The organism is Streptomyces sp. NPDC051582 (assembly GCF_040681715.1).
GTDB lineage: Bacteria > Actinomycetota > Actinomycetes > Streptomycetales > Streptomycetaceae > Streptomyces.
Genome location: NZ_JBFAZJ010000005.1, coordinates 57,334 through 284,451 on the forward strand (window position 1 = coordinate 57,334; position 227,118 = coordinate 284,451).

Here is a 227,118-nt window from a genome sequence, read left to right on the forward strand (position 1 = left end):
GCTACGACCGGAAGGCGGTGCGCAGCAAGCCCTGTACCTGCGGATGCGGACCCTGTCGGTCCTCGGCGGGGCGCTCGTGCCCGTACGCGTCAACCTCGACTGCCGTTCGCCCGGATCGCCGCCACCGAGCTCAGCCTGCTGGGAGAACTGCCGTCCGGCGGGGCAGCTGTCGGGACACGACACGAGCGGTCCGAGGGCGATGCGTTCAAGGTGCTCGTGTCCCGGGTGGAGAAGGCGATCGCCGACGAGAATTCGGCCACCCTCGACGTCATGACGCTGGGCGGCCGGGTGAACTCGGACCTGGGGTACCGGCGGTCGGCCGGGGCCCCTAGAGCTTGATTCCCGCGATGGTGTCCGCGAGGGAGTTGAGGAAGCGGTTGACGTCCGGTGCGATGGAGCTGGACGCCAGGAAGAAGCCGAAGAGGACCGCGACGATCGCGGGGCCCGCCTTGATGTGGTTGCCACGGATCAGCACCACCAGGATGACCGCCAACAGAACCACCACTGACAGCGAAATGGCCACTACTGATCACACCTTCGGTCGTCCCCTGGTCGGCCTGGGGCGCGCGGCCAAGCGCACCCCTACATGGACCATCCTCCCACCAACGGGCCCCGGCTATCCGTCCCGTGGCGAATCGGCGTCGGCGCTTTCCCGCCAACCGGCCATGCGGCGGGCATATTTCGGGCACGGGGCCCGGGTCATGGCGCGGTGAGACCGAGGAGGGAGCGGACATACGCGTACTTCGCGGACAGCCGCTCCCGGGTGGGGCCGTCCAGTACGGAGAGCCGGACGGGGTCCGCGTTGTGCGCCAGGTCGGCCTCCTTGACCAGGAGGGCGCCCGGGGTGGCGAGGATCCGGGCCGCGTACTCCTCCACCGGCTCGCCGGCGCGTTTGGTGACCGCCAGCACCATGTCCTTGACCGACTGGGGCAGGTCGGCGGAATCCAGCCAGTCGCGGCTGAGCGCGTCGTCCTCGACGGCGTCGTGCAGCCAGGCCGCCGCCTGCTGCTCCGGGCTGCCGCCGCGTACGCGGACCCCCTCGGCGACGGCCGCGAGGTGCTCCGCGTACGGCCGCCCGGCCTTGTCGGTCTGGCCCTCGTGCGCGGAGCGCGCCAGGGCCTCGACCTCGATCAGGGTCAGCGGTTGCTGCTGCCTTTGCGTCATGCCGTCCCCTTCGCCGCTGTACTGAGGGCCTGCGCGGCCCGGCGCACGTCCGCTTGCGTGGTGCGCCAGTTGGAGAACGCCGCGCGCAGGGCGGGGGTTCCCGCGTAGACGGTCGGGGTGACGAACACCTCCTCCTGCGCGGCCTCCCGCAGGGCCGCCAGGCGGGCCGGGGTGGGGTCCTCGGCGAGGGTGAAGCAGACGACGTTCAGGCGGACCGGGGCGAGGAGGCGGAAGGCCGGGTCCTGTTCCAGGGCGGCGCCGAGGGCCTTGGCGCAGGCGATGTCGCGCTCGACGATCTCGCGGTGGCCTTCGCGGCCGTACGCGCGGAGGGTGAACCAGGCGGCGAGGGCGCGCAGCCGGTGCGAGTTCTCCGGGGTGAGGTGGACGAGGTCGGGGCGCTCGCCGAGGGGGCCGAGGTAGGCGGCGGCGTTCTGGAAGACGCGGGCCTGGAGGTCCTGGCGGCGGGTGAACTGGACGGCGCTGTCGTAGGGGACGTTCAGCCACTTGTGCAGGTCGACGCAGACGGAGTCGGAGGCGTCGAGGCCCGCGGCGAGGTGCGCGTGGTCCGGGGAGAGAGCGGCGAAGGCGCCGAAGGCTGCGTCGGTGTGGAGCCAGAAGGTGTGGCGTTCGCGGAGGGCGGCGACGGCGCGGAGGTCGTCGAAGTCCACGGTGTTGACGGTGCCGGCGTTGGCGACGACGACGGCCGGGCCGGGGGTGTCGGCGAGGGCGCGGTCGAGGGCGGCGGGGTCGACGGCCTCGCGGCCGGGGAGGGTGGGGACGGGTACGAGGGAGCGGCGGCCCAGGCCGAGGACGGAGAGGGCCTTGGCGATGGAGGAGTGCGGGGCTCCGGAGAGGACGCGGACCGGGCCGAGCGCTGCCGCGCCGTCCTCGGAGGGGGAGACGCCGAGGCGCTCGCCGAGCCATTCGCGGGCGATGGCGAGGCCGGTGGTGTTGGACATGGTGGCGCCGCTGACGAAGGTTCCGGTGTGGGCGTCGGAGAGGCCGAAGAGGTCGCGCAGCCAGGTGACGGTCTCGCGTTCGAGGTCCTGGCCGGCGCCGTCCAGGGCGGAGTTGGAGTTCTGGTCGTGCACGGAGGTCAGCCAGTCGCCCGCGAGGGCGGCGGGGGTGGCGCCGCCGGTGACGAAGCCGAGGTAGCGGGGGCCGGCGGAGGCGGAGAGGCGCGGCGCCCAGCGCTCCGCGAAGGCGGTGAGGGCGGCGTCCGTACCGGATCCGTGCGGGGGCAGCGGCTCTGGCCCCCGCGGGGGCGAGGCGGACGGTCGCGGTACGACGGGACCGGCGTCCAGGGCTGCGAGGGCGCCGGCGGCGGTACGGCGGGTGGCCTCCAGGAGGTCGGGGAGGCGGGCGAGGTCGGTGGCGAGCGTGCGGTCCATGGGGGCACGGTAGGGACCCGGCGGGCTCGGCGGACCGGCCAATCGGGGGTGATTGGCCCGTCCCGACCCGTCCCGTCCACCGGTCGCGTCCGGTCCGCCCGTCCCGTCCGGTGTCGTCCGTGCCGGTGCCGGATGGCGGGGAAGGGCGGGGCGGGGCGGGGCGGCCGGCCGGACCGCCGGGCTGGGTGCGCGAGCGGTCCCGGCCGCGCCGGGCTCCCCGGGCGCGGGCCCCGGGCCCCGCGCGGCAAAAGCCCGCGGGGTCGGACCGGAGTTCGCGGCGTAGGGTCGGGGCATGACTCGGTGGGTGGCGGGGGTTGTTGTCGGGGTGGTTGTGGCGGGAGTGCTGGTGGGGTGTGACGTGCCGCCTGCTCCCGAGGCCGCGCCCGGGCCCAGTGGGATCCGGTCCCCCGTCCCCGCGCCCACGGCCGTGCCCTCTCCGCCCGCAGCCAAGGCCCCTGCCTGCCCCGAAGGCGGAGTGCGGCTCGTCGAAGGGGCCGGGGACGCCGCCATGGGGCTGCGCGTCGCCGATGTCCGGCTGGTCAACTGCGGTACGCAGCCCTACGTACTCGACGGCTATCCGGAGATCCGGCTGCTGGACAGGAAGCGGGCACCCGTCGCGGTCGAGGTCCTGCACGGGGGTGACGCGATCGCCGCCGCGCCCACCGGGGCCGAGGGCGTTCCGCAGAGGGTGGAGCTCCAGCCCGGCCAGGCGGCCGGCTTCGGCATGGTGTGGCGGAATCTGGTGACCGACTCGACCGTGCCCGCCGCCGAGGGGTGGGTGCTCGACGTGACCCCGCGGGCCGGTGCGCCCCGGGTGGAGCTGGAGCTGCGCCATTCCGTCGACCTCGGGAACACCGGGAAGCTGGGGATCGGCCCCTGGAAGGCGGCGACCCGGTGATCATCTGGATCAACGGGCCCTTCGGGGGCGGGAAGACGCAGACCGCGTACGAACTGCACCGGCGGCTGCCCGGCAGCGTCGTGTGCGATCCGGAACACGTCGGGTTCGGTCTGCACCGCATGATGCCGCCCGCGCTGCGCGGGGACTTCCAGGACCTGCCGGCGTGGCGGCAGGGCGTGTTCGAGGTGCTGGAGCTGGCCGCCGAAGGGCACGCGGGACCCGGTCCCGTCCTCGTGCCGATGACCGTGACCGAGCCGCGCCACTTCGCCGAGACGGTCGGCCGGCTGCGCGGAGCGGGACACGACGTACGGCACTTCGCGCTGCTGGCCGAGCGGCGGACCGTACTGCGCCGGCTCAGCGAGCGCGGGCTCGGGCGCGGGCTGAAACGGGAGAGCTTCGCGGTGGCCCGGCTCGACGGCTGCCTGGAGGCGCTGCGCGGGCCGGAGTTCGCCGACCACCTGGTCACCGACCACCTCACGGTGTCCCAGGTGGCCGGCCGGATCGCGGCCGTGACCGGGCTGCGCGCCGCCCCGGACACCGACGGCCCGCTCCGCGCGAGGCTGCGGCGCACGCTCGTCGGTGTCCGGCACATCCGGTTCGACTAGTTCGACCGGTTCGACCGGTTCGACCAGGACGACCTGGACGACCAGTCCGGCTAGGACGCGTACGCCCCCTTGCGCAAGGTCCAGCGGGCCGGGAGGAGGGTGGCCGCCAAGCCCAGGGCGAGGGCCGCCGCGGCAAAGGAGGCGTACAGCACCGGCGGGATGTGCGGGGGCGCCCCCGTCACGGCCTTGGTCAGCGGGAACAGCGTGGCCAGGGCGATCGCGCTGCCCAGGGCGATGCCCGCGCCGCCGATCAGGAGGGCCTCCCAGCGGAGCATCCGCAGCACCTGGCGCCTGGTCGAGCCGACCAGGCGCAGCATCCGCAGCTCGCGGCGGCGGTCGAGCACGGTCATCACCAGGGTGTTGGCGGCGGCGACGGCCGCGAAGCCGCCGAGGAGGGCCGCCATGACGGCGTTGGCCCAGGCGTTGATCTCGCGGTCCGTGCTCTGCGCGGTGGTCCAGTCCGAGGGGGACATCGCGGGCCCCAGTCCCGCCGGGAGCGGGCCGCGGATCAGGAGTTCGGTGGCGCGCCCCGCCGTGGTGTGGCCGGTCAGGTCGGACGCCGGGAGGGTGACCTGGCCGAGGCCCAGGCCCCGGGTGTAGACGGCCACGATCTCGGGGTTCGCCGGGACCCCGTCGGGGAGCCGGAGTTCGACGTGGTCACCGACGCCGAGCCGGGCGGACTCCGCCAGGCTGCGGTCCACGGCGACCGTGCCGGGGCGCAGCGCGCCGAGGGCGCCCTCGCGTACGCCCAGGTCCTGGACGGTGGTGACGTCGCCCGCGACGCCCTGGGCCGTGGCCGACTGGAAGCGCCGTTCGGCGCCCGTGCCGAACATCGCCAGCACCGAGGTGCGGGTGAGCGCGACTCCGCCGCGCGCGTCGACCGGCGGGTCGGTGATCACGTGGTCCGCCAGGAGACCCGCCGTCTGTTGCCGCCGCGTCGCGTCCTCCTCGCTCGTCTGCAGGAAGACGAGGGTGGAGGAGAAGGCCATGGCGAGCACGATCGGGGTGATCGCGGACGCGAGCCGGCGGGCATGGGCACGGGAGTTGGCGGCGGCGAGGGAGCCGGACGCGCCCGCGGCGCGCAGCGGGAGGCCGAGCAGGTCGGCGCAGGCGCGGGCGATCAGCGGGCCGAGCAGGGCCACGGCCAGCATGAAGAGCATGACCACGCCCAGAGCGGCGTTGGCGGCGTCCTCCCCGCCGGAGGTGGCGGCGAGCCCCGCACAGGCAGCCCCGCCGGCCACGGCGGCGAGGCCCAGCGGCGTACGGATCCACCCCGGCCGAACCCGTTCCACTGCGGCCGCGGCCAGCGCCTGGCCGGGCCGGATCCGGGCGGGCCGGCGCGCGGCGGCCCAGCCGGCGAGCAGCGCGGTGACCAGGCCGACGCCGGCGGCCGTGACGAGCGGGATCCAGGAGACGGCGAGCTCGACCCCGTCCGGGATCGCACCCTTGGCCTGGAGCTGTCCGAACCACCAGGCGGCGAGGCCGAGGCCGGGTACGCAGCCCAGCACACCCGCGGCGGGCGCGACGAGCAGGGCTTCGGTGGCGACGATGCGCCGGATCTGCCGCGGGGTGGCTCCGACGGCGCGCAGCAGGGCGAACTCGCGGGAGCGCTGCCCGACGGAGAGCGCGACCGTCCCGGCGGCGGTGAAGACGGCGACGAGGGTGGCGATGCCGCCGAAGGAACCGCCGAGGCCCGTCAGCAGGTCCTTGGCGCCCGCGAGCCGCGGGTCCACGGCGCGGGCGGCGCCGGTCAGCACCTGCGCGCGGCCGTCGACGGCCGCGCGCACCCGCTCGGGGTCGGCGTCGAACAGGACCACGGCGTCGAGCGCGCCGGGGTGCCCTGACAGGGCGCGGGCCTCGGCGTCGGAGAACCAGACGCCGGTGCCCCGGGCCCGTCCCACGACCTGGAAGTCCCGCTTCCCGACCGGGGTGTCGAGCGAGATCCGGTCCCCCGCGGACCCGGCCCCCGCACCGGCACCGGCCCCCGCAGCGGCACCCGCACCCGCACCCAGCACGACCTCCCCCGGAGCCCCCGGGGCCCGGCCGTCCGCGAGCGCCGTCCCCGTGAAGGCGGACGCGCCCCAGCCCGAGGCCTCCGCGGTGCCGGAGCCCTCGACGCCCCGTACGGGGAACACCACGTCGGGGACGGCCCGGCCCAGCGGGGCCAGCCGCTCCAGCAGGGCGGCGTCGACCCTGGCCCGCTCCGGGACCCGTACCGCTTCCTCGTAGGCGCCCTCGCCGCTGCCCGCCTGCCAGTGGATCTGCTGGTCGGCGGCCACGACGAGGGGCGCCTGCGCGTAACGGGTCGGCGGGATGGCCGCCCGGGCTCCGCTCTCCAGCAGGATCCCGCAGGCGGAGACGATGGCGACGGTCATGAGCAGGGCGACGAAGGTGCCGGCGAAGGCGGCGGGGCGAAACCGCACCGCCGCCCGGGCCAGGCCGTTGGGGCGGATCGGCATCAGGCGGCCGCTCCCGCGTACGCCGGGGCGGTGAGGGCGGTCATCCGGGCGGCGACGGTCTCGGCGGAGCTCCGCGGGAGGCGGTCGGCGATCAGGCCGTCTGCGAGGAAGAGCACCTGGTCGGCGGAGGCGGCGGCGGCCGGGTCGTGGGTGACCATGACGATGGTGGCACCGAGGGAGTCCACGGCGGACCGGAGCAGGCCGAGGACCTCGGCGGCGGTGGTCGTGTCGAGGGCGCCGGTGGGTTCGTCGGCGAAGACGACGTCGGGGCGGGTGACCAGGGCCCGTGCGATGGCGACGCGCTGCTGCTGGCCGCCGGAGAGCTCGGCGGGCCGCCGCCGGCCCTTGCCTTCGAGGCCGACCCGGGCGAGCAGGTCGGCGGCACGGTCCCGGTCCCGGCGCGAGGATCCGCCGCCGGCGAGCCGCATCGGGAGCAGCACGTTCTGCTCCACGGTGAGGGAGGGCAGCAGGTTGAAGGCCTGGAAGACGAAGCCGAGTCGGCTGCGGCGCAGCTCGGTGAGCCCGTTCTCGTTCATGCCGGTGATCTCGGTGCCGCCCAGGCGGACGGAGCCCGCGGTGGGCACGTCCAGTCCGGCCGCGCACTGGAGGAAGGTGGACTTGCCGGAGCCGGAGGGTCCCATCACGGCGGTGAAGCTGCCGCGCGGCAGGCTGAGGTCGATCCCGCGCAGCGCGTGCACGGTGGCGGCCCCCCGCCCGTACTCGCGCCGTACGCCGCGCAGCTCGACGGCGGCGGAGCCGTCGTACGGTGCCTGCACGGCCCCGTCGTACGGTGCCTGCGCCGTGCCCTCGTAGGCAGCGTGCGCGCTCTCGCGCCGCCGCCTGCTCCGCCGGAGCCCCATGGTGTGCCGCCTTCCGTACCCGTCGGTGATCGTGTTCACGACGCTACGGAGCCGGGTGGGGGCGCGGACATGGCGGAGCCCGGCGGATCGGGGGTGGGGAAAACCCCCGCACGAAGGTCGGGGGGGGGGAGGCCGGGGGCGGTCGGGGTATCAGGGTGAGCGGCGGATGAGCAGCAGGGCGCGGTCGTCGTTGACGTCCTTGGCGACCTTCTCGATCAGGTGCCAGGCCGCGCCCTCCCACCCGGCGGCGACGTAGCGGTCGGCCTCGCCGGTGAGGCGGTCGATGCCCTCGCTGATGTCGCGGTCGACCGTTTCGACCAGCCCGTCGGTGAAGAGCATGAGGACGTCGCCGCGGCGGAGGTTGCCGCGGGCGGGCTCGAACTCGGCCCCGTCGTACACCCCGAGCAGCGGGCCCTCGCCGGACTTCTCCTGCCAGCGGCCGGTGCCGGCGGAGAGCTGGAGGGCGGGCAGGTGGCCGGCGGAGAGGAGCTCGTAGTCGCCGGTCTCCAGGTCCAGGACGAGGTGGATGGAGGTCGCGAAGCCCTCGTCCCAGTCCTGGCGGAGCAGGTAGCCGTTGGCGGCGGGCAGGAAGCCGTGCGGGGGCAGGGCGCCGAGCAGCCCGCCGAACGCGCCGGACAGCAGCAGGGCGCGCGAGCCCGCCTCCATGCCCTTGCCGGAGACGTCGGTCAGGACGATCTCCAGGGTGCGGCCGCCGTTCGTCCGGGCGGCGACGACGAAGTCGCCGGAGAAGGACTGGCCGCCGGCCGGGCGCAGGGCCATCTCGCGGTGCCAGCCGCGCGGCAGGGCGGGCAGCTTGCTCTGGACGCGGATGCGTTCGCGCAGGTCGAAGAGCATGGTGCCGCCGCGCCGCCAGGGCACGCCGACGCGGCTGCGGAACTGCGCGATGACCAGCCCGAAGAATCCGCAGGCGGCCACGACCAGGACCGTTCCGGGGGTGACCCGGGCCGGTCCCAGGGTGTACGGGCCGAGGACCAGGGCCTCGACGATGAGGGCGGCCGCGGAGGCCGCGTACAGCGCGAGCAGGCTCGCGGGGCGCAGCAGCAGGCCGCCCGCGACGATCGGCAGGACGAGGGCCGAGGGCGAGAACCAGACGGGCAGCATGAGCGTGCCGCAGGCGATCGCGGGCACGGTCAGGAGGAGGCCGGCGAAGGCGAGCCAGTCGGAGGCGTCCCCGCGGAAGTAGTCGACGGCGGATTTGCGCAGGGCTGTGCGGGCCCGGTGCGACAGCATGCGCGTCCGGGCCATGAGCGTCTCGATGCGTGCTCCGGCCATTGCTTCGGGACCCTATCCATCCTGACTGTGCGTGCGCAGGGGGACCCCCGGACCTGGGGGGCTCCGGCCGGTCGAAAACCCTTCGACTGTGACGGAATGCCCTGGTAAGGATGGGCGTATGGCTCTTGAGATGCGCGTATTGCAGGCCGATGAGTGGGATGTCTGGTACGACCACCTGGAACTGGCGTTCGGCGGGGTGCCGGAGTCTCCCCAGGAGCGGGAACTCTACAAGTCCCTGACGGAGCCGGGCCGCTCCCTGGGCGTCTGGGACGGCGGGACCTGCGTCGGCTCGGCCGGCGCCTTCTCCTTCCGGCTGTCGGTGCCGGGCGGGGCGCCGGTGCCGGCGGCCGGGGTCACGATGGTGGGCGTCGCGCCCACGCACCGCCGCCGCGGGGTGCTCACGTCGATGATGCGCCGCCAGCTCGACGACGTCCGGGCGGGTGGCGAGCCGATCGCCGTGCTGACGGCCTCGGAAGGGGCGATCTACGGGCGTTTCGGCTACGGCATCGCGACGTACGCCCTGTCCCTGACCGTCGACACCACCCGCGTGCGGCTCGCGGTGCCGCCGGGGACCGACGAGGTGCGGCTGCGCCTCGTCGACCCGGAGAAGGCGCTGCCGGAGTGCGAGCAGGTGTACGCGGAGCTGGTCGCCCGGCGGCCCGGCATGCCGGCGCGGCAGCCGGGCTGGGAGCGGGTGTCCCTGCTGGACCCGGAGTCGATGCGCGAGGGCGCGTCGCCGCTCAAGTGCGTGGTGGCGGAGCGGGCGGACGGCGAGATCGCCGGGTACGCCCGCTACCGGGTCAAGCCCGTGTACGAGAACGGCTGGGAGGGCAAGGTCGAGGTGGCCGACCTCGACGCGCTGGACCCGGCGGCGACGGCCGCGCTCTGGCGCTACCTGTTCGGGATCGACCTGACCGCGACCGTACGGGCGGGCCGGCGGCCGGTGGACGATCCGCTGCTGCACCTGGTCAGCGACGTCCGGCGCTCGCGCCCCAGCCTGCGCGATTCGCTGCACCTGCGGCTGGTGGACCTGCCGGCGGCTCTGGAGGCCCGGTCGTACGGGGCTCCGCTGGACGTGGTGATGGAGGTCGAGGACGCGTTCTGCCCGTGGAACGAGGGGCGGTGGCGGCTGGTCGGCGACGCGCAGGGCACGGTCGGCTGTACGCGGACCGCGGACCCGGCGGACCTGGAGCTCTCGGTACGGGACCTGGGCTCGGCGTACCTCGGCGGGATCACCCTGACCTCGCTGGCGGCGGCCGGCCGGGTGCGCGAGCTGCGCCCGGGGGCCCTGGCGCAGACCTCGCGGGCCTTCGCCTCCGATGTGGCCCCCTGGCTCCCGCACGGCTTCTGAGCGGCCGCCGGACCCGCCGCACCCGCCGGCCTCGTCGGCCTCGGCGGGTGCGACAGGACTCTCAGCGGGTCTGACAGGACGGGCACCAGAAGAGGTTCCGCGCCGCCAGGTCGGCGGTGCGGACCTCGGTCCCGCAGATGTGGCAGGGCATGTTCGCCCTGCGGTAGACGTACACCTCGCCGCCGTGGTCGTCCACGCGCGGCGGGCGGCCCATGGCCTCGGGCAGGTGCTCGTCGCGGACGGTGTCGATCCGGTTGTTCCGTACGCCCTCGCGCATCAGCGCCGCCAGGTCGGCCCACATCGCGTCCCACTCGCCGCGCGTGAGGTCCTTGCCCAGCCGGTACGGGTCGATGCCGTGCCGGAACAGGACCTCGGCGCGGTAGACGTTGCCGACGCCCGCGACCACCTTCTGGTCCATGAGCAGGGCGGCGACGGTGGTGCGGGAGCGGGAGATCCGCTTCCAGGCGCGGTCCGGATCGTCGGACGGGCGCAGCGGGTCGGGGCCGAGCCGCTCGTGTATCGCCTTCTTCTCGGCGTCCGTGATCAGCGCACAGGTGGTGGGGCCGCGCAGGTCGGCCCAGTGCTCCGCGCCCAGCAGCCGCAGCCGGACCGTGTCGGTGGCGGGCGGCGCCGGGGCGGGGCCGAAGCCGAGCTTGCCGAAGAGGCCGAGGTGGATGTGGATCCAGGCGTCGCCGAGTTCCAGGAACAGGTGCTTGCCGTGCGCCTCGGCGCCGTCGAGGTCCCGCCCGTCGAGCAGGGCCGCGCTCTCGGCGAAGCGGCCCTGCGGGCTGCTCACCCGTACCGGCCGCCCGGCGAAGCGCTCGGTGTGGTCCTGGGCGAGGCGGTGGATCGTATGCCCCTCGGGCACTGCACTGCTCCTTAGGCGGGAAACAGCCGTGCCGCCGGGCCACGAGCCACGGCGGCACGGTGAAGCGGAGGATCAGCCCTGCGGGTGGTGGGCCGGGATCGGGGGGAGCTCGCCGGTCCGCTCGTACGCGGAGAGCATGTCGATGCGGCGGGTGTGGCGCCCCTCGCCGGAGTACGGGGTCGCCAGGAAGGCCTCGATGAAGGAGACGGCCTCGTCCTGCGTGTGCATGCGGCCGCCGACCGAGATCACGTTGGCGTTGTTGTGCTCACGGCCCAGCTTCGCGGTCTCGACGCTCCAGGCCAGGATGGCGCGGACGCCCTTGACCTTGTTCGCGGCGATCTGCTCGCCGTTGCCGGAGCCGCCGATGACGATGCCGAGGCCGTCGGCGTCCGCGGCGGTCTTCTCCGCGGCGCGCAGGCAGAACGGCGGGTAGTCGTCCACCGCGTCGTAGATGTGGGGCCCGCAGTCGACGGGCTCGTGGCCGTTGTTCTTGAGCCAGTCCACCAGGTGGTTCTTGAGCTCAAAGCCGGCATGGTCGGATCCGAGGTACACGCGCATGCGACGAGTGTGGCACGAGCGCCCCGGAAGAAGTGCGGAGGGGTGTCGCGTAAGTCACTTCTAAAGCTCAAGTAAACCCAAAGAACGCAGATGGGACACGGCGGGACCCGGGTCCTGGACGTTCGTCCCAACGCAACGATCCGGACTGAGGTCTTCCGTCCTACGTTCATCTCAGGTTTGAATGCCGGGGCCTCGCAACCCGAGAACCTAAGGATCCGTCCATGAGCTCCACGACGACCCTTCAGAAGCCAGGAGACCCCACCGGTAACTCCGGTGAGGGCATGCCCTCCGACGGTCTGAAGGCCGGTCTCAAGAACCGCCACCTTTCCATGATCGCCATTGGCGGCGTCATCGGCGCCGGTCTCTTCGTCGGCTCTGGTGGCGGTATCGCCAAGGCCGGTCCCGCCATCCTGATCTCGTACCTGCTCGTCGGCGCGATGGTCGTCTTCGTGATGCGGATGCTCGGCGAGATGGCTGCCGCCAGCCCGAACTCGGGCTCCTTCTCCGCGTACGCCGACCGCGCGCTCGGCCGCTGGGCCGGATTCTCCATCGGCTGGCTGTACTGGTTCTTCTGGGTCGTCGTGCTCGCCGTGGAGGCGACCGCCGGCGCCAAGATCCTCGAAGGCTGGGTCCCGGCCGTCCCGCAGTGGGGCTGGGCCCTGATCGTGATGGTGGTCCTGACGGTCACCAACCTCGGCTCGGTCGCCTCCTACGGCGAGTTCGAGTTCTGGTTCGCCGGCATCAAGGTCGTCGCCATCGGCGCCTTCGTGATCGTCGGCATGCTCGCCGTGTTCGGCGTGCTGCCGGGCTCGGACAACCCGGGCGCGGGCTTCGCCCACCTCACCGACGCCGGCGGGTTCATGCCGAACGGCTGGGGCTCCATCCTCACCGGCGTATTGATGGTCGTCTTCTCCTTCATGGGCAGCGAGATCGTCACCCTGGCGGCGGGCGAGTCCGAGGACCCGCGCCGCGCGGTCACCAAGGCCACCAACTCGGTGATCTGGCGCATCGGCATCTTCTACCTGGGCTCGATCTTCATCGTCCTCACCCTGCTGCCGTGGAACGACAAGTCGATCGTCGACAAGGGCTCGTACGTCGCCGCCCTGGACTCCATCGGCATCGCGCACGCCGGCCAGATCATGAACGTGATCGTCCTGACCGCCGTGCTGTCCTGCCTGAACTCGGGCATGTACACGGCCTCCCGCATGGCGTTCTCGCTGGGCGAGCGCGGTGACGCGCCCAAGATCTTCGCCAAGGTCAACAAGCGCGGCGTGCCCATGGCCGCGATCCTGGGCTCGGTCGTCTTCGGCTTCGCCGCCGTCTACTTCAACTACAGCTCCCCCGACACGGTCTTCAGCTTCCTGCTGAACTCCTCGGGTGCGATCGCGCTCTTCGTGTGGCTGGTCATCTGCCTGACCCAGCTGCGCATGCGCAAGATCCTCGTCCGCGAGGCGCCGGACAAGCTGACGGTCAAGATGTGGCTCTTCCCGTACCTGACGTGGGCCACCGCCGCGATGATCACCTTCGTCCTGGCCTACATGGTCTACGACAAGGACAACCGCGAGACGGTCATGCTGTCGCTGCTCGTCGCCGCCGTCGTGCTGGTCGTCGGCGTGGTGCGCGACATGCGCCGCAAGGCCGCCGAGCGCGTCTGATCCGCCCCATGACGCAGCCCCGGACCACCACGCGTGGTCCGGGGCTGTGTCGTAGGGGGCGGGGGCCGTCAGCCGCGGCCGGCCAGCTTCCACGTGGCGGGCAGCAGGCCCATCGCCAGCGCCGCCTTGAGCGCGTCGCCGATCAGGAACGGGGTCAGGCCCGCGGCGACGGCCGCGCCGAAGGACATCCCGGTGGACAGCGCCAGGTACGGCACGCCCACGGCGTAGATCAGGGCCGAGCCCAGCGCCATCGTGCCCGCCGTACGGAGGACCGAGCGGTCGGCTCCGCGGCGGGCCAGTGCGCCCACGACGGTGGCGGCGAGGAGCATGCCGAGCACGTAACCGAACGAGGCCCCGCCCGCGCCGGAGGTCCCGCCCGCGAACCACGGCACGCCCGCCATCCCGACGAGCGCGTACAGGGCGAGGGAGAGGAAGCCGCGGCGCGCGCCGAACGCGGTGCCGACGAGCAGAGCCGCGAAGGTCTGGCCGGTGACCGGGACCGGGGAGCCGGGTACGGGCACCGCGATCTGCGCGGCGAGGCCGGTGAGCGCGGCTCCGCCGGCGACGAGCGCGATGTCGCGGACGCGGCTCGCGGGCAGCAGGTCGGCCAGGACGGCGCCGGGGCGGAAGGAGACGGAAGCAGTGCTCATCGGAGGCTCCGCGGAGTGAGGGTGACGGGACGATCACCGACGCTAGTGCGCGGCCGGGCGCCGCCCCACCTCCGGCCGGGACAAAGCCCTGCTCACCGCTTTGGTGGGGAGTGCACAAAGAGGCTGGTTCGCATCCCTGCGGGAGTGATCCGCGTCACGAGCCAGATTCAGACAACACGTCCGTTTTTGCGCGGATGGGCGCCGTCCGGCGAGACTGTAGGGTCCCGCCAATCCGAATGCGGAGCCCCCACCGCCGCTGCCGAGCACGAGAGTACGAGCATCCACTCATGCGCGACCGCTTGCCCACCACCCCTCCAACCGGTCCCACCCCTGCCGGCGGGCCCGAGGTCCCGGTGGAACCCCTCAGCCACAGCCTCAAGCAGCGCCACCTGACCATGCTGGGCCTCGGCGGCGTGATCGGCGCCGGGCTGTTCGTCGGCTCCGGGGCCGGCATCGGCATCGCCGGCCCCGCGATCATCTGCTCGTACCTGCTGGCGGGCGCCCTCGCCATGCTGGTGATGCGCGCGCTCGGCGAGATGTCGGCGGCGATGCCCGCCTCCGGCTCCTTCTCCGTGTACGCCGAGAAGGCCCTGGGGCGCTGGGCCGGGTTCTCGGCGGGCTGGCTCTACTGGTTCCTGCTGGTCGTGGTGCTGGCGGTGGAGGCCACCGGCGCGGCGAAGATCGCGAACGGCTGGCTGCCCTCGGTCGACCAGTGGGTCTGGGTGCTGATCTTCATGGTGGTCTTCACCGTGAGCAACCTGGCCGCCGTGAAGAACTTCGGCGAGTTCGAGTTCTGGTTCGCGGCCCTCAAGGTCGGCGCGATCGTCCTGTTCCTGATCCTCGGCACGCTCGCGATCTTCGGCGTGCTCCCGGACACCGACCCCATCGGCATGGCCAACCTGACCGGCCGGGGCGGGTTCTTCCCCGAGGGCTTCGGCGGGGTGGTCGCGGGCATGCTCGCGGTCATCTTCGCCTTCGGCGGCCTGGAGGTCGTCACCATCGCGGCCGCCGAGTCCGACAACCCGGCCAAGTCGGTGGCCCGCGCGGTGCGCAGCGCCGTGTGGCGCATCCTCTTCTTCTACGTCGGCTCGATGGTGGTCATCGTGACCCTGCTGCCGTGGGACTCGCTGGAGCCGGGGCAGAGCCCGTACGTCGCCGTCCTGGACTCCATCGGGATCCCCGCGGCCGGTCAGATCATGAACATCGTGGTGTTCGTCGCACTGCTCTCGGCGCTCAACGCCAATCTGTACGGCTCCTCGCGCATGGTGTTCTCGCTGGCCGAGCGCGGCGAGGCGCCCAAGGCGCTGCTGAAGGTGTCGGGCGGCGGGGTGCCGCGCCGGGCCGTGTTCGCCTCGGTGGCCTTCGGCTTCGTGTCGGTGGTGCTGAACCTGCTGTGGCCGGACACGGTCTTCCTCTACATGCTCAACGCGGTCGGCGCGGTGCTGTTGTTCGTGTGGGCGCTGATCGCGGTCTCGGAGCTGAAGCTGCGCCGCATGCTGGAGCGGGACATGCCGGAGCGCCTCACACTGCGGATGTGGTGCTTCCCGTACCTGACGTGGGCGGCGCTGCTGGGCATGGCGGCGGTGCTGGTGCTGATGCTGTTCGACGACTCGGCGCGGCCGCAGCTGCTGTGGTCCTCGGGCGCGGCCGCGGCCGTCCTGGTGGTGGCGTGGGTGCGCGAGCTCAGGGCGCGCAAGGCCGCCTGACCCCGTTCCCGCCCCCGGAGGCCGTGGTCCATTCGGCCCCTGTCGCGGGCCCGGTCTCCGGTCGCGAGCGTACGGGGACGATCACCGGCGGTCATCTCACTGTCCGAATAACGGACGCTCAGCGTCCGAAGATCGGACAGGGGTGAGACTGGGGCACTTCCTCCCGTCCACCCGCACACCGGACAGGCAACACCTCCATGAGCCAGACATCCACCGCGCCCCGCGCCCAGGACGCGCCGTCCCCGGCCGACGGCGGATCCCCCCTCGGCAACGGCCTCAAGCAGCGCCACCTTTCGATGATCGCCCTCGGCGGGGTCATCGGCGCCGGCCTCTTCGTCGGCTCCGGCGCCGGAATCGCCGCCGCGGGTCCCTCGATCGTGATCGCGTACGCGGCATCCGGTCTGCTCGTGATGTTCGTGATGCGGATGCTCGGTGAGATGTCCGCCGCCAACCCCGCCTCCGGCTCCTTCTCCGTGCACGCGGACCGGGCGATCGGCCCCTGGGCCGGATTCACGGCCGGCTGGATGTTCTGGACCCTGCTGTGCGTGGGCGTGGCCATCGAGGCGATCGGCGCGGCGCACATCATGACCGGCTGGTTCCCGGGCACCCCGTCCTGGATCTGGGTGCTGGCCTTCATGGCGCTGTTCTGCGGCACCAACCTGGCCGCCGTCTCGAACTTCGGCGAGTTCGAGTTCTGGTTCGCCGCCCTCAAGATCGGCGCGATCGCGCTCTTCCTGGGCCTGGGCGTGCTGGCCGTCCTGGGCCTGCTGCCCGGCACCTCCTCCCCCGGCGGCGCCAACCTGCTGCACGACGGCGGGTTCCTGCCCAACGGCATGGACGGCCTGCTGGTCGGACTGCTCGCCTCGGTCGTCGCCTACGGCGGCCTGGAGACGGTGACCATCGCGGCCGCCGAGTCGGAGGACCCCGTCAAGGGCGTGGCGCGGGCCGTGAAGACCACCATGTGGCGGATCGCGATCGTCTACGTCGGCTCGATGCTGGTCATCGTCACGCTGCTGCCGTGGAACGACCCCGCGGTGACCGAGGACGGCCCGTACGCGGCCGCCCTGGACCACCTCGGCATCCCGGCCGCCGGCGAGATCATGAACGTGGTCATCCTGATCGCCCTGCTGTCGGCGATGAACGCCAACATCTACGGCTCCTCGCGCATGGCCTACTCGCTCGTCTCCCGCGGCCAGGGCCCGAAGGCGCTGGGCAAGGTCAGCGGCCGGGTGCCGCGCCGCGCGGTGCTCGCCTCCTGCGCGTTCGGCTTCGTCACCGTCCTGCTGTCGTACTGGTACCCGGACACCCTGTTCGCCTGGCTGCTGAACATGGTCGGCGGGGTCATCCTCGTCGTCTGGGGCTTCATCGCCGTCTCGCAGTTCGTGCTGCGGCGCCGGCTGGAGCGGGAGGACCCTTCGAGGCTGGTCGTGAAGATGTGGGGCTTCCCGTACCTGACCTGGGTGGCGCTGGCCGGGGTGGCCGGGGTGCTGGTCCTGATGGTGCTCGACCAGGACACCCGGGTCCAGGTGGTCTTCACCGGCGGCCTGACCGCCGCCCTCGCGGTGACCGGCTACGTGATGCAGCGCCGGGCGGCTGCCGCCCGCTGACACCCGCTCCGTCCCAGGTGGGCCCCGTGCGATCGCACGGGGCCCGCCGTCGTTCCACGTAGGTGACCCTTACGTGATCAGTGGAATAGATACTGCTAGCGTGCAGTTGCGCATTGATTGCAATAAGCAGTTGGCACGCTGAGGGGACCGGATAACACGCATGGCCATCTACACGCTTCCTGAGCTTCCGTACGACTACGCGGCGCTGGAGCCGGTGATCAACCCGCAGATCATCGAGCTTCACCACGACAAGCACCACGCGGCTTACGTCACCGGCGCCAACAACACGCTGGAGCAGCTGGCGGAGGCCCGCGACAAGGAGAACTGGGGTGCGCTGAACGGCCTGGAGAAGAACCTGGCCTTCCACCTCTCCGGTCACATCCTGCACAGCATCTACTGGCACAACATGGCCAGCCCGAAGACCGGCGAGGGCGGCGGCGAGCCCACCGCGGCCGACGGCCTCGGCGACCTGGCCGACGCGATCGCCGAGTCCTTCGGCTCGTTCGCGAAGTTCAAGAAGCAGCTGACCTTCGCGTCCTCCGCGACGCAGGGCTCCGGCTGGGGCGTCCTCGCGTACGAGCCCGTCAGCGGCCGCCTGGTCGTCGAGCAGGTCTACGACCACCAGGGCAACGTGGGCGTGGCCAGCACCCCGATCCTGGTCTTCGACGCCTGGGAGCACGCCTTCTACCTGCAGTACAAGAACCAGAAGGTGGACTTCATCGAGGCCATGTGGAACGTCGTCAACTGGCAGGACGTGGCCGGTCGCTACGCCGACGCCAAGGCGAACACCCCGCTGCTGATCCCCGTCAAGGGCTGATCACAGCCCCGCAAGCCGTCCGCCCCGTGATCGTCTTCTCAACCTTCGCGTGCGGGCGTGTCCAAAGGAAGACCCCCGCAAGGACGTGACTTGCGGGGGTCTTCCGTGTACGACGGCGGGGCCTACTCGAAGGAGGGGCCCTTCGTACGGGTGCGCTTGATCTCGTAGAAGCCGGGGGTCGAGGCGACCAGCAGGGTGCCGTCCCACAGCCGGGCGGCGGCCTCGCCGCGCGGGGTCGGGGTGACGACCGGCCCGAAGAAGGCCACCTCGTCGCCCTCGGCGCCGGGCACGGAGATCACCGGGGTGCCGACCTCCTGGCCGACGCGCTCGATGCCGTCGTTGTGGGAGTCGCGCAGCACGTGGTCGTACTCGTCGGAGTCGGCGAAGGCGAGCAGCTCGGCCGGCAGGCCGACCTCCTCCAGCGCCTCGGCGATGACCTCGCGGGTCGCGCCCTTGTCCTCGTTGTGGATCCGGGTGCCGAGCGCGGTGTAGAGCTTGCCGGTGATCTCCTCACCGTGCTTCTGCTGGGCCGCGATGACCACGCGCACCGGCGCCCAGCCCTTGGGGCCGAGCAGCTCGCGGTAGCGCTCGGGCAGCTCGTCGAGCTTGTTCTCGTTCAGGACGGCGAGGCTCATCACGTGCCAGCGCACCTCGACGTCGCGGACCTTCTCGACCTCCAGCATCCAGCGGGACGTCATCCAGGCCCAGGGGCAGAGCGGGTCGAACCAGAAATCGACCGGGGTCTTCTCGCGCACCTGGGTGTCGGCCATGTCTCTCCTCTGATCGCTGCGTGCATCACTGGTCGTGTTCCCCCTCGGCAACCAGGCCGGGCCCGCCCGCATTCCCCCGTGCGAGGATTCCGTCAGGTATCGCGATCACGCACGAAGGAGTGCACGTGCCCGGAGAGAATCTGTCCCGTGACGAGGCCCGCGAGCGGGCCGAGCTGCTGTCCGTCGACGGGTACGAGGTGGTCCTCGACCTGAGGTCCGCCGTGGACGAGGCCGAACCGGCCGAGGGTCCGCGGACCTTCCGCTCGGTGACCACGATCCGCTTCCGGGCCGCCGCCCCGGGCTCGGCCACCTTCGCCGACCTCGTCGCCCCGTCGGTGAACTCCGTCACCCTCAACGGGCGGGAGCTGGACCCGGCCGCCGTCTTCGACGGGGCGCGGATCGCCCTGGCCGATCTGGCCTCCGAGAACGTCCTGGTGGTGGACGCGAACTGCGCGTACAGCCGGACGGGCGAAGGCATGCACCGCTTCGTCGACCCGGAGGACGGCGAGGTCTACCTCTACACGCAGTACGAGCCGGCCGACGCCCGCCGCGTGTACGCGAACTTCGAGCAGCCCGACCTGAAGGCCCCGTACCGCTTCGAGGTGACCGCGCCGGAGGGCTGGCACGTCTGGAGCAACGGCGCCGAGGAGTCCCGCGAGGGGCTGACCCGGCGCTTCGCCGAGACCGCGCCGATCTCCACGTACATCACCTGCGTGGTGGCGGGCCCGTACCACTACGTGACGGACAGCTACACGCGCGGGGACCTGACGATCCCGCTGGGCGCGATGTGCCGCAAGGGGCTGGCGAAGCACTTCGACGCGGACGACGTCTTCCTGGTCACCAAGCAGGGCTTCGACTTCTTCCACGAGCACTTCGACTACCCGTACCCGTTCGGGAAGTACGACCAGGCCTTCGTGCCGGAGTACAACCTGGGCGCCATGGAGAACCCGGGGATGGTGACCTTCCGCGAGGAGTACATCTTCCGCGGCAAGGTGACTCGGGCCGCCTACGAGCGGCGCTGCAACACGATCCTGCACGAGATGGCCCACATGTGGTTCGGCGACCTCGTCACCATGAAGTGGTGGGACGACCTGTGGCTGAAGGAGTCCTTCGCGGACTTCATGGGCTCCTTCTCGCAGGTCGAGGCGACCCGCTTCGACCAGGCCTGGGTGACCTTCGCCAACAACCGCAAGGCGTGGGCGTACCGGGCCGACCAGCTGCCCTCCACGCACCCGATCACGGCCGACATCCGTGACCTGGAGGACGCGAAGCTCAACTTCGACGGCATCACGTACGCCAAGGGCGCGGCGGTGCTCAAGCAGCTCGTCGCGTACGTGGGGCGGGAGGCGTTCCTGGAGGGCGCGCGGCGCTACTTCAAGGCCAACGCGTACGGGAACACCACGCTGGACGATCTGCTGTCGGTGCTCGGCGAGGTCTCCGGGCGGGACATGGCCGAATGGTCGCGGGCGTGGCTGCAGACGGCCGGCGTGAACGTGCTGACGCCGGTGCTGACGTACGACGCGGGCGGCCGGGTGACCGAGCTGGCCGTGGTCCAGGAGGGTGACGAGCTGCGCCCGCACCGGGTCGCGGTCGGCCTGTACCGGATGGAGGACGGCTCGCTGGTCCGCTACGCGCGGGCCGAGGCGGACGTGGCCGGCGCCTCGACGGTCGTGGCGAAGCTGGCCGGGCAGGAGCGTCCCGACCTGGTGCTGGTCAACGACGACGACCTCACGTACTGCAAGATGCGCTTCGACGAGGGCTCGCTGGCGACGCTGCGCGAGCGGCTCGGGAGCGTGGCGGACCCGCTGGCGCGGGCGCTGTGCTGGTCGGCGCTGTGGAACCTGACGCGCGACGGGCTGATGCCGGCGCGCGACTTCATCTCGATGGTGCTGGCCCACGCCGGCCGCGAGAGCGACGTCGGCGTGCTGCAGATGCTCCACTCGCAGGCGCTGTCCGCGGTCACGCACTACGCGGCGGCCGACTGGCGCGAGCAGGGCGGCCGGGTGCTGTCCTCGGTGGCGCTGCAGGAGCTGCGGATGTCGGAGCCGGGCTCGGAGCACCAGCTGACCTGGGCCCGTTTCTTCGCGGCGGGCGCGGCGACCGAGGGCGACTTCCAGCTGCTGCTGGGGCTGCTGGACGGTTCGGCGCGGATCGACGGGCTAGACGTGGACCAGGAGCTGCGGTGGGACTTCCTGCTGCCGCTGGCCGCGCACGGAGCGGTGGACGAGGCCGCGCTGGCGGCGGAACTGACGCGCGACGACACGGCGTCGGGCAAGCGGCACCAGGTGCGCTGCCTGGCGGCGCGGCCGTCCGAGGCGGTCAAGGACCAGGCGTGGGCGACGGTCGTCGAGTCGGACGCGCTGTCGAACGCGCTGGTGGAGGCCACGATCTCGGGCATGCAGCAGCCTTCGCAGCGGGCGCTGCTGGCGCCGTACGCGGAGCGCTACTTCGAAGTGATCGAGCGGATCTGGGCGGACCGGTCGATCCAGATCGGCATGCACGTGGTGAAGGGGATGTACCCCTCGCTGGAGGACTCGGAGTCGACGCTGGCCGCCACCGACGCCTGGCTCTCCGCACACGCCGATGCCGCTCCGGCGCTGCGCCGTCTGGTGCTGGAAGCCCGTGACGACCTGGCCCGGGCGCTGCGGGCGCAGGCCTGCGACGCGGCGGCCTCGGCGGTCTAGCCCGCTGTCGGCGGGGCCGGTCCGCCCAGGGGGACCGGCCCCGCCGACGGATGCGAACGACGGTATCGGCTTTCGAACGGCCGTACTTTAGTGCGGGCTTGTCCCGATTTGTCGACGGGCGTGTAACAGGGGTTAGCAGGGCCGGGGCGGGCGGGAATCTCCGCCGCATGAACCACAACGCGCCCCTCCCCCTCGCCCACCTCACCGGCGCCAGCCCCCGCGTGATGAGCCTCACCCAGCTCCGCGAGCACGGCGTCAGCGCCTCCGAGGCCGCCGAGCGGCCCTGGCAGGAAATCCTGCCCGGGGTGTTCCTCCTCCACCCCGGCGCCGCGACCAGCGAGGAGCGCCTGCACGCCGCCCTGCTGTACGCCGGCCGGCGCGGCGGGGAGGCCATGATCACCGGGCTCGCGGCCCTCGCGCTGTACCGCTTCGGCTCCGCGCCCGCGCTGCTCGCCCTGACGCAGATCGACGTACTGGTGCCCCACACCCGCCGGCTCCGCTCCGTCGACGCCGTCCGGATCGTGCGGACGCACACCCCGCCGCGTCCGCAGCAGGTGACCGGACTGCCCGTCGCCCCGGTGGCCCGGGCCCTGGCGGACGCGGTCGGCCAGCTCTCCGACGCCGGTACCGTACGCCGGCTGCTCAGCGAGGCCGTCCGCGGCGGTCACTGCGAACCCGCGGCCGTCGTAAGGGAGCTGACGGTGGCCCGGCTGCTGAACCGGCCCCATGTCGTGGACGCCGTCGAGTCCCTGCTCGCGGAGGGCCGGGCCATCGCCGAGGACCGGCTGTACCAGCTCGTACGGGGATACGAGCTCCCCGAGCCGGTCTGGAACGTGGACCTGCGGCTGCCCGGCGGCCCGCACCTCGGCGGGGTCGACGCGTACTGGCCCGACCAGGCGGTCGCGATCGAGATCGACACCCGCGCGCCGCGGCAGGGCGAGGACGAGCAGTTCTCGGAGGCGGTGCGCAAGCGCGAGACCCTGGAGCGGCTCGGCGTCACCGTCCTGCACATCACCCCGCGCAAGCTGCGCGACTGGCCCGAGCAGCAGGCCGCGGTGGTGCGCACCGCCCTGACGGCGTCCGCCGACCGCGAGCCGGCCGCCTACCTGGTCGTACTCCCCCGGTGAGGCACCGGCGCCGGATTGGCCGGCGAGTACTCCGGGGCGCTCCAGCGCAGCCGCCCGGGGTGCAGTCCCTCCACCACCGACTCGACCCGGAAGTGGATGCTCCGGCTGCCGTCGGGCCCGTACTCGGTCCGGGCACTGCCGCTGAGCTGGAGCACCGCCCCGCTCTCCCAGTCCGGGAACAGCAGTCCGGCCCGCGGATCGGTGGCCAGGTTCCCCAGGGTCAGGAACATGGCGTTGCCGGCATAGTCCGGCCACGACAGCTCGACGGGCGAGAGCACCTCGACGAAGCCCGGCATCCCGCCCCGGTGGCTGGCGTCGACCCCGTTCCCGGCGGTGGTGGCGACGAAGAAGGTGTCGGCGGCCCGGACGGCCCGTTCCTGGTCGGGGGTGAGCGCGCCCCCGCGCCGCACGACACCGGCTCCGTCGGCGACCAGCTCCAGCGGCTGCCGCTTCTGGATGTACTTGGGACAGTTGGCGAAGACCCGCTCCGCCTCGACCGCGAACCCCCGCGCGGTCACCTCCACGGTGCCGCCGAGGCGCATCCGGCGCCGCGTGCGCGGATCGAGGGAGATGGTCCCGACCCCGGTACCCGCCGTGGCGAGTGCCTCGGCGAGGGGGTCCCCGGCCGGCACTCCGCCGGCGACCGCCATCCTGTGCGGACCCGTGGCCCGGACGAAACCGGGCGGGCCGGTGAGCAGAGAGGCCCACATGCGCCCCGTCCCGTCGGCGGCGCCCACGACCAGGTGCGGCTGCAACTCCAGGAAGGCCGCGGCGACGTCCTTGATGCCCGTACCGATCGAACGGCCGACGTGCTCGGCGAGCTCGCGCACCCCCACGCGTTCCTGCACGGCCAGCGAGCCCTGGTGGTACCGGTCCATGATGCCGCCTCCTGACTGAGCGCCTGATCGCCTGAGCACCTGATGGCCTAGAAGAACCCGCAGGTCGGAGCCCCCGAGACGGGGGCGGGTGCCTCCTCGGCGCCGGCCGGTGCGGAGATCTCCAGGCGGGTGCCGTCGGGGTCGTGGAAGAAGATGCCGCCGGAGGCGGTGCCTTCGCCGTGGGCGACGACCCCTTCGTACGCGAACTCCACGCCCAGCCCGCGCAGCCGCTCCTCGTACGCCCGGACCTCGTCGACGGTGCCGGCGGAGAGCGCCAGGTGGTGCAGTCCCGCGGCCGCCGGGGCGTACCCGCCGGCGGCCTGCTGCCAGAGCGTGAGGACGAGCTCGCCGTCCTGCCCGAGGAAGGCGAAGCGACGGTCCGCCTCCTTGCCTTCGCCCAGCAGCTCGAAGCCGAGGGCGTCCCGGTAGAAGGCGAGGGAACGGCCGAGCTCGGTGACGTTCAGACCCACGTGCCCGGTGCGCAGCTTGCTGATGACAGCCGTCACGGCTGCCCCCTTTCATCGGTTCCACGACCCAGTTGTAACCTTCTAAATCTAGATTAGAGGTTAGGCGCTTCGGCGTCAACCGGTCACGTACCCTTGAGGGGTTAGCAGGGACGTGTGGAGGAGCGGCGAAATGGCGACAGCGGCGGCGGATCCCCGCCCCCTGACGGGCGAGCCGGTCTCACTGGACCTGCTGAACACGCGCTGGATGCAGGACGGCGAGGTCGCCGACCTCTTCGCCGGCGCCTTCGGCCTGACCCGGGTCGAGGGGCTCGCGATCTGGCTGCGCAGCACCGGTCTGGCCGACCGCTTCCGCGCCGACGCCGCCACCCTCGTCCACCTGCTGACCGCCCGCGAGGCACTCGCCCGCGCGGTCGCGGACCCGGCCGACGAGAGCGCGCGCGCCCTGGTCGACGCCGTCTTGGAGCACGGCCGGATCCGGGCCACCCTGACCCCCGAAGGCCCAGGCGAGCGCGCCGAGTTCGAGGACCCGACCTGGGGTCCGGCCTGGACGGCCGCCCGCGACTACCTGGAACTGCTGGGCGTCGCACCCGAGCGGATCCGCAAGTGCGCCTCCGAGTCGTGCGTGCTGCACTTCCACGACACCTCGCGCAACGGCGCCCGGCGATGGTGCTCCATGTCCGTGTGCGGAAACCGGGCGAAGGCCTCGCGGCACTACGCGCGCACGCGCGTGCGCTGACGGCCCGGAAGTTGTCACACCCGATCTGAGACCGGGCTTCGGACCATCCTCGCAATGAGGTCGGGAAGTCGACAAAGCAACTCTTCTACCCCTGCGATTCGGGCGAGTACGCCCCGGTACGGCCTCGATGGCGCATGACGTGACCTGGCGAAAGTCCGCCATGTCAGGTCTCGGTCAATGACAAGGCTCCCCAAAGAGCGGTCGATTGCGCAAAGCTGACCGGTCATCCGGCACCGAAATCCGGACCGTATCTTTCACTTATCCAGGGATGCTGATGACCCTCGAATCCCCCAGCTCCATATCCGGGGCCAGACGCGTCGCGCGCGTCGCGGCCGCGGCCGGCCTGGTCGCAGCGCTGGCGACCGCGGGCGCGATGCCCGTGTTCGCGGCGACCGGCCCCGCCGGCACCCCCGGCACCACCCCGGCCGTCAAGTCCGCCGACGAGAAGATCGGTTCGGCGGACGCCGAGCTGCTCCAGGCGGCCAAGGCCAAGGGTGACGCGACCGTCACCGTCATGGTGGCCACCGCCCCCGGCCAGACCAAGCAGGTCGCCGACCAGCTCGGTGCGGTCCAGGGCGCCTCGGTCGGCCAGACGAACGACAAGCTCGGCTACGTGCGGGCCACGCTGCCGACCGCCAAGGCCGAGGCCGCCCTGAAGGCGGCCGCGAAGCTGTCCTCGGTGCACGCCCTGGACCTCAAGCACGAGATCCAGCTCTCGGACCCGCGTCCCGACGCGGGCAAGGACGCGGGGGCGGCGAGGAAGACCGCCTCCGAGACCTACCCTGGGCCGGACAAGAACACCCCCGCGAAGAACCCCTACAACCCGTCCTTCGAGACGGGCGCGGTCGACTTCGTCGCCAAGAACCCGCAGGCCGACGGCCGCGGCGTGACCATCGGCATCCTGGACTCGGGCGTCGACCTCGGCCACCCGGCGCTCCAGAAGACCACCACCGGCGAGCGCAAGATCGTCGACTGGGTCACCGCGACCGACCCGATCACGGACAACGACGCCACCTGGCGCCCGCAGATCACCCCGGTCACGGCCGCGGGCGGCACCTTCAGCGCCGGCGGCCAGAGCTGGAAGGCCCCGGAGGGCTCGTTCCAGTGGAGCCGGTTCAGCGAGTCGATCACCGCCACCGGTGACGCGAAGGGCGACGTCAACCGCGACGGGGACACCACCGACCGGTTCGGCATGCTCTACGACGCCGCCGCCGGAACCGTCCGCGTCGACACCGACCAGGACGGCGACTTCACGAACAACGAGCCGATGAAGCCGTACAAGGACGGCTACCAGATCGGCTACTTCGGCACCGACAACCCGTCGACCGACGTCGCCGAGCGGATCCCGTTCGTGATCCAGATCCGCAAGGACGTCCCGATGGACCCGCTGGGCGGGGACTGGGTCGGCAAGAAGGCCGACTTCGTCAACATCGGCATCATCGAGTCCGAGCACGGCACGCACGTCGCCGGCATCACCGCCGCCAACAGCCTCTTCGGCGGCAAGATGAACGGCGAGGCGCCCGGCGCGAAGATCGTCTCCTCGCGCGCCTGCTCCTGGTCCGGCGGCTGCACCAACGTCGCGCTGACCGAGGGCATGATCGACCTCGTCGTCAACCGCGGTGTGGACATCGTCAACATGTCCATCGGCGGCCTGCCGGCGCTGAACGACGGCAACAACGCCCGCGCCGAGCTCTACAAGAACCTCATCGACACCTACGGTGTCCAGCTCGTCATCTCGGCGGGCAACGAGGGCCCCGGTCTCAACACCATCGGCGACCCCGGTCTCGCGGACAAGGTCATCTCCGTGGGTGCCGCGGTCTCCAAGGAGACCTGGGCCGCGAACTACGGCTCCGGCGTCACCAAGAAGTACGACATGTTCCCGTTCTCCTCGCGCGGTCCGCGTGAGGACGGCGGCTTCACGCCGACCATCACCGCCCCCGGCGCCGCCATCAACACCACGCAGACCTGGCTGCCCGGCTCCCCGGTGAAGGAGGCCGGCTACAACCTCCCGGCCGGCTACTCGATGCTGCAGGGCACCTCGATGTCCTCGCCGCAGGCGACGGGCGCCAGCGCCCTGCTGCTCTCGGCCGCCAAGCAGCAGCACATGACGGTCACCCCGGCGAGCCTGCGCGTGGCGCTCACCAGCACCGCGAAGAAGATCGCCGACGTCCCGGCGCACGCCCAGGGCTCCGGCCTGATCAACATCGTCGACGCGTGGGAGTCCCTCCAGCGCGACGCCAAGGCCAACGAGTTCACCGTCAAGGCGCCGGTCGACACCGCGATCGACCAGTTCCTGAAGACCCCGGGCTTCGGCACCGGCCTCTACGACCGCGAGGGCGGCCTCAAGGTCGGCCAGAAGAAGGTCTACGACGTCGTCGTCACCCGCACCACCGGCGTCAAGTACGGCACCCGTCACGACCTGACCTGGCGCAACAACGACGGCACGTTCAAGGTCGTCGGCGGCTACGACTACGTCACGCTGCCGCTGAACAAGCCGGTCACCATCAAGGTCGAGGCCAACCCCAAGTCGGCCGGCGTCCACAGCGGCATCCTGCAGCTGGACGACGAGACCACCGAGGGCATCGACAAGCAGATCCTGACCACGGTCGTCGCCTCCACCCCGCTGGCGAAGCCGTCGTTCACGATGTCGAACTCCGCGTCCGTGCAGCGCAACAGCCACAAGTCGTACTTCGTGACCGTCCCGCAGGGCGCGAAGTCCCTTGAGGTCGCCCTCGGCGGCCTGAAGCCGGGCAGCCAGACGCGCTTCATCTCGATCCACCCGTACGGTGTGGGCGTCGAGGACAGCGCGACCACCATGTGCTACCCGAACTACGACAACCCGGCGAACACCTGCCGCCCCGACCTGCGCTCGTACGAGAACCCGCAGCCGGGCGTCTGGGAGATCGAGGTCGAGGCGCGCCGTACGTCGCCGCTGCTCGACAACCCGTTCAAGCTGGACGTCAGCGTCCTCGGCGCGGCCTTCGACCCCGCGGTCAAGGTCCTGCCCGAGGTGAAGCAGGGCACCCCGGCCCCGGTCCAGTGGACCATCAAGAACGACGCCGCGGCGATCAGCGGCGGCAAGCTCCAGGGCGGCCCGCTCGGCTCCGCGAAGGTCGCCAAGCCGACCATCGCGAACGGCGAGACCCAGACCAGCACCGTCACCATCGGTGAGGGCGTCTCCCGCCTGGACGTGGCCATCGGCGGTGTCTCCGACACCGGTGCCGACCTCGACCTCACCGTCCTCAAGGACGGCGTGAAGGTCGGTTCCTCCGCGGACGGCGACTCCGAGGAGGCCGTGACCCTGCTCAACCCGGCCGCCGGCACCTACACCATCCAGGTGGACGGTTACGCCGTTCCGTCCGGCTCCACCACGTTCAACTACCGCGACGTGTACTTCTCGGCCGCCCTGGGCTCCGTCCAGGTCGACGAGGGCGCCGCGGTGAACCTCGCCAACGGCGCCTCGGCGTCCGTCACGGCGAACGTCCTCGCCGCCGCTCCGGCCCCCGAGGGCCGTCAGTTCTTCGGCGAGGTCAAGCTGCTCAACGCCCGCGGCACCGCCGCCGGCACCGGCAGCGTCCAGATCGAGAAGGTCACCCCGTAACGGATGACCGGCTGATCGCATGACCGAGGGGCGGGCGCCCGAAGCGGGCGCCCGCCCCTTTGGCGTACCCCCTGGTGGGCGATGGCGGCTCAGCGGACACCGCGGACCAGGCGGTAACCGGCCCCGACCAGGCAAAACGGGCGGTCGGCGGAGGGGCGAGACGGCCGCCGCGAACGTGTCGCGGGGGGTCGCACACAGGACACCGTCCGTTCCTCGGACAATGGATTGGACAAGACTCGTGGGGTCGAACGCATGATGGCTTCACGCGCGCACGCGTCGTACGGAGCAGAAGGAGTCACCGTGAGGGTCGGAATCGTCGGAGCCACCGGTCAGGTCGGCGCGGTCATGCGCGGCATCCTCGCCGAGCGCAAGTTCCCGGTGGACGAGCTGCGGCTGTTCGCCTCGGCCCGTTCCGCGGGCTCGACCCTTGAGTGGGAGGGCACGGAGATCACCATCGAGGACGCCTCCGCGGCCGACTACTCCGGCCTGGACATCGTGCTGTTCTCCGCGGGCGGCGCCACCTCGAAGGCCCTCGCCGAGAAGGTCGCCTCCCAGGGCGCCGTCGTGATCGACAACTCCTCCGCCTGGCGCGGCGACCCCGACGTGCCGCTCGTCGTCTCCGAGGTCAACCCCCACGCGATCAAGAACCGCCCCAAGGGCATCATCGCGAACCCGAACTGCACCACCATGGCCGCCATGCCGGTGCTGCGCCCGCTGCACGACGAGGCCGGCCTCACCGCCATGGTCGCCACCACCTACCAGGCCGTCTCCGGCTCGGGCCTGGCCGGTGTGGCCGAGCTCAAGGGCCAGGCCTGCGCGGTCTCCGAGGCCGCGGACCAGCTGACCTTCGACGGCGGGGCCGTCGACTTCCCCGAGGCGAAGGTCTACAAGCGCCCGATCGCCTACAACGTGGTCCCGCTCGCGGGCAACCTGGTCGACGACGGCTCCTTCGAGACCGACGAGGAGCAGAAGCTCCGCAACGAGTCCCGCAAGATCCTGGAGATCCCGGGCCTCAAGGTCTCCGGCACCTGCGTGCGCGTGCCGGTCTTCTCCGGGCACTCCCTCCAGGTCAACGCCCGCTTCGCGCACCCGATCAGCGTGGAGCGTGCGTACGAGCTGCTGGGGGACGCCCCGGGCGTCGAGCTCTCGGAGATTCCCACCCCGCTGCAGGCGGCCGGCAAGGACGCCTCCTACGTGGGCCGCATCCGCGTCGACGAGACGGTGGAGAACGGCCTCGCGCTGTTCCTCTCGAACGACAACCTCCGCAAGGGCGCGGCCCTGAACGCCGTCCAGATCGCCGAGCTGGTCGCCGAGGAGCTCCGCGGCTGACGCCGATCACGCGACGGAAGGGGGCGGCACCGGCCGGTGCCGCCCCCTTCCGCGTGCCGTCCGGCCGTCAGGGCCTGCGGACCTCGAAGAGGAAGCAGCCGAACTCGGTGGCGCGTACGTGGACGAGAGCGGCCCGCGGGTCGGCGAAGGCCTCCGCCAAAGCCTCCTCCAGAGCCGCGTCCGGGTCTTCGGCCAGGAGGAGGGCGCTGCCGCCGAGGATGTGGCCCCCGGCGTCGTAGCGGCGGACCGTGCGCAGGGCCCCGGGCTGGGCGAAGGGGTGGCCCCCGCCCCCGGCGGGGCCGCCGCAGCCGTCGGCGTGGATGAACACCGGGCCCTGTTCGTCGTACGCGCCCGGGTCGGCGCCCGTCTCGGCGGCCCAGCGGCGCAGCGGCGCGTACGAGACGAGCGCGATCCGCTCCCCGAGGCGGCTGCGGCGCAGGCAGCAGCGCAGCGGGGCGCCGCCCTCGGGGTCCTCGTACGGGGCGCAGGGGCGGCCGGCGTCGTCGCGCTCGCGCAGGGCGGCGAGGGCGCCGGGGGCGATGGGACGTGCGGCGTGGAGCCCCGGTCGGGGCGCGAATCGGGTGGTCATGCGTCCAGGATGGGCGTCCGGATCCGGCGAAGCTGGCGGAAATCGGACGTCGCGTTTCGCCCGTGGATTACTCACGGGCGCCCGGTCGGCCCCACGTGGAAGTATGGCGGGGCAACGTCACCATCAAAGGAGATGACCGCGTGCCTGGCACGAATCTCACCCGTGAAGAGGCTCAGCAGCGGGCGAAGCTGCTCACCGTCGACTCGTACGAGGTCGAACTCGATCTCAGCGGTGCGCAGGAGGGCGGCACGTACCCGTCCGTGACCACCGTTCGGTTCCGGTCGGCCGAGGCCGGCGCCGGGACCTTCATCGACCTGGTCGCCCCGGCCGTGCACGAGGTCGTCCTGAACGGCAAGTCGCTGGACGTGGCCGAGGTCTTCCGGGACGCCCGCATCGCGCTGAACCACCTCGCGGCCGGCGCCAACGAGCTCCGCGTCGTCGCGGACTGCGCTTACACCAACACGGGCGAGGGCCTGCACCGCTTCGTCGACCCGGTCGACCAGCAGGCCTACCTGTACACCCAGTTCGAGGTGCCGGACGCGCGCCGCGTGTTCGCCAGCTTCGAGCAGCCCGACCTGAAGGCGACGTTCCAGTTCACCGTGACGGCCCCCGAGGGCTGGACGGTCATCTCGAACTCCCCGACGCCCGACGCCGCGGAGGTCGAGGACAACGTCTGGCGCTTCGCGCCGACGCCGCGCATCTCGACGTACATCACGGCCCTGATCGCGGGCCCGTACCACTCGGTGCACAGCTCGTACGAAGGCGCGAACGGCCAGTCGGTGCCGCTCGGCATCTACTGCCGCCCGTCGCTGGCCGAGTTCCTGGACGCGGACGCGATCTTCGACGTGACCCGCCAGGGCTTCGACTGGTTCCAGGAGAAGTTCGCGTACGACTACCCGTTCGCCAAGTACGACCAGCTCTTCGTTCCGGAGTTCAACGCGGGCGCGATGGAGAACGCGGGCGCGGTCACCATCCGCGACCAGTACGTCTTCCGCTCGAAGGTGACGGACGCGGCGTACGAGGGCCGCGCGGAGACGATCCTGCACGAGCTCGCGCACATGTGGTTCGGCGACCTGGTCACCATGGAGTGGTGGAACGACCTGTGGCTGAACGAGTCGTTCGCGACGTACACCTCGGTCGCCTGCCAGGCGTCCGCCGAGGGCACGAAGTGGCCGCAGGCGTGGACCACCTTCGCCAACTCGATGAAGACCTGGGCGTACCGGCAGGACCAGCTGCCGTCCACGCACCCGATCATGGCCGACATCCGTGACCTCGACGACGTCCTGGTCAACTTCGACGGCATCACGTACGCCAAGGGCGCCTCGGTGCTCAAGCAGCTCGTCGCGTACGTGGGCACGGACGCCTTCTTCCAGGGCGTGCAGGCCTACTTCAAGGCGCACGCGTTCGGGAACACGCGTCTGTCGGACCTGCTGGGCGCCCTGGAGAAGACCTCGGGCCGCGACCTGACCGCCTGGTCGAAGTCGTGGCTGGAGACGGCCGGCATCAACGTCCTGCGCCCCCGCGTCGAGACGGCCGCGGACGGCACGATCACGGCGTTCTCGGTCAGCCAGGAGGCCCCGGCGCTGCCCGCGGGCGCCAAGGGCGAGCCGACGCTGCGCCCGCACCGGATCGCGATCGGCCTGTACGACCTCGACGCCGGCGGCAAGCTGGTCCGCACGGACCGCATCGAGCTGGACATCGACGGCGAGCTGACCGAGGTTCCCGAGCTGGTCGGCCGGACCCGTCCCGCCGTCGTGCTGCTGAACGACGACGACCTGTCCTACGCCAAGGTCCGCCTGGACGAGGTCTCGCTGGAGAACGTCACCGCGCACCTGGGCGACTTCACCGAGTCGCTGCCGCGGGCGCTGTGCTGGGCCTCGGCCTGGGACATGACCCGCGACGGCGAGCTGGCGACGCGCGACTACCTCGCGCTGGTCCTGTCGGGCATCGGCAAGGAGTCGGACATCGGCGTCGTCCAGTCCCTGCACCGCCAGGTGAAGCTGGCCGTGGACCTGTACGCCGATCCGGCATGGCGGGAGCAGGGCCTGGCGACCTGGACCGAGGCCGCGCTGGAGCACCTGCGCGGCGCCGAGCCGGGCAGCGACCACCAGCTGGCGTGGGCCCGTGCGTTCGCGGCGACGGCGCGCACCGAGGGGCAGCTGACGTTCCTGTCGGCGCTGCTCGACGGTGCGGCGGAGGTCGAGGGCCTGGTCGTGGACACCGAGCTGCGGTGGGCGTTCCTGGAGCGCCTCGTCGCGACGGGCGTCCTGGGCGACGCGGCCATCGACGCGGAGCTGGAGCGCGACCGTACGGCGGCGGGAGAGCGCCACGCGGCCACGGCGCGGGCCGCGCGTCCGACGGCCGAGGCCAAGGCGGAGGCGTGGGCCTCGCTGGTGGAGTCCGCGGACCTGCCGAACGCGGTGCAGGACGCGGTGATCGGCGGTTTCGTCCAGACCGACCAGCGCGAGCTGCTGGCCCCGTACACCGAGAAGTTCTTCGCGGTGGTCAAGGGCATCTGGGACAACCGCAGCCACGAGATCGCCCAGCAGATCGCGGTGGGCCTCTACCCCTCGCTCCAGGTCTCCGCGCAGACCCTGGCGGCGACGGACGCCTGGCTGGCCTCGGCGGAGCCGAACGCGGCGCTGCGCCGTCTGGTCTCGGAGTCCCGCTCGGGCGTGGAGCGCGCCCTGAAGGCCCAGTCCGCGGACGCGGCGTCGGCTTCCTGACCCGCCCCGCAGCCTGACCCTCCGGTGCCCCCGTCCCGCTCCCGCGGGCCGGGGGCACCGGTGTCAGGTCACGGATTGCGGTGCGCGGCCACCGTACGCAGGGCCGTCAGGACCCTGGAGACCGCGGGGGCGGATTCGCCGCCGCGCCGGGTGGCCGCCAGTACGTGACGGGTGGGGCGGTCGTGGGCCAGGACCCGCACCGCCACCCCCGAGGCGCGGCTCGACACCATGCGCGGGACCAGGGCCACGCCCATCCCGGCCTCGACCATGGCCAGGATCGCGGTCCAGCCGGATGCCGAGTGCGCCTGTTCCGGTACGAAGCCGGCGGCCTCGCAGGCGTTGCGGGCAATCTCCTGCCAGGGGCCGCTGCCCCCGTAGATCCACGGGTCCCCGGAGAGGTCCGCCAGCCGCAGGGACGGCGCCGCGGCGAGGGGGTGGTCCGGCGGGAGGGCCACGTCGAGGGGGTCCTCCAGCAGCGTGATGCGGGTGAACCGCGGGTCCCGGGCGGTCGGGGCGTGCGCCGCCAGCGAGAGGGCCAGGTCCACGGCCCCGGCCGCCAGCAGCTCGTACGACTGCGCCGCCTCGGTCTCCCGCACCCGCACCTCCACCCCCGGATGGCTGCGCCGCAGCGCCGCCACCGCCGGGACCACCAGCACCGGCACGGCCGTGGAGAAGGCTCCGATCCGGACCTCCCCCGCCTCCCCGGCCAGGTACCCGGCCAGCTCGGCGTCCGCCCGCTCCAGTTGCGCGAACACCGCCTCCGCGTGCCGCAGTACGAGGTGCGCCGCGTCCGTGAGCCGGACCCGGCGCCCCTGAGCCTCCAGCAGCGGCACCCCGACCTGCCGGGCGAGGTTGGTCAGCTGCTGCGAAACGGCCGAGGGCGTCATGTGCAGCGCCTCGGCCGTCGCGGTCACGGTCCCCCGGTCGGCGAGGGTGCGCAGGATCCGCAGCTTCTTGATGTCCCACTCGGTCATGGACCGAACCTACCGGCGGGCCCCCAGGCTCACGCCGCCGAGGATCAGCGCCATGCAGAGCAGCTCCGCCGGGCCCGTCCGCTCGCCCAGCAGGAGCAGGCCGAGGCCGGCGACGCACACCGGCTGGAGGTAGTAGACGACTCCCGCACGGGCCGCGCCGATGAGCGAGATGGCCTTGTTCCAGGCGAAGAAGGCCACGGCGGAGGACATGACGCCGACGTAGAGCAGCATCCCGCCGGTGCCCGCGGTGACCTCGAAACCGCCCTGGACGGTGACGGACACGGCATAGGCGGGAGCCAGCATCAGCGCGCCGAGCACGAAGGTGGTGATCAGGAAGGCCGGTCCGCCGAGCTCGGCGGGCTTGCGCTTGAGCAGCGCGCTGTACGTGGCGAACGAGAGCGCGGCGGCGAGCATCCACAGGTCGCCCGCGCCGAAGTCGAAGCCGAGCGAGCCGTCGCCGACGAGCAGCAGCACCCCGAACGCGGCGAGCAGCAGTCCGAAGGTCCGCCGGACGCCGAGCCGTTCGCCGCCGAGGCGGGCGTACAGCGCCATGACGACCGGCGAGGCGGCCATGATCATGCCCATGTTGGAGGCGGAGGTGGTCAGTCCGGCCTGGTGCACGAGCGTGTTGTAGAGGGCGACGCCGAACAGCGAGGCGAGGGAGATGAATCCGAGGTGGCGGCGGATCAGCGCCCGCTGCCGCCAGGCCTGGCGGGCCGCGAAGGGGGCGACGGCGAGGGTGGCGATGATCCAGCGCCAGAACACGGCCTGGACGGGCGGGACGCTGTCGGCCATCCCCCGGGTGGCGACGAAGCTGCCGGACCAGACGACCGTCGCGACCAGGGCGAGGAGGAGGCCGAGTCCGGCGGACCCCTTCGCCCCCCGGCTGCCGGGCGTGTGCTGCGCAACGGTACGGACCCTGTCCATGACGGCCACGGTGTATCTCCCCCTCGGGTGCTGATCCGATCAGGTCTGACCTGAAGTGGCTCTACCGTCGCACCGGGGCATCCGTCAGGTCCATCGAAATGTTCCGATCATTCTCTTCAGTAGAACTGAACGATTTCACCTTGGCCCCGGCGGCGAACAGCTGGCCCGCGGCCGTGGCCCCGAAGGCGATCGCCATGCCCAGCACCTGCACGGGCGAGAGCGCCTGCCCGAGGGCCGCCCAGCCGATGACGGCGGCGGTGAGGGGGGAGAGCGGGCCGAGCAGGGTGACCGAGGTGGCAGTGAGCCGGCCGATCCCGCGGAACCAGAGCCAGTACGCGATACCGGTGTTGATCAGCATCATGTAGCCGTACCCGAGGAAGGCCTTGCCGTCGAGCGCGGGCGGCGCCCCCTCGACCAGCGCCGCGACGGGGATGATGACCAGCCCGCCGGCGGTGAGCTGCCAGCCGGTCAGGGCCAGCGGACCGACCCCCTCCGGGCGCCCCCAGCGCTTGGTCATGACCGTGCCGGCGGCCATGGAGGCGGAGGAGACCACCCCGGCGACGATGCCCACGAGGTCCAGCCGGGCCGCGGCGGTCAGGACCACCATGCTCACGCCGAACGCCCCCGCGACGGCGGCGAGTACGGTCCGCAGCCGCGCCCGCTCCCCGAGGACGAGGGCGGCGAGTCCGACGACGAACAGCGGCCCGGCGGAACCGAGGACGGCCGCCACCCCGCCGGGCAGCCGGTAGGCGGAGAGGAAGAGCAGCGGGAAGAAGGCGCCGATGTTGAGGGTGCCGAGGACGGCGGCCTTCCACCACCACGCGCCGCTGGGAATCCTGCGGGCGAGGGCCGTGAGCAGCAGTCCGGCGGGCAGGGCCCGCATGACCCCGGTGAACAGGGGCCGGTCGGGCGGGAGCAGCTCGGTGGCGACCGCGTAGGTCGAGCCCCAGGAGATCGGGGCGAGGGCGGTCAGGGCGACGGTGGCGAAACGCTTCACGGCAGTGGCTCCCCCAGTAGGCTGCTTGCTCGAAAGTAGCTTACTCCTAAGCTACTTTCCTGCAAGCAACTTTCTTGCGAACGACCGGAGGGAGACCGGATACTGCGTTCCATGACCGAGGCTCTTGCGGACGGCGCCGACCGTGACGCCGTCGACGCGATCATCGACCAGTGGTACGCGGTGCGACCGGACCTGGACACCGCTCCCATGGCCGTCTTCGGCCGCATCTACCGGATCGCCCGGACCATGGGGGACGCGGTGGAGCGGGCCTACACCCCGTACGGGATCTCGCGCGGCGAGTTCGACGTCGTGGCCACGCTGCGCCGCTCCGGCGCCCCGTACACGCTCTCGCCGCGCCAGCTGTCGGCCACGCTCATGCTCACGACGGGGGGCATGACCGGGCGCCTGGACAAGCTGGAGAAGGCCGGGCTGCTGTTCCGCACGCCCGATCCGCACGACCGGCGCGGGCTCCGGGTGACGATCACCGACCGCGGGCTCGCGCTCATCGACGAGGCCGTCGCCGCCGGGCTGGAGGTGCAGCACGCCGCGCTCAGGGGACTCGGCGAGGAGGAGGTCGCCGCCCTGGGGGCCCTGCTCCGCAGGCTGATGGCCGAGGTCCAGGGGGCCTGACGCGGCAGCCCGGCGCGGCCCCCGAACGCACGACGGAGCGCCGGAGGTCCGCACCGGAGCCGGGAGGGCATCGGTCTGCGGACCCCCGGCGCTCCGGAGGTCTGATGGCGGCCGACCCCTACCGGGGCCGGCCGTTCAGTCCGTTCAGTTGGCGGGCTGCCGCTTGTCGGACTTGTCGAGGACCATCACCAGGCCCGCGATGATCAGGAACAGCACGATCGGCGTGGCCACGTAGAGGCCGAGCGTCTGAGCGATGCTCAGGCCCGGACCCGGGTCGTCGCCGTCGTCGCGGGCCACCGCGAGGGCGGGAGACGTCATCAGCAGCATCATCAGCGTCGATCCGGCCGTGACGGCGCCGGCGCGCAGAGCGTTCTTCTTGTCCACGGTGCAAACGTAGCGAACACCTAAACGCGGCGCGCGCCCGGGGGTGCCGTACGGGCACCCGCCCCCTCCCGCACGGCGCTCAGCAGGGCGTTCGCCCGGGGCGAGGCGGCCAGCGCCTCCAGGGTCAGCGGCCGTCCCGCCGAGTCCGCGAGCGGAAGCCGCCAATTGGGGTACTGGTCCCAGGTTCCCGGCAGGTTCTGCGGCCGCCGGTCCCCGACCGCGTCGGGCAGCCACACGCCGACCATCCGGGCGGGGGTGCGCAGCAGGAACCCGTACAGGGCCCGTACGGCGGCCTCCTCGCCCTTGGTGTCCAGCCCGAGCCCCTCCAGTACGTCCAGCCACTGGGCGGTGTCGGCGGCGTCCTCGGCGAGTTCCTGCTCCAGCGGGCGGGTCAGCAGGCCGAGCCGCTCACGCAGTTCCACATGGGAGCCGGCCAGCTTGGCGGCGGTGGGCGGCAGGTCGTGGGTGGTGGCGGTGGCCAGGCAGTCGGCGCGCCAGGCCGCCGGGGCGAGCGGCTGCCCGTCGCCCGCCCAGTCGCGTTCGAACCAGAGGACCGAGGTACCGAGCACCCCGCGCCGGGCCAGCGCCTCGCGGACGCGCGGCTCGACCGTCCCGAGGTCCTCCCCGATGACCGGAGCCCCGGCCCGGTGGGCCTCCAGGACCAGGACGGCGAGCATCGCCTCGCCGTCGTACGAGACGTACGTGCCCTCGGCGGGCGGCGCGCCCTCCGGGATCCACCAGAGCCGGAACAGGCCCATGACGTGGTCGATGCGCAGGGCCCCCGCGTAGCGGAACACCCCGCGCAGCAGCGCCCTGAACGGTGCGTACCCGGTGGCCGCGAGCCGGTCGGGCCGCCACGGCGGCAGCCCCCAGTCCTGGCCGCGCGCGTTGAAGGCGTCGGGCGGGGCGCCGACGCAGACGCCCTGGGCGTAGAGCGGCGGGCCGAGGGTGTCCGAGCCGTGGGGGTGCACCCCGACGGCGAGGTCGTGCACGATGCCGACCGGCATCCCGGCGTCGCGGGCGGCCCGCTGGGCGGCCGCGAGCTGGGTGTCCGTCAGCCAGACCAGCCAGCGGTGGAAGTCGGCGGCCAGGCCGTCTCGCGCGCACCAGGCGGCGTGCCGGTCGAGGGCCTCGCCCTGTTCGGCGCAGAACTCCCGGTACTCGCCCTCGCGTCCGCGGCTCCGCGGAACGGCGTAGAGCAATTCGAGGGCCCGGCGCTTCACCTCCCACACCGCGTCCCGGTCGATCAGCGCCCCCTTCTCCAGCACCTCGCGGCGCAGTTCGGCGCCCTGCCCGGCGAGTTCGGCGAGAGCGGCCCGCTCCGGGCACTCGGCGTACTCGGGGACGTCCTCGATGCGCAGGTGGACGGGGTCGGGGAAGCGTCGCGAGGAGGGCCGGTACGGGGAGGGGTCGGTCGGCACCCCGGGTACGGCGGCGTGCAGCGGGTTGACCTGGACGAAGCCGACCCCGTGGGCCCGCCCGGCCCACCGCGCGAGCGCGGCGAGGTCACCGAGGTCGCCCATGCCCCAGGACCGCTCGGAGAGCAGGGAATACAGCTGGACCAGCACCCCGTGCACCCGCCCGCCCCCACCGGGCGCCCGCTCGGGAGCCACGATCAGCGTGGCCTCCCCGGTGCGCCCGTCGGGGGTCTCGGCACCCAGCCGGTGCACGCCGAGGGGCGGCACCCCGCGCCCGCCGGGCTCGCGGCCCTCGGACTCGCGGCCCTCGGACTCGCGGCCCTCGGACTCCCAGCCCTCGGCTTCGTCGCCCTCCAGGCGGATCCGCGTACCGGCAGGCAGCGCCGCCAGTTCCGCAGGCCGCTCCGACCCGGCCCACCACACCAGCACGGGCGGCAACAGCCGTTGGGAGGCCTCGCGCCCGGCTTCGGCCAGATGCCCCCGCACGGCCTCCGGGGTGGCGCAGTCCACGCCCAGCTCGCGCAGCACGGCGACGACGGTGGCCTCCGGGACCCGGACGGTGACGTCCTCGGCGGGCTGGTAGGTGGTGGCGACGCCGTGCAGGGCCGCGAGCCGGGCGAGGTCGTCCATGTGAGTACCTGTGTCCCTGTGTCTAGGCGGGCGTGGTCGGTTCGCTCGTCAGCGGCGCCTCACCGGAGAGCGGAGGCTCACTGGTCAGCGGCGCGTGGGCGGAACCGGCGAGCGGGGGCTCGCTGGTGAGGGGCTCCTCGGCGGACCCGGCCTGCGCGGGCAGGTGGGCGAGGAGAGGGGTGTGTCGGATACCGGGTGCGGTGTTCACGGGCGATTGCTCCTTTGTCCGTACGGGGCATGAGGGCGGATCAACAACCATGGAACACCGCCGGGGAACATCGCAGCCATACCCCGTGTACAGCGCCGCATTCCTGGCGCATCCGGGTCAGAACCCCCACGGCCGCGGGCACCGGCGCGGGCCGCGGGCACGATCGCGGGGCGGGGCGCGGGCGGGGCGCGCCGAGCCGTTTCGCCGCCGCGCAGGTGCCGGTGCCGGCAGCCGGGTTCGCTGCCGGGCCGGAGCAGGTCCGTGATCCGGGCAGAGGGGCCCGGCAGGACCTCGGGACCGGGACGGCAGAGCGACCGGAGGTCCCGGACGCGGGTCCCGCACGATAAGGGGCGCACGATCACTCAGCCCGGCCGCGGGCCCCGACCCCGGCCCGCCAGCGTTCCGGACCGGGCCCGGACCGGAACGGTGGCGGGGTGGAACGGGGCTCAGGGGGCTACGACGCCGCCGCGCCGATGCGGTCCAGGGCCGCCTCCGCACCGTACGGTTCCAGGTACGGCATCCACCGCGGGTCCCGGTGCCCCGTGCCGATGATGCGCCAGGCCAGGCCCGACGGCGGAGCCGGCTGGTGGCGCAGGCGCCAGCCCAGCTCCAGCAGGTGCCGGTCCGCCTTGACGTGGTTGCACCGCCGGCATGCGGCGACCACGTTGTCCCACACGTGCTGCCCGCCCCGGCTGCGCGGGATCACGTGATCGACGCTGGTGGCGACCCCTCCGCAGTACATGCAGCGTCCGCCGTCGCGGGCGAACAGCGCGCGGCGGGTGAGAGGAACGGGCCCCCGGTAGGGGACCCGCACGAAGCGCTTGAGCCGGACCACGCTGGGCGCGGGGACGACTCTCGTCGCGCTGTGCAGAAAGGCGCCGGATTCCTCCAGGGAGACGGCTTTGTTCTCCAGGACGAGGACGAGCGCGCGGCGGAGCGGTACGACGCCGAGCGGCTCGTACGACGCATTGAGGACCAGGACGTGCGGCACGGACTGCCTCCTTGTACGCCGGCGGCGCGTGGCTCGCGCCGGGACGATCTGCTCTCCAGTCTCCCCTTACGGCTGGTCGAAGCGCCACCACGCGCCCGTAACGGGTCCGAGGTGTTTTCAACCACACCCGCTTCATCCCCAGGTGAGCCCGGTCTCTCCCTCGAACACGGCAACGGGGTCACCCGAATGCCCCGTTAGTGTGGAAGGCCTGCCCCGCACACCCCTTTCCGCGGGCGGACCGCTATACCTGGAGGTTCCCGTCGTGCCCTGGCCTGCCGCCCTGCTGCCCCTGGCAGCCGACACCCCGGACCCGGCCGCTTCCGTCAAGGAAGCCCACGAGAGCGTCACGAACGCCGCCAGTTTCATCGAGGAGAACTGGGCCGGATGGCTGTACCTCGGCCTGAAGATCCTGCTGATCCTGGTGATCGCGGCAGCGCTCCGCTCGCTGGTCCGCAAGTCGCTGACCAAGTTCATAGTCCGCATGAACCGGGGCGCCGAGGCCGTCGAGGGCATGGCGCTCGGCGGGCTGCTCGTCAACGCGGAGCGCCGGCGGCAGCGCTCCGAGGCGATCGGTTCGGTCCTGCGATCGGTCGCTTCGTTCCTGATCCTCGGCACGGCCGGACTGATGGTGCTCGGCGCGCTGGGCATCAACCTGGGCCCGCTGCTCGCGAGCGCCGGTGTGGCCGGTGTGGCGATCGGTTTCGGTGCGCGGAACCTGGTGACGGACTTCCTGTCCGGCGTGTTCATGATCCTGGAGGACCAGTACGGCGTCGGCGACAAGATCGACGCCGGGGTGGCCTCCGGCGAGGTGGTCGAGGTCGGCCTGCGCGTCACCAAGCTGCGCGGTGACAACGGCGAGATCTGGTACGTCCGCAACGGCGAGATCAAGCGGATCGGCAACCTCAGCCAGGGCTGGGCGACGGCGGGCGTGGACGTCCAGGTCAAGCCGTCGGAGAGCCTGACCCGCATCCGCGAGGTGGTCAAGCACGTCGCGGACGGCCTGGCCAAGGAGTCCCCGTGGGACGAGCGCCTGTGGGGTCCGGTGGAGGTGCTGGGCCTGGACGAGGTGCTGCTGGCCTCGATGACGGTGAAGGTCTCGGCGAAGACGATGCCGGGCCAGCAGTTCGCCGTGGAGCGCGAGCTGCGCTGGCGGATCAAGGAGGCCTTCGACGAGGCCGGCATCGGGATCATCGGCGGTCTGCCGGCCGCCGAGGACGAGGAGGACGCGGCCGACCCGTCGGCCGCCGTGGCCGCGCCGTCGGCGCTCGCGAACCCGACCTCCCCCCAGTCCCTGGCCACCGCCCCGATCCCGCCGTCCGTCGGCGCCCCCCGGATCACCAAGTAGACCTCTCCCCCCCTCCCGCACCACACCGCTGCCCCCGCAGGTTCATTTCTGCGGGGGCAGCGGCATTGACATGGCTCAAACACCGATAGGAAACTTACCTAACAGTTCATGACGGCCGCATGCGCCGCTGAAGGAGCAGTGCCGTCGACCCTGCCGTCGACCGAGCCGATGACGGAGAGCGCCCATGACCGGCACCACCCCGGGTACCCCCAGCCTCCTGCGCGTCATGAACGACCGCGCCGCGCTGGACCTGCTGCTGGAGCACGGTCCCCTGTCCCGCACCCGGATCGGCCGGCTCACCGGGCTCTCCAAGCCCACCGCCTCCCAGCTGCTCGCCCGCCTCGAAGCCGCCGGGCTCGTCGTGGCCTCCGGCACCACCGGCGGCCGCCCGGGACCCAACGCCCAGCTGTACGGGGTCAACCCGCGCGCCGCTCACGTCGCCGGACTGGACGTCACCCCGAGCGGCATCGTCGCGGCCGTCGCCGATCTCACCGGCGAGGTGATCGGCAGCCACGCGCTCCCGTACGCGGAGGGCACCGGCACCGGCGCCGTCGACCGGGTCACCCGGGCCCTCGGTGCGGCGGTCAAGGACGCCGGGCTCGAACGCTCCGACGTCCACCGGGTCGTCATCGCCACCCCCGGTTCCTTCGACCCCAGCACCGGGGCGCTGCGCTACGCCGACCACCTGCCCGGCTGGCACTCCCCCACCCTCCTGGAGGAGCTCGCGGCGGCCCTGCCGATGCCGGTCGAGTACGAGAACGACGTGAACCTGGCAGCCGTCGCCGAGCAGCGGCTCGGCGCGGCCCGCGGCCACGGGGACTTCGTCCTGCTGTGGAACGAGGAGGGCCTCGGCGCCGCCCTGGTGCTCGGCGGCCGGCTGCACCGCGGCTGGACCGGGGGCGCCGGGGAGGTCGGGTTCCTGCCCGTACCGGGCCACCCCCTGGTCCGGCACGTCACCCAGGTCAACTCCGGCGGGTACCAGGAACTGGCCGGCGTACAGGCGGTGCCCGCGATGGCGGCCGCGCTGGGCATCGGGGCACCGCCCGGCGCCGGCCCCGGCCCTGGATCGGCGGCCGCGCCCGTCACCTCTGCCGTCGGGACGCCCGTCGCCGCGGCCGTCGCGCTCCTGACGGGGGCGGCCGAGCATCCCGAGGGGGCGAACCTGCTGTTCCTCCGGCAGTACGCCACCGCCCTGGCCACCGGCGTCGCCGCGCTCGTCGCCGTACTGGACCCGGAGATCGTTGTGCTGTCCGGCGCGGTGACCACCGCCGGCGGGGACGTACTGCGCGGGCTCGTCGAGGCCGAGCTCGCCGATCTCGCCCCCTCGCGGCCGCGCCTGGTGTCCGGCACCGTGCGCGACCGCCCCGTACTGCGCGGCGCGCTGGAGAGCGCCCTCGCCACCACCCGCGACGAGGTCTTCGACACCTCGCGCCGCTGACCGCCCCACCCCCGCGGGACCGGCACCACCGGCCCCGAGCACCCCGTCGCACCCGGCGTCACCCCTCACCGCATCCCCTGGCACCCGTCCCGGAAGTTCCTCCCGCAGAGAGCGAGCCCCGCCATGCCCAGAACCCGCCGCATGACCGCCGCGGCCACCGCCGTCGCCGCGCTGTCCGTCCTCGCCACCGCCTGCACGGGCCAGGGCGGAAGCACGGCCTCCGACGATCCGGACAAGGAGGTCACGCTCAACTTCTGGCACGGCTGGTCCGCGCCGAGCGAGATCAAGGCGATCGAGGAGAACATCGCCCGGTTCGAGAAGGCGCACCCGAACATCAAGGTCAAGGTCACCGGCAACATGACCGACGACAAGATCAACCAGGCGCTCCGGGCGGGCGGGGACAAGGCTCCCGACGTGGTCTCCTCGTTCACCACCGACAGCGTCGGCAAGTTCTGCAACACCGGCGCCTTCACCGACCTGAACCCCTTCCTCCGGAAGGCCGGCATAGACAAGGCGAAGGTCTTCCCCAAGACCCTGCTGGACTACACCCAGTTCAACGGCAACCAGTGCACGCTGCCGCTGCTGAACGACGCCTACGGGCTCGTCTACAACAAGGACGCCTTCAAGGCCGCGGGCATCACCGAGCCGCCCAGGACCTGGAGCCAGTTCGTCGAGGTCGCCCAGAAGCTCACCAAGCCCAACGGGGACTCGTACGACCAGCTCGGCATCATGCCGACCTACCACGGCTACGAGACCACCCCCGTGCGCCTGGCCGCGCAGTGGAGCCCGAAGTACTTCGACGCCGACGGCAAGTCCAACCTGGCCAAGGACCCGGCGTTCGCGAGCATGCTGACGGCGCAGAAGGACCTGGTGGCCAAGCTGGGCGGCTACGAGAAGCTGGAGAAGTTCCGCAACACCTTCGGCGACGAGTGGAGCGCCGAGCACCCCTTCCACAAGGGGCAGGTCGCGATGCAGATCGACGGCGAGTGGCGGGCCTCGATGGCCAAGGAGGCCGGGGTCGCGTTCGAGATCGGCACCGCGCCGCTGCCGGTGCCGGACGACCAGGCCGACGACTACGGCAAGGGCTACCTCTCCGGCACGATCATGGGCATCGCGGCAGGCGGCAAGAAGCAGAACGCCTCCTGGGAACTGGTGAAGTACATGACCACCGACACCGAGGCGGTCGTGGCCTTCGCCAACGCCATCCACAACGTGCCCTCCACGCTGGCGGCGCTGGAGTCCCCGAACCTCCAGGTCACCCCGGAGTTCAAGACCTTCCTCGACATCGCCCGCAACGCGAAGTCGAACACCACCCCGGCCCAGGCCGACGGCGGCACCTACCAGCTGACCTTCCAGGACCTCGCGTACGCGGTCGAGAAGGGCGACGTCGCCGACATCGCGGCCGGTCTCGACAAGACCGGCCGGCAGATCGACACGGACATCGCGAAGGCGAAGTAGCCCCCGATGACCAGTACCGGCACCAGCACCGGCACCAGCGCCGTCGCGCCCCCGCTGCGGGCGAAGCGCCGGCGGTCCGCCCTGCGGACCGCGGCCTTCATGTCGCCCTGGCTGATCGGGTTCGCCGTCTTCTTCGCGTACCCGCTCCTGTCCACCGTGTACTTCTCCTTCACGAAGTACGACGGCTTCCGCCCGCCCGTCTTCAACGGCCTGGACAACTGGACGTACGTCTTCACCGACTATCCGCTGTTCTGGCCGGCGATGCGCAACACCCTGTGGCTGGTCGTGGTGATGGTCACCTGCCGGGTCGTCTTCGGCCTCGGCGTCGGCCTGCTCATCACCAAGATCAAGACGGCGGCGGGGGTCTTCCGGACCCTGTTCTACCTGCCCTACCTGGCCCCGCCCGTAGCCGCGACCCTGGCCTTCGTCTTCCTGCTCAACCCCGGCACCGGTCCGGTCAACACCCTGCTGGAGGCGGTCGGTCTGCCCGCCCCCGGCTGGTTCACCGACGCCGACTGGTCCAAGCCCGCGCTCACCGCCCTCGCGGTGTGGGGGGTCGGCGACCTCATGGTCATCTTCATGGCCGCGCTGCTCGACGTACCGAAGGAGCAGTACGAGGCGGCGGAGCTGGACGGGGCCGGGGCCTGGGCGCGGTTCCGGCACATCACCCTGCCGAACATCGCGCCGATCATCCTGTTCGCGGTGGTCACCGGGGTCATCCAGGCCATGCAGTACTACACGCAGCCCCTGGTGGCGGGGAAGGTCGCCGCGGGCGTCATCGGCGGTTCGGGCCAGCAGTTCGAGCCGGGCTACCCCGACAAGTCCACGCTGACCCTCCCCCAGGTCGTCTACAACGTCGGCTTCCAGCGCTTCGACTACGGCACGGCGTGTGTCGTCGCGCTGGTCCTCTTCGCCCTCTCCATGGCCTTCACCGCACTCCTGATGCGCCGCCGTGGCGGGCTGATCGGAACAGGTGACTGAGATGGCCCAACTGACCGATGCGACGGCGCCCACCGCCACGAGGCGGACCGGGGCGGCAGCGCAGGAGGCCGGACCGCGCCGCCGCGGCGGCGCCGCCGGCCGCAAGGCCCTCCTGCACTGGATCGGCGTGCACGCCCTCGGTGTGGCCGCCGCCCTGTTCTTCGTCCTCCCCTTCGTCTTCCTCTTCCTGACCTCCCTGATGAGCGACCAGCAGGCCCTGACCCGCGACCTCGTGCCCGACACCTGGGAATGGGGCAACTACGCCAAGGTCTGGAACACCCCGGGCTTCCTGACCTGGTGGCGCAACACCCTGCTCTACGCGGGGCTGGGCACTCTGCTGACCGTGGTCTCCTCGGTGCCCGTGGCGTACGCGCTCGCCAAATTCCGCTTCCGCGGGCGGCGGCTGTCGCTGCTGCTGGTGATCGCCATGATGATGCTGCCGCCGCAGGTGGTGGTCATCCCCATGTACCTGTTCTGGGCCAAGCAGCTGGACCTGTCCGGCACCTTGTGGCCACTGATCATCCCGATGGCGTTCGGCGACGCGTTCTCGATCTTCCTGCTCCGCCAGTTCCTGCTGACCATCCCGGACGAGTACCTGGACGCCGCCAAGGTCGACGGCTGCGGCGAGCTCCGCACCCTGCTGCGCATCGTCCTGCCGATGGCCAAGCCGGGCATCGCCGCCGTCGCGCTGTTCCAGTTCTTCTCCGCCTGGAACGACTACTTCGGCCCGCAGATCTACGCCTCGGACAACCCCGCCGCCTGGACCCTCAGTTACGGACTGGAGTCCTTCAAGGGGGCGCACCACACCAATTGGAACCTCACCATGGCCGCGACCGTACTGGTCATGGCGCCGGTGATCGTCCTCTTCTTCTTCGCCCAGAAGGCTTTCGTCGAGGGCGTCACCCTGACCGGAGTGAAAGGCTAGTGACCATGAAACTCGCAGTGGTGGGCGGCGGATCCACCTACACGCCCGAGTTGATCGACGGCTTCGCGCGGCTGCGCGACACCCTGCCGATCAGCGAACTCGTGCTGATCGACCCCGCCACCGAGCGGCTGGAGCTGATCGGCGCGCTGGCGCGGCGGATCTTCGCCAAGCAGGGGCACCCGGGGCGCGTCACCACCACCGCCGATCTCGACGCGGGCGTCGAGGGGGCCGACGCGGTCCTGCTCCAGCTGCGCATCGGCGGGCAGGCGGCCCGGCTCCAGGACGAGACCTGGCCGCTGGAATGCGGCTGCGTCGGCCAGGAGACCACGGGCGCCGGCGGCCTCGCCAAGGCGCTGCGGACGGTGCCGGTGGTCCTGGACATCGCCGAGCGGGTCCGGCGGGCCAACCCGGACGCCTGGATCATCGACTTCACCAACCCCGTCGGGATCGTCACCCGCGCCCTCCTGCAGGCCGGGCACAAGGCGGTGGGGCTGTGCAACGTGGCCATCGGCTTCCAGCGGAAGTTCGCGGCGCTGCTGGACCTCGCCCCCTGCGACATCCACCTGGACCACGTGGGCCTCAACCACCTGACCTGGGAGCTGGGGGTGCGCAAGGGCGGCCCCGACGGCGAGGACCTGCTGCCCCGGCTGCTCGCCGAGCACGGCGCGGCCGTCGCCGAGGACCTGCGGCTGCCGCGCGCCGTGCTGGACCGCCTCGGCGCCGTCCCCTCGTACTACCTGCGGTACTTCTACGCGCACGACTCCGTGGTGCGCGAGCTCGGCGGCAAGCCCTCGCGGGCCGCCGAGGTGGCCGCGATGGAGAAGGAGCTGCTCGCCCTGTACGCCGATCCGGCACTGGACGAGAAGCCGGAGCTGCTGGCCAAGCGGGGCGGGGCCTTCTACTCGGAGGCGGCCGTGGACCTGGCGGCGGCGCTGCTGGGCGACGCCGGGCCGGGCCCGGCCGCCGTGCAGGTGGTCAACACGCTCAACAACGGCACCCTGCCGTTCCTCCCGGACGACGCCGTGATCGAGGTGCAGGCCCGGGTGGACCGGTCCGGCCCGGTGCCGCTCGCCGTGCCGCGCCTCGACCCGCTGTACGCGGGACTGGTCGCGCACGTCACGGCGTACGAGGACCTGGCGCTGGACGCGGCCGTGCGGGGCGGTCGAGAGCGGGTCTTCAAAGCGCTGCTGGCCCACCCCCTGGTCGGCCAGTTCGACCTGGCGGAGGGCCTGACCGACCGTCTCCTCGCGCACAACAAGGAGCACCTGGCATGGGCGTGACCCCTCCCGCCCCTCCCACCCGGCCAGCCCGGCCCGCTCGGGCCGCCGTCCTGGCCATCGACGCGGGCAACAGCAAGACGGACGCGGCCCTGATCGCCGCGGACGGAACGGTCCTCGGCACCGGGCGCTCCGGCGGCTTCCAGCCGCCGCGCACCGGTGTCGAGGAGGCGGTGGGCGTCCTGGGACGGGCGGTGGCGCAGGCGTTGGAGGCGGCCGCGCTGGGGCCGGCCGCGCCCGGGGTCCCGTACGCCGAGCAGGTCTCGGCGTGTCTGGCCAATGCCGACCTCCCGGTGGAGGAGCGCCGGCTCGCGGAGGCGATCGGCGCGCGCGGCTGGGGTGCGCGGACCCGGGTGTTCAACGACACCTTCGCCATCCTGCGCGCCGGGCTGGCCGCGGCCGAGCGGCCGCGGGGGGTCGCGGTGGTGTGCGGGGCGGGCATCAACTGCGTGGGGATGCGGCCCGACGGGCGCACGGCCCGCTTCCCGGCCCTCGGGCAGATCTCCGGGGACTGGGGCGGCGGAGGCGGCCTGGCCGCGGAGGCCCTGTGGTGGGCGGCGCGGGCGGAGGACGGCCGCGGCGGCCCGACGGAGCTGGCGGCGGCGCTGCCGGGGCACTTCGGGCTGGGTTCGATGGCCGAGCTGATCGAAGCGCTCCACCTGGGGACGCTGGCGCACGACCGGACCCACGAGCTGGTGCCGGTGCTGTTCTCGGTGGCCGCGGCGGGCGATGCGGTGGCCTCGGCGATCGTGGACCGGCAGGCGGACGAGGTGGTGGCGCTGGCCTCGGTGGCGCTGGCCCGGCTGGAGCTGCTGGAGGAAGAGGCTCCGGTGCTGCTCGGCGGTGGTGTCCTCACGGCCGGCCACGAGCGGCTGGACGAGCGGATCGCGGCGGAGCTGGCCCGGCGGGCACCGTACGCGCGGGTGTCGGTGGTCTCGGCCCCGCCCGTACTGGGCGCCGGACTGCTGGGCCTGGACGCGCTCGGGGCGCCGCCCGAAGCCCACGGAAAACTCCGTGCCCATTTCGGGTGAACCCGCCCCGGAAGGGCCCGCGTCTGGAACCGTGGCGGCCGTGGAGTCGTATCCACGGTGAAGGGGTGGGGTCGGCGCACGACGGTGGTGGATCGCCAAGATCGAGCACCGGGTGCTGTGGATGACCGCCACTACGGCCATACTGCTGCGGAGCAGTCAGGACCGAGGGGGAGGTCACGGTGGCCATCACATCACGCGCGCCCGCGCCCGGGGGCGCTGTCGCCGTGCCGCCGCCCGGCCCGCCGCCGGGGCCGCCGGACGGCCCCGCCCGGCCGGGCACGGCCTGGGCCGAGGGTGTGGAGCGCCTGCGCGCTGCCGCCACGACCGAGCCCGGCCGGCTGCGGATCATCGGGGCGGCCCTGGCCGCCCTGGTGCTGCTGTTCGGCGTGGTGACCGTCTGGGAGATCTCCGCCCGGGTCGGCGCCGCGGACGACGTGGTGGGCCGCAGCCAGCCCCTGAGCGCGGACGCGGCGAGCATCTACCGCTCGCTCGCCGATGCCGACACGGCCTCCTCCAGCGGGTTCCTGGCCGGCGGCGACGAGCCGCGCGAGGTCCGCGAGCGGTACGAGAAGGACATCTCCAACGCCTCGAAGCTGCTGGTGAACGCGGCGGCCAACACCGGGGCGGACGAGGACTCGCGCAAGCAGATCGCGCTGCTGAGCGAGCAGCTCCCGCGCTATACGGGCCTGATCGAGCAGGCGCGGGCCACGAACAAGCAGGGCCTGCCACTCGGCGGCGCCTACCTGCGCTACGCCAACGAGCAGATGAGCACCCAGCTGCTGCCCGCCGCGCAGCGGCTGTACGAGGCGGAGACGGGCCGCCTCTACACGGACTACGACGACGCCCGCTCGCTTCCGCTGGCCTCGATCGGCACGGGGCTCCTGGCGCTCGCCGTGCTGGCCTGGGCCCAGCGCCGCAACTACCGGCGCACGAACCGGGTCTTCAACCACGGCCTCGTGGCGGCGACGGCCGCCTCGCTGGTGGTGCTCATGTGGCTGGCCGTGGGCCACACGGTCGCCCGGGCGGAGCTGGCCGAGGCGAGATCGGACGGGCAGGAGTCGCTGAAGGTGCTCAACGACGCGCGGATCGCCTCGCTCCAGGCGCGCGCCAGCGAGAACCTGACCCTGATCGCGCGGGGCGCCGTACTGGCCGAGGACAACAAGTCGGACAAGTACGACGTGGACTTCACGGCCGAGATGAACGAGCTGGACGCGGGTCTGGCGAGGGCGCAGAAGCTGGCGGACGACAGCAGCGGGCGGGATCCGGTGGCCCGCGCCGTGGAGGGCGTCAAGCAGTGGAAGCAGCGGCACGCCGCGGCCCGGGAGACCGACTTGCGCGGCGACTACCAGGCCGCTCTGCCCCAGGTCATCGGGGACAGGGACCACAAGGACAGCAGCGGCGCCTCGTTCGACACGGTGGACGCGTCCTTGGAACAGGCAGTGGCCCATGAGCAGAAGGAGTTCACCCGGGCGGCCCGGGGCGGGCTCGGCGCGCTGGGCGGTTTGGTGACGGGTTCGGCGGCCCTGGCGGTCGTCGGCGCGGCGGCGGCTCTGCTCGGCATCGGGCGCCGGCTTTCGGAGTACAGGTGACAGCGATGCGGATACGCGTGAAGTCCCCCGACGAGGGCCACGACGGCGGCGCGCAGGGCGCGGCCGGGGCACAGGGCGCGGCCGGGACACGAACTGCGGCCGGGACGCCCGGCCCGGTGCCCCGTGCTTCGGGCCTGCGGCGCGTCGGCGCCCGGCTGCGCGGCTGGGGCGGGGTGAGCGCGATGGCGGCCGCCTGCGCGGTGACGGCCGCGGCCGTACTGCTGCCGCTGGCCCAGGCGGCCCCGGAGGGCGGCCACCCGGCCGTGGTCCGCGAGCCCGCCTCGATGGCGGCCGCCCCGGCCCCCTGGTCGCTCACCGACACCTGCCAGGACCCGGAGGCCAGCCTGCGCCCGAACGGCGTCGACGGGCCGGCCATCGAGCGGATCCGCAAGGCGGGCAAGCTCGTCGCGGGCGTGGACCAGAACAGCTTCAAGTGGGGCTACCGCAACCCGGTGGACGGCCGGCTCGACGGGTTCGACATCGCCCTGGTCAAGGCCATCGCCAAGGACATCCTGGGCGACGAGAACGCGGTCATCTACCGGGCCATCCCCACCAGCCAGCGCGTCCCCGCGCTCCAGGACGGCCGCGTCGACGTGGTCGTGCGGACCATGACGATCAACTGCAAGCGGCTGGAGGACGTCGCCTTCTCGACGGCGTACTTCGAGGCCGGACAGCAGGTCCTGGCCCCCAAGGGCTCCCCCATCACCGGGTACGACGCCTCGCTGAAGGGCCGCCGCATCTGCACCGCCGCCGGCTCCACGGCGGAGGCGGCGCTCAGGGCCCAGCCGTACGGCTCGGTGTCGGTCAGCGTGCCCAACCAGCTCGACTGCCTGGTCCGGCTGCAGCTGGGCGAGGTGGACGGCATCATCACGGACAACGCGCTCGCGGCCGGCCAGGCCGCGCAGGACCCGTCGGTGCGCCTCGTCGGCTCCCCGTTCACCAGGGAGTTCTACGGGGTGGCCATGAACAAGGACGCCTCCGACCTGGTGCGCCGGGTCAACAAGGTGCTGGAGGACTACCGCGCCGGCGGTGACGGCAGCCCCTGGATGCAGGCGTACGTGACGCACCTCAAGCCCGTTCTGCCCGGGGTGGCCGGACCGCCCGCGCCGAAGTACCGGGACGGCTGAGACAGGTGGCAGAGTCGGAGCCCGATGTCAGGGAAGCGGAGGCGGGGCTTGTGGAGGCGCAGTCGGCAGTGATGGACCGGGACGACGTCGACCGCGCCCTGGCCCGGCTCGGCGCGGAGCACGAGGCCGTCGAGACCTCGCTGCTGGCCCTCCAGGACCACGCCGGGCGCCGGCTGCTGGAAGGGGCCGGGCTGACCGGCGTCACCAAGGAGCGCTGGGCGGCGGCAGATGCCGCCATCACCCGGCTGTGGACGTACTTCGACGCCTACAGCGGGGCGCTGGGCGCAGCCCGGGAGATCCGCGAGCGGCGCCGCTGGCCCGGCCGCGAGGAGCTGATCGAGCTGACCGAGCGGCTGCGCGGGCCGGGGGTCCTGATCGCCGGGGCCGGGGCGGAGGGCGTGGCGCTGGCGGAGCGGCTCTCGCTCGCGGAGCTGGTCGCACGGATGAACGAGCTGTACGCGAGCTCGCTGGACGTGGTGGTGGCCGCCGACTCGGTGTGGTCGGCGCTGCCCGCCCGCATCGACCTGCTCGCGGCCGAGCTGCACCGCACCCGCTCGCTGGCCCACTCGGTGGGCGTCCGCCCGGGCGAACACCCCTCGGGAGACGACCTGGAGGCGATCACCGCCGAGCTGACGGGACTGCGGGAGCAGGTGATCGCGGACCCGCTGGCGTTCTGGCAGCCGGTGGCGGGAAGTTCCGCTCCGGGCGGCGGCCGCCCCGACACCACCCGGTACGACCGGGCCGCGGTCGCGCTGGAGGACGTACGCCGGGAGATCGAGGCGGTCCTGGACGTACGGCAGGACGCCGAGCAGCGGCTGATCAGCCTGCGGGACGTGCTCTCGCGGGCCGACCGGACCCTGGCGGAGGCGCGGACCGCGCGCGGCGAGGTGCTGGCGAAGATCGCGGCTTCGGAGGTGCCCGTCGTGAGCGGGCCGCCCACGGCGCTCCAGGAGCAGCTGGCCGCGGCGGCCGAGTACCGCCGCCAGGCCCAGTGGCACCGGCTCTCGCCGCTGCTGGAATCGCTGGAGGAGCGGGCCGACGAGGAACTGCGCAGGGCACGCGAATCGTTGACCGCGGTGACGGCGCCGTTGGCCGTGCGCGCGGAGCTGCGCGGGCGGCTGGACGCGTACAAGGCGAAGGTGGCCCGGCACGGCATGGCAGAGGATCCGCTCCTGGTCGAGCGGTACGACACGGCACGGCGGATGCTGTGGAGCGCGCCCTGCGATCTGCGGGCCGCCGAGCAGGCCGTGCTGCGTTACCAGCAGGCGACGGCCGAGTCACTGGCACCGCCGCAGCCGCAGTACCGGCCCGACGGGCCGGGGGAGGAGGACGCATGAGTCTGGTCGGAACCGCGTGCGTTCGCCCCGGCTGCCCGGGGTCGTACGAGGACATGGGCGACGGAGGGCTGTACTGCGACACCTGCGGGCTCGCGCCGATCGGCTCCGTCGCGGCGGGCGCGGACGAGCTGGTCTCGCCGCCGACGGGGATGACGAGCGCGGCCCGGTACCCCGACTCGCAGGGGGCCCACGGCTCCCACGGCTCTCACGGATCGGGCCGTTCCGGCCGTTCGGGGTCGACCTCGGCCTCGGCGCGCTCCTCGCGGTCCTCCCGCTCCTCGTCCTCGCGCCGCTCGGTGTCGGGCCGGCTCTCGCGCTCCCTGCCGGGCGCCGCGTCGAGCCGCTCGGTGTCGGTGCGCAGTTCGGGTTCGGCGGCCGGCCCCTCGGGGCGCAGCCGGCTGGGCGCCGGGCTGGTCAACGTCCCGGAGGTGCCGCGCCCGGATCCCTCGGCGGCGGTGCTGGAGAACCCGGAGGTGCCGGAGCGCAAGCGGTTCTGCTCGCGCTCGGACTGCGGGGCTCCGGTGGGCCGCTCGCGCGGGGACCGGCCGGGGCGCACCGAGGGGTTCTGCACCAAGTGCGGGCACCCGTACTCCTTCGTGCCCAAGCTGCGCGCGGGGGAGGTCGTGCACGGTCAGTACGAGGTGGCGGGCTGCCTGGCGCACGGCGGCCTCGGCTGGGTGTACCTGGCGGTGGACCGGGCCGTCTCGGACCGGTGGGTGGTCCTCAAGGGCCTGCTGGACACCGGGGACCAGGACGCGATGGAGGCGGCGATCTCCGAGCGGCGCTTCCTCGCGGAGATCGAGCACTCCAACATCGTGCGGATCTACAACTTCGTGGAGCACCTGGACCAGCGGACGGGCTCGCTGGACGGGTACATCGTCATGGAGTACGTCGGCGGAAAATCGCTGAAGGAGATAGCGAACGAACGGCGGCGCCCCGACGGCCGGCGCGATCCGCTGCCGGTGGAGCAGGCCTGCGCGTACGGGATCGAGGCGCTGGAGGCGCTCGGGCACCTGCACAGCCGGAACCTCCTGTACTGCGACTTCAAGGTCGACAACGCGATCCAGCAGCAGGACCAGCTGAAGCTGATCGACATGGGCGCCGTGCGCCGGATGGACGACGAGGAGTCGGCCATCTACGGCACGGTGGGCTACCAGGCGCCGGAGGTGGCCGAGCTCGGCCCCTCGGTCGCCTCCGACCTGTACACGGTGGCGCGGACGCTGGCCGTCCTGACCTTCGACTTCCAGGGCTACACGAACGTGTTCGTGGATTCGCTGCCGGATCCGGAGCACATCGAGGTGTTCGGGCGGTACGAGTCCTTCTACCGGCTGCTGGTCCGGGCGACCGATCCGGATCCGGGGCGGCGGTTCTCGTCCGCGCAGGAGATGGCGGACCAGCTGACGGGCGTGCTGCGGGAGGTCGTGGCGCTCCAGACGGGCCGGCCGCGGCCGCAGCTCTCCACGCTCTTCGGACCGGAGCTGCGGGTTCCGGACACCCGGCTGTTCGCCGACGTGGCCGGGGCCGAGGTGTCCCGGCTGGGGGCCCGCGCCGTGCCGGGTCCCGCGGCGGGCGGCCGACGGTTCGGGCGCCGGCCCGCGCCGTCGGCGATCGTGCCGGCTCCGGCGGCGGCCGCGGGTCCGGGCGCGATGGCGGCCCCCTCCGGGGCTCCGGGGGCCTCGGCCCTGTCGGCGCCGCTCGGGACGAGCGCGACGCACCGCGTCGGAGCTGCGGCGCGGCAGGCCCGGGTGCCGGCTCCCCGGCACGCCGCCCCGGTGGCCGCGCCGCCCGTGCCGGCGCCGGGCGTACGCCCCACCGGGCTGGCCGCGCCGGACGCCCGGGACATGGCGCTGTCGCTGCCGGTGCCGCTGGTGGACTCGGCCGATCCCAACGCGGGCTTCCTGGCGGGACTGCTGGCCACCGCACCGGGCGACCTGCTGGGGGCCCTGCACGCGGCGCCCGCCGACTCGGCCGAGTTGCGGCTGCGCGAGCTGCGGGCCCGCCTGGAGCTCGGCGAACTGGCCGCGGCCGGAGCCGCCCTGGCCGATCTGGAAGGCCGGCATCCGGACGACTGGCGGGTGGTGTGGGCGCGCGGGATCTCCTCCCTGGCCACCGGCGAGGACGAGATGGCCGCCCTGTCCTTCGACGCGATCTACGACGCCTTCCCGGGCGAGCCCGCGCCGAAGCTGGCGCTGGGCCTGTGCGCGGAGATCCTGGGGCAGCTGGACAACGCCGCCGAGTACTACCGGCTGGTCTGGATCACCGACCCGGGGTTCGTGAGCGCCGCCTTCGGGCTGGCCCGGGTCCAGCTCGCCGCGGGCGACCGGGCCAAGGCGGTGCGCACGCTGGAGTCCGTGCCCGAGGCCTCGATCCACTACACCGCCGCACGGGTGGCGGCGGTACGGGCACGCCTGCGCGACCGTTCTCCCGAGGAGCCCCTGCTTCCGGATCTGACGGCGGCTGCCGCGCAGGTGGAGGCGCTGGAGAGGTTCGGGCTGGACGCGGTCCGGCACGAACGGCTGTCGACCGAGGTTCTGGGCTCGGCCCTGGACTGGGTACTGTCGGGTAGCCGGGGTTCCGACCCCGGCCGGACCTCGCTGCTCGGCAGTCAACTGGACGAGCGGGGCCTGCGCTTCGGGCTGGAGCGCTCGTACCGCGTGCTCGCGCGGCTGGCGCAGCGGGGCGAGGACAGGATCGAACTGGTGGAGCGGGCAAACCGTTTCCGTCCCCGGACGTGGGTGTGAGTGATGTCGATGCATCGGCCGTCTGGCTGCCCCAGCTGCGCGGAGCCCCTTGAGGAGGGTGACCGTTTCTGCGGTGTCTGCGGCGCGCCCGTGTCCGCCGCCTCCCCTCCCGTGTCCCGGGACGATCCGACGCTCCCGATCCCGACGCTCCCGGCCCCGCCGACCGGCCCGACGGGGGGCTACGCCCTCGCGGAGCCCGCGCCCGGGTGGGGCACTGTCGCCGCCGGGTCGGCGCCCACGCTGGTCGGGGAGAGCGGCGGTTGGTCCGCACCGGCGGAGCCCGCCACCGCCGAGCCGGTGGCACGGCCCGGCCTGATTCCGGATCCGGCGCCCGCACCGGCACCGGCTCCGGCACCGGCTCCGGCACCGCCGCCTGCCCCCTCGTCCGCGCCCGGCCCCGAGGCGGCCGCCGTACCACCGCAGGGCTCCTCGCACGGAGCGCCCGAGCCGGCGTACGGCAGCGCGCCCGAGCCGGCCTACGGCGGTGGCGAGATCCGCCACGACCGGCCCGGCAGCCCCGGCAGCAGCCCCACCCCGCCCGAGGGCACCCCCTGGGGTGCGCCCGAAGCCCCGTACGGAGCCGGTCCCGGGCACGAGGACCCGTACGCCTCCGGCACCGCGCAGGGCAGCGGTCCCGCGGGCGGCGACGGCGGGAAGACCTGCGTGGCCTGCCGGGCCGGGCGGGTCGACACCGACGGGTACTGCGAGCACTGCGGGCACGCCCAGCCCCGCGAGCGGGACCACCTGGAGGAGGAGCTCGGCAGCGTCGCCGCCGTCAGCGACCGGGGGCTGCGCCACCACCGCAACGAGGACTCGTTCGCGGTCGCGGCCACCGCCCTGCCCGACGGATCGGCCGCCACGGTGGCCATCGTCTGCGACGGAGTCTCCTCCGCCAGCCGCCCCGACGAGGCTTCGGCCGCGGCGGCCGGCGCCGCCAACGAGGCGCTGCTCGAAGCCCTGCCGCGCGGCGCCCACCCCCAGGAGGCCATGCACGACGCCATCCTGGCCGCGGCCGCCGCCGTGAACGCCCTGGCCCCGGAGGTCCCGGGCGCGCAGAACGCCCCGGCCTGCACCCTGGTCGGCGCCGTCGTCAGCGGTGAGGTGCTGACCATCGGCTGGGTCGGCGACAGCCGCGCGTACTGGGTCCCGGACGACCGGAGCGCGCTGGCCCGCCGCCTCACCGAGGACGACTCCTGGGCGGCCCAGATGGTCGCCGCCGGGCTGATGGGCGAGGCCGAGGCCTACGCCGATGTCCGGGCCCACGCCATCACCGGATGGCTCGGGGCCGACGCGTACGACCTGGAGCCGCACACCGCCAGCTTCAAGCCGGACCACGCGGGCGTGGTGGTCGTCTGCACCGACGGCCTGTGGAACTACGCCGAGTCCGCCCAGGAGATGGCCCAGGTGCTGCCCGCGGACGCGGCCGCGCGCCCGCTGCACAGCGCGCAGGTCCTGGTGGGGCACGCCCTCGACGGGGGCGGCCACGACAACGTCACCGTGGCCATCGTCCCGTTCGCCGCCCCGACCGACCCGGCGACCGCCTCTGCCGTCGCCCAAGCGGAACCTGAAACGGAAGCACAGGCGGAGAGGTAAGCACGCCCTCGGCCCCGAACCGCCCGCCCCCGCACGCCCGTCTTCTCCTAGGAGTCCAGTCGATGGCGAACTTCGCCAAGCCGAGCGCCCCGCGCTTCAGCGTGGAGGTGTACCAGAACGAGTTCCTCCCCGAGGGCGGGCGGGACGTCCACGCCATCGTCACCGTCACGTCCACGGGCGGCGCCGCCGCCGCCCGCGCGTCGGCCGCCCGGAGCTCGGCCGCCGTCGTGATCATGGTGGACTGCTCGGGGTCCATGGAGTACCCGCCGGACAAGATGCGCGGCGCCCGCGAGGCCACCGCCGCCGCGATCGACACCCTGCGCGACGGCACCGCGTTCGCCGTCATCGACGGCACCCACGTGGCCAGGGAGGTCTACCCCGGCCAGGGCCGCCTCGCCGTGGCCGACGCGGCCACCCGCGCCCAGGCCAAGGAGGCCCTGCGGTCCTTGCGTTCCGGCGGCGGCACCGCCATCGGCACCTGGCTGCGCCTCGCCGACGGCCTGCTGCGCCAGTCCACCGCCACCATCCGGCACGGCATCCTGCTCACCGACGGCCGCAACGAGCACGAGGACCCGGCCGTGCTCCGCGCCACCCTGGAGGCCTGCGCGGGCCGCTTCACCTGCGACGCCCGCGGAGTGGGAACCGACTGGGAGGTCAAGGAGGTCACCGGCATCGCGAGCGCGCTGCTCGGTTCGGCCGACATCGTGGCCGATCCGGCGCACCTCAGCGAGGACTTCACGCTCATGATGGAGAACGTCATGGGCAAGGAGGTCGCGGACGTCGCGCTGCGCCTGTGGACCCCGGTCGGCGTGGAGATCCAGTACGTCAAGCAGGTCGCGCCCACCGTCCAGGACCTCAGCGACCGCCGCACCGAGGCGGGCCCGCGGGCCGGCGACTACCCGACCGGTTCCTGGGGCGACGAGTCCCGCGAGTACCACGTGTGCGTCCGGGTCCCGGCCGCCTCCGTCGGGCAGGAGATGCTGGCCGCCCGGGCCACGCTCCTGCTCCCCGGCGCGCCGGGCGAGCCGCCGGCCACGCTCGCACAGGGACTCGTCCGGGCGGTGTGGACGGACGATCTGGCCGCTTCCACCGCCATCAACGCGCAGGTCGCCCACTACACGGGCCAGGCGGAACTCTCGCAGGCTATCCAACAGGGGCTGGAAGCGCGCAAAATGGGCGATGTCGACGGCGCCACGGCCAAGCTCGGCCGCGCCGTGCAGTTGGCCAGTGCCTCCGGAAACGCGGACACGGCCAAACTGCTCGCCAAGGTGGTGGATGTCGTCGATGCGGCGGCGGGTACTGTGCGGCTGAAGGCGAAGGTGGCGGATGCCGACGAGATGACCCTCGAAACGCGTTCGATCCAGACCGTCCGTGTGAAGAAGTCCTGAGACCAACTGAGAGACCTGAGAAGACCTGACGCGATGACGCAGGCTGAAGGGGGAAGAGCCGCCATGCCGACCTGCCCGAACGGGCACCAGTCCGCTTCCGACGACTGGTGCGAGGTCTGCGGCCACCGCATGGCTGCCGCCGCGGGCGCGCCAGCGGCGCCCTCCTACGGCTACGGCTATCCTCCCAGCGCCGGTGAGCCGACCGCCCAGGCGGAGCTCTGCCCGCAGTGCCGGACCCCGCGCGAGGCGATGGCACCGTTCTGCGAGGAGTGCCGGTACAACTTCCTGACGCGCTCGGCGACCTCGTACGCGCCGCCGGCGCCGCTGGGCACGGACGCGGGGGCCGCGGGCGGGAACGGGCACGGGGCCGGGGCCACCCCGCCTCCCCCTCCGCCGCCGCCCGCCCCGCCGCAGATGCCCCCCTCGGCGCCCTTCTCCCAGGACCACTTCGAGTACCAGGGCTCCCGTCCGTCCCGTGTCAACCGGCCGGCCGAGCCGCTGCAGCGCGAGGACGACTGGCTGCTGCCGCCTCCGGCGCACGAGCAGCACCAGGCGCAGCACCAGGCGCAGGGCCAGGCTCAGCACCAGTCGTACCGGCAGCAGCCCCCGGCGGCGCCCCACGAGTACCAGCAGCCGGAGTACCAGCAGCAGCCGCAGGAGTACCAGCAGGCGCCGCAGGCCCAGCAGCAACAGCAACAGCACCAACCCCAGCAGCAGTTCCCGCCGCAGAGCACCGGCGCGTGGAGCGCGACGATCGGCCCCGACCGCTCGTACTTCATGGCGATGATGCAGCGCAGCGGCCCCGAGGCGGCCGGGCTCAACCTGCCCGCGTACTCCCCGGAGCAGCATCTTCCGCTCTCCGGCGGCCAGATCACCATCGGCCGCCGCCGCGCCTCCACGGGCGAGTCCCCGGACATCGACCTGTCGGTGCCCCCGGAGGACCCGGGCGTCTCCCACCAGCACGCCGTGCTCGTCCAGCAGCCCGACCTCAGCTGGGCGGTCGTCGACCAGAACTCCACCAACGGCACCACCATCAACGGTGGCGAGGAGCCGATCCAGCCCTACGTCCCGGTGCCCCTCACCGACGGCGACCGGGTCCACGTGGGCGCCTGGACCACGATCACCATCCGCCGGGGCTGATCCGCGGCCGCCGCCGCGCTACTCCCCCAGGGGCCATACGTACGGGCCCTGGGGGTCGTCGAGCCAGGACCACTGCCCCTCGGCGCTGACGGTCACCCCGAACCGCTCCCGGCCCGGCCGGCCCTCGCCGCGCCACAGGTCCAGTGCCTCGCGCGGGTGCAGCACGCCCGCCGTCAGTACGAGCATGAACTGGAGCCGCTCGTTCTCCACCAGCTCGTACGGGAGCCCGTACGACGCCGCCCCGGGCGCGGTCGCCGAGGCCGAGGCGCCGCGCAGCGGGACGAAGTACGCCGAGGTGTGCAGGAAGCGTCCCTCCGCGAAACCGGCGTCGCGGACCGTCAGCGCGATCAGCCCGGTCGACAGCGGGGCGAGGATCCGCGCTCCGGGGCGGCACTGGCCGAGCCAGGCGTGCGGGATCAGCGGCAGGGTGCAGGTCACCAGGATCCGGTCGAAGGGGGCGCGGGAGGGGCAGCCGCGCGCCCCGTCGCCGGTGACCACGGTCGGCCGGTGGCCGAGCAGGGCCAGATGAGCCCGCGCGGACTCGGTGATCTCCTCGTCCAGGTCGATCGTGGTGACGTGCTCCTCGCCGAGCCGGTGGCTGAGCAGCGCGGCGGTGTAGCCGGTGCCCGTGCCGATCTCCAGTACGTCGTCCCCGTCCCCGACGTCCAGCGCCTCCAGCATCTTCGCCATCAGGGACGGCTGGCTGCTGGAGGAGACCAGCTCGCCGTCGCGCAGCCGGGTGGGGAGCGGGGCGTCGGCGTAGACCCCGCGCAGCCAGCGGGCGCGGTGGGCGGGGTCGGGGTCCTCGCCCCAGAGCCGCTCGTGGCCGGCTCCGCGGCCCGTGAAGAAGTACGGGACGAAGACGTGCCGGGGCACCGCCGCGAAGGCGGCCCGCCAGGCGGGATCGTCCAGCACCCCGGCGGCGGTCAGCTCCCGTACCTGCGCGGCGTGGGCGGCGTCCCGCAGGTCCCGCGCCTCGGCGTGCGCGGCGCGCGGCTGGTGTGCGGGACGTGCGGAGCGAGCGGCGTGTGCACCCATGGCTCCACTGTCCTGCCACCGGGCCCGGGAGGCGAACGGTGGTCGTCGGACGGTGGTCCTAAGACCTCCGTCCTCCGTCCGGGCGTCTGAGACGATGGTCGGGTGAATGAGATTCCGCGGGGCACGGTTCAGGAGCAGACGTTTTACGAGCAGGTGGGCGGCGAGGAGACCTTCCGCCGCCTGGTGCGGCGCTTCTACGAGGGGGTCGCGCAGGACCCGCTGCTGCGTCCGATGTACCCGGAGGAGGACCTCGGCCCGGCCGAGGAGCGGTTCGCCCTGTTCCTGATGCAGTACTGGGGCGGCCCGAACACGTACAGCGAGAACCGCGGCCACCCCCGCCTGCGGATGCGGCACGCCCCGTTCCAGGTGGACGCGGCGGCGCACGACGCGTGGCTGGGGCACATGCGCGTGGCGGTGGACGAGCTGGGTCTGGCCCCGGAGCTCGAAGCACAGCTGTGGCGGTACCTGACGTACGCCGCCGCCTCGATGATCAACACCGCGGGATAGTCCTCAAGGGGAACCGCAAGCGGAGGGGGACCCCGAAGCTAGACCGGCCTCACCTGGAGGGCGCCCAGGCCCCCGGTGCCGCCGGGGCGGCGCATCGCGATCGAGCCGTACGGGGTGCGCAGCCGGAGCCAGCTGCCGGAGGCGAGCAGGGCCACCGGGTCGGGGACGGCGCCGGGAGCGCCGGCTCCGCTCGCCACGGCCGAGCGGATCGGCCGCAGGAAGCCCAGGGACTGCGCGGCGTGCACGGCGCGCAGCGGGAGCTCGGTGTCGCCCAGCGTCCGGGACCAGATCTCGCGGCCGATGCGGTCCCGCTCGGACCGGGTCCGGTGCTGCGGGGGCAGGGCCTCGTCACGGGCCCGGAACTCGGCGACGGACGCGCTCACGGCGGCCCGTATCGCCTCGGGGCCGGGCAGCCCCGGCAGCTGCCGCCAGCCGCCGCGGGGCGGGAGCACCCCGGTCCACGGCGGGCCGGTGACAGGCGCGGGAACGGTGGCGCTCGCGTCGGCCTCGGCCACGGTTTCCAGCAGCTCCCCGGCCGAGACGGTCACGTCCAGCGGGCGGGAGACGGGCACGGCGAGGCGCACCGTGCGGATGGCCAGCACCTCGAAGGAGGCCGGCCGGCCGAAGACGGCGACCGCGCCGCCGGCTGCCTGAAGACGGACAGCGGCGGCGCGGTCGTAGTGCACGAGCCGCCCCAGGAAGGCGGCGAGGTCCGCCGCCTCCCCGGAGTCGGCGAGGCACAGCCGTTCGGTCATGCGGCGACGCGGCCTTCCGCGCGCGAGCCCGCGGGCTCGTCGAGGTACTTCTCCAGGAAGTGCCTCTCCTCGGCCGAGATGCGGCGGGGCCGCCCCTCGGCGAGGTTGTACGGCACCACCACGGTCGAGGCCCGCACGTAGACCTTCTCCGGTGCGTCCTCGGTCGCCTCGTCCTTGACCTCGTAGCCGATGGTCAGCGACGCGGCACCTATCCGCGTCACCCAGGACTCGATCAGGACGGGCTCGTGACGGTGCACGAGCGGCAGCTTGTAGTCGATCTCGTGGCGGGCCACGACGGACCCGCCCGTGAAGGACTGGCTGCCCTCCCCCGGCGCCAGCCGGAACATGAAGTCGATCCTCGCCTCCTCCAGGTAGCGGAGGAAGACCACGTTGTTGACGTGGCCGAAGGAGTCCATGTCCGACCAGCGCAGCGGGCACCGGTAGTGATGTCTGGCCATGTTGCTCAGCCTCGGGTGAGCTTCTTGTACGTGGCGCGGTGCGGACGGGTGGCGTCCGGGCCGAGCCGCTCGATCTTGTTCTTCTCGTAGGACTCGAAGTTGCCCTCGAACCAGAACCACTTCGAGTCACCCTCGTAGGCGAGGATGTGCGTGGCCACTCGGTCCAGGAACCAGCGGTCGTGGGAGACGACCACGGCCGCACCGGGGAATTCGAGCAGCGCGTTCTCCAGGGAGCCCAGGGTCTCGACGTCGAGGTCGTTGGTGGGCTCGTCGAGGAGCAGCAGGTTGCCGCCCTGCTTGAGGGTCAGCGCCAGGTTCAGACGGTTGCGCTCACCGCCGGAGAGCACGCCGGCCGGCTTCTGCTGGTCCGGGCCCTTGAAGCCGAAGGCGCTGACGTAGGCACGCGACGGCATCTCGACGTTGCCGACGTTGATGTAGTCCAGCTCGTCCGAGACGACCGCCCAGAGGGTCTTCTTGGGGTCGATGTTGGCGCGGCCCTGGTCGACGTACGAGATCTTGACGGTCTCGCCGACCTTGATCTCGCCGGAGTCCGGCGTCTCCAGGCCCTGGATCATCTTGAAGAGCGTGGTCTTGCCGGCGCCGTTCGGGCCGATGATGCCGACGATGCCGTTGCGCGGCAGCGTGAAGGACAGGTCGTCGATGAGGACCTTGTCGCCGAACGCCTTCGAGAGGTTGTTGACCTCGACCACGATCGAGCCCAGACGCGGGCCCGGCGGGATCTGGATCTCCTCGAAGTCGAGCTTGCGCATCTTGTCGGCCTCGGCCGCCATCTCCTCGTAACGGGCGAGGCGGGCCTTGGACTTGGCCTGGCGGCCCTTGGCGTTGGAGCGGACCCACTCCAGCTCTTCCTTGAGGCGCTTGGCGCGCTTCTCGTCCTTCTTGCCCTCGACCTTGAGGCGCTCGGCCTTCTTCTCCAGGTAGGTGGAGTAGTTGCCCTCGTAGGGGTGCGCGCGGCCGCGGTCGAGTTCGAGGATCCACTCGGCGACGTTGTCGAGGAAGTAGCGGTCGTGGGTGACCGCCACGACGGCGCCCTTGTACTGGGCCAGGTGCTGCTCCAGCCAGTTCACGGACTCGGCGTCGAGGTGGTTGGTGGGCTCGTCGAGGAGCAGCAGGTCGGGGGCCTCCAGCAGCAGCTTGCAGAGGGCCACGCGGCGCTTCTCACCGCCCGAGAGGTTGGTGACCGGCCAGTCGCCGGGCGGGCAGCCCAGGGCGTCCATGGCCTGCTCCAGCTGGGCGTCCAGGTCCCACGCGTTGGCGTGGTCCAGGTCGTCCTGGAGCTTGCCCATCTCCGCCATCAGCTCGTCGGTGTAGTTCGTCGCCATTTCCTCGGCGATCGCGTTGAACCGGTTGAGCTTCTGCTTGATCGGGCCGACGCCGTCCTCGACGTTCTCCAGGACGGTCTTGGACTCGTCGAGCTTGGGCTCCTGCATGAGGATGCCGACGGAGTATCCCGGAGACAGGTACGCGTCACCGTTGGAAGGCTGCTCGATACCCGCCATGATCTTCAGGACGGTGGACTTGCCGGCGCCGTTCGGACCGACCACGCCGATCTTCGCGCCGGGCAGGAAGTTCAGGAAGACGTCATCCAGAATCACCTTGTCGCCGTGCGCCTTGCGCGTCTTGCGCATGGTGTAGATGAACTCAGCCAAGAGAAACCGTCCGGCAGATCGTGGGGTGGGCAGATACACCCCATCTTGCCAGTCGTCCACCCCTACGGGCGAATGGGTAGGTCAGCCCCCGGCACCACCGCACGCCGGATCGGTCAGCGCGGGCACAGGGAGCCCGGGGTCCGGTTCTCGATGATCTCGGTGAGGACGTCGAACGAGGTCGGGCCCCTGCCGGGGCCTGCCCGGGCGGGCTCCTCGGCGGCCCGGGGCGGTGCGTGGGAGGGGCGGCGCACGAGTACGCCCTCCCGCTCGCGGGCGGTCTCCGGGTGGCCGAGAGCGTGCGGCGGGGCGGCTTCGTGATCGCGCCACTCGATCACGAAGCCGCCCTCGTCACGGGTCCCGAAGCCGCCGCGCAGGCAGTGGGTGGAGCTGCCCGGGCCGGCTGCCGGGCCAGCTGCCGGGTCAGCTGCCGGGCCGGCTGCCGAAGCAGCCCCCCGGGGCTTTCCCTAGGGCGGGCGCCGCGCCTTCCGGGTCAGGCCGGGCGGTAGACCGTCAGGGCGTCCGGGAGGGTGTCCAGGACCAGGGCGGGCGGGGCGGGGGTGCATTCGCCGTCGTACGCGAGCGGGGTGCCCGGCGGGATGTCGCCGATGCGCAGGCTCCGCAGGCGGGTGGCCGTGTGGACGGGGGAACGGCTCAGCGGACCCGTCAGCGCGGCCGCGAACAGGCGCGGGCCGGGCCGGCCGCCGCCGTGGACGAGGCGGACGTCGAGCAGGCCCTCGCCGAGGCTGTCGCGGCGGCGGGGGGTCGGGCCGGTGCCGTGGTACGTGCCGTTGCCCACGAAGAGCAGCCAGACGCTGCGCGGCTTCCCGGCCAGCCGCAGCCGTACGGGATGCTCCGCGCGCAGGACCTTCCACGCGGCCAGCAGCGCGGCGGGGCCGCCGCCGATCCGCGGCGCCCAGCGCAGCCGGCGCCGCAGCAGCTCGGGGTAGGCGCCGATGCTGAAGGTGTTCAGGAAGTACCCGGAGCGACCGTCCTCGGGGTCCGGGCCGGGTGTGAAGCGGCCGGCGCTGACCCGGACCGCGCGGCCCGCGGCGACGGCGCGGCAGGTGTCCTCGGCCCCGCCGAGGCCGAGGTCCAGCGCGAAGTGGTTGAGCGTGCCGCCGGGGAACACCGCCAGCGGCACCCCGGCCCGCAGCGCGGCGGTGGCGGCCGCGTTGACCGTGCCGTCGCCGCCGCACACCCCGAGCACGGTGGACCGGGCGGCGGCCGCCTCCAGCTCCCCGGCCAGCTGCGGCCCCTCGCACTCGACCACCTCGGCCCGGGGCAGCCGGGCGCGCAGTACGTCGAGACCCGCCGCGGAAGCCGTTCCGGAGCCGGTGTTGACCACCACCGTGAGCCCGGCCCCGTCCGGCAGCGCGGGCGCCTCGGTGGCCTTCCGCTCGTCCCCGGGATCGATCCGCGCCTCCTCCACGGCGCGGGTTATGCGGCGTACGACGAGACCCGCGGCCACGCCCAGCGCAGCCCCCGCGGCCACGTCGGAGGGGTAGTGGACCCCCGTGTACACGCGGGAGAACGCCACCGACACCGCCACCGGGGCCAGCAGGGCGCCCCAGCCCGGCGCCCCCAGCGCCAGCCCGGTGGTGAACGCGAACGCGGACGCCGAGTGCCCCGACGGGAACGAGGTGGTCGTCGGCTGCGTCACGAGCCGCCGCACCTCGGGCACCCCCTCCAGCAGCGGCCGGGGCCGGCGTACGGACCACTTGCCGACGGTGTTCACGGTCGCCGAGGCCAGCGCCAGCGAGGCGGCCCCGCACAGTGCCGCCTTGCGGGCCCCGGTCGAGCCGAGGACCGCGATCGCGGCGGCGGCCCCTCCCCACAGCACCCCGTGGTTCGCGGCCCGCCCCAGCCTCGGCAGCACCCGGTCACCGGCCGGCCAGTGCCGGCGGGCCACGCCGTCGAACAGCATCCGGTCCCACTGTGCGGCGGCACCCCGCCAGGTCAACTCTTGATCGCCCATTCCCCCCGCTTACCCGCACGCCCGCCCTGAAACCTGCCGGCGCCCGAAGCGACCCTCGTACGGCCCATGCCGGATCCCCTGCCCGGGACCCGGGCCCTCCCCTCCGCCGGGAGCGGGCGTCCCCATGGGCAACGTGCCGCTGCCCACGGGCCCCGTTCCCAAGGGAATGCGGGCACCCGCCCTACGCCTGGTCCTCTTCGTCCAGGGGACGCTTGCGGAGGAGGAGGACCACCAGGCCGCCCAGGACCACCAGGCCCACCGCCAGCGAGGCGATGACCGGGGTGGCCGCCGAACTGCCGCTGGTCGCCAGTCGCTCGTCGTCGGGGCTGGGCTCCGACGACGCGGCGGCGGCCGCCGCCGCGGCCTGCGTCACAGCCGGCCCGTCGCCCGTGGCGCCGGCCCCCTCCACGACGACCGGCTGCGGCCAGACCGCACTCGCCGTCGCCGCCAGGGCGGACTGACTGGAGCCCGCCACGATCTGCGCCTGGCTCGGCACCTCGCTGGTGAAGACCCGGCCGACCGGCACCTTCGTGGAGCCCTGGACCGTGACCGAAGCCGAGCCGTCCGGGGTGCCGGCGGGCACCTCGAAGTACAGCTCGCTCCCGTTCGCCGCGGTGCTGACCGGCCGCCCGTCGGCGTCGACCACCCGCACCCCCATCGCCGCGGCCGCCGCGTCCGGGGTGACCGTCACGCTCTGCGCCCCCGTCCGCACGGTCACCGGCCCGAGGCGGGTGCCCACCGGCCCCGACACGCTCCCGGGGTCCAGCCCCAGCGAGGCCGGCGGCTCCGGCAGCCTGCCCGCCGACCGCTGGAGGTAGTCGGCCAGCTTCTCCGCCGCCGGGTCGGCGGCCTCCACCTGTGCCCCGTCCGCCAGCCGCCAGATCGCGACCTGCGTCCCGGCCGCCGCGCTCTCCGCGGTCAGGGCGCCGGCCCCGGCCGCCTTCGCCAGTCCGGCGAGATCGTTCAGCTGCGGATACGAGTGCTCAAGGACCCAGCGGATCCGGCCCGCCTCCCCGTTCCCGGCGAGCAGACTGCCGCTCCAGCCGCTCTCCGAGTACCGGGCCTGCGGCTGGGCGTTGCCCGTCACGCCGACCCCGTAGGTCTGGAGCATCCCGCCGCCGTCGACCCGCATCTCGTACAGCCCGGCCGGAATCTGCCGGACCGATCCGTCCTTGGCGTGCAGGACCGCCTGCCCGTACGTCTTCAGCCCGTCCAGCACGGCGCTCGCGCCCTCCGGTGTCCTGGGCGCGGGCGTTCCGGAGTCGGCGGCCGCCCGCGCGCCCGGGGCGGCGGCCAGGGCCGCGGCCAGCAGCGCCGCGGCCAGCGGCCGGCGCGCAGAAGCCCGTACAGGCGCCGCCGCACCGGCCGCGGCCACGGCCACTGCCACTGCCACGGCCGGAGGGACAGGTCTCGCGGAAGCGACGACAGCAGACGGCGAAGAAGGAACGGAATCAGGAGCGGAGGATGCGGGAACGGCAATCGACACAGTCTTCCCCTTCGGGCCAATGACCCAGGTGCCCGTGAGTACCGGGGAATCCTAACCGCCTCGAACACTCAGACCACCGCCGCCTTCTGAGTGAGCATCAGTGGCGGGTCCGCCTTGACGACCCGGCGGAATGCAGCGGTCCCCCGGTTCAGGTCATGCCCGATGGCGATCGCGTCGATGTCCGCCGAGAACCAGCGGTTGCCCTCCCCGTCGGGTGGATCGTCGCGCACCCTCAGCCTCCCGTGCACCACCAGCGGCTCCCCCACCGCGACGGAACCCGCCAGGTTCACCGCGAGCACGCGCCGCGCCCACACGGTGTAGAAGCTGGTGGGCCCGTCCGCCCACGCCTCCTTGCGCCGGTCGAAGTACCGCGGCGTCACCGCGAACCTGAACCGCGCCGACGGCCCGGTCGGCGTCTCCTTGTAGTCGATCTGCGTGGCCACACAACCGACCAGCGTCACCAGGGTGTCGTTCATCCCGGCAGCCCTCCCCCACATCCGTACCCGTACGGATCACGCGGTTCCTTCCGCGCGATCCGCCCCCCACGACCATCCGCACGAGGTACGAACCATGCTGGCGCCGCCTCCCGGATCCCGCTGCGGCCTGTGGACTACTCGCGGGTTGTGGACAACTTCGTCCCCCCTGCGGCGACCGTCGCGTACTGCTCGCGCACCTCCCGGTAGCGCAACAGCTCCGCCGCCACCGGCTCCAGCACCCGGGCCCGCCCGCAGCCGGCCGCCGCCTGCCGCAGCCGCCGCTCCGCGTCCTGCCCGTACCGCCGCGCCGGGCCCCGGGCCGCGATCGAGCAGGCCCACTCCACCAGCGGCCCGCCGACGATGCCCGCCACCATCAGCAGCACCGGCGGCATCAGGCGCGGCTCCAGGACCCCGACGATCTGCCCGACGAGCCACAGCCCGCCGAAGATCTGCAGCAGCGTCATCGCCGCCTGCGCCAGCACCGCCGCCGGCCACCACGTCGGCCGCGGCGGCTTGGCGCTGGGCACCGTGACCGCCGACCCGAGCGTCACCGCGATCTCGTCCAGCGCCTCCGGGAGCTGATCGGCGCCGCGCACCGCGGCCTCCCGCACGGCCTGCGCCCAGGCATCGGGCAGGCCGTCGGCCGCCGCGTCGGCGACCGTCCGCACGGCCTGCTCCACGCGCTGGCGCGCCGTCACCTCTTCCTCGGCCGGCGCATCCGCGATCGCCGGGCCCCGGCCGCCGCCGATCACCGCCAGGGCGGCCAGCCCGGCCAGCGTGCGCGGGGCGCGCCGGCCCTCGTACCAGCGCCACAGCCGCAGCCACGGCGTGCCGCACGCCTTCCCGGCGTTGCGCCGCCAGGCCCGCTCGGCGGCGAGCCCGGCCGCGTACGCCCCGACCGCCTCGGCGAGCCGGTCCTCGAACTCGGCGCGCGCCGCCTCCCCGATCTCTGGCGACGGATGGCCGTCGGCCACGTACAGCGGGCGCAGGCGCCCGGCGGCCCGGTCGACGTCGGCGGAGATGCGGCGGGTCGCCGCGCCCTTCTCCTGGGTGAACTGTGCGAGGAGGTCGCGCAGTTCCCCGACGCCCTCGCCGGTCAGCGCCGACAGGCCGAGGACGGTGGCGCCGGGCTCGTCGTGCTCGCCGAGGGCGATGCCGTCGTCGTCGAGCAGCCGCCGCAGGTCGTCCAGTACGAGGTCGGCCGATTCACCGGGCAGCCGGTCCACCTGGTTCAGCACCACGAACGTCACCTCGGCGTGCCCGGCCAGCGGCCGCAGGTACCGCTCGTGCAGCACGGCGTCGGCGTACTTCTCCGGGTCGACCACCCACACCACCGCGTCGACCAGGGCCAGCACCCGGTCCACGTGTTCGCGGTGGGCGCCGACGGCGGAGTCCAGGTCCGGCAGGTCCACCAGGACCATCCCGCGCAGCGCCCCGGCCTCGGAGGTCTCGCGCGGGCGGCGGCGCAGCCGGCCCGGGATCTCCAGGCGGTCGAGGAGCCCGGCGGCGCCGTCGGACCAGCTGCACGCGATCGGCGCCGCGGTCGTCGGCCTGCGCAGCCCGGTCTCGGAAATCTGCACTCCGGCGAGTGAATTGAACAGCGTGGACTTGCCGCTTCCGGTGGCTCCGGCGATCGCGACGACCGTGTGCTGCGCCGACAGCCCGCGCCGCGCCGCCGCCTCGTCGAGCACCCGGCCGGCCTCGGCGAGGGTCTTGCCGTCGAGCCGTGTCCGCGAGAGCCCGACCAGCTGGCGCAGCGCTTCGAGGCGGGTGCGCAGCGCCTGCCCTTCGGGGCTGATCGGCGGCGAGGGCGCCTTGCCCCCGTCGTTGCCGGCGCCGGAGACGGCGCGGACGAGCGCGTCGTCGCTCCCGTCGTCCGCGCCGTTGCCGCCGCCGTCCTCGGCGTCGGCGTCGGCTCCGACGCCGGGATCCACACCCAGGCCCACGCCCGCGCCCGGGCGGCGCGAACGTGCGATGAATCCGTCGTCCCAGCGGTCCTCGGTGCGGTCGCGGTCGGTCAGGGCGGTCACCGCGTCACCTCTCCTTCTGCAGTAGGGACAGCGCGGCGATCAGCTCGGCCTGCGGTTCCGGCGTCACTTCGAGCGCCTCCAGCGGGGCCAGCCGGCGGTCCCGTTCGGCGCGCAGGACCTGTTCCAGATGTTCGGCGACGAGCTCACCGCCCCGGTCGCGCAGTCGTACGGCGGCCTGTACGCCGATCCGCTCGGCGAGCTTCTCGCCGGCGGGGCGGGCCCGCTTGCCGCCGAGGAGGGCCGCGACGAGGAGGGCGGCGACCCCGTCGGGGTCGGGCGCGGGCTGCTTGTCGAGCCGGGCGACCTCTTCCTCGGCGAGTTCCTCCAGTACGCGCCGCCAGTGCCGTACGGCCATGCCGATGCGTTCCGCCGCCTCCCGGTCGGGCGCGGGAAGCCGTACCGCCCCGGCGGCCGGCTCGCGCCGCCAGGCCTGGGCGATCCGCTCGTCGGCGGCGGCCACGGCGCACTGGAGCAGCGCGGAGAGCGACTCGGCGAGCGAGTCGAGCAGTTCGTCGGTGCTCGTGTCGAGGGGGTAGCCGCGCCAGCGGGTCAGCGCGTCCCCGGCCAGTACCGCGCCCTGGTCGAGGCGGCCCCGGACCCGCTTGCCCTCCCTCTTGTACGCGTCCTCGACGGCCGAGGTCAGCCGTACGGCGGCAGCGTGCTGGGCGGCGACTGCGGACGCCAGCTCCGGCATCCGCCGCCCGAGGGAGTCCAGCGCGCCGAGCGCGGTCCGTCCCACGGCGTACTGGCGGGCGGCGGGGTCCTGCACGTGGTGGGCGAGCCACGCGAAGAGCGGGGCGACGGCGCTGGCGGGCAGCAGCCCGCCCCCGCCGGCCGATTCGGGCAGCTCGGGCACCGTGAAGCGCGGTACGTCGCCCAGGCCGGCCCGGGTGAGCAGGGCCCCGTACTGGCGCGAGACCTCCGCGAGCACCTGGTGCGGGACCCGGTCGAGGACGATGCCCAGGGTGGCCTTGTACTGCTTGGCGGTGCGCAGCAGGTGCCAGGGGACGGCGTCGGCGTACCGCGAGGCGGTGGTGACCATGACCCAGACGTCGGCGGCGCAGATGAGCTGCGCGGCGAGTGTCCGGTTCTCGACCACGAGGGAGTCGATGTCGGGGGCGTCGAGGATGGCGAGCCCGCGCGGGAGGCCGGCGACGGTCTCGATGCGCAGTTCGCGGGTGGCGGCGGTGGTCCCGAATCCGCGGGGGGAGCCGCGGTGGGGCCCGGGGAGGGGGTCGTCCTCGCCGGGCGGGGCCCAGACCCGCATCAGGTCGGGGAGCACGCGCATGCCGGCGAACCAGTGGTGGTCATCCGGATGGCAGACGAGTACGGGGACGCGGGTGGTGGGCCGCAGGACGCCGGCCTCACTCACTTGGCGTCCCACGAGGGAGTTGACGAGAGTGGACTTGCCGGCCCCGGTGGACCCGCCGACGACGGCGAGCAGCGGCGCCTCGGGCGCCTTCAGCCGGGGTACGAGGTAGTCGTCGAGCTGCGCGAGCAGCTCGGCTCTGGTCTGGCGGGCGCGCGGGGCGCCGGGCAGGGGCAGCGGCAGACGCACGGACGCGACCCGGTCGCGCAGGGCGGACAGGGCATCGAGCAGCTGAGGCCGAACATCCAAGGTCACCACATGCGAAGAATGCCCAATTTGGGACCATTTTTGAAGCTTATAGGCCCTCTGCGCGCCGATCGCGAGTCCAGTGGGACCTTTCGGGCACATCGGGCGAGTGGGACTCAGGCATAACGAGTGCACAACACCAGGGGCGCCGCGGCGCAAAAGCGGTGCGAGAATCGCACCTGCCTGCGATTATCGGGACCGCTTCACCGAACCTCCACATCGTGGCACGCGGGTGAAGCAACCGGGACAAGGCAGCCGGAGCCCTATCCTTGACCCGGTCCGGACGACAGTCCCACCCCCACCCCGGGGCTCCAGGCCACCACGGCCACCTTCCGGCCCCCGTAGCTCAGTGGATAGAGCAGGTGCCTTCTAAGCACTTGGCCGCAGGTTCGAGTCCTGCCGGGGGCACTCTTCACGCCTCACCCCAAGCCCTCCCTCCGGGGAGGGCTTTCGTGCACCCGGGAGCCGCCCTGTTCGGGGGCGGACGGGACCGGCCGTCGCCCCGCCTGCGCCCTGGTGCGGGGCGGGACGGTGCGGGAGGCTGGGCGGATGGCGGACGAAGCTGTTGAGCGGGCGCGGTCGTTCGGGTCGGCGGCCGGGCGGTACGCGGACCACCGGCCCTCGTATCCGGATGAGCTGTTCGACGTGCTGGAGGAGGTCTCCGGGGTGGCGCTCGCCGGGGCGCGGGTCGCCGACGTGGGGGCCGGGACCGGGATCGCCACCCGGTTGCTGTACGAGCGCGGGGCCACCGTGGTCGGCGTCGAACCCGGGGCGGGGATGGCCGCCGAGTTCCGGCGGCGTCATCCGCGGGTTCCGCTCGTACGGGGGGACGGGGACCGGTTGCCGTTCGCGTCCGGGTCCCTCGATCTTCTGACGTACGCGCAGTCCTGGCACTGGACCGATCCGGCACGGTCAGGGCCGGAGGCCCTGCGCGTGCTGCGGCCCGGCGGGGCGCTGGCCGTCTGGTCCAACGACCCGGACGTCGGCGTCGAGTGGATCGCCGACCAGCAGGCGCGGATCGAGGAGGGGTTCGGTCCCGGCTGGTACGTCAACGAACACCCCCGGTCGCAGAGCGGCTTGGAGTTCACCACCCGGTTGCTGCGCTGGTCCCGCCGGATCGGCGTCGATGCCCACCTCGCCAAATTGGCCACCCACTCCCTCTTCCTGGTCGGCCGGCCCGGGACCGGCGAGTTCCTGGGCAGGGAGCGGGAGCGTCTGCTCCGGCAGTTCCCCGGGGGGACGGTCGCGGAGCACTACGTCGTCGACCTGCGGGTCGCGCGGGTGGGCCGGCCGGAGCGGCCCCCGACGTAGGCGGGGGCGGGAGGAGGGTGGCGCGGGAGGGGGCGGCGCGGGAGGGGCTAGACGCGGCCGGTCCCGCCCGAGGGGGGCGGTTCGGGCGGGACCGGGGATCAAGGGGCGCCGGGGTGGATCACGGCGGGGCTCAGGCGACGGGCACGTCCTGGGGGGAGACCCCGAAAGCCTTGACTGCCTGGTAGTAGGTCCAGGCCGTGCTGTCGCAGGAGCCCTTCTTCACACCCGAGTACGCCGAGCAGACGCGCTTCAGGTCTGCGTAGAGGGCGTCGTCCAGCCGGGCCTTGTTGGCCGAGAACACGCCTGCTGCCTTGTGGTTGCGGTAGCCGAAGTCGTGGCGGGCACAGGCGGTCTGGAAGGGGAACCCGAAGGGGTTGTCGGGCGAGGAGGAGCAGTAGTCGGTCGACCAGTCGAACCCGTACGCCGACCACTTGCCCTGGTTGGCGCGCGCGGCGACCCAGGCGTTGTAGCTGGTGGCGCTGGTCTGCGTCCAACTGCTCAGGACCTGCGGCTTGTCGGCCGGGACGGCCGCGGAGGCGGGGGTGGCGGCGAAGAGCACACCGGCAGCGGCCGCCGATGCGAGGACGGGAACGAGACGACGGCGCATGGCATTCCTCCAGGACGGGGGTGGGGGCCGCCCGGAGGTACCCCCGGTACGGCGTCGGATCCCACCCTCGGGGGGCGTCCTATCGCCGCCGCTTAACGCCGCTATAACGCCGGCCGCCGGGGGCGGGTGGCGGGGTGCGCGGCCCGCAAGGAGTGCGGGCGGGCAGTCAGTTGGGGGGCGATGCAGCTCTCAGGTAGCACGCGGTATCAGACTTCCGGCAGAGGACCGGCTCGTCCTGCGGAGGGACGCGCACGGGGGTGCCGACAGCCGAGACTGATCACATGAACCGCCGTCCCCTCGTCATCGCCGCCGCCACCGTGGGAGTCGTCGCCACCGCCGCGCTCGCGCTGCCCAACCTCCCGCCCAACCCCTTGACCGACTCCATCAACGACAAGGTCTTCGAGGAGAAGAGCAAGCACTTCGCGACCGCCGCCGACGCGCGCACGCGTGGCAACGCGGCCTTCACGCTGCCGTCCTGGGTGCCCAAGGACGCCACGGACATACGCATACGCACGCGCGCCAAGGGCGAGGCCCGGCTGATCCGCTTCACGCTCGGGACGACCCCGCTGGACGGCCCGCAGTGCACGGCCGGCACACCGAAGGACATGGGCGGGCGGCAGCTGAACGCCAAGTGGTGGCCGAACGGCACCCGGGCCGAGGAGCGGCCCGAATGCCGGGATGTCCACCAGTACCAGGTGGCGGTGCGCGGCAAGCGCGTCTACGCCTGGACCGACGGCACCCCGTCACCGGGCACCCGGCCCCAGGACAACACCCCGGCCACGGCCTAGACGAGTGAGTCCGATGTGCTGGTTCAGTGGTCGTAGGCGATCAGGCTGCGTGTGATGGGTGTTCCGTTGGCGCGGTTGTGCCAGATGGCCGCGGTGAGGGCCAGGATGCGTTGTCCGATGCGGGCCGGGACTCCGGCGGGGGTCCTGGCTCCGTGGCGTTCGAGGTCGAGCTGGCCTTTGAGGGTGTCGTTGACCGACTCGATCAGCTGCCGGATCGGCTTGAGCAGGTGCTCACCCGGTCGTGGCTTCTTGTTGCGGTAGCTGGGCCGCAGCAGCGTCAGGCCGTGGCCGGCCATGAACGTGTCGAGGTGTTTGGAGACGTAGCCCTTGTCGCCGATGATCGTCTGTCCGGGGTGAGTGGTCAGCAGGTCGGCGTCCTGGGTGAGCATGGCGGCCAGGACTTCGCGCTCGTCCGTCTTGGCGTTGGCCAGGGCCCAGGCAATGGGCAGTCCGCCAGGCGTGCAGATCAGGTGCAGGCGCAGACCCCAGAAGAACCGGGAATGGGACGGGCAGTAGGAGTAGGCGGCCCAGCCGGCCAGGTCGGACCGCTTCACGGTGGGCCGTGAGCGGGCGCATTCCCCTGGGGTGGAGTCCACGATCCACACGTCGTCGTGCCACAGGTCCGTGTCCCGGGCCAGAGTGCGGATCAAGCGGCTGATCAGCGGATTCGCAGCCCGTAGGCGCTTGTTGTAGCCGGACTGCTCGGGGAGGTAGGGGAACTCGGCGGCCAAGTGGCGCCGGGCGTATCGCAGCCAGCGGGCCTCGGAGACGGAGCCCAGCGCGGCTTGCATCACGGCGAGCGTCAACAGCTCGGCATCCGTCAGCCGCGGAGGGCGGCCTGTCCGCCGCGTTCCTGTCAGAGAGTCATCGATCCTCACGTACAGTGCAGTCGCGAGGGTCTTGAGGTTTGTCGTCACAAACGAACCAACGAGACCCTCGCTTCATGCGCCCGAAGACTTCGGACTTACTCGTCTAGGGGGCCCTTCCACCGGACGGCACCGCACCGCACCGCACCGGATCGGCGCTCGTCTAGGCTCAACGGGTGAGTACGTACGTGAACCCACTCGGCGAAGACCTCCCGCGGATCGGCGGGGCCCCGGCGGGGACAGCCGTGGCGGTGTGGTCCCTGGACACCACCCTCGACGTGGTCGGCGGCCACCGGATCGACGGGGCGCAGGCGCTCCTGGACGCGGGCGAACGGGAGCGGGCCGGGCTGATGGTGCGGGCCGGGGACCGGCACCGGTACCTCGTCTCCCACGTGGGGCTGCGGGTGCTGCTCGGCGGCTACCTCGGGCTGGCCCCGCAGGACGTCGTACTGGTCCGGGAGGACTGCCCGTGCTGCGACGGCCCGCACGGGCGGCCGGCGGTGGCGGGCGGCGAGGTGCAGTTCTCGCTCTCGCACAGCGGCGACCTGGCGTACCTCGCGTTCGCGGCGGTGCCGGTCGGAGTCGACGTGGAGGCGTTCCCGAGCGCGGCCGCGGTGGAGGACGTACTGACCACCCTGCATCCGGCCGAGACGGCGGAGCTCTCCGCGCTGTCCGAGGCGGAGCGGTCGGGGGCGCTGGCCCGCGTGTGGTCGCGCAAGGAGGCCTACTTCAAGGGCACGGGCACCGGCCTGGCGCTGGGCCTGGCCGAGCCGTACGTGGGCTCGGGCCCCGTCCCGTCCCCGGTCCCCGGCTGGCACCTCACCGACCTCTCCGCTCCCCCGGCGTACGCGGCGGCCCTGGCCCTGCGCGCCTGACGGTCCGCGCCACGGCGCAGCCCCGCCACGCCGGACCGAAATCACGTTCTCCGTGTGGCACCTTGGCCATATCGTGACGGCCATGGACATCCGCCCCGCCCGTACCGTCGCCGAACTCCAGGCCGCGGAGGGGCTCTTCGACGGCCCCGCCCGACTCGACTGGTCCGAGCGCTTCCTCTCCGCGCCGGGACACCTGATGCTCATCGCCTACGTCGACGAGATTCCGGCCGGCATGGTCTCCGGGGTCGAGATGAGCCACCCCGACAAGGGCACGGAGATGTGCCTGTACGAGCTCTGCGTCGACGAGGGCTACCGGCGGCGCGGCATCGGCCGCGCGCTGGCCGAGGCGCTCGCCGACGAGGCCAAGGCGCGCGGCTGCTACGGCATGTGGGTGGGGGTCGACACCGACAACGAAGCCGCCCTGGCCACGTACGCCGCCGCCGGCTCCCGCGACGAGGGCGTCTTCGCGATGCGCGGCTGGCCCCTCTCCGGCTGACGCCCGCCCATCCCGTCGGGCCGGGGACCCGGGGACCCGTTCGGCGGCGTGTCGTGGGGCCAGTCGGCGCACCCTCCGCGCGGGCGCGGCGCGGCTCGCCGAGCATCGGGCGCATGACCGCATTCACCGCGCTGCTCCCGGCCGCCGCCGCCCTGCTGGCGGCGGCCACCGCCCTGCCGCCGCACCCCGCGCCCGCGCCCGCCGCTGCTACCGCGACCTCCGCCGCGACCGCTTCCGCCGCGACCGCCCCGTACGTCGTCGTCCTCAAGGACACCACCTCCCGCGCCCCGACCCGCGCCGTGGCCGCCGAGGCCGCGGGCGCCGGCGACCAGGTCGGGGACGTCTACGACACCGTCCTCAGCGGCTTCGCCGTCCGGACCACCGCCGCCCGCGCCAGACTCCTGGCCGCCGACCCCCGGGTGGCCTCCGTGGAGCCGGACGCCGAGTTCCGGATCAGCGACGCCCAGAACCCGGCGCCCTGGCCCCTGGACAGGATCGACCAGTCCGAGCTCCCGCTCGACGGCTCGTACGCGTACGCCACCACCGCCCAGGGCGTCACCGCGTACGTCGTGGACACCGGGATCCACACCGGCCACCAGGAGTTCGGGGGCCGGGCCCGGGTCGGCTACAACGGGGTGTTCCTGGAGACCTCCAGCGACTGCAACGGCCACGGCACGCACGTCGCGGGGACCCTGGGCGGGGCGACGTACGGGGTGGCGAAGGGGGTCTCCCTCGTCGGCGTCAAGGTCGCCAACTGCAAGGGGTCGGCATCCCTGACCTCCATCCTGGGCGGCCTGGAGTGGATGGTGAAGGACGCCGCCAAGTCCCCCGGCACCCCCGCGGTCGCCAACATGAGCATGGGCGGCACCCGCAGCCGCGCCCTCGACGCGGCGGTGGCCCGGGCGGTCGCCGCCGGGATCACCTTCACCGTCGCCGCCGGAAACTCCGCCGACAACGCCTGCACCGGTTCCCCCGCCGCCGCCCCCACGGCGCTCACGATCGGCGCGGCCGACGCCGCCGACCAGTGGGCCCCGTTCTCCAGCTACGGCAGCTGCGTGGACCTGGTCGCGCCGGGCGTGTCCGTCACCTCGGCGTGGAAGGGCTCGGCGACCACCCTCGCCCGCGCCTCCGGAACCTCCATGGCGGCCCCGCACGCGGCGGGCGTCGCCGCACTGATCCTGGCGGAGGGCATCGCGGCGGGCGGTACGGCGCAGACCCCCGCCGAGGTCTCCGCCGTGCTGGTGCGGGACGCGGTACGGGACCGCCTCACCGGCGTCCCGGCCGGCACGGCCAACCTCCTGCTCCACCACTCGCCGGCTGCGGGCGAGGCGGTGTCCGCAGGGTCGGACACCCCTTAGGGGATGTCCCTTGCCGATCAGGCTGGTCCGGCCGGCGGGCTCGGCCGGCGTGACCGGGAAAGCCCCACCCGCCCGGGTCGGCGTACCCGTTGCTCCCCAGGTCAAAGCCCGGTTCGACCCCCCACCCGCATCCCATCCATCCCACCCGCCCCGCACCCCTGACGACCCGGTCTGATGGGACATCAATTTCTGTGTGCTTCGGGCGAAAGCAAGCCATTGACTTCTCATCACCGCGACGCGTCAATGTCGGCCACCGCACCGGCTCGGCCTCCCCCACACAGCGGGTGGGGGGAGGGGTTCGTCTGACGAAGGAGTCGCGACCCAGTGAGTACAACGTTCCGACGAAGAATTCTGGCCGGGGCGGGCGCCCTGTCCCTCGCGCTGGCGGGCGGCGTGGTGGGCCTGACCGGCAGCGCCCAGGCGGCGACCGTGACCACCCCCGTCTTCGAGAACTGCGACGCCCCGGCACCGCAGCCTGACGGGTCGGGCAGCCAGAACTACACGATCACGGTGCCCGACACGGCCAAGGCCGGCGACGTCGTACCGATCACGATCGACCCGGGTGCGAGCCCGCTGATCCCCGGCTTCTCCGTCACGACGGTGAACACCACCAAGATCACCCTCAAGGTGGGCACGACCAGCCAGGTCGTCACGAGCCCGCCCGAGACCGTCAGCGTCGTCGCCGGCACCCCCCTCGACCCGAAGTCCTTCTCGGGGACCATCAAGATCCCGGACGGCACCGAGGGCACCACGGTCGACGTCAAGCTCGACCTGGCGGTCACCGACGCGGACCTCAGCGGTTCCGTCTTCACCACGACCTGCACCCCGGCGCCCCGCCCGAGCGCCACCCTCGGCTCGGTCGCCGTCGAGGCGCTGCCCAAGGACCCGGTCACCACCAAACTGACGCCCAACAGCGGCAAGGCCGGCACCGCCGTCGTGGTCAACGGCGCCAACTTCCCGGCCGGCCCCGTCACCTGCTCCGCCCTCCTCGCGGGCGCGGCGACCGGTGACACCGGGACCGGCACGGCGGACGCGAGCGGCGCCGCCACCTGCAACATCACGGTCACCAAGAAGGCCGACGCCGTCAAGATCGACGGCTCGGTCACCCCGTACAAGTCCTTCGTGTACCTGGAGGACCAGGCGGGCGTGAAGAACCCGGTCGACATCGAGGTCCTCCCCGGCCCGCTGGCGCTCGGCCCGAAGGACGGCCAGCCGGCCGTCGCCTTCCCCTCGGTCACCATCAACGGCAAGGCCCAGTCGGTGGTCGGCGTGTTCAACGCCGCGACCGTCCAGGACTTCCGCGGCGGCACCCTCGGCTGGGACGTGACGGCGACCCGTACGCCGTTCCTGAACCAGGCGACCGGCCACTCGATGGCGAAGGCGCAGATCGGCATCCAGCCGTCCTGCACCGTGACCAACCCGGACAGCCCGAGCACCTGCACCGCGGGCACGCCCGGCGCGATCTCCGAGACCCCGATGAAGGTGGCCTCGCAGGCGGCCGGCGGGGACGAGCTGACCGGCGGTGAGTTCGCCGTCGGCGGCGCCGGGATGATCCAGCTCCCGCCGTTCATGTTCGCGGACACCTACCAGACGGTCGTCACCTTCTCGATCGCCTGACCCGTCAGGGACCTCCTGCCCCGGCACGGATCACCCGCCCCGGCAGGAATCGCCTGACCCCGCAGGAATCGCCTGACCCCGCAGGAACAGCGCACCCAGGGTGGTGCGGCGCCACGGCGCCGCACCACCCCTTCGCCTTCCGCCCCCCACCCCGCCCACCGCGCCGACTGGAGAACCGCCCATGCGCCACCGCCCCCGCATCGCTCCGTACGGTCCGCTCCTCACCCTGTTGCTGCTGGTCGCGGGCCTGCTCCTGGTGCCGGCGGCGCGGGCGACGGCCGCGGACAACGGCACCTGGGGGGTGTTCCCGACGCCTCCGGCCGGCGCCGCGATGACCGATCGCGCGTACTTCTTCCACCAGGGCGCGGCCGGGACCACGGTCAGCGACAGCGTGACCGTCCTGAACTCCTCCGACCGGGAGCTGACCTTCCAGATCTTCGCCACCGACGCCGTGAACACCCCGGCCGGCGGCGCCTTCGCGCTGCTGCCGGTGGAGCAGAAGCCCAAGGACGTGGGCGCGTGGATCGCCCTGGCGCCGGAGGCGGCCACGACGGTGACCGTGCCGCCCAAGGGCCGCAAGGACGTCCCGTTCACGGTGAAGGTCCCCGAGGACGCGACGCCCGGCGACCACGTCGGCGGGATCGTCGCCCTCAACACCGCCGTGGAGGGCGTCCGGCAGGAGGGCAAGGTCCAGGTCGGGGTGAAACGGCAGGTCGGTTCGCGGCTGTACTTCCGGGTGCCGGGGCCGGTGACTCCGGGGCTGAGCGTGGAGGACGTCAAGGTCAGCCGGTCCGCGCCGCTGCTGCCGTGGGTCAAGAACGCCCGCGCCACGGTCTCGTACGCGCTGGTCAACCGGGGCAACGTGGTCGTCGAGCCCAAGGTGGCGGTGTCCGCCGAGGGGTTGTTCGGCCGCACGGTGCTGGACCGGCCGGCCCGCGAGCTGAAGCTGGTGCTGCTGCCCGGCCAGCGGATCGAGCTGACCGAACCCTGGCCGGACGCACCGCAGTCGGACCGGGTGACCGTGAGGATCTCGGCCGGGGCTACGGCCTATCCGGAGCTCGCCTCGGCATCGGAGGCGCAGTTCATCGCCGTGCCGTGGCCGGCCCTCGGCGCGCTGCTGGTGCTGGCGGGCGCCGCGCTCACCTTCCTGGTCCTGCGGCGCCGCCGCCGGTCCCCCGCGGAACCGGTCCAGCCCGCCCCGGACTTGGCCGCCGCGCACTGACGGGCGAGGGTGTCCCCCGGTGACGGCGTCCGGCCGTCACCGGCAACGGGGAGACGACCGATGGAACTTCAGCACACCGAGACCGGGGCGGGCCTGCTGCCCCGCATCCGGCACGCACTGGGCGCCGGCAGCGCCGCGCAAATCGACGGCTCCGGCTGGACCCGCCTGACGGTGCGGCTGCCGGTCGGCGGCGTCACGGTGGACGTGGTCGCGGATGCGCGGCGGCCGCCGCGCGGGATCGCGTACCTGCTGCCGGGCGGCGGCCTGAACTTCGCCGCCGACTTCTTCACCCCGGGCGGCCCCGAGGACCACAACCTCGCCCATCACCTGCGCCACCAGGACCTGTTGGTCGTGGGCGTCACTCCGCGCGAGGACGCCGCGACCGCGGCCGGGATCACCGCCGACCGCGGGCTCGCGGCGCACCGCCGCGACCTGGCCGCGGTGGTGGGCGCGCTGGATCCCGTACTGGGGCTGCCGTACCAGTACGCGGGCCACTCGGCCGGGGCCGCCCTCGCGCTCGACGCGGCCTCGCACGACGACTCGCCGCAGCTGCGCCGGGTGGTGGCGTTGGACACCACCGGCCCGTACACCGGCGACCTGGCGCTACGGGCGGCCGCGACCCGGGACGCGTACGCGGGCCTGCTCGCGCAGGGCACGTACGCGACCGACCCCGGGCTGACGGCCCTGATCGCCGGGGCCGTCACCGACCCCGCGGCGCCCTCCCCGGTCCCCTGGCCTCCGGACCCGGCGCTCCGCTTCACGCGCGCCGGGCTCGCCCACTTCGCGCTGATCCGCACGGCCGCCCTTCCGGGCCCGGCGAACTGGATCTACACCCAGGGCCACGGTGCGGGCGAGTACGCCTTCGGCGCCAACCCGGCCGGGGACCGGTTCGCCTTGGCCCACACCCCGCTCGACATCTGGCACGCGGCCACCGCCGCGCTCGGCAGCGGGCTGATCCCGACCGCCCTGATGCGGGACCTGGCCGCGATCTGGGCGGGCGACGAGGCGACGTACCGGATCGCCTGGGACCGTGTCCGGACCGAAGTGGTGTGGGTGAACACCGCGCTGGGCCGCGGCGACCAGCCGCGCGGTGCGGACCTGATCCGCGCGGCCGGCAACGACCGCGTCACCTTCACGGTGGTCCCCGGCCACGGCCACGGCGACGCGGTCTGGAGCCGGACGGCGGCGGCCGACGTCTGGTCCCTGATCTGAAAACGGGCCCGCCTCCCGCGTGAGGGGTGCGGGAGGCGGGCCGGTCCTGCGCTGCCAAGCCGATCGGCCGGTCAACCGGTCCTACGGTGGCGGGTGCGGGTGCGGGTGCGGGTGCGGTCAGTGGTTGCGGGGGAAGCCCAGGTCCACGCCCGCCGCGGCCTCGGACGGGTCCGGCCAGCGGGTCGTGACGACCTTCCCGCGGGTGTAGAAGTGGATGCCGTCGTTCCCGTAGATGTGGTGGTCACCGAAGAGCGAGTCCTTCCAGCCCCCGAAGGAGTGGTAGCCCACCGGCACCGGGATCGGCACGTTGACGCCGACCATGCCCGCCTCGATCTCCAGCTGGAAGCGGCGGGCCGCGCCGCCGTCACGGGTGAAGATCGCCGTGCCGTTGCCGAACGGCGAGGCGTTGATGAGCGCCACGCCCTCCTCGTAGGTCTCGGCGCGCAGCACGCACAGCACCGGTCCGAAGATCTCGTCGCGGTAGGCGTCGGAGTCGGTCTTGACGTTGTCCAGCAGCGAGAGGCCGATCCAGTGGCCGTTCTCGAATCCGCCGACCGTGTACCCCGTGCCGTCCAGGACCACGTCCGCGCCCTGGTCGGCCGCGCCCTTCACGTACGAGGCGACCTTGTCGCGGTGGGCGGCGGTGATCAGCGGGCCCATCTCGGAGGTCGGGTCGTTGCCGGGGCCGATCTTGATCTTCTCGGCACGCTCGCGGATCTTCTCCACGAGCGCGTCGCCGATCGCCCCGACCGCCACGACCGCCGAGATCGCCATGCAGCGCTCGCCGGCCGAGCCGTACGCGGCCGAGACGGCCGCGTCGGCGGCCGCGTCCAGGTCGGCGTCCGGCAGCACCAGCATGTGGTTCTTGGCGCCGCCCAGGGCCTGGACCCGCTTGCCGTTCGCGGAAGCCGTGGTGTGGATGTGGCGGGCGATCGGCGTCGAGCCGACGAAGGAGACGGCCGCGATGCCCGGGTGCGCGAGCAGCGCGTCGACGGCGACCTTGTCACCGTGGAGGACGTTCAGCACACCGGCCGGCAGACCGGCCTCGGAGGCCAGCTCGGCCAGCTTGTTGGCGGCCGACGGGTCCTTCTCGCTCGGCTTGAGGATGAAGGTGTTTCCGCAGGCCACGGCCAGCGGGAACATCCACATCGGCACCATCGCCGGGAAGTTGAACGGGGTGATGCCCGCGACCACGCCCAGCGGCTGGCGGATCGAGGAGACGTCCACCCGGTTGGAGACGGAGGTCGACAGCTCGCCCTTGAGCTGCGTGGTGATCCCGCAGGCCAGCTCGACGATCTCCAGGCCGCGCGCCACCTCGCCCAGCGCGTCCGAGTGGACCTTGCCGTGCTCGGCGGTGATCAGCTCGGCGATCGCGTCGCGGTTGGCGTCCAGCAGGGCGCGGTAGGCGAAGAGCACCTTGGTGCGGGCAGCCAGCGAGGACTGGCCCCAGGTCTGGAAGGCCTCCCGGGCGACCCGTACGGCCGCGTCGACCTCATCGGCCGACGCGAGCGCGACCTGCGTGGTGACCTCGCCGGTGGCCGGGTCGGTGACCGGGCCGTAGTTGCCCGACGCGCCCTCGACGGTCTTGCCACCGATCCAGTGGTTGACGGTCTTCATGCCTATTGCTCCTTCACAGATGGCGACGTCGCTGCGCGGCTTGCCGGTCGTACTCTTCGCGGGCCGCGGCCGCGGATTTCCGTGTCGCGGTCTCGGCCACAGGAACATCCCACCACGCCTGTGCCGGGGGCGGGCCCGACACAGTGTCGGGTGTTCGGGTCTGTGCGTAGACACATGTGGGACGGTCCGCCGCACGCGCTTCCGCGAGGGCTTTCCGCAGGTCATCGATGGTGCGGGTGCGGATCACGGCCATCCCGAGGGAGGCCGCGTTGGCCGCGAGGTCCAGCGGCAGCGGCGCGCCGGTGTACGAACCGTCCTCCGCCCGGAAGCGGTACGCGGTGCCGAAGCCCTCCGCGCCCACCGCCCCGGAGAGGCCGCCGATGGAGGCGTACCCGTGGTTGTCCAGGATCACCACCTTGATCGGGATGCCCTCCTGTACGGCCGTGACCAGCTCGGTCGGATTCATCAGGTACGTCCCGTCGCCGACCAGCGCCCAGACCGGGCGGCCGGGGGCGGCGAGGGCGACTCCGATGGCCGCCGGGATCTCGTAGCCCATGCAGGAGTAGCCGTACTCCACGTGGTACTGGTCGGCCGAGCGGGCCCGCCACAGCTTGTGCAGGTCGCCGGGGAGGGAGCCGGCGGCGTTGATCAGGATGTCCTCGGGGCCGACCACCGCGTCGAGCAGCCCGAGCACCTGCGCCTGCGTCGGGGCGCAGCCCTCGTCGGATGCCGCGTAGGCCCGGTCGACCAGCAGCTCCCAGTCGCTTTTCTTTTCTTTGTACGCCCTCTCGTACCCGGGGTCCACGCGGTACCCGGCAACGGCGACCCGGAGGTCTTCCAGGCCCGCCCGCGCATCGCAGACCACCGGCTGACCGGCGAGTTTGTGGGCGTCGTACGGATCGAGGTTGAGCCCGAGAAAGCGTACGGCCGGATTCCGGAAGAGCGTCCCCGAGGCGGTGGTGAAGTCCGTCAGCCGCGTCCCGGCGGCGATGACCAGATCGGCGCCGCGGGCCAGCTCGTCGGCGGTGGCCGTGCCGGTGTGCCCGATGCCGCCGACATCGGCGGGGTGGTCGTGCGGGAGCGCCCCCTTGCCCGCCTGGGTGGAGGCGACCGGGATCCCGGTCGCCCCGGCGAACTCCGCCAGCACGCTCTGGGCCGTGCTGTGCCGGATGCCGCCGCCGGCGATGATCAGCGGGCGCGCGGAGCCCCGGACGGCTTCGGCGGCCCGGGCCAGCTCGTCCCGGTCGGGCCGGGGCCGGCGTACGGCCCACACGCGCTCGGCGAAGAATTCGGGCGGCCACTCGTACGCCTCGGTCTGGACGTCCTGCGGCAGCGCCAGCGTCACCGCGCCGGTCTGCACGGGGTCGGTGAGCACCCGCATCGCCTGGAGGGCGGCCGGGATCAGGGCCTCGGGGCGGGTGATCCGGTCGAAGTGGCGGGAGACGGGGCGCAGCGTGTCGTTGACGGAGACGTCGCCCGCGTAGGGCACTTCCAGCTGCTGGAGGACGGGATCGGCGGGCCGGGTGGCGAAGGTGTCCCCGGGCAGGAGGAGTACGGGAATCCGGTTGATGGTGGCGAGGGCGGCCCCGGTGACGAGGTTGGTGGCGCCGGGCCCGATCGAGGTGGTGACGGCGTGGGCCGAGAGCCGCCCGCGCTGGCGGGCGTACCCGACGGCGGCGTGCACCATGGCCTGCTCGTTGCGCCCCTGGAGGAAGGGCATCTCGCCCGGTCCGCTCTCCAGGAGGGCCTGTCCGATGCCGGCGACGTTCCCGTGTCCGAAGATGCCCCAGGTGGCGGCGATCAGCCGCTGCCGGTGCCCGTCGCGCTCGGTGTGCTGGGCGGCCAGGAACCGTACGAGGGCCTGGGCGACGGTGAGCCTCACGGGGTCTCGTCCTCCGCTCGGGGTCGGTGGAAGGGCAGCCGGGGGTCGGCGCCCCGTCCGGTCCAGGTGTCCCGGATCCAGGCGTGGTCGGGGTGGTCCCTGATCAGCCACTCGCGGGGCTGGCCGGGGGGGCCGGCCATGACGTTGAGGTAGTACATGTCGTGCCCGGGGGCGGCGATGGACGGCCCGTGCCAGCCGTCCGGGATGAGCACCGCGTCCCCGGTCCTCACCTCGGTGAGGATGTCGGTCTTCCCGGCCGGGGAGGGGCTGACACGCTGGTAGCCGAGGCCGGGCGTGTCGCCGTGCGGGGCGATCTCGAAGTAATAGACCTCTTCGAGGCGGGATTCGCGGCCTGGGTGGAACTCGTCGTGCTTGTGGGGCGGGTACGAGGACCAGTTCCCGCCGGGGGTGAGCACCTCGACGGCGATGAGCCGGTCGCAGTCGAAGACGTCGGCGGCGGCGAAGTTGTTGACCTGGCGCGAGCACTGGCCGGCTCCGCGGATCTCGACGGGGACGCCGCCGGCCGGCCCGTACCGGGCGGGCAGCACGTTCTCGCACCGCGCCCCGACGAGCGCGAACCGCCCGCCGGCGGCGGACCCGATCTCCGCCTGCCCGTCCCGGGGCAGGTACGCGAAGTCGGTCGGCCCGGCGAACACGCCCTCCCGCCCGCGGAGTTCGAAAACCCGTGGCCCGGCTCCCACGCGATCCGCCGTGGCCGGCGCGGGGGGAACCGGCTCCGCGCAGCGGACCACGCAACCTCCCGCCAGCGGGAGGACGATCCACTCCCGGTCCCCGCACGGGTGCGCGTACGACTCCCCCGGCCCGAGCTCCAGCACCCGCAGCGCCGCGAACTCCATCTCGTGCGATGTCATCGGCGTCACGACTCCAGCACCTCCTCCACTTCCTTCACGTACGGCATCGCCGCCGAGCACGCCAGCCTCGAAGCCACGATCGCCCCGGCCGCGTTGGCGAAGCGGAGCACCCGCTCCAGCTCCCACCCGGCCAGCAGCCCGTGGCACAGGGCGCCTCCGAACGCGTCCCCTGCCCCCAGCCCGTTCACCACCTCCACCGGCACCGGGGCGGCCTCCGCCACGGTCCCGTCCCGGCGCACCGCCAGCACCCCTTCCGGCCCCCGTTTCACCACCGCCAGCTCCACCCCGGCCGCGAGCAGCGCCCGCGCCGCGGCCCGCGGTTCGCTCTCGCCGGTCGCGATCGCGCACTCCTGGACGTTGCCGACCGCCACCGTGGCGAGACCCAGCGCCCGCGCGTACGCCTCGCCCGGGTCCCCCTCCCACAGCATCGGCCTCCAGTCGAGGTCGAAGACCGTGATCCCGGACTTCGAGCGCGCCTCCAGCGCGGCGAGGGTGGCGGACCGGCTCGGCTCCGCGCTCAGGCCCGTCCCCGTCATCCAGAACACCCGCGCGGCCCGTACGGCCGCCAGGTCCAGCTCACCCGGCTCGATCTCCAGGTCGGGAGCCTTGGGCAGCCGGTAGAAGTACAGCGGGAAGTCATCGGGCGGGAAGACCTCGCAGAACGTCAGCGGGGTCGGGTACCGCGCCACCTCCCCCACCCACCGGTCGTCCACCCCGAATCCGCGCAGCTCAGCGCGGAGATAGGCGCCGAAGGGGTCCGCTCCGGTCCGGGTGATCACCGCCACCCGGCGGCCCAGCCGGGCCGCCGCGACGGCCACGTTGGTGGGCGAGCCGCCCAGGAACTTCCCGAACGTGTCCGCCTCCGCCAGCGGTACACCCGTTTTCAGCGGGTAGAGATCCACCCCGATCCGCCCCATGGTGATCAGGTCGAACGTGACATCGTCCGCGGTCGTCACAGGCAGTCCTCCCACTCGTCTCGCCCCCTAAGGTGGCCGTCATGACGTCCTCCCCGCCCGCGTTGACCCGTATCCGCATCGGCTCGGCTCCGGACTCCTGGGGTGTCTGGTTCCCCGACGATCCGCTCCAGACCCCGTGGGAGCGGTTCCTCGACGAGGTCGCCGACTCCGGGTACGAGTGGATCGAACTCGGCCCGTACGGCTACCTCCCCACCGACCCCGCCCGCCTCACCGACGAGACCGCCGAACGGGGTCTGCGCGTCAGCGCCGGCACCGTCTTCACCGGACTCCATCACGGGCCCGCCGTCTGGGATGACACCTGGGAGCACGTGTCGCGGATCGCGGCGCTCACCCAGGCCATGGGCGCGGGCCACCTCGTCGTCATCCCGTCCTTCTGGCGCGACGACAAGACGGGAAAGGTACTGGAGGACCGCACCCTCAGCCCCGGGCAATGGCGCGAACTGACCACGCAGACCGAGCGCCTGGGCCGCGAGGTGCGGGAGCGGTACGGGCTGCGGATCGTCGTCCACCCGCACGCCGACACCCACATCGACACCCCGCAGAACGTGGCCCGCTTCCTGGACGCCACCGACCCGGACCTGGTCTCCCTGTGCCTGGACACCGGGCACTACGCCTACTGCGGCGGCGACAGCGTCCAGGCCATCGAGACCTTCGCCGAGCGGATCGGCTACCTGCACCTCAAGCAGGTCGACCCTCGGATCCTCGCCGAAGTCCTGGCGGAGCAGCTGCCCTTCGGGCCGGCCGTTGCCCGCGGGGTGATGTGCGAGCCGCCGTCGGGGGTGCCCGCGCTGGAGCCCGTCCTCGCGGCCGCCCAGCGGCTCGGCGTGGACCTCTTCGCCATCGTGGAGCAGGACATGTACCCGTGCCCGCCCGACCGGCCGCTGCCGATCGCCCGCCGCACCCGCGCCTACCTGCGCTCCTGCGGCGCCCGCTGACTCCCCGGAGGGAACACGAGATGAGCACGCTGGGCATCGCCGTCATCGGGACGGGGAAGATGGGCGCCGACCATGTCCGCCGGATCGGGCGGACGGTGGGCGGGGCCCGGGTGGTGGCCGTGGCCGACCCGGACGGCGACCGGGTCAAGGCGGTCGCGGCGGGTCTGGACGGGGCGAGCGCGCACACGGATCCGGCGGCGGCGATAGCGGCGCCCGGAGTGCAGGCCGTACTGATCGCCTCCCCCGGGCCCGCCCACGAGGAGGCCATCCTGCACGCCTTGGCACGGGAGTTGCCGGTGCTGTGCGAGAAGCCGCTGACCCCCGATCCGGCGGGGGCGCTGCGGGTGATGGAGGCGGAACGGCGGCTGGGCCGGCGCCTGGTGCAGGTGGGGTTCATGCGGCGGTTCGACGCCGAGTACGAGCGGCTGAAGGAGCTGCTGGACGCGGGCGGGATCGGCCGGCCGCTGTTCCTGCACTGCCGGCACCGCAACGCCTCCTCGCCCTCCTTCTTCACCAGCGACATGCTGATCACCGACTCCGTCGTGCACGAGGTCGACGCGGCGCGCTGGCTGCTGGGGCAGGAGATCACGGCGGTCTCCGTGCTCTCCCCCGCGCCCAGCTCGGCGGCCCCCGAGGGGCTGCGCGATCCCCGGCTGGTGCTGCTGGAGACCGCGGGCGGGGCGATCGTCGACGTGGAGATCTTCGTCAACTGCGGCTTCGGCTACGAGGTCCGCTGCGAGGCGGTCGGCGAGGCGGGCAGTGCCCAGATCGGTGAGGGGCAGGCGATGCTCGTCCGGTCCGCGGGCCGCAGCTACGGCGAGATCCCGCAGGACTTCACCGTGCGCTTCGCCGACGCGTACGACCGCCAGCTGCGGCGCTGGGTGGCCGCTGCCGCGCAGGGCCGGGTGGCCGGGCCCGATGCCTGGGACGGCTACGCGGCGGCCGCCGTCTCCGCGGCGGGGCTCGCCGCCGCGCACAGCGGCGTACGGACCCCGGTGGAGCTGGTCGAACGCCCCGCCCTCTACCGCTGAACCCCCCTCCCACTCCTCCCCGTTGTGCCGCATGTGTCACAGGCGTCGCCCTTGTGTCACACATATCCCCATTACGCGGGTATTTCGTCACAGCCGGTCGACAAGGCCTCCCCTGCCTTCACCCTCTGTCGTTCTCCGGGCACAACCCGAGTGATCGTCACTGTCCACGCGTCGGCTCCCCCGACGGCCTCCCGGCCGGCCCCGCCTCGTGGACAAGGAGGTGTCGTGGATGAGCGACCGACAGCTGTGGTCGTACAAGGAGATCGCCGCCCATATCCGGGTCCAGCCGGACACGGTGCGCTCGTACCGCAAGCACGGGCTGCTCCCCGCCCCCGACCACGTGGAAGGCGGCAAGCCCTACTGGTACGCCGACACGATCCGCACCTGGGTGGCCCGCCGCCCCGGCAACCGGGGCCGCCGCGAGGACTGACCCCGGTGGTGGCCCCGGCGCCGGACACGGCCGCCGGGGCCACCGCTGGGGAGCCCGGCTCGGGAGGGACCGTCCGCGGCGGCCCCGCCCGCCCGGGCGGACGCCGCCGCTTCGCGGACACCCCCTAGCGGCTGCCCGCCGGTATGCGGTCCGGCTCCGGTGCCGCCCCCGACGCCTTCCCTGCCGCCTGCGGCGCCGCCGCCGGCGCGGACTTCCCCTCGCTCAGTCCGAACCGCTCGTGCAGTCGCCTCAGCGGGCCCGGCGCCCACCAGGTGGCCCTCCCCGTCAGCTTCATGACCGCCGGCACCAGCAGGCTCCGTACGACCAGCGCGTCCATCAGCACGGCCAGCGCGATCCCGAGTCCCAGCATCTTGGTGTTGGTCACCCGGGAGCTGCCGATGGCCACCATCACCACCGCCAGGATCACGGCCGCCGCGGTGATCAGCCCGCCGGTGCGGACCAGTCCGGTGCGCACCGCCCCCTCGTGGTCCCCGGTCCGCTCGTACTCCTCCTTGATGCGGGATATGAGGAAGACCCCGTAGTCCATCGAGAGTCCGAAGGCGATGCAGAACATCAGCACGGGCAAGGTGGTCTCGATGTCCCCGGTGGAGGTGAAGGAGAGCGGCCCGGACAGGTGGCCGTCCTGGAAGACCCAGACCACCGCCCCGAACATCGCCGTCAGACTCAGCGCGTTGAGCAGGACCGCCTGGACGGGTATCAGCACGCTTCCGGTGAGCAGGAAGACCAGCAACAGCGTGGCCAGGACCACCAGGGCCAGCGCGGCCGGGAGTTTCTCCGCTATCGCCTTCCGGGCGTCGACGAGGACCGCCGCCTGCCCGGTCACCGCGGTGTCGAAGGGCGCGTCGACCTTGCGGACCACGCCGACGAGGTCCTGGGCCTGCTGCCCCACCGGCTCGCCGCCGGTGACCACCGAGAAGTACGCGTACCCCGGCCTGGATCCGGAGCTCACCGGCCCCTCCACCCGCACTCCGGGCAGGGCGGCCAGCCGGTCCCGGTAGGCGGTGAGGTCGGCGGGGCCGGCCGCACCCTCGGCCAGGACGGTCAGCCCGGCGCCGGGGCTGCCGGGGAAACCGTCGCGGATCTGCTGCTGGACCAGGTGGGAGGGGGCGGTCTCCGGCAGCTGGCGGTCATCGACGGTGCCGAACTTCACCCCGAGGAAGGGCAGTCCGAGGAGCAGCAGCCCGGCCGTGGTGGCGATGGCGAACACCGGCGCCCGGCGCATCACCAGCGCGGTCGTCCGCGCCCAGCCCCGCCCCGCCCCGGCGCCGGCGCCGGCCGCGGCGGCCGCGCCCGGCTCCCCGGCCCCCGCCCCGGACCGTCTGCGCCGCCACAGCCGGCGCAGGTCCAGGGAGTTGACCCGCTCTCCGAGGAGTACCAGCGCCGCCGGCAGCAGGACGAGGGCGGCGGCCGCGGCGAGCAGGACCACCGCGACCCCGGCGTAGGCGAAGGAGCGCAGGAAGTACATCGGGAAGAACAGCATCGCCGAGAGCGAGACGGCCACGGTCAGCGCCGAGAACAGCACCGTGCGCCCGGCGGTGCGCAAGGTGGCGCCGACGGCCGCCGCCGGATCCCGCCCGGCGGCGAGCTCCTCGCGGAACCGCCGCACGATGAACAGGGCGTAGTCGATGGCGAGCCCGAGGCCGAGCGCGGTGGTGAGGTTCTGGGCGAAGACGGAGACTTCGGTGAACTCGGTCAGACCGCGCAGCACGGCATTGGTGCCGAGGATGGCGACGATGCCGACACCCAGCGGCAGCAGCGCCGCCACGGCGCTGCCGAAGACCAGGACGAGCAGGACGAGGGTCACCGGCAGGGCGATCACCTCGGCGCGCAGCAGGTCTTCCTGGATGGTGGTGGTCACCTCGCGCTGGACGGTGACGGGCCCCCCGAGGGAGACGCCGACCGGCCCGTGCTCACCCCGGTAGCGCGGGGCGATCTTCTCCAGCACCGCGGCGCGGGTCTTCTCGTCGCCGAGCACGCGGGCGGCGATCAGTGCCTGCCGGCCGTCCTCGGAGCGCAGCGCGGGCAGGTGCGTGCGCCAGTAGGAGCCGACCCCGGCCACCCCCTGCTCGGAGGCGAGTCGCTCCGTCAGCCGCTCGGCTTCGGCGGCGACGGCCGGATCGTCCACCCCGGCGACGCCGGGCCGGGCGTCCACCAGCAGGAGCAGGTTCGGCTGGGATCCGGGGAACTCGCGCTCCAGCACCGCGGCGGCGTAGGTGGACCGGGCGTCCGGGTCCTCCCAGCCGCCGCTGCCCATCCGCTCGGCGACGCCGCCGCCCGCGAGGACGGCCAGGGCCGTGACCACGAGGGCGAGCAGCAGCGAAAGCCGCGGCCGGGCCGTGACGATCCGGGTCCACCGGCCGCTCTCCCCTGACGACGGCGGTTTTTTGACTTCGGACATGACTCGGTGTCCCCTTCACCGTGATTGCCAGACGACTTAAGCTGGCAAACACGAGCAGTCGCTCGCGTTTTCCAAGAATGCGAGCGACCTCTCGCGTTTGTCAATCACCCACGGGAAGCAAGGGACGGGACATGCCCGAGAGGCCCCAGGCCGAAGACGCCGCCAAGGCCCCAGAGGCCACCAAAACCACCGCGGCCAAGAAGACGGCCGGGAAGGCCGCCGAGCGCGGCGCCACCGGAACCCGCGCCGAGCGCGCCACCGGAACCCCCGCCGAGGGCAGCCCCGACAAGACGTCCGCCCCGCGCCGCCAGGCCCGCGGCGAGCGCCGGATCGCCCAGCTCCTGGAGGCCGCCGCCAGCGTGTTCTGCCGTACCGGCTACGCCGCGGCCAGCACCAACGCCATCGCCCGCGAGGCGGAGGTCTCACCGGGCACGCTCTACCAGTTCTTTCCCAACAAGGAGGCCATCGCCGTCCACCTGGGCGACGAGCTGCTCCGGCGCGCCCGCGACATGCACGGCCAGGCCTTCCTCCCCGAGAACCTGGACAAGCCCCTGCCCGAACTGCTCGACGCGGTCCTGGACCCGGTCATCGCCTTCAACTGCGAGAACCCGGCCTTCTGGGCCCTCATGCACGGCTCCGGCATCCCCGGCATCACCCAGGAGCACGAGGAGCTGCACAACGGCCTGCTGGAGCGGATCCAGGGCATCCTGCGCGCCTTCTGCCCGGACGGCCCGCCCGAGGAGCTGGCCCGCGTCTCGGGCATGATCCTGGGCATCTTCAAGGCGGCGCTCGACCTGATCCTGGCGAGCGAGGGCGCCGAGCGCGCGGCGTACACCGCCGAGCTGAAGATCGTGCTGCTGCGCTACCTGGAGCCGATGCTCGCCGCCACCCACCCCCACTGACCCACCCCCACCGACCCGACCCCGGCTCCCGCACCGGACACCGCTCCCTACGCTCGCATTGATACCCCCTAGGGGTATACTCTCCGAGTGTCGGGAGGACGGTGGGGTGACAGCATCCGCGCCACCGCCGCCCCGGCGACCGGATACGCCCTTGAAGAGGAGAACGACATGAGCGCCGAGACGGACACCCAGACCACCGCCGTCTACCGGGTGACCGGCATGACCTGCGGCCACTGCGAGGGCGCGGTGACCACCGAACTCTCCGCCCTGCCCGGCGTCAGCTCGGTCAAGGCCGTCGCCGCGACCGGCGAGGTCACCGTGGTCTCCGCCGCCCCGCTCGCCGAGGACGCCGTGGGCGCCGCCGTGGACGAGGCCGGGTACGAGTTCGCCGGCCAGGCCGGCTGAGCGCCCCCTCCTCCTCCGCAGTACCCCGCCGGGTCGTGCCGGCCAGCTCATACTGGTTCCGTACGACCCGGCCCTCCCCCTGGAGCCGGACATGAGCAGCAGCACAGTGCACGACGGACCCATAGCGGCGGCCGGAGCCGCCGAGGTCGAGCTGACCATCGGCGGGATGACCTGCGCCTCCTGCGCCGCCCGCATCGAGAAGAAGCTGAACCGGATGGACGGGGTCACCGCCACGGTGAACTACGCCACCGAGAAGGCCCGCGTCTCGTACGGGGACGGCGTCGGGGTCGCCGACCTGATCGCGACCGTCGTCAAGACCGGGTACACCGCCGCGGAGCCCCCGCCACCGGAGCCGGAGCCGGAGCCGGAGGCCGCGCACCCCGGCGCCGGGGACGCGCCCGACCCCGAACTGGCCGCCCTGCGCCAGCGGCTGCTGGTCTCCGCCACCCTCGCCCTGCCCGTCGTCCTGCTCTCGATGGTCCCGGCCCTGCAGTTCGACAACTGGCAGTGGCTCTCGCTGACCCTGGCCGCCCCCGTGGCCGTCTGGGGCGCCCTCCCCTTCCACAGGGCCGCCTGGACCAACGCCCGGCACGGCGCGGCCACCATGGACACCCTGGTCTCGGTCGGCACGCTCGCCGCCTTCGTCTGGTCGCTGTGGGCCCTGTTCTTCGGCCACGCCGGGATGCCGGGGATGCGGCACGGATTCGACCTGACCATCTCCCGTACGGACGGCTCCTCCTCGATCTACCTGGAAGTCGCCGCCGGAGTCGTCAGCTTCATCCTGCTCGGCCGCTACCTGGAGGCCCGCTCCAAGCGGAAGGCGGGCGCGGCCCTCAAGGCCCTGCTGGAACTGGGAGCGAAGGACGTCGCCGTCCTGCGCGGCGGGGCCGAGGTGCGGATCCCGGTGGCACGGCTCGCGGTCGGCGACCGGTTCGTCGTCCGGCCCGGCGAGAAGATCGCCACCGACGGCACGGTCGTCGACGGCTCCTCCGCCGTGGACGCCTCGATGCTGACCGGCGAGTCCGTCCCGGTCGACGTCGCCGTGGGCGACTCCGTCACCGGCGCCACCGTGAACACCTCGGGCCGCCTCGTCGTCGAGGCCACCCGGATCGGCGCCGACACGCAGCTCGCCCGGATGGCCCGGATGGTCGAGGACGCGCAGAACGGCAAGGCCGAGGTGCAGCGCCTCGCCGACCGGATCTCCGGGGTCTTCGTCCCGGTCGTCCTGGTGCTGGCGCTCGGCACCTGGGTCACCTGGCTGCTGATCACCGACAACCCCACCGCCGCCTTCACCGCCGCCGTGGCCGTCCTGATCATCGCCTGCCCCTGCGCCCTGGGCCTGGCCACGCCGACCGCGCTGATGGTCGGCACCGGGCGGGGCGCCCAGCTCGGCATCCTGATCAAGGGCCCCGAGGTGCTGGAGTCCACCCGCCGCGTGGACACGGTCGTGCTCGACAAGACCGGTACGGTCACCACCGGCCGGATGACCCTGTCCGCCGCGCACACCGCCGAGGGCGTGGACGAAAAGGAACTGCTGCGCCTCGCGGGCGCGCTGGAGCACGCTTCCGAGCACCCGATCGCCCGGGCCATCGCCACCGGAGCCGTCGAGAGGGCGGGCACCCTGCCGGTCCCGGAGTCCTTCGAGTCCCTCGCCGGCCTCGGCGTCCAGGGCGTGGTCGACGGGCACGCCGTCCTGGTCGGCCGCGAGCGGCTGCTGGCCGACCGGTCGATCCCCCTGCCCGCCGCCCTCGCGGAGGCCAGGGCGGCCGCGGAGGCCGCCGGCGGCACGGCCGTCCTGGTGGCCTGGGACGGCGAGGCCCGCGGCGTGCTGACCGTTGCCGACGCCGTCAAGGAGACCAGCGCCGAGGCGGTGTCGCGGCTGCGGGCACTGGGCCTGACCCCGGTGCTGCTGACCGGGGACAACAGGGCGGTCGCCGAGACGGTGGCCCGCGCGGTCGGCATCGACGAGGTGATCGCCGAGGTTCTCCCGCAGGACAAGGTCGACGTCGTACGCCGGCTCCAGGCGCAGGGCCGCACCGTCGCCATGGTGGGCGACGGGGTCAACGACGCGGCCGCGCTGGCCCAGGCGGACCTGGGCCTGGCGATGGGCACCGGCACCGACGCCGCGATCGAGGCGGGCGACCTGACGCTCGTACGGGGGGACCTGCGGGTGGCGGCGGACGCGATCCGGCTCTCCCGCCGGACCCTGGCGACCATCAAGGGCAACCTGTTCTGGGCCTTCGGCTACAACGTGGCGGCCCTGCCGCTCGCGGCCGCCGGCCTGCTCAACCCGATGATTGCGGGGGCCGCGATGGCGTTCTCCTCCGTTTTCGTGGTGAGCAACAGCCTCCGGTTGCGAACCTTCCGCTAAAGGATCTTCTCCTCACACTGCGCACAGTTTCTTCACGGGAGACGCAGATCACAGTGATTGCAACGTAACCATCCGGCACCGCAGTGGGTCTAATGGGGCGATGCCGAGAACGTCTTGGGGGACGTTCACGGGGGTCTTGGGGGACGTCCGGGCATCAGCCGGCCGGGACGCGTGCTCAACGGGGTGCTTTGAGCGGCCCTCCCGACCCGTACGGGTCCCGGCAGACACCCCACCGGAGCGCGCCTCGCGCGCTCCTCGCCGACGCCCCGGCTCGGGTCCCGTGGGGGGAATCCGTTCCGGGGAAAGGAAAGCGCCCCGACCGTCGACCCGTGGGGGGATCGACGGCGGGGCGCTTTTCGCAAGCCTTGAAGTGCCTCGGGTCAGCGGGCCTCGACCGGGACGAAGTCGCGCAGGACCTCACCGGTGTAGATCTGGCGCGGGCGGCCGATGCGGGAACCCGGCTCCTTGATCATCTCGTGCCACTGGGCGATCCAGCCGGGAAGGCGGCCGAGCGCGAAGAGCACGGTGAACATCTCGGTCGGGAAGCCCATGGCCCGGTAGATCAGGCCGGTGTAGAAGTCCACGTTCGGGTAGAGGTTGCGCGAGACGAAGTACTCGTCGGCCAGCGCGTGCTCTTCCAGCTTGAGCGCGATGTCGAGCAGCTCGTCGCTCTTGCCGAGCGACGAGAGGACGTCGTGCGCCGCCGCCTTGATGATCTTCGCCCGGGGGTCGAAGCTCTTGTAGACACGGTGTCCGAAGCCCATCAGGCGGACGCCGTCTTCCTTGTTCTTCACCTTGCGGATGAAGGCGTCGACGTCGCCGCCGTCGTTCTTGATGCCTTCCAGCATCTCAAGGACGGACTGGTTGGCGCCGCCGTGCAGCGGACCCCACAGGGCCGAGATGCCGGCGGAGATCGAGGCGAACATGTTCGCCTGCGAGGAGCCGACCAGGCGCACGGTGGAGGTCGAGCAGTTCTGCTCGTGGTCCGCGTGCAGGATGAGCAGCTTGTCGAGCGCCGAGACGACGACCGGGTCCAGGTCGTACTCCTGGGCCGGCACGGAGAACGTCATGCGCAGGAAGTTCTCGACGTAGCCGAGGTCGTTGCGCGGGTAGACGACCGGGTGGCCGACCGACTTCTTGTACGCGTAAGCCGCGATCGTCGGGAGCTTGGCCAGCAGGCGGATCGTCGAGAGGTTCCGCTGCTTCTCGTCGAACGGGTTGTGGCTGTCCTGGTAGAACGTCGACAGCGCGCTGACCACGGAGGACAGCATCGCCATCGGGTGCGCGTCACGCGGGAAGCCGTCGTAGAAGCGCTTCACGTCCTCGTGCAGCAGCGTGTGCTGGGTGATCTCGTTGCGGAAAGACGCGAGCTGGTCGACGGTCGGCAGCTCACCGTTGATCAGCAGGTACGCGACCTCGATGAAGGTCGAACGCTCGGCCAGCTGCTCGATCGGGTAACCGCGGTAGCGCAGGATGCCCTGCTCACCGTCGAGGTAGGTGATCGCGGACTTGTAGGCGGCGGTGTTGCCGTAGCCGCTGTCCAAGGTGACGAGCCCGGTCTGGGCCCTCAGCTTCGAGATGTCGAAGCCCTGGTCACCGACGGTGCTTTCGACCACCGGGTAGGTGTATTCACCGTCCGCGTACCGGAGTACTACAGAGTTGTCGCTCACGTCATCCCTCACCGACGTAGTGCCTCTTCTTCGAGGTGCCCTGACTGCCTCTACCTTCCCCCATTTGGCGCAGGAGAGTGCACTCGGGGTCGGCCTTTGGTCTTTTTGACGGCACTGAGTGCCTTCAACCAGCTCATCCTGCCCCCTCCGCACCGGTGCGTGAACCCCAAATGATCGATCATCTAGGTGATGTTTCCCACCGGTATCCGGCCGGACAGCCTGGGCGCGACCGCCGTGAACCTCCTACCTGCGGAAACGGTACGCACAGCCTGGCCGAGCGCTTTGCGGGACCCGACCAGCACGACCAATTTCTTCGCCCTGGTCACCGCCGTGTAGAGCAAGTTGCGCTGGAGCATCATCCAGGCCCCGGTGGTGACGGGGATCACCACGGCCGGATATTCACTCCCCTGGGAACGGTGGATGGTGACGGCGTACGCGTGCGCCAGCTCGTCCAGCTCCGCGAACTCGTACCCCACCTCCTCGTCCTCCTCCGTCCGCACCGTCAGCCGCTGCTCGTCCACGTCGAGGGCGGTCACCACGCCGACCGTGCCGTTGAAGACGCCGTTGGCGCCCTTCTCGTAGTTGTTCCGGATCTGGGTGACCTTGTCGCCAACGCGGAAGACCCTGCCGCCGAACCGCTTCTCCGCCAGGTCCGGCCGGGCCGGCGTGATGGCCTGCTGGAGCAGCCCGTTGAGGTTCCCCGCGCCGGCCGGGCCGCGGTGCATGGGCGCCAGCACCTGGATGTCGCGGCGCGGATCGAGGCCGAACCTGGCCGGAATCCGGCGGGCGGCCACATCCACGGCGAGCCGCCCCGCCTCCTCGGTGTCCTCCTCCGCGAACAGGAAGAAGTCCGGCAGCCCGTCGGTGATCGGCGGCAAGCCGGTGTTGATGCGGTGGGCGTTGGTGACCACGCCCGACTGCTGGGCCTGCCGGAAGATCCGGGTCAGCCGGACCGCCGGTACGGGACCGCCCTCGGCCAGCAGGTCCCGCAGCACCTCGCCGGCGCCGACCGAGGGGAGCTGGTCCACGTCCCCGACCAGCAGCAGGTGCGCACCCGGCGCCACCGCCTTGACCAGCTTGTTCGCCAGCAGCAGGTCCAGCATCGAGGCCTCGTCCACGACGACCAGGTCCGCGTCCAGCGGGCGCTCCCGGTCGTACGCCGCGTCCCCGCCCGGCTTGAGCTCCAGCAGCCGGTGCACGGTGGAGGCTTCGGCCCCGGTGAGCTCCGCGAGCCTCTTCGCGGCCCGTCCGGTGGGCGCGGCGAGCACGACCTTGGCCTTCTTGGCCCGGGCCAGCTCCACGATCGAGCGCACGGTGAAGGACTTCCCGCAGCCCGGCCCGCCGGTCAGGACGGCCACCCGGCGGGTCAGCGCCAGGGTGACGGCGTCCCGCTGCTCGGGGGCGAGCTTGGCTCCGGTGCGGCCGGCCAGCCAGCCGAAGGCCTTGTCCCAGTCCACGTCCTGGAAGCCCGGCATCCGGTCGTCCTCGGCGTTCAGGAGCCGCCGCACCTGCCCGACCAGCGACAACTCGGCCCGGTGGAAGGGCACCAGGTACACGGCGGTCAGCGGGTCCGGCCCGCCCTGCGGATCGGGCACGGATTCCCGTACGACGCCCTCCGGATCGGCGGCCAGCTCGGCCAGGCATTCGATGACCAGTCCCGTGTCCACCTGGAGCAGCTTGACCCCGTCGGCGATGAGCCGCTCCTCGGGCAGGAAGCAGTGCCCCTGGTCGGTGGACTGGGACAGGGCGTACTGGAGCCCGGCCTTGACCCGCTCGGGGCTGTCGTGCGGGATGCCGACGGCCTGGGCGATCCGGTCGGCGGTCAGGAAGCCGATGCCCCACACGTCGGCGGCGAGGCGGTACGGCTGGTTCTTGACCACCGAGATGGAGGCGTCGGCGTATTTCTTGTAGATGCGGACGGCGATGGAGGTGGAGACGCCGACGCCCTGGAGGAAGACCATGACCTCCTTGATCGCCTTCTGCTCCTCCCAGGCGGCGCCGATCAGCCTGGTGCGCTTGGGGCCGAGCCCGGGCACCTCGATCAGCCGCTTCGGCGCCTCCTCGATCACGTCGAGGGTGTCGGTGCCGAAGTGCTCCACGATCCGATCGGCGATCTTCGGGCCGATGCCCTTGATCAGGCCGGAGCCGAGATAGCGGCGTATGCCCTGGATGGTCGCGGGGAGCACGGTGCGGTAGTTCTCCACCGTGAACTGCTTGCCGTACTGGGGGTGGGATCCCCAGCGGCCCTCCATCCGCAGAGATTCGCCCGGCTGGGCCCCGAGCAGGGAGCCGACGACCGTGAGCAGATCCCCACTGCCACGGCCGGTGTCGACGCGGGCGACCGTGTACCCGCTCTCCTCGTTGGCGTAGGTGATGCGTTCGAGCACCCCCTCGACCACCGCCAGTTGCACCGCCCCGTTGGTTGCCATGGCACGAAACTACCGCCCGGCGCCGACAGCCCGTCAGGCCTGTGGACAACCGGGGGAACCCAGAAGGGGATCCGGCCTCGCGGCCGGACCCCCTCACGGTTACCCCTCCCGTGTCGGACTTCCCGATCCCCCCAGATCCCTCCCCGGAAGTCCCGACGCACCATACGACCCGCTGCCCCGCTCCGGGGTTGCACGCGGAATCGGAACTTTACGTTTCTATTACCTCGGTGGGCTCCGGCACCCCTTCGAAGTGCCGCCGAATCACCGCAGAAGTAGCGTTTCAGGCATGAGCGAATCTTCATTCCAGGACGACGTGCTCGGCGAGCTGGGCCCGGACCGGCTGACCGAGATCGCCGGTCTCCTCGGCACCGACGCGGCGGGCGCCCGCGAGACCGTCGCGACGACGGTCGGCGCCATGACCGGCGACCTCCGGCAGAAGGCCGGCGCCGATGACGACGACGGGAACGAGGTGCGCCAGGCCTTCGCCGAGGTGTCCGAACCCCCGTTGCAGGGCGTGGCCACGCTCGGCGGCGGGCTGCTCGGCGGGGGCCTGATGGCCGGGGTGCTCGCGAAGGTCAGCAAGCCGGTGGCCGCGGCGGTGTCCAAGAAGACCGGCATCCCGGCGGCCACCGTCTCCCGCGTCATCGAGATGCTGATCCCGGTGGTGCTGGCGGTCTTCGCCAAGCGCGCGGCGGCCGGCAAGGGCGCGGCTGCCGGAGCCCCGGGCCCGACCCCGGGAGGCGCTCCCGGCGCCGCCCCGGCCGAGGGCGGCGGCCTCGGTGACCTCGGTGACCTGCTCGGCCAGATCCTGGGCGGCGGCAAAAAGTAGCCCGCTACGCTGGGGCTCCATGGAGCCTCCTGCTGACAACTCCGCCGCATCGGCAAGGCTGCGGGACCCCGAGCCCGGGGAGCTGGGCTGGATCGTGCAGCGGCACGGCGCGCTCTACGCCGCCGAGTACGGATGGAACACCGACTTCGAGGGCTTGGTGGCCCGGATCGTCGCGGACTTCGCCCAGGACCACGACCCGTATCTGGAGCGGGTCTGGATCGCCGAGCTGGACGGGCGCCCGGTCGGCTCGGTGATGTGCGTCCGCGAGGACGGCTCGCCCGGCACCGCGCGGCTGCGGCTGCTGCTCGTCGAACCGGAGGGCCGGGGCCACGGCATCGGATCCCTCTTGGTCGACGCCGTCGTCGCGTTCGCCCGTTCCGTCGGCTACCGCGAGCTGGTGCTCTGGACCAACGACGTGCTGACCTCGGCCCGCTCCCTGTACGAGCGGGCCGGGTTCACCCTGGTCGCCGAGCGTCCGCACCGCTCGTACGGCGTCACGCTCACGGGGCAGGACTGGCGGCTGCCGCTGCAGGAGGGCTCCCCGCACTGACCGCCGCCGCAGCGACGTCCGCAGCGGCGCCGCCCTCCGCCGCCTCCGTACGGGTGCCCGCGCGGGCGGGGGCCAGCGAGGTCATGCCCACCCCGCCGACCAGCAGCAGCGCCGCCACCCAGCGCAGCCCCGAGACCTCCTCGCCCAGCACCAGCGCGGCCGAGGACATCCCGAACACCGGCACCAGCAGCGAGAACGGCGCGACCGACGAGGCCGGGTAGCGCTTCAGCAGGTGGTTCCAGGCTCCGAATCCGAACACGGTGGACACCCAGGCGACGTAGGCGATGACCGCGACCCCGGACCAGTCCAGGCCGCGCAGCGCGGCCAGGTCCCGCTCGGGCCCCTCCAGCAGCAGCGAGAGCGCGAACAGCGGCAGCACCGGGACGGTGCACACCCAGACCATGAAGTTCAGGGCGTCGGGCGGGGACGCCTTGCGGGTCAGCACGTTGGACACGCCCCAGCAGGCGGCGGCCGCGACGACCAGGGTGAAGCCGAGGACCGGCCCGGACGTGCCCCCGTCCACGGCGGCGACGGCGATCCCGGCGAGGGCCACGGCCATGCCGGCGATGCGGACCCGTCCGGGCCGCTCGCGCAGGACGAGGGAGGCGAGGACGGCGGTGAAGACGGACTGCACCTGGAGCACGAGCGAGGACAGCCCGGCCGGCATCCCGGCGGCCATGCCGGTGAACAGGAGGCCGAACTTGGCGATGCCGAGGGCCACTCCGACCGCGATGATCCACTTCCAGGCGGCCTTGGGCCTCCCGACGAAGAACACGGCGGGCAGCGCGGCGACGAGGAAGCGCAGGGCGGACAGGAGCAGCGGCGGGAAGTGACCGAGGCCGATCTCGATGACGACGAAGTTGAAGCCCCAGACGGCGGCGACGAGGACGGCGAGTGCGGTGTGAACGGGACGCATGCTCCGAGCATCGACGCGGCGACCATGTAGCACCAGCGCGGATGTCTTCCGGGATGGATGAAGCATCGCTTACGGGTGCCTCGCGGTCCGGCGGTGCCTACGATGGGCCGCATGCTCGACCTCTCCAGGCTGCGCGCCCTGCACGCCGTTTCCGTCCACGGCTCGGTCGCGGGCGCGGCGGCCGCCCTCGGCTACACCCCCTCCGCCGTGTCCCAGCAGATCGCCAAGCTGGAGCGGGAGACCCGGACCACGCTGCTGGAGCGGCGCGGGCGCGGGGTCGCGCTCACCGAGGAGGCCCGGCATCTCGCCGAGACCGCCCAGGAGTTGCTGGCGATCGTGGAGCGCGCCGAGACCACCCTGGAGGAGCGGCGCGGGCAGCCGAGCGGACTGCTGACGGTGGCCGCCTTCGCCTCGGCGGCGCGCGGTCTCATGCCGGGGGCGCTCGCCGATCTCGCGCGCCGGCATCCCGCTCTGGACGTACGCCTGACCGAGGTCGACCCCCACCTGTCGGTGGACCTGGTGGCCCGGGGGGTCACCGATCTGGCGGTGGCCCACGACTGGGACATCGCCCCGCTGCCGGCCCCGGAGGGCGTCGAGCAGGCGGTCATCGGCGACGACCGCTGCGACCTGGTGGTCCCCGAGGACCACCCCTTCACGCGGCGGGCGGTCATCCGCCGGGCGGACCTCGGCGGCGAGCGCTGGGTGTGCCAGCCGCCCGGCCGGGTCTGCCACGACTGGCTGATGCGGACGCTGCGCGCCGCCGGTTTCGAGCCCGACATCGCGCACGTGGCCGAGGAGAACCACACCATCGTCGCGCTGGTCGCGGCCGGGCTCGGGGTGGCGGTCGTACCCCGGCTCGGCACCGGGGCGCTGCCGCCGGGCGCGGTGGCCGTACCGCTGGAGCCGGGCCCCGTACGCAGGTTGTACGCGGTGTGGCGGACGGGGGCGGCCCGCCGGCCGGCGATCACCGAGGCCGTACGGACCCTGCAGGAGCACTGGGCGTACGCGGCCCCCCTTCCGGGGGACCTCCCGAGTGTCCGCGGCGGCCTCGACGCGGCCCGGCAGTAGGGTCCGGCCCGTGTCGTACCACGCCTCCCGCAGGTCCCTGCTCACCGCGGCAGCCCTGGCCGCCGTCACGGCCGCCGGGGTGGCCTCGTACGCCGCGGTCGGCGATCCGGGCGGCGAGGGCGGCGGGCCGCGCCCCGACAGCGGGCCCTCCGACGACGGACGTCCCGGGGACCGGCCGCCCGGCCGGGCGCCCGACCGGGCGGCGCTGCTCCGCCTGGTGGCCGGGATGAGCCTGGCGGAGAAGGTCGGGCAGCTCTTCGTGTCGCGCGCGTACGGCCATTCGGCGACCGATCCGGATCCGCAGGACGCCGAGCAGAACCGGAAGCTGTTCGGGGTGCGCACGGCCGCGGAGGTGGTCTCCCGCTACCACCTCGGCGGGATCATCTACTTCTCCTGGGCCCACAACACCCGCGACCCGCAGCAGATCGCAGAGCTGTCGGCCGCCCTCCAGCGGGCGGCGGCCGGAGCCGGTTCCGGCATCCCGCTGCTGCTCTCCACCGATCAGGAGCACGGCGCCGTGGCGCGCATCGGCAAGCCGGCGACGCTGCTGCCGGGGGCGATGGCCCTGGGGGCGCGGCACGGCGCGGGCGCGGCCGCGGCGGGCGGTACGGCCGCGGCGGGCGGTACGGGTACCAGTGCGGGCGGCACCGATACCGGCTCGGGCTCCGACGCCGACTCCGGCTCCGACTCCGCGGCCACCGCCGAGGCCCGGCGCGCCGCGCGCATCGCGGGGGCCGAACTGGCCGCGATGGGCATCCGGCAGGACTACGCCCCGGTGGCCGACGTGAACGTCAACCCGGCCAACCCGGTGATCGGGGTACGGTCCTTCGGCTCCGACCCGCAGGCGGTGGCGGCGCTGGTCGCCGCCCAGGTCCGCGGCTACCAGGGGGCCGGAGTGGCCGCCACCGCCAAGCACTTCCCCGGGCACGGGGACACCGAGACCGACAGCCACGTCGGGCTGCCGGTGATGCGGCACAGCCGGGCCCGGTGGGAGGAGCTGGACGAGCCGCCGTTCCGGGCGGCCGTGGAGGCGGGCGTGGACGCCGTGATGACGGCGCACATCGTCTTCCCCGCGCTCGACCCCTCGGGGGACCCGGCCACCCTCTCCCGGCCGATCGTGACCGGCATCCTGCGCGAACGTCTGGGTTTCCGGGGGGTGGTGGTCACCGACGCCCTCGACATGGCCGGGGTACGCCAGAAGTACGGGGACGACCGGGTCCCGGTCCTGGCCCTGAAGGCGGGCTGCGACCAGTTGCTCAACCCCCCGGACCTGGGCCTGGCGCACCGCAGCGTGCTCGCTGCCGTCGAGGCGGGCGAGCTGACGCAGGCCCGGATCGAGGAGTCGGTGCTGCGGATCCTGGAACTGAAGGCCCGCCGGGGCCTGTTCGACGCGGCGCACACGGCCGCCGGGCGGATGGACTCCCTGGTGGGGATCCCGGCGCACCTGGCGGCAGCGGACGAGATCGCGGCGGGCACGACGACCCTGCTGGCCAATCCCGTCAAGCTGCTGCCGCTCGACCCCGCGGCCGCGCCCCGGGTGCTGGTCACCGGGACCGACCCCGCCTCCCCCAGCGGTACGACGGGGCCCCCTACGGCGGTACTGGCCCGGGAGCTGGCGGCCCTGGGCTGCCGGGCGACGGCCGCGCCGCCCGCCCGGGCGGTGGCCGCGGCTCCCGGCAACGCGGCCGTGCTGGTGTGCACCTACAACGTTCCCGAGGGGGACGATCCGCAGCGCACGCTGGTCACGGAACTGCTGGCCACCGGGGTGCCGGTGGTCGTGGTGGCGATCCGCAACCCGTACGACCCGGCGCGGCTGCCCGCCTGCGCGGCCGAGCTGGCGACGTACACCTGGACGGACGTGGAGATGCGGGCCGCGGCCCGGGTGGTCACCGGGGCGGTACGGCCCACGGGCCGCCTCCCGGTCCCGGTGCCGGGCCGCTACCCGCTGGGCCACGGGCTGTCGTACGACTGAGTACGACCGGGTACGCCCGGTTCCGGCCGTACCACCTCTCCCGTGGCCCCTCGGATCCTGCCGGGGGAGCTACGGCCGCAGCTGCGGCTCGCGCTCCATCTGCTTCTGGTCGAGCACCGCGTCGGGCTTCGCCAGCGGCGTGGCCCGGCCCGCGTCGGCGAGCGCGGCGGCGGGGGCGACCCCGGCCCACTGCAGGATCTTCTGCGTGGCCAGTGCCTTCTCGCCGTCCAGGAGCTTGGAGACGCTGGCCCCGTGGTTGGCGCCCGGCGCGATCATCACGTAGCTGTCGCGGACGGAGTAGCCGAGGTGGAACGGTTCGGCACCCCACGGGTCGTTCTGGCCGTACACGAACAGCATCTGGTGGGCGTTGTTCTTCACCCAGTTGTCGACGTCCGCCATGACCCCGGGCTGGAAGGTCATCGGGATGTCGCGGGGCACGAAGTTGCGCGGCGGCTGGTAGCCGTAGCGGCTCAGGCCCTTCAGGTGCGGCTGCTTGATGTCGGGCGAACCGAGCTGCGTACCCGCCTGGTAGTAGTACGGCGTGTACGTCTCCAGGCCCTGGTCGGCGTAGGCCGAGAAGCCGGAGATCGTGTCGATCGAGTCCCAGATCTCCTGGTCGCTCGCGGTCGCGGCGGCCGGGATCGAGGCGCAGTCGGCCAGCAGGCTGTACTGCCAGAAGGCCCACACGTAGTCGAGCACGACGGCCTCGTAGGCCTTGTCGAGGTTGCCGACGGTGGTGAAGGTCCAGCCGTTCTCGGCGGCGGCGGCCGCGTACTTGGCCTCCAGCGGCTCACGGCGTACGAGCGCCTCGCGCTGCACCGCGTTCAGCTTGTCGCGGCACTCCTTCGTGCCGACCTTGGCGAAGAACCGGTCGTACGCCGAGTCCTCCTTGTTGACGACGTCGTTCGGCGCGACGTACGCGACGACACCGTCCATGTCGCGCGGGTAGTAGCGCTCGTAGTACGTCGCCGTCATGCCGCCCTTGCTGCCGCCCGTGGCCAGCCAGTTCTTCTTGTAGACCTTCTTCAGGGCGGTGTAGATGCGGTGCTGGTCGCTGGCGGCCTGCCAGATGTCCAGGTCCGACCAGTTGGCCGGATCGGGCCGGGAGGGCGTGAAGAACCGGTACTCCAGCGACACCTGGTTGCCGTCGACGATGGTCGTCGGCTCGCTGCGGCGCGGGCTGGTGTTGACGTTGTAGCCGGAGGTGAAGAAGACCGTGGGCCGCGAGACGTCCTTGTGCAGCAGGGTGAGGCGCTGCTTGAAGGTGCCCTTCGACGGGTTCCGGTGGTCGACCGGCTGCTCGTAGTTCAGTACGAAGAAGCGGTACCCGGGGTACTCCTTCTCCTCGATCAGACTCATCCCCGCAATGGCGAGGATCTCGTCCTTGATGTCCGTCGCGGCGGACGGCCCTGCGGCGGTGGCCGCCTGGGCCGTGAAGCCGGCCGCGCCCATGGTGCCGATCAGCATCACGAGCGACAGCAGCCAGCCGAGCGTCTTGCGCATTCACCCTCCCCTGAGTTCACTTCGGTCGCCCGTGAACCTAGCGGGGCCAACGCGCCGCTGACCAGACCTAGTTGGGCCGCTCGTTCAGCACAGGATCCAGCCGGAATCAGCTGATCCGGCCTCGATGCTCCCCTTTACATACACGCAGCGGCTGATCGAACCGACGGTGACAGGTCCGGCATATCGGGTGAATTGCCCGGCATCGCCGACCGGGACCCCACCGCGCGGCTGGATGCTCACCGACATCGCCCGGCGCCGGCCCGGGTCACCGGCGACGGTCACCGCACAGGCCTGCGTACGGCTCTTGTAGACGCGCACCTCGCCCGTCGGCAGCGGCAGCGTCCTGACCAGGTCACCCCCGCAGCCGCCGGTCGCCGCGTGCGCCGCGGGCGCCGCGAGCAGCCCGCCGGCGCACAGCATCAGCCCGGCCACGAACACCCGCACCGACGCGGCCCCCCGGCCGCGTCCCTTCCGTCCGTACTCCACCCTGTCCCCCGATCGGTCGTACGCGACACGTACGCACGTACGACGCCCAGACCCCCCGGATGGTTGCTTGCTGCAAGATCCGGGGGGTCTGCGAGTCGGGGCGGGAACGCGGCGGGAGTCAGGCGGCGGCTCGTTCGTCCTCGCCGACGAAGGTGCGCCACAGTTCGGCGTAGCGGCCGCCGCGGGCCACGAGTTCGGCGTGGGTGCCGTCCTCCACGACCCGGCCGCGGTCCATGACCACGACGCGGTCGGCGCGCGCGGCCGTGGTCAGCCGGTGCGCCACCACGAGGGTGGTGCGCTTGCCGGCGAGCCGGTCGGTGGCCCGGTTGACCTGTGCCTCCGTGGCCAGGTCGAGCGCTGCGGTGGCCTCGTCGAGCAGCAGCACGTCCGGGTCGACGAGTTCGGCGCGGGCCAGCGCGATCAGCTGGCGCTGCCCTGCCGACAGGTTGCGGCCGCGCTCGGCGACGGTGTGCAGGTAGCCGCCGTCGAGGGTGGCGATCATGTCGTGGGCGCCCACCGCGCGGGCGGCCGCCTCCACCTCGGCGTCGCCCGCCCCGGGCCGCCCGTACGCGATGGCGTCGCGGACCGTCCCCGGGAAGAGGTACGGCTCCTGGGGGACCACCCCGAGCCGGTGGCGGTACTCGGTCAGGTCCAGCTCCCGCAGGTCGGCGCCGTCGGCGGTGACCCGGCCGGAGGTCGGGTCGTAGAACCGGGCCACGAGCTTGACCAGCGTGGACTTGCCGGCGCCGGTCTCGCCGACGAAGGCGACGGTCTGGCCGGCGGGTATCCGCAGGCTGATTCCGGCCAGCGCGTCGCCCTTCTCGCCGCGCTCCTCGGCGGTGCCGTACGCGAACCTCACGTCCTCGAAGGCGATCTCGCCGCGCAGCTCCTCGACCGCGCGCGGGTCGGCCGGGCGGGGGGTGCTGGTGGGCTCGCGCAGCAGCCCCTGGATCCGGCCGAGCGAGACGGTGGCCTGCTGGTAGCCGTCGAAGACCTGGGAGAGCTGCTGGACGGGGGCGAAGAACAGGTCGATGTAGAGCAGGTACGCCACCAGCGCGCCGGTGGTGAGGGTGCCCGCCTCGACCCGGCCCGCGCCGACGATCAGCACGGCGGCCGCGGCCCCGGAGGACAGCAGCTGCACGAAGGGGAAGTAGACGGATATCAGCCACTGGCCACGCACCCGGGCCTGGCGGTACGAGTCGCTCCGCTCCGCGAACCGGGCGGCGCCGGCCCGCTGGCGGCGGAAGGCCTGGACGATGCGCAGCCCGGAGACGGACTCCTGGAGGTCGGCGTTGACCAGGCTGACCCGGTCGCGGGCGAGCTCGTACGCGGCGACCGACTTGCGGCGGAACACGATCGTGCCGACGACGAGCACGGGGAGGGTGGCGAAGACGATGAGCGCGAGCTCGACGTCGAGGACGAGCAGGGCGATCAGGATGCCGAAGAAGGTGAAGACGGAGACGACCGCGGTGACGAGCCCGGTCTGCAGGAAGCTGGAGAGGGCGTCCACGTCGGTGGTCATCCGGGTCATGATCTTGCCGGTCAGCTCGCGCTCGTAGTAGTCGAGGCCGAGGCGCTGGAGCTGGGCGAAGATCTTGACGCGCAGGGCGTACAGGACGCGCTCGCCGGTGCGCCCGGTCATCCGGGTCTCGGCGAACTGGGCGGCCCACTGCGCGACGACGACGCCGAGCGCGAGAACGGCGGCCACCCAGACGGCGCCGAGGGCTGCTTGTTCGACGCCCTTGTCGATTCCGTGCCGGATCAGGATCGGCAGCAGCAGCCCGGAGCCGGCGTCGACGGCGACGAGGCCGAGGCTGATGGAGAGGGGTGCCCAGAAACCGCTGAGCAGCCGGCGCAGGTTGTAGCTCTCCTCTGCGGCCGCGGCGCGCTCCTCGTCCACGGCCGGCACGTCGTCGGCGGGCGGCAGCGCGGCCACCTGGGCGAGCAGTTCGGGGGTCGCCGGCATGCCGGCGACGGCGCCCGCCACGGTGGCGCCCGGTACGCCGGTTCCGGGCGCGCCGGTCGCGGCTGCGGTACCGGCGGCGGACTCCGCGTCCTCCTCCTCTTGTTCCTCCTGGCGGCGCCAGAGCTCCGGGGTCACCCCGTCCACGACCCGCCGCTTGGCGTTGACCGGCTCGGAGTCGATCTCGGCTTCGAGCTCGATGTCCCGTTCCAGCCTGCCCTCGATGTCCCGCTCGAACTCGGCCATCGCGGGCGCCTCGGGGGTGCGCGGCGAGCCGGCGCCCAGCGCGTCCGGGTCGGTGAGCAGGCGCCGGTAGAGGGGCGAGCGGCGCTCCAGCTCCTCGTGCGTACCGATGTCGCAGAGCCGCCCGCGGTCGAGGACGGCGATCCGGTCGGCCAGCCCGAGCGTGGAGCGGCGGTGGGCGATCAGGAGGGTGGTGCGGCCGGCCATGACGGCGCGCAGCGCCTCGTGGATCTCGTGCTCGACGCGGGCGTCGACGGCCGAGGTGGCGTCGTCGAGGAGCAGCAGCCGGGGGTCGGTGAGGATGGCGCGGGCGAGCGCGATGCGCTGGCGCTGGCCTCCGGAGAGGGTGAGCCCCTGCTCGCCGACCTTGGTGTCGTACCCGGCGGGCAGGGCCTGGATGAACGATTCGGCCTGGGCGGCGCGGGCGGCGGCCTCGACCTGCGCCTCGGTCGCCTCGGGATGCCCGTACGCGATGTTGGCGCGGATGGTGTCGGAGAAGAGGAACGAATCCTCCGGAACGAGCCCGATGGCCGCGCGCAGCGAGTCGTACGTCAGCTCGCGCACGTCGTGTCCGCCGACGCGGACGGTGCCGCGGTCGGCGTCGTAGAAGCGGGGCAGGAGGAGGGAGACGGTGGACTTTCCGGAGCCGGAGGCCCCGACGACGGCGACGGTCTCGCCTTCGGCGATGGAGAGCGAGAACCCGTCGAGGACGGGCCGCTCCGGGTCGTACCCGAAGCCGACCCCGTCGAACTCGACGGTGGCGGGGGCGTCGGCGGGCAGCTCCCGCGTGCCCTCTTCGATGACGGGCTCGGTGTCGATGAGCTCGAAGACGCGCTCGACGCCGGCGCGGGCCTGCTGGCCGACGGTGAGGACCATGGCGAGCATGCGGACGGGGCCGACGAGCTGGGCGAGGTAGGTGGAGAAGGCGACGAACGTGCCCAGGGTGATGTGCCCCTGGGTGGCCATCCAGCCGCCGAGCGCCAGCATGGCGACCTGCCCGAGGGCGGGTACGGCCTGCAGGGCGGGGGTGTAGCGGGAATTGAGCCGGATGGTCCGCATCCGGCCGGCGAACAGCCGGCGCCCGGCTTCGCGCAGCTTGCCGGTCTCCTGCTCCTCCTGGCCGAAGCCCTTGACGACGCGGACGCCGGTCACGGCTCCGTCGACGACGGTGGCGACGGCGGCGGCCTGCCCCTGGGCCCACCAGGTGGCGGGGAAGAGCTTCTTGCGGCTGCGCTTGGCGATGAACCAGAGGGCGGGGGCCATGAGCAGCGCGACGAGGGTCAGCAGCGGGGACAGCGCCAGCATGATCCCGAGGGATATCCCGAAGAGGAGGAAGTTCCCGATGGTCATGGGCAGCATGAAGAGCAGGCCCTGGATCAGCTGGAGGTCGCTGGTGGCGCGCCCGATGACCTGGCCGGTGGACAGCTCGTCCTGGCGCCGCCCGTCGAGGCGGGCGATGGTGTCGTACATGTCGGTGCGCAGGTCGTGCTGGACGTCGAGCGCGAGGCGGCCGCCGTAGTACCTGCGTATGTAGGTCAATACGTACACGAGGACCGCGGCGCCTATGAGGAGCCCGGCCCAGACGCCCATGGGCTTGGTGTGGTCGCCTATGACGTCGTCGATGATCACCTTGGTGACCAGGGGTACGAGGGCCATGACGGCCATGCCCGCCAGTGAGGACCCCAGGGCGAGCAGCACATTGGTCCGGTACCGCCAGGTGTAGGCGATGAGCCGCCTGGCCCAGCCCTGTTTCTCGCCCGTTGCCGTCGCTGCCGCCGCCACGTCGTCCTCCCCGTTAGTCCGGTCCTGCCGCTCCTCCAACGCCGCGACCGGCGGATTTCATCCCGCCGCAACATTCGCACGGGCGTGCGCGGACGGCACACGGAACGCACGCCTGACCTACGGGGCGTCGAAGGCGTACTCCAGGACGTAAGCGGAGGCGTCGAGGGTCATCTCGTTCACCTCGACCGCCAGGCCCTCGGCGGTGAAGGCGGTACGGGAAACGAGGACCACCGGGGTCCCGGACGCGAGGCCGAGCCGTTCGACCTCCTCGGCGCCGGGCATCCGGGAGCGGACCTCCTCGCGGAACCGGACGGGCTTGCGGCCGAGGTCGGCCAGGCGGGCGTAGATGCCACCGGGGCCGGAGTCGGGCTCGGCGATGCGGGTGCCTGCCGCGAGGCCCGCGTCGAGGTAGGAGCTGGCCAGCATGACGGGCTTCCCGTCGAGCAGGAACCTCCTCCGGCGGACGCAGACGCCGGCCCCTTCCGCAAGGTCGAGGACTGCGGCGACCGCCGGAGGAGCCGGTTCCTCACCGACCGAAAGGAACTCGACGACGGGTTCACGGTCCTCCGTGTCGGCGGCCCAGATGGACCTCCCCTCGCCCCAGACCTCGGCAGCCAGCCGCTGGACACCGCGGCGGCGGATCAGCCGGAACTCACGCACGAAGACGCCGGCACCTTTGCGAGCCTCGGCAAGACCCTCGGTCTGGAGCACGCCGAGTGCTTGACGCGCGGTCATGCGGGCGACACCGTGCGCGGCCATCAGGTCGTTCTCGCCGGGCAGCCGGTCACCGGGCCCGTACGTACCGGCCTGGATGGCCGCCTTCAGCTCTGTGGCGATCCGCTGGTACTTGGGCTGGCGCCCGGAGCTGTCACTCGGCATGCGTCCTCCTGATCATCTCTAGACATCGTAGGCGCGAAATGCGGCAGAGCCCGTGCAGCGGAAATCATCTCGCGAGACATCTCTAGAGAACCCTTGACCCGGGTCGCGACTGGCGCTTGACTCGATGCATCTCTAGAGATGTGAGGTGCCTTGTGGAACCACGCCCTGCGTCGCAGCTCGACGCCTTCTGGCTCCTGCCGCGGACCCCGCGGACGCCCGGCTGGGCACGCGCCTTCTTCCGCGCCCAGGCCCGCTCCTGGGGAGTCGCCCCGCAGATCGTGGAGGCGGCCGAGCTGGCGCTGTCGGAACTGGTCACCAACGCCGTGCGGCACGCGCGCGCTCCCCGCGGGCGCGAGATCGGCGTCAAGGCGCAGTGGGACGGCGCCTCCCTGCGCGTCGAGGTCGCCGACGCCGGACCCTGGGCGGAACTGGAACCGCTGGCGCACTGCCCCGACTGCGAAGACGGGCGCGGCCTCGCCGTCGTCGCCGCCGTGGCCGCCCGCTGGGGCGTTGAGCCCCGCCCGCACGGCATCGGCAAGACGGTCTGGGCGGAGTTCGCCGGGGCGGTTACGGCAGGTGGGTCGGGGCGAACATCTTCAGGGTGGCAGGGAGGACCACGACCGACGGGCCCGGGGTCTTCAGGGCCTGGGACAGGTCCTCGCGAAGGGTTTCCGGGGTCGTCGTCGTCGCCGGGACGCCGAAGGACTCGGCCAGGGCCTTGAAGTCCGGGCGGGTGAGTTCGGTGGCCGCCGTGCGGCCTTCGAAGGCGTCCGTCATGTACTCGCGCAGGATGCCGTATCCGCCGTCGTCCACGATCAGCCAGGTCACGTCCAGGTCGTGCTGCTTCGCCGTCGCCAGGTCCGCGATCGAGTACATCGCGCCGCCGTCGCCGGAGACCGCCAGGACCGGGGTGCCCGGTTCCGCGGCGCAGGCGCCGAGGGCCGCCGGGAAGGCGTAGCCGAGGCCGCCGGCGCCCTGCGCCGAGTGCATCGTGTTCGGGTGCTTCGCGTCGAACGCCGACCAGGCCCAGTAGGACAGGATCGTCATGTCCCAGAAGGACGGGGAGCGGGCGGGCAGGGCGGCGCGGATCGATGTGAGGAGGCCGCGCTCCAGCGCCACGTCCTGAGCCGACAAGCGGGTCTCGATCTCCGACAGGAGCAGCCGGACCCGTTCCGGGGCCTGGGGGTCCTGGCGTTCGCCGACCGTTTCCAGGAGGGCCTGGAGGGCCAGGCGGGCGTCCGCGTGGATGCCGAGGGCCGCGTGGTTGGACTCCAGCTTGCCGAGGTCCGCCTCGATCTGGACGGTCCGGCCCGTCGGGATGAAGGTGTGGTAGTTCGACGACAGTTCGCCCAGCCCCGAGCCGACCACCAGGAGGACGTCCGCGTCCTCCAGGAAGTCCGTCGTGTGGCGGTCCTCCAGCCAGGACTGGAGGGACAGCGGGTGGGTCCACGGGAAGGCGCCCTTGCCGCCGAACGTGGTGACCACCGGGGCGTTCAGCCGCTCCGCCAGCTGCCGCAGCTTGCCCGCCGCGTCCGAGCGGATCACCCCGCCGCCCGCGATGACGACGGGGCGGGAGGCCCGCTCCAGCCAGTGCGCCGCGAGCGCGGTGAGCTCGGGGCGCGGGGCCAGTTCGTGCGGACTCGCGTCCACGGCCGTGACCTGCGGAATCACCGTCTCCGCACGCAGCACGTCCTCGGGGATCTCCACCCAGACCGGGCCGTGCGGGGCGGTCAGCGCCGATTCCCAGGCCTCCGCGATCACGGAGGGGATCTGCGAGGGCGTACGGGCCGTGTGGACCGACTTCACCACGTCCCGGAACGAGGCCGACTGGTCCCGCAGCTCGTGCAGGTGCCCGCGCCGCCCGCCGCCCAGGCCCGCCACCGGGACCTGAGAGGCGATGGCGAGGACGGGCGCCGAGGCGGCGGCCGCCTCGGCCAGGGCCGGCAGGGCCATCAGCGCGCCCGGGCCGGTCGACAGCAGCAGCGGAACCGCCTCGCCCGTGATGCGGCCGTACGCGTCGGCGGCGAAGCCCGCGTTGTTCTCCGTACGGAGCCCGATCAGCCGCAGGTCGGAGCGGCCGACCGCGTCGAAGAGGGAGAGTGCGTGCTGCCCCGGCAGACCGAAGACGGTGGTCGCGCCGAGGCCGCGGAGCGTCTCCACGACCAGGTCCCCGCCCGTCCGCCCCGGCGGCGGCGCGAGGGCGGCCGCCCGCTGGGCGTCGGTGGGACGGAGAACCAGGTCGTGGTCGTGCGTCACGTGCGCTTACTCGCCCTTCTGGGGTGCTACTTCGCCTTCTTCGCGGCGGCGATCTGGCGGCTCATGATCGTCGTCAGCTCGTACGCGGTGTGCGAGGCCGCGACCGAGGTGATCTCGGCGTGATCGTACGCCGGGGCGACCTCGACGACGTCCGCCGAGACCAGGTTGCAGGAGGACAGGCCGCGGATGATCTCCAGCAGCTCGCGGGAGGTCATGCCGCCCGCCTCCGGCGTGCCGGTGCCGGGCGCGTGCGCCGGGTCCAGGACGTCGATGTCGATCGAGATGTACAGCGGACGGTCGCCGATGCGCTGGCGCAGCTGGTCCGCGACCTCGTCGGCGCCGCGCCGGTAGACGTCGGCGGAGGTCACGATGCCGAAGCCCATCTTGGCGTCGTCGTCGAGGTCCTGCTTGCCGTACAGCGGGCCGCGCGTGCCGACGTGCGAGAGCGCCTCGGTGTCGAGGATGCCCTCCTCCACGGCGCGGCGGAACGGGGTGCCGTGCGTGTACTCGGCGCCGAAGTACGTGTCCCAGGTGTCCAGGTGGGCGTCGAAGTGCAGCAGCGCCACCGGGCCGTGCTTCTTCGCGACGGAGCGCAGCAGCGGGAGGGCGATGGTGTGGTCGCCTCCGAGGGTCATCAGGCGGGAACCGGCGCCGAGGAGCTCGTCCGCGGCGGCCTCGACCGTCTCGACGGCCTCGTTGATGTTGAAGGGGTTCACGGCGATGTCGCCGGCGTCCGCCACCTGCGCGAGCGCGAAGGGGGAGGCGTCCTGCGCCGGGTTGTACGGGCGCAGCAGGCGCGAGGCCTCGCGGATGGCGTTGCCGCCGAAGCGGGCGCCGGGGCGGTACGAGACGCCCGAGTCGAACGGGACACCGACGACGGCGACGTCCGCCGAGCCGACCTCGTCCAGGCGGGGCAGCCGGGCGAAGGTGGCGGGACCCGCGTAGCGCGGGATGCGGGAGGAGTCGACCGGTCCGCGCGGCGTCTGCTCGGTGCTCATTGGGGGGTGCCCTTCTGGAGGTCCTACGTGCGGTCCTTCGAGCGTAAGCCGGTGCCCGCGGGGCGCGAAGTGTACGTTTTATCCATCGACCGCCTGCGATGTGTACGGAGTATCCATGGAGCCGCGCCCCTCTCCGCCCGCGCCGCCCACCCCGGCGGTGCCGCTCGGCGCGCTGCTCGCCGACCGGGAACTGGGGCTGCGGCACCTCGCGGGGCCCGCCGGGGCCGAGGTGCGCGGGGTGCACGCCTCCGAGATGGCCGACCCCTCGCCGTACCTGCTGGGCGGGGAACTGCTGCTCACGGCCGGTGCCGGGGCCGAGACCGGGCTCGACCCCGAGGCCGATCCCGACGGCTACGTGGCCCGGCTGGTCGCGGCCGGGGCCGCCGCCCTCGGCTTCGGCGTGGCGCCGGTCCACGAGGAGGTGCCGCCCGCGCTGGCCGAGGCCTGCGCCCGGCACGGACTGCCGCTGCTGGAGGTGCCGCCGCGGACCCGGTTCACGGCCGTCGCCCGCGCCGTCTGGCGGCTCATGGCCGAGGCGCGGACCCGCGAGCTGCGCCGGGTCACCGAGGCGCAGCAGGCCCTCGCCGCAGCGGCCGCCCGCCCCGATCCGGTCCCGGCGGTACTGTCCCGCCTCGCGGCGAGCCTGGGCGGCTGGGCCGCCCTCCTGGCCCCGGAGTCGGGGCCGCCCGCGGCCGCCGACGCCCCGGCGGCTCCCGACGAACCCGCCGTCGGGGTCGTACGGGCCGCCGGGGCCGGTATCGGTGCCGGTATCGGGGCCGGTATCGGGGCCGGCATCGGTGCCGGTATCGGGACCGGCGTCGGCGTCGGCGAGGAGGTGCTCGGGGCCGTTCGGGGGCTGGCCCGGCGGGTGGCGGGCGGAGCGGCGGCCACCGCCACCGACTCCGCGGGCGGAACGCACCTGGCCGTCTACGCCGTCGGCGGCGGCCGGATGCTGGCTCTCGCCACCCCGGCCCGGGCCCCCGGCGACCACACCATCGCCTCCATCGCCGCCGTCCTGCTGACCCTGCTCACCGCGGAGCGGCCCGCCGGGACCGAGGCCGCCGCGCTCACCCGCCTGCTGCTCGGCGGCTCTCCCGCCGAGGCGCTCGGCCCCGGGCCCTGGTACGCCGTCCGGGCCGCCGGCGCCGGGGACCCGCAGGCCCTCGCCGCCGCGCTGGGCACCGTACTGCTGGACCCGGACGGGGCGGCCGTACGGCTCCTCACCGACCGGGAGCCCGCCCCGCAGCCCGGGTGGCGGCTCGGGGTCAGCGCCCCGGCCGGGCCCGACGCGCTGGCCGGGGCCGACGCGCAGGCCCGCCGGGCCCTGGACCGCGCCGAGGCGACCCGTACCCCGATGGCCCGGCACACCCGGCCCGGCCTCGCGGGGCTCGTCGGCGAGGCCGAGGCCCGGGCCCACGCCGCGGCCCTGCTCGGCCCGCTCTCCCCCGCCCTGCGGGAGACCCTGCGCGCCTGGCTGGCCCACCACGGCAGCTGGGACCGCAGCGCCGCCGCCCTCGGCGTGCACCGCAACACGGTCCGCCAGCGCATCGCGCGCACCGCGGCCCTCCTCGACCGCGACCTCGACGACCCGGACACCCGGATGGAGCTGTGGTTCGCGCTGACCCGGACCCCGCAGGCCTGACCGGGCGGGACCCGGAGCGCCCCCGGGCGGGACCCGGACCGGAGCAGGGGCGGCTGCGCCGTACGGATGGACTCGGGGCTTCCGGCGGCGGGCTCGCCACCTCGCGGCGCGCGGCGGCCTACGTTCGCACTGCTCCCCCACCCCCTCCCCGAAAGGCACCACCGTGCGTTCGATCCGCCTCGCCCTGACCGCTCTCGCCGCCGGCGGCTTCATCCTGGCCGGCGCGTCCGCCGCCTCCGCCGACGACACCTTCACCGTGTACGCGCCGATCGACAACACGTACTCGATCGTCTTCGGCGACCTGTCCCAGGTGGCCGGCGACGACGTGTTCAACGCCGGCCGCGACAACACGGTCGGTTCCCACAACGGCGCGGCCCCGGCCGGCGACATCGGCATGTCCTCGCTGCCCGGGACCCAGATCATGAGCAACGAGGCCCTGATGCACGGCGCCGCCGGCCAGTGGACCGGCAAGATGCTCGGCAAGTGAGCGTCGGCGCCCGGCCGGCGGCTCGCCCCGCCGGCCGGGCGCCGGACATCACACCCGGCACCCCTCCACGACTCTGGACAGCCCACCCGACCCACCGGTAACTTAGTGGTCTGAGCAAGCGCTTAGACACGGCGCGACAGCGCGACGGGCGACAGGATCGAGGAGGCGGCTGTGCGCCGTACCGTTTTCAACGAGGACCACGAAGCGTTCCGCGAGACCATCCGCGCCTTCATAGAGGCCGAGGTCGTCCCCGTCTACGACGAGTGGTTCGCCGCCGGCCAGGCGCCGCGCGACTTCTACTACAAGCTCGGCGAGCTGGGCATCTTCGGCATCAACGTCCCCGAGGAGTTCGGCGGCGCGGGCCTGGACACCCACAAGTTCGAAGCCGTCCTGTACGAGGAGACCGCCCGCGCGGGCGTGAACTTCGGCGGCTCCGGCGTGCACGTGCTGCTCGCGCTCCCCTACATCAAGATGCTGGCCGACGTCGAGCAGAAGAAGCGGTACCTGCCGAAGTTCGTCTCCGGTGAGGAGATGTGGGCCCTCGCCATGACCGAGCCGGGCACCGGCTCCGACGTCGCGGGCATGAAGACCACCGCCAAGCTCTCCGAGGACGGCACGCACTACGTCCTCAACGGCTCCAAGACCTTCATCACCGGCGGCGTGCACGCCGACCGCGTGATCGTCTGCGCCCGCACCGCCGCCCCGCGCGAGGACGACCGCCGCTTCGGCATCTCCCTGTTCGCCGTGGACACCAAGTCCGAGGGCTACTCGATCGGCCGCAAGCTGGACAAGCTGGGCCTGCGCACCTCCGACACCGCCGAGCTGGCGTTCGTCGACGTCAAGGTCCCGGTCGAGGACCTGATGGGCGAGGAGGGCAAGGGCTTCTACTACCTCGGCCACAACCTGGCCTCCGAGCGCTGGGGCATCGCGTTCGGCGCGTACGCCCAGGCCGCCGCGGCCGTCCGCTTCGCCCAGCAGTACGTCACCGACCGCACGGTCTTCGGCAAGCCGGTCGCGCACTTCCAGAACACCAAGTTCGAACTGGCCGCCTGCCAGGCCGAGGTGGACGCCGCCCAGGCCGTCGCGGACCGCGCCCTGGAGGCCCTGGACGCCGGCGAGCTGACCCCCGCCGAGGCCGCCTCCGCGAAGCTGTTCTGCACCGAGGTCGCGCACCGCGTGATCGACCGCTGCCTCCAGCTGCACGGCGGCTACGGCTACATGAACGAGTACCCGATCGCGCGCCTGTACGCCGACAACCGCGTCAACCGCATCTACGGCGGCACCAGCGAGATCATGAAGTCCATCATCGCCAAGGCGATGGGACTGTAAGGCCCTGGCCTTCACTCCATGAACGAGGCACTGACGACGCTCCTCGATCTGCTCGACCTGGAGCAGATCGAGGAGAACATCTTCCGCGGTACCAGCCGTTCGGCGCTGGTACCGCGCGTCTTCGGCGGCCAGGTCGCGGCCCAGGCCCTGGTCGCGGCCGGGCGGACCGTACCCGCGGACCGCACGGCGCACTCGCTGCACTCGTACTTCCTGCGCGCCGGGGACCCGGGCGCGCCGATCGTCTACGCCGTCGACCGGATCCGTGACGGGCGCTCCTTCACCACCCGCCGGGTCGTCGCCGTCCAGCACGGCCAGCCGATCTTCCACCTCTCCGCGTCCTTCCAGACGTACGAGGAGGGCCTCGACCACCAGACGGTGATGCCGGACGCGCCCGATCCGGAGACCCTGCCGACGGCCGCCGAGGCGCTGCCCGCGTACCGGGAGGTCTTCCGCGACCCGGGCACGGTGGAGCGGCTGATCGAGGCGCGGGGCGCCGTGGACCTGCGGTACGCGACCGTCCCGCCCTGGGGCAGCGTCGGCAAGCCGGTCGAGCCGCGCTCGCAGGTGTGGTTCCGCACGGCGGGGAAGCTGGAGAGCGACGACGCGCTCCTGCACACCTGCCTGGCCACGTACGTCTCGGACATGACCCTGCTCGACTCGGTGCTGCTCGCGCACGGCCGGGGCGGCTGGGCGGTCGGCGACGTCGTGGGCGCCTCGCTGGACCACGCGATGTGGTTCCACCGGCCGTTCCGGGCCGACGAGTGGCTGCTGTACGACCAGGAGTCCCCGTCGGCCGCGGCCGGACGCGGGCTCGGGCAGGCCCGGATCTGGACCCAGGACGGCCGCCTGGCCGTGACCGTCATCCAGGAGGGCGTCGTACGCGTCCCGCGCGCCTGACGCCCCTCCCCCTCAATCCCACCAGAACCCCCAGTGGCCGACGCCGGTCACCGCCTCGTCCGCGTAGGCGCGGACGCTGCCGGAACCCTGCCAGACGTTGTCGGGGCAGAACGCGAAGTGCTCGGCGGCCACCGGCAGGGCCGCGACCGTCGTCGGGGGCGCAGCGGCCACCGACAGGTGGAGCTCGTCGAAGCCGAGGGCTATGACGCGGGCGCCGAACCGCTCCTCCCACGAGCGCACGACGGTGGTGAGCACGGCCGTGTCGTCCTCGTGGTTCACCGCTCCCTGCCAGCCCATCGCGGTGGGTACGTCGGCTCCCCGGGCGGCGGGGACCAGCGCGAGCCGCGGGCTCGGCAGGACCCCGTCCCTGATGAGCTCGTCCGCGAGGGCGAGGGCGACCTCCTCCGGGTCCTCCCGCACCGTCCGGTGCTCCGCCAGGCCCGGCCAGTCGCGGCCGAAGGGGGCTATGAGGCCCGCACCGTCGGGCCCCTCCCCCTCCTCGGGATCGGGGACGACCCCGACCCAGAACTCGCGCAGCACCGGCTCGACGTGGTGGTCGTCGGGGTCGGACATCGAGCCGGGGCGCAGCTCGTCACGGGCCCACCAGCCCTCCAGACCGCGCCGCTCGTGGAGCAGCACCGCCTGAAGACCCGCGCCGTCCCGGGCGAGGCGGGCCCGGCAGGCGGCCAGCACGCCGACGCCGATGGGCTCGTCGGAGACCCACAGCAGCGGCTCGCGGCGCGCCCGGGACCGCAGCAGGGTCCGCCCGGCGGGCCCGGCGATGATCGTGCCGGGCGGCAAGTCCAGCCCCAGGGCGCGGCCTTGCGGGTCTTCGGCCAGCAGGGACAGCGCGTTCTGCTTCTTCGGCGGTTTCGTCACGCCTTCGACGCTAGGGGGTGTCCGCGAAGTCCCGCCTGTCCCGCGGCGCCCGGCACGTGCTCTCGCCGCACCGGACACCGCGGGCCCGCCCTGCGGGCGGACGCCGCCACTTCGCGGACACCCCCTGGCCCTCGGCACTGACAACGCCCTTCGGCTCAAGGGGCGGTGGCCCGGGCGAAGGGCTACGACTCGGGCTGGGCCTTGAGTTTGGCCCAGATGGCTTCCAGCGCGGCTATGTCCGCTTCGTCGAGGCGGTCGTCGAAGACCTCGGCGAGGGCCTCGCGGCGGGTGGCGTCGGCCTCCGCGAAGGCGCGGCGGCCCGCCTCGGTGAGGGCGATGCCCACGGACCGGGCGTCCGTGGGCGACGGGACCCGCTCGACCAGGCCGCGGGCCCGGAGCGAATCGGCGACGCGGGAGACCTGGCTGCGGCTGAGCAGGGTCCTGGCGCCCAGCTCGGAGGGGGCGACCGGCTCCTGCTGCACGCTCAGCCACAACATCACCTCGAACCACGACAACGGCAGGTCGTGCCGGCGCGTGAGCGCTTGGTCGACCCGGGCGGTGAGGGTGGTGCCGGCCCAGACCAGGCCGTAGAAGGCGTGGTCGCGGGGGGTGAGGCCGTCCAGGTTGAGATTCGTGTGCGCCATGCGGGAAGGATACCGGGTTGCGTGCACACGCACACATCGTTAATGTGTGTGTGCACGCACAAATCTAAGGAGCCTTCCATGAGCACCAACACCGCCGCCAAGACCGTCCTCATCACCGGCACCTCCTCCGGCATCGGCCTGGCCGCCGCGGTCGCCACCGCCCGGGCGGGCTGGCACACCGTCGCCACCATGCGGGACACCACGCGCGCCGAGGCCCTGAACAAGGCCGCCGCCGAGGCAGGCGTCTCCGACCTGGTCCAGGTCAAGCGGCTCGACGTGACGGACGCGGACTCCGTGGCCGCGTGCGTGGCCGAGGTCGTCGCCGAGCACGGACACCTCGACGCGGTCGTGAACAACGCGGGCGCCGGCTTCGTGGGCACGATCGAGCAGCACGGGATGGAGCGGCTGCGCAGCGTCATGGAGGTCAACTTCTTCGGCGTGGCCGAACTCACCCGGGCCGCCCTCCCCCACCTGCGCGCCTCGGGCGGCCGGGTCATCACCGTGACGAGCGTCGGCGGCGTCGTCGGCCAGCCGTTCAACGAGTCCTACTGCGCGGCCAAGTTCGCCGTCGAGGGCTTCATGGAGTCCCTGGCTCCGGTCGCCGCGGCCGCGGGCGTCCAGGTGGCCGTCGTCGAACCGGGGGCCGTCGCCAGCGAGTTCGTGAACAACGTCGGGCTCGACATCCCGGCGCTGCTCACCCAGGCGGGCCCGTACGCCCCGTCCCTCCAGGCCTACATCAACCACGCCATGCAGTCCTTCGGCAGCGACACCGCCCAGACCCCCGAGCAGGCGGCGGCTCCGGTCGTCGACGCGCTGACCGCCGAGAAGATGCCGTTCCGGATCCAGACCTCCGACTGGGCGCGCGACTTCGTCGGCATGAAGCTCGCCGACCTCGACGGCTCCGCCGTCCAGACCGAGATGACGAACTGGCTCGGCTAGTCGGCGGCCCCGCCGGGCCGGCGGGGCCGCGGCGACGCCCCCGCCGGACGCCCCGGGCGCCCCCGCCGGACGTCCCCCTAGAGCAGGCCCGCCGCCGACAGCAGGTACGCGACCATCGGGTCGTAGAAGCGCGGGTCGCGGACGTGGTCGTCGAGGGGGACCGCCACCTGGAGGGTGCCCTCCGCCTCGCCGACGAACAGCGCCGGGTCGTTGCAGTCCGCGTACCCCACCGCGTCCAGCCCGCGCTGCGCCGCGCACCCCGCCCAGCCGTGGTCGGCGACGACCAGGTCCGGCTGGGGACGGTTCTCCGCCGTCAGACCGTCCAGGATCGCGGCCATCGGCTCCGGGGAGTGGGTGTGCCACAGCGTGGCACCCCGCTCCAGCACGGCGACGTCCGCGAACTGCCACACCGAGCCCTCGTCCGCCACCAGGCCCGCGGGGATCACCACGATCTCGCAGCCCGCCGCGCGCAACGCCGCCGCCGTCGCCCGGTGGACGTCCAGGAGCCCGCCCGGGTGCCCCGTGGCGAACAGGACGCTCTGCCGGTCCAGGGCGGCCTTGCGCAGCCGCGCCGCCATCCGGTCCAGGCCGGCGACGGTCAGCTCCGGGTCGATGGTGTCCTGGCCGAAGCGGTACGCGGCGTCGTCGACGACCCCGACCCGCTCCGCCATCACGGCGAGCACGTCCTGCTCGTCGGTCCAGCGGTCGCCCAGCTCCAGGCCCAGCCAGTAGTGCCGGTCGCCGTTGGCCAGCTTGCGGTAGTGCGACAGGTTGTTCTCGCGCGGCGTCGCGACCTGACCCGAGATCCGGGTGCGGACCAGGTGGTCGACGAGCTCGGCGCGGCTCGGAACGTGCGTCTCTATCGGCTTCGGCATGCGGCCCATTCTGCCGCCGCCCGGCCCCCGGCGGCGGTGCCATTCCGACCAGCGGACGCGTCGCCTCACCCCGACAGCGCCCCGAACGCCCCGTGCGCGAGCCGCCGCAGGAGCGATTCCGTGGCCTCCCGGCCGAGCGCCGCCAGGTGGGGGGTGGAGTTGAGCAGGCCGAAGACGGCGTGCACGGACACCCGCACCTCGGCCTCGCCGACCTCCGGGTGCAGTTCCCGTACGACCTCCACCCACAGCTCGACGTACTGCCGCTGGAGCTGGCGCACCAGCTTGCGGTCCGCCTCGCGCAGCCGGTCCAGCTCCCGGTCGTGCAGGGTGATCAGCGCCCGGTCGTCGAGGGCGAAGTCGATGTGCCCGTCGATGAGGGAGGCCAGTACGCCGTCCGGGTCGCCCGCGGCCGCGGCCACGCGGTGGCGCCCGCCCGTCAGCAGCCGCTCGCTGATCCCGACGAGCAGCTCGGCCAGCATGGCGTCCTTGCCCGCGAAATGGCGGTAGAGGCCGGGGCCGCTGATGCCCACGGCCGCCCCTATCTCGTCCACGCCGACACCGTGGAAGCCGCGCGCGGCGAAGAGGCGGGCGGCCTCGCTGAGGATCTGCTCGCGACGGGTCGGGGCGGCGGCTCTGGTGCTCATGGGAATCCATTCTAGACAGGGCCGTTAGCGCTCGTTAACCTAAGCTGTACATGCGTTAACGCTCATTAACAGCGTGCACCGAGCAAGGGAGCTCGACCGATGCAGCAGGCACCAGTGCTGACGAGCGCCGCGGACCCGGCGTCCGAGGCCTGGCGGACCAACGAGGCCGCCCACCGCGAGCTCACCGAAGGGCTGCGCGCCCGGCTCGACGCGGCCCGGCTCGGCGGCGGCGAGAAGGCCCGCGCCCGCCACACCGCCCGCGGGAAGCTGCTCCCCCGCGACCGCGTGGACGCCCTCCTCGACCCCGGGTCCCCCTTCCTTGAGCTGGCCCCGCTGGCCGCCGAGGGCATGTACGGGGGCGCGGCCCCGGCCGCCGGGGTCATCGCCGGCATCGGCCGGGTCAGCGGTCGCGAGTGCGTGATCGTCGCGAACGACGCCACCGTCAAGGGCGGCACGTACTACCCGATGACCGTCAAGAAGCACCTGCGCGCGCAGGAAGTGGCCCTGGAGAATCGTCTCCCCTGCCTCTACCTGGTCGACTCCGGCGGCGCCTTCCTCCCCATGCAGGACGAGGTCTTCCCCGACCGGGAGCACTTCGGCCGCATCTTCTACAACCAGGCGCGCATGTCCGGCGCCGGCATCCCGCAGATCGCCGCCGTCCTCGGCTCCTGCACGGCGGGCGGCGCGTACGTCCCGGCGATGAGCGACGAGGCCGTCATCGTCCGCGGCCAGGGCACGATCTTCCTCGGCGGCCCGCCGCTGGTGAAGGCCGCCACCGGAGAGGTGGTCACGGCCGAGGAGCTCGGCGGCGGCGAGGTCCACTCCCGGACCTCCGGCGTCACCGACCACCTCGCGGAGGACGACGCGCACGCGCTGCGGATCGTCCGGAACATCGTGGCGACCCTGCCCGGGCGCGGGGCCCTGCCCTGGTCGGTCGAGGCCCCGGAAGAGCCGAAGGTGGACCCGTACGGGCTGTACGGCGCGGTCCCGGTCGACTCGCGCACCCCCTACGACGCCCGCGAGGTCATCGCCCGGATCGTGGACGGGTCCCGCTTCCAGGAGTTCAAGTCCGAGTTCGGGCAGACCCTGGTCACCGGCTTCGCCCGGATCCACGGCCACCCGGTCGGGATCATCGCCAACAACGGCATCCTGTTCTCCGAATCCGCCCAGAAGGGCGCGCACTTCATCGAGCTGTGCGACCAGCGCGGGATCCCGCTGCTCTTCCTCCAGAACATCTCCGGATTCATGGTCGGCCGCGACTACGAGGCCGGCGGCATCGCCAAGCACGGCGCCAAGATGGTCACGGCCGTGGCCTGCACCCGGGTCCCGAAGCTGACGGTGGTCGTCGGCGGCTCCTACGGAGCGGGCAACTACTCGATGTGCGGACGGGCGTACTCGCCGCGCTTCCTGTGGATGTGGCCCAACGCCAAGATCTCCGTGATGGGCGGCGAACAGGCCGCGTCCGTACTGGCGACCGTCAAGCGGGACCAGATCGAGGGCGCGGGCCAGCAGTGGCCGGCCGAGGACGAGGAGGCCTTCAAGGCCCCGGTCCGGGCGCAGTACGAGGAACAGGGCAACGCCTACTACGCCACGGCGCGGCTGTGGGACGACGGGGTCATCGACCCGATGGAGACCCGGCAGGTGCTGGGGCTGGCCCTGACCGCGTGCGCGAACGCCCCTCTGGGCGACTCGGGCTTCGGCATCTTCCGTATGTGACGTGTGGTCTGTGACGTGAGGACTTCATCGATGTTCAGCACTGTTCTGGTCGCGAACCGGGGCGAGATCGCGGTACGGGTCATCCGCACGCTGCGGGAGCTCGGCGTGCGGTCCGTGGCCGTCTTCAGCGACGCGGACGCGGACGCGCGGCACGTACGGGAGGCCGACACGGCCGTCCGGATCGGCCCGGCGGCGGCCGCCGAGAGCTACCTGTCGGTGGAGCGGCTGCTCGAAGCCGCCCGGCGCACGGGCGCCGAGGCGGTCCACCCCGGGTACGGCTTCCTCGCCGAGAACGCGGCCTTCGCGCAGGCCTGCGCCGACGCCGGCCTCGCCTTCATCGGGCCGCCGGCCGCCGCCATCAACCTGATGGGCGACAAGATCCGCGCCAAGGAGACCGTGAAGGCGGCGGGCGTGCCCGTCGTGCCGGGCTCCTCGGGCAGCGGCCTGACCGACGCCGAACTGGTCTCCGCCTCGTTGGAGATCGGCATGCCGGTACTGCTCAAGCCCTCGGCGGGCGGCGGCGGCAAGGGCATGCGGCTGGTGCGCGACGAGGCGGTGCTGGGCGAGGAGATCGCGGCGGCCCGCCGCGAGGCGCGGTCCTCCTTCGGCGACGACACGCTGCTCGTGGAGCGGTGGGTGGACCGGCCGCGGCACATCGAGATCCAGGTGCTGGCGGACGCCCACGGGAACGTGGTGCACCTGGGCGAGCGCGAATGCTCGCTCCAGCGCCGCCACCAGAAGGTCATCGAGGAGGCCCCGTCGGTCCTGCTCACCCCGGAGCTGCGGGCCTCGATGGGCGCGGCGGCGGTGGAGGCGGCGCGCTCCTGCGGGTACGTCGGCGCGGGGACGGTGGAGTTCATCGTCCCGGGCGGGGACCCGTCCTCGTACTACTTCATGGAGATGAACACCCGGCTCCAGGTGGAGCACCCGGTGACGGAGCTCGTCACCGGGCTGGACCTGGTGGAGCAGCAGCTGCGGGTCGCCTCGGGCGCCGAGCTGGGCTTCTCGCAGTCGGACATCGCCCTGAGCGGGCACGCGATCGAGGCGCGGGTCTGCGCCGAGGATCCGGCGCGCGGGTTCCTGCCGTCGGGCGGTACGGTGCTGGCGCTCTCCGAGCCGTCGGGCGGGTCCGTGCGGACGGACTCCGGGCTGGTGGCGGGGGTCGACACGGGCTCGACGTACGACCCGATGCTGTCGAAGGTGATCGCGTACGGGCCGGACCGGGCCACCGCCCTGCGGGTGCTGCGGGGCGCCCTCGCCGACACCGTGATCCTGGGTGTCCAGACCAACGCGGGTTTCCTGCGCCGTCTGCTGGCCCACCCGGACGTGGTGTCCGGGAACCTCGACACCGGGCTGGTGGAGCGGGACCTGGCCGGCATGCTGCCGGAAGGCGTCCCGCCGGAGGTGTACGCCGCGGCCGCGCTGCTGGCCCGGACGCCTCGAACGCCGACGGGGCCGGACGGATGGGTCGACCCGTTCGGGGCCGCCGACGGCTGGCGCCTCGGAGGCACCCCCGCCTGGACGGTCCGCCACTTCCGCCTCCCCGGCCAGGAACCCGTCGCGGTCCGCACCCGCCCGCAGGGCGCGCAGACCGAGCTCCTGCTCTGCGACGCCGGCCAGGATCCCGCCCCGGCCCGGGGCCGGGTCGTCAGCCGTACCCCCGGCCACCTCACGGTGGAACTCGACGGGCTCACGCACCGCTTCTCGTACGCCGCGTCCGCCGAGGGGGTCTGGCTGGGCCGCGAGGGCGACTCCTGGCACGTGCAGGGCCACGACCCGGTCGTCGCCGCCCTCACCGGCGCCGGGCACGCCGGCGCTGACACCCTCGCCGCCCCCATGCCCGGCACCGTCACCGTCGTCAAGGTGGCCGTCGGCGACAAGGTGGCCGCCGGGCAGAGCCTGCTCGTCGTCGAGGCGATGAAGATGGAGCACGTCATCTCCGCCCCGCACTCCGGCACGGTCACCGAGCTGGACGTCTCCCCCGGCAGCACCGTCGCCATGGACCAGGTCCTGGCCGTCGTCACCCCGGACGAGGACGAGGACGAGAAGGAGGAGACGTCGTGAACGGGCTGCCCATGACCGTCCCGGACCCCGGGCTGCCGGCCCGCGTCCGCATCCACGAGGTCGGCGCCCGAGACGGGCTGCAGAACGAGAAGACGGCCGTACCCACCGCCGTCAAGGCCGAGTTCATCCACCGGCTCGCCGCCGCCGGCCTCACCACCGTCGAGGCCACCAGCTTCGTGCACCCCAAGTGGGTGCCCCAGCTGGCCGATGCCGAGCAGCTGTTCCCGGAGCTGGGCGACCTCGCCGGGGTGCACCTGCCCGTCCTCGTCCCCAACGAGCGCGGCCTCGACCGCGCGCTCGGCCTCGGGGCCACCCGCATCGCCGTCTTCGGTTCGGCCACCGAGACCTTCGCCTCGCGCAACCTCAACCGGACCGTCGCCGAGTCCCTCGCCATGTTCGAGCCGGTCGTGGCCCGCGCCAAGGAGGGCGGGGCGCACGTGCGCGGCTACCTCTCCATGTGCTTCGGCGACCCGTGGGAGGGGCCGGTCCCGGTCCACCAGGTGGTCCGCGTGGCCAAGGCCCTGCTCGACCTCGGCTGCGACGAGCTGAGCCTGGGCGACACCATCGGCGTCGCCACCCCGGGCCACGTCCGGGCCCTCCTCGGCGAGCTGGGCGAGGCGGGCGTGCCCACCGACCGGATCGGCGTGCACTTCCACGACACCTACGGCCAGGCCCTGTCCAACACCCTCGCCGCGCTCCGGCACGGGGTCACCACCGTCGACGCCTCCGCAGGCGGCCTCGGCGGATGCCCGTACGCGAAGAGCGCCACCGGCAACCTCGCCACCGAGGACCTGGTGTGGATGCTCGACGGCCTCGGCATCGAGACCGGCGTCGATCTGACCGCCCTCACCGCCACGAGCGTGTGGATGGCCGAACAACTGGGCCGACCGAGCCCCTCCCGTACCGTCCGCGCCCTCTCCCACAAGGAGTAACGAGAACCATGGCCCTCGACCACCGGCTCACCCCCGAGCACGAGGAACTCCGCCGTACCGTCGAGGCGTTCGCCCACGACGTCGTCGCCCCCAAGATCGGCGACCTGTACGAGCGGCACGAATTCCCGTACGAGATCGTCCGCGAGATGGGCCGCATGGGCCTGTTCGGCCTGCCCTTCCCGGAGGAGTACGGCGGCATGGGCGGCGACTACCTCGCCCTCGGCATCGCCCTGGAGGAGCTGGCCCGCGTCGACTCCTCGGTGGCGATCACCCTGGAGGCGGGCGTCTCGCTGGGCGCCATGCCGCTGCACCTCTTCGGCACCGAGGAGCAGAAGCGCGAATGGCTGCCGAGGATGTGCTCCGGGGAGATCCTCGGCGCCTTCGGCCTGACCGAGCCGGACGGCGGCTCCGACGCCGGCGGCACCCGCACCACCGCCGTCAAGGACGGCGACGAGTGGGTGATCAACGGCTCGAAGTGCTTCATCACCAACTCCGGTACGGACATCACCGGCCTGGTCACCGTCACGGCCGTCACGGGCCGCAAGGCGGACGGACGCCCGGAGATCTCCTCGATCATCGTCCCGTCCGGCACCGCGGGCTTCACGGTGGCCGCGCCGTACTCCAAGGTCGGCTGGAACTCCTCGGACACCCGTGAGCTGGCCTTCGACAACGTGCGGGTGCCGCTGGCCAACCTGGTCGGCCAGGAGGGGCGCGGCTACGCCCAGTTCCTGCGCATCCTCGACGAGGGCCGCATCGCGATCTCGGCGCTCGCCACCGGCCTGGCGCAGGGCTGCGTGGACGAGTCGGTGAAGTACGCGAAGGAGCGCAAGGCCTTCGGCCGCCCCATCGGCGACAACCAGGCCATCCAGTTCAAGCTGGCCGACATGGAGATGCGCGCCCACATGGCGCGGATCGGCTGGCGCGACGCGGCCTCCCGCCTGGTCGCCGGGGAGCCGTTCAAGAAGGAGGCGGCGATCGCGAAGCTGTACTCCTCCACGGTCGCCGTCGACAACGCGCGCGACGCCACGCAGATCCACGGCGGCTACGGGTTCATGAACGAGTACCCGGTGGCGCGCATGTGGCGCGACTCCAAGATCCTGGAGATCGGCGAGGGCACCAGCGAGGTGCAGCGCATGCTCATCGCCCGTGAGCTGGGCTTCGCCGGCTGATCAGCCGGACAGGAAGACCGCCGGACGGGAACGACCGCCGGACCGATCCCGGTCCGGCGGTCTTCCGCGTTCCCGGCTACGCCTGTTCGCGCTCCGCCTCGGAGACGAAGGGCTGGAGGAAGTTCGCGATGTGCTGCTCGACGTCGGTGATGCGCTGCTCGAAGGCGTAGAGCTGGTCCCGCATGCCCGCCTTGGCCTGCTCGTCCTGCCGGGACTCCTCGATGTTGCGCTGGACGATGCCGATGAGGTCCTGGAGCTGGAGGTGGAGCGTGCCGCTGATGCCGCCCCACATCTCGCGCAGGTCGGCGGCGCGGCTGCCCGCGTACTGGCGGGCGGTCTGGGCGGCCGAGTCCTTCACGTGTGCGGCGAACTCCTCCGCCGCGCGCGTCTGCAGCTTGCCGTCGGCGAAGAAGACCGCCCCCGAGGCCAGCAGCGGTCCGACGGCCGCGCCGATGGCCATGGCCACGCCGACCGGCGGGACGGCCAGGCCCAGGCTGATCAGTCCGGCCGCCGCGGCCGCGGTCGTCCCGCCGACGACCACCGCGCCGCCGCCCGCGCCGAGGGCCATGAGCGAGCTGGGGCGGAACATCAGCGGTACGTCGTCGCGGTGGCGGGGCCCGTCGCGGCCGTTGCCCTTGCCCGCCGCGATGGCCAGCGTGTAGATCAGGTAGTTCTGGTCCCGTTCCGACTGCGAGCCGGTCAGTTCCGCGCGGAGCTTGTCGAGGAGGTCGGCGTGCGCCCGGATCAGCGGTTCGAGCTGGCGCACCAGATCGGCCTGCCGCTGCTCGATGACGTGGTCGAGCTCCTGGGCGCAGAAGACCTGCATGCGTTCCTGGAGCTGGACCGTGTACGCGTCCATGAGTCCGTGCTGGGCGGCGATGCGGCCGCCCTTGGTGAAGGACCGGATGGCCCGGCTCAGGCGTCCGGGGCCGGTCGTGACGTGCCATTCGCCGATCTCGCGGCTGATCTCGGTCAGGAACGCGCCGAACCTCAGCTGCAGTTCGTTCTCTATTCCGAGGATCTTGCCGGCGACGACGTCCCGGATCGCGTCGGCGCTGGCGCGCAGCTGGTCCTGGGTGGACTGGCTGCGGTCGAGGAGCTCGCGCAGCTCAGCCGTCGACTTCATCAGGATCGCGCCCTCGTCGTGCAGGCGCACGCGCAGGTTGACCGCGTTGTGCCGCAGGAACTCGGCGAGCCGGACGAACTTCACCCGGGCCGCGTCGCGCATGCAGAAGACTTCCAGGGCGGACTCCAGCCGGCCGATCCCGGAGGCCTTCAGCCCCTCCTCGTTGCCGTCGATCCGCGACCGCAGGGCCTGTAGGGCGCTGACGAAGAAGACGTTGGCGGCCCCGGAACCGGATTCCCCGGCGAGTTCGGCGACCGCGTTGCGGCAGCGGCTCATCACCTCCGCCTGCTCCTCCTCCTCGATCCGGTCGAACTGGTTGACCACGAAGAAGATGTCGCGGTGGCCGAGCTTCCTGACCCGGGTGAGGTAGTTCTCGGTCTCGTGGAGTGTGAACGGCCGTCCCGCGTCGGTGACGAACACGACGGCGTCCACCTCCTCCAGGTACCGCAGGGTCACCAGCTCGCGGTCGGAACTCTCGTTGATACCGGCCGAGTCCACGATCTCGACGGACCTGCGCAGCAGCTCCAGCGGCTGCTCGACGACGGCCAGCGCGAAGGACGGGGTCCGGGGCGCGCCGTGCGCGTCGATCTGGAGGGCGACCTCGCGCTTGAACTCCTCCGTCGTGACGGCCGTTTCGGAGCCCCGCCGGTCCCCGTCGCGGTAGAGCCAGGCCCGCTCGGTCTCGCCCCAGCGCAGGACCGTGGTGAAGGCGGTGGCCGGATTGGCCTTGGTGGGCAGCAGCCGCTTGCCCAGCAGGGCGTTGATCAGGGTGCTCTTGCCGCTGCTGAACTCGCCGAGCACCATGATGCGGAAGGTCTCGCGCTCGAAGACCGCCCCGTTGATCCCGAGGTCCAGTGCGCCGCCCGGGGTTCCGGGCGGGACGATGACGGCAGCGGCCTCGCCGGCCACCTGCTGGAGGCGCTGGTAGTACGAACGCAGCGTTCCGATGTTCTCGCTCCAGCCGCGGAACTGCGCGGCCGGTGATTCCTGCCCGGCCGCCAACCGCCGGTTCTCGTGCGCCATCAGGCCCCTTCCAGGGGAGAGAGGTGGGCGTGCACGGAACGGCTCAGCGTCCGCGCCGTGCTCTGCAGTGAACGCCAGTGGTCGAGGGACTCCGGCCGGGCGGCGACGGCCGTCGTGTGCAGCCGCCACCACTGCTCGTCGCGCTCCCGCGCCCGGCTCAGCAGGTGGTCGTAGACCTGGCCGATGCGTGCCTCGGTCCGTGCCACCTGTTCGGTGAACGCCGCCTCGACGATCCGTTCCAGGTCGTCGATGGCGCGTTCGCGGCGCTCGGCCTGGCCGTGTTCGAGGGCTTCGGTGACCAGTGCCGTGCCGGCCGCTCCCGCGATCTGGCCCACGACCTCGGCGGACATGGGCGTCAGCACGCTCTCGATGGCGGTGCCGACGAACTCCGGCAGCCAGGAGGCGTCCCAGCCGGTGGCGTTCCGCGACTCGGCGGCGGCGGCCTCCTCCGCGACTCCGGGCAGGGCGGCGGCCGGTACGACCGGCCCGGCGCGGGGGGCGGCCAGTCCCTGGAACAGTTCCTCGCCGGGCCGGTTGCGGAGCAGGACGGCCCGCAGCCGGCGGACGTCCTCTTCGAGGACCCGGTCCACGGTCTCGGTGATCCACGCCTCGAAGTGCTGGAGGGCCTCGGCGGTGTACGGGATGGCGTGCAGGCGGATGAAGTGCTGTTCCTCCGGCGTATCCAGCATCCGGGAGAAGCGCGCGGCGAGTTCGCGGGCCGCGGCGGCGCGGCGCCTGCGCGCCTCGGCGGCGATCGTCTGGACGAGGGCGGCGCTCCATTCCCCGGCATCGGCGCTGAGCACGATCCAGTGGAACCGGGCGCTCTCGTGGGCCGTGTGCCAGATCTGGGCGGCCCGTGTGCGGACCGGGTCGGGCCGGTCCAGGTCCGCGAGCGCCCGCTCGGCGGCCTGCTCGACGAGTGCGCAGGTGGCGGCGAGGAGGTGCAGTCTGCGGATGGTCCGCAGCGCCCGTCGCAGCCGGATCCCGGCCAGGTGGCCCAGGACCGCGCGGAGCGGGTCCACGCCGTCGGGTTCGGCGGCTCCGGATGGCGCCGCGGGCGCGGGGACCGGTCCGGTCAGTACCAGCGCCTCGGGGGCCAGGACGGAGACGAGGTGGTTGACACGGCGCAGGATGTCGGCCGCCTCGTCCTCCACCTCGGCGAGCTTGGTGACGACGACGGCGAGCGGAGGGCTGTGCGGGGCGGCGGCGAGCGCCTTGATCCGGGCCTGTTCGGTGGCGAGCATCGCGCGGCGGGCCTCGGTGACGACGACCACCACGTCGCAGTCGCCGACGATCCGGGCGAGGGCGGCGGTGTCGGGCTGGCGCACTCCGGACCAGCCCTCCCAGCCGGGGGTGTCGACGAGCTCCACCCCGGTACGGGCCGCCCAGGACCCGGACGGCACTTCGATCCGTACCGTACGCAGGGCCGCCGGCCCGGGGTCGTCCTCGGCAGCTGGGGGAGCCTCCGGCTCGGCCGTGTGGCCGGATCGGGCCGGTCCCGCGGTGAAGGGGCGTACCACCACGGGCGGCCCGTCCGTGGCGTGCACGGACACCGGCACGCACGCCGCGCCGACCAGTTCGTTGACGAGCCGCGACTTGCCGACGTTGCTGGCGCCGATGACGCAGATCCGGGCCCTCGGGGATTCCGCGCGGCGGGCCGTGCGGCGGATCAACGAGGCCGCTGAGTCCGCACCGGCCCGGTCGGCCAGCAGGGCGGTCTGTTCGGCGAGTTCGGCCTGCCGCAGCTCGTGCTCGTGCTCCCCCGTACCGGCCACAGCGCCGCCACCCCACCCCGTCAGGTCCTCCCGGCAGGGCCATGATGCCAACGGATGGAGCCGGGCGTCTCCGGTTCGGCCGGAAGGGCACCGCATACGCACGGGGAGGGTGCGGAGGGAGGGGCGGGGGAGGCGGCCACCGGGAAAAACTTAGGCCCCCCTTACCAATTTCGGCCAAGGTTAGGCTAACCTTCCCTCCGAACGGCCCAGTGGCCGCCGGCACGCACGAAAGCGGACATAGACATGCCCAAGTCCCGTACCTCCTACCTCTCCCGCCGCGGTCTCATCGCCGCCGGCGGCGCCCTCGGCCTCGTCGCGGCCCTCACCGCATGCGGCGGCTCCGACTCGGCGAAGGGCGAGGCGGGCGACAAGGACAAGGGCGCCGCCGCCTCGGGCCCCTGGACCTTCAAGGACGACCTCGGCAAGGACGTCAGCCTCAAGGCGAAGCCGAAGAACATCGTCGCGTTCACCGGCACCGCCGCCGCGCTGTACGACTACGGCGTCCAGGTCAAGGGCGTCTTCGGCCCGACCAAGACCGCCGACGGCAAGCCCGACGTCCAGGCCGGCTCGATGGACATCTCCAAGGTCGAGATCCTCGGCAACGTCTACGACGAGTTCAACGTCGAGAAGTACGCCTCCCTCCAGCCCGAGCTGCTCGTCACCAACACCTGGGACGGCACCTACTGGTACGTGCCCGAGGCCTCCAAGGACAAGATCCTCAAGCTGGCCCCGGCCGCCGCCATCGGCGTGGGCGGCGACGTCTCCATGGACAAGGCCCTGGAGCGCACCGCGGACCTCGCCAAGTCCCTCGGCGCCGACATGAACGCCAAGTCCGCCGCCGACGGCAAGGCCCGCTTCGAGGCCGCCGCCGCCAAGGTCCGCGAGGCCACCAAGGCCAACCCGGGCATCAAGGTCCTCGTCGGCTCCGGCTCCGCCGACCTGTTCTACGCCTCCTCCCCCGACACCTCGGCCGACCTGAAGTACTTCAAGTCCCTGGGCGTCGAGTTCATCACCCCGGACAAGCTGGGCGAGGGCAACTTCTTCGAGAGCCTCAGCTGGGAGAACGCCGGCAAGTACAAGGCCGACCTGGTCCTGCTCGACAACCGCACCGGCACCCTCCAGCCGGAGGAGCTGAAGGCCAAGCCGACCTGGGCCGAGATGCCCGCCGTCAAGGCCGGCCAGGTCGCCCCGCGCGTGACCGAGCCGATCTACTCGTACGACAAGTGCGCCAAGATCCTGGAGGACCTCGCCAAGGCCATCCAGGGCGCCAAGAAGGTCAGCTGACCCTCGGCAGGCCCCACCGGCCTCCGGGCGCCCCGACCAGGCGCCGCTTCGACTCCCAGGGGGGACTTCCCGCATGACCGCCACCGCATCCGAAACGACTGCCTCCGAAGCCGTCCCGGCCGCCGCCCACTTCCGGTTCTTCGAACTCGAAGTGCTGCGCACCCGCCGGCTCGGGCACTCGTTCCTGCGGGTCACGTTCGGCGGGGAGTCCCTCGCGGGCTTCCGCTCGGGCGGCTACGACCAGAGCCTCTCGCTCTTCCTGCCGCCCGCGCACGAGGAGCACACCGTGCTCCCTTCCACCGATGAGGACACCTGGTTCGGCGCCTGGCGCGCGATGCCCGACGCCGACCGCCCGGTGATGCGCTCGTACACCGTGCGCGAGCAGCGCCGTACGGACGGGGGAGCGGACGAGGTCGACATCGACTTCGTCCTGCACGGCGACTCGTCCCCCGCCTCGTACTGGGCCGGACGGGCCGTCACCGGCCGCCGCATCATGGCGATCGGCCCGGCCGTCGCGGAGAACAAGTCCGTTCGGTTCCAGCCACCGGCCGCCACCGACGCTCTGCTGATGTACGCGGACGAGACGGCGCTCCCGGCCGCCGCCGCGATCCTGGACCGGCTCCCCGCCGGAACCCGGGTCTCGGCCTGGTTCGAGGTCCCGCACGCCGACGACCGCCTCGACCTTGCGACCCGCGCCGACGTCGGGATCACCTGGATCGTGCGCGAGCGCGGTGCGGGCAAGGAGCGCACCGAGCGCCTGCTGGAGGTGCTCCGAGCTGCGCAACTCCCGGCCGCCGAGGCTCCGTACGCCTGGCTCGCGGGTGAGGCCGGCACCATTCGGGCGGTCCGCAGGCACATGGTGCAGGAACGTTCCATCGACCGACGCGCGGTGCGTTTCACCGGCTACTGGCGCCTCGGGGCGAGCGAGGAGCAACTCCTCGCCGAGGCGTACTCGGGACAGGCGCCCAGCGAGGACCCCTCCTCTGCGCTGTAACGTCAACTCCCCTTGTTCATATCTGAGTTGAGAGATGGGCCCCGGCTTTTGGCCGGGGCCCATCTCCATTTGGCGTGACACTTAGGTTAGGCTAACCTAAGGACGTCTTCCCCACCCCCCTCTCCCCCTGCCCGGAGGAACGTTGATGCGCTCGCATCTGCTGAATGAGACGACCGCGGACCTGTACCGGCGTTCCGTCACGGAAGGCGTCGAGCGCGTCGCCGCGAAACTCGCGACCACCGAGCGGCCCCACACCGGCATATCCGTGGACGAACTCGCCCCGGTCATCAACGGGATCGACCTGGACCGGCCGCTCGAAGACGCGGCCGCAGTCCTCGACGAGCTGGAAGAGGTCTACCTGCGCGACGCGGTGTACTTCCACCACCCGCGCTACCTGGGCCACCTCAACTGCCCGGTCGTCATCCCCGCCGTCCTCGGCGAGGCGGTCCTCTCGGCCGTCAACTCCTCCCTGGACACCTGGGACCAGTCCATCGGCGGCACGCTCATCGAGCGCCGCCTGATCGACTGGACCGCCCAGCGCATCGGCCTCGGCCCGGACGCGGACGGCATCTTCACCTCCGGCGGCAGCCAGTCCAACTTCCACTCCCTGCTGCTGGCCCGCGACGAGGCCTGCCGCACGGTCATGCAGCGCAGCGAGCGCCCGTTGGCCAAGTCCGAAGTCCTGCCGAAGCTGCGCATCTTCACCTCCGAGGCCAGCCACTTCAGCGTCAAGAAGTCGGCCGCCATGCTCGGACTGGGCTACGAGGCCGTCATCGCCGTCCCCGTCGACCGCAACCGCCGCATGGACACCTCCGTGCTCGCGCTGGAGCTGGAGAGCTGCGTCCGCGAGGGCCTCTTCCCGATGGCCGTCGTCGCCACAGCCGGCACCACCGACTTCGGGTCCATCGACCCGCTCCCCGAGATCGCCCGCCTGGCCGCCGAGCACTCCACGTGGATGCACGTGGACGCCGCGTACGGCTGCGGACTGCTGGTCTCCCCGACCCGCCGGCACCTGCTCGACGGCATCGAGCACGCGAACTCCGTCACGGTCGACTACCACAAGTCGTTCTTCCAGCCGGTCAGCTCCAGCGCGATGCTGGTGCGCGACCGCGACACCCTCAAGCACGCCACGTACCACGCCGACTACCTCAACCCCCGCCGCATGGCGGAGGAGCGGATCCCCAACCAGGTCGACAAGTCCATCCAGACCACACGCCGCTTCGACGCGCTCAAGCTCTGGATGACCCTGCGCACCATGGGCGCCGACGGCCTCGGCTCGCTCTTCGACGAGGTCATCGACCTGGCCGCCGCGGGCTGGGACATCATCGACGCCGATCCGCGCTTCGAGGTGGTCGTCCGCCCGCAGATCTCGACCCTGGTCTTCCGCTACGTCCCCTCGGGCGAGGTGCGGGGGGACCTCGTCGACGAGGCCAACCTGCACGCCCGCAAGGCGCTGTTCGCCTCCGGTGAGGCCGTCGTCGCCGGCACCAAGGTGGACGGGGACCAGTACCTGAAGTTCACCCTCCTCAACCCGCAGACCACGACGGCCGACATCACGGCCGTCCTCGACCTCCTCGCCGCACACGCCGAGCAGTTCCTGGGAGAATCCCTTGCCGTCCACCACTGAGCCCCACGACTTCATCGGCATCGGCCTCGGTCCCTTCAACCTGGGGCTCGCCTGCCTGACCGCGCCGATCGACGAGCTCGACGGTCTGTTCATCGAGTCGAAGCCGCACTTCGAGTGGCACGCCGGGATGTTCCTGGACGGCGCGCACCTGCAGACGCCGTTCATGTCGGACCTGGTCACCCTCGCCGATCCGACCTCGCCCTTCTCCTTCCTCAACTACCTGAAGGACAAGGACCGGCTGTACTCCTTCTACATCCGGGAGAACTTCTACCCGCTGCGGACCGAGTACAACGACTACTGCCGCTGGGCCGCCGACCGCCTCACCAACGTGCAGTACTCCACCTCCGTCACGGAGGTCACGTACGACGAGCGGGCCGAGGTCTACGAGGTCCACACCGACCGCGGCGAGACCCACCGCGCCCGCCGCCTGGTCCTGGGCACCGGCACCCCGCCGTTCGTCCCGCAGGCCTGCGCCGGCCTGGGCGGCGACTTCACGCACAACTCCGCGTACATGCAGAACAAGGCGGAGCTCCAGCAGAAGAAGTCGATCACCCTCGTCGGCTCCGGCCAGAGCGCGGCGGAGATCTACTACGACCTGCTGTCCGAGATCGACGTGCACGGCTACCAGCTCAACTGGGTCACCCGCTCCCCGCGGTTCTTCCCGCTGGAGTACACGAAGCTGACGCTGGAGATGACCTCCCCGGAGTACGTGGACTACTTCCACGCGCTCCCCGAGCAGACCCGCTACCGGCTCGAAACCCAGCAGAAGAACCTCTTCAAGGGCATCGACGGCGAGCTCATCAACGCCATCTTCGACCTGCTCTACCAGAAGAAGGTCACCTCGCCGGGCCCGGTCCCGACCACCTTGCTGACCAACACCTCGCTGAACTCGGCGGCGTACGACACCACCACGGGCACCTACACCCTGGGGCTGCGCCAGGAGGAGCAGGAGCGCGACTTCTCCCTCGCCACCGAGGGCCTGATCCTCGCGACGGGGTACAAGTACACGCTGCCGGAGTTCCTGAACCCGGTGCGCGAGCGCCTCTCCTTCGACGGCCACGGCCGCCCGGACGCGGCCCGCAACTACAGCATCGACGTGACCGGCCGCGGGGTCTTCCTGCAGAACGGCACGGTGCACAACCACTCCATCACCTCGCCCGACCTGGGCATGGCCGCGTACCGCAACGCGTACATCGTCGGAGAGCTCCTCGGCCGCGAGTACTACAAGGTCGAGAAGTCCATCGCGTTCCAGCAGTTCGCGGCCCCGGAAGGCACCCACGCATGAGCACCACCGCAGAGACCCTCTACACCCGCACCGACGCCGTCCTCGGCGGCTTCGCGATCCGCCCGCTGGACCCCTTCGCCGACGCGGAGCTGCTCCACGGCTGGGTCACGCACCCCAAAGCCTCGTTCTGGATGATGCAGGACGCCTCGCTGCCGGAGGTCGAGCGCGAGTACATGCGCATCGCCGCCCACGAGCACCACGACGCCTTCATCGGCCTCCACGAGGGCCGTCCGGCCTTCCTGATGGAGAAGTACGACCCGGCCGAGCTGGAGCTGGTGGGCCTGTACGAGGCGCAGCCCGGCGACGTCGGCATGCACTTCCTCGTCGCGCCGAGCGAGCGGCCGCTGCACGGGTTCACCCGCGCCGTGATCACGACGGTGATGGCCGCGCTGTTCGCCGACCCGAAGACCGAGCGCGTGGTCGTGGAGCCGGACGTGGAGAACACGGCGGTGCACGCCCTGAACGAGGCGGTCGGCTTCGTCCCCGACGGCCCGGTCCAGAAGCCGGAGAAGACGGCCCTGCTGAGCTTCTGCACCCGCGCGCAGTTCGAGGCGGCCACCGGCCTGACGGGAGAGTCCATATGAGCCTCGCCGACGCGATCTCGCACCTCTCCCCCGAGCTGTGGGCCCGCGCGAACCGCGCGCTGGTCCGCAAGGCCCTGGCGGAGTTCTCGCACGAGCGCCTGCTGACCCCGAAGCCGGTCGACGGCTCCGAGTCCGCGTACTCGGTCCTGAGCGACGACGGCTCCGTCGAGTACCGCTTCACGGCGGCCCGCCACGCCCTGGACCACTGGGCGGTGGACGAGGCCTCGGTCACCCGCCTGCGGGACGGCGCCGAGCTCCCGCTGGACGCCCTCGACTTCCACATCGAGATGCGCGAGGCGCTGGGCCTGAGCCCGGAGGTCCTGCCGGTCTACCTGGAGGAGATCTCCTCCACCCTGGCGGGCTCGGGCTTCAAGTACACGAAGCCGCAGGTCCCCGCCGCGGTGCTCGCGAAGTCCTCCTTCCAGGACATCGAGACCGGGATGACCGAGGGCCACCCCTGCTTCGTCGCCAACAACGGCCGGCTCGGCTTCGGCGTGCACGAGTACCTCTCGTACGCCCCGGAGACGGCGAGCCCCGTCCACCTGGTGTGGGTGGCCGCCCGCAAGGACGTCTCCACCTTCACGGCGGGCGCGGGCCTGGACCACGACGCGTTCATGCGCGCCGAGCTGGGCGAGACCGCCATCGCGGGGTTCGAGGCCAAGCTGTCCGCCCTGGACCTGGACCCGGCGCAGTACCACTTCCTGCCGGTCCACCCCTGGCAGTGGTGGAACAAGACCACGGTCACCTTCGCGGCCGAGATCGCGAACCGCCGGCTGGTGCTGCTCGGCGAGGGCGAGGACGCGTACCTGGCCCAGCAGTCGATCCGTACCTTCTTCAACACCACGACGCCGGCCAAGCACTACGTGAAGACCGCCATCTCGGTCCTCAACATGGGCTTCATGCGCGGCCTCTCGGCGGCCTACATGGAGGCCACCCCGGCGATCAACGACTGGCTGCACCAGCTGATCGAGGGCGACGAGGTCCTGCGGTCGGTGGACTTCTCGATCATCCGCGAGCGCGCGGCGATCGGCTACCACCACCGCCAGTACGAGCGTGCCACCGACCGCTACTCGCCGTACCGCAAGATGCTGGCCGCCCTGTGGCGCGAGTCCCCGGTGGGATCGCTGAAGGACGGCGAGCGGCTGGCGACGATGGCCTCGCTGCTGCACGTCGACTCCGAGGGCAAGTCCTTCGTGGGCGCCCTGATCGAGGAGTCGGGCCTGACCCCCTCGCAGTGGCTGAAGCCGTACCTGCGGGCCTACCTCCTGCCGCTGCTGCACTGCTTCTACCAGTACGACCTCGCCTACATGCCGCACGGCGAGAACACCATCCTCGTCATCGAGAACGGCGTGGTGAAGCGGGCGATCTTCAAGGACATCGCCGAGGAGATCGTGGTCATGGACCCCGACGCGGTGCTCCCGCCGGCCGTCGAGCGCGTCAGGGCCGACATCCCTGAGGACATGAAGCTCCTGTCGATCTTCACGGACGTCTTCGACTGCTTCTTCCGCTTCCTCGGCTCGATCCTGGCCGCGGAGGGCATCTGCGACGAGGAGACCTTCTGGCGGGCGGTCGCGGACTGCGGCCACGACTACCAGGAGTCGATGCCGCAGCTCGCGGAGCGCTTCGAGCGCTACGACCTGTTCGCCGAGGAGTTCCAGCTGTCCTGCCTGAACCGGCTCCAGCTGCGCAACAACAAGCAGATGGTGGACCTCGCCGACCCGGCGGCCGCCCTCCAGCTGATCGGCACCCTCAAGAACCCCGTCGCGCCTTACGCATCGCGACGGTGATCAAAGGGGTGGGTGCGCTGCCGATACGGTCCCTCGGCGGCGCACCCGCCTCCCCTCGCCCGAGGACGTGTCCGCGAAGCCCTGACTGGCCCTCTTCGCGGACACGCCTCGGGCGTGCTTCTCCTGCGGCCCGGGGGTCTTCCTCTTCCTGACCGGCGGCTTCGGCTACGTCCAGGGGACGTCCGGGGCCCGGTAGTAGGTGATGTCCCGGGCGTCCAGCCGCGGCCCCTGCGCCGCCAGCCGCTGCCGGTACTCCGTCCAGTTCCGCGGACCCGGGCTCCAGCCCAGCTCCGCCAGGCCCAGCACCCGCGGGAACGCCATGAACTCCAGGTCCGCGCGGTTCGCGATCGTCTCCGTCCACAGCGGCGCCTCGACGCCGAGGACGGCGGACTCCGGGACCCCGGCCGCGGCCAGGTAGTTCCCCGGGTCCCACTCGTAGGCCCTGCGCACCGGGACGAAGCCCGCCCATGCCAGCCCCGGCTTGGTCGCCGCGTCGTACTTCATGTCCAGGTACAGCCGGTCCGCGGGCGAGAGGATCAGCGGGTGGCCCGCCTTCGCGGCCGCGGCCACCGCCGCCTTCTCGGCGGCCGCCGTCTTGTCGTGACCCCAGTACTGGAGCACCGCCCCCGGCGCCGGACGGGCCGTGGCCAGCTGGTGCCAGGCCACCACCGTCTTGCCGTGGCGCCCGACGATCTGCTGGGCCCGGTCCATGAACGCCGCGTAGTCCGCCGCGGGCGTCGAGTGCGCCTCGTCGCCGCCGATGTGCAGGTAGCGGCCCGGGGTCAGCTCGGCCAGCTCGCCGAGCACCTCGTCGATGAACTCGTACGTCCGCTCCTTGCCGACGCACAGCGAGCTGAAGCCGACCTTGATCCCGGTGTAGCGCTCGCGCGCCTTCCCGTCGCAGTTCAGCTCCGCGTAGGAGGCCTGGGCCGCGTTCACGTGCCCCGGCATGTCGATCTCCGGGACGACGTCCACGTACCGCTCCGCCGCGTACGCCACCAGGTCCCGGTACTGGTCCTTCGTCCAGTACCCGCCCGGGCCGCCGCCGACCTCGCTGCCGCCGCCGTACTCCGCCAGCCGCGGCCAGGAGCCGATCGCGATCCGCCAGCCCTGGTCGTCGGTCAGGTGCAGGTGCAGCGTGTTGACCTTGTACTGGGCCAGCTGGTCCACGTACCGCTTGACCTGCTCCGCCGGGAAGTGGTGGCGGGCGACGTCCAGCATGGCCCCCCGGTACGCGAACCGCGGCGCGTCGGTGATCTCGCCCCCGGGCACCGTGCCCGGACCTGCCACCGGCAGCAGCTGGCGCAGCGTCTGGCCCGCGTGGAAGAGCCCCGCCGGGGTCCGGGCGGTCAGCGTGACCCCGCCCGGGCCGGACTCCAGCCGGTACCCCTCGGCGCCGCTCCCCTCGGCCCCCTCGTCCAGCCGCAGCCGGATCCCGTCGCCGTCGGCCCCGTCGACCACCGGCAGCGGGAGCCCGCTCGGGCCCCTGAGCTGCTCCGCGAGGAGCTCGCCGACCCGCCGGACCTCCTCGCCCCCGCCCGGGCCGGTACGGATGACCGTGCCCGCGCCCACCGCGTACCCGGGGCCTCCGGCGCGGGCGGAGGCGGGCGCGGGCAGGAGCTGTGCGTAGGGGGCGAGGGCGGCCGGGCGCCCGTCCCCGGGTCGGGCGTCGGCGTCGGGGGCCGCGGCGCAGGAGACGGCCGCGCCGAGGACGAGGAGTGTGCCGAGCGTGCGTCGCAGGACTCTCATAGGGCAGGTATAGGCCAACTGGCGTGCCGGGGCCGGTGCGAGAATCGACGGATGGCGGAAATCATCCAGAAGGACGGCACATGGACCTTCGACGGGGACGCGGTGCGGATCGTGCCCGGCCGCGACAAGGGGGTGGGGCTGCTGCGCCAGACGCTGGGCGAGGTGGTCGTCCCGCTGCGCGCGCTCGCCGGGATCAGCCACGAACCGGGCCGCAAGGCGGGCCGGTTGAGGCTGCGGCTGCGTGACGGCGCCGACCCGCTGCTCCAGGTGACGGGCGGGCGGCTGCCGGAGTCCTCCGATCCGTACCGGCTGACGGTGGACGCGGACCGGACCGGGGTGGCGGAGTACTTCGTGGACGAGGTCCGCAACGCGCTGCTGCTCGACCAGGTGGACCCCGGCCCGGCGGACGTCTACCTGCTGCCGGGTCCGGCGGTGCCGATCTCGGTGGCCGCCGGGGACGGGACGGTGGCCTTCGACGGGGACCGGGTGGCGCTGGACTGGAACTGGACGACGGAGGAGGCCAAGAGCTCCGGCGGGCCGCGCGAGTTCCGGGTCGCGGACCTGCGGGCCGTGGAGTGGTCCCCCTCGAAGGGCCTGGAGAACGGGTGGATCCGGTTCACCCTGGCGGGCGCCCCGGCGGCTCCCGCGCCCAAGTACGACCCGCACACGGTGGAGCTGTTCGGCTTCAAGAAGGACCCGCTGATGGCGTTGGTCGCGGCGGCCGTGGCGGTACGGATGCCCCACCCCCGGGGCGTCGCGGTGTCCGCCGAGCCCGCCCCGGCCCTGTCCAAGGCCCCGGTGCCGGAGCTGGCGGCCTCGGCCCCGGAGCCGACGGCCCCGGAGGACCACGACGCGCTGCTGCGCCGGCTGCGCGAGCTCGGCGATCTGCACCAGGGCGGCATCCTCACGGCCGAGGAGTTCGCCGCGGCCAAGCAGGCCGTTCTGCGCCGTTTCTAACCCTTGTCGTCGGCTTTCGCTGACCGGATTTACGCCTTCCGCTGGTCTGGACCAGAGGGATCCTGCCCGATTGCGGGCAGGATCTTTGCGTTCCCGGCCGCGGCCAGTCAGTATCTACGGGTGCTCGACCGCCGCCCGTCTCATGACGATCTCGTCGACCACCTGGTGCGCAGCACCGCGCTGCAGCGCGGCGAGGCCGCCCGGGTGGTGCTCGACGTACTCGCGTACTTCGACGAGACGACCGAGGAATTCGTGCGCCGCCGCCACCGTGAGCTCCAGTCCGGCGGGGCGGTCAACGCGGAGATCTTCGAACGGATCGCGGCCGAGCTGCCGCACCGCGCCGTGGCGCCGCCGGAGCTCTCGCTCCGGCAGCTGCGCCGCATCGTCTACGGCTGAGCGACAGGTCCGGCCGAGGCCGGGCGCGGCGACGCCAGCGGCAAGGGCAACCGAACTTCAGGAGGGGCAAGACTTTATGTGCGGAATCGTGGGTTACATCGGCAAGCGTGACGTGGCACCGCTGCTGGTGGAAGGCCTGCAGCGACTTGAGTACCGCGGATACGACTCCGCGGGCATCGTCGTCAACAGCCCGAAGTCCCCCGCGCTCAAGGTGGTCAAGGCCAAGGGCCGGGTCCGCGAGCTGGAATCCCGCGTGCCCAAGCGCTTCGCGGGCACCACCGGCATCGCCCACACCCGCTGGGCCACCCACGGCGCGCCGAGCGACATCAACTCGCACCCGCACCTGGACCCCGAGAACAAGGTCGCGGTCGTCCACAACGGCATCGTCGACAACGCCGGCGAGCTCCGCGCCAAGCTGGAGGCCGAGGGCGTCGTCTTCGTCTCGGAGACCGACACCGAGGTCATCGTCCACCTCGTCGCCCGCTCCCAGGCCGACACCCTGGAGGAGAAGGTCCGCGAGGCCGTCAAGGCGATCGAGGGCACGTACGGCATCGCCGTCATGCACTCCGACTTCGCCGACCGCATCGTCGTGGCCCGCAACGGCTCGCCCGTCATCCTCGGCATCGGCGAGAAGGAGATGCTCGTCGCCTCCGACGTCGCCGCGCTGATCGCCCACACCCGCCAGGTCGTGACCCTCAACGACGGCGAGATGGCCACCCTCAAGGCCGACGACTTCCGCACCTACACGACCAGCGGTACGAAGACCACCGCCACCCCGGAGACCGTGGAGTGGGAGGCCGCCTCCTACGACATGGGCGGCCACGACACGTACATGCACAAGGAGATCTCCGAGCAGCCCGACGCGGTCGACCGCGTGCTGCGCGGCCGGATCGACGACCGCTTCAACACCGTGCACCTGGGCGGCCTGAACCTGGACCCGCGCGAAGCGCGCGGCATCCGCCGGGTCAAGATCCTGGGCTGCGGCACCTCGTACCACGCGGGCATGATCGGCGCCGGCCTCATCGAGAGCATGGCCCGCATCCCCGCGGACGCCGAGCCGGCCTCGGAGTTCCGCTACCGCAACCCGGTCGTGGACCCCGACACCCTCTACATCGCGGTCTCCCAGTCCGGTGAGACGTACGACGTGCTGGCCGCGGTGCAGGAGCTCAAGCGCAAGGGCGCCCGCGTCCTCGGCGTCGTCAACGTGGTGGGCTCCGCGATCGCCCGCGAGGCCGACGGCGGCGTGTACGTGCACGCCGGCCCCGAGGTCTGCGTCGTCTCCACCAAGTGCTTCACCAACACGGTCGTGGCCTTCGCGCTGCTCGCGGTGCACCTGGGCCGGATCCGGGACCTGTCGGTCACGGACGGCAAGCGGATCATCGAGGGCCTGCGCAAGCTGCCCGCGCAGATCCAGGAGATCCTCGAAGGCGAAGAGGACATCAAGAAGCTGGCGGCCGAGTACGCCGAGGCCAAGTCGATGATGTTCATCGGCCGGGTCCGCGGCTACCCGGTGGCCCTGGAGGCCTCCCTCAAGCTCAAGGAGATCTCCTACATCCACGCCGAGGCCTACCCGGCCTCCGAGCTCAAGCACGGCCCGCTCGCGCTCATCGAGCCGGCGATGCCGACGGTCGCGATCGTCCCGGACGACGACCTGCTGGAGAAGAACCGCGCGGCGCTGGAGGAGATCAAGGCCCGCAGCGGCCGGATCCTCGCGGTCGCCCACCGCGAGCAGGAGAAGGCCGACCACACGATCCTCGTGCCCAAGAACGAGGACGAGCTGGACCCGATCCTGATGGGCATCCCGCTCCAGCTGCTGGCGTACCACACGGCCCTGGCCCTGGGCCGGGACATCGACAAGCCGCGCAACCTGGCGAAGTCCGTCACGGTCGAGTAGTCGCACCTGCCCACCGGTCACGCGGAACGGCCCCCGGGGAATCCCCGGGGGCCGTTCCCGTACGTCCGCTGCCGTACGTCCGCTTCCCTGCGTCCGCTTCCCCGCGTCCGCCGCCGTACGGTCCTCAGCTCGCGGCGACCGCGCCGCGACCGGAGGACTTGCCCAGTGCGGTGGGCCAGTGGGCCAGCGCCGCGGTGGCGCCGTACCAGAACATCAGCCCGGAGAGCGCGGCCACCCAGCCGGCGACCTTGGCGAGCCCGCCGCTGTCGGCGAAGGCGCCGACCGCGAGGAGCAGCAGGGAGAGGGTGAGCAGGGCGTACGCGCCCTGGCCGAACAGTCCGCTCGCGGCGCTCATGGTGAGGGTCAGCGCGAGTAGGGCGAAGAGGACCAGGAACAGTCCGGCCGCGTGTGCCGAAACCTTTCCGTCCGCCCCCGAGGCCCAGGTGAACCAGAAGGCGCCGAGGCCCGCGAACGCCGTGCCGTTGAAGCCGTTTCCGCCGCGGAATTCGAGGACTCCGAGGACGAACAGGGCGAGACCGCCGACGTAGGTCGCGAGTGACACGGAGTTGGCGACGGACACTCCGCTGACGATCGCGGTGTGGCCGATACCGAATGCGAGAAGGGTGAGACCCAGGGCTATGTGCCCGAGGGTCGAAGTCGAGGCCGTGCTTCCCGCAGAGACACCATTGTCCACGGCGGGCTCCCTTCGATCTGCAGTTGTTTGCTGCGTCCCAGCAGCATTTATCTACCCTTTACATGGGGGTTCACAACCGCACGAGCGACGTACAGCGGGTTACGGAATGACAACAACCGGTCGCTGTGCGCGCTTGGCCAGCCGACCCGCCACGGACCCGAAGATCCGGCCCACGATCCCGTGCGTGGAGCCGACCACGATGGCGTCCGCCGAGTACTCCCGGCCGACCTCCTCCAGCTCGTGGCAGATGTCCCCGCCCCGCTCCACCAGGATCCACGGCACCTCGGCGAGGTAGTCCGCGCAGGCGAGCTCCAGTCCCAGCACCTCGGTGCGGTGGTCCGGTACGTCCACGAAGACGGGCGGCTCGCATCCGGCCCACACGGTGGTGGGCAGCCGGTTGGCCACATGCACGATGATCAGGCCGGAGCCGGAGCGGCGGGCCATGCCGATCGCGTACGCCAGGGCGCGCTCACTGGACGTGGAGCCGTCGAAGCCCACCACGACCCCGTGCCGGAAGGCCGGGTCGCAGGGATGACGTGTCTGTTCCGCCGCGCGCAGGTCGCTCGACGCGTGGTCGGCGAGGGGTTTGCGCTTGCGGTCCGCGGGTTCGGGGAATTCGTGACCGGCCATGGGTGTCTCGGCGAAGAGGTCCTCGGGGGAAGGGACAAGGCGACGGGGCGGCGAATGGGCGGAAGCGACGATTGAAAAAATGACGACTCTGGGTGACGGAGCTCTGTCCGGGAAGCATCTTCCCAAGCCCTTACCCACCAGGGTACGGCGACACTCCTGTCCTGCACAGGGCTTGCCGCCCTTGGAGAGCGTCCCAGGGAGCATGCCGGAGACGGGGCTCCTTGGCAATGGCCGCTGCCCCCTACAGCCAGTGACGAGTTGCCGCACCAGCCACTCGTGCGCCACCCGTGCGCGCAGTGACCGAGCCGCGTCGCGCGCCGTTGGACAGGCGTCCGACCGCCCAGGAAGAGCCCGCAGGGAGCACGCCGTGCCCGGCCATCCGGTTCACCCCGTCCAGCCCGCTCCGCCGACCCGGTCCGCCCGGTCCGCCCGGCAGACCGACACGACACCGCATTTCACGCCCGCTCCCGTTCACCCGTCCGTGCACTCGGCGAGACGCCCGCATGACGACCCCGCGGGTGACGTGGTGCGCTGGGCCGCCTTCAGCTGCCTGCTCGTGCCCGTGGTGCTCGTGGTGTACGGGACCTCCTTCGGCGGGGCCGCAGTCGCCACGCTCGGGCTGGTCGCGGTCACGGCGGTGTGCCGGGCCATGCTGCGCTACTCGGAGAAGGCGGAGCGGGCCGCCCTGGTCCTCGCCGAGGACCGGCTGCCACCGGGCCGGCGCCGCCGGCATTCGCGTGCCGGGAGCGGGTCCGGGGGCCGCGGCTGCCACACGTCCGGTGGGATCTCCCCAGAGGACTGACTGATTCGCACACCCACACCCGCATGTTTTCAGCCAACTTCCCGGAACAATGGCGGTCTTGCCGGAATGCCCCCTCAACCCCCCTACCACCAGCGACGACGGCGCCGAGGGGGCTCCGAGACCCTACGGGTACTGGCCATGGCCGGAGGGCGAGCTTCCCACTCCGGTAGCGGAGTGGAAGGCTTCCTGATCGAATGCTTTTCGCCAAGTTGCCAAGTCGACATAGCGCTGCGTGCTGAACTTGTCACGCCGACACCACGGGACGCAGTAGATTCGATCATGTATTTACGGCGGGGGATCCACGTGCAAGGCCGAGGGGAAACGTGCAGGTGCGACCAGACCAAGGAGTCGCGACACCCAAGGGGGGCTTAGCCATGAGCCAGGATTCCACCGCCGTCGTCGCGGACGCCGGCAGGAAGCTCGCGGGGCGTCGCCGCAGGGAGATCGTCGCGGTGCTGCTGTTCAGCGGCGGCCCGATCTTCGAGAGCTCCATTCCACTTTCCGTGTTCGGCATCGACCGGCAGGACGCGGGAGTTCCACGCTATCGACTGCTCGTTTGCGCCGGTGAGGACGGTCCGCTGCGGACCACCGGCGGACTCGAACTCACCGCGCCGTACGGGTTGGAGGCGATCGCCCGGGCAGGCACGGTCGTCGTTCCGGCCTGGCGCTCGATCACTTCACCGCCGCCTCCGGAGGCGCTCGACGCACTGCGTCTGGCGCACGAGGAGGGCGCCCGGATCGTCGGACTGTGCACGGGGGCCTTCGTGCTCGCCGCGGCCGGTCTGCTGGACGGCCGGCCCGCGACGACGCACTGGATGTACGCGCCGACGCTGGCCAAGCGGTACCCGTCCGTCCATGTCGATCCGCGCGAGCTGTTCGTCGACGACGGCGACGTGCTCACGTCCGCGGGCACCGCGGCCGGAATCGACCTGTGCCTGCACATCGTGCGCACGGATCACGGCAGCGAGGCGGCCGGGGCACTGGCCCGCCGGCTCGTCGTCCCGCCGCGCCGCACAGGCGGCCAGGAGCGCTATCTCGACCGGTCGCTGCCGGAGGAGATCGGCGCCGACCCGCTGGCCGAGGTCGTCGCCTGGGCCCTGGAGCACCTCCACGAGCAGTTCGACGTGGAGACGCTCGCGGCCCGCGCGTACATGAGCCGGCGCACGTTCGACCGGCGGTTCCGCTCGCTGACCGGCAGCGCGCCGCTGCAGTGGCTGATCACCCAGCGGGTGCTCCAGGCCCAGCGGCTGCTGGAGACCTCCGACTACTCGGTCGACGAGGTCGCCGGACGCTGCGGGTTCCGCTCGCCGGTCGCCCTGCGCGGGCACTTCCGGCGCCAGCTGGGGTCCTCCCCGGCCGCCTACCGCTCGGCCTACCGGGCGCGCCGGCCGCAGGCCGACGTGTCGCAGGTCACCGAGATGCCGGGCGGCCCCGTGCCGCACCAGCGCACCCCGCAGCCCCAGCGGGCGGCGGCGGCCCTGGCCGCGGCCGGCCCGACGGTGACGGAGCTGTACGCCCCCAACCGGGTCCTGCGCGAGCACGCGTAGCCCCGCAACGGGCACTGCCTGAGGAAGGTCCCCCGCATCGGTCGCCACCGAAGCGGGGGACCTTCCGCGTAATCCGCATAAGCTGGGCCGCATGAACGATCGCATGGTGTGGATCGACTGCGAGATGACCGGGCTCTCGTTGACGGACGACGCACTTATCGAGGTGGCCGCACTGGTCACCGACTCGGAGCTCAACGTGCTCGGCGAAGGCGTGGACCTCGTGATCCGCCCGCCGGACGCGGCCCTGGAGACCATGCCCGACGTGGTGCGCGAGATGCACACCGCCTCCGGACTGCTCGACGAGCTGGCCGGCGGGATCACCCTCGCGGACGCGGAGGCGCAGGTCCTGGCGTACGTACGGGAACACGTGAAGGAGCCCCGCAAGGCGCCGCTCTGCGGGAACTCGGTCGGCACCGACCGCGGATTCCTGCTGCGCGACATGCCCGCGCTGGAGAGCCACCTCCACTACCGGATCGTGGACGTGTCCTCGGTCAAGGAGCTGGCGCGCCGCTGGTACCCCCGGGCGTATTTCAACAGCCCGCCGAAGAACGGCAACCACCGCGCGCTCGCGGACATCAGGGAATCGATCGCCGAGCTCCGGTACTACCGGGAGGCGGTCTTCGTCCCGCAGCCCGGGCCCGACTCGGACACCGCCCGGGCGATCGCCGCCAAGCACACCCCGTCCGCCGAATAGGACCCGGCGGGAGCCTCCGGAGACGGGACGGGGAAAAGGGGGGAGCGAGCACCCTCCCGGACCCTGTACCCTTTTCTTCGGCCGGTCGGTTTTCCGACCGGACATGGTGGGTGTAGCTCAGTTGGTAGAGCACCTGGTTGTGGTCCAGGTGGCCGCGGGTTCAAGTCCCGTCACTCACCCTGCGAGAGGGCCCCGGTACGCGAAAGCGGCCGGGGCCCTTTGCGTTGCCGCCGGCTCCACGGCTGCCGGGGAGCCACTCGCGGCGGCGCCCGGCCACGGCCGCCTCCGGACTCCGCGTTTTACCGATCTTCCGCATTCCGGCCCCCGGGCACCTAGGCACCTGGGCACCTAGGCACCCTGAGGGCGAAACGCCTCCGCGTGGTCCTGGGCCCAGGTCTCGAAGGAGCGGGCCGGATGGCCGGTGAGGTGCTCGACGGCGTCGGTGATCTCGGCCGGGAGCCCGTCGCGGGCGGCCCAGTATTCGAGGAGCGCATCGGCGTAGGCACCGGGTATGTACTCCCCGACCTCGGCCTTCCACTGCTCGGCGGTGACGGCCTCGAACGGTACGGGGGATCCCAGGACCTGGCCCAGTATCGCGAGTTGGGTCTCGAACGTCAGCGAGTGCGGACCCGTCAGGTGGTACGCGCGGCCGCCGAGGGCCGGGTCGGTGAGGACGGCGAACGCCGCCTCGGCGAGGTCGGCCTCATGGACCGGGTCGCAGTGGGAGCCCGGGTAGGGCAGGTGGACCGGGCGGCCCGACTTGAGCGACCAGGCCCAGCCGAGGGCATTGCCCGCGAAGGAGCCGGGGCGCAGCAGGGTGGTGCGCAGCGGGGAGGCCAGCAGGGCCTCCTCGACGGCGAGGTGGGAGGCGGCCAGCGGGTCGTCGGCGGCGCCCGGGGCGAGTACCGAGGAGGAGGACAGGAGCACGACGTGCTCCACTCCGGCGGTGACGGCCTCCTTGACGAAGGCGTCGGCGGCGGAGGCTTCGGCGTAGAGGAAGACGGACCGGACTCCGGCCAGGGCGCCGGCGAAGGTCGCGGGATCGCTGAGATCGCAGCGGACGGTATCGGGTGTGTCCGGCTCGCGGGAGGCGAGGCGATGGGGCAGGCCGCGGGCGGCGAGGAGGGAGACGAGGCCGCGGGCGACGGAGCCGCGGGCACCGGTGACGAGGATCGACATGGCGGGTCCTGCTTCCTGTTCGTGTGGACGCTGTTCACGCTAGGATGAGTACGCGGCACAGATTCTGCATCACAAATATTCTGCGCCACACAGATAAATTTCAGGCATGGAGAAGCCGATGTCAACCGATTCCCCTCGTTCGAGTGACCCCGCCAGGGATGAGTGGAGCCGCGCCGAGCTGCTCGCGCGCATCGTCACCGAAAGCCAGCGCCACTACGCCGACTACTCGCTCTTCAACCAGGCGATGGCCGACCACGTCGGCCTGCACCCCACCGACATGCAGTGCGTCGGGCTCCTCGACATGGAGCCCGGCCCCGTCAGCACCGGTGACATCGCCCGCCTCACCGGCCTGACCTCCGGCTCAGCCACCCGCCTCGTCGACCGCCTGGTCAAGGCCGGCATCGCCGAGCGGCTCGCCGACCCCCACGACCGGCGCCGCTCCCTCGTCGCCCTGGCCCCCGAGGCCCGCCGGCGGATCGGCGAGGCCTGGGACACCCCCGGCCGGGCCTTCGGCGCCGTCCTGGAGAGCTATTCCGACTCCGAACTCGCCGTCATCGCCGACTACCTGCACCGCGCCGCCGAGGTCGGCCGCGCCCAGGCCCGGCGCCTGAACTCCGGCGCCTGAACTCCGACGGCCGACCCCGACGGCCGACCCCGGCGGCGGCTCCCGGCGGCCGCGCCCGGCGGCCGCGCCCGGCGAGGGCCTCAGTCGTCCGCCGTGGCGCCCTGGATGTGGAAGTTGAAGTCCGCGTGCCCGAGCGTCCCCATCAGCCGGAGCCAGATGGGCAGGAGCATCTCCGTACCGCGGGCCGACTCGATGCCTCCGAGGTCGAGCACGCTCGCCTCCGGCCAGCCGAAGGAGTACAGCAGTTCGCGTACGGACTTCTTGGCGTCGGCGTCCTCGCCCGAAAGGAAGACGGTGTGCTCGCCCGGCACCCGCGCCGGATCGACCATGACCCGGCAGTTCATCGTGTTCAGCGTCTTGACCACCCGCAGCCCCGGGAACGTCCGCTGGAGCAGTTCGCCCAGGCTGTCGTCGTCCACCGGGTCGAGGGTGGGCGGGAACCCCCGCGAGAAGTCCAGCGGGTTGGCGATGTCGATCAGCACCTTGCCGTCCAGGTGCGCGGCGTCCGCCTCCGTCAGGGCGGCGACGCTGACCTGCCCGCCCGTGGCGTTGACCAGGACGTCGCCGTGCCGGGCGGCATCGGGGAAGGGGGCGAGGCCGACCCGCGGGTGGGCCTCCTGCCATTCGGCGTACTCGGTACGGGCCAGGGTGGCCTCGGGATCCCGGGTGCCGATGACCACGTCGTGCCCGAGGGAGACGAGGCGGTCGGCCACCGTACGGCCGACGATGCCGGTGCCGAGGACTGCGTAACGCATGACCGGTTCCATTCCGTTGGGGGAAGGGAGGAGCGAGGACGAAGGAGCGAGAAGGAACGACCAACGACCGACAACCCCGTACGGTACGCGTCAGCCGCGCCGCTTGCGCCGGCTCACCCGGCGCGTCCGTACGCCGCCCGCCCCGCCCCGCGCCCGGTCGTCCAGGGCGATCCACACCCTGACCTCGGTGCCCCCGAGCATCGAGCGCCCGATCCGCACGTCGCCGCCCGTCGATTCCGCGACCCGGCGCACGATGTCCAGCCCGAGCCCCGTCGAGCCGTCCCGCCCGCCGTCGTTGCCGCGCCGCAGCGCGGCGTCCGGATCGGCGATCCCGGAGCCCGCGTCCGAGACGAGCACGATGACCGCGTCCCCCGCGTCATGGACGTCCACCGCGAACGGCGTGCCCTCCGGGGTGTGCCGGAACACGTTGCCGAGCAGGGCGTCGAGGGCGGCCGCCAGCTCCGGCCGGGCGACCGGGATCCGTACCGTACGGTCCACGCCCGCGAGCCGCACCTCGCGGCCCTCGTCCTCCGCCAGCGCCGACCAGAAGGCCATCCGGTCGCGGATCACCTCCGAGGCGTCGCAGCCCGCCCCGCCCCCGCCGCCGGCCGCTCCGGACGCCGGTACGCGCTGCTCACGGGCCGTACGGATGATCGTGTCGACCTCCCGCTCCAGCTGCTCCACCGCCGCCCGGGTCTGCTCCGCGGCCGGCCCGTCGCCGAGCGAGGCCGTGTTGAGCCGCAGCACCGTCAGCGGCGTCCGCAGCCGGTGCGAGAGATCGGCGGCCAGCTCCCGCTCGTTGGCGAGGAGTTCCACCACCTGGTCCGCCATCGAGTTGAACGCGACGGCCGCCGAGCGGAGTTCCTTCGGCCCGTCCTCCGGAACCCGCGCGCCCAGCCGGCCCTCCCCCAGCTGGTGCGCGGCGTCCGCGAGCCGCTCCGCCGGGCGCACCAGACGGGCGCCGAGCCGGTCGGCGACCGCCACCGAGCCCACGATCAGCGCCAGGCCGACGCCCGCGAGGACCACCCAGGCCGTCGCGACGCCGTTGCTGACCTCGCTCTCGGGCACGAAGACCTCCACGACCGCGATGTCCCCCGAGCCCAGGGCGGTCGGCTGGAGCAGCGCCGAGCCGCCCCCGGCCAGCCGGACCGTCATCGCCCGCCCCATCCGCCGGGTCTCCTCCACGGCGTGCGCCCCGGCCCGCGTTCTGCCGATCTCCACCGGGGCGCTGGCGCCGACCGGGGGCACGTGGACCGCCATCCGCTGGGCCGCGCCCATCTGCGTGGACTCCACGGCCTTGCTCAGCTGCCCGGGGTCGGTGGTGATGGAGAGGGTCGGCCCGATGGTGGCCGCCTGCCGCTCGGCGTTGGAGAAGGCCCGGTCGCTGGCCATCTCCTGGACGACGAGCCCGAGCGGTACGGCGAAGGCCACGACCACCATGGCCGTGACCGCGAGGCACACCTTGACCAGCGCCCATCTCACCGGGGCGGCTCCAGCTTGACGCCGACCCCCCGCAGGGTGTGCAGGTAGCGCGGCCGCGCGGCCGTTTCGCCCAGTTTGCGGCGCAGCCAGGACAGGTGCACGTCGATCGTCTGGTCGTCCCCGTACGACTGCTGCCAGACCTCGGCGAGCAGCTCGCGCCGGGCCACGACCACCCCGGGCCGCCCGGCGAGGAAGGCCAGCAGGTCGAACTCGCGCCGCGTGAGGTCCAGTACGGCCCCGTCCAGCTCGGCCTGCCGCCGCAGCGGATCGATGGCCAGCCCGCCCACCCGCAGCACGCGCGAGGGCGGCTCGGCCCCGGCGGCCGCGCGGGCGCGGCGCAGGACGGCGGACATCCGGGCGGAGAGGTGTTCCACGGAGAACGGTTTGGTCAGGTAGTCGTCGGCGCCGTCGTTGAGGAGCCGGACGATCTCCGCCTCGTCGTCGCGCGCGGTGGCGATGATCACCGGTACGTCGGTGATGCCGCGCAGCATCTTCAGCGCCTCCGACCCGTCGAGGTCGGGCAGTCCGAGGTCGAGGATGACCACGTCGAACCGGTGGTGGGCGACCTCGCGCAGTGCCTCCAGGGCCGTGCCGACGCTGCGCACGGTGTGCGAGGCCTCGGTCAGGTGCCGGATCAGCGCCGAACGTACGAACTGGTCGTCCTCGACCACGAGCACACTTGCCATGGCCCGCACCGTAGTCCATTCGGGCGACCCCGCGGGGTGTCGGACCATCTCCGGGGCGGGTGGTGCAGTATGTGCCCTGATGCACCGAGGACTTGTTCACGCACTCGCCTGGACGCTGGCGACCGGGGCGGCGGTGACGCTGTCCTGGTGGGGCGTGCACACGGTCATGTCCGGAACGGCCTACGATCCGCCGCTCGCCGTGCCGCTGACCACGCAGCCGCTGTCCTCCTCGACGCACCGCGCGGCGGCTCCCTCGCCCGAACCGGCCACGGACGCCCCGTCCCCGTCCGCGGCCTCCCCCTCGGCTTCGCCCTCGCCCGCCGCCTCCGCCGCCAAACCCCCGCAGAAAGCGGCCCCGCCGAGCCCGGGCCCGGACGGGCAGCAGGGCGGCGGCGGGGATCCGGGCAAGGTGAAGGCCTACCCGGTCACGGGTGGCCGGGTGGTCTTCGACCTCGGCACGTCCTCGGCCGAGCTGGTCTCGGCCACGCCGGACGCCGGCTGGCAGATGCAGGTGTGGAAGCAGCCGTACTGGATCCGGGTCACCTTCACGAAGGCGGGCCGGGAGATGTCGGTCTTCTGCACCTGGAACGGCCACCCGCCGATGGTGGAGACGTACGAGGGCTAGGCCGTGTCTTCCGGATCAGAGCGGGCACCCTGATCCGGAAGACACGGCCTGGGCGCCTTCGCCCGGACCGTCAGCGCATGACGGTGATGTTCGACGCCTGGGGACCCTTCGCGCCCTGGCTGACGTCGTACTCGACCTTCTGGTTCTCCTGGAGCTCCTTGAAGCCGGCCCCCTGGATCTCGCTGTAGTGCGCGAAGACGTCCGCGGTGCCGTCCTCGGGGGCGATGAACCCGAAGCCCTTCTCGGCGTTGAACCACTTGACGGTGCCCTGAGCCATGTCTGTCTCCCTGCATTGCGGATGCCCGCGCGCCCCGGCGGGACGCTCGACTCGCAGACATACCCGCGCGCGGGGTGATCGGAGCGCAAGGTCATCCGTACGAGGGCGTGTCGCGAGGGACCGCGGTCCTCAGTGGAAGACCGACGGCGGGGGCTCCGGCGAGGCCACCGCCGAGGCGTCCGCGACCGGGGCCGCCCCGCCCGCGAAGTCGGCGAGGGCCCGGCCGTGCTCGACCCGGCCGGGATGCGGATCGCTCGCGACCCGGCGGGTGAACTCGGCGACCGGCAGCTCCCGGTCGGCGGCCACCAGCACCGCGTTGCCGAACCGTTTCCCCCGCCACACCACGGGATCGGCGGCCAGCGCCAGATGCTCGAAGCGCGAGGCGGCCGTCGCGATCTGGCCCTTCAGGTGCGCGAGCGGCGGCCCGTCCGCGAGGTTGGCCACGTACCAGCCGCCGGGCGCCAGGGCCCGCCGTACGCCGTCCAGGAACTCGGCGCTCGTCAGGTGCGCCGGGGTGCGCGCGCCGCTGAACACGTCCGCGATCACCAGGTCGGCCCAGCCGTCCGGCACCTTGGCCAGGCCCGCCCGCGCGTCCACCGCCCGGACCCGGACCCGCGCCTGCGGGTCCAGCGGCAGGTGTTCCCGTACGAAGGCCACCAGCGCGGCGTCGATCTCCACGACCTGCTGGGTCGAGCGGGGCCGGGCGGCGGCCGTGTAGCGCGCGAGGGTGAAGGCGCCGCCGCCCAGGTGCACCACGTTCAGGGGCTGCCGGGCGGGCGCGACGAGGTCGATGAGGTGGCCGATCCGCCGCTGGTACGCGAAGTCCAGGTATCCCGGATCGCCCAGGTCCACATGCGACTGCGGGGCTCCGTCGATGAGCAGCGTCCAGGCCCGCGCGCGCTCCCGGTCGGGAGCCAGCTCGGCGGTGCCGCCGTCCACCTGCCCGACGACCGCCTCGGAGCCCGCGCCCGCGCTCCCGCTCCCGCGTCCGCGCTGCCTGCCGCCGCCGCTGCCTTTGCCCTTGCCTGCCACCACCCCATTGTCGCCGGTCGGCGGCAGTCGTCAGCGACAGTTGTCCGCCGCTTCGATCAGGCGGGCGGCCTCGCCGAGCGCGGCGCGCAGCACTTCCGGGTCGGTGACCGGACCGACGGCTTCCGGGGGGAGCAGCCAGCCGGTGCCGCCGGCGGTGGGCGAGACGTCGCCGAAGCGCATGCCGCGTCCGTTGGTCTGGGTGCACGCGCTGCCCGGCATGTCCCAGGCGTCCGCGGTGCCGGGCGGGACGAGGAAGCCGAGGGTGTCGCCGGAGCCGTCGTGCAGCACCGGGCCGACCCCGCCGGCCAGGCTGGCGGCGCGGCGGATGATGTCCACGGCCTCCAGGCCCTGCCGGGTGGGCACGGTCACGAGGTCGGGCGCCTCGGCCGGAGCCTGCGGGGCCGCCGTGACGACGGCGGCCACCGGGACCACCGGGGCAACCGGTGCGGCCGGTGCGGCCGGGACCACCGGGGCGACCGCCACCGCCACGGCAGTCGCGGCCGGGACGGGGGTCGCGCCCGAAGACACGGGCGCGGTGTTCATTCCAGTGCTCTCCATGCCGCCCTCCACCAAGGGAACCCCTCCTCGATCCGCGTACGAGCGGGGCGGGAGTCACCTCACACCCCGCTCGGGCTCAACGCGCGAAAACGTCAACGGGTGCGGTGGCAAGACGCTGCAAAGGATGGCAGTTCATGGCGGATCGCGGGTGAGATATCCCTTTTGTAGCCAAACACCGCGTCAGCCCTCCGCCTCTGGCGGTACGTTCATGCGCGCCGGGACCTGCCCCATCCCGCGGAACCGGCGGTGCGTCCCTTGCCAGAGAGGCCACGTCCATGGCGGCGTTCCCCCACTCACCCAATCAGACGTTCCGGCGACTGCGCGACCGCAACTCCCCGGCCGAGTTCGCGGCCATGGTGCGCCGGGCCGCGAAGGAGATCGGAGAAACGGTTTCCTGCGACGCCCGCTACATCGGGCGGGTCGAGTCCGGCGAGATCCGCTGTCCCAACTACGCGTACGAGCGGGTCTTCCTGCACATGTTCCCCGGCCGGACCCTGGCCGACCTGGGCTTCTCCCCGCGCGAGGCGGTCCGCGGCCGGTCCGCGCAACGCTCCGCCCCTTTCACCCACAAGGAGAGCGACGTGCTGCGTCGCGCGTTCATGGCGGGCGGCTCCGCGACCGTGGCGGCCGCGACGCTCGGCTTCACCCTGCTCGGCGACACCCGCCGGCTGCCCTCACGGGCCGGGGAGTCCGAGGCGGCCGCCGTCGAGGAGGCCGTACGCCAGATCCGGCTGCTGGACGACCGGCACGGGGCCGACGCCCTGTACCGCAAGGCCGCCGAGCCCCTGCGCACCGCGTACGCGCTGCTGGACGCGGGGGCCACCCGGCAGTCCACCGAGGACCGGCTGCACTCGGGCGCCGGCGAACTGGCCATCTCCGTGGGCTGGCTGGCGCACGACTCCGGCCGCTTCGACGACGCCCGCTCCCACTACGCGGAGGCGTTGGCGACGGCCCGGGTCGCCGGGGACGCGGGTCTGGAGGCACACGCCTTCAGCAACATGGCCTTCCTGGCGCGGGACTGCGGGCGGCCGCGGGAGTCCGTACGGGCGGCCCAGGCGGGCCGTCGCGCCGCCCGCTCCCTCGGTTCCCCGCGGCTGCTGTCGCTGCTCGCCCTGCGCGAGGCGGGCGGCTGGGCGGGGCTGGCCGACCGCAAGGCCTGCGAGGAGGCGCTGACCCGGGCGCACACGGAGTTCTCGCGGGGCACGGCGGCCGCCGACCCGGAGTGGATGTCCTTCTTCGGCGAAGCCGAACTGGAGTCCCTGGAATCTCGGTGCTGGGCGGCCCTCGGGGAGCACGCCCGAGCGGCCCGGCACGCCCGCCGCGCGGCCGACCTCCAGGATCCGCACTTCGCCCGCAACGTCGCCCTCTACACGGCCGAGCTGGCCGACGACCTGGCGCGCGCGGGCGCCCCCGACGAGGCGGCCTGGGCGGGCGGCCGGGTCCTGGACCTGCTCACCGAGGTCCAGTCCACCCGGATCCAGTCCATGCTCTCGGGCACGGCCCGCGCCCTGGTCCCGCACCAGCGCAGTCCCCGCGTGGCCGCTTTCCTGACCCGCCACGCGGCGGTCTGACCGCCCGGAGCCGGCCACCGCCCCCAACGCCCCGGCCCACAAGGGGCCTCGACCCGCCCCGGAGCGTCAGAGGTCCAGGTGACCCGTGTCGTTCCAGCGCTCCAGGGCGGGGGCCCCGTACGCCCATCCCAGGACCGACAGCGAGGTGGGCTCCAGGCGGATGCGGGCGCCGAAGGAGGCCTCCAGGCCGAGCCAGCGGGCGGCCAGGGTGCGCAGGATGTGCCCGTGGGCGAAGACCAGCACGTCGCGCTCCGCCGAACGGGCCCAGGCGACGACCTCGTCGGCGCGGGCCGCGACGTCGGCCACCGACTCGCCGCCCGGCACGCCGTCGCGCCAGATCAGCCAGCCCGGGCGGATCGCCTGGATCTCGGCCGGGGTCATGCCCTCATAGTCGCCGTAGTCCCACTCCATCAGCGCGTGCCACGGGTCCGCCTGGGCACCGAAGCCCGCCAGGTCGCAGCTCTCGCTCGCGCGGACCAGCGGGCTCGTGCGGACCTCCACGCCGGGCAGGCCGTTCCAGGGGGCGCGGGCCAGCCGCTCGCCCAGCAGCTTCGCGCCGCGCCTGCCCTCCTCCAGCATGGGCACGTCCGTGCGTCCGGTGTGCTTGCCGAGCTGGGACCACGCCGTCTGGCCGTGCCGGGCCAGGAGGATGCGGGGGGCCATGGGAACTCCCGGTAAGTAGGTTTTCGTACGACTTTGGGCGATTGCGTCGTCCATCCATCATCCATCACATGAACACCAGGCAACCCACCTCCTCGCACAAGCGTCCTATCCCGTATGACTGATCGGCAGAAGCCCACCCGCTGGTGGGCCGAACTGCTGCTCCTGGGGCTCGTCTACGGCGCGTACACCGGTGGCAGACTCCTCGCCCGGGGTGACGTGCACCTCGCCGTCGGCCACGGCCTCTCCATCCTGCGGACCGAGGAGCTGCTGGGGCTCGACTTCGAACGGCCGCTCAACCGGCTGTTCTCGCAGCAGGGACTGCTCGGCATACCCGCCGACTTCATGTACGCCTCCCTGCACTACCTGGTCACCCCGGCCGTGCTGATCTGGCTGTACCTGCGCCGGCCGCGGCACTACCGCACGGCCCGCACCTGGCTCGTGGTCTCCACCCTCCTCGGGCTCGTCGGATTCACCCTGATGCCCACCTGCCCTCCGCGCCTGCTCGACGCCGGGCAGGGGTTCACCGACACGATGGCCCAGTACAGCGCGTACGGCTGGTGGGGCGCCGAGGCCAGCGCCCCGCGCGGACTCGGGGGCCTGACCAACCAGTACGCGGCCATGCCGAGCCTGCACGTCGGCTGGGCCCTGTGGTGCGGGGTGCTGCTCTGGCGGCACGGGCGCCACCCGCTGCTGCGGGCGCTCGGCATCGCCTATCCCGCCGTCACCGCGCTCGTGGTCATGGGCACCGCCAACCACTACTTCCTGGACGCGGCCGCCGGGGCCGCCGTGATGGCCGCCGGGTACGCGATCACGCGCCGGCTCTCCGCGCGGACGGCCCGGACACCGGCCCGGACACCGGCCCGAACAGCCGGTTTCCCCGGTACCGCCCCGATTGTCAGTGGCGGATGGGACACTTCCGCCCGTGAGCTCCTACCCGCCCAGCGGCCCGCCTCCGACGACGACACTGCGGCAGCGGCTCGCTGACCTGCGCGGCCCCGCCGTGCCGCCCCGCCCGCTCGACGCCCGCGCGTTGGCGGCGCTCGCCGCCAACCCCGGATGCGGCAGACGGGCCCTGCTCGACGGCGCCGGTGTGGACAAGACCGCCCTGGCCGCGGCCCTCGGCTCGCCCGCCGCCTTCGGCCAGTCGCAGTTCGCCATCGTCCGCGGGAACTCCTTCGAGGCCAGGGTCAAGGGCGACGGCGGGGCCGAGCTCCTGCGGCTCGTGCACGAGCACCTCGGCGCCGGATCCGAGCCGCCCGGCCCGGGCGCGCACGTCCCCGACCTGACGGCCGCCGGCCCCGAGGGCCGCGCCGCCCGCACCGCGCTCGCCCTGCGCGAGGCGACCGCCGCCGCGGTCGCGGACGGTACGTGGACCCTGCTGGACCACCCGATGCTGGCCCTGGAGGTGGCGGGCTCCCCCGCCTACCTGGAGCCCGACGCCGTCGTGGTGCACCCCGACGGCCGCTGGACCGTCGTGGAGATCAAATCGTTCCCGATGATCGACGGGGCCGCGGACGCCGCGAAGGTGGGCGCCGCCGCGCGGCAGGCGGCCGTCTACGTCCTGGCCCTGGAGAAGACCGCCGGGAAGCTGGCCTCCGCCGTGGTCGGGCACACGGTGCTGCTCGTCTGCCCGAAGGACTTCTCGAACCTCCCCGCCGCCTCGCCCGTCGACATCCGCCGCGAGCGGGCCGTGACCCGGCGCCAGCTGGAGCGGCTGACCCGGGTCGAGGAACTGGCCGCGGCCCTGCCCGAGGGGCTCAGCTTCGACCCGGCGCGCCCCGCCGAGGAGCTGACCGAGGCGGTCTCGGCCGTCTCCGCCGCCTACGCCCCCGAGTGCCTGGCCGCCTGCGAGCTGGCCTTCCACTGCCGGGAGCGGGCCCGCGCCGCCGACGCGGTGACCGCGCTGGGCCGTTCCGTACGCGGGGAGCTCGGCACGCTCACCACCGTCGAGGAGGCCCTCGCGGCCGCCGCCGGCTCCGGCGGCCCCGACGACCCGACGGCCGCCTCGCTGCACCACGCCGCCCGGCTGCGCGCCGAGGCCCTGGAGGCGGCCGCATGTCCCTGCTGACCACCCTCGCGCGCCTGGAGGCCGTCCGGGCGGGCCGGGCCCGGCCGCTGGCGACCGTGCGGCACCGGCACCTGAGCGAGCGCCCGCTGGTCCTCGTACCCCTGACCACGGCGGGCGAGGCCGGGGCCCCGCTCGGCGTGCTGGTCGGCACGGATCCCGCGCGGCCGCGGCTGCTGGTGGTCCCGCAGCCGCGCGACCGGGACCTGCGCTGGGCGTTCCTGGCGGACCTGGCGGACGTGGTCCTGCCGTACGTGGACGGGTACGCGGACGACGTCGAGTACGTGGAGCGCACCGAGACCGACCCGGACACCGGCGCCAAGAGCAAGGTCGCCGCCGAGCTCTGCCTGGACGCACCGCAGCTGATCGTGCCGAGCCGGGCCGGAATCGAGTACGTACGGCTGCTGGGGCGGTCGATGCGGTTCCGGCGGACGGCCGAGGAGGAGCCGGAGAATCCGTATCCGGCGCCCACCCGGGTACCGCTGCTGGGACGCTGGTTCACGCACCTCGGCGAGCGCTCCCGCGTCCCCGGGGCCTCGATGCTGCTGTCGGCGACGGAGCTGCTCGGACGCCACTGGGCCACCGGCCAGAGCAATCTGGAGGACCAGCACCTGGGCGCCCTGCTGTCGTGGATAGCCCCGCCGGAGGGGGAATCGGGCGCGGAGGCCGCCGTGCGGGCCGAGCTCGGCCGCGACCGGGACGGGCAGCTGCTGGTGCCGCCCGCCGGACCCGCCACCGACCCGGCCTTCGACAACAAGCTGCTGGCCCCGGCCATGGCCCGCTACGACACGGCGCGCTCCGGGGACGATCCGAAGGCCGTGGCCCGCGCCGAGGCGGTCGTCCGCGAGCTCGTCGCGGAGCAGATGCGGCCCGCCTGGCGGGCGGTGTGGCGGTCGCTGGAGCTGCTGCGCGCGCTGCCGGCCGGGGAGCGGGCCGAGGAGCGCTGGACCCGCGACCGCTGGTCGTACACCGGCCACCGCGACCGGATCCGGGCGGGCGAGCCCCCTCAGCCGCGCCGCGACGACGCGGTGACGGCGGCGCAGAAGCTGGCGACGCGGGAGACCGAGCAGGTACGGCTCGACGCCCAGGAGGCGCTGGACGATCCGCTGGTGATGGCGGGCCGTCGGCTGTCGGGCGAGGCCTTCGCGGGCGAGGTCACCGAGGTCGTGATGGAGTGGACGGAGTCGAAGCGGCCGAGTCCGCGCCCGCTGGTGACGGTGGCCACGGAGGACCGTCCGCAGCTCACGGAGGGCGGCGGCAAGGTGTTCCGCTCGCTGGAGGGCCGCCCGCAGGCGGCGCAGTTCGTCCGCTTCGAGGAGGACGGCCGGCTCCTCGTACTGCGGCTGCTGGACAAGATGGGCCGCGGCAGGGAGCCGGAGCCGGGCTCGGTTCCGCAGAAGGGCGACCGGGTCTGCTGGACGCTGTTCGAGCACGACGCGCGCGGCGGCCCGAAGCTGCCGGACCCGGAGAAGACCCCGTGGACCCACGGCGGCCCGCCGCGGTCCCGGGCCGCCGCTCCCCTGCCCGACGCCGTGACGGACGAGGACATCCTGTGAGCACCGCATCCGAGCAGCGATTCGACCCGGGGGCCCTGGCCGCCGAGGCGACCGCCGCCATCCTGCGCGACACCCTGCACGGCAGCGAGCGCGGCGTCGTCGTCGACTCCCCGCCCGGGGCGGGCAAGTCCACGCTCGTGGTGCGGGCCGCCCGGGAGCTGGCCGCGGCCGGGCGCCGGCTGATGGTGGTCGCGCAGACCAACGCGCAGGTCGACGACCTGGTGCTGCGGCTCGCCGGCAAGGACCCGGAGCTGAAGGTCGGCCGGCTGCACAGCAGCGAGGGCGACGCGTACGACCCGGCGCTGCGCGAGCTGCCCTCGGTCACCCTCTCGGCCAAGCCGAAGGACCTCGCGGAGCTGCCGATCACCATCTCGACGGCGGCGAAGTGGGCGTACGTGAAGGACGCCGAGCCCTGGGAGCACGCCATCGTCGACGAGGCGTACCAGATGCGCTCGGACGCGCTGCTGGCCGTGGCCGGGCTGTTCGACAGGGCCCTGTTCGTGGGCGACCCGGGGCAGCTGGACCCGTTCAGCGTGGTCGGAGCCGAGCAGTGGGCCGGGCTGTCGTACGACCCTTCGGCGAGCGCCGTCAGCACCCTGCTGGCGCACAACCCGCAGCTGCCGCAGCACCGGCTGCCGGTGTCCTGGCGGCTCCCGGCGTCGGCCGCGCCGCTGGTCTCTCGGGCGTTCTACCCGTACACGCAGTTCCGCAGCGGTACGGGTCCGGGCGCGCGGAGGCTGTCGTACGGGGTGGCCGGCGACGGCTCCGGTCCCGACCGGGTGCTGGACGAGGCCGCCGAGTCGGGCTGGGGCCTGCTGGAGCTGCCCGCGCGGCACACGCCGCGGACCGACCCCGAGGCCGTACGGGCGGTGGCCCTGGTGGTCCGGCGGGCGCTGGACCGGGGCGCGGTGACGGCGGACGAGCAGTCCGAGGTCCCCACCGCCCTGACGGCCGACCGGATCGCGGTCGGCACGGCGCACCGGGACCAGGCGGCGGCGGTCCGCGCCGCCTTGGCGGACCTGGGCGTCACCGGGGTCACGGTGGACACCGCGAACCGGCTCCAGGGGCGGGAGTACGACCTGACGGTGGTGCTGCACCCGCTGTCGGGCCGCCCGGACGCGACGGCGTTCCACCTGGAGACGGGCCGCCTGTGCGTCCTGGCCTCGCGGCACCGGCACGCCTGCGTGGTGGTGGCCCGGGCGGGGATAGCCGAGCTGCTGGACGACCACCCCTCCACGGAGCCGGTCCAGTTGGGCGTCACGGTGAAGTTCCCTGACGGCTGGGAGGCCAACCACTCGGTCCTGGCCCACCTCGCGGAGCACCGGGTCGCCTGGAGGCCCTGACGGGCCCCAAGGCGGCGCTCTTGCGCGGCGTTGGACAATGGAGGGTGGCCCGGAAGGATCCCCCACGCGCACCAGGAGGACACGCATGGCAGAGCCCGAGCGGACGACCGAGCGGAAGCCGCGGCCCGCGCCGCTGCTCTTCGAGCCCTCGGAGGCCGCCACGGACCCGGAGCACTTCTTCGACCTGGAGTCGATCGAGGACCCGCGGGAGCTGCTGGCCCGCGCCACCGAGCTGACGCTCGCCTTCCGGGCGGCGCAGGAGCGGGCGGTGGAGTTCCAGGCCCTGGCCGCCGCGCAGCTCGCCGATCCGCGCCGGTTCGACCGGCTGCCGCCTGCGGAGATCGCCGAGCAGGCGGACTGGACCGAGGACTACGCGCTCAAGATGATCGAGTTCGGCGAGTCCCTCCAACGCGAAGCGGGCACGGACGCTCCCTAGGGTGTGTCGCGATGCCGTGTCGGGCGGCGCATCTGGCATATGCGGGGCGCAACATAGCCCACCGTCCCCCACCCTGTCCGGGTTTTGCGTAACTCCCGGAAACCGGATCGCTACGCCCGGTAGACCGGTCCGCATGACGACGCTGACGACGGCACCCGCCTGCCCCACCCCGCACGCACGCACCGCCACCCACGTCACCCCCCAGGGCGCCGCCTGGCTCGCCTCCGCGTCGGCGCACCCGCACAGCACCCTCGCGCGCTGGGAGGCGCGGGCCACCGCCCCCGCCGTGCTGCCCTGTGGGACCGCCTTCGACGTCGTCAACGTCCCCCTCGTCCTCGGCCGCCGCATGCTCGACCTGCTCTGGGCCGAGGGCCCCGGCTCCGGGCCCGTCGCCGTGCACCGCGGGCGGATGCTCCTCTTCACCTCCACCGGGACCGCGCACCGCCTCCCCGCGCTGCTGGCCTGGGAAGAGTGGGGCAGCTCCGTGCCCGCGCCGTTGTGCCACGGTCACGGGGACGCCGTCACCGTGCCGCCGCTCGACGCCACCCCCGGCCCGTCCCGCTGGGTCGTCGCCCCCGACACCCGCACCCCCTGGCTGCCCGGACCCGAGGCGCTCCTGTGGGCGTACCTGCGCGCCGCCCGAGCTGCGGATATCGATTTTTCCTTCCGGCCGTCTCCCTGCTAATGTCTTCCTCGTCACCAAGCGCCGCTAGCTCAGTTGGTTAGAGCAGCTGACTCTTAATCAGCGGGTCCGGGGTTCGAGTCCCTGGCGGCGCACAGACGGAAGAAGGCCCCCACGCGAGTGGGGGCCTTCTTCGTGTTCCGACTCCGCCGCACTACGTGGTGATCTTCACCGTGTACGCGCCGGACGGGGTCCGGTCCGCCACCTCGATCCTGATCCGCTCCCCCGGCACCGTGAACGCCTCCCCCACCTCCAGCGGCGCGTCCGCCAGCGGCGGGTACACCGAGCGGTCCCAGCACGCCTCCGAGCCCGGATGCCCGTCGAGCACCTCGATCGGCCCGCCGCCCGAAGCCGCCTCGTTGCGCACCCGGTAGACCAGGACCCCCTCCGTACAGGTGTCCCCGTCGTTGCCGGCGGAGCCCCGCGCCTCGACCGCGATGGCGCTGCCCGTACCCGTACGGATCACGGCGAGCCGGGTCCCGCCCGTGGCGCCCGGCGCCGGGGCCTGGGCCAGGGGCAGCAGGGTGTGCAGCGAGGAGCCGGACTGCACGCAGTCCACCTGGGAGGAGTCGAGCCAGCCCAGCTTCCACTTGTGCCAGGCGAACAGGTCCGGCGCCATCCCGAACTGGCTGCCCATGACGTCCCAGTCGCCGACGTACGTGTCCCAGTCGCCCTTGCCGTCGCTCGGCCGGTGGTAGAGGTCGGGCAGGTCGAAGACGTGCCCGGTCTCGTGCGCGAGCACGTTGCGGTCCGGGGGGTGCCGCTCGAAGACGGTCACGATCCGCCGCAGGTCCGTCCCGTCCGCCCGGATCGGCCGGTCGAAGTTGACGACCTTCGTGGCGTCCGAGTCCACCCCGGGCGCGTCCGGGTCGGCGACGAAGTACACGACGTCGTACTGCGAGAAGTCCACCTCCCGGTCGGCGGCCGCGACCGCGTCCCGCAGGTACGCCGCCCGGTCCTGGGCCGCCCAGTCACGCTGTATCCCGTACGCCGTCGACGGCTTGGGCATCCGGATCCACCGCTGCTGCGGGTGCGGCTCCAGACGGAACCTCCCGTACGAGGCCCGCTCGAAGAAATCGCTGGTCGCGGGGAAGTAGTCGCCCGTCAGCTGCTCGGTCGTCAGGGTGGTCCGGTGATCGGGGAAGGAGAGGAAGACCATGACCGCGTGGAGGGTGCGCTCCGGCTTGGGATAGGCGCGGTTCCAGGTGTCGAGGCCCAGGGAGTGGTGCGCCGACGTGCGGGTGAGGGCACACGGCGCGGCTCCCGGATCGGCGACCGCGGGACCCGCGACGAGCGACATGGCGGCGAGTGCCGTCAGGGAGGTGAGCGCGGCCGCCGTACTCGTCATGCGGGAGCGTTCCACTCCCCCGGGTGTCTGCTGTCGCGGCACATCGACCTCCGGTGGTGGATTCGTACCATCTCGCTCCACCCTGAGGGGATTGTCTTACTAATGCCCTGTTCCGCTGCCCCACAAGAGTGAGCACTACGGCAAGCCGGTGACCCGGGGGGTTCACCCACATGCCTACAGAACGTCACGACCGATCACCGGAGATCAGCAGGGGACTTCCGCTGCTCAGAGCTGCGCAGAAACGATCGCCCGGGATCCGCCCGAAGAGGCGTCAGCACGCCGAAGTCCCGTGCCCCGCACGGCGACGCCGCTGGATAGGGCCGTACGGTGCCTCTATGATCGGCACACTTTCCTGCACGGACACTCACGAGCACTGCGGGAGCCAACGGTGAGCGGAACCTCAGAGGGAACCGGTTCGGCGGCCGACAGCATCCGATCGGCCACTACGGAGCGTCACCAAGCAGTGCCGGCCATGCCGACAACGCCGACCCGCACCGAGTCCGAACTGCGCGATTACCGGGCCGCCTTCAACGCGGCCCACCTCGCCATGGCCGTCGTCGACCGCTCCGGGCACGTCGTCGCCGCCAACGCGGCGCTGGCCGGGCTGCTCGGGGCGGAGCCGCACGCGCTCGTCGAGCAGTGTGCGGCCGACCTGGTCGACCTGGGTGCCGAGGCCCGTACCTGGCAGGCGTACCAGGAGGTGCTCCGCGGCCGGCAGGCCAGGCTGCGCTGCACCCGCCGGCTCAAACACCCCGACGGGCACTCGCTCTGGACCGAGGTCACCCTCGGGCCCGTGCCCGGCACCCGGGACGTGCTGCTGTCCGTCGCGGACATCAGCGACCGCCGCGACCTCCAGGCCCGGCTGCGGCACCTCCAGATGCACGACCCGGTCACCCGGCTGCCCAACCGGGCGCTGTTCTTCGAGCGGCTCTCCGCCGCCCTGGAGGCCTCCTCGTACGAGCAGGGCGGCACCGGCCGGATCGGCCTGTGCTACCTCGACCTCGACGGGTTCAAGGCCGTCAACGACACCCTGGGCCACCGGGTCGGCGACCGGCTGCTGACCGCCGTCGCGGCCCGGCTGACCCAGTGCGCCGACCAGTCCGGGTACGGGCGCACCGGCGGGCACCTGGTGGCGCGGCTCGGCGGCGACGAGTTCGCCCTGCTGGTCGAGGACTCCACCGGCACCGAGCAGCTCGCCGACCTGGCGCAGAGCGTGCTGGCCGCCGTACAGGAGCCGTTCGACCTGGCCGGGCAGCGGCTGTCGGTCTCGGCGTCGATCGGCGTGGTGGAGCGGGCCGCGGACGGGACCTCGGCGACCGGGCTGATGCAGGCCGCGGACACGACCCTGTACTGGGCGAAGGCGGACGGCAAGGCCCGCTGGACGCTCTTCGACCCGGAGCGCAACGCGCACCGGATGACCCGCCAGGCGCTGACCTCGACCCTGCGGCCGGCCGTGGAGCGGGGTGAGTTCGCGCTGGAGTACCAGCCGCTCGTGGACCTGGAGAGCGGCACGGTGCGCGGGGTGGAGGCGCTGGTGCGCTGGAACCACCCGCAGTTCGGCATGTTGACGCCGAATCGGTTCATCGGAATTGCGGAAGAGGACGGTTCCATCGTCCAGCTGGGTCGGTGGGTGCTGCGGACCGCGTGCCGGCAGGCCCGGCGCTGGCAGATCGAGCAGCCCAGCGACTCCCCGGTCTTCGTCTCCGTCAACGTGGCGGTCCGCCAGGTGTGGGACTCCGACCTGGTCGGCGACGTGGCGGAGATCCTGGCCGAGACCGGGCTGGCCCCGCAGCTGCTCCAGCTGGAGCTGACGGAGTCGGCCGTGATGGGCTCCGCCGGGCGGCCGCTCCAGGCCCTCCAGGCGCTGAGCGACATGGGCGTGCGGATCGCCATCGACGACTTCGGCACCGGGTACTCGAACCTGGCGTACCTGAGCCGGCTGCCGGTGTCCGTGCTGAAGCTGGACGGCTCCTTCGTACGGGGCTTCCGCTACGAGGAGGGCACCCACCCGAACCCGGCCGACGAGACCATCGTCGAGGCCCTCGTGCAGCTCGCGCACCGGCTGGGGCTCACCGTGACGGCGGAGTGCGTGGAGACCGCGGGCCAGGCGGCCCGGCTGCGCCGCGTCGGCTGCGACACGGGCCAGGGCTGGCTGTACTCGCGCGCGGTGGCCCCGGAGCTGATCGCCGAGATGATCGGCACCCGCCCCGGGGCCTGAACCGCGGGACCGGGCCGGGCCGGACCGCACGGGAGGGGTGCGGGCCGGGACCGGCAGCAGGCCCGCCCCGCACCCCTCCTGTGCGGGGGTGCGGGGCGGGCTGCCGCTCGGCGCGGGGTGGGGGGAGATCAGCAGGCGCCGAGGTCCTTCCAGACACCCCATTCACCGGTCGTGCCGGGCTCCTCGTTCTGCGTCCACCACTGGGCCTTCCACTTGTGGCCCTTGTGCGAGACCTCGTTGCCTCCGGTGTAGACGGTCCCCGCGACGTACGCCGGTGCCGGGCAGCCCGAGGTGGGCGGCGTGGTCGGCGGAGTCGTCGGCGGGGTGGTCGCAGGCGTCGTGGGAGGCGTGGTGGGCGGAGTCGTCGGAGGCTGCGTGGTGCCGCCGAGGGCGTCCGAGATCTGGTTGAACAGCGTGGTGTTGGCGTCCAGGCCGAGCAGGGAGTACATCATCGCGCCGGCCAGGCCGCGCTGCTTGCCGTAGTCGACCCGGGCCTGGATGGCCTTCTGGTTGAGGCCGGTGAAGAACTCGCCGTCCTTGTAGAAGTACGCGGCCTTGGCCTGGTCGTCCCAGAAGGTGGCCGCCGGGTTGTCGACGATGCCGCCGAGCTCCTTGTAGTTGGCGATGCCGGCCTGCTGGCTGGTGGGCCGGGCCGCGGAGGCGCCGGTCGCGGACTGCGCGAGACCGCCTGCGGTCCCGGCGGGGACGCCCTTCCAGCCGCGGTAGTAGAACTCGTAGCCCAGCGTCAGCTTGTTGGCGGGGAAGCCGCCGGTGATGCCGTAGGCCGCGTTGCCGTCGATCCAGGAGTCGATCGCGTTGTCGATGCTGTACTTCTGGGTGCCCGGGGCGATCGGGTCCGTCGGGTCGTTGGCACCGGAGTACAGCGGGGACTGGTGGTACGTCGGCCCGTCGCCGTCCCAGGCGCCGTGCATGTCGTACGTCATGATGTTCGCGTAGTCGAGGTACGCGCCGATCTTGTCCGTCTCGATGTACTTGATCTTGTCCTGGCCGGCCGGGAGGGCCGAGGTCAGCAGGTACTTCTTGCCGCCGTTGGCCGCGCCGTAGGCGTCGAGCTGCTCGCGGAACTCCTTGAGCAGGAGCGTGAAGTTCTGCTTGTCCTCGGGGGCGTAGTGGTTGCCCAGGTGGCCGCCCGCGGAGCCGGGGTACTCCCAGTCGATGTCGATGCCGTCGAAGATGCCGGCCGCGCTGCCCGGACCGCCGTAGCCGCCGTCGACCGGCAGGTTGCCCTTGATGTACTGGTCGATGCAGGAGGAGACCAGCTTCTTGCGGGAGGCGTCGGTCTTCGCCGCGTCGCTGAAGTACTTCGAGTACGTCCAGCCGCCGATCGAAATGTTGATCTTCAGGTTCGGGTACTTGGCCTTCAGCTGCTTGAACTGGTTGAAGACGCCGACGATCGGCTGGTCCCACTTGTCGGCGACGCCGCTGACGCTGTCCGCCGCGCTGAAGGACTTCTGGTAGTCGGCGTACGAGTCGCCCGCGCCGTCACCGGCGTTGGGGTTGTTGTCGTCGCCCGCCGCCTTGTTCGCCTCGAAACAGGTGAGGTTGGTGGGGTGGATGTTGCCGAACGAGTAGTTGATGACGTCCAGCTTGCCCGCTATGCCGCGGGTGTCGAGGTGCTTGGGGTAGAAGGCGTTCCCGTACACGCTCCACTGGTCGTAGTACGCGATCTTGACGTTGCCGCCTGCGCCCGCGGCGGTGGCCGCACCGGCGGCCTGCGCGGTGCCGAGCCCCGCGAAGCCTGCCAGCGCTCCGGCTGCCAGCGCGGCCGTGGCGGCGGCCGCGATGAGGGGTTTACGGATGTGCATGAACTGCCTCCGGGGGGTGGGAGGGGGAAGCGAGAGGTTCGGGTGGGAGAAGAGATAGCGATCACCCGAGGTCCGAGTCAATGGTTTGGACCAAAGAAGGACTAGACCACTCGCCACGCAAACGCCCTCGTCAGAGCCCTGCGGGCAGAAGAAGAACCGCCCGCCACCCCGGGTGACGAGCGGTTTAAGGGTGCCTTAGGACACCCTTCCGCAAGGTTTCGGCAACAAACCAGCCGAACTCCGTTCGCGCGCGATCAATCAGCTGACGGGGCCTCCGCCGGCATCCCGTACGCGTCCGCGACGAGTTCGTACGAGCGCAGACGGGCCGCGCCGCCGTGCGCGTTGGCGGTCAGCATCAGCTCGTCGGCGCCCGTGCGCTCGGCCAGGCCGTCGAGGCCGGCACGGACCTCGTCGGGCGTGCCGTGGACCACGTTCGCGAGCCAGCCGTCCACGAACTCCCGCTCCAGCGGGGAGAATCCGTAGGCCGCCGCCTCCTCGGGCGTCGGGACCAGACCGGGCCGGCCGCTGCGCAGCCGCAGCATCGACAGCGCGCCCGTGAGCACTTGGGCGCGGGCCTGCCCGTCGGTGTCGGCGGCGAGCGCCGAGACCCCGATCACGGCGTACGGGGCGTCCAGTACGGCCGAGGGGCGGAAGGTCTGGCGGTAGAGGTCCAGTGCGGGCAGGGTGCCGGCCGCCGAGAAGTGGTGCGCGTACGCGAACGGCAGGCCGAGCTCGGCGGCGAGGCGGGCGCTGAACCCGGAGGAGCCGAGCAGCCACAGCGGCGGCCGCCCGGCGGGGCCCTGCACGGGACCCGGCACCGCGTGCACGCGGGCGTACGGGTGCCCGTCGGGGAAGTCGTCGTCGAGGAAGCGGGTGAGCTCCGCGAGCTGCCGGGGGAACGCCTCGGCGGCCTCGTCGAGGCGGCCGGGTCCGCGCAGGGCGGCGGCCGTGCGGCCGTCGGTGCCGGGCGCGCGGCCGAGCCCGAGGTCGATCCGGCCCGGGGCGAGCGCCTCCAGGGTGCCGAACTGCTCGGCGATGGCGAGCGGCGCGTGGTTGGGCAGCATGACCCCGCCCGAGCCGAGCCGGATGCGGGAGGTGTGGGCGGCGAGGTGGGCCAGGATGACCGCCGGGGAGGAGCTGGCCACCCCGGGCATGGAGTGGTGCTCGGCGACCCAGTGGCGGTGGTAGCCGCGGGACTCGGCGAGGCGGGCGATGTCGACGCTCGTACGCAGGGAGTCGTAGGCGGTGCTGCCGCTGCCGACCGTGACGAGGTCGAGCACCGAGAGCGCCACCGGCGCGTCGCCGCGTACGGCGCCCCGGATCGGATCCCGGTGGGCCCCGCGCCCTCCGCGATCTTCGCGGCCGTCCCCGTCCGCACCCCGACCCGCGTCCCCGGTGTCACTCATCGTCGCTCCCGCCTCGCTCCGCCGTCCGTACGAAGAACTCGAACCATCGGCGGGGCGCGGGCATTCCCGGCATCCCCGGACAGCGGGCGTGACCTTGGCATATGCCAATGGTGCGGACGCGGACGGAGGGACGTGAATGAGCCATCAATCTCATCAACAGGCGCTCCACGTGGGCCTCTTGATGGCTATCGTGGTAGGGCAAGCGGTAACAACCTGCTAGGGGGAAACCGTGGCGCTGAAGCCCGAGCCGACCGCGCCGTTCCACTCGGTGCAGTACGCCCTGCGCGTACTCGAAACGATCGCCCGCCACACCGGCGGTGTGACCGACGTACAGATCGCGCGTGAGACCGGCCTGCCCGCGGTCCATCTCGCCCCCATGCTCCTCATGCTCCGCCGCGAGGGGTACGTACTCCAGGTGTCGGACGGCGCCTACGCCATAGGCGACTCCCTCGTGCTGCTCGGCTCCGGCATAGACAGGCAGCAGGCCCTCCATAGCAAGCTCCAGGAGACCCTGGACCGGCTCAGGGACTCGGTGGGCGCGGCGGTCTACATCAGCCGGTACGTGGACGGCGAGGTGAAGATCACGCAGTTCGCGGACAGCCCGCGCACCCCGAAGGTGCACGAGTGGGTCGACTTCCGCTCCGCGGCGCACGCGAGCGCGGTCGGCAAGTGCCTGCTGACGCAGCTCGACCAGAACGGACGGCGCGACCACCTCTCGCGGCACAAGATCGCCCGGCTCACGTCGAAGACGATCGTGAACGAGCGGATCCTCTTCTCCAAGCTGGACGCGCAGCCGGCCACGGTTCCGGTGCTGGACCTCCAGGAGTACGCGGTGGGCACCGTCTGCGCCGCCGTGCCGATCACGGCCGGGGCCTCGGTGGGCTGCCTGGCCCTGTCGATGCCGGTCGAGCACGCGCACCGGCTGCGGGCCGCCGCGGAAGCGCTGAACCGCAAGGCCGCGCCCCTGCTGCTGTCCCTCACGCTCTGACCGGGTTCCGGGCCGCGGGGGGTGCGGAGGGACCGGAAAACACTTCGGGCGGTTCCCGGTGAACCGGAAACCGCCCGAAGTACAGGTGCGCCGCCAGGGACTCGAACCCCGGACCCGCTGATTAAGAGTCAGCTGCTCTAACCAACTGAGCTAGCGGCGCCTGACAGAGAAAATACTACCTGCTCCTCAGGGGTGCTCAAAACCAATACCCGCGGGCGCGGGGATCACCCGTCGGCGTCCGCCGGTCAGCGCTCCAGGAGCTCGGCGCGGCCGTGTGCCGCGTACTGCGCCAGCAGGCCGGCGAGGTCCGCCGGACCCAGGGGCCGGTAGCCGGAGCCGCCCGGCGGGGACCACCAGACCGGGTCCGGGCAGCGGAAGCCGGTACGGCGCAGGGCGGCCCGGTGGATCTTGTTGGTCGCCGTCACCGGCATGGACTCCACGATCCGGACGTAGCGCGGGGACATCTTCGTGCCCAGGTCGGGCTGTGCGGCCAGGAAGGCGGCGAAGGCCTCCGGCGAGAACCGCTCCCCCTCCGCCAGGGCCACCGCGGCCATCACCTGGTCGCCGGCCACCTCGTCCGGCACCGCGTACACGGCGACCGCGGCCGCCGCCGGCCAGCGCGCCAGGACGTTCTCGATCACCGCCGCGGCGAGGTTCTCGCTGTCGACCCGCAGCCGGTCGTCCGTACGGCCGGCGAAGTAGAGGAACCCCTCCGCGTCCCGGAAGAAGAGGTCGCCCGTCCAGTACCAGCCGTCGCGGGTCCTGGACGCCTCCGCCTCGGGGTTGCGCCAGTAGCCCTCGAACAGGCTCCGGCCGCGGTTGACCAGCTCGCCGATCGCCGCGGCGCCGTTGAGGAGGCGGCCCCCGGCGTCCAGGACGGCGGGCGGGCACTCCGTGCCCGTCTCCGGATCGATCACCGCCAGGTCGTCCCCGGCCCCGGCCCGACCCAGGGCGCCCGGCGGGGTGTCCGGGGTGCGCTGGACGGACGCTCCGCCCTCGGTGGCCCCGTACCCCTCCACCAGCCTGACCCCGAACCGCTCGGTGAAGCGCGCCGCGTCCACGGCGCCGGCCTCGGTGCCGAAGCCCAGGCGCAGGGAGTGCTCGCGGTCGTCGGGACGGGGCTCGGTGGCCAGCAGGTACTGGACGGCCCGGCCGACGTAGGTGAAGTACGTCGCCCCGTACGCGCGGACGTCGGCCAGGAACTCGGAGGCGGAGAAGCGGGGGCGCAGTGCCACGGCCGCGCCCCCGGCGAGGGCGGGCAGCCAGTCGGCGATGACGGCGTTGCCGTGGAAGAGCGGCATGCAGACGTAGTGGACGTCGGCGGCGGTGACCGAGAACTGCCGGACCAGCGAGTCCGCGGCGGCGGCCAGCCGGCCCTGGCTGCACAGGGCCGCCTTGGGAGCGCCGGTGGAGCCGGAGGTGAAGTAGAGGAGGAAGCGGGAACCGGGGGCGGGGGTCGCGATCACGGCCTCGCCCGGCTTGGCGTCCGCGTACGGGGCGAGCAGGGCGGCGTACTCCTCGGAGTCGGTCACGAGGATCCGCACGCCGGGCAGGTCGAGCCCGCGCAGCAGGGGCAGGTGGGCGCGCTCGGTGACCAGGATCCGGCAGTCGGTGTGCAGGATGTCGCGCGCCAGCTCGGGACCGCGCCGGGTGGGGTTGATCCCGGCGACGGCGGCCCCGGCGAGGGCCGCCGCGCCGAGCCAGAAGGGGAACTCGGGAGTGTTGTCGAGCAGCACCCCCACGTGCGGTTCGGCGCCGCGGCCCGCCGGCAGGAGGAGGTCGACGAGCAGCGCGGCGCGCGCGGCGGCCTCCTGGGCGCTCCGGTGGCGGCTGAGGACGGCGGTGTGCGTGCTGCCGCCGTACATCAGCCCCGGCCGGTGGTCGCCCCATTGGCGGGTCATGAGCTCCGCGACGGTTGCGGGTGTCGTCCCCATGCCGCCGGAGGGTAGCTGACGCTGCGTCAGAACTGAATGGGTCCGAGGGTCAGAACTGGACGTCGGAGCAGGAGTAGAAGGCCATGGGGGTGTCGTTGACGGTCCACACGGCCAGGATCATGTGCCGGCCGGTCTTTCCGCTCGGCATGGTGCCCTGGTGGACGGTGGTCATGGCGGGCCGGGCGCCGTTGTAGGCGACGGTGAGGAAGGGCTGGGATTCGAGGGACGCGCGGGTGAGGGGCTTGGTGGGGTCCCAGCCGTTCTTGGTGACGTAGTACTTGAAGTCGGTGGTGGAGTGGTTGGCGGTGAACTGCCACCGGAAGCCGTAGCTCTGCCCGCTGGTCACCTTGGTGGTGGGCCAGGTCCCGCCGCGCGGATCGTCGAGCTGCGCGAACTCGCCGTGCCCGCCGGAACATATCTGGCCGTCGGCCGGACCGGCGGCCGGGAAGCCCTTGTAGCCCTCGACGCTCTGCGGCTCCCACTGGATGGGGCCGCAGTCGGAGACGGTCTTGTTGGCGCAGAGCTTCTGGCGGCTGATGGGGGTGTCGGTGTAGCCGTGACTGCTCGCGGTGGGGGCGGTGAGCAGTGCCAGGCCGGCGATGACGCCGAGGCCGAGCGTGGCGGCGCCGGCTCGTCCGGGCAGGCGAACGGGCATGCGGATGGGACGCATGATGCTCCTTGAACGTGGGGGGAGTCCGATGAGAGCGTGCGCACGCGTGGGGATTTAGGTCTAGACCAAGTACCAGGCTATGGACAGGAGTTGGCCATGTCCAGACCAATGGGAGAACGGGTGGCCCGATGGATACCGGCCACCCGTTCTCTGTCAGCTGCGCCTGTTGCGGCTGATGCGACTGTTACGGCCATTGCGCCCGTTACTCGGGGCGCCCCGTGTAGAAGGCGACGGTGAGGTCCTTCACGAGCGCCTTGCGCTCGTAGTCGTCCAGCTCGACGAGCCCGCGCGAGGTCAGCCGGTGGACGGTGTCGTCGACCGCGTCCACGACCGAGGTCAGCACCGTGTCCCGGTGCTTCGCGTCGATCGCCGCGACCCGGCGGCGCCGCATGGCCTCGGCGACCTCGGGGGCGTACTCGATGCGGGTCGGCTGGGCCGAGTACACCTCGATCCCGACCGCCTCGGTCTCGGTCGCCAGCATCCGCGTCAGCGCGTCACCCACGGCCTCGGAGTCGCGCAGGGTGGGGGCGTCCTCGTGGAAGGCGTCGGCGGGCAACTGGGACAGGACCCGGGCCATGGCCGATTCGACCTGCTCGGCGAGGTACTCGGTGTGGTCCTCGACGGCGAGGGTGGCCCGGGCCGTGTCCTTGACCTGCCAGACGACCTGGACGACGACCCGCAGGGCCAGGCCGCCGGAGTCCACGGCGGGCATGGGCTCGCTGCGCCAGTGGCGCAGGCGGACGTCGACGCGGCGGCGCAGCAGGAGGGGGCTGACCCAGGTGAGGCCGGTACGGCGGACCGTGCCGCGGTAGCGGCCGAAGAGGGTGAGCACCCAGGCGTGGCCGGCCCTGACGCGGCCGAGTCCGCCGAGCGCGAGCAGCGCGACGATGCCGAGGAAGGCGAGCGGGGGCCAGTGCGTGGCGCGGAGGCCCTGGTAGGCGCGGGGGGTCGCGCCGAAGGCGGCCACGAAGGGGGCCGGAACGGCCCCGGCCCGCCAGAGCACCGCGAGGCAGCCGGTGAGCGCGAGAGCGCCGACGCCGACGCCGACCCAGCCGGGCAGCACGGGGCCGCGGTGCTCGCGCAGCCGCTCGTCCCCGCGCGGCACCCGCCGCCCGGGCGCGGCCCGGTCGATGCGCGGGCTCGGGGTCGGGCTCGGGCTCGTGGCAGGGGCGGGAGCGGGGGTCGCGCGGTGGCCGGCCCCGGTGGCCGGCGCGCCGGCCGGGCGGGATTCCGCGGGGAACGGCAGGTGCACGGGCACCTCGGTGACCGCGGCTCCGCGCCCCTGCGCGAGCTGCGGCAGATCCTCCGTATCCCCGTCCTCCGTCCGCAGCTCCACGGCCCGGTGCCCGGACTCTGCTCCGGTCCCGTCGTGCGGCTGAGGTACGTACGGGGTGTGCGCGGCGAGCGGGGTGTACGGGGCGCGGGGCGCGGGGTCGCCCTCCGGGGCGGCGGGCGGCCAGGGCTCGCCGTACCGCTGCGCGGGGCCGTCCGCCCCGGGACCGGCGAGGGGCCAGACCTGGCCGAGCCGGGCCCGGAACCCGCCCTGCACGGGCTGGGGCTGGGGCTGGGGCTGCGGAACGTGCGGTTCCTGCGGCCCGGTGTCGGCGTCGTGCCGGTTCGCGGACGCGTCCGCCGCCGACTGCGCGTGCGAACCGGCCGCGGGCCCGGGCGCGGCTTCGGCGTGCGGCTGCGGGACGTACGGGAACTGCCACGCAGGCTCGGACCCGGCCCGGTCGACCCCGGCAGACGGCGCCGTGCCCTGCGGGTCCCGGCGGCCGCCGGACTCCGTCCCTGCGGGCGGCTCCGGGGCGGCCGGGGCGCCGTACCGGCGTGCGGGGGCGTCGGCCGGCGGCTGCGTCCCGGCACCGGCCGGGGGCGCGGGTTCGGCCCGCAGCCGGAGGGTGGGCACCCCCGCGTGCGGGTGCGCCGCCGGGGCCGGTACGGAGCCCAGCGGTTCGGGCTCGTGGCCGTACGGGCTCCCGCCCGACTCGGCGCGCTCGCCCGCCCCGGCCAGCGCGTGCACCGGCTCGGGCTCGACCCGGATCCGGGCCGCCGGGACCTCGCTCCAGGCGCTCTCCACCGCCGGCCGCCCGTGCGGCAGGGCAACCGTCCCGGCCGGGACCGAGGCGGACTCCCCGGTGTCCACGCCCGGCACCCCGGCCTCGGCCTCGGCCCCGGGACCACCGGCCTCCGACCCGAGAGCCCGGACCGGAGCTTCCGCCTCGACGCCGACCACCGCCCCGAGCGCCCGGACCGGAACCGCCGGCCCGGGACCGCCCTGGGCCGGGTGCGGTTCCGCAACGGCCGCCCCGGCCGAAGGCCAGGTGTCCGCACCGGACCCGACCGCTTGCGCGGCCGCGGCCCGGCTCTCGGCCGGGGCCTCGAAGGGCCCCGGAATCACGGCCGCGGCCACCGGCCGAGCCGAGTGCGGCGCCGGGGTCGCGCCTGCGGCGGCCACCGCCGCACTCACGGGCCGGTCGTCGGCCGACAGCAGGCCCGCCTCCTGCCCGGGCCGGGCCGTCGGCGAGAGAGCGGCACCGGCCGCGGCCGGAGTGGTCGGCCGGGTCGGCTGGGCCGGGTGCGGGAGCGGGGCGTCCGCGGCCGAAGGGGCCGGAGTCGGCAGGACCGGTTGCGGGGCCGGGGCCGGTTGCGGGGCCGGTCCGGGGCGGAGGGCCGGGGGGTACAGGTCGCCCGTGGCCCGGACCGCCGCGGCCTGCGGGGGCGCCGGCGGAATGCGGAAGGTGCCCGTCGTCGAGGTGGTGCGCGTGGGGTACATCGTTGCCTCCGTCATGCGAACAGCCGGCGCCAGGTTTCCGGGCCCGGGTAGCCGTCGGCCTCGGCTCCGCGCCAGCCATGGGCGCGCTGGAAGGCCTCGACACTGCGACGGTCGGCCTCGCTCCAGCGGGACCCCGGGCCGGACGTGTAGTTCTTGCCGAAGCCCTTCTTCACCAACTGGCGGCCCAGGGCCGTGATGAACGGGTTCGAGGCCCCGGGGCGGAACACCGACAGCCCCGGATAGCCCGGCTTCCCCGGGTGCCCGCCGGACGTCCCGGCAGCGGCGCCCGGTACCCCGACGTGGCCCGGCTTCGCCGGAATCCCCGGCTTGCCCGGCAGTCCCGGCTTGCCCGGCAGTCCCGGCTTGCCCGGCAGTCCCGGTCTCGGGGGAGATCCCGGGGCGCCCTCCACCGTGGGGCGGATGTCCTTGCCCTTGTGTTCGACCAGCAGCTGCCAGGTGTGCGCACCCGGGACGCCGTCGGCATCGGTGCCCGTCCAGCCCTGCGCGCTCTGGAAGGCCTGCGTGGCCAGCCGGTCAGCGTCGCTCCACGCCGTGTTCGCGCCCTTGGGGTAGAAGCGCCGCCCGCCCCGCTCGATCAGCATCCGGCCCAGCTGCGCGACGTGCTCGTTGTTCGCGCCCGGCCCGAACTGCGTGGCTCCCGGGAAGACCACCGGGACCGCCGGCTTCGGGTCGGTCGCCGCCGGGTCCTCTGCGAGGCCGCTCGTCACCCCGTTGAAGCGGTACGGGACGTACTTCGTCGCGTTGTTCCAGTAGCCGTACGGCGTCGCCCCCTTCCGCGTGGTCGGACGGGTCTGCTCGTACGCGACGTAATGCGTGCGCGTCTCGTCCACCCACCCCCCGAAGAGCACCACGTGCGAGCCGTTCGTCGGGTCCGAGGGGTTGTGGAAGAGCAGCATGTCCCCCGGCAGCAGCTCCTCCTTCGTGATCTTGGTGGCGAATTTGTCGAGGCTGCCGGTCCACTCGTTCGTACCAAGGTTCCAGGCCATCGAGACGTAGCCGGAGCAGTCCTGCCGGTAACCGTCGGACCAGTACGTGGACATGCTGTACGGGACCTTCGCGTCCAGCCACACCTTCGCCCGCGTGATGATCGACGTCCGGTCGATCCGCTTGACGGCCGACGGCGCACCCGGCGCACCCGGCGGCTTCGCCGGGGCCGGGCGTCCGTGCAGCGGGGACCTTCCGCCCTGCGGGGAGCCGCCGGGGGCGTCCAGGGCGTCCAGGGCGACCGGCCCCGGGCCCGGGACGGGGGCGGCCGCCGCCAGTGCCGCCGAGCCTCCTCCGCCCAGGACCACGCCCGCCGCGGTGGCCAGTACCAACGCCCGGCGGACCCCGCGGGCGGCCGGGTGGCCGCCGTCCCGGAGCGGTATGGCCCGCGCGCGGGCGAGGGCGCGGCGGCGCTGCGCGCAGCCCGGGCAGACGCAGTCGTCGGCGGGCTCGTACTCCTCGAAGACGGCCATCGGCATCGGCATCGCTGCCGGCATCGTCGGTGCAGGCATCTGCACATGCATCGGAGGCTGGATCGTCATGCGGTTCCGTCCACTCCCCTGCTCGTCGCTGGTCAGGCGGGCCCGAAATCTGCCGGGGCATCAGATTCGGCTCGGCCCAGACATATCGTGCACGATAAACCCCCCAAACATGGGTTAATCGGACAAGGCGGGCGCGGCTGGTCACGAGCACCACCGGAGGTGGGGTAGAGTTTTCTCTGTCAGCAGGCGCCGCTAGCTCAGTTGGTTAGAGCAGCTGACTCTTAATCAGCGGGTCCGGGGTTCGAGTCCCTGGCGGCGCACAGACGAGAAGAAGCCCCCCGCAGCGAAAGCTGCGGGGGGCTTCTTCGTCGTGCCGTCACACCTTTTCCCACCCGTTCGCACCCGGTCGAGTGCGCCGTGTCCGGCTCACGCCGGGGCGCCGGGCCGGGCCCCTCCCGTCAGGTAGGCCGACACGACCACGTTCGCCGTGTACTCCTTGGCCGCCTTGTCGTACGTGCCCCCGCAGGTCACCAGCCGCAGCTCCGCCCGGCCCTTGATCCGCTGGCCGTACGCCCGGTGCGCGTCGAAGCGCGCCCGCTCGTAGACCCGTACGTCCTCGATGGTGAACTCGGCGACCGACCCGTCCATCCGGACCACCCGCACCGTGTCGCCCGGCTTGGCCGAACTCAGCCCGTAGAACACCGCCGGCTTCGACGCCGTGTCCACGTGCCCGACCAGCAGCGCGGCCCCGGCCTCGCCCGGCTTGGCTCCGCCGCCCCACCAGCCCACCGTGCCGGGGCGCTCGTAGGGCGGCGGCTCGATCGCGCCCTGCGCGTCGAGGCCGCGCGAGATCACCGGCGCCTGGATTCCCATCGCCGGCACGTCGACCCGCGCGGGCACCGAGGCCGCCAGCGGGGCGTGCGCCGCGGGCAGCCCCGGGACCGGGAGCGCCGACCCGCCGGCCAGCCCCGACGACGGGTTCGGCGGGACGCCGGTGATCTCGCGGCCCCACAGCCACAGGCCGAGCACCAGAACGGACCACGCGGCGAAGGTCAGCAGCCGCCCGCCGCCGGAGGACCTCGGCTCCCCCGAGTCCGTCACCGCGGCGCCCTCACTCGCCGCTGCGGCGCCGGCGCAGGGTCAGCGCCCGGAAGGCGACGGCCAGGGTGGCCGCGGTGGCGAGCACGGCGCCGATCACGGTGTGCGGGAGGCCGGGGCCCCCGCCGCCGTGGCTCTTCTTCGCCGCCGCGGCCTGGTCCTGCGCCTGGGCCGCGGCCTCGTCGCGGGCCGCCTGCGCCGCCCGTACCGCCCGGTCCGTCGCCGCGAGCTCGGCGGACATCCCGCCGCCGCCGGCGTGGACGGGCCAGACGGGCGTCTGGTGGGGGTTCGGCCGGTCGCGTTCCTTCTCGCGTTCCTTCTCCCGGTCCTTCTCGCGGTCGTCGCGGCGGCGGACCACTTCGACGGTGCCGCGGATCCGGTCCTCGCCCCCGTCGCACTTCACCTGGATGGGGTGCCAGCCGGGCTGGGCGTGCGAGCTGATCATCGCGTCACCCGCGAGCGACTTTTCCCCGTCCCGGCCGGAGGACAGGTGGACCTCCGACACGAACACGGCGGACTTGGCGGTCGCCCATTTGTCCTCACAGCCGTGGACGCGCAGCTTGACCTGCGCCCCCGGTTCGGCCTGGCGCGGATCGACCGAGACGCTGCCGCCTTTCTCCTCGCCCGCCGCCAGGGCGAGGGGCGCGGACACGGCGGTGAGCGCCGTCAGGGCGACGGCCACCCCGGTGACACGGAGAGCGAACAGAGCACTGCGCATGGTGAACCTCCTCATCAAGGAGGTTCACGCGCGGCGCGGCGCTCCGCATCCGGAGCGCCGCGTGCTTGACCCGTTCGGATCAGACGAGATCGACCAGGTCGGCGATCGAGTCGACGGTCTTGGTCGGCCGGTACGGGAACTTCTCGGTGTCCGCGGCGGAGGTCAGTCCGGTCAGCACGAGGAAGGTCTGCATCCCGGCCTCCAGCCCGGCCAGGACGTCGGTGTCCATCCGGTCGCCGATCATCGCGCTGCTCTCGGAGTGCGCGCCGATGGCGTTCAGGCCGGTCCGCATCATCAGCGGGTTGGGCTTGCCGGCGAAGTACGGCTGCTTGCCGGTCGCCTTGGTGATCAGTGCGGCGACGGCGCCGGTGGCGGGCAGCGGGCCCTCGGTGGAGGGGCCGGTCTCGTCGGGGTTGGTGCAGATGAAGCGGGCGCCCGCGTTGATCAGGCGGACCGCCTTCGTCATCGCCTCGAAGCTGTAGGTACGGGTCTCGCCGAGGACCACGTAGTCGGGCTCGTGGTCGGTCAGGATGTAGCCGATGTCGTGCAGGGCGGTGGTCAGACCCGCCTCGCCGATGACGTACGCGGTACCGCCCGGGCGCTGGTCGTCGAGGAACTTGGCGGTCGCGAGCGCCGAGGTCCAGATGTTCTCGACGGGGACCTGGAGGCCCATGCGGGAGAGCCGGGCCTGGAGGTCGCGCGGGGTGTAGATGGAGTTGTTGGTCAGGACCAGGAAGGGCTTGCCGGAGTCGCGCAGCCGCTTGATGAAGGCATCGGCGCCGGGGATCGGGGTTCCCTCGTGGATGAGGACCCCGTCCATGTCGGTGAGCCAGGATTCGATCGGCTTGCGCTCTGCCACGGGACTGTTCTCCGCTCTCGGTGGCCGTACCTCTGACCTGTGACCGCTGACCTTTGGCCTGTGGTCTCTACCACCCTATCGGGGCCGGACCGCGGACGACGAGGGCGTCCACAGCCCGGACCCCTGCCCTGCGGGCGTGGATCAGCCGAGCTCGACGTCGTCGACGGTCCAGTACCAGTTGTTGGTGCCCGCGTAGCGGAAGCGGACCTGGACGTCGGTGGCGCCGGCCGGGACCTGGAGGGCCAGGGACTCCGCCTTGGCGACCGCGTCGGCGGTGTAGCTCTTGACGACGGTCGGCGCGCCCCCGTCGTAGGAGACCAGGACCTGGGCGGTCTGGCCGGCCTCGTGGTGGTAGTGGGTCTGGAAGGTCAGGTTCCGCACCGTGCCGCCCGTCACCGCCCACTTGGGGGTGATCAGGGTGGAGTCGTAGGAGCCGGTGTGGGACTTGTCGTCCCACTCGTCGGAGTCGGCGACGGCGAACACGTCACGGGAGCGGACGTTCAGCTCGCGCCACTGGTCGCGCTGGGACTGGCTCCAGAACTCGTCGGTCGCGAAGGCCCAGCCGGCCCACTCGGTGACACCGCCCGTGCCCATCTTGGAGTTGTCGATCGACCAGCCGGCCGGCGGGGTGTGCGTGAAGCCCTTCACGCCCGCCGGGATGCCCGTCTCGTCCACGCGCGCCTGGAGGCCCGGGCGCAGGGTGTCGAACGGGTCGTTGTCGTCGGGGGCGTTCAGCGGGATGCCGTCGATCGCCGAGCCGGGGTTGACGCCGACCTGCGCCATCGCGGTGGCCGCCACGTCGACGAGCTTGACGTCACTGCGGACCGAACCGGCGGGGATGCCCGCCCCCTTGGCGATGACGAAGGTGCCGCGCTCCTGCGGGGTGGAGCCGCCGTGGCCGCCCGCGTCGGTGTGCCCGTGGTCGGTGGTGACCAGGACCTTCCAGTTCTCCTGGGCGTACGTGGGGCGGTTCCGGACGGCGGTGAGCAGCCCGCCGACCAGCACGTCGACGCGGCCGATCGCGTCGAGGTACTGCTGGCTGGCGGCCCCGTACGAATGCCCGGCGCCGTCGACCTGGCCGAAGTACACGAACGCGGCGTCCGGGTTCTGGTCACGCAGCTCGGCGGAGGCCGCGGCGGCGATCTTCGGGTCCTCGGTGCCGTAGCCGTCGCGGTCGCCCTTGAGGGAGAGGCGCTTGTCGACCTTGGCGGAGAAGACCGGGCCGCCCGCGTCGGTGGAGGTGATGGGCTCCCAGTCGGCGGCCGCGTACGTGTTGAGCGAGGGCTTGGCGTTCTCGATGCGGGTCAGGAAGTCGGGGTAGGCCGTGTAGTTCTTGCCGGCGAAGGTGTTGTCCTTCACGCCGTGCTTGTCGGGCCAGACGCCGGTGGCGATGGTGGACCAGCCGGGGCCCGAGGAGGTGGCGGCCATCGGGTTCGCGTAGAGGGTGCTCTTCGCGGTCAGGCCCTGGGCCATCAGGCCCTGCAGGTTGGGGGCGTCGGCGGCCTTGACGCGGTCCAGGACCGTGCCGTCGATGCCGATGACGAGGACCTTGTCGGTGGAGGCGGCGGCCGTCTCGGCGGTGGCGGTGTGCGCGCCGAGGGCGGTGGCGAGCAGGGCCGTGGCGGTGGCGGTCACGGCGAGGGTGCGTCCTGACAGGACAGTGGGCACGTACTCCTCCGGGAGCAATCGCGGGGAAAGGCGCAGTGGACGTGCGCGGGGTCCGGACCGAAGGTGCGGCTTTCGGTCCAGACCCGTTATGCAAGCGTCACTTTCCCTGTCGCGGGTGACCGGGAGGCGACCAATCAGCTTCCGGTTGCCGACTTCCACGCGTCCACGTAGCTCGCCAGGTTCTTGTCGATGTCCGCCCAGTCCGGCTCGAAGACCTCGACGCCGGTCATCAGCCTGGTGAGCTCGACGGCGTTGGCGTCGGTCGGCTTGACGTCGGTGCGCGCGGGGAAACCGCCGCCTACCTCGCTGACCAGCTTCTGGGCGTCCTCGCCGAGCATGAAGTCGAGGAGCTTCTTGCCGTTCTCGGTGTGCGGGGCCTTGTCCACCAGACCGGCCGCGTACGGCAGGGCGAAGGTGGTGGGCTTGGCCCCGTCCTTCGCCGGGAACCATATGCCCAGGTTCGGCATGGACTTGGACTGCGCGAAGTTCATCTGCACGTCGCCGTTGGCGACGAGCAGCTCGCCCTTGTCGGTCTTCGGCGCCAGCTTGCTGGTGGAGGATGACGGGCCGACGTTGTTGGCCTGGAGCTTCTTCAGGTACTCCAGCGCCGGCTCCTTGCCGCCGAAGTCGTGCATGGCCTTGACGAGGACGGCGGTGCCGTCGCCCGCGACGCCCGGGGTGGAGTACTGGAGCTTGCCCTTGTACTCCCCGTCCAGCAGCTCTTCCCAGGTCTTGGGCGCCTCGGTGAGCTCCTTCTTGTTGTAGACGAAGCCGAAGTAGTTGTTGACGACCGAGGTCCACTTGCCGTCGGCGGCCTTGTCGGCACCGTTGACCTTGTCGGAGCCCTGCGGCTTGTAGGCCTGGAGCAGGCCCTTGCCGTCCGCCTGCTGGATGAACGGCGGGAGGGTGACGATCACGTCGGCCTGGGTGTTGGTCTTCTCGCGGACGGCGCGCTGCACCATCTCGCCCGAACCGCCCTCGACGTACTTGACCTCGATGCCGGTCTTCTTCGTGAACTCGGCGAAGACCTTGTCGTACCAGCCGTCGCCCTTCTCGCTCTTGAGGCCGTCGGCGCTGTACACGGTGACGATCTTCTCGCCGCCCTTGGACTCGGCGGAGGTGCTCGAACCGCCGCAGGCGGTGAGGCCGCCGGCGAGGGCGAGGCTGCCGGTGGCGGCCGCGGTGACACGGAGGAGCATGCGGTTTCTGGACATGGAGAAGAACTTCCTTACGGGGGAAAGGGAGTCAGCGGTACGTGGCTCTGGTGCGGATGCGTGAGACGGCCAGGAGGACCAGCAGGGTGGCGGCCATCAGGACCACGGCGACGGCGGACCCGCCGAAGAGCGAACCGCGGTCGGTGGCCGTGAAGATCCGTACCGGGAGGGGCATCCAGTCCGGCGGGTAGAGCATCATCGTGGCGCTCAGCTCGCCCATGGACAGGGCGAAGCAGAGTCCGGCCGCCGCCGTCAGCGACGGCAGCAGGAGGGGGAGCTTGACCCGCCACAACACGTACGCGGGACGGGCGCCCAGGGAGGCCGCCGCCTGTTCGTACGCGGGGTCGAGACGAACGATGGCGGCCGAAACCGACTGATGGGCAAACGCAGTGACAAGAATCGTGTGCGCCAGGATCACGATTGAGCTGGTGCCGTTGAGCAGTACCGGCGGCTTGCTGAACGCGACCAGGACGGCGAGGCCCACGACCACGGACGGCACCGCGACGGGCAGCATGAACAGGGCGTCCAGGGACCGCTTCCCGCGCCGCTTCAGCCCGGCCGCGGCCAGCGCCGCCCAGGTGCCGACGGTGAGCGCGAGCAGACTCGCGACGAGGGCGGTCACCAGCGAGGTGGTGAGCGCCTGGAGGGATTCGCCCTGCACGGCGGAAGCGTAGTTCTCCGTCGTGGGACCGGAGGGGAAGGCCCCCGACCAGTGGGTGGAGAACGACGCGGTCACCACGACGAGCAGGGGCAGGGCGAAGAGGGGCAGGAAGAGGAGGCCGAACAGGCCCCAGGCGGCCCAGCGGCCGGTCTTGCTATGCACCAGCACGCTTGCTCACCACTCGGTAGAGGCCGAACAGGCCGACGGAAATCGCGATGTTGACGACGGCGACCACACAGGCGGCCGCGTAGTCGGACTCCAGGATCGCCTTGCCGTAGACAAGCATCGGGAGCGTGGTGACGTCCTTGGCCCCGGTGAACAGCACGATCCCGAATTCGTTGAGGCACATGACCAGGACGAGGCTGCCGCCGGCGGCGAGTGCCGGGAGGGCCTCGGGGAGGATCACGCGCCGGATGATCCGGGCGGGCTTCGCGCCGAGCGAGGAGGCCACCTCCAGCTGGGCGGTGTCCAGTTGGGAGAAGGCGGCGAGCAGCGGGCGCATCACGAACGGCGTGAAGTACGTGATCTCCGCGAGCAGCACCCCCCAGGGGGTGGTGAGGAAGTGGAAGGGCCCCTCGGCGCTGCCGCTCACGTCGGTCCACAGCCCGTTGGCCATGCCGACGGTGCCGTAGATGAAGAGGAGGGCGAGGGTGATGAGGAAGGAAGGGAAGGAGAGGAAGACGTCGATGAACTTCGCGACGGCCTTGGCCCCGGGGAAGGGGACGAAGGCGATGATCAGCGCGAGCACGAGGCCGAGGACGAGGCAGCCCGCGGTGGCTCCGGCGGCCAGCCAGACCGTGGTCCCGAGCGCCTCGCGGAAGGAGTGCGAGCGGAAGACGGAGGCGTACGCATCGAAGGCGCCGCCGCCGCTTTCGGGGCTGAAGGACTGCTGGACGACCAGGGCGAGCGGGTAGAGGAAGACCAGCGCGAGCGCGGCCACGGGCGGCAGGGCCCACAGCCGGCCGGCCACCTCGCGCGGTGCGCGCGCGGTGCGGGGCGCGGGGGCGCCATCCGGGCCGGCGGGCCCGCTCGGCACGGGGGTCCGTACGCTCTGGCGCCCGGTCCGGGTCCGGTGCGGGAGGGTCGCGGCGGCGGGTGCGGGGACCTCAGCCATCGGTGACTCCCGCCGACAGCAGTACCGCGTCCCGGGGCTCGAAGTGCAGGGTGACCTGGTCGCCCAGCGCCGGGGTCTCGCGCAGCTCCGGCAGGTCCGCCTTGATCCGGTGACCCTCGACGTCCACGTACAGCCGGTGCGTGGAGCCGCGCCACTGGACCTCGGTGATCGTGCCGCTCAGCGCGTTGGGGCCGGCGCCGAGGCCGAGCAGGTGCGGCCGTACGCACAGGGTCGCGCCGGCGCCGGGGACGGCGCGCCCGCGGTCGAGCTCCAGGGCCCGCCCCGCGAACGTCGCCCCGGACTCGGTGACGGTCACCGGGATCAGGTTCGCGTTGCCGACGAACGAGGCGGTGAACTCGGTGCGCGGCGCCCGGTACAGCTCCTGCGGCGTGCCGCAGTCCTGGAGCCGGGCCTTGTCCATGACCGCGATCCGGTCGGCGAGGGTGAGCGCCTCCACCTGGTCGTGGGTGACGTACAGAATCGATACGTCGGGCAGTTCGCGGTGCAGTCGCGCCAGTTCGGCGAGCATCCCGGAGCGAAGCTGCGCGTCGAGCGCGGACAGCGGCTCGTCGAGCAGGAGCACCCCGGGACGGATCGCCAGCGCGCGGGCGATCGCGACCCGCTGCTGCTGCCCGCCGGAGAGCTCGCGCGGGTAGCGCTTGGCGTACGCCGCCATGCCGGTCATCTCCAGCGCCTCGGCGACGCGCCCGGACATCTCGGCCTTGGGCGCCTTCTGCGCCTTGAGGCCGAAGGCCACGTTGTCCTCGACCCGCATGTGCGGGAAGAGCGCGTACTGCTGGACGACCATGCCGATGCCGCGCTTGTGCGGCGGGAGCGCGGTGACGTCCCGGCCGCCGATCAGCACCCGCCCCGCGGCCGGCCGTACGAAGCCGGCGACCGCGCGCAACGCCGTGGTCTTGCCCGAGCCGGAGGGGCCGAGCAGCGCCATGACCTCGCCGGGCTCGACGGTCAGGTCGAGGCGGTCCAGGACGGTGGTGCCGTCGTACGCGACGCTGACCGCTTCGAAGCGGATGCCGCTCACGCCGACTCCAGCAGGAGCGACGGCAGGTCGGCGATCGACTCGATGACGTGGGTCGCGCCGTGCTCGGTGAGCGCCGCGCGGTCGTGGGCGCCGGTCAGGACGCCGGCCACGATCCCGGCGCCGGAGCGGCGCCCGCAGAGCATGTCGTACGCGGTGTCGCCCGCGACCACGACGTCGCGCACGTCGTCGGCGGCGCCGGTGCGCAGGAAGGCGGCGAGCACCATGTCCGGGTGGGGGCGGCCGCGGCCGCCCGCGTCTTCGGGGCAGAGGGTGAGGTCGGCCAGGCCCTGCCAGCCGAGGGCGTCGAGGATGGCGTCCTGGGTGACGCGGGCGAAGCCGGTGGTCAAGACGACGGTGCGGCCGTCGGCGCGGAGCTTTTCGATGGTCCGGCGGGCGCCGGGGACGGGGGCGATGAGCCCGCCGTCGACGAGTTCCCCGTACGCCTCCTCGAAGGCGGAGTTGGCGCGCTGGGCAAGCTCCTCCGTCCCGAAGAGGTGGCGGAAGACGGAGATCTTCGACTCGCCCATGGTGTCGCGGACGTACTGGAGCTTGGCCTCGTGGTCGGCGGTGCCCGGCTCGACGCCGATGCGCTCGGCGGCGAGCTCGAAGGCGCGCTCGACGAGGCCGCCGTCGGCGACGGTCGTGCCGGCCATGTCGAGGACGATCAGGTTGCGGCGGTCGGTGCTGTTGTCGCTCATGTTCGTTACCAGCCCAGTTCGTTCGCGGTGGTCTCGGCTATGGCGGGCGAGCAGGTCATCCCGCGGCCGCCGGGTCCGGTCACCAGCCAGACGCCGTCGGCCACCTGCTGGCGGTGGACGACGCGGGTGGTGTCGGTGCATTGCGCGTACACGCCCGCCCAGCGGCGGCGGATCTTCGGCAGCGGGCGGCCCAGGAAGGATTCGACGACCCCGGTGAGGTACTCGTACGGGTCTTCGAGGGTGTCGAACGCGAAGGGGTGCTCGTACTCGTGGGTGTCGCCGATGGTCAGTCCGCCGTCCCGGCGCTGCACCATCAGCAGCTGCATCTTGTGCGCGGCCGCGACCGGAGCCTGCGCCTGCTCGGCGTCGAGGAGGTCCAGGGCCCTGCTCTTGTACGCGGGGTAGTAGCGGAAGCTGTCGGCGTCCGCGATGGAGGTGGTGAGCTCCTCGCCGAGCGGGGCGGTCTGCATCATCTGCAGCCGGACGCGGCGCACGGGCAGGTCGGGGACCAGCTCGCGGACCAGGCCGGACAGCCAGGCGCCGGTGGCGAGGACGACGGCGTCGCCCCGGTGGACGTCACCGTGGTCGTCGCGGACGGCTCCGTTGCCGACGACCTCGCGCACCTCCCGTCCGGGCAGGAAGGTGTAGCGGCCGCTCGCCCCGAGGGCCTCGCGCAGGTGGAGCTGGGCGGTGCGCGGCTCGACGGCCGCGTCCCGCTCGCACCACAGTGCGGCCTCGAAGGTGCCCCGCAGGGCGGGGTTGATCTCCCGCGCCCGCGCGGCGGTGACCAGTTCGTAGCCCCGGGCGGCGGCGTCGGGGCGGGCGACGGCCGCCTCGGCGACCGCGTACTCGCGGGCATTGCGGACGGGGGTGAGGGAGCCGATCGCGCGGAAGCCCAGGCCGGGCACCTCCGCGCCGATGCGCTCCCAGAGCTCGCGGGCCCGCAGGGCGGTTTCGAGCTCCTCGCCCCCGGCCCGTCCGCTGACCCAGATCTGGCCGAAATTGCGCAGTGACGCGCCGCGGGCCTCCGCCTCTCGCTCGATCTGGACGACCTCGTGGCCGCGTTCGACTGCTTGCCAGGCGTGCATGGTGCCGACCACGCCGCCTCCGACGACTATGACTCTCACGCGCTCCACGGTGGCCGCGCCCCGTGGACCGGGAGGGTCGCGGCGGCAACGGGACGGTGAACAGCCCTCGACTCTTGGACTAGACCCGTTACCGATTCGTGATCTCAGTACGCCCCTTTTCACCGCCTTGGGCCGATCCGCGCGGGCTATTCGGGCCGCAGGTGGGTCGTGAAGCTGAACCGGTCACCACGGTAGAGCGAACGCACGCGCTCCAGCGGACGCCCGTCCTGGTCCCGCGAGAAGCGGTGGATGAGCAGCATCGGCAGGGCCGGCGGGGTGCCGATCAGGAGGGCCTCGCGGGGGGTGGCGAGAACGGTCTCCAGCTTCTCGTCGGCGTCCCCGAAGGAGATCCCGAGCCGGTCGAGGAGGTATCCGTAGAAGGAGGAGTCGGGCTGGAACTCGCTGTCCAGGCGGGGTGCCCGCGCCACCCGGACGTACGTGCTCTCCAGACCGACGCGCTCGTCGTCGGCGAGCAGGACGCGCTCCAGGTGCCAGACGGGCTCGCCGGGCTCGGCGCCGATGCCGGGGGCCAGCTCGGGCGGGCAGGGGAAGCGCTCCAGGCCGATGAGGTTGCGGCCGGGGCGCCGGCCCTGGCGGCGTACGCCCTCGGTGTAGCTCGCGAGGGAGAGGGGCTGTTCCAGCTTCGGGCCCGCGACCACGGTGCCGCGGCCGGAGCGGCGGAGCCGGCCTTCCAGGAGCAGCTCGCGCAGGGCCTGCCGTACGGTCTCGCGCGATACTTCGTACCGCTCGGCGAGATCCCGCTCGGTGGGCAGCAGGCCGCCCTCGCCGAGGTCGCCGAGAAGCTCCGCGATGAGGGCCTTGACGGCGTAGTACTTGGGGATGCGCCCGTGCTCCGGGATGCCGGACCGGACGGGCGAGCCGGGGCGGTGGGGCAGGTTCTGTTCTTCCACCCTGGGACTGTACGCGGGCCGGGTGTACGCGGATCAGCGCGCCGGAGTACCGGGGGTGCGCGGGGTGCGGGCCGTCTCGGCTGCGCTCTGGTCGGTACGGGCGCGCAGCCGGCGGGCGGCCAGCAGGAGCCCCGCACCGGCGGCGAGCGAGGCGACCCCGCCGATGCCGTAGAGCCGGTTGCGGGGGCCGGTGTCGGCGAGGGAGCCGGCGTCGCCGCGCTCGCCCTCGGGTCCCTCGATGGAGAACCGGTAGCCGCCGGCCTCGCCGACCCAGTCACCGTCGTCGGCCTTGCGCTGCACGAGCGCCGCGTCGGCGAGGACCTCGCCGGCGGGGGTGCCGGGGGCGAAGGCCAGGCTGACCTTGACGGTCAGGGAGCCGCCGGCCCGGACCGCGAAGCCGGAGAAGGCCTCGCCCCCGTCGAAGACGGCGATGACCTCGTCGCGGTCGCTGCGCTCCAGGGTGACGGGGAGGGTGCCGCCGGGAGCCTGGAACTCCATCCGGAAGTGGGCGGGGAGCAGGGCGCGGGCCTTGTCGGTGAACACCACGACGGGGTGGATGGCGGTGCACTCGGAGTTCGTGGTGTTGGTGAGGTCCAGGTACCAGGTCTGCGGCCCGCCGCCGGTGCGGTACACGGCCGGTCCGCCGCGGATCCGCGCACCGATGGGGAAGGCGCTGCTCTTCCCGTCGCCACAGGTGGCCTCGATCCGGGAGGGGAGCGCGGGCGCGGGGCGGGCGCCGCCTCCGTTGCCGACGTCGGCGGTCGCGAGCGGTGCGCAGAGGGCGACGGCGGCGAGGACGGGGACGGCGGAGAGGGCAAGGGCTTTGCGCAGTCGCATGGAAGACCTTCGCTTCGCTGCTCGCCGGACGGGGGTGGGGGTGGACGGGCGGACGGGCCGTTCCGATGGTCGGACGAGGCGACAATCACCCCGGCCTCCCGGCACCCTCCCACGCCCCCGGACCCCCCCTCCCCCCGCCACGCCTGCCGGCTCCCGCCTTACGCCTGATCGGATCAGCCGAGGAAGAGGGGCAGCCGCGAGGCGAGGTCCCCGAGTTCCGCCCGTTCGGCGGGGGTCGGCGCCCGTCGGCCGGTACCCACGAGGAGGGCGTCCCGGTCGGTGAACGACGCGGGGAAGGCGAAGCCCGCGATCTGTTCGAGCAGCGCGCGGGAGCGGGCCGGCCCTTCGGGGGGCGGTGGGGGCGCGCCGGGGAGACGGGCGATCAGGTCGAGGTGGTGGAGGGTCCATTCGAGTACGTACGCGGTGAGGTAGTCGGCGACGGTGAGGACCTTGTCCTGGGTGCGCACGCGCAGGGCGGGGTCGGCGAGCTGCGCGGCGCGGCCGGCGGCGGAGCCGACGTCGTCGAGGTGGAACCTGAGCAGCCCGGGATCCCCGTACGCGGCGGCCAGCCGCACGGTGAGCGCGTCGAGCGGATCCTCGCCGCTCGGTGGGCGATCGGCGACCTCCCAATAGCTCGCGGCGTCGGCGGTGGCCTGCCCGTCGGCCGGGGTGACCAGCGTGATCAGGACGTCCTGCGCGTCGATGACGAGGTGACACACGAGATCCCGGACGAGCCAGCCGGCGCACCCGGACGGCTGCCCGAAGTCCCGGTCCGACAGCCCGGCCACGGCTTCCCGCAAGGCGCCCCAAGATCTCGAAAACGACTCCACCCCACCACGCTATTACGCCCCGCCGTCCAGGCCCCACAGGGCCGGAGCCCGGACCCGTCGGCGGGGCGAGCGGCGGGGCGAGCGGGGGGGGCGAGCGGGGGGCGAGCGGGGGGCGCTCAGCCCACGCGGCCGAAGAGCGGGGCCAGGGCCAGTTCCGCCGCGCCCTCGGCGACACCGTCCTCGGACGCGGCGACCTCCGGAACGGGGCCGCCCAGGTTGCGGGCCTCCAGGACCCGGCGGACGCCCGTCGTGAAGACCTCCGGCGCGGAGTCCACCACGCGTCCTCCCAGCCACACGCGGTCCACGTCCAGGAGCGCGACCACGTTCGCGGCGCCCTCGCCGAGGATCCGAGCCGCCTCCCGGAGGTCCCCGCGGGCGACCGCGCCCAGGCACAGCACCTCTGCGCACCCGCGCCCGCCGCACCGGCAGGGCGGACCGTCCAGCATCAGGACCTGGTGCCCGAACTCGCCCGCCGCGGAACGCTCCCCGCGGAAGACCTCGCCGCGGAGCCGCAGCCCGGCTCCCAGGCCGGTGCCGAGGTGCAGGTACACGGAGGTTCCGACGGCCCTGCGGCCGGGGACCGCAACCCCGGCGTTGGTGTCCTTGTCCAGCAGTACCGGCGGGGCGTCGGGCCCGAGCCGGTCCGCCACCGCCTGCCGCAGCGGGAACCCCTCCCACTCGGGGTACCCCGTCACCCGGCCCAGGACCCCGGCCCGCCAGTCGAGCGGTCCCGGCGCGGCGACGCCCACGCCCAGCAGCGACCCCGCACCCTCGTCCCCGCACAGCCGGTCCACGGCTCGTACGACCTCGTCCGCGACGGCATCCGGTCCGGCCGCGAAGTCCAGGGGGCCGCGGACCCGCTCGACGACCGTGCCCAGCATGTCCACCCGTACCGCCCGCAGCTCGTCGCGGTCGGCGTGCACCCCGACGGCGTGCCGGGCGCCGGCGGCGAGCTGGAGCAGCGTCCGCGGCTTGCCCCCGGTGGAGGCGTCACGGCCCGCTTCGGCGACGAGTCCCTCCGCACGCAGCCGCCCCGTGATCTTGCTGACGGCCTGCGGGGTGAGTCGGGTGAGGGCGGCGAGATCGGTGCGGCCGAGGCCCTCCAGTCCCGCTTCGCGGAGCAGGGCGAGTACGAGCGCGTCGTTGTGCCCCCGCAACGCCGGTAGGTTCGCGCCGCTTCCGTTGCTTCCGCTACGCCAGTCCACCCGTCCATTGTCCACCCTCCTTGCACTTAAGCAACGCTGTTGCCAAAGTGGATGCATGAACGACTCCCCCTCCGCCCTCCCCACGCGGTCGAACGCCCCCCTCCGAGTCGGCCTCATCGGCTACGGACTCGCCGGTTCCGTCTTCCACGCTCCGCTCGTCTCGGCCACCGACGGGCTCGTCCTCGACACGGTCGTCACCTCCGACCCCGGCCGGCAGGCCCAGGCGCGCGAGGCGTACCCCGACGTCCGGATCGTCGACACCGCGCAGGAGCTCTGGGACCTCTCCCCCGCCCTCGACCTGGTCGTCATCGCCTCCCCCAACAAGACCCACGTCCCGCTCGCGACGACCGCGCTGCACGCCGGCGTCCCGGTCGTCGTGGACAAGCCGCTCGCCGCCACCGCCGCCGAGGCCCGCGGACTGGCCGCCCTCGCCGACGAGACCGGCACCTTCCTGTCCGTGTTCCAGAACCGCCGCTGGGACAACGACTTCCTGACGCTGCGCCGCCTCATCGCCGACGGCGAACTCGGCGAGATCCAGCGCTTCGAGTCCCGCTTCGAGCGCTGGCGCCCCCAGCTCAAGGGCGGCTGGCGCGAGTCCGGCGCGCCGGAGGAGATCGGCGGCCTGCTGTACGACCTCGGCAGCCATGTCGTCGACCAGGCGCTGGTGCTGTTCGGGCCGGCCGTGCGCGTGTACGCGGAGACCGACGTACGCCGTCCCGGCGCCGAGGCGGACGACGACACCTTCATCGCCGTCACGCACGCGAACGGGGTCCGCTCCCACTTCTACGTCAGCGCGACCACCGCGCAGCTCGGTCCGCGCCTGCGGGTCCTGGGCTCGCGCGCGGGTTACGTGAAGTACGGGCTCGACCCGCAGGAGGCCGCCCTGCGCGAGGGGCAGCGGCCGGGCGTCGGGGACACCCCGTGGGGCGAGGAGCCCGAGCACCTGTGGGGGCGGGTGGGCTCCGGCGAGTCCCCGCTGACCGGTGGCGGTGCCCCGGTGCCGACCGCTCCGGGGGACTATCCGGCGTACTACGCGGCGGTGGCGGCGGCGCTGCACGAGGGCGGGCCGGCGCCGGTCACCGCGCACGAGGCGGCGCGGTGCCTGGAGGTGCTGGAGGCGGCGCGGGTCTCCTCGCGGGACGGGGTGACCGTGGAACTGAATGCAGCCATGTCCTGAAAATGGACAGTTTGCGGGTCGAACGCGATCTATCCTGCACAGGTTGTAGATCAATCACATGTGTGAAGAACGGAACCTGTCTGTGAAGCTGCCCCGGATCGCATCGGCCGTCGCCGCCGCCGCGATAGCCCCGGCCGTCCTGCTCGCGTCTCCGGCCTTCGCCGCCGACTCCCTTTCGCCGGCCGCACCGGCCGTGCCGGAGCGGGCGGCGGGCGCGGCGGCCGACGGGCCGGCGACGGGCCCGGCGGGAACGGGGGCGGCCCCGGCGGGAACGGGGGCGGAGGCCGGGACGGTGGAGAACCCGGCCGAGAAGCCGGCCGAGAAGCCCGCCGACGACGCCCGGGCCGGGAAGGAACGGGCCGCCGTCCAGGCGATCCTCGCGGATCCGGCGAGCGGGCCGGGCGTGCGGGCGGCCGCCGAGAAGGCGCTCAAGGGATCGGCCGGAGCCATGCGGAAGTTCCTGGACGTGGAGTGGGCCCGGGAGCAGTTCTCCGACGATCAGGTACGGGTCTCCCAGATCGTCAACGCCGGTGGCCGGGCCGTGCAGAAGGCCGGCAAGGCCGCCCTCAAGGCGGATACCCAGGCCGCGCTGACCGAGTTCCTGGAGCACGGGCAGCACACCGCCCGCTTCGAGGACGACAGGTTCGAGATGCTGCGGATGCTCGACGGCGCGGGCCGGGGCATCACCGAGGCGGTCGACCGGCTGCTGGACGGCGGGACGCCCGAGGAGGTCCGCGAGTTCGTCGCGAACGGGCAGCACGAGATCCGGGCGGTGGACGACCGGGTGGCGCTGTTCACGATGCTGGGCGGCGCCGGCCCGGGCCTCAAGGAGGGCATCGTCAAGCTCCTGAACGGGAAGCCGACCCCGGCGGAGCTGCGCACCTTCATGACGACCACGCAGCACGAGCTGCGCGACGACGACAACATGGTCCTGATCTGGGCGATGCTGGACAAGGCCGGTCCGGAGCTGAAGAAGGCCGCGATCACCGCGATCAACGGCACGCCCGCGGACCGCGCCGAGTTCCTGAAGACCGGGCAGTTCACGGCCCGCGACAAGGACAGGGCCGCGGGCGACACGCAGACCGGCAAACCGGACGCGGGCAAGGACGGCGTCCAGCAGACCGGCACCACGGGAACCACGACGGGAACCAAGACGGGAACCGCCACCGGAACCACCACCGGAGCCACCACGTCCGTCGGCAGCACCCACATGACCGCGGCGGGCGGTACGGGCGGGGCGCTCGCGAGCACGGGCACCCAGACCGCGCTGATCGCCGGCGGCGGCGCCGCCGCGCTCGGCGCGGGCGCCGGCCTGGTCTTCGCCAACCGCCGCCGCCGCACCTCCAAGAAGGACTGACCCGCGGGTCGTACGCTCACGCGGCTGTACGTGAGGGGCCGCGGCGGCCGATGCCGCCGCGCCCCCTCACCCGTGACCGATCGGGACCTACGCGCCCTTGAACTCCTGGCGCTGGCGGCCGAGGCCGTCGATCTCCAGCTCCACGACGTCACCGGCGCGCAGGTACGGCTTCGGCTCCGGCTGGCCCATGGCCACGCCCGCGGGGGTGCCGGTGACGATGACATCGCCCGGGTACAGCGTCATGAACTGGCTCAGGTACCGCACGACCTCGCCGACCGGGAAGATCTGGTCGGCGGTGTTGCCGTCCTGCTTGAGCTCTCCGTTGACCCACAGCTTCACGTCCAGGACCTGCGGGTCCGCGACCTCGTCGGCGGTGAGCAGCCAGGGGCCGAGCGGGGTGAACGTCTCGCAGTTCTTGCCCTTGTCCCAGGTGCCGCCGCGCTCGATCTGGAACTCGCGCTCCGATACGTCGTTCACCAGCGTGTATCCACCCACGTGGGCCAGACCCTCCGCGGCGGACGACAGGTAGCGGGCGGTGCTGGCGATGACGACGCCGAGCTCGGCCTCCCAGTCGGTCTTCACGCTGCCGCGCGGGATCAGCACGGTGTCGTCCGGGCCGACCACGGTGTCCGCGGCCTTGAGGAAGAGGATGGGCTCGGCCGGCGGCTCCGCGCCGATCTCGGCGGCGTGCCCGAAGTAGTTCAGCCCGATGCCCACGATCTTGCCGATCCGGCCGACCGGCGCGCCGGTCCGCAGGCCCTCCGCGTCCAGGACGGGAAGGTCGCCGGACGCCGCCGCGTCCCGTACCCGGGACAGCACGGAGTCGTCGGCGAGCAGGGCGCCGTCCACATCCGTGATCAGGCCGGACAGGTCCCGCAGGGTCCCGTCCTGGTCGAGCAGCGCGGGGCGCTCGGCCCCGACCGGTCCGACACGCAGCAGCTTCATGGGCATTCTCCCGTGGTCGTGAGTGGTCGGCCCATGGGCGAGCCCGGGGCCTGCCGATGGGTTGCGGCCATCGGAGAATTGGTTGATCCTCCAAGATGTCCGGCCAATCCGCAAGACCCTGTTCACAGACTGGAACGCCGGCGGTGCTGGAGCCAGGCCCGCTCCGCCACGGACCAGGCGGTGGTGGTCACCAGGTACAGCCCGGCGGCCAGCGGCACCAGGGCCGCGGTGATCAGCGTCCCGAACGACAGCAGCGGCAGTACGCCGCCCAGCTTGCGCAGCGCCTCCTGCTGCTCGGCGCTCACATTGGCGACGGCGGCCGGGGCGGGGGCCTCGGCCGCGGCACGCCGTCCCCGTACGGCACTCCAGGCGGCGACCACCGCGATGGCCGCGAACAGCCCCAGGAACACCAGCCCCTGCGCACCGAGGAGGCCGCCCGCCCCGAGGGCATCGGCCCACTTCGCCCCGAGCGGTGCGGCGAACAGCCGGTGGTCGAGCAGTTCACCGGAGGAGAAGGCCCGGTACATGAGGAAGAACACCGGAAGCTGGAGCAGCACGGGCAGCAAGCCCGCCATCGGGGTCGCACCGCGGAAGGCGGCCCTGTTCAGCGGATGCAGGGCGAGCCGTACGAGCACGGTGAACAGCACGATCGCGGCAGCGGTCGCGGACTCGGCGAGCACGGGCTCCAGGAGCCGGCTCAGCTCTGCAACAAGATGGGTGAAAACGGACACGCGGGCCCTCCGAGGGGTCTCGTCAACGTCGAAAGAGGTGCTTTTCGGCGCGACGACCACGAGGGGCACGACGACGAACAGAAGGGATGAAGGGAAAGCGGTGCCCCTACGCGGCCGTCAGGACGAGACGACCGGGCGCCCTGGGCCGCGACCGGCCCGAGGCATCGGGATCGCGCTGCGGCAGGAACGCCGTGCGCTGCTCGCGATCGCGTATCGCGGTGCGTATGCGGTGGGGCGGCACGGGCCGTACGAGCCGGGCGGCCAGGGCGGCGGCCCCCACGGCGACGGTGGCGGCGAGGGCGACCACGACGGCGCCCAGCCCGCCCTCCCCGGCGAACAGCCCGAGGAGCCCTACGACCCCGGCGAACAGGAGCAGGGCCATCAGCAGCCGCCCACGATCGATCCGCGCCATTGCCGAGCCCCCTCCCAAGATCCGGTCCCTACCCACCACAACCAAGAACGCGGTCTACCTCTTCATGGTTCCCCAGACCACCAGCCGGTACTTGGAGGTGTACTCGGGCGTGCAGGTGGTGAGGGTGATGTAGGCGCCGGGCTCGTCGTACCCGTACTCCGGCCGGACCGTACTGCGCGGCACCGGCGCGATCACACCGGTGTCCCGCTCGCTGGTCTGCGCCAGCGTCCTGCCCACGACGTAGGTGTACCGCTGCCCCCGCACGTCGACGATCAGCTCGTCCCCGGCCCGCAGCCGGTTGATGTACCGGAACGGCTCGCCGTGGGTGTTGCGGTGCCCGGCGAGCGCGAAGTTCCCCTGCGCCCCGGGCTGCGCGGTCCCCGGGTAGTGCCCGGCGTACCCCCTGTCCAGCACGGCCCGCTTGTCGACGCCCTGCGCGACGGGCACGACGACCCCGAGCCGCGGGATCCGCAGGACCCCGTACGCGGACTCCTTCGCGGGCGCCGGGGTCCGGGAGGCGGAAACGGCCGGCGCCCCGGAAGGCAGCGGACCCGCGGAGGCACCGGCACCCGCACCCGCACCGGAATCAAGATCGGAATCAAAATCAGGATCGGAAGCGGAAGCGGAATCGGAAGGAACGGTCCACCGCCTCTCCAGCTCCCGGACCTCCTCACGGGCGCCGGCGAGGGCCTGCCGATTGGTCCACCACACCTGGTGCACCACCAGCAGCAACACCACCACTCCCACCGTGACGGTCAGTTCGGCGGCGCCCCACAGCACCCCGGCGAGACCGGGCCGCCGCCCGCCCCGACCGCCCCCCTGCACCACCACACGCATGTGATCCCGCACGGGCCGCACCTTAAGACCTCCCCCGTCAACAGACCAGGGCAGTACGGTGTGAACCATGCGCCCTGACACGCCTGCCGAGCACATCGCCGAAGCCGAGCGCCTCATCCGCACGGCGACCCGTTACCCCGAGGACCAGGAGCCCCTGCTCCTCCAGGCCGCGGCCCACCTCGAACTGGGTGACGCCCGGGACCGCGCCAGCGCGCTGTACGACCAACTCCTCGCCTCCTCACCCGCCGATCCGCACCTGATCAAGGCGCTCCAGGCGGCGAACCTGTGGGAGTACGGCCACGAGGCCGAGGCCCGCGCCCTCATCCAGGGCATCCGCGCGGCGGCGCCCGCGGACCCGGCCCCCTGGGAGGTCATCGCGGAAACCCTGGAGACGCACGACGAGTTGACCGCCTCGGAGGAGTGCTTCACCGAGGCCGCCACCCTCCTCATCACGGAGAACGCGCCCCTCACCCAGGCCACCACGGCCCTCCTGACGGGCCGCCACCGCGTCCGCCGCCTCCTCGGGCTCCCGCACGACGAGTGGGACATGGTCGCCGACACCCGCCACATCGGCCCGATCCCGCTGGACGAGCTGCACGACCCCAAGCGCATCTGGGCCCTCGGCTCCGACGACCCGGCCGAGCTGCGCGCCGAGATCGCCCGCCTCCGCGCCGAACTGGGCGACCGCCGCGCCGCCCTCTCCCGCCCGTTCCCCGTCGCGATCCTGCACTGGCCCGCCCGCGAACTGGCCGAGCTCCTCACCTCGTACCCGACCCTGTCGGCGGAGTACCCCTCGCACGCGGCGCACCTCACGCACATCGAGTCGTCGCTGCGCGCCCTGGCCGCCTCGGGCACGACGAACCTGGGCATCGTCACGGCCAGCGTCCCCTCGTACGAGGCCTTCGCGGCATCGGAGAAGACCTCCCCGGCCTCCCCCTCCCTCCTCCCGGAGTACGCGACGACCCTGGCCGCCCGAGGCAAGGCCACCCCCTGGCCCCCCACCCCGAACACCCCCTGCTGGTGCACCTCGGGCAAGCCCTACTCCGAATGCCACGGCGGGCTGTAGGCACGGGTCACCAGAGTTCAAGACGGCCGGGCTGTCCGGGGTGTCAGCCGGACAGCTCGCCCAAGTGAGTGATCAGGGCGTGAAGGTCTGCGGCGTCCATGCCCCAGGGGGTCACGTCTTCCTCCGGGTCCGCCAGCTCCTGCACCAGCGGGTCATCGAGGATCTTGCCCATGAACTCCAGCTTGTGGCCGAGCCGGTCATGGACGATTCCGTCGATGGTGCCGCGTGCGAGGAGGACCGTGACACGCGTTTGCGTATCGGAGGCGAGTCCCAGCCTGTGGATCCGGTCGAGGCTCTGCAAGAACCGGCCCGCTGCGAAGTCCCTGTCCACATAGACCGCGTCGTGGCACACGTGATGAAGGCTGATCCCTTCACCCAATGTCGCGGGATTGGACAGCAGGACCATGCACTCGGGGTCCTCACGGAACCGTCGGATCTCCTCGTCCCGATCCGGCGTTGCCCCGTGCACCACGGCCGGCCTGTACCTGCCCAGCACCCCCGCGAGCGTGGTCAGGTTCCTCACAAACGTGGACCATACGAGGGTCTTGCGTCCGGCGCGTGCGTTGTCGGAGACCGTCTGCAGAACGGCCTCGTACTTAGGTGAGCTCTCATACCTTGGCAGGTCCCTCATGAGCTCCTTCAGAGGAAGATCATCCGAGGGGCGCAGGGGCGGCACATAGAACGGCAGGGGCTCGTAGCGGTCCAGCCCTGATTCCAGCAGCGCCGGGTTGGTGCTCGCCATCATGAGATAAACGAGGACCTTGCCCAGTCTGGTGAACTCCTCCTGTTCCCTGGAAGCCAGCCCGGTCAGCTGATTGCGCAGCGCCGAGTACAGCCTGCGGTGCGCTTCCGGGAGGTCGACGTACTTGACGCGGACATCGACCGGTGGCAGCCCCAGCTCGTTCTTCGTCGTGCGTGTGAACAGCGGCCGCAGAACCCTGCTCGCATGTGCGAGGTCTCCGCCGGCCACGGCTCTGTCCACTGCGCTCCGCCCGTGCCCCGGCCATACAAAGGACAGCAAGCTTTCCAGGTCCTTGGCGCCGTTCGGCGCGGGCGTACCGGTCAGGATCAGACGGTGGCTGGCCAGTGGCCCCAGCGCCATGCATGTGGCTCCGTACGTTCCCCTGACTCCGAGCTTCATCCGGTGGGCCTCGTCCAGCACCATCATGGCGTGGCCCATGCTGAGCCAGTCCGCGAGCTGTGTCTGGTAACGGCTCAGCCGCTCGTAGTTGACGAGCAGTATTTCCGCGTCGTTGTCGGGCCAGCGCTTGAAGACACGTACCACGGGGGGTTCGGCAAAGCACAGATCGGCCTCGTCGCGCCATGCCTCGTATGCGGATTTGGGGCTGACGACGAGCATGCGCCGTACCGAGCCGGACTGACGCAGCGCCGCGTATACCGCCAGGGCCGTGCGGGTCTTCCCCGCACCGGGCACGCTGAAGTTCGCTCCGTGCGTCAGGGACAGCAGTTTCGCGATGTCACGTGTCTGGAAGTCCGTGAGGGGCGCTGTCCAGGAGTCTCCCAGCATCCCGGAAACGGCAGACTCGGCCACCAGCCCTCTGACGTCCTGGCCCTGGCTGCCGGCCTTGAGGCGCTCCTCGACCGCCTGGGCATCACGTACGGACGCCGCGGCGAGTTCCTTGAGGTCCGGCGCGAAGGACACACCAGCCGGATCGTGCCAGTGACCGAGCAGGGTAAGACGGGACAAGAAGTCTTCGAGATCTACTTCCGCGGCGAGATTTCCCCGCTGGCTGCCGCTGTCGAACCGCGCGATCAGCCGGACGAGATGGCTCTGCTCTCCGGGGAGGGCCCGGAACACAACCTTCGTTCTGGTTTCGTCGAAGCCCAGCCGGAGCGACGGTTCCACCGTGTCGAGCACCGTCAGCCCTCGCTCGCCTTGATCAGCCAGTTGACGCCGCTGCCGGGAGTGGTCACGCCGCGGCTGGCCTGGCGCGCCAGCTTCGTCATGCTCCCCTTCAGCCGCAGCAGTGCATTGTCGAAGCTCTCCTCATCGAGGCTGTCCTTCCCCAGCGCCTGCACGAGGTCAACGACGCTCTGCTCGATCGCGGCCCGAGCGTCGTCCAGCCGCTCTGCGGTGGTCTGCCTGACGCGCTTGAGCCGGTCGTCGCGCTCCGCCTCGTCGAGCGCACGCCGCATTCCCCTGCGGGCCTCGGTCACTTCCCGCTGAGCGGCTTCCCGGACCTCGGGGGTGAGATGGCGAGCCGATTCCAAAGCCCTGGCCCGCAGCACCCGGTCAGTTGCCGCACGGGCCTGACGTACGGGATCGGACGCGGCTGGAACCGACACGCCGAGCCCGGGGATCACGACCGCTGACGGCGCTTCGCCGGCGTCAGCGGTCAGGAGGTCCGGCAGGTTGTCCTCCAGGTAGTCCGTCTGGAACTCCGCGCCGATGAGGCGGGTCTTCGTCTTTGCGAAGTCCAGGAGGATGGCAACGATCCTGTTTTCCTTGACCTGCTCGGCTCGCTCCTGGCTGGCGGCCGACACCTTCATGTAGGTGCGGTGCAGCTCCTTGAGGTTCTCCTGGTGCCCTTCGAAGTCGGACAGCGCCAGCTGCCCACCCTCTGGTGTGCTGCTCCGGTCGATCATGTCCTTGATGACGCTCAGGATCCAGCGTTCCTGCTTGAACGTCTTGACCTGAACGTGGAAGGCACGGGCGATGTCGGCTGCGTCACGGCCCATCAGCTCCTGCTCTTCCATCGCGATCAGACGGTTGATGTACGAGTAGTCGCGACGCTCATCGGGCCGGAGCTGAAGGGCGAGCTCGACCGCGTTGATGTCTTCCCACGTGAAGGACGGAGGCAGCACGCCCACCCTGATCGACGGGCGCTTCAGCTGCCGGAGTGCGGCTGCACGGGTATTGCCGTTGACCAGGATGCCTTCGTGCGTGATCAGCCCCGGTTCCAGCTGGTCCACGGACTTGAGGCTGGCTGCAAGGGTTTCGAAGTCGGGATCGACCTCGTCAGGATTTGCCGGCTTGCCGACGAGAAGGCGGTGGAGGTACTCCTGGCTTTCCGGGCTCCAGGGGTCTTCGTCGAGGCCGCGCGCGAACTGCGGGTCATGGCCCCGCTGCGCCCTGATCCGGTGAGTCGCCGGGTTGTAGTAGAGGGAGCGGAGCGGCACGTCGATCACGTCGACGTGAAGCGGCCGGCCGTTCCAGTCGACGGTGACGGTCTCCCTGGCACCGTCAGCCTCCGCAGACTCCTTGAGCCGGCGTGCGACGAACTCCGCGTTCGCCGCGGCGTCCGGCGGAAGATTGAAGTTCAGCATCTCCACAGATCTCCTTGACTCGGGCGTCCGCCCGTCATGCTGCCGACCATCCCGCACGCTGTCGTTACGGCTGGTTGAGCACCTGGCGAACCGTCCCGCGCGACTCCGCCGGCAGGCTCCGGTACTCACCCCACAGCCGCTCCAGGAGACTGAAGTCCCTCCGGTCTTCGGCTACCCACTGCGCAAAGTGCTCCCGCTCGACCTGGCTCATCTGATCCAGGCGATCGAGTACGCCGCTCAGGTCGGTCTGCCGGCCACGGCCGCCGATCCGGCACCGACGACACTCAGTGACCAGCTGGACGCTCGTGCCGCCTGGGCCAGTGACCTCCCGGCGCGCGAGGTCCAGCTGGGCGGTTTCGATTCCGCCGTCGTACGCCTCGCCGGCCGCGATCCCGCATACGCGGCACAGGTGATCGTCACGGTCGAGGGTCTCACGCCGCTGCGGAGCCGACACCACCGCCGCCGGCTTGACCCTCGACTGTCCGGGCTTCCAGACTTCCGCCCCCATCTCCACGAAACGGTGCTCGCTCGGAGTCAGGCTCGCGTCCTCCCGATTGGTGGAAATGCGCCAGCCACGGTCTCGCAGATCACGCATGCGGCGGTCGATCTGCGAGGTCTCCGGAAATGCCTCTCTCAGCTGAGTCTTCGTGAAAACCTCCCCCACGCCGACCTCGGTAACCAGCCACAGCGCGCAGCGGACCATCGTTGAGAGTTTTGCACTACGCCACGACGGAATGTCTGCAATGGTCACGATCTATCCCCTAAGTAGCGTTCACCGGTCGACTGTTCCTGGACCGGCACTCAGCAACAGAGCCCCATTCTCGCGGGCAGCCCACCATGAGGATCAAGCCCATTCGGGTGTTTGCGCCGTAACGCAAACACCTTCCTCACTACGGCGCAGGAAACGCAAACACCGCCCCGCCGCGGACGCAGGGAACGCAAACAGCTACTCCTGAAATCCGGGGTTTACCACTTGCGCACTCCACCCTTGATCAAGAAAGACTGATCCTCCATCAAAATCTGTAACCAGGAGGTCTCATGGCGGTCGCGGGTCAGGTCGGCAGCGCCTATTGGCCCGGCTGCAGCCCGGCACGGGAGAAGTACGTGGCGAGCTTCCGCAGCCTCATATCCGCCATGTCCATGGGAAAACAGGGGGCTCGCGCCAAGCACCTCGGCATCCCGCTGAGCACCTTGTCCAACTACTGGACGGGGCGCCGTGTGCCCTCCGCCGTCACGCTCGGGGCGATCTACGACGCCGTGCGCCGCAGCGCCGCCGCGGTCCCGGACCAGCTGGAGCACCTTGAACGGCTCCGGAAGTCCGCGGCCCGGCGGAACGCGCGCCCCGTTCCCCCCTGGGAGAGCGGCGATATCTGCGCGGCAGAGCGGATGGCAGCGGCCACCCTCTCTGCCCCGTCCGCCCAGCCCGAGTCCGGCACGTGCAGCCCGTCCGGCGCGGATCCGGCGCGGAGACCGGCGCTGGACCGGCACAGCAGGGAGAACGGAAAGGCCGGGGAAACGGCACGCGCCTTGCGTGCGGCCCAGTCCGCCGGTGACCGCCGTGGAGTCATCGGCATCGCCTGGTCCGCCAGCAAGTCACTCACACACGGGGAACTCAGCCTCGCTGCCGCTGATCTGTACGCCAGCGGACACTCCGCACTCGGGGAAGCGCTCCTGCTCGGCGGTCGCGAGCGCGGACACGAGGAAACCATGCGGCTGGCGATCACCCTGATCCGCACCGGCCTCAGCGTCCAGGCTGACCTCGTCCTGCGGGCCGCCCTGCCCCGAGGAGGTGGCGGACAGCCGTAGCGAACAGGCACACCCCCGCTCGTCACCACCTCTGCCGGATTCCGGCATCGCGGAGCAAGGTCGTCACGGCTCCGCCTCACCTTCCTGCCCAGGCGCCGTTCGGGGGGTCCCGCACCCATGCCTTCCCCCTTTCACTTCAATGGAGTTGACCGTTCCATGCTGAACATCTCGTTGTCCGTTCTGTTCCTCACGATCGCCATCGCCGTGGTGCTCGCACTGATCGTCGCCGGAGCCGCGGTCGCGCTGGCGCGGTGGGACAACCGGTCGGCAGCGGGGGCGATCATCATGGGCTCCGTCGCCTTCGCCGGAACCCTGACCCTGGCGTTCCTGTTGCTCAGCTTGGTGCTCGGAGCCGGCACCTGAGGCTGCGGGCAGACACCCCGGCCGCGCTGACCGCCGGTAAGCTCGCTGTCATCCTGCGGTCGGCTCCTCCGGGACCGCCCCCCTTCGCCAGACAGGTGGTCCGCTTGCTGTCTCCGGACATTTCCGCCGCCGTGATCATCCAGGGCCAGGCGCCGCCCCAGGACGACCCTGAACTGGCCTTGGTCCACGCCCACCTGCGCCGGCTCGACCCCGCCGGCCAACGGTTCGCCACAGTGCTGAGAGACACGATCGATCAGCTGCTGAACGGCGAAGTGACCGGCCGGTACGACTGGAAGTCCTTGTTCAAGACGGAGAAGACCCACGCCGGGACGGTCGTCGAGATCAACCTCCAGCGCGAGTTCGCGTTCGAGGACGGCGTGGACATGGACTACCGGATCGGCGGCGTGGACGTCGACTGCAAGTACTCACAGCAGTTCGGCGGCTGGATGATCCCCCCGGAGGCGGTGGGCCACCTATGCCTGCTCGTCTGGGCTAACGACTCCGAGAGCCTGTGGAGTGCCGGCCTCCTCCGGATCGTTCCCGAGTTGCTGAACGGAGGAAGCAACCGGGACATGAAACTGACCGTGAAGGCGGAGCACCGCACGAAGATCCTCTGGCTCTGGCGCGATGCCGTGCTCCCTGAGAACACGCTGCTCCACATGGACCCTGCTGACCGTGAAGCCGTATTCGCCGAGAAGTCCGGCCAGGCCAGGCTCAACGAGCTGTTCCGGCGTGCTCAGCGCCGCCGGATAGGACGGAACGTCGTACGCACCGTTGCCCAGCAGAAGGACTACATGAAACGAGTCCGGGGAAACGGCGGTTCCAGGTCCTCGCTCCGCCGCGAGGGCATCATCATCATGGGCGACTACCGCGCCCACCAGGAGATCGCGCGGCAGCTCGCGCTCCCAGTACCGCAGGAGGGCGATTTCGTCAGCGCCCGCGTCGTCCCGAGCGTCCCGGGAGACAGCAGGCCGTTCGCCGTCATCGACGGGGGCGCCTGGTCGCTGGCTGAGAACGGGGACCCTGTAACTCCGGCACCGCTCCTCCCCGCCCACACGGCATCCGCCACGACCGGGCTCTGAAGACATGAGCGACCCGTGGACGCCTCCCGAGGGATCATGGGCGTCGTCAGCGGCGCGACGCCGGAACATGCAGGCGATCCGTAGCCGTGACACCAAGCCGGAACGGCTGATCCGCAGCATGCTGCACGCGCAAGGGCTGCGCTACCGCGTGGCAGCGCGGCCCGTCAAGGACCTTCGCCGGACCGCCGACATTGTCTTCGGGCCGGCGAAGGTGGCCGTGTTCATCGACGGCTGCTACTGGCACGGCTGCCCAGAGCACTACGTGTCTCCGAAGACGAACCCTGGCTACTGGTCCGCCAAGGTTGCCGGGAACATGGCACGCGACCGGGACACCAACCAGCGTCTCCAGGAAGCTGGCTGGACGGTGCTCCGGTTCTGGGAGCACGAAGCCGCTGCCGACTGTGCCGTCCGGATCGCGGCCGAGGTGGAGAAGCGCCGACGCGGAACCGGTGCGGGCACGGCCTGACTACGCCTGCTCCTGGTCCCGCTCACGGGCCGCCTTGAGCAACTCGATGATCGACTTGCCCACTGCCGCGGCGACTGGCGGCGGGAAGGCATTGCCCACTTGCCGGTACTGCGCGGTCTTACCGCCAGTGAACTGCCAGCCCCGGGGAAAGCCCTGGATGATCGCCGCTTGCTGGACCGTGAGCATCGGCCCGTCGGGCCCGAAAAGATCCCTGGCCTCGGATCCCTTCTTCTCACAGGTAGCGATGTCATTGGCCACGCCGAGTCCGGAGACACCGAGTTGCTTCCAGGACGCCTTGGCGCGACTCGGGCCGAGGTCGGCCCCTCCATGCTTCTTGGAACCACCGACGAGCGTGGGCGCGATGCCGCCCCCCTTGCTCTTCAACTCGGCGTCACGGCCCCTGGCCGTCTCAAGCCAGGTGTCGAACTTCTTGCGAGCGAGCTCCCCCTGGGCGCCGTCGAAGTAGCGTCCGTACCGCTCGCGCATGGTCTCCTCAAGCGCAGCTGCCACGCTCACCGGGTCCTCGTGGGTGGGCGACGGCCACTCGTACTTCAGATCCTTGAGTACGTCATTGCGGATGGCGACCAGAATGGCGCGCGGACGCAGCTGCGGCACCCCGAAGTCGCTGGCCTCCAGGACATCCCACTTGCACACCGTGTAGCCGAGGCCTCGGGTATGGGCCAGCTGCCCGTCCTCTTCGCGGTAGTCGCCCCCCTGCAGCCGCGCCATGATCCAGTCGCGGTAGTCGGAGAACTTGGGGTCCATGATCCCGCGCACGTTCTCGATCATCACGGCACGGGGCTGGAGCTGCTCGACCAGTTGCAGCATCCGCGGGAAGAGATCACGGTCGTCGTCTTTGCCAAGCTGCTTGCCCGCATGCGAGAACGGCGGGCAGGGAACTCCGCCAGCCAGAAGATCGAGACCGCGCTGCAGCAGCTCGCCGCTCTTCGGCAGGTCCGTGTCGGGTTCGAAGAGCTTGACGTCTGTCGGGGGAAGGAGATCGCAGTGCGCCTTCTCCCAGCTCCACTCCGGCTGCGCGTCGATGTTCGCCCGCAGTGTCCCGACCGCATACGCGTCGATCTCCACGAGCGCCAGGTGCCTGAAACCGGCCTGATGCAGTCCGATGGCCTGACCGCCGGCTCCAGCACAGATCTCAATCGAGGTGAAAACAGCCTCAGTGCCGGTCATGCACCCTCCTTCGAACACGTACCCCGCTGGTGCCCTGTGCCACCAGCTATCACAGAGGGTGACAGACCCCACTGACAACGACCTCATCTAGTGTGCGGCATCGCCCGGACCACTCCGAACACTCCGTTACCCAGGCGTCAGCCAGCACCTGGGAAGAGGGGGAGCTGTTGGTGGCCGCGGGCTTGGGCCGTGGGTGGGGTGGGGCGGGGGGTCGTGAGGGTGAGGAGGGTGCGGAGGGCTGCGACGACCTCCTCCGGGGTGTCCCGGATCATCGACGGGGTCGCGCTGACCACCAGGATGCCGTGGGACTCCAGGCGCAGGCGGCGGTGGAGGGTGGCGTGCCAGGCGTCGCGCGTGTAGTGGTACTCCGCCGAGTCGATCTCCAGGGCCACGCCCTCGTCCGGCCAGTACGCGTCCGGGCTCGCCAGGAAGGCGCCGTCCGGGGTGTACAGGCGGGCGTTCCACAGCGGGGTCGGCAGGTCCGTCGCCGTCAGGGTGTCCCGGGCCAGGGCCTCGGCGATCGAGCGGACCCCCGCGACGAGTTCCGACGCGGCGGCGCGGATCGCCGGGCGGGTGAGGAGCCGGGCGGCGCGGAGCTCGGCGTGCAGGTCCTGCGGGTGGCACCAGCCGGCCTGGACGACATGGGCCAGCGTCGAGCGGATCCGTGCGGGGTCGCCGGCCCGGGAGGCGAAGTCGGCCGCCGCGCGCACGGGCCGGGTGCTCGGGACGCCGGACACCGCGATGGTGCGCGGCCAGCGCGCGGTGGCCAGCGGGCGGACCCCCGGGGTGCCGGTGAGCCGGCGCGGGGCGCGGATCAGGACGTCGGCCGGGGTGTGCGGGACGTCGCGGATGCCGAGGAGCGCCAGGGCGGCGCCGCCCGTGAGGACGGCCGTGTCTCCGGAGAGCGGGTCGGCGGCGGGTTCGGCGGCGTACAGGACGGCGGCGAGGGCGCGTTGGCGGTGGTCCGGGGGGCCGGTCTGGAGGAGGTAGACCCGGGGCAGTAAGCGCTGCCAGGGCCCGCCCGGGCGGGTGCGGGAGGTGATCGTGCCGTCCGGGATCCCGGAGGCGGCGAGCTGGTGGCGGGTGGCCAGGTTGAGTTGCCTGCGCGCCGTCCGCACCGTCCGCACCGTCCGCGCCGCCGCCCGGTTCGGTTCCCGGTGCGGGTCCCGGTGCGTCGGCCGCGGCTTCGGCGCCTGGTCCTGCTCCTGCTCCTGCTCCTGCTCCTGCTCCTGCTCCTGCTCCTGCTCCTGCTCCTGGTCCTGGTCCTGGTCCTGGTCCTGGTCCTGGTCCTGGTCCTGGTCCTGCTGCTTGGTCTGGCGTGTGGTGATCATGCCGGCGGTATGCCCTGTCCCGGGGCGCCGACACCCCGCCCGGGGCCCGTCAGCGGCCCGGGTGCTCCGGCGAGAGGAAGACGATCACGCCCGTCTGCGTGCCCGGGCGGGACGTGACCTCGTGCCACCCCAGGCGGCGGTACGTGGCCACGGTGTCGGTGGCCAGCCGGGAGGTCAGCAGCCAGGCCCGCCCGTCCGGGGCGTCGGCCGTGATCTCGGTGAGCAGGGCCCGGCCGGTGCCGTGGCCGCGCGCGTACGGGCGTACGGCGAGCTCGTCTATCTCCAGCGCCCCCGTCAGGAGTTCCCGCACCCGCGCCGGGCCGAGCTGCGCCGCGACCTGGGCGTACCCGCGGTCCTTGGGGAAGGTCGCAGGGGTGATCCAGCCCGTGGCGAAGCCGTCGATGCCGGCCGCGGACTGGGCGAGGGCCGTACGGAAACCACGGCGCCGGGCGTCCGCCTGGAGGCGGACCGAGAATTGGCGAATGGTTTCTGCGTCCTCGTTCCACGGCGGGGCGGAGAAGACGTCGGCATAGGCGTCGACCAGTTCGTCCGCGAGGTCGAGGACGGCCTGTCCGTAGCAGATCACGATGTCCGAGCTCCTCATTCTTCTTCCCGTTTTACCCTTTGGGGGTGGGAGAGCCAATTTATGCCGGTCGGGTTCCGGAAGGCACGTATCGCACGGATCCGGCGAGTGTGCGACAAATCCCCTCCGCCTCTTCCGTGTCGACGGCCGCCGCGCCGCGTTGAGCAGCCCGTGGACAGACTGATTCGGGCGGCCGGCCGGTGCGTGCTCGCCTTCCTCCTCGTCCTGGGCGTGGTGGCACTGCTGCCGCGCGCCGTCAAGGACGCCGTACCGGACGGCGTGATCGGCGGAGCGGTGCTGGTCCTGGGGGCGCTGGGCGCCCGCCGGGTGGTCAAACCGCCGCGTTAACCTCGTGGCCTCGTAGTCTCGCAGCCTCGTGGTAATACCAGTGAGATCAGACGATTTGAAGGAGTTGGGCATGGCGCGCGTACCGAGTTCCGCAGTGGCGGCCGCCGGACTGGTCGGCGGGTACGCCGTCGCCCGGTGGACCAAGAAGCGCCCGCTGGGCGGTGTCGTGCTCGGCGCCGCCGGACTGGCCGCCGGGCGGGAATGGCACCGGCGCGGCGGCACCCCCGCGGCGGCCGGGCTGGGCGCGCTGTACCTCGCCGGCTTCGCGGGCGCGCACCCGCTGGCCAAGAAGGTCGGGGCCTGGCCGGCCGTCCTCGGGGCCGCGGCCGTCGTGGCCACCGCATCCTGGGTCGTCGCAGACCGCGGCTGAGCAAGCCGCACGGGCCGGGCGGTCGGTGGTCGGCGGTCGGCGGTCGGCGGTCGGTGGTCGGCGGTCGGCGGTCGGCGGTCGCCGACCCACGGGCCCCGGCCGGGCCACGCGCAGCACCCGTACGGGCCGGCCGGGCCACGCCCCGGCCGGCTTCCGCCCGGCGCCGCGCCGCGCGCGCCCGGCCCCCGCTACGCCCCCAGCGCCTGCGACACCGTGTAGATCAGCAGGCCGGCCAGGGCTCCGACCACCGTGCCGTTGATGCGGATGAACTGGAGGTCCCGGCCGATGTGGGCCTCGATCTTCCGCGACGTGTGCTCGGCGTCCCACCCGGCCACCGTGTCCGTGATCAGCGAGGTGATCTCGGTCCGGTAGGTGGTCACCACGTACACCACCGCGCCCTCGATCCAGCCCTCCACCTTGTCCTGGAGCCGGCCGTCCGTGGCCAGCCGCGCGCCCAGCGACAGCAGCGAGGACCGGACCCGCAGCCGCAGCTCGCTGTGCTCGTCCTCCGCCGCCGAGATGATCATCGCGCGGATCGCGGTCCAGGCGGAGGCGATCACCTCCTGCACCTCCCCGCGCTGGAGGATCTCGGACTTCAGCCGCTCCACCCGGGCCCGGGTGTCCGTGTCCGACTGGAGGTCGGCCGCGAAGTCCGTCAGGAACCGGTCCACCGCCCCGCGCGCCGGGTGCTCCGGCATGTCCCGCATCTCCGTGAGGAAGCGGAGCAGCTCCTTGTACACGCGCTCGCCGACCTTGCGGTCCACGAACCGCGGGGTCCAGCCGGGCGCCCCGCCCTGGACCGCGCCCATCACCGACTCCCCGTGCGTCACCAGCCAGTCGTGGGCCTTGACGCAGACGAGGTCGACGACGCGGCGGTGCCCGCCGTCCGCTACGACCCTCTCCAGGGTCTTGCCGATCCCCGGTGCGATCTCGGCGGTCTCGGCCCGCCGCGTGATGGCCTCGCCCACGACCGCCTGCACATCGGAATCGCGCAGTACGGTCAGGGCCCCGCGCAGCGCCGTGGCCAGCTCGGCGGTGACCCGGTCGGCGTGCGCGGGCTCGGCCAGCCAGGATCCGAGCCGCCCACCGATGCCGAGGGCGTGGAGGCGGGCGCGGACCACGTCCGGGGAAAGGAAGTTCTCCCCGACGAACTCCCCGAGCGAGACGCCGAGCTGGTCCTTCTTGGTCGGGATGATCGCGGTGTGCGGGATGGGCAGGCCGAGCGGGCGCCGGAAGAGCGCGGTCACGGCGAACCAGTCGGCGAGCGCGCCGACCATGCCGGCCTCGGCGGCGGCCCGGACGTAGCCCGCCCAGGCGCCGGCCCCGGCGTGCTCCGCCCAGGTGGTCAGTACGTAGACCAGCGCCACCAGCATCAGCAGGCCGGTCGCGGTGGTCTTCATGCGGCGGACGCCGCGGCGGCGCTCCTCGTCGGCCTCGCTGAACACGAACCCGCCGGTTCCGGTGCCGGTCCCGATACCGGTGCCGGTACCCGTACGAGCACCCATGCCGGTACCCGTACCGGTTCCCGTATTCGTATGCGTACCCGTACCCGTACCCGTACCCGTCCCCGCGGCCTTGGTGCGGTGGTCCACGTGTGCCTCCCTTCCCCCGGGCGCCGGTTTTGTCTGCATAGCATCCGACTCCCGGGACCCCTCAGGAGTTCCCGGCACGCCGATCCGCCCCCGCCAAGGACCCCCGGCCCCTACAGCTCCTTGCGGAGCTTCGGGCCGCCGCCCGGGGACTTCGGGCGCTTCGGGGGTTTGACCTTGACCTCCACCCCGCCCCAGAAGGCCAGGCCCGTCACGATCACCCTCGGGGCGCCCGGGGCCACCGGGCCCGGGGTGTCGCGCTGGTCGAACGCGCCCATGAAGCCGAAGCCCCGTACGTCGACCTCCACGCCCGGCGGGACCGTGATCTGGATGCCGCCCATGATCGCGATGCAGTTGATCACCACCTCCCGCTCCGCGAAGCCGGCCTCCCTCAGATCGAGGTCACCGCTGCCCCAGAACGCCACCGCGTCCAGCCGGGGCGGCACCGTCCAGGTGCCCTTGCGCTGGAACGAGGACATCACCGCGACCGCCGCCGAGGACGACGCCGGTACGCCGCCGCCCCCGATCCGCGAGGCCCACGAGCCGTCCGCCGGCACCGGGGCCGGCGCCGCGGCCGCGAGCGGCATCGGATGCCCGCCCGGCGCGGGCAGATCGCGGGTCAGTGGTTCCAGCTCCGCGTACGTCTTCGACGTGTACGCGACCTCCAGCCGCTCCTCGAACTCCTCCATGTCGAGCCGGCCCTCGGCGACGGCGTCGCGCAGGCGCTCCACCACCCGCTCGCGGTCGGCGTCCGACGCCCTCAACTCCGGCAACGGCTTCTCCGGCCGCTCGTCAGTCATGGGGACCAGCCTATGTAGTCGTGGGGAAGAGTTGTATGGGGCCCAACCCTGGAACAGCCCCTGCCCGTCCCTGAATTAACCCTGCCCCTCCCCGGATCAACCCTGCCCCGCGTACATCCTCGCGATCACGTCCTCGATGTCCGGCTCCCGCACCGACAGGTCCAGCAGCGGATACCGCGCCGCCACCTCCGCCACCAAGGGCGCCGCCGAGGCCCCCGCCGGGAACGCCAGCCACTGCCTCGGCCCGTCCACCTTCACCACCCGCGCCCCCGCCACGCTGATCTCCGGAAGCTCCCGCTCCAGGTCCACCACCAGCGTCCGCTCGCCGCCGCCCTCCCCCATCGCGTGCAGACCGGCCAGCACCCCGTCGTACATCAGCCGCCCGTGGTCGATGACCATCACCCGCTCGCACAGCTGCTCGATGTCCTGGAGGTCGTGCGTCGTGAGCAGCACCGTCGTGCCGAGCTCGGAGTTCAGCTGCCGCAGGAAGGCCCGCACCTTCGCCTTGCTCACCACGTCGAGCCCGATCGTCGGCTCGTCCAGGTACAGCACGTCCGGATCGTGCAGCAGCGCCGCCGCGATGTCCCCGCGCATCCGCTGCCCCAGCGAGAGCTGGCGCACCGGCACGTCCAGCAGCTCGGCCAGGTCGAGGCGGTCCACGCACCGCTCCAGGTTCGCCTTGAACCGCGCCTCGGGGATCCGGTACATCCGCCGCATCAGCCCGTACGAGTCCTTCAGCGGCAGGTCCCACCACAGCGTGGTCCGCTGCCCGAACACCACCCCGATCCGGTGCGCCAGCCGCATCCGCTCCCGCGCCGGGTCGATGCCCGCGACCCGCAGCCGGCCGCCGCTCGGGGTGAGGATGCCGGTCAGCATCTTGATCGTGGTCGACTTCCCGGCGCCGTTGGGCCCGATGTAGCCGACCACCTCCCCCCGCGCCACCTCGAAGCTGATCCCGTCCACGGCTCTGACCTGCCGTTTCTCCCGGCGCATCAGACTCACCCGGCGCCGTACGTCGAAGACCTTCTCGACCCCGTCCAGCTCGATCAGTGCGTCGCTTCCCATACCGCCCTCAGCTCCCCGTACTCCGGTACGAACGCAGTCCCGCGCGCCACGCCAGCGACGCGGGTACGAACACCACCACCGCCACCAGCGGGCTCACGAACGCCACCCACCCCGGCAGCCCCAGCGGATAAGGCCGCCCCAGCACGTAGAGGGCCGGCAGCCAGTTCACGAAGGCCAGCGGCACGATGAACGTGACCCCGCGCAGCAGGTCCTTCGCGAACACCGTCGGCGGGTACTGGAGCATCGTGCTCCCGCCGTACGTGAAGGAGTTCTGCACCTCCGCCGCGTCCCCGGCGACGAACTGGAAGGCCGCGCCCGTCACCATCACCGCCCCGAAGATCGCCGCCCCGGCCAGCACCATCACGGGCACCAGCAGCACCTTCCCGGCCGTCCAGTCCACGCCCAGCTCCGAGACCGCCCAGCACAGCACCGCCAGCCCCTGCCCGATCCGCCCCAGCCGGCGCAGCGCGAAGCGGTCGGCGGCGACCTGCGCGAGCACCGGGACCGGGCGCACGAGCATGGTGTCGAGCGAGCCGTCGCGGATCCGGACGCCGATCCGGTCCGTATTGCCGAGCAGGAGGTCCGCCAGGCCCAGGGAGGCGGAGGAGGACCCGTACAGGAGGGCGATCTCGGGCAGCGTGAAGCCGCCGAGCACGTCCACGTGCGAGAACATGATCCAGATCGCCACGAAGTCGAGGAGCGTGATCGCCGCGTTCCCGAAGGTGGAGAGGAAGAACGAGGTCCGGTACGTCATCGTCGACCGGACCCACATCGCCACGATCAGCCCGTAGCCGCGCAGCCCCTCCGCGGCCCTGTTCCGCACCGGTACGTCGACCGGCCCCGCGAACCGCGCCGGAACGACTGCCGCCGCCGCCCCCACCGCCCCTGCCCCTGCCCCTGCCCCCGCCTCTGCCTCTACCTCGGCCTCAGCCACCCTGGACGACCACCTTCCGTGTCGCGGCCGACTGCAACAGCCGCCCCGCGCCCAGCAGTACGAGCGCCCACGCCGACTGGAAGCCCAGCGCCCGCACCGCGCCCCCGGCGCCCGCGTGCACGCCCATCAGCACGTCCAGCGGCACCTGGATCATCGCCGCCCACGGCAGCACGCGGACGAACTCCCCGAACCCGCCCGGGAACACCGTCAGCGGCAGCAGCATCCCGGAGAAGAAGACCGTGGCGACGACGGCCACCAGATTGATCCCGGCCCCGTCCATCAGCCAGAACGCCGCCAGCCCCAGCAGGTACCGCACCCCGAAGCTGACCAGCAGCGCGAGCAGTACCGACACGGCGAACAGCAGCCACCGCACCGGATCGGCGGGCAGGGCCAGTTGGAAGGCCAGCGCCCCCGCCAGCAGGGGCACGACCCCGCGCCCGAGCAACTGGAAGCCCGCCCTCCCCAGATCGGCCGCGAGCCACCACAGCTGCAGGTCGGCCGGCCGGTACAGGTCGACGGCGATGTCACCCGTACGGATGCGCTCCTGCATCTCCTCCTGGAACCCGCCGCCGATGAGCGCGCCCGCGGCGAGCAGCGACTGGCTCACCCAGACGAACGTCAGCGCCTGTGCCTGGTCGTAGCCGCCCAGCCCGGGCCGCTCGTCCCACAACGCGACGTACGTGTACGCGAGGACGAAGCCGAAGACGGTGTTGGTGAACACCCCCGCGGCCGTCGCCGTCCCGTAGGTGGCGTAGCGCCGGAATCCGCCGGCCGCGACGGCCGGATAGAGCCGGGCTGCGCGTGCCGCTTCGGCCGCGGTCGTACGAGCCGTTCCCTGGCGCACCGTATCCCTCCGTTTTCCCGGTCGTTCCTACGTCGGCCAAAGCGCGCGAGCTTAGTGCGGAGGGGCGATCCACGCGAACGGTTTACGCCCGTCCAACGCGGAATGAGCGGCCAATCGGGTAGACAGCATGAGGTACAGACGTGGATATTTCGTACGGCGTCGAGGAGTCCTGGCGATGAGCGACCAGTCACCACCACCGGGCTGGACGCCTCGCGACCCGGACTCTCCCCCGGGGCCTCCCGGAGGACCCGCGCCGGCACGGCAGCCGCAGCAGCCGCACCAGCCGCGGACGTCACAGAACGCGCAGAACGCCCAGAACCCGAACGGCGACAGGCGGGCCCGCCGAGCCGCCAAGAAGGCCGAGCGGAAACGGAAGCGGACCGGCTGGCGCCGCGCCGTCCCCACCTGGCGCATGGTCCTGGCCACCGTCGTGCTGCTCGGCCTGCTGATCGTCGGCGCGTTCGTCGCCGGCTACCTGCTGGTCCACATCCCGCCCGCCAACGCCGCCGCGACCGCCCAGTCCAACCTCTACCTGTACGCCGACGGCTCCCAGCTCGCCCGCGACGGCGAGGTCAACCGCGTCAACGTCCCGCTCTCGCAGATCCCCCGCACCGTCCAGGAAGCCGTACTGGCCGCGGAGGACCGGGACTTCCACTCCGAACGGGCCGTCGACCCCAAGGCGATGGTCCGCGCCGCCTGGAACACCGCGACCGGCAAGGGCACCCAGTCCGGCTCCACCATCACCCAGCAGTACGTCAAGAACTACTACCTGGGCCAGGAACAGACCATCAAGCGCAAGGTCAAGGAGTTCTTCATCGCGATCAAGCTCGGTCGCGAGAAGTCGAAGGACTACATTCTGGAGGGCTACCTCAACACCAGCTACTTCGGCCGCAACGCCTACGGCATCCAGGCCGCCGCCCAGGCCTACTACGGCAAGGACGTCGACGAACTCACCACCGCCGAGGGCGCGTACCTCGCCACCCTCCTCAACTCCCCCAGCGCCTTCGACGTCGTCGCCCACCCCCAGAGCCGCGAGCGCGCCCTCGCCCGCTGGAACTACGTACTCGACGGCATGGTCAAGAAGCAGTGGCTGCCGGCGGCCGAGCGGGCCGCCATCCGCTTCCCCGAACCCGGCAAGGTCCGCCCGGCCGCCGGACTCTCGGGCCAGCGCGGCTATCTCGTCGAGGCCGTGAAGGACTACATCGTTGACCACAAGATCCTCGACGAGAAGACCCTCGCCGAAGGCGGCTACCGCATCACCACCACCATCGACAAGCGCCGGCAGAACGCCTTCGTCGAGGCCGTCGACGAGAAGATGGTCAGCCAGCTCGACCCGGAGAAGAACAAGGCCGACCGGGTCGTACGGGCCGGCGGGGTCTCCATCGACCCGGCCACCGGAAAGGTCGTCGCCATGTACGGGGGCATCGACTACACCAAGCAGTACGTGAACAACGCGACCCGGCACGACTACCAGGTGGCCTCCACCTTCAAGCCGTTCGTGTTCGCGTCCGCCGTCGAGAACGACTCCCGCACCCAGGACGGCCGGCTGATCACCCCCAACACCGTCTACAACGGCGACAACAAGCGCCGCGTGGTCGGCACCCGGACCCCGTACGCCCCCGAGAACGAGGGGCAGATCTCGTACGGGAACATCACCGTCAACACCGCCACCGACCTCTCCGTCAACGCCGTCTTCGCGCAGATGGTCGTCGACGTCGGCACCGCCAAGGTCAAACAGACCGCGATCGACCTCGGCATCCCCGAGGACACCCCGAACTTCGACGCCGGTCCGGCCATGGCGCTGGGCACCATGCAGGCCAGCGTCCTGGACATGACCCAGGCCTACGCGACCCTCGCCGACCACGGCCGCTACACCCCCTACACCCTCGTCGAGAAGATCGAGAAGGGCGACGACGACGTCCACCTGCCCGACCGCACCCCCAAGCAGGCCGTCAGCCGCGAAGCCGCCGACACCACCACGTCCATGCTGGTCAGCGTCGTCGACAACGGCACCGGTACGGCCGCCCTCGCCGCCGGGCACCCGGCCGCGGGCAAGACGGGCACCGGCGAACTGGACCGCTCCGCCTGGTTCGCGGCGTACACCCCGGACCTGGTCACGGTCGTCTCGATGATGGGCCAGGACCCCGACACGGGCGCCTTGGAATCCCTGTACGGGGCGCTCGGCGAGGCCCGGATCGGGGGCGGCGGGTACCCGGCCCGGATCTGGGCCCAGTACACGAAGTCGGCCCTGGAGAACAGCGACCCCCTGGACTTCGACCTCGATCTCCAGCCGGGCGCGGCCCCGTCCCCGCCGCCGTTCGTCCCGAGCAGTCCGGAGCCGTCGCAGGACGAGAGCACCCCGCAGTCCCCGGCCCCGCCGAGCCGGCCGAACCGCCCGGGCCGGCCGACGCCGCCCACCGGCGGCCAGGACGAGGGGGGCCGCAGCCAAGGCCGCAGCCAAGGCCAGAACCAGGGGCAGACCACCGGGGGCCGGACCCCGGAGGGCGACACCACCGAAGGCCAGGGCGACGCGGGCACCTCCGCCGGGACGAGCGCGGGGACGACCGCAGGCACCACGACGGGCTCGACGGCGGGCACCCTGGGAGGTGTGACGGGCGGCCTGCGCAGCCGCCCGTCCTCGGAATACCTGGAGTGAGCGGCGGCCCCTGGAGGGGGGCCGCGGATCAGTGACCGGAAGTCGCCTTCAGCCCCACCACGGCGACCAGCAGCAGGCAGATGAAGAAGATCCGGGCGGCGGTGACGGGCTCACCCAGCACCGCCATACCGAGCACCGCGGCCCCGGCGGCGCCGATGCCCACCCACACGCCGTAGGCGGTACCGATGGGCAGCGTCTTGGCGGCGTACGAGAGCAGCACCATGCTGGCGATGATCCCGGCACCGGTGAACACGCTGGGCCACAGCCGGGTGAAACCCTCCGTGAACTTCATACCGATCGACCAGCCGACTTCGAGCAGACCGGCGACGAGAAGCAGAACCCAGGCCATGACAGGCACCTCCGGAACGAGAGCGAACGGGGTGCGTCGTCTTGTCGTCCAGCCACGGCTACCCGGTACGGCGCGTCTCGTCGGGGTTCTCCACCACCGTAGCAAAGCCCATGCGAAAGGGCCGGTGACACCGGTCACCGGCCCCTCGACGCCGCACGCTTACACGCGCTTACAGCCGCTTACACGCGCTTACAGATAGAGCCCGGTGGAGTCCTTGGACCCTTCCAGCCGCTCCGCGGCCACGGCGTGCAGGTCCCGCTCGCGCATCAGCACGTACGTGGCACCCCGCACCTCGACCTCGGCCCGGTCCTCCGGGTCGTACAGCACCCGGTCGCCCGGCTCCACGCTGCGTACGTTCTGTCCGACCGCGACCACCTCGGCCCAGGCCAGCCGCTTGCCCACGGCAGCGGTCGCCGGGATCAGGATGCCGCCGCCCGAGCGCCGCTCGCCCTCCGGCGAGTCGGACTTCACGAGCACACGGTCGTGCAGCATGCGGATGGGCAGCTTGTCGTGGGTGGTGGTGCTGGTGTCGTCGCTCACGCCACGAACCTACCCGCCCGCGCCCCGCCCGTACGCCGCAGGGTCATCAGCGCTTGCGCCGCGCCGAGACCACGAGCAGGCCGATCACACCCGCCGCGAGCAGGGCGACGGGCGCGATCCGCTCGTAGCGGGGGGCGCCGTCCTCGTGGCGCAGGCCGTCGCGCACGTCCGTCAGGAGCCGGTTCACGGCGACGACGGCACGACCGGCCGTCTGGTCCACCGTCGAGACGACCCTGGCCTTCGCGTCCCCGATGATCGTCTGCGGGTGCATGCGCACGCCGATCTCGTCGAGCGTCTCGGCGAGCTGTTCGCGGCGGCGGACGATGTCCGCCTCGATCTGTGCGGGGGTCCTGGCTTCGGGCACCGCGCTGCCTCCGTCGTCGTCGGGTCGGTCGGATAGGGGGCGTAGCCCACCATGAACAGTCTGTCAGCTTAGTCTCGGACCGTACCGATCCCCTCCCGAGGAGACTGTTGACATGAGCGAGCGACTCCAGCCGGGCGACACCGCCCCCGCCTTCACCCTGCCCGACGCGGACGGCAACGAGGTCTCGCTCGCCGACCACATCGGCCGCAAGGTGATCGTGTACTTCTACCCCGCGGCGCTGACCCCGGGCTGCACGAAGCAGGCCTGCGATTTCACGGACAACCTGTCGGTGCTGGCCGAGGCCGGCTACGACGTGATCGGCGTGTCGCCGGACAAGCCGGAGAAGCTGGCGAAGTTCCGCGAGAAGGAGCACCTGAAGGTCACCCTGGTCGGCGACCCGGAGAAGCAGGTCCTGGAGTCGTACGGTGCGTACGGCGAGAAGAAGCTGTACGGCAAGACGGTGACCGGCGTCATCCGCTCCACGGTGATCGTGGACGAAGAGGGCAAGGTCGAGCGCGCCTTCTACAACGTCAAGGCCACGGGCCACGTAGCCAAGATCATCAAGGATCTCGGCATCTGACGCGCCCCACCAGGAGGCGGGCGTCCCGGCGTCCCCGAGCGCTGCGACCGGTGCGGTACGGGTCCGGAGCGGAGGGGACGCTGGAGGTGGACCACGTCAACGGGGACCGGCGCGACGACCGTCGCGAGAAGCTGCGGCTCTCTCGTGTCCCAACTGCCACGCCATCACCACCACATGGTGCCGGTGCGGTCGTGGGCGCAATGATGTCGACCTCCAGACCCCGGCAGTCGTAGACTGACCGCAGCCAGCCTGACGCAATGTCCGAGTTGGTGGGATATATGCGGCCGTGGTGGAATTGGCCTACACGCAACTTTTAGGTAGTTGTGGGAGAAATCCCTTGAGGGTTCGAGTCCCTCCGGCCGCACCTGGACGAAGGCCCCGCACGCGCTGCTCGCGTGCGGGGCCTTCGCCGTTTCCGGCCCTCAGGCGACCAGGGCGCGGATGAAGGGGATCAGGGCCCGGAAGGCCTGGCCCCGGTGGGAGATGGCGTTCTTCTCCGCCGCGGAGAGTTCCGCGCACGTGCGGGTGTCGCCCTCGACCTGGAGGATCGGGTCGTAGCCGAAGCCGCCCGTGCCCGCCGGGGCGTGGCGCAGGGTGCCCAGGAGGCGGCCCTCCACGACGCGTTCGGTGCCGTCCGGGAGGGCGAGGGCCGCCGCGCACGCGAAGTGGGCTCCGCGGTGCTCGTCGGCGATGTCCCCGAGCTGGGCCAGCAGCAGGTCCAGGTTGGCCCGGTCGTCACCGTGCTTGCCCGCCCACCGCGCCGAGAAGATGCCGGGCGCGCCGTTCAGGACGTCCACGCACAGGCCCGAGTCGTCGGCGATCGCCGGCAGGCCGGTGGCCTGGGCCAGGGCGTGCGCCTTGAGGAGGGCGTTCTCGGCGAAGGAGATGCCGGTCTCCTTGACGTCCGGGACCTGCGGGTACGCGTCCGCGCCGACCAGCTCGTACGGCAGGCCGGCGTCGGACAGGATGGCGTGGAGCTCGGCGATTTTGCCCGCGTTGCGGGTGGCGAGGATCAGGCGGCTGGTCATGACGCCCATTATCCGGTCCCCTCCGAGCGGGTGGCGGCTCAGCCCGGCGTGCAGACCTTCGACAGTTCCTTCGCCGCGTCGGCGACCGGCTGGATGTCGGGGGTGGTGTTGCCGTTCTCGATGGACGTGCGGACGTTCTTGACCGCGGTGGTCATCGAGGAGACGGCCTTGCTCAGATCGGCGTTGTCCGTCTGGTCGCCGACCTTCTTGAGGTTCGCCTCGATCTGGTTCAGCGCGTTCTGGGCGTCCTGCGGGCTGTTGCCGGCCTGGGAGACGGCCTGCTGGAGGTCGTTGGCCCCGTCGGTGATGGCCACGGCCGTGTTCGCGCAGTCCATCGCCGTCGAGATCGCGTCACAGGACGTCAGCGCCGGGACGGCGAGAGCCGCTGCGAGCACGACCGCCGCTATGCGGTGCTTCGGGTTCATGTTCGGATCTCCCAGTGATCGACACGGATGTACGGACGTACGGATACACGGATACGAGGACGGGCGCACGGGTTTGACACCGTGCGCCCGTACCCAGGGGGACGCACCGGCGGCCCCTGCGGTTCTGTCGGTCGGCCTCGCGGCCTGAAGCCCCGTCGACTAGAGCTGGAGCGCGCCCAGCTGGATGGCCTCCAGGTCGGCGCAGCCGCCGGCGGCCAGGTCCAGGAGGGCGCCCAGCTCCTTGCGGTCGAACGGCTCGCCCTCGGCGGTGCCCTGGACCTCGACGAAGCGGCCGTCGCCGGTGCAGACGACGTTCATGTCGGTCTCGGCGCGCACGTCCTCCTCGTAGCAGAGGTCGAGCAGCGGGACCCCGTCCACGATGCCGACGCTGACGGCGGCGACGGTGCCGGTGAGCGGCTTGCGGCCGGCCTTGATCAGCTTCTTCTGCTGGCCCCAGGCGACGGCGTCGGCCAGGGCCACGTAGGCGCCGGTGATGGCGGCGGTGCGGGTGCCGCCGTCGGCCTGGAGGACGTCGCAGTCCAGGACGATGGTGTTCTCGCCCAGCGCCTTGTAGTCGATGACGGCGCGCAGGGAGCGGCCGATGAGGCGGGAGATCTCGTGGGTGCGGCCGCCGATCTTGCCGCGTACGGATTCGCGGTCGCCGCGGGTGTTGGTGGAGCGGGGCAGCATCGAGTACTCGGAGGTGACCCAGCCTTCGCCACTGCCCTTGCGCCAGCGCGGGACGCCTTCGGTGAAGGAGGCGGTGCAGAAGACCTTGGTGTCGCCGAAGGAGATGAGGACGGAGCCCTCGGCGTGCTTGCTCCATCCCCGTTCGATGGTGACCGGGCGGAGCTGTTCGGGCGTGCGGCCGTCGATGCGAGACATGCGCCCGAGCCTAGTCGGTGGCCGGGTGGGCGGGAGCCGGGTACGCGAAGACCCCGTCCGGGTGGGTCCGGTACGGGGTCTGGCGGAGGTTCGAGCGGGAGTTCAGCTCACATCATGTCTTCGATGTCGGCGGCGATCGGGTCGGCGTCGGTGCCGATGACGACCTGGACCGCGGTGCCCATCTTGACGACGCCGTGGGCGCCGGCGGCCTTCAGGGCGACCTCGTCGACGAGGTCGGGGTTGATGACCTCGGTGCGCAGGCGGGTGATGCAGCCCTCGACCTCTTCGATGTTCTCGATGCCGCCGAGCCCGGCGACGATCTTCTCAGCCTTGGTGGCCATGTTTTCTCCCTGAGTTCTACGAAGAACGACCTGCGCGGTCCGCTTCGTCACGGTAACGCACGGTTGGCCCATCTACGCGAGCGCATGACCGGGGTCTGCCGAATCATGACGATCAGCAGCAGCCTGCCCCGTAACTGGTCTACACCAGTGTGCCGCACGTGCTGCCCCTGCCAAAACGGGCCGTTCAGGGAGGACGCCGATGAGTGCGAGCAGCGCCGCTGCCACACCGCAGCCGAAGTGGTGGAACGGCCTGTTCCAGGGGCTGCAGAAGATGGGCCGCAGCCTCCAGCTGCCGATCGCGGTGCTGCCCGCGGCGGGCATCCTCAACCGGCTGGGCCAGCCCGACGTCTTCGGCAAGGACGGCCTGGACTGGACCAACGTCGCCAAGGTGATGGCGGCCGCCGGCGGCGCGCTGCTCAACGCCGACCTGGGCCTGCCCATCCTCTTCTGCATCGGCGTCGCGATCGGGATGGCCAAGAAGGCGGACGGGTCGACGGCCCTGGCGGCGGTGGTCGGCTTCCTCGTCTACCACAGCGTCCTGCGCGTCTTCCCCGACGCCTGCCCGGCGGGAACGAGGGACATCGGGGGCGGCTGCCTGGGCCCGGACTTCACCTTCGCCGAGTACACCTTCCAGAACCCGGGGGTGTTCGGCGGCATCGTGATGGGCCTGCTGTCCGCCTGGTTCTGGCAGCGCTACCACCGGGTGAAGCTGGTGGACTGGCTCGGCTTCTTCAACGGCCGCCGCCTGGTCCCGATCATCATGACGTTCGTCGCGATCGGGTTCGCCGTGCTCTGCCTGCTGATCTGGCCGCCGATCGGCAGCGCGCTGGAGAGCTTCTCCGACTGGATGGTGGGCCTGGGCTCCTGGGGCGCCGGCATCTTCGGCCTCGCGAACCGGGCGCTGCTGGTGATCGGGCTGCACCAGTTCCTGAACGTGCCGGTGTGGTTCCAGTTCGGCAGCTACACCACGCCGGACGGGACGACGGTGCACGGCGACATCCCGATGTTCCTGAACGGCGACCCGAGCGCCGGCATGTTCCTCTCCGGCTTCTTCCCGATCATGATGTTCGCACTGCCGGGGGCGGCGCTGGCGATCACGCACTGCGCCAAGCCGCAGCGGCGCAAGGAGGTGGGCGGCCTGATGCTGTCGGTCGCCCTGACCTCGTTCGTCACGGGCATCACCGAGCCGCTGGAGTACTCGTTCCTCTTCGTGGCGCCGGCGCTGTACGCGGTCCACGCGGTGCTGACGGGCGTGTCGATGGCGGTGACGTGGGCGTTCGGCGTGCACGACGGCTTCAGCTTCTCGGCGGGCCTGATCGACTACGTCATCAACTGGAGCCTGGCGACCAAGCCCTGGCTGATCATCCCGATCGGGCTGGTCTTCGCGATCGTCTACTACGCCGTCTTCCGCTTCGCGATCACCAAATTCAACATCCCCACCCCCGGGCGCGAATCGGACGAGGAGATCGCGGCGATGGAGGCGGACAACACGAAGGCGTAACGGACCCGTACCGCGCGAGGCCCCCGGATCAACGGATCCGGGGGCCTTCCGCATGTGTGGCGTAGACCACAGGAAATCGAAGGTTCCTTATCTATCCCCGACCATGCTACAACTGGTCTACACCACCCATTGGTGTAGACCACGCAAGCCCGGTCCGGAGCTCGCGTACCCCCATTTTGAGACGCCGCCATCCCCCGTTGCACTCGCTGGGCGGCGCCTTGCCTTCTGGAGGAACCTCATGTCCACAGCCACCGCTGCGGAAAAGAAGAAGGGCGCGGGCGTGATGGCCGTCATGCAGCGCATCGGCCGGAGCCTCATGCTCCCCGTTGCGGTGCTCCCGGCCGCCGCGCTGCTCGTCCGCCTCGGCGACAAGGACATGCTCGGCGACCCCTCGCTGCCGACGTTCCTGACCAAGATAGCCGGATACATGTCCGCCGGCGGTGGCGCGATCCTCGACAACATGGCGCTGCTCTTCGCCGTCGGCATCGCGATCGGCTTCGCCAAGAAGTCCGACGGTTCGACCGCGCTCGCCGCGGTGACCGGTTACCTGGTCTTCAAGAACGTGCTCGCCACGTTCACCGACTCGAACCTGCCGAAGCTCGCCAAGGCGGTCGACGGCAAGGTCGTCATGGTCGACGCGCCGGTCGACGCCAAGGTGCTCGGCGGTGTCGTCATGGGCATCGTGGTCGCCCTGATCTACCAGAAGTTCTACCGGACCAAGCTGCCCGAGTGGGCGGGCTTCTTCGGTGGCCGCCGCCTGGTCCCGATCCTCTCGGCCTTCGCGGGTCTCGTCATCGGCATCGTGTTCGGCCTGATCTGGCCGGTCCTCGGCACGGGCCTGCACAACTTCGGTGAGTGGCTGGTCGGCTCCGGCGCCGTCGGCGCGGGCATCTTCGGTGTCGCCAACCGTGCGCTGATCCCGGTCGGCATGCACCACCTGCTGAACTCCTTCCCGTGGTTCCAGGCCGGCGAGTACAACGGCAAGAGCGGCGACATCTCCCGCTTCCTGGCCGGTGACCCGAGCGCCGGACAGTTCATGACCGGCTTCTTCCCGATCATGATGTTCGCCCTCCCGGCCGCCTGCCTCGCGATCGTGCACTGCGCCCGCCCCGAGCGCCGCAAGGTCGTCGGCGGCATGATGTTCTCCCTCGCGCTGACCTCCTTCGTCACCGGTGTGACCGAGCCGATCGAGTTCACGTTCATGTTCATCGCCCCGGTCCTGTACGCGATCCACGCGGTGCTCACCGGTGTCTCCATGGCCCTGACGTGGGGTCTCGGCATGAAGGACGGCTTCGGCTTCTCCGCCGGCGCCATCGACTACCTGCTGAACCTGGGCAAGGCCACCAACCCGCTGGGGCTGGCGGTCGTGGGCCTGTGCTTCGCGGCGGTCTACTACGTGGTCTTCCGCTTCGCGATCACGAAGTTCAACCTCCCGACGCCGGGCCGCGAGTCCGACGAGGAGCTCGCCGAGCTGCTCAAGGCCGAGGCCAAGTAGGCACGGCGCCGTGCGGGGGGGGGGGCCCCCCCCCCCCCCCCCCCCCGCGGGGGGGGGCGCCCCCCCCGCCCC

Annotated in this window: 197 protein-coding genes, 6 tRNA genes, 4 pseudogenes and 1 riboswitch; of the genes and pseudogenes, 100 read left to right on the forward strand and 107 right to left on the reverse strand. The window is 72.4% G+C overall.

Annotated features, from left to right (window positions below):
- The first annotated feature begins 216 nt into the window (after nt 1-216).
- Nucleotides 217-339, forward strand: coding sequence for a hypothetical protein (locus AB0M92_RS09270; RefSeq protein ID WP_366101468.1), 123 nt, complete (start codon nt 217-219; stop codon nt 337-339).
- On the opposite strand, the gene AB0M92_RS09275 is transcribed toward AB0M92_RS09270, so the two are convergent.
- The 3 genes from AB0M92_RS09275 to AB0M92_RS09285 all read right to left on the reverse strand — a co-directional run bounded on the left by AB0M92_RS09275 (nt 329) and on the right by AB0M92_RS09285 (nt 2,555).
- Nucleotides 329-523: a hypothetical protein gene (locus AB0M92_RS09275; RefSeq protein ID WP_030159386.1), complete on the reverse strand. Its 195-nt coding sequence runs from the start codon at nt 521-523 to the stop codon at nt 329-331. The genes AB0M92_RS09270 and AB0M92_RS09275 overlap by 11 nt on opposite strands.
- 176 nt (nt 524-699) lie before the next feature.
- Complete coding sequence (locus tag AB0M92_RS09280) at nt 700-1,164, reverse strand: HD domain-containing protein (protein WP_366101469.1); 465 nt, start codon at nt 1,162-1,164, stop codon at nt 700-702.
- Nucleotides 1,161-2,555, reverse strand: coding sequence for a pyridoxal-dependent decarboxylase (locus AB0M92_RS09285; protein ID WP_366101470.1), 1,395 nt, complete (start codon nt 2,553-2,555; stop codon nt 1,161-1,163). The genes AB0M92_RS09280 and AB0M92_RS09285 overlap by 4 nt, the downstream gene beginning before the upstream one ends.
- A 292-nt stretch (nt 2,556-2,847) precedes the next feature.
- On the opposite strand from AB0M92_RS09285, the gene AB0M92_RS09290 reads away from it, so the two are divergent.
- Complete coding sequence (locus tag AB0M92_RS09290) at nt 2,848-3,453, forward strand: DUF4232 domain-containing protein (protein WP_366101471.1); 606 nt, start codon at nt 2,848-2,850, stop codon at nt 3,451-3,453.
- A complete protein-coding gene (locus AB0M92_RS09295) occupies nt 3,450-4,058 on the forward strand; it encodes an AAA family ATPase (RefSeq protein WP_366101472.1) in 609 nt (202 codons plus the stop codon). Before AB0M92_RS09290 ends, AB0M92_RS09295 begins: the two co-directional genes overlap by 4 nt.
- A gap of 50 nt (nt 4,059-4,108) precedes the next feature.
- Here the strand turns inward: AB0M92_RS09295 and AB0M92_RS09300 are convergent, their stop codons facing one another.
- The 3 genes from AB0M92_RS09300 to AB0M92_RS09310 all read right to left on the reverse strand — a co-directional run bounded on the left by AB0M92_RS09300 (nt 4,109) and on the right by AB0M92_RS09310 (nt 8,670).
- Nucleotides 4,109-6,517, reverse strand: coding sequence for an ABC transporter permease (locus AB0M92_RS09300; protein ID WP_366101473.1), 2,409 nt, complete (start codon nt 6,515-6,517; stop codon nt 4,109-4,111).
- A complete protein-coding gene (locus tag AB0M92_RS09305) occupies nt 6,517-7,377 on the reverse strand; it encodes an ABC transporter ATP-binding protein (RefSeq protein ID WP_366101651.1) in 861 nt (286 codons plus the stop codon). Before AB0M92_RS09305 ends, AB0M92_RS09300 begins: the two co-directional genes overlap by 1 nt.
- 150 nt (nt 7,378-7,527) lie before the next feature.
- Nucleotides 7,528-8,670, reverse strand: coding sequence for a PP2C family protein-serine/threonine phosphatase (locus tag AB0M92_RS09310; protein WP_366101474.1), 1,143 nt, complete (start codon nt 8,668-8,670; stop codon nt 7,528-7,530).
- A gap of 118 nt (nt 8,671-8,788) precedes the next feature.
- On the opposite strand from AB0M92_RS09310, the gene AB0M92_RS09315 reads away from it, so the two are divergent.
- On the forward strand, nt 8,789-10,021 hold the full coding sequence (locus AB0M92_RS09315; RefSeq protein ID WP_366101475.1) for a GNAT family N-acetyltransferase: 1,233 nt from the start codon (nt 8,789-8,791) through the stop codon (nt 10,019-10,021).
- A gap of 61 nt (nt 10,022-10,082) precedes the next feature.
- Here the strand turns inward: AB0M92_RS09315 and AB0M92_RS09320 are convergent, their stop codons facing one another.
- Complete coding sequence (locus AB0M92_RS09320; RefSeq protein WP_366101476.1) at nt 10,083-10,889, reverse strand: DNA-formamidopyrimidine glycosylase family protein; 807 nt, start codon at nt 10,887-10,889, stop codon at nt 10,083-10,085.
- Between the two features lie 72 nt (nt 10,890-10,961).
- The gene (locus AB0M92_RS09325) at nt 10,962-11,447 is read right to left on the reverse strand and encodes a ribose-5-phosphate isomerase (protein WP_366101477.1); all 486 of its coding nucleotides are present in this window, start codon (nt 11,445-11,447) and stop codon (nt 10,962-10,964) included.
- A gap of 221 nt (nt 11,448-11,668) precedes the next feature.
- Here AB0M92_RS09325 and AB0M92_RS09330 point away from each other — a divergent pair, with 221 nt between their 5' ends.
- The gene (locus tag AB0M92_RS09330) at nt 11,669-13,102 is read left to right on the forward strand and encodes an amino acid permease (protein WP_366101478.1); all 1,434 of its coding nucleotides are present in this window, start codon (nt 11,669-11,671) and stop codon (nt 13,100-13,102) included.
- Between the two features lie 68 nt (nt 13,103-13,170).
- On the opposite strand, the gene AB0M92_RS09335 is transcribed toward AB0M92_RS09330, so the two are convergent.
- Entirely contained in the window at nt 13,171-13,752 is a 582-nt protein-coding gene (locus AB0M92_RS09335; protein ID WP_366101479.1) for a biotin transporter BioY, read from the reverse strand.
- 287 nt (nt 13,753-14,039) lie between these two features.
- Between AB0M92_RS09335 and AB0M92_RS09340 the strand changes: the two genes are divergently transcribed.
- From AB0M92_RS09340 to AB0M92_RS09350, 3 genes are all read left to right on the forward strand, one after another.
- The gene (locus tag AB0M92_RS09340) at nt 14,040-15,458 is read left to right on the forward strand and encodes an amino acid permease (protein WP_366101480.1); all 1,419 of its coding nucleotides are present in this window, start codon (nt 14,040-14,042) and stop codon (nt 15,456-15,458) included.
- A 197-nt stretch (nt 15,459-15,655) separates the two neighbouring features.
- A complete protein-coding gene (locus tag AB0M92_RS09345) occupies nt 15,656-17,065 on the forward strand; it encodes an amino acid permease (RefSeq protein WP_366101481.1) in 1,410 nt (469 codons plus the stop codon).
- A gap of 160 nt (nt 17,066-17,225) precedes the next feature.
- Entirely contained in the window at nt 17,226-17,882 is a 657-nt protein-coding gene (locus AB0M92_RS09350) for a superoxide dismutase (RefSeq protein WP_366101482.1), read from the forward strand.
- Between the two features lie 122 nt (nt 17,883-18,004).
- Here AB0M92_RS09350 and AB0M92_RS09355 read toward each other — a convergent pair whose 3' ends face one another.
- On the reverse strand, nt 18,005-18,652 hold the full coding sequence (locus AB0M92_RS09355; RefSeq protein ID WP_366101483.1) for a DsbA family protein: 648 nt from the start codon (nt 18,650-18,652) through the stop codon (nt 18,005-18,007).
- 125 nt (nt 18,653-18,777) lie between these two features.
- On the opposite strand from AB0M92_RS09355, the gene pepN (AB0M92_RS09360) reads away from it, so the two are divergent.
- A complete protein-coding gene (pepN, locus tag AB0M92_RS09360; RefSeq protein ID WP_366101484.1) occupies nt 18,778-21,336 on the forward strand; it encodes an aminopeptidase N in 2,559 nt (852 codons plus the stop codon).
- A gap of 167 nt (nt 21,337-21,503) precedes the next feature.
- Nucleotides 21,504-22,463 (forward strand): hypothetical protein, encoded by a 960-nt coding sequence (locus AB0M92_RS09365; RefSeq protein ID WP_366101485.1) that lies wholly within the window; start codon nt 21,504-21,506, stop codon nt 22,461-22,463.
- Here AB0M92_RS09365 and AB0M92_RS09370 read toward each other — a convergent pair.
- Both AB0M92_RS09370 and AB0M92_RS09375 read right to left on the reverse strand, forming a co-directional pair.
- A complete protein-coding gene (locus AB0M92_RS09370) occupies nt 22,439-23,341 on the reverse strand; it encodes a pyridoxamine 5'-phosphate oxidase family protein (protein WP_366101486.1) in 903 nt (300 codons plus the stop codon). The genes AB0M92_RS09365 and AB0M92_RS09370 overlap by 25 nt on opposite strands.
- Before the next feature lie 47 nt (nt 23,342-23,388).
- The gene (locus AB0M92_RS09375; protein ID WP_366101487.1) at nt 23,389-23,847 is read right to left on the reverse strand and encodes a VOC family protein; all 459 of its coding nucleotides are present in this window, start codon (nt 23,845-23,847) and stop codon (nt 23,389-23,391) included.
- A 130-nt stretch (nt 23,848-23,977) separates the two neighbouring features.
- Here AB0M92_RS09375 and AB0M92_RS09380 point away from each other — a divergent pair, with 130 nt between their 5' ends.
- The 3 genes from AB0M92_RS09380 (at nt 23,978) to AB0M92_RS09390 (ending at nt 29,474) form a co-directional block, all read left to right on the forward strand.
- The gene (locus tag AB0M92_RS09380; protein ID WP_366101488.1) at nt 23,978-24,544 is read left to right on the forward strand and encodes a CGNR zinc finger domain-containing protein; all 567 of its coding nucleotides are present in this window, start codon (nt 23,978-23,980) and stop codon (nt 24,542-24,544) included.
- Nucleotides 24,545-24,818: 274 nt separating this feature from the next.
- The gene (locus tag AB0M92_RS09385) at nt 24,819-28,145 is read left to right on the forward strand and encodes a S8 family serine peptidase (protein WP_366101489.1); all 3,327 of its coding nucleotides are present in this window, start codon (nt 24,819-24,821) and stop codon (nt 28,143-28,145) included.
- Nucleotides 28,146-28,445: 300 nt separating this feature from the next.
- Nucleotides 28,446-29,474: an aspartate-semialdehyde dehydrogenase gene (locus AB0M92_RS09390; protein ID WP_366101490.1), complete on the forward strand. Its 1,029-nt coding sequence runs from the start codon at nt 28,446-28,448 to the stop codon at nt 29,472-29,474.
- Between the two features lie 67 nt (nt 29,475-29,541).
- Here AB0M92_RS09390 and AB0M92_RS09395 read toward each other — a convergent pair whose 3' ends face one another.
- Nucleotides 29,542-30,063: a DUF1203 domain-containing protein gene (locus AB0M92_RS09395; RefSeq protein ID WP_366101492.1), complete on the reverse strand. Its 522-nt coding sequence runs from the start codon at nt 30,061-30,063 to the stop codon at nt 29,542-29,544.
- Between the two features lie 140 nt (nt 30,064-30,203).
- On the opposite strand from AB0M92_RS09395, the gene pepN (AB0M92_RS09400) reads away from it, so the two are divergent.
- On the forward strand, nt 30,204-32,789 hold the full coding sequence (pepN, locus tag AB0M92_RS09400) for an aminopeptidase N (protein WP_366101493.1): 2,586 nt from the start codon (nt 30,204-30,206) through the stop codon (nt 32,787-32,789).
- Between the two features lie 68 nt (nt 32,790-32,857).
- On the opposite strand, the gene AB0M92_RS09405 is transcribed toward pepN (AB0M92_RS09400), so the two are convergent.
- The 3 genes from AB0M92_RS09405 to AB0M92_RS09415 form a co-directional block, all read right to left on the reverse strand.
- Entirely contained in the window at nt 32,858-33,763 is a 906-nt protein-coding gene (locus tag AB0M92_RS09405) for a LysR family transcriptional regulator (protein WP_366101494.1), read from the reverse strand.
- Between the two features lie 9 nt (nt 33,764-33,772).
- Nucleotides 33,773-34,690, reverse strand: a complete 918-nt coding sequence (locus tag AB0M92_RS09410) for an EamA family transporter (RefSeq protein ID WP_366101495.1) — start codon at nt 34,688-34,690, stop codon at nt 33,773-33,775.
- A gap of 61 nt (nt 34,691-34,751) precedes the next feature.
- Nucleotides 34,752-35,687, reverse strand: coding sequence for an EamA family transporter (locus AB0M92_RS09415; RefSeq protein ID WP_366101496.1), 936 nt, complete (start codon nt 35,685-35,687; stop codon nt 34,752-34,754).
- Nucleotides 35,688-35,798: 111 nt separating this feature from the next.
- Here AB0M92_RS09415 and AB0M92_RS09420 point away from each other — a divergent pair, with 111 nt between their 5' ends.
- Nucleotides 35,799-36,317: a MarR family transcriptional regulator gene (locus AB0M92_RS09420; RefSeq protein ID WP_366101497.1), complete on the forward strand. Its 519-nt coding sequence runs from the start codon at nt 35,799-35,801 to the stop codon at nt 36,315-36,317.
- A 144-nt stretch (nt 36,318-36,461) separates the two neighbouring features.
- Here AB0M92_RS09420 and AB0M92_RS09425 read toward each other — a convergent pair whose 3' ends face one another.
- The 4 genes from AB0M92_RS09425 to AB0M92_RS09440 form a co-directional block, all read right to left on the reverse strand.
- Entirely contained in the window at nt 36,462-36,701 is a 240-nt protein-coding gene (locus tag AB0M92_RS09425) for a hypothetical protein (RefSeq protein ID WP_366101498.1), read from the reverse strand.
- 20 nt (nt 36,702-36,721) lie between these two features.
- A complete protein-coding gene (locus AB0M92_RS09430) occupies nt 36,722-38,749 on the reverse strand; it encodes a 4-alpha-glucanotransferase (RefSeq protein ID WP_366101499.1) in 2,028 nt (675 codons plus the stop codon).
- Between the two features lie 22 nt (nt 38,750-38,771).
- A complete protein-coding gene (locus AB0M92_RS09435; RefSeq protein WP_366101665.1) occupies nt 38,772-38,957 on the reverse strand; it encodes a hypothetical protein in 186 nt (61 codons plus the stop codon).
- A gap of 454 nt (nt 38,958-39,411) precedes the next feature.
- The gene (locus AB0M92_RS09440) at nt 39,412-39,948 is read right to left on the reverse strand and encodes an HNH endonuclease (RefSeq protein ID WP_030159431.1); all 537 of its coding nucleotides are present in this window, start codon (nt 39,946-39,948) and stop codon (nt 39,412-39,414) included.
- A gap of 262 nt (nt 39,949-40,210) precedes the next feature.
- Between AB0M92_RS09440 and AB0M92_RS09445 the strand changes: the two genes are divergently transcribed.
- The 14 genes from AB0M92_RS09445 to AB0M92_RS09510 all read left to right on the forward strand — a co-directional run bounded on the left by AB0M92_RS09445 (nt 40,211) and on the right by AB0M92_RS09510 (nt 59,318).
- On the forward strand, nt 40,211-41,293 hold the full coding sequence (locus tag AB0M92_RS09445; protein ID WP_366101500.1) for a mechanosensitive ion channel family protein: 1,083 nt from the start codon (nt 40,211-40,213) through the stop codon (nt 41,291-41,293).
- A 184-nt stretch (nt 41,294-41,477) separates the two neighbouring features.
- Nucleotides 41,478-42,731, forward strand: a complete 1,254-nt coding sequence (locus tag AB0M92_RS09450) for an ROK family transcriptional regulator (protein ID WP_366101501.1) — start codon at nt 41,478-41,480, stop codon at nt 42,729-42,731.
- 123 nt (nt 42,732-42,854) lie between these two features.
- A complete protein-coding gene (locus tag AB0M92_RS09455; protein WP_366101502.1) occupies nt 42,855-44,189 on the forward strand; it encodes an ABC transporter substrate-binding protein in 1,335 nt (444 codons plus the stop codon).
- A 6-nt stretch (nt 44,190-44,195) separates the two neighbouring features.
- A complete protein-coding gene (locus AB0M92_RS09460) occupies nt 44,196-45,170 on the forward strand; it encodes a sugar ABC transporter permease (RefSeq protein ID WP_366101503.1) in 975 nt (324 codons plus the stop codon).
- Between the two features lies 1 nt (nt 45,171).
- Complete coding sequence (locus AB0M92_RS09465; RefSeq protein WP_366101504.1) at nt 45,172-46,095, forward strand: carbohydrate ABC transporter permease; 924 nt, start codon at nt 45,172-45,174, stop codon at nt 46,093-46,095.
- A 5-nt stretch (nt 46,096-46,100) separates the two neighbouring features.
- Nucleotides 46,101-47,375 carry a 6-phospho-beta-glucosidase gene (locus AB0M92_RS09470; protein WP_366101505.1) on the forward strand — a complete coding sequence of 425 codons (1,275 nt, stop codon included), beginning with the start codon at nt 46,101-46,103 and terminating at the stop codon, nt 47,373-47,375.
- On the forward strand, nt 47,366-48,403 hold the full coding sequence (locus tag AB0M92_RS09475) for a BadF/BadG/BcrA/BcrD ATPase family protein (protein ID WP_366101506.1): 1,038 nt from the start codon (nt 47,366-47,368) through the stop codon (nt 48,401-48,403). Before AB0M92_RS09470 ends, AB0M92_RS09475 begins: the two co-directional genes overlap by 10 nt.
- 296 nt (nt 48,404-48,699) lie before the next feature.
- A complete protein-coding gene (locus AB0M92_RS09480) occupies nt 48,700-49,992 on the forward strand; it encodes a hypothetical protein (RefSeq protein ID WP_366101652.1) in 1,293 nt (430 codons plus the stop codon).
- 182 nt (nt 49,993-50,174) lie between these two features.
- The gene (locus AB0M92_RS09485; RefSeq protein ID WP_366101653.1) at nt 50,175-51,119 is read left to right on the forward strand and encodes a glutamate ABC transporter substrate-binding protein; all 945 of its coding nucleotides are present in this window, start codon (nt 50,175-50,177) and stop codon (nt 51,117-51,119) included.
- Nucleotides 51,120-51,190: 71 nt separating this feature from the next.
- Complete coding sequence (locus tag AB0M92_RS09490) at nt 51,191-52,456, forward strand: hypothetical protein (RefSeq protein ID WP_366101507.1); 1,266 nt, start codon at nt 51,191-51,193, stop codon at nt 52,454-52,456.
- The gene (locus AB0M92_RS09495) at nt 52,453-55,197 is read left to right on the forward strand and encodes a tetratricopeptide repeat protein (protein ID WP_366101508.1); all 2,745 of its coding nucleotides are present in this window, start codon (nt 52,453-52,455) and stop codon (nt 55,195-55,197) included. Before AB0M92_RS09490 ends, AB0M92_RS09495 begins: the two co-directional genes overlap by 4 nt.
- Before the next feature lie 3 nt (nt 55,198-55,200).
- Complete coding sequence (locus AB0M92_RS09500; protein ID WP_366101509.1) at nt 55,201-56,790, forward strand: protein phosphatase 2C domain-containing protein; 1,590 nt, start codon at nt 55,201-55,203, stop codon at nt 56,788-56,790.
- 62 nt (nt 56,791-56,852) lie between these two features.
- Nucleotides 56,853-58,178: a VWA domain-containing protein gene (locus AB0M92_RS09505; protein WP_366101510.1), complete on the forward strand. Its 1,326-nt coding sequence runs from the start codon at nt 56,853-56,855 to the stop codon at nt 58,176-58,178.
- 63 nt (nt 58,179-58,241) lie between these two features.
- Complete coding sequence (locus AB0M92_RS09510; protein WP_366101511.1) at nt 58,242-59,318, forward strand: FHA domain-containing protein; 1,077 nt, start codon at nt 58,242-58,244, stop codon at nt 59,316-59,318.
- Nucleotides 59,319-59,336: 18 nt separating this feature from the next.
- Here AB0M92_RS09510 and AB0M92_RS09515 read toward each other — a convergent pair whose 3' ends face one another.
- Nucleotides 59,337-60,356 carry a methyltransferase domain-containing protein gene (locus AB0M92_RS09515; protein WP_366101512.1) on the reverse strand — a complete coding sequence of 340 codons (1,020 nt, stop codon included), beginning with the start codon at nt 60,354-60,356 and terminating at the stop codon, nt 59,337-59,339.
- A gap of 102 nt (nt 60,357-60,458) precedes the next feature.
- Here AB0M92_RS09515 and AB0M92_RS09520 point away from each other — a divergent pair, with 102 nt between their 5' ends.
- Nucleotides 60,459-60,863: a globin gene (locus AB0M92_RS09520; RefSeq protein ID WP_099892271.1), complete on the forward strand. Its 405-nt coding sequence runs from the start codon at nt 60,459-60,461 to the stop codon at nt 60,861-60,863.
- Between the two features lie 38 nt (nt 60,864-60,901).
- On the opposite strand, the gene AB0M92_RS09525 is transcribed toward AB0M92_RS09520, so the two are convergent.
- The 9 genes from AB0M92_RS09525 to AB0M92_RS09565 all read right to left on the reverse strand — a co-directional run bounded on the left by AB0M92_RS09525 (nt 60,902) and on the right by AB0M92_RS09565 (nt 71,331).
- Complete coding sequence (locus AB0M92_RS09525; protein WP_366101513.1) at nt 60,902-61,618, reverse strand: hypothetical protein; 717 nt, start codon at nt 61,616-61,618, stop codon at nt 60,902-60,904.
- Nucleotides 61,615-62,076: a thioesterase family protein gene (locus AB0M92_RS09530; RefSeq protein ID WP_366101514.1), complete on the reverse strand. Its 462-nt coding sequence runs from the start codon at nt 62,074-62,076 to the stop codon at nt 61,615-61,617. Before AB0M92_RS09530 ends, AB0M92_RS09525 begins: the two co-directional genes overlap by 4 nt.
- Nucleotides 62,077-62,081: 5 nt before the next feature.
- Nucleotides 62,082-63,746 (reverse strand): energy-dependent translational throttle protein EttA, encoded by a 1,665-nt coding sequence (gene ettA / locus AB0M92_RS09535; RefSeq protein WP_366101515.1) that lies wholly within the window; start codon nt 63,744-63,746, stop codon nt 62,082-62,084.
- A 113-nt stretch (nt 63,747-63,859) separates the two neighbouring features.
- Complete coding sequence (locus tag AB0M92_RS09540) at nt 63,860-64,081, reverse strand: hypothetical protein (protein WP_366101516.1); 222 nt, start codon at nt 64,079-64,081, stop codon at nt 63,860-63,862.
- Between the two features lie 155 nt (nt 64,082-64,236).
- On the reverse strand, nt 64,237-65,721 hold the full coding sequence (locus tag AB0M92_RS09545) for a phosphatase PAP2 family protein (protein ID WP_366101517.1): 1,485 nt from the start codon (nt 65,719-65,721) through the stop codon (nt 64,237-64,239).
- A 181-nt stretch (nt 65,722-65,902) separates the two neighbouring features.
- The gene (locus AB0M92_RS09550; protein ID WP_366101518.1) at nt 65,903-67,114 is read right to left on the reverse strand and encodes a thioester domain-containing protein; all 1,212 of its coding nucleotides are present in this window, start codon (nt 67,112-67,114) and stop codon (nt 65,903-65,905) included.
- A gap of 161 nt (nt 67,115-67,275) precedes the next feature.
- Nucleotides 67,276-67,683 carry a single-stranded DNA-binding protein gene (locus AB0M92_RS09555; RefSeq protein WP_366101519.1) on the reverse strand — a complete coding sequence of 136 codons (408 nt, stop codon included), beginning with the start codon at nt 67,681-67,683 and terminating at the stop codon, nt 67,276-67,278.
- Between the two features lie 134 nt (nt 67,684-67,817).
- Complete coding sequence (locus AB0M92_RS09560) at nt 67,818-69,713, reverse strand: GTPase (protein WP_366101520.1); 1,896 nt, start codon at nt 69,711-69,713, stop codon at nt 67,818-67,820.
- 4 nt (nt 69,714-69,717) lie between these two features.
- The gene (locus AB0M92_RS09565; RefSeq protein ID WP_366101521.1) at nt 69,718-71,331 is read right to left on the reverse strand and encodes a GTPase domain-containing protein; all 1,614 of its coding nucleotides are present in this window, start codon (nt 71,329-71,331) and stop codon (nt 69,718-69,720) included.
- Between the two features lie 332 nt (nt 71,332-71,663).
- Between AB0M92_RS09565 and AB0M92_RS09570 the strand changes: the two genes are divergently transcribed.
- Nucleotides 71,664-71,736, forward strand: a tRNA-Arg gene (locus AB0M92_RS09570).
- Nucleotides 71,737-71,877: 141 nt separating this feature from the next.
- Nucleotides 71,878-72,639 (forward strand): class I SAM-dependent methyltransferase, encoded by a 762-nt coding sequence (locus AB0M92_RS09575; protein WP_366101522.1) that lies wholly within the window; start codon nt 71,878-71,880, stop codon nt 72,637-72,639.
- 130 nt (nt 72,640-72,769) lie between these two features.
- Here the strand turns inward: AB0M92_RS09575 and AB0M92_RS09580 are convergent, their stop codons facing one another.
- A complete protein-coding gene (locus AB0M92_RS09580) occupies nt 72,770-73,246 on the reverse strand; it encodes a phospholipase (protein ID WP_366101523.1) in 477 nt (158 codons plus the stop codon).
- A gap of 281 nt (nt 73,247-73,527) precedes the next feature.
- Between AB0M92_RS09580 and AB0M92_RS09585 the strand changes: the two genes are divergently transcribed.
- A complete protein-coding gene (locus AB0M92_RS09585) occupies nt 73,528-74,034 on the forward strand; it encodes a hypothetical protein (protein ID WP_366101524.1) in 507 nt (168 codons plus the stop codon).
- Nucleotides 74,035-74,057: 23 nt separating this feature from the next.
- Here AB0M92_RS09585 and AB0M92_RS09590 read toward each other — a convergent pair whose 3' ends face one another.
- Nucleotides 74,058-74,951: an IS982 family transposase gene (locus AB0M92_RS09590; protein ID WP_366101525.1), complete on the reverse strand. Its 894-nt coding sequence runs from the start codon at nt 74,949-74,951 to the stop codon at nt 74,058-74,060.
- A gap of 125 nt (nt 74,952-75,076) precedes the next feature.
- Between AB0M92_RS09590 and AB0M92_RS09595 the strand changes: the two genes are divergently transcribed.
- The 6 genes from AB0M92_RS09595 to AB0M92_RS09620 all read left to right on the forward strand — a co-directional run bounded on the left by AB0M92_RS09595 (nt 75,077) and on the right by AB0M92_RS09620 (nt 81,680).
- Complete coding sequence (locus AB0M92_RS09595; protein WP_366101526.1) at nt 75,077-75,775, forward strand: 4'-phosphopantetheinyl transferase superfamily protein; 699 nt, start codon at nt 75,077-75,079, stop codon at nt 75,773-75,775.
- 82 nt (nt 75,776-75,857) lie between these two features.
- On the forward strand, nt 75,858-76,271 hold the full coding sequence (locus AB0M92_RS09600; RefSeq protein WP_366101527.1) for a GNAT family N-acetyltransferase: 414 nt from the start codon (nt 75,858-75,860) through the stop codon (nt 76,269-76,271).
- 113 nt (nt 76,272-76,384) lie between these two features.
- On the forward strand, nt 76,385-77,629 hold the full coding sequence (locus tag AB0M92_RS09605) for a S8 family peptidase (RefSeq protein ID WP_366101528.1): 1,245 nt from the start codon (nt 76,385-76,387) through the stop codon (nt 77,627-77,629).
- Nucleotides 77,630-77,953: 324 nt separating this feature from the next.
- The gene (locus AB0M92_RS09610) at nt 77,954-79,246 is read left to right on the forward strand and encodes a hypothetical protein (protein WP_366101529.1); all 1,293 of its coding nucleotides are present in this window, start codon (nt 77,954-77,956) and stop codon (nt 79,244-79,246) included.
- A 181-nt stretch (nt 79,247-79,427) separates the two neighbouring features.
- On the forward strand, nt 79,428-80,468 hold the full coding sequence (locus tag AB0M92_RS09615) for a DUF916 domain-containing protein (protein WP_366101530.1): 1,041 nt from the start codon (nt 79,428-79,430) through the stop codon (nt 80,466-80,468).
- A 60-nt stretch (nt 80,469-80,528) separates the two neighbouring features.
- Nucleotides 80,529-81,680, forward strand: a complete 1,152-nt coding sequence (locus tag AB0M92_RS09620; protein WP_366101531.1) for a hypothetical protein — start codon at nt 80,529-80,531, stop codon at nt 81,678-81,680.
- A 117-nt stretch (nt 81,681-81,797) separates the two neighbouring features.
- On the opposite strand, the gene AB0M92_RS09625 is transcribed toward AB0M92_RS09620, so the two are convergent.
- From AB0M92_RS09625 to iolC, 4 genes are read right to left on the reverse strand one after another with little or no spacing between them, the layout of a single operon-like run.
- Entirely contained in the window at nt 81,798-83,297 is a 1,500-nt protein-coding gene (locus AB0M92_RS09625) for a CoA-acylating methylmalonate-semialdehyde dehydrogenase (RefSeq protein ID WP_366101532.1), read from the reverse strand.
- A gap of 13 nt (nt 83,298-83,310) precedes the next feature.
- Nucleotides 83,311-85,179 (reverse strand): 3D-(3,5/4)-trihydroxycyclohexane-1,2-dione acylhydrolase (decyclizing), encoded by a 1,869-nt coding sequence (gene iolD / locus AB0M92_RS09630; protein ID WP_366101534.1) that lies wholly within the window; start codon nt 85,177-85,179, stop codon nt 83,311-83,313.
- Complete coding sequence (gene iolB / locus AB0M92_RS09635) at nt 85,176-86,051, reverse strand: 5-deoxy-glucuronate isomerase (RefSeq protein WP_366101654.1); 876 nt, start codon at nt 86,049-86,051, stop codon at nt 85,176-85,178. Before iolB ends, iolD begins: the two co-directional genes overlap by 4 nt.
- 5 nt (nt 86,052-86,056) lie before the next feature.
- Nucleotides 86,057-86,968 (reverse strand): 5-dehydro-2-deoxygluconokinase, encoded by a 912-nt coding sequence (gene iolC / locus AB0M92_RS09640; protein ID WP_366101655.1) that lies wholly within the window; start codon nt 86,966-86,968, stop codon nt 86,057-86,059.
- Between the two features lie 80 nt (nt 86,969-87,048).
- Here iolC and AB0M92_RS09645 point away from each other — a divergent pair, with 80 nt between their 5' ends.
- From AB0M92_RS09645 to AB0M92_RS09655, 3 genes are all read left to right on the forward strand, one after another.
- Nucleotides 87,049-87,963 (forward strand): sugar phosphate isomerase/epimerase, encoded by a 915-nt coding sequence (locus AB0M92_RS09645; protein ID WP_366101536.1) that lies wholly within the window; start codon nt 87,049-87,051, stop codon nt 87,961-87,963.
- 20 nt (nt 87,964-87,983) lie between these two features.
- Entirely contained in the window at nt 87,984-88,994 is a 1,011-nt protein-coding gene (locus AB0M92_RS09650) for a Gfo/Idh/MocA family oxidoreductase (RefSeq protein ID WP_366101537.1), read from the forward strand.
- Nucleotides 88,995-89,223: 229 nt separating this feature from the next.
- On the forward strand, nt 89,224-89,424 hold the full coding sequence (locus AB0M92_RS09655) for a MerR family transcriptional regulator (RefSeq protein WP_030297784.1): 201 nt from the start codon (nt 89,224-89,226) through the stop codon (nt 89,422-89,424).
- 124 nt (nt 89,425-89,548) lie between these two features.
- Here the strand turns inward: AB0M92_RS09655 and AB0M92_RS09660 are convergent, their stop codons facing one another.
- Nucleotides 89,549-91,843, reverse strand: a complete 2,295-nt coding sequence (locus AB0M92_RS09660; RefSeq protein WP_366101538.1) for an MMPL family transporter — start codon at nt 91,841-91,843, stop codon at nt 89,549-89,551.
- A gap of 131 nt (nt 91,844-91,974) precedes the next feature.
- Between AB0M92_RS09660 and AB0M92_RS09665 the strand changes: the two genes are divergently transcribed.
- The 3 genes from AB0M92_RS09665 to AB0M92_RS09675 all read left to right on the forward strand — a co-directional run bounded on the left by AB0M92_RS09665 (nt 91,975) and on the right by AB0M92_RS09675 (nt 95,521).
- A complete protein-coding gene (locus AB0M92_RS09665; protein ID WP_366101539.1) occupies nt 91,975-92,745 on the forward strand; it encodes a TetR/AcrR family transcriptional regulator in 771 nt (256 codons plus the stop codon).
- 168 nt (nt 92,746-92,913) lie between these two features.
- Complete coding sequence (locus tag AB0M92_RS09670) at nt 92,914-93,150, forward strand: heavy-metal-associated domain-containing protein (RefSeq protein WP_366101656.1); 237 nt, start codon at nt 92,914-92,916, stop codon at nt 93,148-93,150.
- A 91-nt stretch (nt 93,151-93,241) separates the two neighbouring features.
- Nucleotides 93,242-95,521, forward strand: a complete 2,280-nt coding sequence (locus AB0M92_RS09675; protein ID WP_366101540.1) for a heavy metal translocating P-type ATPase — start codon at nt 93,242-93,244, stop codon at nt 95,519-95,521.
- A gap of 380 nt (nt 95,522-95,901) precedes the next feature.
- Here the strand turns inward: AB0M92_RS09675 and AB0M92_RS09680 are convergent, their stop codons facing one another.
- Nucleotides 95,902-97,191, reverse strand: coding sequence for a citrate synthase (locus AB0M92_RS09680; protein ID WP_366101541.1), 1,290 nt, complete (start codon nt 97,189-97,191; stop codon nt 95,902-95,904).
- A 182-nt stretch (nt 97,192-97,373) separates the two neighbouring features.
- Nucleotides 97,374-99,620 (reverse strand): ATP-dependent RecD-like DNA helicase, encoded by a 2,247-nt coding sequence (locus AB0M92_RS09685; protein ID WP_366101543.1) that lies wholly within the window; start codon nt 99,618-99,620, stop codon nt 97,374-97,376.
- A gap of 286 nt (nt 99,621-99,906) precedes the next feature.
- Here AB0M92_RS09685 and AB0M92_RS09690 point away from each other — a divergent pair, with 286 nt between their 5' ends.
- A complete protein-coding gene (locus AB0M92_RS09690) occupies nt 99,907-100,449 on the forward strand; it encodes a DUF937 domain-containing protein (protein ID WP_366101544.1) in 543 nt (180 codons plus the stop codon).
- A 58-nt stretch (nt 100,450-100,507) separates the two neighbouring features.
- Nucleotides 100,508-100,999 (forward strand): annotated as a pseudogene (locus AB0M92_RS09695) (GNAT family N-acetyltransferase); the annotation flags it as partial.
- On the opposite strand, the gene AB0M92_RS09700 reads toward AB0M92_RS09695, so the two are convergent.
- Nucleotides 100,950-101,915: an EamA family transporter gene (locus AB0M92_RS09700; protein ID WP_366101545.1), complete on the reverse strand. Its 966-nt coding sequence runs from the start codon at nt 101,913-101,915 to the stop codon at nt 100,950-100,952. The pseudogene AB0M92_RS09695 and the gene AB0M92_RS09700 overlap by 50 nt on opposite strands.
- 111 nt (nt 101,916-102,026) lie before the next feature.
- Between AB0M92_RS09700 and AB0M92_RS09705 the strand changes: the two genes are divergently transcribed.
- Both AB0M92_RS09705 and AB0M92_RS09710 read left to right on the forward strand, forming a co-directional pair.
- Entirely contained in the window at nt 102,027-102,983 is a 957-nt protein-coding gene (locus AB0M92_RS09705) for a LysR substrate-binding domain-containing protein (RefSeq protein ID WP_366101547.1), read from the forward strand.
- Nucleotides 102,984-102,993: 10 nt separating this feature from the next.
- Entirely contained in the window at nt 102,994-104,955 is a 1,962-nt protein-coding gene (locus AB0M92_RS09710; RefSeq protein WP_366101548.1) for a glycoside hydrolase family 3 N-terminal domain-containing protein, read from the forward strand.
- A 69-nt stretch (nt 104,956-105,024) separates the two neighbouring features.
- Here AB0M92_RS09710 and AB0M92_RS09715 read toward each other — a convergent pair whose 3' ends face one another.
- The 4 genes from AB0M92_RS09715 to AB0M92_RS09730 form a co-directional block, all read right to left on the reverse strand.
- Nucleotides 105,025-106,458: a S28 family serine protease gene (locus tag AB0M92_RS09715; RefSeq protein ID WP_366101549.1), complete on the reverse strand. Its 1,434-nt coding sequence runs from the start codon at nt 106,456-106,458 to the stop codon at nt 105,025-105,027.
- Between the two features lie 84 nt (nt 106,459-106,542).
- Nucleotides 106,543-106,944, reverse strand: coding sequence for a hypothetical protein (locus tag AB0M92_RS09720; RefSeq protein ID WP_366101550.1), 402 nt, complete (start codon nt 106,942-106,944; stop codon nt 106,543-106,545).
- 118 nt (nt 106,945-107,062) lie between these two features.
- Nucleotides 107,063-110,932, reverse strand: coding sequence for an ABC transporter ATP-binding protein (locus AB0M92_RS09725; protein WP_366101551.1), 3,870 nt, complete (start codon nt 110,930-110,932; stop codon nt 107,063-107,065).
- Nucleotides 110,933-111,049: 117 nt separating this feature from the next.
- On the reverse strand, nt 111,050-111,811 hold the full coding sequence (locus tag AB0M92_RS09730) for a GntR family transcriptional regulator (RefSeq protein WP_366101552.1): 762 nt from the start codon (nt 111,809-111,811) through the stop codon (nt 111,050-111,052).
- Nucleotides 111,812-111,963: 152 nt separating this feature from the next.
- Here AB0M92_RS09730 and AB0M92_RS09735 point away from each other — a divergent pair.
- Nucleotides 111,964-112,353: pseudogene (locus AB0M92_RS09735) on the forward strand (ATP-binding protein); the annotation flags it as partial.
- Nucleotides 112,354-112,378: 25 nt separating this feature from the next.
- On the opposite strand, the gene AB0M92_RS09740 reads toward AB0M92_RS09735, so the two are convergent.
- Nucleotides 112,379-114,067 (reverse strand): thiamine pyrophosphate-binding protein, encoded by a 1,689-nt coding sequence (locus AB0M92_RS09740; RefSeq protein ID WP_366101553.1) that lies wholly within the window; start codon nt 114,065-114,067, stop codon nt 112,379-112,381.
- 26 nt (nt 114,068-114,093) lie between these two features.
- Nucleotides 114,094-115,065 (reverse strand): agmatinase, encoded by a 972-nt coding sequence (gene speB / locus AB0M92_RS09745; protein ID WP_048479426.1) that lies wholly within the window; start codon nt 115,063-115,065, stop codon nt 114,094-114,096.
- Between the two features lie 115 nt (nt 115,066-115,180).
- Between speB and AB0M92_RS09750 the strand changes: the two genes are divergently transcribed.
- The 4 genes from AB0M92_RS09750 (at nt 115,181) to tesB (ending at nt 119,420) form a co-directional block, all read left to right on the forward strand.
- Nucleotides 115,181-116,707: a helix-turn-helix domain-containing protein gene (locus AB0M92_RS09750; protein ID WP_366101555.1), complete on the forward strand. Its 1,527-nt coding sequence runs from the start codon at nt 115,181-115,183 to the stop codon at nt 116,705-116,707.
- A gap of 163 nt (nt 116,708-116,870) precedes the next feature.
- Nucleotides 116,871-117,194, forward strand: a complete 324-nt coding sequence (locus AB0M92_RS09755) for a hypothetical protein (protein ID WP_366101556.1) — start codon at nt 116,871-116,873, stop codon at nt 117,192-117,194.
- A gap of 171 nt (nt 117,195-117,365) precedes the next feature.
- Nucleotides 117,366-118,523 carry an acyl-CoA dehydrogenase family protein gene (locus AB0M92_RS09760; protein WP_366101557.1) on the forward strand — a complete coding sequence of 386 codons (1,158 nt, stop codon included), beginning with the start codon at nt 117,366-117,368 and terminating at the stop codon, nt 118,521-118,523.
- Nucleotides 118,524-118,541: 18 nt separating this feature from the next.
- Nucleotides 118,542-119,420, forward strand: a complete 879-nt coding sequence (gene tesB / locus AB0M92_RS09765; protein ID WP_366101558.1) for an acyl-CoA thioesterase II — start codon at nt 118,542-118,544, stop codon at nt 119,418-119,420.
- Between the two features lie 12 nt (nt 119,421-119,432).
- Here tesB and AB0M92_RS09770 read toward each other — a convergent pair whose 3' ends face one another.
- Together AB0M92_RS09770 and AB0M92_RS09775 are read right to left on the reverse strand one after the other, a co-directional pair.
- Nucleotides 119,433-120,299, reverse strand: a complete 867-nt coding sequence (locus tag AB0M92_RS09770) for a DUF4253 domain-containing protein (protein ID WP_366101559.1) — start codon at nt 120,297-120,299, stop codon at nt 119,433-119,435.
- Nucleotides 120,300-120,481: 182 nt separating this feature from the next.
- On the reverse strand, nt 120,482-120,943 hold the full coding sequence (locus tag AB0M92_RS09775; protein ID WP_366101560.1) for a MarR family transcriptional regulator: 462 nt from the start codon (nt 120,941-120,943) through the stop codon (nt 120,482-120,484).
- Between the two features lie 78 nt (nt 120,944-121,021).
- Between AB0M92_RS09775 and AB0M92_RS09780 the strand changes: the two genes are divergently transcribed.
- Nucleotides 121,022-121,882: an SDR family NAD(P)-dependent oxidoreductase gene (locus tag AB0M92_RS09780; protein ID WP_366101561.1), complete on the forward strand. Its 861-nt coding sequence runs from the start codon at nt 121,022-121,024 to the stop codon at nt 121,880-121,882.
- A gap of 77 nt (nt 121,883-121,959) precedes the next feature.
- On the opposite strand, the gene AB0M92_RS09785 is transcribed toward AB0M92_RS09780, so the two are convergent.
- Both AB0M92_RS09785 and AB0M92_RS09790 read right to left on the reverse strand, forming a co-directional pair.
- A complete protein-coding gene (locus AB0M92_RS09785; RefSeq protein ID WP_366101562.1) occupies nt 121,960-122,766 on the reverse strand; it encodes a phosphatase in 807 nt (268 codons plus the stop codon).
- A 56-nt stretch (nt 122,767-122,822) separates the two neighbouring features.
- Nucleotides 122,823-123,401: a TetR/AcrR family transcriptional regulator gene (locus AB0M92_RS09790; RefSeq protein ID WP_366101563.1), complete on the reverse strand. Its 579-nt coding sequence runs from the start codon at nt 123,399-123,401 to the stop codon at nt 122,823-122,825.
- Between the two features lie 99 nt (nt 123,402-123,500).
- On the opposite strand from AB0M92_RS09790, the gene AB0M92_RS09795 reads away from it, so the two are divergent.
- Genes AB0M92_RS09795 through AB0M92_RS09810 form a run of 4 tightly spaced genes read left to right on the forward strand, consistent with a single transcriptional unit; the run spans nt 123,501 to nt 129,282 of the window.
- A complete protein-coding gene (locus AB0M92_RS09795) occupies nt 123,501-125,117 on the forward strand; it encodes a carboxyl transferase domain-containing protein (protein ID WP_366101564.1) in 1,617 nt (538 codons plus the stop codon).
- A gap of 30 nt (nt 125,118-125,147) precedes the next feature.
- Nucleotides 125,148-127,181, forward strand: coding sequence for a biotin carboxylase N-terminal domain-containing protein (locus tag AB0M92_RS09800; protein ID WP_366101565.1), 2,034 nt, complete (start codon nt 125,148-125,150; stop codon nt 127,179-127,181).
- 11 nt (nt 127,182-127,192) lie between these two features.
- Nucleotides 127,193-128,113 carry a hydroxymethylglutaryl-CoA lyase gene (locus AB0M92_RS09805; RefSeq protein WP_366101657.1) on the forward strand — a complete coding sequence of 307 codons (921 nt, stop codon included), beginning with the start codon at nt 127,193-127,195 and terminating at the stop codon, nt 128,111-128,113.
- Nucleotides 128,114-128,121: 8 nt separating this feature from the next.
- Nucleotides 128,122-129,282 (forward strand): acyl-CoA dehydrogenase family protein, encoded by a 1,161-nt coding sequence (locus tag AB0M92_RS09810; protein ID WP_366101566.1) that lies wholly within the window; start codon nt 128,122-128,124, stop codon nt 129,280-129,282.
- A 76-nt stretch (nt 129,283-129,358) separates the two neighbouring features.
- On the opposite strand, the gene AB0M92_RS09815 is transcribed toward AB0M92_RS09810, so the two are convergent.
- Nucleotides 129,359-131,431: a dynamin family protein gene (locus AB0M92_RS09815; protein ID WP_366101567.1), complete on the reverse strand. Its 2,073-nt coding sequence runs from the start codon at nt 131,429-131,431 to the stop codon at nt 129,359-129,361.
- Nucleotides 131,431-133,206 carry a GTPase gene (locus AB0M92_RS09820; RefSeq protein WP_366101568.1) on the reverse strand — a complete coding sequence of 592 codons (1,776 nt, stop codon included), beginning with the start codon at nt 133,204-133,206 and terminating at the stop codon, nt 131,431-131,433. The genes AB0M92_RS09815 and AB0M92_RS09820 overlap by 1 nt, the downstream gene beginning before the upstream one ends.
- 243 nt (nt 133,207-133,449) lie before the next feature.
- On the opposite strand from AB0M92_RS09820, the gene AB0M92_RS09825 reads away from it, so the two are divergent.
- The 6 genes from AB0M92_RS09825 to AB0M92_RS09850 all read left to right on the forward strand — a co-directional run bounded on the left by AB0M92_RS09825 (nt 133,450) and on the right by AB0M92_RS09850 (nt 140,767).
- Nucleotides 133,450-134,490: an ABC transporter substrate-binding protein gene (locus AB0M92_RS09825; RefSeq protein WP_366101570.1), complete on the forward strand. Its 1,041-nt coding sequence runs from the start codon at nt 133,450-133,452 to the stop codon at nt 134,488-134,490.
- 73 nt (nt 134,491-134,563) lie between these two features.
- Nucleotides 134,564-135,484: a siderophore-interacting protein gene (locus AB0M92_RS09830; RefSeq protein WP_366101571.1), complete on the forward strand. Its 921-nt coding sequence runs from the start codon at nt 134,564-134,566 to the stop codon at nt 135,482-135,484.
- 145 nt (nt 135,485-135,629) lie between these two features.
- Nucleotides 135,630-137,111, forward strand: coding sequence for an aspartate aminotransferase family protein (locus tag AB0M92_RS09835; protein WP_366101572.1), 1,482 nt, complete (start codon nt 135,630-135,632; stop codon nt 137,109-137,111).
- A complete protein-coding gene (locus AB0M92_RS09840) occupies nt 137,095-138,396 on the forward strand; it encodes a SidA/IucD/PvdA family monooxygenase (RefSeq protein WP_366101573.1) in 1,302 nt (433 codons plus the stop codon). The genes AB0M92_RS09835 and AB0M92_RS09840 overlap by 17 nt, the downstream gene beginning before the upstream one ends.
- Complete coding sequence (locus AB0M92_RS09845) at nt 138,393-138,980, forward strand: GNAT family N-acetyltransferase (protein ID WP_366101574.1); 588 nt, start codon at nt 138,393-138,395, stop codon at nt 138,978-138,980. Before AB0M92_RS09840 ends, AB0M92_RS09845 begins: the two co-directional genes overlap by 4 nt.
- Nucleotides 138,977-140,767, forward strand: coding sequence for an IucA/IucC family siderophore biosynthesis protein (locus AB0M92_RS09850; protein WP_366101575.1), 1,791 nt, complete (start codon nt 138,977-138,979; stop codon nt 140,765-140,767). Before AB0M92_RS09845 ends, AB0M92_RS09850 begins: the two co-directional genes overlap by 4 nt.
- Before the next feature lie 165 nt (nt 140,768-140,932).
- Here AB0M92_RS09850 and AB0M92_RS09855 read toward each other — a convergent pair whose 3' ends face one another.
- A complete protein-coding gene (locus AB0M92_RS09855) occupies nt 140,933-142,516 on the reverse strand; it encodes a beta-N-acetylhexosaminidase (protein WP_366101576.1) in 1,584 nt (527 codons plus the stop codon).
- Between the two features lie 51 nt (nt 142,517-142,567).
- On the opposite strand from AB0M92_RS09855, the gene AB0M92_RS09860 reads away from it, so the two are divergent.
- The 3 genes from AB0M92_RS09860 (at nt 142,568) to glmS (ending at nt 145,763) form a co-directional block, all read left to right on the forward strand.
- Nucleotides 142,568-143,473, forward strand: a complete 906-nt coding sequence (locus tag AB0M92_RS09860) for a DUF4429 domain-containing protein (RefSeq protein WP_366101577.1) — start codon at nt 142,568-142,570, stop codon at nt 143,471-143,473.
- A gap of 120 nt (nt 143,474-143,593) precedes the next feature.
- A complete protein-coding gene (locus AB0M92_RS09865; protein WP_030008735.1) occupies nt 143,594-143,869 on the forward strand; it encodes a hypothetical protein in 276 nt (91 codons plus the stop codon).
- Nucleotides 143,870-143,945: 76 nt separating this feature from the next.
- On the forward strand, nt 143,946-145,763 hold the full coding sequence (glmS, locus tag AB0M92_RS09870; protein ID WP_366101578.1) for a glutamine--fructose-6-phosphate transaminase (isomerizing): 1,818 nt from the start codon (nt 143,946-143,948) through the stop codon (nt 145,761-145,763).
- A gap of 124 nt (nt 145,764-145,887) precedes the next feature.
- Here the strand turns inward: glmS and AB0M92_RS09875 are convergent, their stop codons facing one another.
- On the reverse strand, nt 145,888-146,457 hold the full coding sequence (locus AB0M92_RS09875) for a GPR1/FUN34/YaaH family transporter (RefSeq protein WP_366101579.1): 570 nt from the start codon (nt 146,455-146,457) through the stop codon (nt 145,888-145,890).
- A 99-nt stretch (nt 146,458-146,556) separates the two neighbouring features.
- Complete coding sequence (locus AB0M92_RS09880; RefSeq protein ID WP_366101580.1) at nt 146,557-147,087, reverse strand: universal stress protein; 531 nt, start codon at nt 147,085-147,087, stop codon at nt 146,557-146,559.
- Between the two features lie 481 nt (nt 147,088-147,568).
- Here AB0M92_RS09880 and AB0M92_RS09885 point away from each other — a divergent pair, with 481 nt between their 5' ends.
- From AB0M92_RS09885 to AB0M92_RS09900, 4 genes are all read left to right on the forward strand, one after another.
- Nucleotides 147,569-147,889: a hypothetical protein gene (locus tag AB0M92_RS09885; RefSeq protein WP_366101581.1), complete on the forward strand. Its 321-nt coding sequence runs from the start codon at nt 147,569-147,571 to the stop codon at nt 147,887-147,889.
- 374 nt (nt 147,890-148,263) lie between these two features.
- Complete coding sequence (locus AB0M92_RS09890) at nt 148,264-149,436, forward strand: helix-turn-helix domain-containing protein (protein ID WP_366101582.1); 1,173 nt, start codon at nt 148,264-148,266, stop codon at nt 149,434-149,436.
- A gap of 91 nt (nt 149,437-149,527) precedes the next feature.
- Nucleotides 149,528-150,130, forward strand: coding sequence for an oligoribonuclease (gene orn / locus AB0M92_RS09895; RefSeq protein WP_366101583.1), 603 nt, complete (start codon nt 149,528-149,530; stop codon nt 150,128-150,130).
- 106 nt (nt 150,131-150,236) lie between these two features.
- Nucleotides 150,237-150,309, forward strand: a tRNA-His gene (locus AB0M92_RS09900).
- Between the two features lie 169 nt (nt 150,310-150,478).
- Here AB0M92_RS09900 and AB0M92_RS09905 read toward each other — a convergent pair.
- Nucleotides 150,479-151,309: an NAD(P)H-binding protein gene (locus AB0M92_RS09905; protein ID WP_366101584.1), complete on the reverse strand. Its 831-nt coding sequence runs from the start codon at nt 151,307-151,309 to the stop codon at nt 150,479-150,481.
- 118 nt (nt 151,310-151,427) lie between these two features.
- Between AB0M92_RS09905 and AB0M92_RS09910 the strand changes: the two genes are divergently transcribed.
- Nucleotides 151,428-151,934: a MarR family transcriptional regulator gene (locus AB0M92_RS09910; protein ID WP_366101585.1), complete on the forward strand. Its 507-nt coding sequence runs from the start codon at nt 151,428-151,430 to the stop codon at nt 151,932-151,934.
- Nucleotides 151,935-152,014: 80 nt separating this feature from the next.
- Here AB0M92_RS09910 and AB0M92_RS09915 read toward each other — a convergent pair whose 3' ends face one another.
- The 3 genes from AB0M92_RS09915 to AB0M92_RS09925 form a co-directional block, all read right to left on the reverse strand.
- A complete protein-coding gene (locus tag AB0M92_RS09915; protein ID WP_366101586.1) occupies nt 152,015-152,689 on the reverse strand; it encodes an NAD(P)-binding domain-containing protein in 675 nt (224 codons plus the stop codon).
- Nucleotides 152,690-152,779: 90 nt separating this feature from the next.
- Complete coding sequence (locus AB0M92_RS09920) at nt 152,780-154,171, reverse strand: HAMP domain-containing sensor histidine kinase (protein WP_366101587.1); 1,392 nt, start codon at nt 154,169-154,171, stop codon at nt 152,780-152,782.
- Nucleotides 154,168-154,857 carry a response regulator transcription factor gene (locus AB0M92_RS09925; RefSeq protein WP_030010722.1) on the reverse strand — a complete coding sequence of 230 codons (690 nt, stop codon included), beginning with the start codon at nt 154,855-154,857 and terminating at the stop codon, nt 154,168-154,170. Before AB0M92_RS09925 ends, AB0M92_RS09920 begins: the two co-directional genes overlap by 4 nt.
- 79 nt (nt 154,858-154,936) lie before the next feature.
- Between AB0M92_RS09925 and AB0M92_RS09930 the strand changes: the two genes are divergently transcribed.
- The gene (locus AB0M92_RS09930) at nt 154,937-155,482 is read left to right on the forward strand and encodes a hypothetical protein (RefSeq protein WP_366101588.1); all 546 of its coding nucleotides are present in this window, start codon (nt 154,937-154,939) and stop codon (nt 155,480-155,482) included.
- 70 nt (nt 155,483-155,552) lie between these two features.
- Here the strand turns inward: AB0M92_RS09930 and AB0M92_RS09935 are convergent, their stop codons facing one another.
- From AB0M92_RS09935 to AB0M92_RS09945, 3 genes are all read right to left on the reverse strand, one after another.
- A complete protein-coding gene (locus tag AB0M92_RS09935; RefSeq protein ID WP_366101589.1) occupies nt 155,553-155,759 on the reverse strand; it encodes a cold-shock protein in 207 nt (68 codons plus the stop codon).
- 129 nt (nt 155,760-155,888) lie between these two features.
- Nucleotides 155,889-156,698, reverse strand: a complete 810-nt coding sequence (locus tag AB0M92_RS09940) for a fused MFS/spermidine synthase (protein WP_366101658.1) — start codon at nt 156,696-156,698, stop codon at nt 155,889-155,891.
- A 123-nt stretch (nt 156,699-156,821) separates the two neighbouring features.
- Nucleotides 156,822-157,349 carry a hypothetical protein gene (locus tag AB0M92_RS09945; protein WP_366101590.1) on the reverse strand — a complete coding sequence of 176 codons (528 nt, stop codon included), beginning with the start codon at nt 157,347-157,349 and terminating at the stop codon, nt 156,822-156,824.
- 275 nt (nt 157,350-157,624) lie between these two features.
- Here AB0M92_RS09945 and AB0M92_RS09950 point away from each other — a divergent pair, with 275 nt between their 5' ends.
- The gene (locus tag AB0M92_RS09950) at nt 157,625-158,920 is read left to right on the forward strand and encodes a tetratricopeptide repeat protein (RefSeq protein ID WP_366101591.1); all 1,296 of its coding nucleotides are present in this window, start codon (nt 157,625-157,627) and stop codon (nt 158,918-158,920) included.
- 66 nt (nt 158,921-158,986) lie between these two features.
- Here AB0M92_RS09950 and AB0M92_RS09955 read toward each other — a convergent pair whose 3' ends face one another.
- The gene (locus AB0M92_RS09955) at nt 158,987-159,583 is read right to left on the reverse strand and encodes a histidine phosphatase family protein (RefSeq protein ID WP_099892133.1); all 597 of its coding nucleotides are present in this window, start codon (nt 159,581-159,583) and stop codon (nt 158,987-158,989) included.
- A gap of 114 nt (nt 159,584-159,697) precedes the next feature.
- Here AB0M92_RS09955 and AB0M92_RS09960 point away from each other — a divergent pair, with 114 nt between their 5' ends.
- The 7 genes and pseudogenes from AB0M92_RS09960 to AB0M92_RS09990 all read left to right on the forward strand — a co-directional run bounded on the left by AB0M92_RS09960 (nt 159,698) and on the right by AB0M92_RS09990 (nt 165,760).
- Nucleotides 159,698-160,567 carry a phosphatase PAP2 family protein gene (locus AB0M92_RS09960; protein ID WP_366101592.1) on the forward strand — a complete coding sequence of 290 codons (870 nt, stop codon included), beginning with the start codon at nt 159,698-159,700 and terminating at the stop codon, nt 160,565-160,567.
- The gene (locus tag AB0M92_RS09965) at nt 160,506-161,651 is read left to right on the forward strand and encodes a hypothetical protein (protein ID WP_366101593.1); all 1,146 of its coding nucleotides are present in this window, start codon (nt 160,506-160,508) and stop codon (nt 161,649-161,651) included. Before AB0M92_RS09960 ends, AB0M92_RS09965 begins: the two co-directional genes overlap by 62 nt.
- A complete protein-coding gene (locus tag AB0M92_RS09970; protein ID WP_366101594.1) occupies nt 161,639-163,204 on the forward strand; it encodes a hypothetical protein in 1,566 nt (521 codons plus the stop codon). Before AB0M92_RS09965 ends, AB0M92_RS09970 begins: the two co-directional genes overlap by 13 nt.
- On the forward strand, nt 163,201-164,547 hold the full coding sequence (locus AB0M92_RS09975) for an AAA domain-containing protein (RefSeq protein WP_366101595.1): 1,347 nt from the start codon (nt 163,201-163,203) through the stop codon (nt 164,545-164,547). The genes AB0M92_RS09970 and AB0M92_RS09975 overlap by 4 nt, the downstream gene beginning before the upstream one ends.
- 85 nt (nt 164,548-164,632) lie before the next feature.
- Complete coding sequence (locus tag AB0M92_RS09980) at nt 164,633-164,983, forward strand: hypothetical protein (RefSeq protein WP_366101596.1); 351 nt, start codon at nt 164,633-164,635, stop codon at nt 164,981-164,983.
- Between the two features lie 133 nt (nt 164,984-165,116).
- Nucleotides 165,117-165,696 (forward strand): annotated as a pseudogene (locus AB0M92_RS09985) (hypothetical protein).
- Nucleotides 165,687-165,760: transfer RNA gene (locus AB0M92_RS09990), tRNA-Lys, on the forward strand. The pseudogene AB0M92_RS09985 and the gene AB0M92_RS09990 overlap by 10 nt, the downstream one beginning before the upstream one ends.
- Before the next feature lie 59 nt (nt 165,761-165,819).
- Here AB0M92_RS09990 and AB0M92_RS09995 read toward each other — a convergent pair.
- Nucleotides 165,820-167,055 carry a M6 family metalloprotease domain-containing protein gene (locus AB0M92_RS09995; RefSeq protein WP_366101597.1) on the reverse strand — a complete coding sequence of 412 codons (1,236 nt, stop codon included), beginning with the start codon at nt 167,053-167,055 and terminating at the stop codon, nt 165,820-165,822.
- A 430-nt stretch (nt 167,056-167,485) separates the two neighbouring features.
- On the opposite strand from AB0M92_RS09995, the gene AB0M92_RS10000 reads away from it, so the two are divergent.
- Nucleotides 167,486-169,231 carry an EAL domain-containing protein gene (locus AB0M92_RS10000; protein WP_366101598.1) on the forward strand — a complete coding sequence of 582 codons (1,746 nt, stop codon included), beginning with the start codon at nt 167,486-167,488 and terminating at the stop codon, nt 169,229-169,231.
- A gap of 128 nt (nt 169,232-169,359) precedes the next feature.
- Here AB0M92_RS10000 and AB0M92_RS10005 read toward each other — a convergent pair whose 3' ends face one another.
- Nucleotides 169,360-171,057, reverse strand: coding sequence for a glycosyl hydrolase family 18 protein (locus AB0M92_RS10005; protein WP_366101599.1), 1,698 nt, complete (start codon nt 171,055-171,057; stop codon nt 169,360-169,362).
- 254 nt (nt 171,058-171,311) lie between these two features.
- Entirely contained in the window at nt 171,312-172,463 is a 1,152-nt protein-coding gene (locus AB0M92_RS10010; RefSeq protein ID WP_366101600.1) for an LLM class flavin-dependent oxidoreductase, read from the reverse strand.
- A gap of 229 nt (nt 172,464-172,692) precedes the next feature.
- Between AB0M92_RS10010 and AB0M92_RS10015 the strand changes: the two genes are divergently transcribed.
- Nucleotides 172,693-173,451, forward strand: coding sequence for an IclR family transcriptional regulator C-terminal domain-containing protein (locus tag AB0M92_RS10015; protein WP_366101601.1), 759 nt, complete (start codon nt 172,693-172,695; stop codon nt 173,449-173,451).
- A gap of 86 nt (nt 173,452-173,537) precedes the next feature.
- Here AB0M92_RS10015 and AB0M92_RS10020 read toward each other — a convergent pair.
- The 5 genes from AB0M92_RS10020 to AB0M92_RS10040 form a co-directional block, all read right to left on the reverse strand.
- Nucleotides 173,538-173,611, reverse strand: a tRNA-Lys gene (locus AB0M92_RS10020).
- An 85-nt stretch (nt 173,612-173,696) separates the two neighbouring features.
- A complete protein-coding gene (locus tag AB0M92_RS10025) occupies nt 173,697-175,385 on the reverse strand; it encodes an AMP-binding protein (RefSeq protein WP_366101603.1) in 1,689 nt (562 codons plus the stop codon).
- A 49-nt stretch (nt 175,386-175,434) separates the two neighbouring features.
- Nucleotides 175,435-176,055 (reverse strand): lytic polysaccharide monooxygenase, encoded by a 621-nt coding sequence (locus AB0M92_RS10030; RefSeq protein WP_366101604.1) that lies wholly within the window; start codon nt 176,053-176,055, stop codon nt 175,435-175,437.
- A gap of 202 nt (nt 176,056-176,257) precedes the next feature.
- Entirely contained in the window at nt 176,258-178,831 is a 2,574-nt protein-coding gene (locus AB0M92_RS10035) for an SPFH domain-containing protein (protein WP_366101605.1), read from the reverse strand.
- Between the two features lie 11 nt (nt 178,832-178,842).
- On the reverse strand, nt 178,843-180,315 hold the full coding sequence (locus AB0M92_RS10040) for a peptidoglycan-binding protein (protein WP_366101659.1): 1,473 nt from the start codon (nt 180,313-180,315) through the stop codon (nt 178,843-178,845).
- Nucleotides 180,316-180,564: 249 nt separating this feature from the next.
- On the opposite strand from AB0M92_RS10040, the gene AB0M92_RS10045 reads away from it, so the two are divergent.
- Nucleotides 180,565-180,638, forward strand: a tRNA-Lys gene (locus tag AB0M92_RS10045).
- 106 nt (nt 180,639-180,744) lie between these two features.
- On the opposite strand, the gene AB0M92_RS10050 is transcribed toward AB0M92_RS10045, so the two are convergent.
- From AB0M92_RS10050 to AB0M92_RS10115, 14 genes are all read right to left on the reverse strand, one after another.
- Nucleotides 180,745-181,419 carry a class F sortase gene (locus AB0M92_RS10050; protein WP_366101606.1) on the reverse strand — a complete coding sequence of 225 codons (675 nt, stop codon included), beginning with the start codon at nt 181,417-181,419 and terminating at the stop codon, nt 180,745-180,747.
- A 10-nt stretch (nt 181,420-181,429) separates the two neighbouring features.
- Entirely contained in the window at nt 181,430-182,134 is a 705-nt protein-coding gene (locus AB0M92_RS10055; protein ID WP_366101607.1) for a hypothetical protein, read from the reverse strand.
- Nucleotides 182,135-182,213: 79 nt separating this feature from the next.
- The gene (locus tag AB0M92_RS10060; protein WP_366101608.1) at nt 182,214-182,993 is read right to left on the reverse strand and encodes an HAD-IIA family hydrolase; all 780 of its coding nucleotides are present in this window, start codon (nt 182,991-182,993) and stop codon (nt 182,214-182,216) included.
- A 141-nt stretch (nt 182,994-183,134) separates the two neighbouring features.
- On the reverse strand, nt 183,135-184,661 hold the full coding sequence (locus tag AB0M92_RS10065) for an alkaline phosphatase family protein (RefSeq protein ID WP_366101609.1): 1,527 nt from the start codon (nt 184,659-184,661) through the stop codon (nt 183,135-183,137).
- Nucleotides 184,662-184,795: 134 nt separating this feature from the next.
- Nucleotides 184,796-185,860 carry a 2-aminoethylphosphonate ABC transporter substrate-binding protein gene (locus AB0M92_RS10070; protein WP_366101660.1) on the reverse strand — a complete coding sequence of 355 codons (1,065 nt, stop codon included), beginning with the start codon at nt 185,858-185,860 and terminating at the stop codon, nt 184,796-184,798.
- Between the two features lie 46 nt (nt 185,861-185,906).
- Nucleotides 185,907-186,704 carry an ABC transporter permease subunit gene (locus AB0M92_RS10075; protein WP_366101610.1) on the reverse strand — a complete coding sequence of 266 codons (798 nt, stop codon included), beginning with the start codon at nt 186,702-186,704 and terminating at the stop codon, nt 185,907-185,909.
- Nucleotides 186,691-187,650, reverse strand: coding sequence for a 2-aminoethylphosphonate ABC transporter permease subunit (locus AB0M92_RS10080; RefSeq protein WP_366101611.1), 960 nt, complete (start codon nt 187,648-187,650; stop codon nt 186,691-186,693). The genes AB0M92_RS10075 and AB0M92_RS10080 overlap by 14 nt, the downstream gene beginning before the upstream one ends.
- Nucleotides 187,643-188,692: an ABC transporter ATP-binding protein gene (locus AB0M92_RS10085; RefSeq protein ID WP_366101612.1), complete on the reverse strand. Its 1,050-nt coding sequence runs from the start codon at nt 188,690-188,692 to the stop codon at nt 187,643-187,645. Before AB0M92_RS10085 ends, AB0M92_RS10080 begins: the two co-directional genes overlap by 8 nt.
- Nucleotides 188,689-189,390, reverse strand: a complete 702-nt coding sequence (locus tag AB0M92_RS10090; RefSeq protein WP_366101613.1) for a phosphonatase-like hydrolase — start codon at nt 189,388-189,390, stop codon at nt 188,689-188,691. The genes AB0M92_RS10085 and AB0M92_RS10090 overlap by 4 nt, the downstream gene beginning before the upstream one ends.
- A gap of 5 nt (nt 189,391-189,395) precedes the next feature.
- A complete protein-coding gene (locus tag AB0M92_RS10095; protein ID WP_366101615.1) occupies nt 189,396-190,517 on the reverse strand; it encodes a TIGR03364 family FAD-dependent oxidoreductase in 1,122 nt (373 codons plus the stop codon).
- A 146-nt stretch (nt 190,518-190,663) separates the two neighbouring features.
- Nucleotides 190,664-191,428, reverse strand: coding sequence for a GntR family transcriptional regulator (locus AB0M92_RS10100; protein WP_366101616.1), 765 nt, complete (start codon nt 191,426-191,428; stop codon nt 190,664-190,666).
- Between the two features lie 33 nt (nt 191,429-191,461).
- A complete protein-coding gene (locus AB0M92_RS10105) occupies nt 191,462-192,265 on the reverse strand; it encodes a hypothetical protein (protein ID WP_366101617.1) in 804 nt (267 codons plus the stop codon).
- A 173-nt stretch (nt 192,266-192,438) separates the two neighbouring features.
- On the reverse strand, nt 192,439-193,095 hold the full coding sequence (locus AB0M92_RS10110; RefSeq protein WP_366101618.1) for a maleylpyruvate isomerase N-terminal domain-containing protein: 657 nt from the start codon (nt 193,093-193,095) through the stop codon (nt 192,439-192,441).
- A gap of 116 nt (nt 193,096-193,211) precedes the next feature.
- Entirely contained in the window at nt 193,212-194,252 is a 1,041-nt protein-coding gene (locus AB0M92_RS10115) for an ROK family transcriptional regulator (RefSeq protein ID WP_366101619.1), read from the reverse strand.
- A 103-nt stretch (nt 194,253-194,355) separates the two neighbouring features.
- On the opposite strand from AB0M92_RS10115, the gene AB0M92_RS10120 reads away from it, so the two are divergent.
- Nucleotides 194,356-195,477: a Gfo/Idh/MocA family oxidoreductase gene (locus AB0M92_RS10120; protein WP_366101620.1), complete on the forward strand. Its 1,122-nt coding sequence runs from the start codon at nt 194,356-194,358 to the stop codon at nt 195,475-195,477.
- A gap of 82 nt (nt 195,478-195,559) precedes the next feature.
- A complete protein-coding gene (locus AB0M92_RS10125; protein WP_366101622.1) occupies nt 195,560-196,834 on the forward strand; it encodes an ALF repeat-containing protein in 1,275 nt (424 codons plus the stop codon).
- 87 nt (nt 196,835-196,921) lie between these two features.
- Here the strand turns inward: AB0M92_RS10125 and AB0M92_RS10130 are convergent, their stop codons facing one another.
- The 4 genes from AB0M92_RS10130 to AB0M92_RS10145 form a co-directional block, all read right to left on the reverse strand.
- Nucleotides 196,922-197,779, reverse strand: coding sequence for a fumarylacetoacetate hydrolase family protein (locus tag AB0M92_RS10130; protein ID WP_366101623.1), 858 nt, complete (start codon nt 197,777-197,779; stop codon nt 196,922-196,924).
- Nucleotides 197,780-197,901: 122 nt separating this feature from the next.
- A complete protein-coding gene (locus AB0M92_RS10135; protein WP_366101624.1) occupies nt 197,902-198,510 on the reverse strand; it encodes a YidC/Oxa1 family membrane protein insertase in 609 nt (202 codons plus the stop codon).
- A gap of 106 nt (nt 198,511-198,616) precedes the next feature.
- Nucleotides 198,617-198,892 (reverse strand): DUF6412 domain-containing protein, encoded by a 276-nt coding sequence (locus AB0M92_RS10140; RefSeq protein WP_048475630.1) that lies wholly within the window; start codon nt 198,890-198,892, stop codon nt 198,617-198,619.
- Between the two features lie 84 nt (nt 198,893-198,976).
- Nucleotides 198,977-199,771 (reverse strand): class E sortase, encoded by a 795-nt coding sequence (locus AB0M92_RS10145; RefSeq protein WP_366101625.1) that lies wholly within the window; start codon nt 199,769-199,771, stop codon nt 198,977-198,979.
- Nucleotides 199,772-199,826: 55 nt separating this feature from the next.
- On the opposite strand from AB0M92_RS10145, the gene AB0M92_RS10150 reads away from it, so the two are divergent.
- Nucleotides 199,827-200,825 carry an SEC-C metal-binding domain-containing protein gene (locus AB0M92_RS10150; RefSeq protein ID WP_366101627.1) on the forward strand — a complete coding sequence of 333 codons (999 nt, stop codon included), beginning with the start codon at nt 199,827-199,829 and terminating at the stop codon, nt 200,823-200,825.
- 43 nt (nt 200,826-200,868) lie between these two features.
- Here AB0M92_RS10150 and AB0M92_RS10155 read toward each other — a convergent pair whose 3' ends face one another.
- From AB0M92_RS10155 to AB0M92_RS10165, 3 genes are all read right to left on the reverse strand, one after another.
- The gene (locus tag AB0M92_RS10155; RefSeq protein ID WP_366101628.1) at nt 200,869-202,704 is read right to left on the reverse strand and encodes a DEAD/DEAH box helicase; all 1,836 of its coding nucleotides are present in this window, start codon (nt 202,702-202,704) and stop codon (nt 200,869-200,871) included.
- 2 nt (nt 202,705-202,706) lie between these two features.
- Entirely contained in the window at nt 202,707-204,113 is a 1,407-nt protein-coding gene (locus AB0M92_RS10160) for a transcriptional regulator (protein ID WP_366101661.1), read from the reverse strand.
- A gap of 64 nt (nt 204,114-204,177) precedes the next feature.
- Entirely contained in the window at nt 204,178-204,864 is a 687-nt protein-coding gene (locus tag AB0M92_RS10165; protein ID WP_366101630.1) for a hypothetical protein, read from the reverse strand.
- A gap of 287 nt (nt 204,865-205,151) precedes the next feature.
- On the opposite strand from AB0M92_RS10165, the gene AB0M92_RS10170 reads away from it, so the two are divergent.
- The 4 genes from AB0M92_RS10170 to AB0M92_RS10185 all read left to right on the forward strand — a co-directional run bounded on the left by AB0M92_RS10170 (nt 205,152) and on the right by AB0M92_RS10185 (nt 207,830).
- Nucleotides 205,152-205,919: a hypothetical protein gene (locus AB0M92_RS10170; RefSeq protein WP_366101631.1), complete on the forward strand. Its 768-nt coding sequence runs from the start codon at nt 205,152-205,154 to the stop codon at nt 205,917-205,919.
- Nucleotides 205,920-206,075: 156 nt separating this feature from the next.
- The gene (locus tag AB0M92_RS10175; protein ID WP_366101632.1) at nt 206,076-206,282 is read left to right on the forward strand and encodes a hypothetical protein; all 207 of its coding nucleotides are present in this window, start codon (nt 206,076-206,078) and stop codon (nt 206,280-206,282) included.
- A 104-nt stretch (nt 206,283-206,386) separates the two neighbouring features.
- The gene (locus AB0M92_RS10180) at nt 206,387-207,364 is read left to right on the forward strand and encodes a NaeI family type II restriction endonuclease (RefSeq protein ID WP_366101633.1); all 978 of its coding nucleotides are present in this window, start codon (nt 206,387-206,389) and stop codon (nt 207,362-207,364) included.
- 4 nt (nt 207,365-207,368) lie between these two features.
- Complete coding sequence (locus AB0M92_RS10185; protein ID WP_366101634.1) at nt 207,369-207,830, forward strand: very short patch repair endonuclease; 462 nt, start codon at nt 207,369-207,371, stop codon at nt 207,828-207,830.
- Here the strand turns inward: AB0M92_RS10185 and dcm are convergent, their stop codons facing one another.
- The 3 genes from dcm to AB0M92_RS10200 all read right to left on the reverse strand — a co-directional run bounded on the left by dcm (nt 207,831) and on the right by AB0M92_RS10200 (nt 210,953).
- On the reverse strand, nt 207,831-209,018 hold the full coding sequence (dcm, locus tag AB0M92_RS10190; RefSeq protein WP_366101635.1) for a DNA (cytosine-5-)-methyltransferase: 1,188 nt from the start codon (nt 209,016-209,018) through the stop codon (nt 207,831-207,833).
- Nucleotides 209,019-209,155: 137 nt separating this feature from the next.
- Nucleotides 209,156-210,349: a hypothetical protein gene (locus AB0M92_RS10195; RefSeq protein WP_366101636.1), complete on the reverse strand. Its 1,194-nt coding sequence runs from the start codon at nt 210,347-210,349 to the stop codon at nt 209,156-209,158.
- Nucleotides 210,350-210,398: 49 nt separating this feature from the next.
- Entirely contained in the window at nt 210,399-210,953 is a 555-nt protein-coding gene (locus AB0M92_RS10200) for a GNAT family N-acetyltransferase (RefSeq protein ID WP_366101637.1), read from the reverse strand.
- Between the two features lie 150 nt (nt 210,954-211,103).
- Between AB0M92_RS10200 and AB0M92_RS10205 the strand changes: the two genes are divergently transcribed.
- Nucleotides 211,104-211,280 carry a hypothetical protein gene (locus AB0M92_RS10205; RefSeq protein ID WP_165937233.1) on the forward strand — a complete coding sequence of 59 codons (177 nt, stop codon included), beginning with the start codon at nt 211,104-211,106 and terminating at the stop codon, nt 211,278-211,280.
- Nucleotides 211,281-211,350: 70 nt separating this feature from the next.
- Complete coding sequence (locus tag AB0M92_RS10210) at nt 211,351-211,650, forward strand: hypothetical protein (protein ID WP_030297991.1); 300 nt, start codon at nt 211,351-211,353, stop codon at nt 211,648-211,650.
- Nucleotides 211,651-211,838: 188 nt separating this feature from the next.
- On the opposite strand, the gene AB0M92_RS10215 is transcribed toward AB0M92_RS10210, so the two are convergent.
- The 5 genes from AB0M92_RS10215 to AB0M92_RS10235 all read right to left on the reverse strand — a co-directional run bounded on the left by AB0M92_RS10215 (nt 211,839) and on the right by AB0M92_RS10235 (nt 216,882).
- Nucleotides 211,839-213,155, reverse strand: coding sequence for a DUF445 domain-containing protein (locus AB0M92_RS10215; protein ID WP_366101662.1), 1,317 nt, complete (start codon nt 213,153-213,155; stop codon nt 211,839-211,841).
- A 197-nt stretch (nt 213,156-213,352) separates the two neighbouring features.
- Nucleotides 213,353-214,039 (reverse strand): DUF1707 domain-containing protein, encoded by a 687-nt coding sequence (locus AB0M92_RS10220; RefSeq protein WP_366101638.1) that lies wholly within the window; start codon nt 214,037-214,039, stop codon nt 213,353-213,355.
- Between the two features lie 96 nt (nt 214,040-214,135).
- Nucleotides 214,136-215,104, reverse strand: coding sequence for an ATP-binding cassette domain-containing protein (locus AB0M92_RS10225; RefSeq protein ID WP_366101639.1), 969 nt, complete (start codon nt 215,102-215,104; stop codon nt 214,136-214,138).
- Between the two features lie 7 nt (nt 215,105-215,111).
- Entirely contained in the window at nt 215,112-215,927 is an 816-nt protein-coding gene (locus tag AB0M92_RS10230; RefSeq protein ID WP_366101663.1) for an ABC transporter permease, read from the reverse strand.
- Nucleotides 215,928-216,030: 103 nt separating this feature from the next.
- Nucleotides 216,031-216,882: an ABC-2 family transporter protein gene (locus AB0M92_RS10235; protein WP_366101640.1), complete on the reverse strand. Its 852-nt coding sequence runs from the start codon at nt 216,880-216,882 to the stop codon at nt 216,031-216,033.
- A 412-nt stretch (nt 216,883-217,294) separates the two neighbouring features.
- Here AB0M92_RS10235 and AB0M92_RS10240 point away from each other — a divergent pair, with 412 nt between their 5' ends.
- Nucleotides 217,295-219,538: a transglycosylase domain-containing protein gene (locus AB0M92_RS10240; protein ID WP_366101664.1), complete on the forward strand. Its 2,244-nt coding sequence runs from the start codon at nt 217,295-217,297 to the stop codon at nt 219,536-219,538.
- A 28-nt stretch (nt 219,539-219,566) separates the two neighbouring features.
- Here the strand turns inward: AB0M92_RS10240 and AB0M92_RS10245 are convergent, their stop codons facing one another.
- From AB0M92_RS10245 to AB0M92_RS10255, 3 genes are all read right to left on the reverse strand, one after another.
- Nucleotides 219,567-219,887 carry a multidrug efflux SMR transporter gene (locus AB0M92_RS10245; protein WP_048475570.1) on the reverse strand — a complete coding sequence of 107 codons (321 nt, stop codon included), beginning with the start codon at nt 219,885-219,887 and terminating at the stop codon, nt 219,567-219,569.
- A gap of 30 nt (nt 219,888-219,917) precedes the next feature.
- Nucleotides 219,918-219,999: riboswitch (guanidine-III (ykkC-III) riboswitch) on the reverse strand.
- Nucleotides 220,000-220,076: 77 nt separating this feature from the next.
- Nucleotides 220,077-220,379 carry a co-chaperone GroES gene (locus AB0M92_RS10250; RefSeq protein WP_048475576.1) on the reverse strand — a complete coding sequence of 101 codons (303 nt, stop codon included), beginning with the start codon at nt 220,377-220,379 and terminating at the stop codon, nt 220,077-220,079.
- Nucleotides 220,380-220,473: 94 nt separating this feature from the next.
- Entirely contained in the window at nt 220,474-220,791 is a 318-nt protein-coding gene (locus tag AB0M92_RS10255) for a DUF3618 domain-containing protein (protein ID WP_366101641.1), read from the reverse strand.
- A gap of 112 nt (nt 220,792-220,903) precedes the next feature.
- Between AB0M92_RS10255 and bcp the strand changes: the two genes are divergently transcribed.
- The 3 genes and pseudogenes from bcp (at nt 220,904) to AB0M92_RS10270 (ending at nt 221,735) form a co-directional block, all read left to right on the forward strand.
- Entirely contained in the window at nt 220,904-221,371 is a 468-nt protein-coding gene (bcp, locus tag AB0M92_RS10260) for a thioredoxin-dependent thiol peroxidase (protein ID WP_366101642.1), read from the forward strand.
- Between the two features lie 27 nt (nt 221,372-221,398).
- Nucleotides 221,399-221,609: pseudogene (locus tag AB0M92_RS10265) on the forward strand (hypothetical protein); the annotation flags it as partial.
- Between the two features lie 42 nt (nt 221,610-221,651).
- Nucleotides 221,652-221,735: transfer RNA gene (locus tag AB0M92_RS10270), tRNA-Leu, on the forward strand.
- Between the two features lie 58 nt (nt 221,736-221,793).
- Here the strand turns inward: AB0M92_RS10270 and rdgB are convergent.
- From rdgB to AB0M92_RS10290, 4 genes are all read right to left on the reverse strand, one after another.
- A complete protein-coding gene (gene rdgB, locus AB0M92_RS10275) occupies nt 221,794-222,399 on the reverse strand; it encodes an RdgB/HAM1 family non-canonical purine NTP pyrophosphatase (RefSeq protein WP_366101643.1) in 606 nt (201 codons plus the stop codon).
- A 38-nt stretch (nt 222,400-222,437) separates the two neighbouring features.
- A complete protein-coding gene (locus AB0M92_RS10280) occupies nt 222,438-222,824 on the reverse strand; it encodes a hypothetical protein (protein ID WP_366101644.1) in 387 nt (128 codons plus the stop codon).
- A gap of 159 nt (nt 222,825-222,983) precedes the next feature.
- Nucleotides 222,984-223,709, reverse strand: a complete 726-nt coding sequence (gene rph / locus AB0M92_RS10285; RefSeq protein WP_366101645.1) for a ribonuclease PH — start codon at nt 223,707-223,709, stop codon at nt 222,984-222,986.
- A gap of 107 nt (nt 223,710-223,816) precedes the next feature.
- On the reverse strand, nt 223,817-224,122 hold the full coding sequence (locus tag AB0M92_RS10290; protein ID WP_366101646.1) for a PTS glucose/sucrose transporter subunit IIB: 306 nt from the start codon (nt 224,120-224,122) through the stop codon (nt 223,817-223,819).
- 127 nt (nt 224,123-224,249) lie between these two features.
- On the opposite strand from AB0M92_RS10290, the gene AB0M92_RS10295 reads away from it, so the two are divergent.
- Both AB0M92_RS10295 and AB0M92_RS10300 read left to right on the forward strand, forming a co-directional pair.
- Nucleotides 224,250-225,551 (forward strand): PTS transporter subunit EIIC, encoded by a 1,302-nt coding sequence (locus AB0M92_RS10295; RefSeq protein ID WP_366101648.1) that lies wholly within the window; start codon nt 224,250-224,252, stop codon nt 225,549-225,551.
- A gap of 238 nt (nt 225,552-225,789) precedes the next feature.
- The gene (locus AB0M92_RS10300; RefSeq protein ID WP_366101649.1) at nt 225,790-227,046 is read left to right on the forward strand and encodes a PTS transporter subunit EIIC; all 1,257 of its coding nucleotides are present in this window, start codon (nt 225,790-225,792) and stop codon (nt 227,044-227,046) included.
- Nucleotides 227,047-227,118: the final 72 nt, after the last annotated feature.

Coding starts and splice junctions, on each gene's coding strand:
- AB0M92_RS09280 (WP_366101469.1), bottom strand. CDS start 1,164: ATGACGCAAAGGCAGCAGCAACCGCTGACCCTGATCGAGGTCGAGGCC.
- AB0M92_RS09285 (WP_366101470.1), bottom strand. CDS start 2,555: ATGGACCGCACGCTCGCCACCGACCTCGCCCGCCTCCCCGACCTCCTG.
- AB0M92_RS09290 (WP_366101471.1), top strand. CDS start 2,848: ATGACTCGGTGGGTGGCGGGGGTTGTTGTCGGGGTGGTTGTGGCGGGA.
- AB0M92_RS09300 (WP_366101473.1), bottom strand. CDS start 6,517: ATGCCGATCCGCCCCAACGGCCTGGCCCGGGCGGCGGTGCGGTTTCGC.
- AB0M92_RS09305 (WP_366101651.1), bottom strand. CDS start 7,377: ATGGGGCTCCGGCGGAGCAGGCGGCGGCGCGAGAGCGCGCACGCTGCC.
- AB0M92_RS09310 (WP_366101474.1), bottom strand. CDS start 8,670: ATGGCCGGAGCACGCATCGAGACGCTCATGGCCCGGACGCGCATGCTG.
- AB0M92_RS09315 (WP_366101475.1), top strand. CDS start 8,789: ATGGCTCTTGAGATGCGCGTATTGCAGGCCGATGAGTGGGATGTCTGG.
- AB0M92_RS09325 (WP_366101477.1), bottom strand. CDS start 11,447: ATGCGCGTGTACCTCGGATCCGACCATGCCGGCTTTGAGCTCAAGAAC.
- AB0M92_RS09330 (WP_366101478.1), top strand. CDS start 11,669: ATGAGCTCCACGACGACCCTTCAGAAGCCAGGAGACCCCACCGGTAAC.
- AB0M92_RS09335 (WP_366101479.1), bottom strand. CDS start 13,752: ATGAGCACTGCTTCCGTCTCCTTCCGCCCCGGCGCCGTCCTGGCCGAC.
- AB0M92_RS09340 (WP_366101480.1), top strand. CDS start 14,040: ATGCGCGACCGCTTGCCCACCACCCCTCCAACCGGTCCCACCCCTGCC.
- AB0M92_RS09345 (WP_366101481.1), top strand. CDS start 15,656: ATGAGCCAGACATCCACCGCGCCCCGCGCCCAGGACGCGCCGTCCCCG.
- AB0M92_RS09350 (WP_366101482.1), top strand. CDS start 17,226: ATGGCCATCTACACGCTTCCTGAGCTTCCGTACGACTACGCGGCGCTG.
- AB0M92_RS09355 (WP_366101483.1), bottom strand. CDS start 18,652: ATGGCCGACACCCAGGTGCGCGAGAAGACCCCGGTCGATTTCTGGTTC.
- AB0M92_RS09365 (WP_366101485.1), top strand. CDS start 21,504: ATGAACCACAACGCGCCCCTCCCCCTCGCCCACCTCACCGGCGCCAGC.
- AB0M92_RS09370 (WP_366101486.1), bottom strand. CDS start 23,341: ATGGACCGGTACCACCAGGGCTCGCTGGCCGTGCAGGAACGCGTGGGG.
- AB0M92_RS09380 (WP_366101488.1), top strand. CDS start 23,978: ATGGCGACAGCGGCGGCGGATCCCCGCCCCCTGACGGGCGAGCCGGTC.
- AB0M92_RS09385 (WP_366101489.1), top strand. CDS start 24,819: ATGACCCTCGAATCCCCCAGCTCCATATCCGGGGCCAGACGCGTCGCG.
- AB0M92_RS09395 (WP_366101492.1), bottom strand. CDS start 30,063: ATGACCACCCGATTCGCGCCCCGACCGGGGCTCCACGCCGCACGTCCC.
- AB0M92_RS09405 (WP_366101494.1), bottom strand. CDS start 33,763: ATGACCGAGTGGGACATCAAGAAGCTGCGGATCCTGCGCACCCTCGCC.
- AB0M92_RS09410 (WP_366101495.1), bottom strand. CDS start 34,690: ATGGACAGGGTCCGTACCGTTGCGCAGCACACGCCCGGCAGCCGGGGG.
- AB0M92_RS09420 (WP_366101497.1), top strand. CDS start 35,799: ATGACCGAGGCTCTTGCGGACGGCGCCGACCGTGACGCCGTCGACGCG.
- AB0M92_RS09430 (WP_366101499.1), bottom strand. CDS start 38,749: ATGGACGACCTCGCCCGGCTCGCGGCCCTGCACGGCGTCGCCACCACC.
- AB0M92_RS09450 (WP_366101501.1), top strand. CDS start 41,478: ATGACCGGCACCACCCCGGGTACCCCCAGCCTCCTGCGCGTCATGAAC.
- AB0M92_RS09455 (WP_366101502.1), top strand. CDS start 42,855: ATGCCCAGAACCCGCCGCATGACCGCCGCGGCCACCGCCGTCGCCGCG.
- AB0M92_RS09460 (WP_366101503.1), top strand. CDS start 44,196: ATGACCAGTACCGGCACCAGCACCGGCACCAGCGCCGTCGCGCCCCCG.
- AB0M92_RS09465 (WP_366101504.1), top strand. CDS start 45,172: ATGGCCCAACTGACCGATGCGACGGCGCCCACCGCCACGAGGCGGACC.
- AB0M92_RS09470 (WP_366101505.1), top strand. CDS start 46,101: ATGAAACTCGCAGTGGTGGGCGGCGGATCCACCTACACGCCCGAGTTG.
- AB0M92_RS09475 (WP_366101506.1), top strand. CDS start 47,366: ATGGGCGTGACCCCTCCCGCCCCTCCCACCCGGCCAGCCCGGCCCGCT.
- AB0M92_RS09485 (WP_366101653.1), top strand. CDS start 50,175: ATGGCGGCCGCCTGCGCGGTGACGGCCGCGGCCGTACTGCTGCCGCTG.
- AB0M92_RS09490 (WP_366101507.1), top strand. CDS start 51,191: ATGGACCGGGACGACGTCGACCGCGCCCTGGCCCGGCTCGGCGCGGAG.
- AB0M92_RS09495 (WP_366101508.1), top strand. CDS start 52,453: ATGAGTCTGGTCGGAACCGCGTGCGTTCGCCCCGGCTGCCCGGGGTCG.
- AB0M92_RS09500 (WP_366101509.1), top strand. CDS start 55,201: ATGTCGATGCATCGGCCGTCTGGCTGCCCCAGCTGCGCGGAGCCCCTT.
- AB0M92_RS09505 (WP_366101510.1), top strand. CDS start 56,853: ATGGCGAACTTCGCCAAGCCGAGCGCCCCGCGCTTCAGCGTGGAGGTG.
- AB0M92_RS09510 (WP_366101511.1), top strand. CDS start 58,242: ATGCCGACCTGCCCGAACGGGCACCAGTCCGCTTCCGACGACTGGTGC.
- AB0M92_RS09515 (WP_366101512.1), bottom strand. CDS start 60,356: ATGGGTGCACACGCCGCTCGCTCCGCACGTCCCGCACACCAGCCGCGC.
- AB0M92_RS09525 (WP_366101513.1), bottom strand. CDS start 61,618: ATGACCGAACGGCTGTGCCTCGCCGACTCCGGGGAGGCGGCGGACCTC.
- AB0M92_RS09530 (WP_366101514.1), bottom strand. CDS start 62,076: ATGGCCAGACATCACTACCGGTGCCCGCTGCGCTGGTCGGACATGGAC.
- AB0M92_RS09545 (WP_366101517.1), bottom strand. CDS start 65,721: ATGGGCGATCAAGAGTTGACCTGGCGGGGTGCCGCCGCACAGTGGGAC.
- AB0M92_RS09555 (WP_366101519.1), bottom strand. CDS start 67,683: ATGAACGACACCCTGGTGACGCTGGTCGGTTGTGTGGCCACGCAGATC.
- AB0M92_RS09575 (WP_366101522.1), top strand. CDS start 71,878: ATGGCGGACGAAGCTGTTGAGCGGGCGCGGTCGTTCGGGTCGGCGGCC.
- AB0M92_RS09580 (WP_366101523.1), bottom strand. CDS start 73,246: ATGCGCCGTCGTCTCGTTCCCGTCCTCGCATCGGCGGCCGCTGCCGGT.
- AB0M92_RS09585 (WP_366101524.1), top strand. CDS start 73,528: ATGAACCGCCGTCCCCTCGTCATCGCCGCCGCCACCGTGGGAGTCGTC.
- AB0M92_RS09600 (WP_366101527.1), top strand. CDS start 75,858: ATGGACATCCGCCCCGCCCGTACCGTCGCCGAACTCCAGGCCGCGGAG.
- AB0M92_RS09605 (WP_366101528.1), top strand. CDS start 76,385: ATGACCGCATTCACCGCGCTGCTCCCGGCCGCCGCCGCCCTGCTGGCG.
- AB0M92_RS09615 (WP_366101530.1), top strand. CDS start 79,428: ATGCGCCACCGCCCCCGCATCGCTCCGTACGGTCCGCTCCTCACCCTG.
- AB0M92_RS09620 (WP_366101531.1), top strand. CDS start 80,529: ATGGAACTTCAGCACACCGAGACCGGGGCGGGCCTGCTGCCCCGCATC.
- AB0M92_RS09625 (WP_366101532.1), bottom strand. CDS start 83,297: ATGAAGACCGTCAACCACTGGATCGGTGGCAAGACCGTCGAGGGCGCG.
- iolB (WP_366101654.1), bottom strand. CDS start 86,051: ATGACATCGCACGAGATGGAGTTCGCGGCGCTGCGGGTGCTGGAGCTC.
- iolC (WP_366101655.1), bottom strand. CDS start 86,968: ATGGGGCGGATCGGGGTGGATCTCTACCCGCTGAAAACGGGTGTACCG.
- AB0M92_RS09645 (WP_366101536.1), top strand. CDS start 87,049: ATGACGTCCTCCCCGCCCGCGTTGACCCGTATCCGCATCGGCTCGGCT.
- AB0M92_RS09650 (WP_366101537.1), top strand. CDS start 87,984: ATGAGCACGCTGGGCATCGCCGTCATCGGGACGGGGAAGATGGGCGCC.
- AB0M92_RS09655 (WP_030297784.1), top strand. CDS start 89,224: ATGAGCGACCGACAGCTGTGGTCGTACAAGGAGATCGCCGCCCATATC.
- AB0M92_RS09660 (WP_366101538.1), bottom strand. CDS start 91,843: ATGTCCGAAGTCAAAAAACCGCCGTCGTCAGGGGAGAGCGGCCGGTGG.
- AB0M92_RS09665 (WP_366101539.1), top strand. CDS start 91,975: ATGCCCGAGAGGCCCCAGGCCGAAGACGCCGCCAAGGCCCCAGAGGCC.
- AB0M92_RS09670 (WP_366101656.1), top strand. CDS start 92,914: ATGAGCGCCGAGACGGACACCCAGACCACCGCCGTCTACCGGGTGACC.
- AB0M92_RS09675 (WP_366101540.1), top strand. CDS start 93,242: ATGAGCAGCAGCACAGTGCACGACGGACCCATAGCGGCGGCCGGAGCC.
- AB0M92_RS09685 (WP_366101543.1), bottom strand. CDS start 99,620: ATGGCAACCAACGGGGCGGTGCAACTGGCGGTGGTCGAGGGGGTGCTC.
- AB0M92_RS09690 (WP_366101544.1), top strand. CDS start 99,907: ATGAGCGAATCTTCATTCCAGGACGACGTGCTCGGCGAGCTGGGCCCG.
- AB0M92_RS09700 (WP_366101545.1), bottom strand. CDS start 101,915: ATGCGTCCCGTTCACACCGCACTCGCCGTCCTCGTCGCCGCCGTCTGG.
- AB0M92_RS09705 (WP_366101547.1), top strand. CDS start 102,027: ATGCTCGACCTCTCCAGGCTGCGCGCCCTGCACGCCGTTTCCGTCCAC.
- AB0M92_RS09715 (WP_366101549.1), bottom strand. CDS start 106,458: ATGCGCAAGACGCTCGGCTGGCTGCTGTCGCTCGTGATGCTGATCGGC.
- AB0M92_RS09730 (WP_366101552.1), bottom strand. CDS start 111,811: ATGCCGAGTGACAGCTCCGGGCGCCAGCCCAAGTACCAGCGGATCGCC.
- speB (WP_048479426.1), bottom strand. CDS start 115,065: ATGAGCACCGAGCAGACGCCGCGCGGACCGGTCGACTCCTCCCGCATC.
- AB0M92_RS09750 (WP_366101555.1), top strand. CDS start 115,181: ATGGAGCCGCGCCCCTCTCCGCCCGCGCCGCCCACCCCGGCGGTGCCG.
- tesB (WP_366101558.1), top strand. CDS start 118,542: ATGAACGAGGCACTGACGACGCTCCTCGATCTGCTCGACCTGGAGCAG.
- AB0M92_RS09775 (WP_366101560.1), bottom strand. CDS start 120,943: ATGGCGCACACGAATCTCAACCTGGACGGCCTCACCCCCCGCGACCAC.
- AB0M92_RS09780 (WP_366101561.1), top strand. CDS start 121,022: ATGAGCACCAACACCGCCGCCAAGACCGTCCTCATCACCGGCACCTCC.
- AB0M92_RS09785 (WP_366101562.1), bottom strand. CDS start 122,766: ATGGGCCGCATGCCGAAGCCGATAGAGACGCACGTTCCGAGCCGCGCC.
- AB0M92_RS09790 (WP_366101563.1), bottom strand. CDS start 123,401: ATGAGCACCAGAGCCGCCGCCCCGACCCGTCGCGAGCAGATCCTCAGC.
- AB0M92_RS09795 (WP_366101564.1), top strand. CDS start 123,501: ATGCAGCAGGCACCAGTGCTGACGAGCGCCGCGGACCCGGCGTCCGAG.
- AB0M92_RS09800 (WP_366101565.1), top strand. CDS start 125,148: ATGTTCAGCACTGTTCTGGTCGCGAACCGGGGCGAGATCGCGGTACGG.
- AB0M92_RS09805 (WP_366101657.1), top strand. CDS start 127,193: ATGACCGTCCCGGACCCCGGGCTGCCGGCCCGCGTCCGCATCCACGAG.
- AB0M92_RS09810 (WP_366101566.1), top strand. CDS start 128,122: ATGGCCCTCGACCACCGGCTCACCCCCGAGCACGAGGAACTCCGCCGT.
- AB0M92_RS09815 (WP_366101567.1), bottom strand. CDS start 131,431: ATGGCGCACGAGAACCGGCGGTTGGCGGCCGGGCAGGAATCACCGGCC.
- AB0M92_RS09825 (WP_366101570.1), top strand. CDS start 133,450: ATGCCCAAGTCCCGTACCTCCTACCTCTCCCGCCGCGGTCTCATCGCC.
- AB0M92_RS09830 (WP_366101571.1), top strand. CDS start 134,564: ATGACCGCCACCGCATCCGAAACGACTGCCTCCGAAGCCGTCCCGGCC.
- AB0M92_RS09835 (WP_366101572.1), top strand. CDS start 135,630: ATGCGCTCGCATCTGCTGAATGAGACGACCGCGGACCTGTACCGGCGT.
- AB0M92_RS09845 (WP_366101574.1), top strand. CDS start 138,393: ATGAGCACCACCGCAGAGACCCTCTACACCCGCACCGACGCCGTCCTC.
- AB0M92_RS09850 (WP_366101575.1), top strand. CDS start 138,977: ATGAGCCTCGCCGACGCGATCTCGCACCTCTCCCCCGAGCTGTGGGCC.
- AB0M92_RS09855 (WP_366101576.1), bottom strand. CDS start 142,516: ATGAGAGTCCTGCGACGCACGCTCGGCACACTCCTCGTCCTCGGCGCG.
- AB0M92_RS09860 (WP_366101577.1), top strand. CDS start 142,568: ATGGCGGAAATCATCCAGAAGGACGGCACATGGACCTTCGACGGGGAC.
- glmS (WP_366101578.1), top strand. CDS start 143,946: ATGTGCGGAATCGTGGGTTACATCGGCAAGCGTGACGTGGCACCGCTG.
- AB0M92_RS09880 (WP_366101580.1), bottom strand. CDS start 147,087: ATGGCCGGTCACGAATTCCCCGAACCCGCGGACCGCAAGCGCAAACCC.
- AB0M92_RS09890 (WP_366101582.1), top strand. CDS start 148,264: ATGAGCCAGGATTCCACCGCCGTCGTCGCGGACGCCGGCAGGAAGCTC.
- orn (WP_366101583.1), top strand. CDS start 149,528: ATGAACGATCGCATGGTGTGGATCGACTGCGAGATGACCGGGCTCTCG.
- AB0M92_RS09905 (WP_366101584.1), bottom strand. CDS start 151,309: ATGTCGATCCTCGTCACCGGTGCCCGCGGCTCCGTCGCCCGCGGCCTC.
- AB0M92_RS09910 (WP_366101585.1), top strand. CDS start 151,428: ATGTCAACCGATTCCCCTCGTTCGAGTGACCCCGCCAGGGATGAGTGG.
- AB0M92_RS09915 (WP_366101586.1), bottom strand. CDS start 152,689: ATGCGTTACGCAGTCCTCGGCACCGGCATCGTCGGCCGTACGGTGGCC.
- AB0M92_RS09925 (WP_030010722.1), bottom strand. CDS start 154,857: ATGGCAAGTGTGCTCGTGGTCGAGGACGACCAGTTCGTACGTTCGGCG.
- AB0M92_RS09930 (WP_366101588.1), top strand. CDS start 154,937: ATGCACCGAGGACTTGTTCACGCACTCGCCTGGACGCTGGCGACCGGG.
- AB0M92_RS09935 (WP_366101589.1), bottom strand. CDS start 155,759: ATGGCTCAGGGCACCGTCAAGTGGTTCAACGCCGAGAAGGGCTTCGGG.
- AB0M92_RS09945 (WP_366101590.1), bottom strand. CDS start 157,349: ATGGAGAGCACTGGAATGAACACCGCGCCCGTGTCTTCGGGCGCGACC.
- AB0M92_RS09950 (WP_366101591.1), top strand. CDS start 157,625: ATGGCGGCGTTCCCCCACTCACCCAATCAGACGTTCCGGCGACTGCGC.
- AB0M92_RS09955 (WP_099892133.1), bottom strand. CDS start 159,583: ATGGCCCCCCGCATCCTCCTGGCCCGGCACGGCCAGACGGCGTGGTCC.
- AB0M92_RS09960 (WP_366101592.1), top strand. CDS start 159,698: ATGACTGATCGGCAGAAGCCCACCCGCTGGTGGGCCGAACTGCTGCTC.
- AB0M92_RS09970 (WP_366101594.1), top strand. CDS start 161,639: ATGTCCCTGCTGACCACCCTCGCGCGCCTGGAGGCCGTCCGGGCGGGC.
- AB0M92_RS09980 (WP_366101596.1), top strand. CDS start 164,633: ATGGCAGAGCCCGAGCGGACGACCGAGCGGAAGCCGCGGCCCGCGCCG.
- AB0M92_RS10000 (WP_366101598.1), top strand. CDS start 167,486: ATGCCGACAACGCCGACCCGCACCGAGTCCGAACTGCGCGATTACCGG.
- AB0M92_RS10005 (WP_366101599.1), bottom strand. CDS start 171,057: ATGCACATCCGTAAACCCCTCATCGCGGCCGCCGCCACGGCCGCGCTG.
- AB0M92_RS10010 (WP_366101600.1), bottom strand. CDS start 172,463: ATGAGTGACACCGGGGACGCGGGTCGGGGTGCGGACGGGGACGGCCGC.
- AB0M92_RS10025 (WP_366101603.1), bottom strand. CDS start 175,385: ATGGGGACGACACCCGCAACCGTCGCGGAGCTCATGACCCGCCAATGG.
- AB0M92_RS10030 (WP_366101604.1), bottom strand. CDS start 176,055: ATGCGTCCCATCCGCATGCCCGTTCGCCTGCCCGGACGAGCCGGCGCC.
- AB0M92_RS10035 (WP_366101605.1), bottom strand. CDS start 178,831: ATGTACCCCACGCGCACCACCTCGACGACGGGCACCTTCCGCATTCCG.
- AB0M92_RS10040 (WP_366101659.1), bottom strand. CDS start 180,315: ATGCCGATGGCCGTCTTCGAGGAGTACGAGCCCGCCGACGACTGCGTC.
- AB0M92_RS10055 (WP_366101607.1), bottom strand. CDS start 182,134: ATGCGCAGTGCTCTGTTCGCTCTCCGTGTCACCGGGGTGGCCGTCGCC.
- AB0M92_RS10070 (WP_366101660.1), bottom strand. CDS start 185,860: ATGCTCCTCCGTGTCACCGCGGCCGCCACCGGCAGCCTCGCCCTCGCC.
- AB0M92_RS10080 (WP_366101611.1), bottom strand. CDS start 187,650: ATGGCTGAGGTCCCCGCACCCGCCGCCGCGACCCTCCCGCACCGGACC.
- AB0M92_RS10090 (WP_366101613.1), bottom strand. CDS start 189,390: ATGAGCGACAACAGCACCGACCGCCGCAACCTGATCGTCCTCGACATG.
- AB0M92_RS10105 (WP_366101617.1), bottom strand. CDS start 192,265: ATGCGACTGCGCAAAGCCCTTGCCCTCTCCGCCGTCCCCGTCCTCGCC.
- AB0M92_RS10120 (WP_366101620.1), top strand. CDS start 194,356: ATGAACGACTCCCCCTCCGCCCTCCCCACGCGGTCGAACGCCCCCCTC.
- AB0M92_RS10130 (WP_366101623.1), bottom strand. CDS start 197,779: ATGAAGCTGCTGCGTGTCGGACCGGTCGGGGCCGAGCGCCCCGCGCTG.
- AB0M92_RS10140 (WP_048475630.1), bottom strand. CDS start 198,892: ATGGCCCTGCTCCTGTTCGCCGGGGTCGTAGGGCTCCTCGGGCTGTTC.
- AB0M92_RS10150 (WP_366101627.1), top strand. CDS start 199,827: ATGCGCCCTGACACGCCTGCCGAGCACATCGCCGAAGCCGAGCGCCTC.
- AB0M92_RS10160 (WP_366101661.1), bottom strand. CDS start 204,113: ATGCTGAACTTCAATCTTCCGCCGGACGCCGCGGCGAACGCGGAGTTC.
- AB0M92_RS10170 (WP_366101631.1), top strand. CDS start 205,152: ATGGCGGTCGCGGGTCAGGTCGGCAGCGCCTATTGGCCCGGCTGCAGC.
- AB0M92_RS10175 (WP_366101632.1), top strand. CDS start 206,076: ATGCTGAACATCTCGTTGTCCGTTCTGTTCCTCACGATCGCCATCGCC.
- AB0M92_RS10185 (WP_366101634.1), top strand. CDS start 207,369: ATGAGCGACCCGTGGACGCCTCCCGAGGGATCATGGGCGTCGTCAGCG.
- dcm (WP_366101635.1), bottom strand. CDS start 209,018: ATGACCGGCACTGAGGCTGTTTTCACCTCGATTGAGATCTGTGCTGGA.
- AB0M92_RS10195 (WP_366101636.1), bottom strand. CDS start 210,349: ATGATCACCACACGCCAGACCAAGCAGCAGGACCAGGACCAGGACCAG.
- AB0M92_RS10200 (WP_366101637.1), bottom strand. CDS start 210,953: ATGAGGAGCTCGGACATCGTGATCTGCTACGGACAGGCCGTCCTCGAC.
- AB0M92_RS10210 (WP_030297991.1), top strand. CDS start 211,351: ATGGCGCGCGTACCGAGTTCCGCAGTGGCGGCCGCCGGACTGGTCGGC.
- AB0M92_RS10215 (WP_366101662.1), bottom strand. CDS start 213,155: ATGGGTGCTCGTACGGGTACCGGCACCGGTATCGGGACCGGCACCGGA.
- AB0M92_RS10220 (WP_366101638.1), bottom strand. CDS start 214,039: ATGACTGACGAGCGGCCGGAGAAGCCGTTGCCGGAGTTGAGGGCGTCG.
- AB0M92_RS10225 (WP_366101639.1), bottom strand. CDS start 215,104: ATGGGAAGCGACGCACTGATCGAGCTGGACGGGGTCGAGAAGGTCTTC.
- AB0M92_RS10240 (WP_366101664.1), top strand. CDS start 217,295: ATGGTCCTGGCCACCGTCGTGCTGCTCGGCCTGCTGATCGTCGGCGCG.
- AB0M92_RS10245 (WP_048475570.1), bottom strand. CDS start 219,887: ATGGCCTGGGTTCTGCTTCTCGTCGCCGGTCTGCTCGAAGTCGGCTGG.
- AB0M92_RS10250 (WP_048475576.1), bottom strand. CDS start 220,379: ATGCTGCACGACCGTGTGCTCGTGAAGTCCGACTCGCCGGAGGGCGAG.
- bcp (WP_366101642.1), top strand. CDS start 220,904: ATGAGCGAGCGACTCCAGCCGGGCGACACCGCCCCCGCCTTCACCCTG.
- rdgB (WP_366101643.1), bottom strand. CDS start 222,399: ATGACCAGCCGCCTGATCCTCGCCACCCGCAACGCGGGCAAAATCGCC.
- AB0M92_RS10280 (WP_366101644.1), bottom strand. CDS start 222,824: ATGAACCCGAAGCACCGCATAGCGGCGGTCGTGCTCGCAGCGGCTCTC.
- rph (WP_366101645.1), bottom strand. CDS start 223,709: ATGTCTCGCATCGACGGCCGCACGCCCGAACAGCTCCGCCCGGTCACC.
- AB0M92_RS10290 (WP_366101646.1), bottom strand. CDS start 224,122: ATGGGCCAACCGTGCGTTACCGTGACGAAGCGGACCGCGCAGGTCGTT.
- AB0M92_RS10295 (WP_366101648.1), top strand. CDS start 224,250: ATGAGTGCGAGCAGCGCCGCTGCCACACCGCAGCCGAAGTGGTGGAAC.
- AB0M92_RS10300 (WP_366101649.1), top strand. CDS start 225,790: ATGTCCACAGCCACCGCTGCGGAAAAGAAGAAGGGCGCGGGCGTGATG.